This is a genomic window from Flavicella marina, assembly GCF_009193215.1.
Lineage (GTDB): Bacteria > Bacteroidota > Bacteroidia > Flavobacteriales > Flavobacteriaceae > Flavicella > Flavicella marina.
In genome coordinates this window covers 288,358-519,043 of record NZ_VYVA01000001.1, presented here as the reverse complement: position 1 = coordinate 519,043, position 230,686 = coordinate 288,358, and the positions used below count along the sequence as shown (strand labels likewise).

Annotated in this window: 178 protein-coding genes, 7 tRNA genes and 1 pseudogene (2 of these 186 running past the window's edge); 127 read left to right on the top strand and 59 right to left on the bottom strand. The window is 34.5% G+C overall.

Annotated elements, in window-relative coordinates; all coding sequences use genetic code 11:
- On the top strand, nucleotides 1-610 hold the 3' portion of the coding sequence (gene rsmG / locus F6P99_RS02035) for a 16S rRNA (guanine(527)-N(7))-methyltransferase RsmG (RefSeq protein WP_152285769.1). The gene continues 26 nt to the left of window position 1, outside the view; 610 of the gene's 636 nt are visible here — the last part of the coding sequence; its start codon lies beyond the left edge, outside the window; it ends in the stop codon at nucleotides 608-610.
- Between the two features lie 2 nt (nucleotides 611-612).
- Here the strand turns inward: rsmG and F6P99_RS02030 are convergent, their stop codons facing one another.
- Together F6P99_RS02030 and F6P99_RS02025 are read right to left on the bottom strand one after the other, a co-directional pair.
- Nucleotides 613-1,116 (bottom strand): cupin domain-containing protein, encoded by a 504-nt coding sequence (locus F6P99_RS02030; protein ID WP_152285768.1) that lies wholly within the window; start codon nucleotides 1,114-1,116, stop codon nucleotides 613-615.
- A 27-nt stretch (nucleotides 1,117-1,143) separates the two neighbouring features.
- Nucleotides 1,144-5,241: a GEVED domain-containing protein gene (locus F6P99_RS02025; RefSeq protein WP_152285767.1), complete on the bottom strand. Its 4,098-nt coding sequence runs from the start codon at nucleotides 5,239-5,241 to the stop codon at nucleotides 1,144-1,146.
- Between the two features lie 277 nt (nucleotides 5,242-5,518).
- On the opposite strand from F6P99_RS02025, the gene F6P99_RS02020 reads away from it, so the two are divergent.
- The 6 genes from F6P99_RS02020 (at nucleotide 5,519) to F6P99_RS01995 (ending at nucleotide 11,572) form a co-directional block, all read left to right on the top strand.
- Nucleotides 5,519-6,235 carry a hypothetical protein gene (locus F6P99_RS02020; RefSeq protein WP_152285766.1) on the top strand — a complete coding sequence of 239 codons (717 nt, stop codon included), beginning with the start codon at nucleotides 5,519-5,521 and terminating at the stop codon, nucleotides 6,233-6,235.
- A gap of 88 nt (nucleotides 6,236-6,323) precedes the next feature.
- Nucleotides 6,324-8,480, top strand: a complete 2,157-nt coding sequence (locus F6P99_RS02015; RefSeq protein WP_152285765.1) for a TonB-dependent receptor — start codon at nucleotides 6,324-6,326, stop codon at nucleotides 8,478-8,480.
- Nucleotides 8,481-8,580: 100 nt separating this feature from the next.
- Nucleotides 8,581-9,204, top strand: coding sequence for a hypothetical protein (locus F6P99_RS02010; RefSeq protein WP_152285764.1), 624 nt, complete (start codon nucleotides 8,581-8,583; stop codon nucleotides 9,202-9,204).
- Nucleotides 9,205-9,206: 2 nt separating this feature from the next.
- A complete protein-coding gene (locus F6P99_RS02005) occupies nucleotides 9,207-10,520 on the top strand; it encodes a histidine kinase (RefSeq protein WP_152285763.1) in 1,314 nt (437 codons plus the stop codon).
- Between the two features lie 2 nt (nucleotides 10,521-10,522).
- Nucleotides 10,523-10,804, top strand: coding sequence for a 2TM domain-containing protein (locus F6P99_RS02000; protein WP_193315972.1), 282 nt, complete (start codon nucleotides 10,523-10,525; stop codon nucleotides 10,802-10,804).
- 12 nt (nucleotides 10,805-10,816) lie between these two features.
- Nucleotides 10,817-11,572 (top strand): LytR/AlgR family response regulator transcription factor, encoded by a 756-nt coding sequence (locus F6P99_RS01995; protein ID WP_152285761.1) that lies wholly within the window; start codon nucleotides 10,817-10,819, stop codon nucleotides 11,570-11,572.
- 68 nt (nucleotides 11,573-11,640) lie between these two features.
- Here the strand turns inward: F6P99_RS01995 and frr are convergent, their stop codons facing one another.
- The 3 genes from frr to F6P99_RS01980 form a co-directional block, all read right to left on the bottom strand.
- A complete protein-coding gene (gene frr / locus F6P99_RS01990) occupies nucleotides 11,641-12,195 on the bottom strand; it encodes a ribosome recycling factor (RefSeq protein ID WP_152285760.1) in 555 nt (184 codons plus the stop codon).
- A 19-nt stretch (nucleotides 12,196-12,214) separates the two neighbouring features.
- On the bottom strand, nucleotides 12,215-12,925 hold the full coding sequence (gene pyrH, locus F6P99_RS01985; RefSeq protein WP_152285759.1) for a UMP kinase: 711 nt from the start codon (nucleotides 12,923-12,925) through the stop codon (nucleotides 12,215-12,217).
- Between the two features lie 132 nt (nucleotides 12,926-13,057).
- The gene (locus tag F6P99_RS01980; RefSeq protein WP_152285758.1) at nucleotides 13,058-13,420 is read right to left on the bottom strand and encodes a DUF3127 domain-containing protein; all 363 of its coding nucleotides are present in this window, start codon (nucleotides 13,418-13,420) and stop codon (nucleotides 13,058-13,060) included.
- Between the two features lie 209 nt (nucleotides 13,421-13,629).
- Here F6P99_RS01980 and F6P99_RS01975 point away from each other — a divergent pair, with 209 nt between their 5' ends.
- Nucleotides 13,630-14,778 (top strand): sensor histidine kinase, encoded by a 1,149-nt coding sequence (locus F6P99_RS01975; RefSeq protein WP_152285757.1) that lies wholly within the window; start codon nucleotides 13,630-13,632, stop codon nucleotides 14,776-14,778.
- Here the strand turns inward: F6P99_RS01975 and F6P99_RS01970 are convergent.
- Complete coding sequence (locus F6P99_RS01970) at nucleotides 14,775-15,170, bottom strand: HIT family protein (RefSeq protein ID WP_152285756.1); 396 nt, start codon at nucleotides 15,168-15,170, stop codon at nucleotides 14,775-14,777. The two genes, F6P99_RS01975 and F6P99_RS01970, sit on opposite strands and share 4 nt — an antisense overlap.
- A 196-nt stretch (nucleotides 15,171-15,366) precedes the next feature.
- Nucleotides 15,367-15,840, bottom strand: a complete 474-nt coding sequence (gene greA / locus F6P99_RS01965) for a transcription elongation factor GreA (protein ID WP_152285755.1) — start codon at nucleotides 15,838-15,840, stop codon at nucleotides 15,367-15,369.
- A 117-nt stretch (nucleotides 15,841-15,957) separates the two neighbouring features.
- On the opposite strand from greA, the gene F6P99_RS01960 reads away from it, so the two are divergent.
- The 3 genes from F6P99_RS01960 (at nucleotide 15,958) to purE (ending at nucleotide 18,205) form a co-directional block, all read left to right on the top strand.
- The gene (locus F6P99_RS01960; protein WP_152285754.1) at nucleotides 15,958-16,452 is read left to right on the top strand and encodes a hypothetical protein; all 495 of its coding nucleotides are present in this window, start codon (nucleotides 15,958-15,960) and stop codon (nucleotides 16,450-16,452) included.
- A 50-nt stretch (nucleotides 16,453-16,502) separates the two neighbouring features.
- Complete coding sequence (locus F6P99_RS01955; protein ID WP_152285753.1) at nucleotides 16,503-17,648, top strand: 5-(carboxyamino)imidazole ribonucleotide synthase; 1,146 nt, start codon at nucleotides 16,503-16,505, stop codon at nucleotides 17,646-17,648.
- Between the two features lie 71 nt (nucleotides 17,649-17,719).
- Nucleotides 17,720-18,205, top strand: a complete 486-nt coding sequence (gene purE, locus F6P99_RS01950; protein WP_152285752.1) for a 5-(carboxyamino)imidazole ribonucleotide mutase — start codon at nucleotides 17,720-17,722, stop codon at nucleotides 18,203-18,205.
- A gap of 495 nt (nucleotides 18,206-18,700) precedes the next feature.
- On the opposite strand, the gene F6P99_RS01945 is transcribed toward purE, so the two are convergent.
- Both F6P99_RS01945 and F6P99_RS01940 read right to left on the bottom strand, forming a co-directional pair.
- Complete coding sequence (locus F6P99_RS01945; protein WP_152285751.1) at nucleotides 18,701-19,228, bottom strand: cupin domain-containing protein; 528 nt, start codon at nucleotides 19,226-19,228, stop codon at nucleotides 18,701-18,703.
- Nucleotides 19,225-20,394 (bottom strand): MFS transporter, encoded by a 1,170-nt coding sequence (locus F6P99_RS01940; protein WP_152285750.1) that lies wholly within the window; start codon nucleotides 20,392-20,394, stop codon nucleotides 19,225-19,227. Before F6P99_RS01940 ends, F6P99_RS01945 begins: the two co-directional genes overlap by 4 nt.
- A 133-nt stretch (nucleotides 20,395-20,527) precedes the next feature.
- On the opposite strand from F6P99_RS01940, the gene mgrA reads away from it, so the two are divergent.
- A complete protein-coding gene (gene mgrA, locus F6P99_RS01935) occupies nucleotides 20,528-21,547 on the top strand; it encodes an L-glyceraldehyde 3-phosphate reductase (protein ID WP_152285749.1) in 1,020 nt (339 codons plus the stop codon).
- A 3-nt stretch (nucleotides 21,548-21,550) separates the two neighbouring features.
- On the top strand, nucleotides 21,551-22,168 hold the full coding sequence (locus tag F6P99_RS01930) for a nitroreductase family protein (RefSeq protein WP_152285748.1): 618 nt from the start codon (nucleotides 21,551-21,553) through the stop codon (nucleotides 22,166-22,168).
- 71 nt (nucleotides 22,169-22,239) lie between these two features.
- Here the strand turns inward: F6P99_RS01930 and F6P99_RS01925 are convergent, their stop codons facing one another.
- Together F6P99_RS01925 and F6P99_RS01920 are read right to left on the bottom strand one after the other, a co-directional pair.
- Nucleotides 22,240-23,769, bottom strand: a complete 1,530-nt coding sequence (locus tag F6P99_RS01925; RefSeq protein ID WP_152285747.1) for an Rne/Rng family ribonuclease — start codon at nucleotides 23,767-23,769, stop codon at nucleotides 22,240-22,242.
- A gap of 300 nt (nucleotides 23,770-24,069) precedes the next feature.
- Nucleotides 24,070-24,360, bottom strand: a complete 291-nt coding sequence (locus tag F6P99_RS01920; protein ID WP_152285746.1) for an HU family DNA-binding protein — start codon at nucleotides 24,358-24,360, stop codon at nucleotides 24,070-24,072.
- A gap of 134 nt (nucleotides 24,361-24,494) precedes the next feature.
- Between F6P99_RS01920 and mutY the strand changes: the two genes are divergently transcribed.
- The 4 genes from mutY to gldD all read left to right on the top strand — a co-directional run bounded on the left by mutY (nucleotide 24,495) and on the right by gldD (nucleotide 27,913).
- The gene (gene mutY / locus F6P99_RS01915) at nucleotides 24,495-25,544 is read left to right on the top strand and encodes an A/G-specific adenine glycosylase (protein ID WP_152285745.1); all 1,050 of its coding nucleotides are present in this window, start codon (nucleotides 24,495-24,497) and stop codon (nucleotides 25,542-25,544) included.
- A gap of 84 nt (nucleotides 25,545-25,628) precedes the next feature.
- Nucleotides 25,629-26,042: a single-stranded DNA-binding protein gene (locus F6P99_RS01910; protein ID WP_152285744.1), complete on the top strand. Its 414-nt coding sequence runs from the start codon at nucleotides 25,629-25,631 to the stop codon at nucleotides 26,040-26,042.
- Nucleotides 26,043-26,159: 117 nt separating this feature from the next.
- A complete protein-coding gene (gene gldE / locus F6P99_RS01905; protein ID WP_317162571.1) occupies nucleotides 26,160-27,356 on the top strand; it encodes a gliding motility-associated protein GldE in 1,197 nt (398 codons plus the stop codon).
- Complete coding sequence (gldD, locus tag F6P99_RS01900; protein WP_152285742.1) at nucleotides 27,353-27,913, top strand: gliding motility lipoprotein GldD; 561 nt, start codon at nucleotides 27,353-27,355, stop codon at nucleotides 27,911-27,913. Before gldE ends, gldD begins: the two co-directional genes overlap by 4 nt.
- Here gldD and F6P99_RS01895 read toward each other — a convergent pair.
- Nucleotides 27,910-28,665 (bottom strand): sulfite exporter TauE/SafE family protein, encoded by a 756-nt coding sequence (locus F6P99_RS01895; protein ID WP_152285741.1) that lies wholly within the window; start codon nucleotides 28,663-28,665, stop codon nucleotides 27,910-27,912. The two genes, gldD and F6P99_RS01895, sit on opposite strands and share 4 nt — an antisense overlap.
- Nucleotides 28,666-28,802: 137 nt before the next feature.
- Between F6P99_RS01895 and F6P99_RS01890 the strand changes: the two genes are divergently transcribed.
- From F6P99_RS01890 to F6P99_RS01820, 15 genes are all read left to right on the top strand, one after another.
- Entirely contained in the window at nucleotides 28,803-29,447 is a 645-nt protein-coding gene (locus tag F6P99_RS01890) for a hypothetical protein (RefSeq protein WP_152285740.1), read from the top strand.
- Between the two features lie 137 nt (nucleotides 29,448-29,584).
- Nucleotides 29,585-29,669 (top strand) — tRNA-Ser (locus tag F6P99_RS01885).
- 217 nt (nucleotides 29,670-29,886) lie between these two features.
- On the top strand, nucleotides 29,887-34,029 hold the full coding sequence (locus F6P99_RS01880; RefSeq protein ID WP_152285739.1) for an ATP-binding protein: 4,143 nt from the start codon (nucleotides 29,887-29,889) through the stop codon (nucleotides 34,027-34,029).
- 39 nt (nucleotides 34,030-34,068) lie between these two features.
- Nucleotides 34,069-34,836: a carbohydrate-binding family 9-like protein gene (locus tag F6P99_RS01875; RefSeq protein WP_152285738.1), complete on the top strand. Its 768-nt coding sequence runs from the start codon at nucleotides 34,069-34,071 to the stop codon at nucleotides 34,834-34,836.
- 218 nt (nucleotides 34,837-35,054) lie between these two features.
- Nucleotides 35,055-36,341 (top strand): T9SS type A sorting domain-containing protein, encoded by a 1,287-nt coding sequence (locus F6P99_RS01870; RefSeq protein ID WP_152285737.1) that lies wholly within the window; start codon nucleotides 35,055-35,057, stop codon nucleotides 36,339-36,341.
- A gap of 102 nt (nucleotides 36,342-36,443) precedes the next feature.
- The gene (locus F6P99_RS01865) at nucleotides 36,444-39,410 is read left to right on the top strand and encodes a PQQ-binding-like beta-propeller repeat protein (protein WP_152285736.1); all 2,967 of its coding nucleotides are present in this window, start codon (nucleotides 36,444-36,446) and stop codon (nucleotides 39,408-39,410) included.
- A gap of 15 nt (nucleotides 39,411-39,425) precedes the next feature.
- Complete coding sequence (locus F6P99_RS01860) at nucleotides 39,426-40,571, top strand: T9SS type A sorting domain-containing protein (protein ID WP_193315971.1); 1,146 nt, start codon at nucleotides 39,426-39,428, stop codon at nucleotides 40,569-40,571.
- Between the two features lie 186 nt (nucleotides 40,572-40,757).
- Nucleotides 40,758-42,218, top strand: coding sequence for a sulfatase family protein (locus F6P99_RS01855; protein ID WP_152285734.1), 1,461 nt, complete (start codon nucleotides 40,758-40,760; stop codon nucleotides 42,216-42,218).
- Nucleotides 42,219-42,228: 10 nt separating this feature from the next.
- Complete coding sequence (locus F6P99_RS01850; RefSeq protein WP_152285733.1) at nucleotides 42,229-44,037, top strand: alpha-1,3-galactosidase-related protein; 1,809 nt, start codon at nucleotides 42,229-42,231, stop codon at nucleotides 44,035-44,037.
- A gap of 233 nt (nucleotides 44,038-44,270) precedes the next feature.
- Nucleotides 44,271-45,671 carry an arylsulfatase gene (locus F6P99_RS01845; protein ID WP_152285732.1) on the top strand — a complete coding sequence of 467 codons (1,401 nt, stop codon included), beginning with the start codon at nucleotides 44,271-44,273 and terminating at the stop codon, nucleotides 45,669-45,671.
- 10 nt (nucleotides 45,672-45,681) lie between these two features.
- Nucleotides 45,682-47,154, top strand: a complete 1,473-nt coding sequence (locus F6P99_RS01840) for a sulfatase family protein (RefSeq protein WP_193315970.1) — start codon at nucleotides 45,682-45,684, stop codon at nucleotides 47,152-47,154.
- Nucleotide 47,155: 1 nt separating this feature from the next.
- A complete protein-coding gene (locus tag F6P99_RS01835; RefSeq protein WP_152285731.1) occupies nucleotides 47,156-49,492 on the top strand; it encodes a glycoside hydrolase family 2 protein in 2,337 nt (778 codons plus the stop codon).
- A 338-nt stretch (nucleotides 49,493-49,830) separates the two neighbouring features.
- Entirely contained in the window at nucleotides 49,831-52,914 is a 3,084-nt protein-coding gene (locus F6P99_RS01830) for a SusC/RagA family TonB-linked outer membrane protein (protein ID WP_152285730.1), read from the top strand.
- Between the two features lie 11 nt (nucleotides 52,915-52,925).
- Nucleotides 52,926-54,686: a RagB/SusD family nutrient uptake outer membrane protein gene (locus tag F6P99_RS01825; RefSeq protein ID WP_152285729.1), complete on the top strand. Its 1,761-nt coding sequence runs from the start codon at nucleotides 52,926-52,928 to the stop codon at nucleotides 54,684-54,686.
- 11 nt (nucleotides 54,687-54,697) lie between these two features.
- Complete coding sequence (locus F6P99_RS01820; protein ID WP_152285728.1) at nucleotides 54,698-56,380, top strand: hypothetical protein; 1,683 nt, start codon at nucleotides 54,698-54,700, stop codon at nucleotides 56,378-56,380.
- 70 nt (nucleotides 56,381-56,450) lie between these two features.
- Here the strand turns inward: F6P99_RS01820 and F6P99_RS01815 are convergent, their stop codons facing one another.
- Complete coding sequence (locus F6P99_RS01815) at nucleotides 56,451-57,008, bottom strand: 3'-5' exonuclease (RefSeq protein ID WP_152285727.1); 558 nt, start codon at nucleotides 57,006-57,008, stop codon at nucleotides 56,451-56,453.
- 212 nt (nucleotides 57,009-57,220) lie between these two features.
- Between F6P99_RS01815 and F6P99_RS01810 the strand changes: the two genes are divergently transcribed.
- On the top strand, nucleotides 57,221-59,800 hold the full coding sequence (locus tag F6P99_RS01810) for a glycoside hydrolase family 3 C-terminal domain-containing protein (RefSeq protein WP_152285726.1): 2,580 nt from the start codon (nucleotides 57,221-57,223) through the stop codon (nucleotides 59,798-59,800).
- On the opposite strand, the gene F6P99_RS01805 is transcribed toward F6P99_RS01810, so the two are convergent.
- Together F6P99_RS01805 and F6P99_RS01800 are read right to left on the bottom strand one after the other, a co-directional pair.
- The gene (locus tag F6P99_RS01805; protein WP_152285725.1) at nucleotides 59,795-61,285 is read right to left on the bottom strand and encodes a helix-turn-helix transcriptional regulator; all 1,491 of its coding nucleotides are present in this window, start codon (nucleotides 61,283-61,285) and stop codon (nucleotides 59,795-59,797) included. The two genes, F6P99_RS01810 and F6P99_RS01805, sit on opposite strands and share 6 nt — an antisense overlap.
- 154 nt (nucleotides 61,286-61,439) lie before the next feature.
- Nucleotides 61,440-61,512: transfer RNA gene (locus F6P99_RS01800), tRNA-Phe, on the bottom strand.
- A 124-nt stretch (nucleotides 61,513-61,636) separates the two neighbouring features.
- Here F6P99_RS01800 and F6P99_RS01795 point away from each other — a divergent pair.
- The 7 genes from F6P99_RS01795 to F6P99_RS01765 all read left to right on the top strand — a co-directional run bounded on the left by F6P99_RS01795 (nucleotide 61,637) and on the right by F6P99_RS01765 (nucleotide 69,329).
- The gene (locus F6P99_RS01795) at nucleotides 61,637-62,368 is read left to right on the top strand and encodes a type III pantothenate kinase (protein WP_152285724.1); all 732 of its coding nucleotides are present in this window, start codon (nucleotides 61,637-61,639) and stop codon (nucleotides 62,366-62,368) included.
- Entirely contained in the window at nucleotides 62,365-63,621 is a 1,257-nt protein-coding gene (locus F6P99_RS01790) for a PorV/PorQ family protein (protein WP_152285723.1), read from the top strand. Before F6P99_RS01795 ends, F6P99_RS01790 begins: the two co-directional genes overlap by 4 nt.
- A gap of 24 nt (nucleotides 63,622-63,645) precedes the next feature.
- Nucleotides 63,646-65,001 carry a tetratricopeptide repeat protein gene (locus tag F6P99_RS01785; RefSeq protein WP_152285722.1) on the top strand — a complete coding sequence of 452 codons (1,356 nt, stop codon included), beginning with the start codon at nucleotides 63,646-63,648 and terminating at the stop codon, nucleotides 64,999-65,001.
- A gap of 52 nt (nucleotides 65,002-65,053) precedes the next feature.
- Nucleotides 65,054-65,608 (top strand): LPS export ABC transporter periplasmic protein LptC, encoded by a 555-nt coding sequence (gene lptC / locus F6P99_RS01780; protein ID WP_226912986.1) that lies wholly within the window; start codon nucleotides 65,054-65,056, stop codon nucleotides 65,606-65,608.
- 2 nt (nucleotides 65,609-65,610) lie between these two features.
- Nucleotides 65,611-65,793 carry a hypothetical protein gene (locus F6P99_RS01775; RefSeq protein WP_152285721.1) on the top strand — a complete coding sequence of 61 codons (183 nt, stop codon included), beginning with the start codon at nucleotides 65,611-65,613 and terminating at the stop codon, nucleotides 65,791-65,793.
- A gap of 20 nt (nucleotides 65,794-65,813) precedes the next feature.
- Nucleotides 65,814-67,079 (top strand): hemolysin family protein, encoded by a 1,266-nt coding sequence (locus F6P99_RS01770; RefSeq protein ID WP_152285720.1) that lies wholly within the window; start codon nucleotides 65,814-65,816, stop codon nucleotides 67,077-67,079.
- A gap of 153 nt (nucleotides 67,080-67,232) precedes the next feature.
- On the top strand, nucleotides 67,233-69,329 hold the full coding sequence (locus F6P99_RS01765; RefSeq protein WP_152285719.1) for a peptidylprolyl isomerase: 2,097 nt from the start codon (nucleotides 67,233-67,235) through the stop codon (nucleotides 69,327-69,329).
- 318 nt (nucleotides 69,330-69,647) lie between these two features.
- Here the strand turns inward: F6P99_RS01765 and F6P99_RS01760 are convergent, their stop codons facing one another.
- Both F6P99_RS01760 and rpsO read right to left on the bottom strand, forming a co-directional pair.
- Nucleotides 69,648-71,867, bottom strand: a complete 2,220-nt coding sequence (locus F6P99_RS01760) for a polyribonucleotide nucleotidyltransferase (protein ID WP_152285718.1) — start codon at nucleotides 71,865-71,867, stop codon at nucleotides 69,648-69,650.
- A gap of 129 nt (nucleotides 71,868-71,996) precedes the next feature.
- Entirely contained in the window at nucleotides 71,997-72,266 is a 270-nt protein-coding gene (rpsO, locus tag F6P99_RS01755; protein ID WP_152285717.1) for a 30S ribosomal protein S15, read from the bottom strand.
- A 180-nt stretch (nucleotides 72,267-72,446) separates the two neighbouring features.
- Here rpsO and F6P99_RS01750 point away from each other — a divergent pair, with 180 nt between their 5' ends.
- A complete protein-coding gene (locus tag F6P99_RS01750) occupies nucleotides 72,447-73,298 on the top strand; it encodes a hypothetical protein (protein ID WP_152285716.1) in 852 nt (283 codons plus the stop codon).
- Nucleotides 73,299-73,340: 42 nt separating this feature from the next.
- Here F6P99_RS01750 and accD read toward each other — a convergent pair whose 3' ends face one another.
- From accD to tamL, 3 genes are all read right to left on the bottom strand, one after another.
- The gene (gene accD / locus F6P99_RS01745; RefSeq protein WP_152285715.1) at nucleotides 73,341-74,198 is read right to left on the bottom strand and encodes an acetyl-CoA carboxylase, carboxyltransferase subunit beta; all 858 of its coding nucleotides are present in this window, start codon (nucleotides 74,196-74,198) and stop codon (nucleotides 73,341-73,343) included.
- A 101-nt stretch (nucleotides 74,199-74,299) separates the two neighbouring features.
- On the bottom strand, nucleotides 74,300-75,367 hold the full coding sequence (fbaA, locus tag F6P99_RS01740; RefSeq protein WP_152285714.1) for a class II fructose-bisphosphate aldolase: 1,068 nt from the start codon (nucleotides 75,365-75,367) through the stop codon (nucleotides 74,300-74,302).
- A 146-nt stretch (nucleotides 75,368-75,513) separates the two neighbouring features.
- Nucleotides 75,514-77,988: a translocation and assembly module lipoprotein TamL gene (tamL, locus tag F6P99_RS01735; protein WP_152285713.1), complete on the bottom strand. Its 2,475-nt coding sequence runs from the start codon at nucleotides 77,986-77,988 to the stop codon at nucleotides 75,514-75,516.
- A gap of 217 nt (nucleotides 77,989-78,205) precedes the next feature.
- On the opposite strand from tamL, the gene F6P99_RS01730 reads away from it, so the two are divergent.
- Nucleotides 78,206-78,934, top strand: a complete 729-nt coding sequence (locus F6P99_RS01730; protein ID WP_152285712.1) for a TrmH family RNA methyltransferase — start codon at nucleotides 78,206-78,208, stop codon at nucleotides 78,932-78,934.
- Between the two features lie 14 nt (nucleotides 78,935-78,948).
- Here the strand turns inward: F6P99_RS01730 and porT are convergent, their stop codons facing one another.
- The 5 genes from porT to F6P99_RS01705 all read right to left on the bottom strand — a co-directional run bounded on the left by porT (nucleotide 78,949) and on the right by F6P99_RS01705 (nucleotide 83,814).
- Nucleotides 78,949-79,668: a type IX secretion/gliding motility protein PorT/SprT gene (gene porT, locus F6P99_RS01725; RefSeq protein ID WP_152285711.1), complete on the bottom strand. Its 720-nt coding sequence runs from the start codon at nucleotides 79,666-79,668 to the stop codon at nucleotides 78,949-78,951.
- A 36-nt stretch (nucleotides 79,669-79,704) separates the two neighbouring features.
- Nucleotides 79,705-80,436, bottom strand: a complete 732-nt coding sequence (ubiE, locus tag F6P99_RS01720; RefSeq protein WP_152285710.1) for a bifunctional demethylmenaquinone methyltransferase/2-methoxy-6-polyprenyl-1,4-benzoquinol methylase UbiE — start codon at nucleotides 80,434-80,436, stop codon at nucleotides 79,705-79,707.
- Nucleotides 80,437-80,448: 12 nt separating this feature from the next.
- The gene (locus F6P99_RS01715; protein WP_152285709.1) at nucleotides 80,449-81,345 is read right to left on the bottom strand and encodes a NifU family protein; all 897 of its coding nucleotides are present in this window, start codon (nucleotides 81,343-81,345) and stop codon (nucleotides 80,449-80,451) included.
- A 101-nt stretch (nucleotides 81,346-81,446) separates the two neighbouring features.
- Nucleotides 81,447-82,820 carry an OmpP1/FadL family transporter gene (locus F6P99_RS01710; protein ID WP_152285708.1) on the bottom strand — a complete coding sequence of 458 codons (1,374 nt, stop codon included), beginning with the start codon at nucleotides 82,818-82,820 and terminating at the stop codon, nucleotides 81,447-81,449.
- Between the two features lie 82 nt (nucleotides 82,821-82,902).
- Nucleotides 82,903-83,814 carry a hypothetical protein gene (locus tag F6P99_RS01705; RefSeq protein ID WP_152285707.1) on the bottom strand — a complete coding sequence of 304 codons (912 nt, stop codon included), beginning with the start codon at nucleotides 83,812-83,814 and terminating at the stop codon, nucleotides 82,903-82,905.
- Nucleotides 83,815-83,921: 107 nt separating this feature from the next.
- On the opposite strand from F6P99_RS01705, the gene proS reads away from it, so the two are divergent.
- The 7 genes from proS to F6P99_RS01670 all read left to right on the top strand — a co-directional run bounded on the left by proS (nucleotide 83,922) and on the right by F6P99_RS01670 (nucleotide 91,344).
- On the top strand, nucleotides 83,922-85,400 hold the full coding sequence (gene proS, locus F6P99_RS01700) for a proline--tRNA ligase (protein ID WP_152285706.1): 1,479 nt from the start codon (nucleotides 83,922-83,924) through the stop codon (nucleotides 85,398-85,400).
- A gap of 185 nt (nucleotides 85,401-85,585) precedes the next feature.
- Nucleotides 85,586-85,657: transfer RNA gene (locus F6P99_RS01695), tRNA-Glu, on the top strand.
- Nucleotides 85,658-85,683: 26 nt separating this feature from the next.
- The gene (rpsT, locus tag F6P99_RS01690; protein WP_152285705.1) at nucleotides 85,684-85,935 is read left to right on the top strand and encodes a 30S ribosomal protein S20; all 252 of its coding nucleotides are present in this window, start codon (nucleotides 85,684-85,686) and stop codon (nucleotides 85,933-85,935) included.
- A gap of 150 nt (nucleotides 85,936-86,085) precedes the next feature.
- Nucleotides 86,086-86,157 (top strand) — tRNA-Glu (locus tag F6P99_RS01685).
- Between the two features lie 26 nt (nucleotides 86,158-86,183).
- A complete protein-coding gene (rpsT, locus tag F6P99_RS01680; RefSeq protein WP_152285705.1) occupies nucleotides 86,184-86,435 on the top strand; it encodes a 30S ribosomal protein S20 in 252 nt (83 codons plus the stop codon).
- Between the two features lie 257 nt (nucleotides 86,436-86,692).
- Nucleotides 86,693-88,492: a right-handed parallel beta-helix repeat-containing protein gene (locus F6P99_RS01675; protein WP_226912985.1), complete on the top strand. Its 1,800-nt coding sequence runs from the start codon at nucleotides 86,693-86,695 to the stop codon at nucleotides 88,490-88,492.
- A gap of 14 nt (nucleotides 88,493-88,506) precedes the next feature.
- Nucleotides 88,507-91,344, top strand: a complete 2,838-nt coding sequence (locus tag F6P99_RS01670; protein WP_152285703.1) for a PQQ-binding-like beta-propeller repeat protein — start codon at nucleotides 88,507-88,509, stop codon at nucleotides 91,342-91,344.
- 65 nt (nucleotides 91,345-91,409) lie between these two features.
- Here the strand turns inward: F6P99_RS01670 and F6P99_RS01665 are convergent, their stop codons facing one another.
- The 3 genes from F6P99_RS01665 to F6P99_RS01655 form a co-directional block, all read right to left on the bottom strand.
- Nucleotides 91,410-93,710, bottom strand: coding sequence for an Ig-like domain-containing protein (locus F6P99_RS01665; RefSeq protein WP_152285702.1), 2,301 nt, complete (start codon nucleotides 93,708-93,710; stop codon nucleotides 91,410-91,412).
- A 134-nt stretch (nucleotides 93,711-93,844) separates the two neighbouring features.
- A tRNA-Pro gene (locus F6P99_RS01660) sits at nucleotides 93,845-93,919 on the bottom strand.
- Nucleotides 93,920-94,071: 152 nt separating this feature from the next.
- Nucleotides 94,072-94,146: transfer RNA gene (locus F6P99_RS01655), tRNA-Pro, on the bottom strand.
- A gap of 224 nt (nucleotides 94,147-94,370) precedes the next feature.
- Between F6P99_RS01655 and trxB the strand changes: the two genes are divergently transcribed.
- The 3 genes from trxB (at nucleotide 94,371) to F6P99_RS01640 (ending at nucleotide 96,555) form a co-directional block, all read left to right on the top strand.
- Nucleotides 94,371-95,318: a thioredoxin-disulfide reductase gene (gene trxB, locus F6P99_RS01650; RefSeq protein ID WP_152285701.1), complete on the top strand. Its 948-nt coding sequence runs from the start codon at nucleotides 94,371-94,373 to the stop codon at nucleotides 95,316-95,318.
- A 127-nt stretch (nucleotides 95,319-95,445) separates the two neighbouring features.
- Entirely contained in the window at nucleotides 95,446-95,979 is a 534-nt protein-coding gene (locus F6P99_RS01645; RefSeq protein WP_152285700.1) for a YfiT family bacillithiol transferase, read from the top strand.
- Between the two features lie 9 nt (nucleotides 95,980-95,988).
- Nucleotides 95,989-96,555, top strand: a complete 567-nt coding sequence (locus tag F6P99_RS01640) for a pentapeptide repeat-containing protein (protein ID WP_152285699.1) — start codon at nucleotides 95,989-95,991, stop codon at nucleotides 96,553-96,555.
- Here F6P99_RS01640 and cysM read toward each other — a convergent pair whose 3' ends face one another.
- From cysM to F6P99_RS01625, 3 genes are all read right to left on the bottom strand, one after another.
- Nucleotides 96,556-97,443, bottom strand: a complete 888-nt coding sequence (gene cysM, locus F6P99_RS01635) for a cysteine synthase CysM (RefSeq protein WP_152285698.1) — start codon at nucleotides 97,441-97,443, stop codon at nucleotides 96,556-96,558.
- A 17-nt stretch (nucleotides 97,444-97,460) separates the two neighbouring features.
- Nucleotides 97,461-98,258 (bottom strand): serine O-acetyltransferase, encoded by a 798-nt coding sequence (locus tag F6P99_RS01630; protein WP_152285697.1) that lies wholly within the window; start codon nucleotides 98,256-98,258, stop codon nucleotides 97,461-97,463.
- Nucleotides 98,259-98,514: 256 nt separating this feature from the next.
- A complete protein-coding gene (locus F6P99_RS01625) occupies nucleotides 98,515-99,675 on the bottom strand; it encodes a 2-isopropylmalate synthase (protein ID WP_152285696.1) in 1,161 nt (386 codons plus the stop codon).
- Between the two features lie 373 nt (nucleotides 99,676-100,048).
- Between F6P99_RS01625 and F6P99_RS01620 the strand changes: the two genes are divergently transcribed.
- The 9 genes from F6P99_RS01620 (at nucleotide 100,049) to ilvA (ending at nucleotide 110,724) form a co-directional block, all read left to right on the top strand.
- On the top strand, nucleotides 100,049-101,590 hold the full coding sequence (locus F6P99_RS01620) for a hypothetical protein (protein WP_152285695.1): 1,542 nt from the start codon (nucleotides 100,049-100,051) through the stop codon (nucleotides 101,588-101,590).
- A gap of 6 nt (nucleotides 101,591-101,596) precedes the next feature.
- Entirely contained in the window at nucleotides 101,597-102,379 is a 783-nt protein-coding gene (gene truA, locus F6P99_RS01615; RefSeq protein ID WP_152285694.1) for a tRNA pseudouridine(38-40) synthase TruA, read from the top strand.
- Nucleotides 102,380-102,437: 58 nt separating this feature from the next.
- Nucleotides 102,438-103,079 carry a porin family protein gene (locus F6P99_RS01610; protein ID WP_152285693.1) on the top strand — a complete coding sequence of 214 codons (642 nt, stop codon included), beginning with the start codon at nucleotides 102,438-102,440 and terminating at the stop codon, nucleotides 103,077-103,079.
- A 378-nt stretch (nucleotides 103,080-103,457) separates the two neighbouring features.
- The gene (ilvD, locus tag F6P99_RS01605; protein WP_152285692.1) at nucleotides 103,458-105,137 is read left to right on the top strand and encodes a dihydroxy-acid dehydratase; all 1,680 of its coding nucleotides are present in this window, start codon (nucleotides 103,458-103,460) and stop codon (nucleotides 105,135-105,137) included.
- Nucleotides 105,138-105,208: 71 nt separating this feature from the next.
- Complete coding sequence (gene ilvB, locus F6P99_RS01600) at nucleotides 105,209-106,909, top strand: biosynthetic-type acetolactate synthase large subunit (RefSeq protein WP_152285691.1); 1,701 nt, start codon at nucleotides 105,209-105,211, stop codon at nucleotides 106,907-106,909.
- A 6-nt stretch (nucleotides 106,910-106,915) separates the two neighbouring features.
- Complete coding sequence (ilvN, locus tag F6P99_RS01595; protein ID WP_152285690.1) at nucleotides 106,916-107,434, top strand: acetolactate synthase small subunit; 519 nt, start codon at nucleotides 106,916-106,918, stop codon at nucleotides 107,432-107,434.
- A gap of 192 nt (nucleotides 107,435-107,626) precedes the next feature.
- Nucleotides 107,627-109,099 carry a ketol-acid reductoisomerase gene (ilvC, locus tag F6P99_RS01590; RefSeq protein WP_152285689.1) on the top strand — a complete coding sequence of 491 codons (1,473 nt, stop codon included), beginning with the start codon at nucleotides 107,627-107,629 and terminating at the stop codon, nucleotides 109,097-109,099.
- A gap of 84 nt (nucleotides 109,100-109,183) precedes the next feature.
- Nucleotides 109,184-109,486, top strand: coding sequence for a DUF1330 domain-containing protein (locus F6P99_RS01585; protein WP_152285688.1), 303 nt, complete (start codon nucleotides 109,184-109,186; stop codon nucleotides 109,484-109,486).
- Nucleotides 109,483-110,724, top strand: coding sequence for a threonine ammonia-lyase IlvA (gene ilvA, locus F6P99_RS01580; protein WP_152285687.1), 1,242 nt, complete (start codon nucleotides 109,483-109,485; stop codon nucleotides 110,722-110,724). The genes F6P99_RS01585 and ilvA overlap by 4 nt, the downstream gene beginning before the upstream one ends.
- A 6-nt stretch (nucleotides 110,725-110,730) precedes the next feature.
- Here ilvA and F6P99_RS01575 read toward each other — a convergent pair whose 3' ends face one another.
- The 4 genes from F6P99_RS01575 to F6P99_RS01560 form a co-directional block, all read right to left on the bottom strand.
- A complete protein-coding gene (locus tag F6P99_RS01575; protein ID WP_152285686.1) occupies nucleotides 110,731-111,333 on the bottom strand; it encodes a nitroreductase family protein in 603 nt (200 codons plus the stop codon).
- A gap of 27 nt (nucleotides 111,334-111,360) precedes the next feature.
- On the bottom strand, nucleotides 111,361-112,053 hold the full coding sequence (locus F6P99_RS01570) for an RluA family pseudouridine synthase (RefSeq protein WP_152285685.1): 693 nt from the start codon (nucleotides 112,051-112,053) through the stop codon (nucleotides 111,361-111,363).
- 21 nt (nucleotides 112,054-112,074) lie between these two features.
- On the bottom strand, nucleotides 112,075-112,680 hold the full coding sequence (yihA, locus tag F6P99_RS01565) for a ribosome biogenesis GTP-binding protein YihA/YsxC (RefSeq protein ID WP_152285684.1): 606 nt from the start codon (nucleotides 112,678-112,680) through the stop codon (nucleotides 112,075-112,077).
- Between the two features lie 61 nt (nucleotides 112,681-112,741).
- Nucleotides 112,742-113,506, bottom strand: coding sequence for an alpha/beta fold hydrolase (locus tag F6P99_RS01560; RefSeq protein ID WP_152285683.1), 765 nt, complete (start codon nucleotides 113,504-113,506; stop codon nucleotides 112,742-112,744).
- Nucleotides 113,507-113,729: 223 nt separating this feature from the next.
- Here F6P99_RS01560 and F6P99_RS01555 point away from each other — a divergent pair, with 223 nt between their 5' ends.
- From F6P99_RS01555 to F6P99_RS01480, 16 genes are all read left to right on the top strand, one after another.
- On the top strand, nucleotides 113,730-114,206 hold the full coding sequence (locus F6P99_RS01555) for a division/cell wall cluster transcriptional repressor MraZ (RefSeq protein WP_152285682.1): 477 nt from the start codon (nucleotides 113,730-113,732) through the stop codon (nucleotides 114,204-114,206).
- The gene (gene rsmH / locus F6P99_RS01550) at nucleotides 114,190-115,104 is read left to right on the top strand and encodes a 16S rRNA (cytosine(1402)-N(4))-methyltransferase RsmH (protein ID WP_152285681.1); all 915 of its coding nucleotides are present in this window, start codon (nucleotides 114,190-114,192) and stop codon (nucleotides 115,102-115,104) included. The genes F6P99_RS01555 and rsmH overlap by 17 nt, the downstream gene beginning before the upstream one ends.
- Nucleotide 115,105: 1 nt before the next feature.
- On the top strand, nucleotides 115,106-115,420 hold the full coding sequence (locus F6P99_RS01545) for an FtsL-like putative cell division protein (RefSeq protein WP_152285680.1): 315 nt from the start codon (nucleotides 115,106-115,108) through the stop codon (nucleotides 115,418-115,420).
- Between the two features lies 1 nt (nucleotide 115,421).
- Entirely contained in the window at nucleotides 115,422-117,440 is a 2,019-nt protein-coding gene (locus tag F6P99_RS01540; RefSeq protein ID WP_394349530.1) for a penicillin-binding protein, read from the top strand.
- 1 nt (nucleotide 117,441) lies between these two features.
- Nucleotides 117,442-118,905, top strand: a complete 1,464-nt coding sequence (locus tag F6P99_RS01535; protein ID WP_152285679.1) for a UDP-N-acetylmuramoyl-L-alanyl-D-glutamate--2,6-diaminopimelate ligase — start codon at nucleotides 117,442-117,444, stop codon at nucleotides 118,903-118,905.
- A 3-nt stretch (nucleotides 118,906-118,908) separates the two neighbouring features.
- A complete protein-coding gene (mraY, locus tag F6P99_RS01530) occupies nucleotides 118,909-120,138 on the top strand; it encodes a phospho-N-acetylmuramoyl-pentapeptide-transferase (RefSeq protein ID WP_152285678.1) in 1,230 nt (409 codons plus the stop codon).
- An 8-nt stretch (nucleotides 120,139-120,146) separates the two neighbouring features.
- The gene (gene murD, locus F6P99_RS01525; protein WP_152285677.1) at nucleotides 120,147-121,481 is read left to right on the top strand and encodes a UDP-N-acetylmuramoyl-L-alanine--D-glutamate ligase; all 1,335 of its coding nucleotides are present in this window, start codon (nucleotides 120,147-120,149) and stop codon (nucleotides 121,479-121,481) included.
- A 9-nt stretch (nucleotides 121,482-121,490) separates the two neighbouring features.
- Nucleotides 121,491-122,690 (top strand): FtsW/RodA/SpoVE family cell cycle protein, encoded by a 1,200-nt coding sequence (locus F6P99_RS01520; RefSeq protein WP_152285676.1) that lies wholly within the window; start codon nucleotides 121,491-121,493, stop codon nucleotides 122,688-122,690.
- Nucleotides 122,671-123,804 carry an undecaprenyldiphospho-muramoylpentapeptide beta-N-acetylglucosaminyltransferase gene (gene murG, locus F6P99_RS01515; protein WP_226912984.1) on the top strand — a complete coding sequence of 378 codons (1,134 nt, stop codon included), beginning with the start codon at nucleotides 122,671-122,673 and terminating at the stop codon, nucleotides 123,802-123,804. Before F6P99_RS01520 ends, murG begins: the two co-directional genes overlap by 20 nt.
- Nucleotides 123,801-125,156 (top strand): UDP-N-acetylmuramate--L-alanine ligase, encoded by a 1,356-nt coding sequence (murC, locus tag F6P99_RS01510; protein WP_152285675.1) that lies wholly within the window; start codon nucleotides 123,801-123,803, stop codon nucleotides 125,154-125,156. The genes murG and murC overlap by 4 nt, the downstream gene beginning before the upstream one ends.
- A gap of 19 nt (nucleotides 125,157-125,175) precedes the next feature.
- A complete protein-coding gene (locus F6P99_RS01505; RefSeq protein ID WP_152285674.1) occupies nucleotides 125,176-125,898 on the top strand; it encodes a cell division protein FtsQ/DivIB in 723 nt (240 codons plus the stop codon).
- Between the two features lie 3 nt (nucleotides 125,899-125,901).
- Nucleotides 125,902-127,269: a cell division protein FtsA gene (ftsA, locus tag F6P99_RS01500; protein WP_152285673.1), complete on the top strand. Its 1,368-nt coding sequence runs from the start codon at nucleotides 125,902-125,904 to the stop codon at nucleotides 127,267-127,269.
- Nucleotides 127,270-127,316: 47 nt separating this feature from the next.
- Entirely contained in the window at nucleotides 127,317-129,416 is a 2,100-nt protein-coding gene (ftsZ, locus tag F6P99_RS01495) for a cell division protein FtsZ (RefSeq protein WP_152285672.1), read from the top strand.
- A gap of 120 nt (nucleotides 129,417-129,536) precedes the next feature.
- Nucleotides 129,537-129,986 carry a GatB/YqeY domain-containing protein gene (locus tag F6P99_RS01490; protein ID WP_152285671.1) on the top strand — a complete coding sequence of 150 codons (450 nt, stop codon included), beginning with the start codon at nucleotides 129,537-129,539 and terminating at the stop codon, nucleotides 129,984-129,986.
- Nucleotides 129,987-130,005: 19 nt separating this feature from the next.
- A complete protein-coding gene (locus F6P99_RS01485; protein ID WP_152285670.1) occupies nucleotides 130,006-130,413 on the top strand; it encodes a putative signal transducing protein in 408 nt (135 codons plus the stop codon).
- A 22-nt stretch (nucleotides 130,414-130,435) separates the two neighbouring features.
- Nucleotides 130,436-130,509: transfer RNA gene (locus F6P99_RS01480), tRNA-Arg, on the top strand.
- Between the two features lie 78 nt (nucleotides 130,510-130,587).
- Here the strand turns inward: F6P99_RS01480 and F6P99_RS01475 are convergent.
- On the bottom strand, nucleotides 130,588-132,930 hold the full coding sequence (locus F6P99_RS01475) for a serine/threonine-protein kinase (protein ID WP_152285669.1): 2,343 nt from the start codon (nucleotides 132,928-132,930) through the stop codon (nucleotides 130,588-130,590).
- A gap of 62 nt (nucleotides 132,931-132,992) precedes the next feature.
- Nucleotides 132,993-133,754 carry a hypothetical protein gene (locus tag F6P99_RS01470; protein ID WP_152285668.1) on the bottom strand — a complete coding sequence of 254 codons (762 nt, stop codon included), beginning with the start codon at nucleotides 133,752-133,754 and terminating at the stop codon, nucleotides 132,993-132,995.
- A 53-nt stretch (nucleotides 133,755-133,807) separates the two neighbouring features.
- Here F6P99_RS01470 and F6P99_RS01465 point away from each other — a divergent pair, with 53 nt between their 5' ends.
- Both F6P99_RS01465 and F6P99_RS01460 read left to right on the top strand, forming a co-directional pair.
- The gene (locus F6P99_RS01465; protein ID WP_152285667.1) at nucleotides 133,808-134,365 is read left to right on the top strand and encodes a sigma-70 family RNA polymerase sigma factor; all 558 of its coding nucleotides are present in this window, start codon (nucleotides 133,808-133,810) and stop codon (nucleotides 134,363-134,365) included.
- A gap of 63 nt (nucleotides 134,366-134,428) precedes the next feature.
- Complete coding sequence (locus F6P99_RS01460) at nucleotides 134,429-135,154, top strand: protein phosphatase 2C domain-containing protein (RefSeq protein WP_152285666.1); 726 nt, start codon at nucleotides 134,429-134,431, stop codon at nucleotides 135,152-135,154.
- Here F6P99_RS01460 and F6P99_RS01455 read toward each other — a convergent pair.
- Nucleotides 135,143-136,054: a cation transporter gene (locus F6P99_RS01455; RefSeq protein WP_152285665.1), complete on the bottom strand. Its 912-nt coding sequence runs from the start codon at nucleotides 136,052-136,054 to the stop codon at nucleotides 135,143-135,145. The genes F6P99_RS01460 and F6P99_RS01455 overlap by 12 nt on opposite strands.
- Nucleotides 136,055-136,147: 93 nt before the next feature.
- Nucleotides 136,148-136,906: a hypothetical protein gene (locus tag F6P99_RS01450; RefSeq protein WP_152285664.1), complete on the bottom strand. Its 759-nt coding sequence runs from the start codon at nucleotides 136,904-136,906 to the stop codon at nucleotides 136,148-136,150.
- A gap of 271 nt (nucleotides 136,907-137,177) precedes the next feature.
- Here F6P99_RS01450 and F6P99_RS01445 point away from each other — a divergent pair.
- The 3 genes and pseudogenes from F6P99_RS01445 to F6P99_RS01435 form a co-directional block, all read left to right on the top strand.
- Nucleotides 137,178-137,822 (top strand): annotated as a pseudogene (locus F6P99_RS01445) (carbonic anhydrase); the annotation flags it as partial.
- A 71-nt stretch (nucleotides 137,823-137,893) separates the two neighbouring features.
- Nucleotides 137,894-138,727 carry a hypothetical protein gene (locus F6P99_RS01440; RefSeq protein ID WP_152285662.1) on the top strand — a complete coding sequence of 278 codons (834 nt, stop codon included), beginning with the start codon at nucleotides 137,894-137,896 and terminating at the stop codon, nucleotides 138,725-138,727.
- 192 nt (nucleotides 138,728-138,919) lie between these two features.
- Nucleotides 138,920-139,552, top strand: coding sequence for a phosphatase PAP2 family protein (locus tag F6P99_RS01435; RefSeq protein WP_226913020.1), 633 nt, complete (start codon nucleotides 138,920-138,922; stop codon nucleotides 139,550-139,552).
- On the opposite strand, the gene F6P99_RS01430 is transcribed toward F6P99_RS01435, so the two are convergent.
- A complete protein-coding gene (locus F6P99_RS01430) occupies nucleotides 139,536-140,978 on the bottom strand; it encodes a hypothetical protein (protein WP_152285660.1) in 1,443 nt (480 codons plus the stop codon). The genes F6P99_RS01435 and F6P99_RS01430 overlap by 17 nt on opposite strands.
- A 215-nt stretch (nucleotides 140,979-141,193) precedes the next feature.
- Between F6P99_RS01430 and F6P99_RS01425 the strand changes: the two genes are divergently transcribed.
- From F6P99_RS01425 to F6P99_RS01260, 34 genes are all read left to right on the top strand, one after another.
- Entirely contained in the window at nucleotides 141,194-143,152 is a 1,959-nt protein-coding gene (locus tag F6P99_RS01425; protein ID WP_152285659.1) for an FAD-dependent oxidoreductase, read from the top strand.
- Nucleotides 143,152-144,282 carry a hypothetical protein gene (locus tag F6P99_RS01420; RefSeq protein WP_152285658.1) on the top strand — a complete coding sequence of 377 codons (1,131 nt, stop codon included), beginning with the start codon at nucleotides 143,152-143,154 and terminating at the stop codon, nucleotides 144,280-144,282. Before F6P99_RS01425 ends, F6P99_RS01420 begins: the two co-directional genes overlap by 1 nt.
- Before the next feature lie 149 nt (nucleotides 144,283-144,431).
- Nucleotides 144,432-145,439, top strand: coding sequence for a family 16 glycosylhydrolase (locus tag F6P99_RS01415; protein ID WP_226912983.1), 1,008 nt, complete (start codon nucleotides 144,432-144,434; stop codon nucleotides 145,437-145,439).
- A 77-nt stretch (nucleotides 145,440-145,516) separates the two neighbouring features.
- Nucleotides 145,517-146,428, top strand: coding sequence for an AraC family transcriptional regulator (locus tag F6P99_RS01410; protein WP_226912982.1), 912 nt, complete (start codon nucleotides 145,517-145,519; stop codon nucleotides 146,426-146,428).
- Nucleotides 146,429-146,544: 116 nt separating this feature from the next.
- Complete coding sequence (locus tag F6P99_RS01405; RefSeq protein ID WP_152285657.1) at nucleotides 146,545-146,865, top strand: VOC family protein; 321 nt, start codon at nucleotides 146,545-146,547, stop codon at nucleotides 146,863-146,865.
- A gap of 135 nt (nucleotides 146,866-147,000) precedes the next feature.
- Nucleotides 147,001-147,354 carry a hypothetical protein gene (locus tag F6P99_RS01400; protein ID WP_152285656.1) on the top strand — a complete coding sequence of 118 codons (354 nt, stop codon included), beginning with the start codon at nucleotides 147,001-147,003 and terminating at the stop codon, nucleotides 147,352-147,354.
- Between the two features lie 136 nt (nucleotides 147,355-147,490).
- A complete protein-coding gene (locus tag F6P99_RS01395; RefSeq protein ID WP_152285655.1) occupies nucleotides 147,491-150,727 on the top strand; it encodes a glycoside hydrolase family 2 TIM barrel-domain containing protein in 3,237 nt (1,078 codons plus the stop codon).
- A gap of 116 nt (nucleotides 150,728-150,843) precedes the next feature.
- A complete protein-coding gene (locus F6P99_RS01390) occupies nucleotides 150,844-154,956 on the top strand; it encodes a hybrid sensor histidine kinase/response regulator transcription factor (RefSeq protein ID WP_152285654.1) in 4,113 nt (1,370 codons plus the stop codon).
- 346 nt (nucleotides 154,957-155,302) lie between these two features.
- Nucleotides 155,303-156,160, top strand: coding sequence for an AraC family transcriptional regulator (locus tag F6P99_RS01385; RefSeq protein ID WP_152285653.1), 858 nt, complete (start codon nucleotides 155,303-155,305; stop codon nucleotides 156,158-156,160).
- Nucleotides 156,161-156,400: 240 nt separating this feature from the next.
- A complete protein-coding gene (locus F6P99_RS01380; protein WP_152285652.1) occupies nucleotides 156,401-159,640 on the top strand; it encodes a SusC/RagA family TonB-linked outer membrane protein in 3,240 nt (1,079 codons plus the stop codon).
- A gap of 17 nt (nucleotides 159,641-159,657) precedes the next feature.
- Complete coding sequence (locus F6P99_RS01375) at nucleotides 159,658-161,379, top strand: RagB/SusD family nutrient uptake outer membrane protein (protein ID WP_152285651.1); 1,722 nt, start codon at nucleotides 159,658-159,660, stop codon at nucleotides 161,377-161,379.
- 236 nt (nucleotides 161,380-161,615) lie between these two features.
- A complete protein-coding gene (locus F6P99_RS01370) occupies nucleotides 161,616-163,682 on the top strand; it encodes a glycoside hydrolase family 127 protein (RefSeq protein ID WP_152285650.1) in 2,067 nt (688 codons plus the stop codon).
- A 144-nt stretch (nucleotides 163,683-163,826) separates the two neighbouring features.
- Nucleotides 163,827-164,798 (top strand): family 16 glycosylhydrolase, encoded by a 972-nt coding sequence (locus F6P99_RS01365; RefSeq protein WP_152285649.1) that lies wholly within the window; start codon nucleotides 163,827-163,829, stop codon nucleotides 164,796-164,798.
- A gap of 155 nt (nucleotides 164,799-164,953) precedes the next feature.
- A complete protein-coding gene (locus F6P99_RS01360; protein ID WP_152285648.1) occupies nucleotides 164,954-166,984 on the top strand; it encodes a glycoside hydrolase family 127 protein in 2,031 nt (676 codons plus the stop codon).
- A 153-nt stretch (nucleotides 166,985-167,137) separates the two neighbouring features.
- Nucleotides 167,138-168,631 carry a sulfatase family protein gene (locus tag F6P99_RS01355; protein ID WP_152285647.1) on the top strand — a complete coding sequence of 498 codons (1,494 nt, stop codon included), beginning with the start codon at nucleotides 167,138-167,140 and terminating at the stop codon, nucleotides 168,629-168,631.
- Between the two features lie 384 nt (nucleotides 168,632-169,015).
- Complete coding sequence (locus F6P99_RS01350; protein ID WP_152285646.1) at nucleotides 169,016-172,099, top strand: SusC/RagA family TonB-linked outer membrane protein; 3,084 nt, start codon at nucleotides 169,016-169,018, stop codon at nucleotides 172,097-172,099.
- A 15-nt stretch (nucleotides 172,100-172,114) separates the two neighbouring features.
- The gene (locus F6P99_RS01345) at nucleotides 172,115-173,893 is read left to right on the top strand and encodes a RagB/SusD family nutrient uptake outer membrane protein (protein ID WP_152285645.1); all 1,779 of its coding nucleotides are present in this window, start codon (nucleotides 172,115-172,117) and stop codon (nucleotides 173,891-173,893) included.
- A 16-nt stretch (nucleotides 173,894-173,909) separates the two neighbouring features.
- Nucleotides 173,910-175,673: a hypothetical protein gene (locus F6P99_RS01340; protein WP_152285644.1), complete on the top strand. Its 1,764-nt coding sequence runs from the start codon at nucleotides 173,910-173,912 to the stop codon at nucleotides 175,671-175,673.
- Nucleotides 175,674-175,685: 12 nt separating this feature from the next.
- Nucleotides 175,686-176,132 carry a hypothetical protein gene (locus tag F6P99_RS01335; RefSeq protein ID WP_152285643.1) on the top strand — a complete coding sequence of 149 codons (447 nt, stop codon included), beginning with the start codon at nucleotides 175,686-175,688 and terminating at the stop codon, nucleotides 176,130-176,132.
- Between the two features lie 209 nt (nucleotides 176,133-176,341).
- The gene (locus tag F6P99_RS01330) at nucleotides 176,342-177,502 is read left to right on the top strand and encodes a mandelate racemase/muconate lactonizing enzyme family protein (RefSeq protein WP_152285642.1); all 1,161 of its coding nucleotides are present in this window, start codon (nucleotides 176,342-176,344) and stop codon (nucleotides 177,500-177,502) included.
- Nucleotides 177,503-177,514: 12 nt separating this feature from the next.
- Entirely contained in the window at nucleotides 177,515-178,969 is a 1,455-nt protein-coding gene (locus F6P99_RS01325) for an NAD-dependent succinate-semialdehyde dehydrogenase (RefSeq protein ID WP_152285641.1), read from the top strand.
- Nucleotide 178,970: 1 nt separating this feature from the next.
- On the top strand, nucleotides 178,971-179,726 hold the full coding sequence (locus tag F6P99_RS01320; RefSeq protein WP_152285640.1) for an HpcH/HpaI aldolase family protein: 756 nt from the start codon (nucleotides 178,971-178,973) through the stop codon (nucleotides 179,724-179,726).
- 31 nt (nucleotides 179,727-179,757) lie between these two features.
- The gene (locus F6P99_RS01315) at nucleotides 179,758-180,765 is read left to right on the top strand and encodes an L-rhamnose/proton symporter RhaT (protein ID WP_152285639.1); all 1,008 of its coding nucleotides are present in this window, start codon (nucleotides 179,758-179,760) and stop codon (nucleotides 180,763-180,765) included.
- Nucleotides 180,766-180,932: 167 nt separating this feature from the next.
- Nucleotides 180,933-182,675: a sulfatase-like hydrolase/transferase gene (locus F6P99_RS01310; protein ID WP_152285638.1), complete on the top strand. Its 1,743-nt coding sequence runs from the start codon at nucleotides 180,933-180,935 to the stop codon at nucleotides 182,673-182,675.
- 112 nt (nucleotides 182,676-182,787) lie between these two features.
- Complete coding sequence (locus F6P99_RS01305) at nucleotides 182,788-184,140, top strand: sulfatase (RefSeq protein WP_193315969.1); 1,353 nt, start codon at nucleotides 182,788-182,790, stop codon at nucleotides 184,138-184,140.
- 90 nt (nucleotides 184,141-184,230) lie between these two features.
- A complete protein-coding gene (locus F6P99_RS01300; protein ID WP_152285637.1) occupies nucleotides 184,231-185,664 on the top strand; it encodes a carbon starvation CstA family protein in 1,434 nt (477 codons plus the stop codon).
- Nucleotides 185,665-185,759: 95 nt separating this feature from the next.
- Complete coding sequence (locus F6P99_RS01295; protein WP_152285636.1) at nucleotides 185,760-187,265, top strand: sulfatase; 1,506 nt, start codon at nucleotides 185,760-185,762, stop codon at nucleotides 187,263-187,265.
- Nucleotides 187,266-187,269: 4 nt separating this feature from the next.
- Entirely contained in the window at nucleotides 187,270-188,736 is a 1,467-nt protein-coding gene (locus F6P99_RS01290) for a sulfatase family protein (RefSeq protein WP_152285635.1), read from the top strand.
- Between the two features lie 21 nt (nucleotides 188,737-188,757).
- Complete coding sequence (gene galB, locus F6P99_RS01285; RefSeq protein ID WP_152285634.1) at nucleotides 188,758-191,223, top strand: beta-galactosidase GalB; 2,466 nt, start codon at nucleotides 188,758-188,760, stop codon at nucleotides 191,221-191,223.
- A 7-nt stretch (nucleotides 191,224-191,230) separates the two neighbouring features.
- Nucleotides 191,231-192,754 (top strand): sulfatase family protein, encoded by a 1,524-nt coding sequence (locus F6P99_RS01280; protein ID WP_152285633.1) that lies wholly within the window; start codon nucleotides 191,231-191,233, stop codon nucleotides 192,752-192,754.
- Nucleotides 192,755-192,953: 199 nt separating this feature from the next.
- Nucleotides 192,954-195,320: a glycoside hydrolase family 3 N-terminal domain-containing protein gene (locus tag F6P99_RS01275; RefSeq protein ID WP_152285632.1), complete on the top strand. Its 2,367-nt coding sequence runs from the start codon at nucleotides 192,954-192,956 to the stop codon at nucleotides 195,318-195,320.
- Nucleotides 195,321-195,570: 250 nt separating this feature from the next.
- On the top strand, nucleotides 195,571-199,308 hold the full coding sequence (locus F6P99_RS01270) for a VPS10 domain-containing protein (RefSeq protein ID WP_152285631.1): 3,738 nt from the start codon (nucleotides 195,571-195,573) through the stop codon (nucleotides 199,306-199,308).
- Between the two features lie 120 nt (nucleotides 199,309-199,428).
- Nucleotides 199,429-200,172 (top strand): DUF2490 domain-containing protein, encoded by a 744-nt coding sequence (locus tag F6P99_RS01265; protein WP_152285630.1) that lies wholly within the window; start codon nucleotides 199,429-199,431, stop codon nucleotides 200,170-200,172.
- Nucleotides 200,173-200,253: 81 nt separating this feature from the next.
- The gene (locus tag F6P99_RS01260; RefSeq protein ID WP_152285629.1) at nucleotides 200,254-200,985 is read left to right on the top strand and encodes a hypothetical protein; all 732 of its coding nucleotides are present in this window, start codon (nucleotides 200,254-200,256) and stop codon (nucleotides 200,983-200,985) included.
- Between the two features lie 48 nt (nucleotides 200,986-201,033).
- Here the strand turns inward: F6P99_RS01260 and F6P99_RS01255 are convergent, their stop codons facing one another.
- A complete protein-coding gene (locus tag F6P99_RS01255) occupies nucleotides 201,034-201,438 on the bottom strand; it encodes a hypothetical protein (protein ID WP_152285628.1) in 405 nt (134 codons plus the stop codon).
- 120 nt (nucleotides 201,439-201,558) lie between these two features.
- On the opposite strand from F6P99_RS01255, the gene F6P99_RS01250 reads away from it, so the two are divergent.
- Nucleotides 201,559-201,981 carry a CBS domain-containing protein gene (locus F6P99_RS01250; protein WP_152285627.1) on the top strand — a complete coding sequence of 141 codons (423 nt, stop codon included), beginning with the start codon at nucleotides 201,559-201,561 and terminating at the stop codon, nucleotides 201,979-201,981.
- Here F6P99_RS01250 and F6P99_RS01245 read toward each other — a convergent pair whose 3' ends face one another.
- Nucleotides 201,982-202,683: an NUDIX hydrolase gene (locus F6P99_RS01245; protein ID WP_152285626.1), complete on the bottom strand. Its 702-nt coding sequence runs from the start codon at nucleotides 202,681-202,683 to the stop codon at nucleotides 201,982-201,984.
- Nucleotides 202,684-202,787: 104 nt separating this feature from the next.
- Between F6P99_RS01245 and galK the strand changes: the two genes are divergently transcribed.
- The 3 genes from galK to F6P99_RS01230 all read left to right on the top strand — a co-directional run bounded on the left by galK (nucleotide 202,788) and on the right by F6P99_RS01230 (nucleotide 206,783).
- On the top strand, nucleotides 202,788-203,960 hold the full coding sequence (gene galK / locus F6P99_RS01240) for a galactokinase (RefSeq protein WP_152285625.1): 1,173 nt from the start codon (nucleotides 202,788-202,790) through the stop codon (nucleotides 203,958-203,960).
- 3 nt (nucleotides 203,961-203,963) lie between these two features.
- Nucleotides 203,964-205,004: a UDP-glucose--hexose-1-phosphate uridylyltransferase gene (locus tag F6P99_RS01235; RefSeq protein ID WP_152285624.1), complete on the top strand. Its 1,041-nt coding sequence runs from the start codon at nucleotides 203,964-203,966 to the stop codon at nucleotides 205,002-205,004.
- A gap of 264 nt (nucleotides 205,005-205,268) precedes the next feature.
- The gene (locus F6P99_RS01230) at nucleotides 205,269-206,783 is read left to right on the top strand and encodes a T9SS type A sorting domain-containing protein (protein WP_193315968.1); all 1,515 of its coding nucleotides are present in this window, start codon (nucleotides 205,269-205,271) and stop codon (nucleotides 206,781-206,783) included.
- Nucleotides 206,784-206,862: 79 nt separating this feature from the next.
- Here F6P99_RS01230 and rpe read toward each other — a convergent pair whose 3' ends face one another.
- The 7 genes from rpe to F6P99_RS01195 form a co-directional block, all read right to left on the bottom strand.
- Nucleotides 206,863-207,519: a ribulose-phosphate 3-epimerase gene (rpe, locus tag F6P99_RS01225; RefSeq protein ID WP_152285622.1), complete on the bottom strand. Its 657-nt coding sequence runs from the start codon at nucleotides 207,517-207,519 to the stop codon at nucleotides 206,863-206,865.
- An 84-nt stretch (nucleotides 207,520-207,603) separates the two neighbouring features.
- Nucleotides 207,604-208,410 (bottom strand): pyrroline-5-carboxylate reductase, encoded by an 807-nt coding sequence (gene proC / locus F6P99_RS01220; RefSeq protein ID WP_152285621.1) that lies wholly within the window; start codon nucleotides 208,408-208,410, stop codon nucleotides 207,604-207,606.
- A 139-nt stretch (nucleotides 208,411-208,549) separates the two neighbouring features.
- Nucleotides 208,550-209,413, bottom strand: coding sequence for a sigma-70 family RNA polymerase sigma factor (locus F6P99_RS01215; protein ID WP_152285620.1), 864 nt, complete (start codon nucleotides 209,411-209,413; stop codon nucleotides 208,550-208,552).
- A 112-nt stretch (nucleotides 209,414-209,525) separates the two neighbouring features.
- On the bottom strand, nucleotides 209,526-211,322 hold the full coding sequence (locus tag F6P99_RS01210) for a tetratricopeptide repeat-containing sensor histidine kinase (RefSeq protein WP_152285619.1): 1,797 nt from the start codon (nucleotides 211,320-211,322) through the stop codon (nucleotides 209,526-209,528).
- Between the two features lie 22 nt (nucleotides 211,323-211,344).
- Nucleotides 211,345-212,016 carry a hypothetical protein gene (locus F6P99_RS01205; RefSeq protein WP_152285618.1) on the bottom strand — a complete coding sequence of 224 codons (672 nt, stop codon included), beginning with the start codon at nucleotides 212,014-212,016 and terminating at the stop codon, nucleotides 211,345-211,347.
- 116 nt (nucleotides 212,017-212,132) lie between these two features.
- Nucleotides 212,133-212,798, bottom strand: coding sequence for a response regulator (locus F6P99_RS01200; protein ID WP_152285617.1), 666 nt, complete (start codon nucleotides 212,796-212,798; stop codon nucleotides 212,133-212,135).
- Nucleotides 212,799-212,997: 199 nt separating this feature from the next.
- Nucleotides 212,998-213,432 carry a DUF4293 domain-containing protein gene (locus tag F6P99_RS01195; RefSeq protein WP_152285616.1) on the bottom strand — a complete coding sequence of 145 codons (435 nt, stop codon included), beginning with the start codon at nucleotides 213,430-213,432 and terminating at the stop codon, nucleotides 212,998-213,000.
- Nucleotides 213,433-213,759: 327 nt separating this feature from the next.
- On the opposite strand from F6P99_RS01195, the gene rho reads away from it, so the two are divergent.
- Nucleotides 213,760-215,439, top strand: a complete 1,680-nt coding sequence (gene rho / locus F6P99_RS01190; RefSeq protein WP_152285615.1) for a transcription termination factor Rho — start codon at nucleotides 213,760-213,762, stop codon at nucleotides 215,437-215,439.
- Between the two features lie 55 nt (nucleotides 215,440-215,494).
- On the opposite strand, the gene murI is transcribed toward rho, so the two are convergent.
- The 8 genes from murI to F6P99_RS01150 form a co-directional block, all read right to left on the bottom strand.
- Entirely contained in the window at nucleotides 215,495-216,283 is a 789-nt protein-coding gene (murI, locus tag F6P99_RS01185) for a glutamate racemase (protein WP_152285614.1), read from the bottom strand.
- Between the two features lie 105 nt (nucleotides 216,284-216,388).
- On the bottom strand, nucleotides 216,389-216,889 hold the full coding sequence (locus tag F6P99_RS01180) for an OmpH family outer membrane protein (RefSeq protein WP_152285613.1): 501 nt from the start codon (nucleotides 216,887-216,889) through the stop codon (nucleotides 216,389-216,391).
- Between the two features lie 39 nt (nucleotides 216,890-216,928).
- The gene (locus tag F6P99_RS01175; RefSeq protein ID WP_152285612.1) at nucleotides 216,929-217,567 is read right to left on the bottom strand and encodes an OmpH family outer membrane protein; all 639 of its coding nucleotides are present in this window, start codon (nucleotides 217,565-217,567) and stop codon (nucleotides 216,929-216,931) included.
- 41 nt (nucleotides 217,568-217,608) lie between these two features.
- Nucleotides 217,609-220,197, bottom strand: coding sequence for an outer membrane protein assembly factor BamA (gene bamA, locus F6P99_RS01170; RefSeq protein WP_152285611.1), 2,589 nt, complete (start codon nucleotides 220,195-220,197; stop codon nucleotides 217,609-217,611).
- A complete protein-coding gene (locus tag F6P99_RS01165; protein ID WP_152285610.1) occupies nucleotides 220,190-220,942 on the bottom strand; it encodes an isoprenyl transferase in 753 nt (250 codons plus the stop codon). The genes bamA and F6P99_RS01165 overlap by 8 nt, the downstream gene beginning before the upstream one ends.
- 4 nt (nucleotides 220,943-220,946) lie before the next feature.
- A complete protein-coding gene (porG, locus tag F6P99_RS01160; RefSeq protein ID WP_152285609.1) occupies nucleotides 220,947-221,645 on the bottom strand; it encodes a type IX secretion system protein PorG in 699 nt (232 codons plus the stop codon).
- Between the two features lie 118 nt (nucleotides 221,646-221,763).
- On the bottom strand, nucleotides 221,764-222,660 hold the full coding sequence (locus tag F6P99_RS01155) for an NAD kinase (protein ID WP_152285608.1): 897 nt from the start codon (nucleotides 222,658-222,660) through the stop codon (nucleotides 221,764-221,766).
- Nucleotides 222,661-222,687: 27 nt separating this feature from the next.
- The gene (locus F6P99_RS01150) at nucleotides 222,688-223,368 is read right to left on the bottom strand and encodes a CBS domain-containing protein (RefSeq protein ID WP_152285607.1); all 681 of its coding nucleotides are present in this window, start codon (nucleotides 223,366-223,368) and stop codon (nucleotides 222,688-222,690) included.
- 83 nt (nucleotides 223,369-223,451) lie between these two features.
- On the opposite strand from F6P99_RS01150, the gene F6P99_RS01145 reads away from it, so the two are divergent.
- The 4 genes from F6P99_RS01145 (at nucleotide 223,452) to tig (ending at nucleotide 226,815) form a co-directional block, all read left to right on the top strand.
- A complete protein-coding gene (locus F6P99_RS01145) occupies nucleotides 223,452-224,168 on the top strand; it encodes a pyridoxine 5'-phosphate synthase (protein ID WP_152285606.1) in 717 nt (238 codons plus the stop codon).
- Between the two features lie 9 nt (nucleotides 224,169-224,177).
- On the top strand, nucleotides 224,178-224,945 hold the full coding sequence (locus F6P99_RS01140; RefSeq protein ID WP_152285605.1) for an alpha/beta fold hydrolase: 768 nt from the start codon (nucleotides 224,178-224,180) through the stop codon (nucleotides 224,943-224,945).
- Nucleotides 224,946-225,051: 106 nt separating this feature from the next.
- On the top strand, nucleotides 225,052-225,420 hold the full coding sequence (locus F6P99_RS01135; protein WP_152285604.1) for a phage holin family protein: 369 nt from the start codon (nucleotides 225,052-225,054) through the stop codon (nucleotides 225,418-225,420).
- A gap of 72 nt (nucleotides 225,421-225,492) precedes the next feature.
- Complete coding sequence (gene tig / locus F6P99_RS01130) at nucleotides 225,493-226,815, top strand: trigger factor (protein WP_152285603.1); 1,323 nt, start codon at nucleotides 225,493-225,495, stop codon at nucleotides 226,813-226,815.
- A 135-nt stretch (nucleotides 226,816-226,950) separates the two neighbouring features.
- Here the strand turns inward: tig and F6P99_RS01125 are convergent, their stop codons facing one another.
- Together F6P99_RS01125 and F6P99_RS01120 are read right to left on the bottom strand one after the other, a co-directional pair.
- Nucleotides 226,951-228,285, bottom strand: a complete 1,335-nt coding sequence (locus F6P99_RS01125; RefSeq protein ID WP_152285602.1) for a DEAD/DEAH box helicase — start codon at nucleotides 228,283-228,285, stop codon at nucleotides 226,951-226,953.
- Between the two features lie 132 nt (nucleotides 228,286-228,417).
- Nucleotides 228,418-229,014, bottom strand: coding sequence for a tRNA (guanine-N1)-methyltransferase (locus F6P99_RS01120; protein ID WP_152285601.1), 597 nt, complete (start codon nucleotides 229,012-229,014; stop codon nucleotides 228,418-228,420).
- Between the two features lie 300 nt (nucleotides 229,015-229,314).
- Here F6P99_RS01120 and clpP point away from each other — a divergent pair, with 300 nt between their 5' ends.
- The gene (gene clpP, locus F6P99_RS01115) at nucleotides 229,315-229,977 is read left to right on the top strand and encodes an ATP-dependent Clp endopeptidase proteolytic subunit ClpP (protein WP_152285600.1); all 663 of its coding nucleotides are present in this window, start codon (nucleotides 229,315-229,317) and stop codon (nucleotides 229,975-229,977) included.
- A 52-nt stretch (nucleotides 229,978-230,029) separates the two neighbouring features.
- A protein-coding gene (clpX, locus tag F6P99_RS01110; protein WP_152285599.1) for an ATP-dependent Clp protease ATP-binding subunit ClpX crosses the window boundary here: on the top strand, nucleotides 230,030-230,686 show its 5' portion. It continues 582 nt past the right edge of the window; the window shows 657 of its 1,239 coding nt (coding positions 1-657); the start codon lies at nucleotides 230,030-230,032; its stop codon lies off the right edge, out of view.

Below are 230,686 nucleotides of genomic sequence, written 5' to 3'. Positions count from 1 at the left end.
TGAACTTACTGACTTGCAAGTCAGTCAATTTGAAAAATTAGAAGAATTATACAAAGAATGGAATGCGAAAATCAATGTGATTTCTCGTAAAGATATTGACGAATTATACTTACGTCATGTGTTGCATTCGTTGGGAATAGCGAAAGTTCAAAAGTTTGTTCCAGGCTCGAAAGTTTTGGATGTAGGTACAGGAGGAGGTTTTCCAGGAGTCCCTTTGGCGATTCTTTTTCCTGAAACTGAATTTCAATTGGTAGATTCTATAGGGAAAAAAATAAAAGTAGTTCAAGGAGTTGTTGATGCGCTAGGATTACAAAATGTAAAAGCAGATCATATGCGCGCTGAAAAGGTAAAGGGCGAATTTGATTTTATCGTTAGTAGAGCGGTAACTGCAATGCCAGACTTTGTAAAATGGGTGCGTAAAAAAGTTGCTAAAAAGCAACAACACGACTTAAGAAACGGAATTTTATATTTAAAGGGAGGTGATTTGGCAGAAGAGTTAGCGCTTTTTACTAGTGCTAAATTGTATGATTTACCAACCTATTTTGAAGAAGACTTTTTTGAAACGAAAAAAGTGGTTCATTTGCCTATTAAATATAAGCCAACTAAATAGTATTACACACGTGTAAGTTCCTCAATTATTCTTTTATGATTGGGGAATTTTTTTTGGAGCTTGATTCTGTTTGCAAGTTCGAAATCATTGAAGTCAAATCCAGGGGCTACGGTGCATCCTACTAAAGTGTAACTATTTGTTTTGTTTACAGTTGCACCAAACCAAAATCCACCTTTTACCGTGTATTGAAACATTTCTTTTTCTAAGAGATTGTTACCTAAAATTATTTTTGAGTAAATACCTTCGGGTGATATTTGGTGTATAGTAATACTCGATCCTTCGTAAAAATGCCATGTTTCGTCTTGGTTGATTTTATGAAAAGCAGAAAAGTCGGTTCTAGAAAGTAGAAAATATATTGATGTACAATAATTTCTATCTCCTTTAAATTTTTCTGGTAGATGGTTCTCAGAAATAGAACCTTCACTTCTATAGGTTTCTTTATAGAACCCTCCTTCTGGATGGGCGTTTAGTTCAAGTTCTTGAATTAAAAAATCTTTTCTTGTCATTAGACTAAAATAGGTAATTGAATTGAACTAGTGTACTATTATTTTTTTAGAAATTGAGGTGCCTTCAAAATTTATTTTTACAACATAAACTCCTTTGTTTAATTCCGGGATTGCCAAATTTTCTTTTTGGTTTTTTTCAAACTCATTCCAAGATTTTACAAGAGTACCCATTGTATTGTATAGGTTTACGGTGTCGATTAACAGTTTGTTAGAATGTTCTATTACCAAATTCTGATCATACTTGTTGAAGTATACCAAAAATGCATCATCAAAACTAGAGTCATCGTTGTGCAAAGTGTCATCGCTGGCAAATGTTATTACAAAACGGTTTTCGTAGGTTCCTTGATCTAGATAAAGAGTTTCTTTATTGTGATTGATTTTATATGAAATGTTGGTTGTTTTGTCTGTTAAAAAGACATCGCGATCGATTGCTTGCCATTCGTCAATTGTAAAAGAAACCTCACCAGAATAACCCATTTCAACAGTTAATGGCACTTCTAGGTCGTTTGATATTTCTTGAACTCCGGAAATAATGTATTTAGTGTCGTTGTCTGGGAATTTCCAATAGACATCAGTTGCGCCTAGATCAAAAACTTGTGAGTCGTATCCATTGTCGTATGCAAAAGAATTGTTTTTGCTGAAAGAAATTCCAATTTGACGATGCATTTTTACGTCGTCATTGTTGTAATAATCCATTCCTAGTTTTATAATAGGTAAATCCGAATTATTGGTGCGTTTTGTGTCTTCTTTTTTCGATTTCCCATTTTTGAAAAAGATCGATTTATCTCCCAATTCAATAAATTCGCGTTGACTGTTGTTGAAAGTTATGGTACCTCCATCTACGTCACTAGATACGAAAAATCCTTGCCCTACTGCTATATATTCTTTAGGTTCCGTATAGGTACCATTTCCAAGTGAAGGTGTGTTCGGGTCTGAGTTGTCGTTAGAAGATACTTTGTTTGCCGCGAGTCCCATGGATGCATTTCGAGTTCCATAACCACCTATGTATCCTGAGTAATTGTGTCCAGATGTATCAGAGCTACTATCGTCTTGAATTCCTGCATGTTCCCAAAAATAAAGCGTACCGTCGATAGCATCCTTATTGTCTTCAATAAACTTTTTTGCACTGATAGCTGAAGCATACGGGTTTCCCACAAGATACGATTGATACCCACCAATAGTTGTAGTAAGGTTACCATCCTTAGGCGTTCCCACAAATGTATAATTCTGTGCTGTTCCGGGGCCTTTTAGTGTAAATCCATCTACTTGACCTATAGATCCATCGGCTCCTTTTCTAGACCAACTTGAGCGACCTCCATCTCCGTTTGTATAGGTGTAAATCCAATATTCTGCTATGGAAATAGGATTTCCAGTATTTCCGTCATAACCAGCAATAAAATTGATGTCTAAAGGTGTTGAATCCGCTGCTGTAACTTCCGAACCGTCTTTGAGAATATTCTCAACAGTATAGCTTGAAGCCCCAATAGTGTTAACAGGTGAACTCAAATAGTTGAATCTGTAGATACTTGCAATGTTCGATTTTTGATCGATGTATAATTTTCCTGAACCTGAAACCTGCGTTAGCGATTCATGTGTTTGAATCATTTGAGAACTTCCTGCCAAACGAATTTCTGCATTTAAGTTTATCGTTACTGTTTCAGATACTATTAGAGAATTGTCAGTTATTGTAAGTTTGTTTCCAGAAGCTACCTGAAGTGTTCTCGCTGCAAAAGCAGTGCTAATTTCATAATCTTGATTTATTACAACAGCTCTAGATCTATCCGGAATACCATTGCTCCAACTATCACTCTGAATTTGTGTACTTCCAAAAGAGTGACTTCCTAACTGGATATTTGTGTTTGATGCAGTATTGACGACTTCTGATACCAACGGAGCATGTGGATGTCTTTCAGGTCCCCCTTCAGATAAATCTCGATAGGGATCTAAATTATCATCTACAAAGTTTACCCATTCGTCAGAATTAAACTCTGAATTGTAAATAGATATTTCATCTTTTCTAACCATTGAAGCATTTGAAGGAATATTTGAAATCACATCAAATCGATTATCCCATGCAGTGCTGTCATCTGTTAAAGAAATAATAAGGATATCATCTGAGTTAGAGAAATTTGTAATTGCATCATTTGTTTCAACTGTAGATTGGTAATTAGAAAAACTAGAACTATTGTTTTTTATCAATAGCGATGAATTTCCAGCAATGGCATTAGTAATAGTATAAGTTGCTGAAGGTGTATTTCCGGATTGATTGCCAGAAGCATTTTCGTACAGTGCAATGATCAAGGTATTGGCGGGAATACTCTCAGAACTGTTGTTGCTAATTTCAAGCCATTTTTCAGTGCTGTTGTCATCATAAACTTGTGTAAAAATAGCTGCTTCAAAAGCACTTGTGTCTTGTGGGTTTATAAAAATATCATAATCTTCGATTTCTCCATTTTGATAGTCAAAATCACAAGCATTACTTGGTAAGCCATTATGTCTAACTCCGATACGCATTCTTGTTTTTCCTTCAACAGCAGTTGCTGGAACTAATATGCCTGTTAGATTTACTGTGATTTCTGAAGTCGGATCTCCTGGAGCAATTTCACTGAATATTTCCTCACCAGAATCGTCAAAATCTCCATCATTATTGTAATCTATCCATATCACGAGTCCAGATACGTTGTAATCAGAACGTGAGTAAGTAACACTACCAGAAAAAGTTTCGTCCGCTGTTATTGTTGTAGAGACACCACTGTAATAGGTGTAAATATCTGCAGAATTATCACTGCTATTATTGATACTTCCAATGTTTACATTAGTAATGTAATAATTGTTGTTTGTACCAATATTTACTTCGCTGTCACAATATTCAACGTCAATAGTTGTAAATTCTACCGAACTAGAAAATGATGCACAACTTGCATCGATTGCTACTTGAACCTCGTATTCAATCCCATCATCGAGTCCTGTTAATAAAAGAGAATTCGTGTCAGAAGTGTCTTCAATCCAAGTACTATTGGCTGTGTGTTTGTACCTTATCTTATAACTAGATCCGGTGTCATCCCATGAAATAGTTGCAGCATTTTCAGTTACATCACTCACCGAAAGATTAGTTGGAGTAATAGGGTTTTCTATAGTAATATTCTGAGTACTGGTTACGGTTGTACTTCCGTTATTGAACAGCCAATCAATGGTATAACTACCTACAGTGTTAAATTCTGTTGGGTCTGATGTTGTTGCAGTTATTTGTTGACCACATTGGTAGTCTAAAACAGGAGTAGGTGCAGAATAATTACAATAACTTGTAACAGCATCTATAGTGGGCGCTTCAAAATCACCAGAATAGTTAGAAATGCTTACTGTTGTAGTACAAGTATCAGTTAAACCTTGCGAATCTTCAACGGTAAGTGTAACCGTAACAGGAGTACCAACATCCAAACAGTCAAAAGTTGTTCTGTCTAGACTTAATAGTAAATTTTCTGGAGCGTCATTGTCATCTGTAGAACCGTTGTCAATTTCTTGAGGAGTAATTACTGCGTTTCCTGATACATCCAATGAAATATCTAAATTTTCAATACAATTCGCAGTTGGAGCTTGATTCGTAGATCCGAAAATTATGTCGTAATCTTCGACCTCACCAGCTTGATACTGCAGTTCACAAGGGTCAGTAATGGATTGATTGTGTTTGATTGCGACACGCATGCGTGAGGTTGCAATCACAACATCATTCGGTACATTTACAGTAAAGTTTTTGGTGTAATTACCATTTTTAGTTTCTAATCCAGAAAAGGCATATACTTCTTCGGTAGCTTCATCAAAGGTGCCATCGTTGTTAAAATCTATCCAAATTTTTAAATAAATTGTATTGTATCTAGATGCTCTGTAGGTTACAGAACCGCTGTAGTTGTTTCCGCTTTCTAGTTCAGTAGAAACTGTGTCGTAATATTCATATACCGCAGAACTGTTATTACTATCATTGTTGATATCTTCTAAAGTAACATTAGAAATATGATATTGATTATTAGTACCAATGTTTGTTGGGGTACAATAGTCTTGAGCCTTAACTTGATTACCAAGAAAAAGTAAGAATAAGGCAATAATATGTACGTAGTGTTTTTTCACCATGCTAACTTTATTTATACTATAAAACAGCAAACAATTGATAAACCCTAAATAGGAAGGTTATTTTACATTTAGTTGCTTGTTGTTATAATAATTTTCACAAGTTAAGTTAGTTGGTTAACTGCAAAATTAACTGAAATAAGACAATTTGCCAATTTAAAGGTGTTATTGTTTGCTAAATATAGTTTACTATTAACTTATGTAAATGTTTAAGGAAAGATGTATACAGATTCACTTAGTTTTGTAAAATAGTTTCAACTTCGACACGATAAAATTTCGCATGCGTAAAATGGAAAATTTCCCTAGTTCAAATAACACTCAAAAGGAAGAATTATTAGCTAAAATTTCTGATAAAAAATCGGAATTAGAACGTTTAGAGAAATTGTTGGCGCCTTTTGAAAATGAGCTAATTAAAGCGTTAGAGTCTGAGATTGTGGAGGTTCAGGAGTTGACAGCTCTGTATAAAAAAATCCAAAAAGAGAAAAAGCAAAAACGTCTTTTACAAAAGCAAAAAGGGAAGAATTATGTTCCTCAAGAGGCTGTGGTTCCTATTCCATCTTATAAAGAAGTAGCGTCAGATTATGAAAAGAAACAAAGAAAATATTTGTATCGAGAAGCTATGATTTATGTGCATCCAGATAAATTTTCTTTGGAAAGTGATCAAAAAGATTTGGCTACAGATGCGGCAAGTCAGTTGATAGAATTGTATAACAATGGGAGTTTGGAAGAACTTATGGCTTTTCATGCCTATGTAATGAGCGGAAATTTAGTAGAGTTTGATAGTGTGCCAGTATCAAAATTAGATATTGATCCTAATGAATATTTAGAAATTCAATTTCAAAAAATCACTTTAGAGTTGCGTGCTTTTAAAAAGAAACAAACCTATATTGTGATGACCACCTATGATAACCCCATGGATTTTCTGGAAGAATTAAAAATGTACTATGCAGACAGGATATTCAAATTAAGAAAGCGCACTAGAAAAGCCAGAAAATAAACAGCTCATCTCCCTAATTCTACAGTTGGGTATGTATTACTTCCTATAAAGACAGTTTCGTTAGATTTTTGAAAAAAAATCAATTTTTATGAAACGTTTTATAGTAATATCATGCTTATTAATGCTTTCGATTTCAGGCTCTAGTCAAACGAATATCGACGGATTTGTTTTGAATCAAAATAAGGAGCCGATCATTGGAGCCAATGTGTATTTAAAAGGTACTTATTCAGGTGGAATGACAGACGATACAGGTCATTTTGAATTCGCTACCCAATCTAAAGGCAAACAAACACTCGTGGTTTCCTATGTCTCTTTTGAAACAAAAGAGTTGGTGTTGGATGTTTCAAAGATGCTGTCTTTAGAAGTGAAACTAAAAGAAGATGTTAACTCTTTGGATGCTGTCGTGATTGCTGCAGGTACATTTTCATCAGGTGATAATAGCAAGGTTGCTACGCTTAAACCTTTGGATGTAGTAACAACGGCAAGTGCTCTAGGCGACCCAATCGCGGCTTTTCAAACTATGCCAGGTACTTCAACAGTTGCTGAAGATGGACGTTTGTTTGTTAGAGGTGGAGAGGCAGATGAAACCCAAATATTTATTGATGGGATAAGAGTTTTTACTCCGTATTTAGCCACCGCAAATAATACCCCAACAAGAGGTCGTTATTCACCCTTTTTATTTGAGGGAATGACTTTTTCAACCGGAGGTTATTCTGCCGAATACGGACAAGCATTGTCCGGTGTTCTATTATTAAACACGATTAATGAGCCAGAACAGGAAAAGACAGATGTCGGAATTATGAGTGTGGGTGCTACGGTTGGAAATACACAGATATGGAATAAAAAATCTTTAAGCGTAAATGTTTCTTATCTAAATTTAGCTCCTTACAATTCTATTTTTTACGACAGAAATGAATGGATAAAACCCTATGAAGCTTTGTCTGGAGAAACTGTTTATAGGCATGTGTTTAAAAATGGGTTGTTGAAATTATATACGGCTTTTGATGCTTCTAGACTAGAGGTTGTTCAAGAGGATATCAACTTTAGTGAAGGATTGAGATATGGTCTGCAAAATGATAATTTCTATTTTAATGGTTCTTACAAAGGAATATTGACTGAAAATTGGTCTATAATGACTGGACTTAGTTATACCTACGCAGATACCAAGGTTGATTACCAGCTAAGCGATATTACGGATAAAGAGAATTCTTTACATGCGAAGGTGAAGTTCAAAAGGTTTTTCTCCAATAGATTTCAATTTAGTTTGGGGGCAGAATATTTTACGACAAATTTTGAAGAAGATTTTTTAGATGAAAATATTCCTTCATATATAGTTGGATTTCAGAAAAATATTGTTGCCTCATACGCAGAATTTGATTTGTTTTTCTCGAAGAACCTAGCATTAAAGGCTGGACTTCGCGGCGAATATTCAGATTTAGAAAAAAGAGCTTCCCTGTCTCCGCGAGCATCATTGGCTTACAAAGTATCAAAATTTGGTCAGGTTTCTTTTGCTTATGGTGATTTTCTACAAGCGGCATCCAACACCTATTTAAAATTTAATAACAAACTAAGTTCTGCTCAAACACAGCATTATATCTTCAATTACCAGTTCAATAAGAATGGTAGAATCTTAAGAGCAGAACTGTATGCTAAAAATTATGACGATTTAATAAAGTATGATACTGAACTTCCATATCATGGTAGTTACTATTCTACTGAAGGCTATGGTTTTGCAAACGGATTGGATGTGTTTTGGAGAGATAATACAACAATAAAAAATACGGATTATTGGTTGAGCTATAGTTATTTAGATAGCAAACGAGATTTCAAGAATTATGAAAATGAGGCGCAACCAAATTTTGTGAATACCCATAATTTTTCTGTCGTTGTAAAGCATTGGATAGAAGACTGGAAAAGTCAGATTGGCTTGAGCTACACTTATGCCTCTGGAAGAACATATACAGATCCCAATAAAACTGGTTTTTTGAATCAGAAAACTACTCCCTATGGTAGTTTAAGCATGAATTGGGCTTACTTATTAACACAACAGAAAATCCTATACCTGTCGGTGAATAATGTTTTAGGAAGGCAAAATATCAATGGATATCAATATGCCAATACTCCAAATGGGCCTGGTGTTTTTGAAAGCAGACCTTTGTTACCTGCAGCTGATAGTTTCTTTTTTGTTGGTTTTTTCTGGACCATAAGTGAAAAAGGAACCGACAATCAGCTGGATAATTTGTAGAGAATTACAATTCATCGTTGAAATATTACAATTCGGTTTCTATGTTTTTTTAAAAACTGAATAACACAACATCTTTGTAGCAACTTAAAAACAATTTATTATGAGAAACATTATTACAATTTTAATCTTTAGTGTCAGCTTAACGATAAGCAGTCAAACTAATTATCACGAAGGAATGCAACAAGCTTTTGGTTTGTGGGGGCAACAAAAAAATACTGAAGCGGTGCATATGTTTGAACGAATCGCCAATGCAGAGCAAACAAATTGGGTGCCTTATTATTATGCAGCACAAGTTGAAGTTACTTCTAGTTTTGGAGAGAAAGATGTTACAGTCCTAGATGCAAATTTAAAAAAAGGGCAACTTTATTTAGATAAAGCTATGACTATTTCAAAAGACAATCCAGAATTACTTGTTCTACAGGCACTATTATACACCGCATGGGTTGCTTATGATGGAGCTACCTATGGAAGAAAATATTCAAAAAAAATAAATAAATTGTACGAAAAAGCGGAGAAAATTGCACCGGAAAACCCAAGAGCTGCGTATTGCCATGCCGAATGGAATATTGGAGCTGCAAAGTTTTTTGGTAATGATATTCAACCATTTGTAAAAGACTTAGAAAAATCTTTAGATCTTTTTGCTACATTTGAATTGCCTTCTCCTTTTTATCCTAACTGGGGTGAAGAACGTGCAAAGGTCTTACTTGAAAGTTATAAATCATAGAAATGAATAGATTTTTGAAAAACGTATTGCTTGCCTTTGTAATGGGGGTAGTGGCTTTTCTCTTGGGAAGTTATTTTTATGGAGATTTCCAATTTAATTCTGCAGAAGAATTGTTGCGAAATTTTGGAATAAACCAATTGTATTCCTTTGTGTTGAGTTTTTCAAATGTTGGTTTTTTCTATTATTTAAACAAATTCAAATGGAAAGAGAAACAATGGCCATTAAGAGTGGCTCTCGGAATTTTTGGAGCAGTAGGAGTTACTCTGTTGGCGTTATTTTTTCTGAGGCTGTTTACAGGAATGTATTTAAAGGAAATTACTTTTTCTGAATTTTTAAGTAGAGAAAAATGGGGGTATTATTCTTTTGGATTATGGATTTCGCTGACCATAGTAGTTATTTTTCACATCGTATACTGGTACAAAAGAAACCAAGAGAGAAAAGTAACAGAGTCGCAAATTGTTGCAAAAACAGAAACAGCAAAATATGAGTCTTTAAAAAATCAATTAGATCCACATTTTTTATTCAATAGTTTAAATGTATTGACTTCTTTGATAGAAGAAAACCCTGCAAATGCTGAGAAATTTACTACAGGACTCTCAAAAGTATATCGCTATGTGTTAGAGCAAAAAGACAAAAATTTAATTCCTTTAGAAGAAGAATTGAAATTTGCAAAGTCTTATATGCAGCTATTGAAAATGAGATTTGAAGATGGAGTAGAATATTTTATTCCGGAAAAGGTGAGTAATCCCGATTTTAAAATTGTTCCGTTGTCTTTGCAGTTGTTGCTTGAAAATGCAGTAAAACATAATATGATTACTTCAGATAAGCCACTACAAATAAAGATTTACGAAAAAGATGGATATTTGGTTGTAGAGAACAACAATAGGCCAAAAGCATCTTTAGAAAAAAGTACCAAGGTGGGACTTAAGAATATCAAGCAGCGTTATGGCTTGATTACAAAAAAACTAGTTGAGGTAGTTTCAGATCCAGAAAAATTTCAAGTGAAATTGCCTCTGTTAACCAAAGAAATTAAAGTGATGCAAACAGATTATATAAATCAGAGTGAAAAATATATACGTGCTAAAAAGCGTGTAGATGAATTAAAGAATTTCTATTATGGATTGGTTTCTTACTGTGTGGTAATTCCATTCCTTATTTTTATCAATTATCAAACCTATTGGGGGTACAAATGGTTTTGGTACCCAATGTTAGGTTGGGGACTTGGAATGGCTATCCAGGGAGCTCGATTGATTGGTTTCAATAAAGGATGGGAGCAGAGAAAAGTAAAAGAATTTATGGACTCAGAAAATTATTAATTATGGATAGGAACGGAAATTTAACAGAAGAAGAGAAATATACCAGAGCAATGCTTAAGGTAAAAGAGATCAAAGAATTTTACGGTCATGCCATTGCTTTTTGTGTGGTGATTCCACTATTGATTTATTTAAATGTTTTAAATAGTCCTAACTTTTATTGGTTTTGGTTTCCTATCGGAGGCTGGGGATTTGGTTTGTTGATGCATGCGATTAGAGTATTTAAAAAAACATCTAGGTGGGAAGAAAGAAAAATTCAGGAATATATGAATGATGAAAATTTTTAAGGGAAGAATGCTATGAAAACAATTATCATTGAAGACGAAAAACCTTCGGCAAGACGACTGACTAGAATGCTTTCTGGACTGGGTAAAAGTGTTGTGGCAACATTACATTCGGTTGAAGAGTCTATTGAATGGTTTGAACAAAACGAGCATCCAGATTTGATATTATTAGATATCCAATTATCGGATGGGTTGAGTTTTGAGATTTTCGAGCAAGTTGAAGTGCAAAGTGCAATAATATTTACAACCGCTTACGATGAATACGCTTTAAAAGCATTTAAATTAAATAGTATAGATTATTTATTAAAACCCATAGATCAAGAAGAACTTGAAATTGCTATAGAAAAATTTTCGAACAATCAATTGAAAAAACAATCCCTTCAAGTTGATTTAGAGCAGATTCGAAAACTACTGGTCAATCCTCTAGAAAAAAATTACAAAGAACGTTTTACGGTTAAGTTAGGCCAGCATATCAAAATGTTTTCAACGGATGAAATCGAATGTTTTTATAGCGAAAATAAAGGTACTTATGTCGCAACATCTAACAATAGAGTTTTTTTGATGGATGGTACGTTAGAAGAAGTAGCTGCCGAGTTAGATCCGGTGAAGTTTTTTAGAGTAAGTAGAAAGTTCTATGTCAATATCAACGCAATAAAAGATATTGTGGCGTACACAAACAGTCGTTTGAAGTTGGCATTGCATACTTTTTCTGAACATGAAATAATTGTGAGTAGGGAGAAGGTGAAAGATTTTAAAAATTGGATTAATTAAGTTTAGAGCAAAAAAAAAGTACCCTTCGACAAGCTCAGGGTACTTTTATAAGTTTATATCTATGAAAATTATACTTTCATGATTTCTCCATCTTTTACGGCATATTGCTCGTCGATTTTTTTGATGTAAGAATCAGTTAAAGTTTGAACATCCGCTTCAGAATTCTTTTTTTCATCATCAGAAACATCTGTTTTTTTAATTTCGTTATTTGCATCTTTTCGAGCGTTACGAACACTCACTTTCGCGTGTTCAGCTGCAGCTTTGGCAACTTTCGATAACTCGCGTCTTCTTTCTTCTGTTAATGCAGGAACGTTGATAATTATACTTTCACCATTGTTCATAGGGTTGAAGCCTAAGTTGGCAAGCATAATCCCTTTTTCAATTTCAGGAATCAATTGTTTCTCCCAAGGTTGTACCGTAATTGTTCTACCATCAGGTGTGTTTACATTGGCAACCTGACTCAATTTAGTCTGTGCTCCATAATAATCAACCATAACACTTCCAAGCATACCAGGACTTGCTTTACCTGCTCTAATATTGCTAAATTCTTTTGTCAAATGATCGATAGCATTGCTCATTTGCTCCTTTGCACTATCAATGATAAATTCTATTTCTTCGTTCATAATCAGTGTTTATATGTTGTTATTGATCTGATACTACAGTACCTATTTTTTCACCAGAAAGTAATTTTTGTAAATTTCCTTCAGTGTCCATATCAAATACAATAATAGGTAAATTATTTTCTTGACTCAAGGTAAAAGCCGTTAAGTCCATTATTTTTAATCCTTTGTCTAAAACGTTTTGGTATGAAATTGTATCGAATTTTGTGGCAGTTGGTTCTTTTTCTGGATCTGCAGAATAGATACCATCAACACGAGTTCCTTTTAAAATTACATCAGCCGAAACTTCAATAGCTCTTAAAACTGCTGCAGTGTCTGTAGTGAAATAAGGGTTTCCTGTACCAGCACCAAATATAACAACTCTTCCTTTTTCTAAATGACGTACTGCCTTTCTTTTGATAAATGGCTCAGCAACTTGTTCCATTTTAATGGCTGTTTGCAAACGAGTACTAACTCCAGCAGATTCTATAGCGCTTTGCAAAGCCAATCCGTTGATACATGTAGCAAGCATTCCCATGTAGTCACCTTGTACACGATCCATACCATTACTTGCACCAGCAACTCCTCTAAAAATATTTCCTCCTCCTATAACAATGGCAACTTCAATTCCTTTGTCTACGATGGCTTTTATTTCTTGAGCATATTCAGAAAGTCTTGTAGGGTCAATACCATATTGGTTTTTCCCCATTAACGATTCTCCACTCAATTTTAGTAATATTCGTTTGTATTGCATGATGTGCTTAATTTTTGTGCAAATATAAGTTTTTTGAGAATCTTTGCTAAAAGAAATGTTGAATTCTTGTAGTAAATACTCAAAAAAAAAGCTGTCTAAGAAAGACAGCTTTTTATTATTTTTTCAATGAATTTAGAATGGTAAATCATCTGGTTCATTGCTGCTAGCTGCTGGAGCGCTAGTTGTTTCAAAATTGTTTCCTGCTGGAGCACCTGCTGCTTGAGCTGCCTCGATTCTCCATCCTTGAATAGAGTTGAAATACTTAGTTTCTCCCTGTGGATTTACCCACTCTCTACCTCTTAAGTTGATCGATACAGTTACATCTTGCCCAACGCTAAAGTTGTTTAATAAATCACATTTGTCTTGCACAAATTCTACTAAAATGTGTTGTGGGTACTGTTCATCAGTAGTAACAACCAACTCACGTTTTCTGAATCCGTTACTTCCAAATGTTTGCTCTGCATTAATCAATTTAACTTTTCCTGTTACTTGCATTTCTATATAAATTAAATTAGTTTTTTCTAACTACTCACGCTTGGTGAAGTAACACAAATTTAAAATATTTTATCATTTGTGACGCTTTTTTTTACCAACTCTTGTAATTACTTATTAACAGAGGTTGAAAATCGAAACTATTAGAAAATAATGTGCAATATTGATTTTTTTTTTCGTTCTTGTTATAGTTTCATGGGTAACTTTTTTTTATGGATAATTTTTACGGCAAACTAATTTCAAAATATATCTTGGTAATTGTTTCTTTTGGTATCGTAGCTTCGATACTATGGAATACCTATGATTTCTCTAAAAAATTCAAAACAAATGAGCGATCTAAAATGGAGATTCTGGCAAAAGCCTATGATCGTTTTGGGGCAGCTGATTTGGATCAAGATTTTTCACTCGAGGCTAAAATTATAGAAAGTAATCACAATATTCCGATGTTGGTAACTGATAAACTCGGTACTATTTTAATGAAGCGAAATCTGGATACAGACAAAGAAAATGATGTTGCTTATTTACAAGAGCAGTTAGAGTTGATGAAGAGTGAAAACTCGCCTATTACTATCAATTACCTAGAAGACAAACAATATGTAATTTATTATAGGAATTCTGATTTGTTAACACGATTACAGTATTACCCATTGTTGTTATTGTTGATATTGAGTTTGTTTGCTGGAGTGATTTATTTAGGGTTGAAATCAAATAAAATTGCAGAGCAGAATAAATTATGGACCGGGATGGCTAAGGAAACTGCGCACCAAATAGGTACGCCTTTATCGTCGTTGTTGGGGTGGGTTGAGTTGATGAAATTACAAAATGCGGTCCCAGATATTGTTCCAGAAATTGAGAAAGATGTAGTTCGTTTGAATGTGATTGCCGAGCGTTTTTCGAAAATCGGATCCGTACCTGAGAAAAAGCAACTAAACATTGTACCGATTCTTGAAACTACGCTATCCTATTTTGAGTCGAGAAGTTCGAAAAATATATCCTTTGAATTTAGTGCAGAAGAGCAAGAAGTTTTGCTCAGTGCAAACGATCAACTTTTTACATGGGTATTAGAGAATTTGATAAAAAATTCTATAGATGCTATGGCTGGCAAGGGGAAGCTTGTAGTTTCGTTGAAACGTCAAGATAAAAAAGCAATCCTTACGGTCCAGGATACTGGAAAAGGAATTGCAAAGAATAATTTCAAAAAAATATTTTCTCCAGGTTTTACTACCAAAAAAAGAGGATGGGGCTTAGGTTTGTCTCTTTCGAAGCGAATTGTTGAAGATTATCATTCGGGTAGAATCTTTGTTCGTAAATCTGAATTAGATAAAGGAGCAACGTTTGAAGTTCAAATGCCTTTAATTTAAATTACATTCTCGGCTATTTCTTCAGCAAGAGCAACAAATTCTTCATGTGTCATTTTGGTTTTTGGAGCTGAAAAGCTAGCATCTTGCATAGAGTTTAAAGGGATCAAATGTATGTGAGCATGCGGTACTTCTAGTCCGATTACCGACAATCCGATTCTGTTACAAGGCACAACTTTTTCGATGGCAAAAGAAATTTTTCTGGCGTATGAGAACAATGCGCTATAAGTGGCTTCATCTAAATCAAAAAGTTTGTCAACGGGTGTCTTAGGGATTACCAAAGTATGACCTTTTGCATTTGGATTGATGTCTAGAAACGCGTAAAATTTTTCATTCTCTGCGATTTTGTAAGATGGAATGTCTCCGTTGATTATCTTAGTGAAAATTGTTTCCATCAATTGAAGTTTTGTTTGTTGAGTTATTTGTTTTAAAAAAATATACCCTTCGACAAGCTCAGGGTACTTTTTTAAAATTATTTTGGTAGAACAAGTATCTGTCGAAATTTAGACGGGATTTTTTTAGGTTGTGTCTGCGCTTGACAAATGAGTTGGCTGAGCTTGTCAATTGGTAGACTGAGCCTGTCGAAGTCGCCTATCTCGAAATTTCTAAAATTTCAAATTTCATGATTCCACTAGGCACTTGAATTTCGGCAATTTCACCTACTTTCAATCCTAATAAACCTTTACCAATAGGTGAGTTTACAGATAATTTACCATTTTTAATATCTGTTTCAGAATCGGCAACCAAAGTGTAGGTAAATTCCATTTTGTTTGCAGTATTGCGAAGTTTCACCACAGAATGAATCAATATTTTTGACAAATCTAATTGTGACTCATCTAAAATTCTTGCATTGGCAACCACATTTTTTAGTTTTGCAATTTTTAATTCTAATAAAGATTGCTCTTCTTTAGCGGCATGATATTCTGCATTTTCACTCAAATCACCCTTGTCTCTGGCATCAGAGATTTCTTGTGATACTCTTGGTCTTTCAACCAATTCCAAATGCTCTAATTCATCTTTTAATTTTTTCAACCCTTCAGGTGAATAGTACGATATATCACTCATAACCTTTACTTTTTATAAAAACAAAATCTCATTGCGTAGAATAGCGAATGAGATTGATGACAAATATACAAATTATTTGTAAATTGCATGCCTAATTTCCTTAAACCCCGAGGCATCATGAAAAAATATTTTTACCTACTTTTTATAGTGTTTGCTGTTAGCAGTTGTCATGATGATGGATATGAAGACACGAATTTCATTCCGAATATCGTCTTTAGCACAACCATTAATTTAAACTTGCCTCAGAATCAAAATTTGTTGATTCCGAATCAATATGTGGTGTATCCAAATATGGGTCATCGCGGAGTGATTGTTTATAATATGGGAAATGGTGAGCAAAGTGTTGATGAGTTCGTGGCATTTGATTTGGCCTGTCCTCATATTGAATTGACATCCTGTGCGAATCCAATGGATATCAGTAATTTTCCTGAAATGACCAATGCTTGTGATTCAGACGGAATTTTTTATGACTTTCAATTGGGCTACTCTAGAACTTATGAGAAAGATGCCGAAGGAAATCAAATAAGTGTATCAGGTGTAAGATATGATTTACAACAATACAAGGCTGAACGATTGGGTGGCGGAAACGAACTTAGAATTAGTAACTTTTAAAAGTTAGATAATTCAAAAAGATACCTATTTTTGCATCAAATTTATTTTTTATGAATGCATACTTTTCTTCGGATTTTAAATTAGGTGTTTTAGGAGGTGGACAACTGGGTAAGATGTTGTTAGCTGAAACACAGAAATTTGATGTTTATACCGCAATTTTAGATCCATCTTCAGATGCTCCATGTGCAGCACATTGTAATGAATTTCATCAAGGAGATTTATTAGACTTTGATACGGTTTATCAATTCGGGAAAAAGGTTGATATATTGACTATTGAAATCGAGCATGTAAATATAGATGCTTTGTATCAGCTAGAAAAAGAAGGTGTAAAAGTGTATCCTCAGCCGAATGTAATTGAAATAATTCAGCACAAAGGAAAACAGAAAGACTTTTATGCATCAAAGGGAATTCCTACATCACCACACAAGCGTTTTGATTCTTTGGAAGAATTGCAAGCTGAAAGTTTTGATTTTCCATTTGTTTGGAAGTCTGCACAATTTGGTTACGATGGAATTGGTGTGAAAATTGTGAGAAATCAATCTGATATTGATGCCTTGGCAGATACTGAATGCATTACGGAAGCTTTGATTCCTTTTAAAAATGAATTAGCAGTTATTGTTTCGAGAAATGCAAGTGGAGAAGTAAAGACGTACCCTGTTGTGGAAATGGAATTTCATCCTGAAGCGAATCAAGTAGAATATGTGATTTGTCCAGCAAGAATTTCAGAAGAAGTAGCAGCTAAAGCCAACGCTGTCGCCCTGCAAGTTGCAGCAGCTTTTGAGCATGTTGGTTTGTTGGCAGTCGAGATGTTTCAGACAGAAGATGACGAGGTAATCGTAAATGAGGTAGCCCCTCGTACCCACAACAGTGGGCATTATAGTATTGAAGCATCAATAACGAGTCAGTTTGAACAACATTTGCGTACCGTTTTAAATTTACCTTTAGGAAGTACTGCTAGTAAAATGGCTGGTATTATGGTCAATCTTGTCGGAGCTGAAGGTTACTCTGGAAATGTTTTTTATGAAAACATGGAAGAGGTATTGCAATTAAAAGGAGTGACACCACATATTTACGGAAAGAAAGAAACAAGACCCTTCAGAAAAATGGGACATGTTACCATCGTAAATGAAGATATTTCTGAGGCAAGAAAAGTTGCTGAACAGGTAAAAAATACGATTAAAGTAATTAGTAAATAACACTTCGACAGTCTCAGTGTACCAAGGTAAAGAATGTAGAGTTTATCTAAAAAATCAATAAAAAATAAAAGATGAAAGTAGCGATTATAATGGGAAGCGATTCAGATCTTCCAATCATGCAAGATGCCATTGATATATTAAATGAATTTGGAATAGAGAATGAAGTTGATATCGTATCTGCGCATAGAACTCCAGAAAAATTGGTTGAATTTTCGAATAATGCACATTTGAGAGGAGTTTCTGTAATCATTGCTGGAGCAGGAGGAGCAGCTCATTTACCGGGTATGGTGGCTTCTATGAGTCCTTTGCCTGTAATTGGAGTTCCGGTGAAATCTAGAAATTCTATTGATGGATGGGATTCGGTTTTATCTATATTGCAAATGCCTGGTGGAGTGCCAGTAGCAACAGTAGCTTTGGACGGAGCGAAAAATGCAGGGATTTTAGCGGCACAAATTATCGGAGCTTCAAACCCAGAAGTATTAAACACAATAATTGCTTACAAACAAAGTCTAAAAGAAAAAGTAATTGCTGCTTCAGAAAGAGTTAGAAAAGCATAACTTAAATTGAATATACTTTAAAAAGCGACCTACTGGGTCGCTTTTTTATGGGTTAAAGTTAAGTTTTAGGAAGTGAGACTTTGACAAGCTCAGTCTACCAATGGACAAGCTCAGTCTTCAAGTTTCTAGAGGAATTCTCATATACGAAATTTTGAGATAGGCTTCGATAGGCTCAGCCTACCAATTGACCATTCCAGCCTAAGATTCGATAAGCTCAGCCTGCAATTGACTAGCTCAATCTCCAAAGAGACTGAATCAGTGAAAGATTCGATAAACTGAGTCTTCAAGTTTCTAGAGGAATTCTCATATTCGAAATTTCGAGATAGGCTTCGACAGGCTCAGCCTACCAATTGACTATCCCAGCCTAAGATTCGACAAGTTCAGCCCGTCTATTAATAGGTTCGATCTCGAGTATTCCATATGTACCTTGAAACTTACGGATCAAGAGCCTGTCGGTACCCTGAGCCTGTCGAAGGGTACCTATTGAAAATATGCTTAATTCATAAATTTCATACCAAAGGAATTAGCAATAGAGTCAATCTGCTGTCTAGACGGTTTTCCTTTTTTTGAAATTTGTGCAATGGTTTCAAAGAAGTTTTCAAATCCCCCAGGCGTAATGGTATTGATTGTAACTCCCGTGATAGTATCTATATTTTTAAAATGGTGCGCAATCCCTTTTGGCAATTGAATTAAACTTCCTTGTGGAGCATCTATGGTTTGATTACCACAATAAAATTCATAGTGACCTTTCAGCACATAAAACAGTTCGTCTTCGTTACTGTGTATGTGAGGAGGTGGTCCACCCATAGGCGGCGTGTCAGTGACGATTACTGAATAGGCACCTCGTGTGTCTTCGCTTAAAATTTTTCCGATGATTTTTACACCAAATACATTCCATTCTTTACCTCCGTCAGGTAAAACAACAATCGGTTTTGTAGTGGTTTTGTGAGAATGGGAATGTTCTTTTTTACAGGCGATACTCAATCCTAACAAGGTGAATAACAGCATTAATTTAATTTTCATTTTTCATTTTTTTGTAGAAGGTTGACGCTTCCAATGATAGGGCCAATTGCCAAAATTAAAAATATGAAATTCGTATCATATGAAAGATGTAAAAAGCTCAAAGTTTGAATACTAACGATTGTGATAGAAAACCCAATACAATTTACAATGGTCAAAGCTGTTCCTTTTGTTTCTGCTGAAGTATTCGTCGCGATTAAAGTGGAGAATAGAGGAGAGTCGCCTATCACAACAAAACCCCAAAGACTTAAAAAAGCTAGAAATGCAATGCTTGGAAAATGAAAAATAAAAGGAGAGATACAGCAACATATACCTGAGACGATCAAAAAGTAGGTAGCTGTTTTTTTGACACCAAAAGGTTCAGAAAGATATCCGCTAATTACGCAAGATAGCCCCCCTAAACCGATAACAACAAAAGAATACAAAGGAACCGAAAGGTTATTTTGGGTGGTGTTGTTGAAAATTTCAATCATTAATGGAACAAACGCCCAAAAAGCATACAATTCCCACATGTGTCCAAAATATCCTACCGCAGCTTGCTTGAACCGTTTCTTTTTGAATAGCATTGGGATGCTATTGAGTTTCGGTGTGCTGTTGTTTTTTTTGAAATAGGGGCCTTTTTTTATAAAAATCAAAACCAATAAACCTCCAAATGAAGCCAATAAAGAAGTTGTGATAAGAACATATTGCCAAGGGTAATCGGTAGCCATTAGTTTAATATAATGTGGAAAAGCGGTGCCTAAAACAAGTGCTCCCACCAACCAACCGAGAGACTTTCCAAGTCCTTTTTCAAAGTAGTCCGCTGCTATTTTCATTCCAATCGGGTAAATTCCAGCAAGACAAAATCCTGTTAGAAATCGAAAGAGCAAAATGTTGCTGAGAGTGTTTGTGGGTATGAGAATGCCTAAATTGAAAATACTTGCGAATAAGGCACAAATAAAGAATATTTTGGAAGGTGCATATTTGTCACTAATTGCTAACAAAGCAAAAGATAAAGTACCGAGTATAAAGCCAAATTGTACTGATGAGGTAACATAACTTAATGCATTTGTGTCTAGATTGTATGCTTGTATAAGATCAGAGATAATACTATTTCCTGCAAACCAGAGTGAGGTACATAAAAATTGCGATATTATGATTAGCGGAAGTGTTTTTTGGGGAATGTTCATGGGTGTAATTTGGGTGTTGGTCATAAAACAGGATACGCACTTACAAAGAATTACAATACTACGTTAATTTGATAACAAATGAATTCTTAAAATAGAATACAATTTAGTAAGTTTACGCATTAAATTTTACAGTATGAGTATAGATTATAGAGTACCTCAAGATGAGGTATATCAAGCGAAAGAAACGAGGTATGACAAAATGATGTATCGTAGAACCGGAAAAAGTGGTTTGTTGTTGCCTGCGTTGTCTTTAGGGTTGTGGCATAATTTCAGTGTTACAGATGATTTTCAGAATGCACGTACTATTTTACAAACGGCTTTCGATAATGGAATTACCCATTTTGATTTGGCAAATAATTATGGTCCTCCGTATGGAGGTGCTGAAGAGAATTTCGGTGCTATTTTCAATAAAGATTTTAAACAATATAGAGATGAATTGATTATTTCTACCAAAGCTGGGTTTGATATGTGGCCTGGACCCTATGGAAATTTCGGATCTAGAAAATATTTAATTTCTAGTTTAGATCAGAGTTTGAAACGAATGAATTTAGAATATGTAGATATTTTTTACCACCATAGACCAGATCCAGATACGCCGATTGAAGAAACAATGGGAGCTTTAGATCATATAGTGCGTCAAGGAAAAGCGCTATATGTCGGTTTGTCTAACTATAAAGCAGAAGAGGCTGATAAGGCTTTTAAGGTGTTGAAAGAATTGGGAACTCCATGTTTGATTCATCAGCCACGTTATAACATGCTAGATCGTTGGGTAGAAGATGGTTTGTTAGATGTGTTAGAGAATAATGGCGTTGGCGGAATCGCGTTTTCTCCTTTACGTCAAGGTGTGTTAACTAATAAATATTTAGATGGTTTTCCTGAAAATTCAAGAGCTGTAAAAGACGGTCGATATTTGAAAAAAGAACAGATCAATGAATATTTAGATAAAGTAAGAGAGTTGAATATAATTGCTGAGGAGAGGAATCAGACATTAGCCCAAATGGCAATAGCATGGATTTTAAGAGATGATAGAATAACTTCTGTTCTAGTGGGAGCAAGTCGAAGCGAACAGTTGTTAGATAGTGTTAAAGCGCTTGATTGTTTAGATTTTGATGCAGAGACATTAAATAGAATTGAAAAAATCTTGGAAAAATAAGAGATGGAATTGCAAAAAGTCATCGAAGCTCGGAGAACCTTAAAGGTGATGAGTGATGAAAATATTCTAATCAGAGACATAAAATCTGATGTTCAAAAAATTTTAGAAATGGGAGGTAAAGCACCTTTCCATTATATCCACCCTAACAGCGCTTCTAAGGAGTTGAAATCGTTGGCGCCTTGGAGGTTTTATGTGTTGGATGGTGTGAGTTGTAGAAAATTGGCTGATTATTATATAAAGAACGATATTGATGGCGGAAAGATAATTCAAATGTTGCGTGCTGCGCAAACATTGATTCAGGTTACTTGGACTCCTGAGATAGATGGCACCAATTCAGAAAAAGTAGCTTTGCAAAATATTGAGCATGTAGCAGCAACGGCTGCTGCAATTCAAAATATGTTATTAACTGCAACCGATTTAGGATATGAGAATTATTGGTCTAGTGGTGGTACACTTCGAGATGTGCAATTCAAATCTTTATTAGGTATACCAGAAGAAGAACAGTTGTTAGGAAGCATTTTTATATTTGATGCAGATACTAGTAGTTGTAAGACTAAAAAAGGAGCTCTAAAAGGCAGGCAGGGATCTGTTGATGATTATACAAAACAGGTTGTGTTGTAAAACAAAAAAGCACCAAGTCAATGAAGACTTGGTGCTTTTTTTTGATATATTATTTTGCTAATACTTACAGTTTAACGATTAAATTTAAATCGGTATTGTAAATATTGATAAGCATCTCTTGGTATTACTTTGATCCACTTTTTGTGTTTTAAGAACCATTTTATTTGTTCAGATATAAGTCCTTTTTTCAAGTAAGCAGCCACGAAAGGATGAACATGAAGTTCAATTTTTTTGTCTTTGTTTTTGCTTGCTAGTAATCGATTCAATTCTACGTCAAATTTGTCAATCATAACAATCGGTGCCTCAACCTCACCTTTTACGCTTGGGTTGGGTTCTTTTGTTTTGATGTTCATCTCTGAACGTACTCTCTGTCTAGTAATTTGAATCAATCCAAATTTACTAGGCGGTAATATTTTGTGTTTTGTTCTGTCGAACGACATCTCATTTTTTAAATGCTCGTATAGTTTCTGACGATTTTCATTAGAATGTAAATCGATGAAATCTACTACGATAATACCTCCCATATCACGTAAACGCAATTGACGCGCTATTTCTGTAGCTGCAATTAAATTTACTTCTAAGGCATTTTCTTCTTGAGAATTTGCTTTGTTCGATCTGTTTCCGCTATTTACATCAATAACATGCAATGCTTCGGTATGTTCAATTACCAAATAAGCACCTTTGTTCATAGAAACAGTTTGTCCGAATGCAGATTTTATTTGTCTTTCAATCCCGTATTTTTCAAATATCGGAGATTTTCCAGTGTGCATTTTTAAAATAGACTGTTTCTCAGGATATATTTCTTGTAAATAGTCGTTGATTTCTTCAAACAATGCCTCGTCATTTGTAACGATACTTGTAAAAGATTCGTTTAAAACATCTCTTAAAATTGAAGATGCTCTGTTCAGTTCACTCAATACTTTTGTTGGTGTATTTGAATTTGCGATTTTTCCGCACATTTCTTTCCAACGTTCTAGTGAGTTCTGTAAGTCTTTGTCTAATTCAGCAACTTTTTTTCCTTCAGCTACTGTTCGCAATATAACTCCAAATCCAGCAGGTTTAATGCTTTTGGCAAGACGCTTTAAACGGTCTTTTTCTTTTGGGTCTTCGATTTTTTGCGATACAGATACTCTTTTAGAAAAAGGTACCAAAACTAAATATCTACCGGCTATAGAAATCTCTGAACTGATTCTAGGACCTTTTGTAGATATGGGTTCTTTTACAATCTGTACGAGTACATTTTGTTTTGATTTGAGAACTTGATCGATACTTCCACTTTTGTCAATGTCTTTTTCAAATTGGAAGTTTTTTAAAGTGTAATCTTTGTAATTACCTGTACTTACTTTTTTAATGAATTTTTGTAACGAGTTTACTTGTGGCCCTAAATCATGGTAATGTAAAAAACCATCTTTTGGATAACCTACATTTACAAATGAGGCATTTAAACCACTTAATATTTTTCCTGTTTTGGCTAAAAATATGTCACCTACAGAAAATTTATTGTTGTTAGTTTCGTTATTAAATTCAATAAGTTTACCATCTTTTAGCAGCGCAAAATCAATATCAGATGAATTTGAACGGATTATCAATTCTAGTTTCATTCCGAATAGTTTTAACTACATAAGAAGTATTTCTTACATAGATGGATTAAATTTAATACAGGGTATATTACCCTAACGAAATTTTAATTTCTTAAAATTTCTTTTTCAATGAACGCAACTTGCTATAAACAACAAGAAAAAGTAATTAAAATTACTTTTTCTTGTGTCTGTTAGCTCTTGCTCTTTTCTTACGTTTGTGCGTAGAGATTTTTGCTCTCTTTCTTTTCTTACCACTTGGCATAATTTTTCTGTTTTATAAATCTGATTATTGCACAGATTTGGTTAATAATTTTAAGTAAATTACTTTACTTGTACGTTGTTTTTTACTCCTTCTGCAAAAGTTTTCGCAGGCTTAAATGCTGGGATGTTGTGTGCAGGAATTTTAATAGTAGTGTTCTTAGAAATATTTCTTCCTGTTTTTTCAGCTCTTGTTTTGATAATGAAGCTACCAAAACCTCTTAAGTATACATTGTCTCCATTCTCCAATGCACCTTTTACTTCACTCATAAACGCTTCTACAGTTGCTAAAACATCTGCTTTTTCAATTCCTGATTTGTCTGAAATACTTGATACAATATCCGCTTTTGTCATCTTAATCTAAATTCTAATGTGTTGTTATATTTTTTTGAGGGTGCAAATATATGATAATTAATCAACTTCAAAAAGCTAAATCATTAAAATTTAATACAATAAATGATGTATTATTGCAGAATTAAAATTTATTTATGCGATTTTGTAACTTGTTGGAATCGTGGTATTTGTCGATAAATCGTGACTTGCCATGGAGAAAAAATAAGAATCCTTATTCAGTTTGGTTGTCAGAAATTATTTTACAGCAAACACGTGTAGCGCAAGGAACTGCATATTATCATAGGTTTTTAGAATCCTTTCCTACAGTTTTCGATTTAGCGGCTGCTCATGAAGATGAGGTGTTGAAATTATGGCAAGGATTGGGGTACTATTCTAGAGCTCGTAATTTACATTTCTCTGCTAAATTTATAGTAAATGAGTTAGAAGGTAAGTTTCCAGCTACTTATAAAGAATTATTGCAACTAAAAGGAGTAGGTGATTATACGGCTTCTGCAATTGCCTCAATATGTTATAATGAAAAAACTGCGGTAGTTGATGGAAACGTGTTTCGTGTTTTGGCAAGATATTTTGGCATTGATACTCCTATAAATTCTGCAAAAGGAATCAAAGAGTTTAAAATCTTGGCTCAATCTTTACTAGAGACCGATCATCCTGGTAGGTACAATCAAGCGATCATGGATTTTGGTGCATTACAATGCACACCTCAGAATCCCGATTGTAGTGTATGTCCTCTTGTAGGCGGATGTGAAGCGTTGAGACAACAATCCATAAAACAGTTACCCGTTAAAGAAAAAAAGATTAAAATAAAGAAACGGTATTTTAATTTTCTTGTGGTGATTACAGATGCTAACCAAACAATATTGACTCAAAGAAAAGGAAAAGGTATATGGGAGAACTTGTTTCAGTTTCCGTTGATTGAAAGCGAAAATTCGATTGAGTTAGATCAATTAATTGCCAGGGCAGATTTTCAAGAAATAAGTGAAGAAACACAATCTATCGAATTGTTCAATAAACAAGAATGGGTGCATAAATTGTCGCATCAACATTTGTATACGAAATTCTGGGTGCTAAAATCTAATAGCAATCATGAAGATTTGTTGCCTATTGAAAAAATAAAAGAATTTGCCGTACCGAGACTGGTTGAACGTTTTATTCAAGAATATGGTTTTAATGATAAGAATTGAGAAACGGATAAAAACGAAGAATTCGAAGGAGTAAAAGGTTAACAAATCTCTTTTTTTATTATTTTTGATAAAGCAAAGAATATTATGGCAGGGACATTAAACAAAGTTATGCTAATTGGAAATTTAGGTGACGAGGTAAAAGTGCATTATTTTGAAGGAGGAGGAAGTATTGGTCGTTTTCCTATTGCAACGAATGAAACGTACACCAATAAAGAAACAGGTGCAAAGATTACCAACACCGAATGGCATACTATTGTTGTAAAAAATAAACTTGCTGAGATTTGTGAGAAATATTTGAGCAAAGGAGATAAGATTTATTGTGAAGGTAAATTAAAATCGAGGCAATGGGAGCAAGATGGGGTGAAAAGATATGCTACCGAGATACATGTGGTAGATATGACTTTTTTATCAGCCAAAAACGGACCAGAAAGCAACCAGACAAATTCACAAATAACAAACAATTCAGAAAAGGAAATTCAAGATGATTTACCTTTTTAGTAGTAATTATAAATTTTAATATTGGACCCAGAACCCATTTACACTTTTTTAGAAACCATACCTTGGTATTTAGTAATTGATATACTTGTCTTAGTTTTATTGCTAATTTCATCTGCAATGATCTCTGGTGCTGAAGTAGCTTTTTTCTCATTGTCAAAAACCACTCTAGATGAAATCACAAAAAGTGAGTCATCCAATGGCAAGATAGTGCTAGATCTATTGAGTAAACCAAAAAAATTATTGGCCACAATTCTTATCACCAACAACTTTATCAATATTTTAATTGTGTTGTTGTTTTCTGTTTTGGGTAGCGTGTTCATGTCTGAGTTAGATGAAGGAATTCGTTTTTTCATAGAAGTGATACTCATCACGTTTTTGATACTGCTATTCGGAGAGGATTTACCAAAAGTATACGCGACACGAAATGCGATGAGCTTTTCGTTGTTTATGGTACGACCAGTGTCGATTTTAAATAAATTTTTATCACCCTTGAGTTATTTGTTGACAAGTTTGACAGGCTTTGTTGAGAATCGATTTGAGAAAAAGAATACCAATTTATCTGTAGAAACTCTTTCACAGGCGTTAGAGTTAACCTCTGATGATGCAACTACGAAAGATGAAAAAAATATTTTAGAGGGAATCGTTGCCTTCGGAAGTACCGAAACAGTGCAAGTAATGACTCCGAGAATTGATATTTTTGCTGTTTCAGATGAGATGCCATTTCAAGCCATGCTAGAGCAGATTATTTCAAATGGTTTCTCTAGAAATCCAGTATATCACGAAAATGTAGATGATGTAATTGGTGTGTTGTACGCACGAGATTTGTTGCCTCATATCACAAAAAAAGATTTCAATTGGCAAACCCTTATTCGAGCACCTTATTTTGTGCCTGAAAATAAAAAATTAGACGATTTGCTGTCTGAGTTTCAAGAGAAAAAAAATCACTTGGCAATCGTTGTAGATGAATATGGTGGTACTAGCGGTTTGGTAACTTTGGAAGATGTAATTGAGGAGATTGTTGGTGAAATCAGTGATGAGTACGATACCGATGATTTGATTTATTCTAAAATTGATGCCAATAATTATGTTTTCGATGGAAAAACAGCACTGAAAGATTTTTATAAAGTATTGTCTATAGATCCAGAACCTTTTGAAAAAAATAAAGGTGAATCTGAAACAATCGCAGGTTTTATATTAGAAGTTACTGGAAGATTTCCACGAAGAGATGAAAAAATTATTTTTGAAAACTATTCATTTATTGTAGAAGCCGTAGATAGAAAAAGAGTCAAACGAGTTAAAGTTACTTTGCTATGATTCGGTTTATTGGTCTAATAATAGTGTTTTTTAGTGTGGTAGCCTGTAAAAATGAAGTGCAGCCGAAACCGAACGCCTTGTTGCGTTTGGATTATAAAGAAGTAGGTTATCAAAAATTTGAAGATTCTCAGTATCCATTTGTTTTTAGTTTTTCCAATGCTGCAACCGTAATAAAAAAACAAAAAGGTTCTTTAGATATTGAGTATTCTAAATTAAAAGCAACCTTGGTTTTAACTTATAAACCAGTTGAAAATAATTTAGTATTGCTAATGAAAGATGCAGAAAAATTGACTTTCAAACACATGATTAAGGCAGATGATATTCAGTCGGTTCCTTATGAAAACCAAGAAAAAAAAGTGTACGGAAAGTTGTTCGAGGTGTATGGGAATGCTGCTACCCAGATTCAATTTCATGCAACAGATTCTGTGAAAAATTTCATGACTGGAGCGCTCTATTTTTATGCAAAACCAAATTATGATTCTATTTTGCCTGCTGTAAATTATATCAGAAAAGACGTGGTGAAATTAATGGAAAGTTTGGAGTGGAAACAAAACTAGAAAAACCAAAGTTTTACCGCCATTGCGCTTACTACAACGAGCAATACAATTCTAATAAAACCATCTCCTTTTTTTACAGTATATCTACTTGCAAGCCAAGCACCAGTTGAGTTGCCAATAGCAAGAATAAGTCCGTATTTCCAATTTATTTTGTCGTTCAGTACAAATAACACAACCGCAATAGTCGTGTAGATAAAAGCAACCGTGACTTTTGTAGCGTTTGCTTTTACCAAAGACAATCGGTTGATCATCGGTAAAACTAACAGCATAATAAACCCGATTCCGGCATTGATAAATCCACCATAGATCCCAACAAAGAAAAATGCAACAACAGAAAGCCATAAATGTTTCCCTGTTGTTCTTTCTGATAGGTTTTGTATGTCAAGATTTTTTTTCTTGAATACAATCAATAGCACCACGACAATCATAATGATGGAAAGAATTTTATTGAAAGTGTCACCTTTGATATCGATGGCTATTTGAGTTCCAACGATCGAACCAACAAAGGCAGAAGCTCCTATATAGAGACTAAATGGAAACGTATTAATTCCTTTGCTTCTAAAACCGGAAACGGCTGATGCTGTTTGAAATAAAATGGCAATTCTATTGGTTCCGTTTGCTACCGATGGAGGCAAGCCTAAAAAAATTAAAAATGGCAGTGTAATGAGTGAGCCTCCTCCTGCCAAGGTGTTCAATGCACCCGCAAAAACACCAATAATTATTAAAACAATCCAATCGTATTCAAATCCCATAGTACTAATTTGTTGCAAATGTAGGATTAATTTAATTGGTTAACCAATTTGTAGTTCGATTTTACTTAATAGAAGTTTTTACTTTAATGCTTTGAAAGTGTTATTTTTACGATTAGGTCAACACAAATTAGAAGCATATGTTTGGAGTAAAAAAAGAAAAATTTAGTAAAGCTGAGCTAGAAAGAGGAAAAGGAATACTGAATAGTCTGGTTATTATTGTAAACGTTCTGTACGCGTTTTTGATTTTTGATTTGTTTTCAATGCTACCTTCACCAGAAGATTCAAAATTAAATATTGGAACATTATCTGAAAGTTATAGTGAGCATCTGATGGTTTTAGCTTCTTTGTTTATAGGTTTGTTGATGATTGTTGTTTATTGGATACAGTTCAACAGACAGTTGGGGAATTTAGTGAAAAGTTCTCCTATGCACGCAGCGCTTACAATTTTTCAAATGTCATGTTTGATGTTGTATTTGTATTTTTTGCGCTTAGAAACAATTTACGAAGGCATGGTGTTTGCTTTACAGATGCAGAGTTTCTTTCTAGCGTTAGCCGGTTTTATTGGTGCATATAACTGGTTGTATGCAAGAAAAAATGAGCTTACTTCAGATCAAATAAATGAAGCGGAAGAAAAAAAACTTTTATACTCTTTGTTACCAGAACCTTGTGCAGGATTGTTTTCATTGTTTTTTGCTTCTTTAGGTTCAGGAATTTGGAGTGTTTCTTTTCTAATAATTGTTCCATTGGGTTACGTTTTTAAAAAGATAGGTTACAATAATTAAAACTTATTTTTTTTAGAATCAGATAGTTATTTTTAGAACTAAAAAAAAACTTCAAAAAAAACTTCAAAAAGTTTGATGAAATTGTAAAATGAGTGTATATTTGCATCCGCATTCAGGGAATACCTGATGAGACACTTGGAGAATTGGCAGAGTGGTCGAATGCGGCAGTCTTGAAAACTGTTGAGGGTCACACCTCCGGGGGTTCGAATCCCTCATTCTCCGCAAACAAGCGCAAAGCTTGACAATAAAAAACCACCAAACTTGTTTGGTGGTTTTTTGCTTTTTAAGACATTTGCATTTGCAAAATCCCGTATTTTCGAAAAACTACTAACAAATTTGTTTCGAGTTTTTTTGTGTTTTAATTATTTCTGTAAATAGATTACATTTGTTTTGTGTCCATAGAGAATGTACAACGATACTTTAAACTAAACTTTCGATTTTGAGTTCAAAAAACAAGCTTAGCATATTATTGTTACTATTTGTAATTCTAAATTCTTTTGCGCAAGACAAAGAATTACTTGTAAAAAAGAACATCACAATTTCAGATGGTCTGGCTCATAATGGTGTAACCTCTATATTAGAAGATTCAAAAGGGTTTCTGTGGTTTGGAACTTATGATGGTTTCAATAGGTACGACGGTTATAAATTGAAAACTTATAAAAATACCATTGGGAATAAATTATTGTTGAGTAATAGAGTTCGCTCGATGGTTGAAGATAAGAATGGTGATCTTTGGATTGGTACTGATAAAGGAATCTCTCGCTACAATTACGAAACTGAAAAATTCAATGCGATTTATCCGAATGCCAACGATGGGGATAGTGAGGTTATTGTAAGACGACAGTTTGTAGATAAAGAAAATAAGTTTGTTGTAGCGGTGACAGAAAAAAATGGAATTTTGATTTTTTCTGAAGATTATTCTTTGGAAGCAAAATATACCATTCCAATCGAAGATATATCATACTACGATTTAGAAAAGTTAGATCAATTTCATTATCTCTTTTCGACGAGTGAAGGGTTGTATTTATTTAATGTGATTTCTAAGAAGTTCACTGATATTTCTAATGAAGATTTTAAGTTTTCTCAAGCGGCGAATGATATTTCTCGATATAACAATAATACTATATTGGTAACTCTTAATAGAGGAATTGGTGTACTTAGCTATAAAAAAGACTTGAACAATTCATATAGTATAGAGTTGAAATATACGCGTAGAAATGATCAGGTGTTTACGAGTGTAGGAGTAGATAGATATGGTAGTTTATGGCTTGGTATGAATGACAATGGTGTGTTGAAAATTTCGGAGAGCGATAAGTTTGTAAAGGGAGAGGCTTGTGGCTATGAAACGATGCATCAAAAAAATGGTTTATTGCGTGCAAGCGGTGCGCTGTTTTCATCGATAGGAGGTTGTTGGTTGTCTACTTTCAATAAAGGTGTTTTCCAATTTGACATCAAAGAAAACCCTTTCAAACATCTAAAAAATCCTTTGAAGAATAATCAACAGATGAGTTTTTCTGCAATTCATAGTTTTCATAATTACGAAGGAAAAAAAATACTGATTGCACTCAATAAAGGAGGATTGAAGTTATACAACCTTAAGACCAAGTCCTTTGAAAAAGTAAATTACAAGTTGTCGGAAGAGGACAAGAATCGTGTTACAGATGTATTTATTGATTCTAAAAAAGATTTATGGTTTCGATTAGGAACCAAGGGTTTGTATAGAATAAGAAAAGATGCTTTTCGAAAAGAGAAAATTATTGATACGAGTATTCCTATATTTTCGAGAATGTCACCAAGATCGTTTGCCGAAGATGCTTATGGAAATATTTGGTTAGGGACAACAAATGATGTGATAAAAATTTCTTTGGATACTAAACGAGATGTGAAACATATTGAATCTATAAATGCTGTCCATCCAAAATTTGCTGATAAAAAATTGTCACTAGTAAGAAATGTCTATGCCGATCCATTGCATAAATATATTTGGCTCGGAGCAGATTCAGATGGGTTGTTTCGATTAGATTATACTTCTAATACTGATTTGAAAGATGTAGAGGTAACTCAATTTACCCATGATGTAAATAATGCGTATTCGATATCAAGTAATTTTGTAACAAGTGCTATTCGCTTGCAGAATGAAGAGTTTTATGTAGGTACTGAAGGTGGAGGTTTTTGTAAGGTGATCGATAGTGATGCTGATGCTAAATTTATGGCAATCTCAGAAAAAGATGGTTTGTCAAATAATGTAGTGAAATCACTTTTATCTGATGTGGAGAATAATTTGTGGATTAGCACAAATATTGGTTTGAATAAATTTTACACGAAAGATAATCACATTCGAAAGTTTACAATCGATGAAGGACTTCCGTTTGAAGATTTTGGTTTTAATGCGAAAAGCTATAAAAATAAACTGTTGATATTTTCGGGGGATAAGGGGTTGTGTTATTTCAATCCGAAAGCAGCTTCACGCACTGAAGCGTTGCCTAGATTAGAATTTGAGAATTTAAAAATTCATAACGATGCAATCGTTTCAAACGATACGGTTCAAAATAGAGTGTTGTTAAAACAACGTTTAAACGAAACAAAACATCTTGAGTTAAAATATAACGAGAATGTATTTTCAATTGACCTAACATCTTTGCATTTTTCCAATCCAAAGAATCATCAAATAAAATATAAGTTCAGTTCAATTACAGACGGTTGGGTAACAGTGTCTTCTGATAAAAAAACACTTTCGTATTCTGGATTGCAGCCAGGTACTTACCAGTTGACAGCGATGGCCTCTAATTCTTTAGGGAAATGGACGCAGCCGAGAAAACTGCTGATTACAATCGTACCTCCTTTTTGGAAAAGTAATTTGGCATACCTACTTTATTTTGTGCTTTTGTTAGGGGTTGTCTCTTTAATTGGTGCTGTGATTTTTAAAATTCAAAAACTGAATCATAAGGTAGAGATAGAACAATTAGAAATAGACAATGTAAAAAATATAAACAATGCGAAATTGCGCTTTTTTTCAAATATATCTCATGAAATCAAAACACCTCTTACTTTAATTTCTGGACCCGTTGCGTTGTTGTTAGATCGTTTTAAAAACAATCCAGACATCACAGATAAATTGACAATTGTTCAAAGACAATCTAAAAAAATCTCACAATTGGTAGATCAAGTTCATGATTTTCAAAGATCAGATGCCAATTTGTTGAAAATGCGATTTTCTACCTTTAGTTTTAATGCATTTGTAGAAGAAATTGTCGAGAATTTTCAATTTATGGCGCATACAGATCAAAAAACATTGCAATTGAAAGAAGAGGTTGATAATGTTTATGTTTCTGCAGACAGAGACAAGTTAGAAAAAATATGCAATAACATTTTAAACAATGCTTTTAAATACACAGATGCTGGGGATAAAGTAATCGTGACATTTGGGCAACAAGATAATAATGTAACAATCACCTTTGAAGACACTGGAAGAGGAATTGACGAAGAAGATATCGTTCATATTTTTGAGCGTTTTTATCAATCAGAAAAAAAACATAGTGAATATATAGGTGGTTCTGGTATTGGATTGGCATTTGCAAAACGTCTGGTAGATATGCATTATGGTGAAATTTTTGCAGAAAGTGTATTCGGAGAAGGAACAAAATTTACGGTTATATTACCAATTGTAACCGAAGACTATGATGCCACACTTGAAGATAAAGAGCAACAAATTTTAACTTCTGAAAAATCGATAGTATCTCATCTAACGACAGACAAAACAAAGAGTCTTTCAAAAATAATTGTAGATCCAGAATTTTCGGGTGCCAAAGTGTTTTTTGCAGAAGACAATAGTGAAATGAGGAAGTTTGTTTCAACTATATTGTCAGAGTTTTTTGAAGTAGAAACTTTTGTCGATGGCGAGGGGTGTATAAAAGCTATGGAAAATGATTGGCCCGATATTGTAGTAAGTGATGTTTTGATGCCAGTTATGAATGGATTCGACTTATGTAAACATATCAAAACGGATATAAAAACGAGTCATATTCCTGTAGTATTGCTTACAGCAAGTACATCGGTTGAAGATCAATTAAAAGGACTACAGGATGGAGCGGATGCTTATGTTAAAAAACCATTCAATATTCAGTTTTTAGTAACGAAAATCGAATCGATCTTAAAAAACAGAAAAACATTAAGAGAGCGATTTAAAACAGATATCCCATTAAAATTAGAGTCAGGTGAAGAAAGTTCAAAAGATGTATTGTTTCTTGAGAAGTTGTATAAGTTAATTGATGATAATTTAGATAATCAAGACTTAGATCTCAACAGTTTTGTGAAAGACTTATATCTAAATAGAACTCATTTTTACCAGAAAGTAAAAGCCTTGACAGGTCAAACACCTTTTGAGTTGTTGAAGAATTATAGGCTTAAAAAAGCTGCTGGTTTGTTGGCAAATGAAGATATGAAAGTCAACGAAGTATATACGCTTACTGGGTTCAAGAGTAGGCCGCATTTTAGTAGAGTATTTCTTCAGAAATATGGTGTTACACCAGGTAAGTACGCCACTCATGTGAAAAATGGTGGAGAAAAATCAAATGAAGCATAGCAGTTGAATCACGATTGTTTTGTCAAACATTAATCTTTTATGAACAAAAATATTCTATTATTTATCGCGATCATCATTTGTATGTCAAAAATGGTGTTTAGTCAAAAACAACTTGTGTTGGGTGAACAAGAGATTTTTCATGTTACACGAACTCAAGAAACTATTTTGATTGATGGTAAGATGAACGAAGACTCTTGGGGAAGTACAGAATCAAGAACCTTAGATTATATCTATAACAATGTCAAACCAACCGACAATCAAAAGGCTACGTTTAGAATGCTTTGGAACGAGAAAAGTTTGTATTTGTTTTATGAATTCGAAGATAAATATCTCAACGCTAGAGAAACTAAACGTGATGGGAAAACATTTTTTGATGACTGCGCAGAGTTTTTTGTAATTCCCGTTCCTGATAGTTTAGATGTTCATTTTGGGTTTGAAGTAAATTTGTACCAAGCATCCAACGATATTTTGTTCTTTAATAATTACTATCAAGGTAGAGACCTGGGGTTAAAAACCTTCAATCCTGACTTTAGAACTGCAGTAACTTACAAAGGTACTATTAACGATGATTCTGACCTCGATGAAGGATGGACAATGGAAATGGAGATTCCACTTTCTGTATTCGGATTTTTAGGTGAAATTGTACCTGCCAAAAATGGTAACAAATGGGCTTTTTTAGTTGTTAGGCAAGATAGAAATGAAACAAAAGGTGAGCGAAGAATTACTTCTACTTTATTTCCTATTTATGACATTGAAAAAGATGTACATCAACCCAATAGATTTGGTTTGATGCAATTCGTAGAATAGTTTTTTTGTATTCTGCTTTGTACGAATTCACCTTTTTATTTATGTTTGGCTTTTGATAATTCTTTTTTTAAGGTCGTTATTTAGCGTTGTATTTATTGGTTTCTTTTTGGTTGTAAGTGTATTGCGTACACGAGGTTACATTAAACTTACAGTAAGGTACATGATCTTTTTATGTTGGTTGTTATTTTGTATTTGAACTAACCTAAAAGATTATTAACATGATTAAAAAATTACTTTTTACAAATTTATTGGTTGCAATACTGTTTGCAAATCAAAACGGAAATGCTCAGGCAGATAGAACTTTTAACGGAACTACAGATGCGCTATGGAGCACAGCGACCAATTGGTCTGATGATACCAAACCGGTTGCAGGTGATAATGTTTTTATACAAGCAGATGTAACTTTAGATGAAGATATCTCGTTAAGGTTTCTAAGATCTGATTCAAATACAACAAGTTATACACTATCTAGTACAGGTGGTAGCGCTATTACATTTAACGGAGATGCTGGTTTGTATCAGAATAAAGATGCACTGTTTATTGTCGATTGTAAAGTGATTTACGCTCAGGCTTCAGTCAAAAACACCGATATTACGGGTACTGCAGATCAAGGTATCAAAATGGGGTCAAATAGTACATTGCAATTAGATCAAATTTTAAAATTGAGAAACTATTCTAGTTTGGCTACTTTTGAATTTGATGGAGTAGTAACAGGTGCAAAAGATATTCGTTTGTTTGATCATGCAGCATCTACAGGTGGTTATATTTTTGGTGTAAATGCAGATCTGAGTGCTTTTACTGGGAATATTGAATATGAAGACAATGGTACGCTAACCGTTAATACAGCTGGGGTGGATAAGTTTATTCCATCTGGGTCTAAATTGTATATGAATGATGATTCGGACCAAACTTTGATATTGAATGGTGCGAATTCACTTTCTGGAGAATTAGAAAAAACAGGTACAGCCACTTCGACAATTGAGTTTAATAGTGCTCAGACGATTGGTTCTTTAGATTTAAGAGGAACTGGAACGTTGATTTTTGATATCGATAATCTTGGTGTAAATACAGTTGAGTTTAGTGCTGCAAATGCAGATTGGGAAACAGCATCTGTTAAAATCCAAAATTTCGCTGATGATAAGATAAAATTTCCAACGCTATCAGCAGGTCAATTGGCACAAATAACTTTAGATCCTCTAGAAGAGGGGTTTACAGTAGCGCAGAGAGTAGACGGTTTTTTATATAAAGATGCAGAAGCTTCAGTGTCTAAAAACACCTTAGAAGGCGTATCAGTATACCCAAACCCAGCAACGGATGCTGTAAATGTAGAGGCTCCAAACAACAGTAATGTGTCAATTTATGATGCAACAGGAGTAGCATTGAAAAATAAGATTGTTACTAAAGCAGTTAGTGAAATATCATTACAAGGACTGACGTCTGGAATTTATTTCGTAAAAATAGAAAATGCAGGAAAGACAGCAATAACAAAATTGGTTATCAACTAAAAGTTGAGTTTAGTTTCAAAATTGCTTTCAATAGTATTGGAAGCAATTTTTTTCTGTTTTCAAAATTAATCTAAAATAAAAATTGTTACAAAGAAGGATCATATGATTTGTGTTATAGGAAAAAGAATTCATTTATTTACAGTGCTACTTTTGTTGCTTGGGTTTTATACTGAAACAAAAGCGCAAGAAGACGATGTGGATTTAGCTAGTCAATTGTTCGATTTTGAAGAGAATGGATTGGGTTGGGCTAAAGATACATCCAGTGTTTTTTCAATTTTAAACGAGAAATCGTTAAACGGAGAGTATGCTTTGAAATTTTCAGTCAACGAAAATCAAGTTTTTGAAGCAGGTCCTTTGTATAGTATTGAAACCGAACACACTATTCATAAAGTGCGTACCGCAACTTTTGACAATACACTTAAGATAATTGCAAGTTCTTATGAAGGTATTGTGATGTCAGTAGATTTTAATGGTGCAATACATTGGAAAAACAAGTTGTCTGGTTTCATGGTCAACGATATTTGGTGTGAAGATATTACCGGAGATGGCAACGATGAAATACTGATCGCCAATGCAGATGGAAAAATATATTGCTTAGACTCATCTGGTGAAATTTTGTGGGAATACCAACAAAACGAAGTTCCAATGTATGCGATAACAGTTGTGAAAAAAAATGACATTCCATATGTTGTTGGTGGAAGTTTAGATTTGAATGTTTATTACCTATCAGCAAATGGAAGTCTTACCAAAACTTTAAAATCATCTACATACTCTCAAGAAAAAACTTGGGGAGAAACAGAAGCGAAAGACTATGTTCATTATGCCAACTTTTTAAAAGCAGTGCCTAAAGACGCTACCAATGATTATTTGCTGATTCAAGCGAGTAACAACATCATGCAAGATAAAGGTGCGACGTATATGTTTGATGTTCTTGAAGATACTCCAATAAAAAGAATCGAAACACAAGGTACAAGTCCGGTTGGTGAATTAAGGTTTTCAGATCATGATAACGATAGTAAACTAGAAGTTTTATTGGGGTTTTCTAACCATCAAAAAAGCGCAAATCTAACACGTTTGAATTTGGTTGATGATTCTTTGGAGTTGTACCCAGTGGCTGGTTTAGGTTTTGGTTACTCTGTAATGCAGGCTGAATTAATAACAGATATTTCTACCCCTAAGTATATGTTACTGGTCGGTAATCAAATGGTTTTGGTGAACCCCGATTTAGATAGTGGATCCCAAGAAAAGTTAATCACGAATTATTCTTATTACGATGTTTGGAAAAAGCCAAATTCATCACAGTTGATTTTTGCGAGTTGTCAAAGTGGAGGAAGTCAGGTTCATATTTTAGATACAGGTATGTCTGGATGGAAAGAAGCGTATCAGAACTTGGTGCCAAAAGGAAAGATTCAAAAAATTATAGAAAACACTGCAGCGAGCAGAGCACATTTAGCTGGATATACGAAACCTGTAGAGCAAAGAGAGGCAAGAGCTATTTATTTTATGACCGAGAATACGGATAGCGGTGTGGCGAAGACTACATATGATTATATCAGAAATAATTATTCGACTCCAATGTTTTTAGGAGGTGGTCATATGAATGAAGCTGAAAATTGGGATCGATCTGCAATGGAGAACGAAAAGTATAAAAATAAAAGAGATAGCAGAAGAAATTATATTTACACCCAACAAGAAGCAGTTGACCATATTACAAATTGGTACGGTGTATCACCAGATGGTGATGAAGGTATTGCGTATTGGGGTGGTCATGGAAATGATCCTTATATGTTTCACCTAAGTACGACTAAACTCGTCTTAGATGCTGCTAATAATAAAAAAACGGTATTGATTTATCCAGAGTTAGAAGATCATTCTGAAGATTTTGCTTGGGTAATGGAAGATTTGTTTTACCCACTTGCGAGTTATGCACAGAATAAAAACGGTACTATTTATGTACGAACAAAGCATAATTTTTGGCAAGGTAATGTTTACCTACCAATGTGGGATCGATTGAGGTCAGGTGAGTTTGCAGATGTGTTTGTACCTTCAATGGAAGAGACTTCTGACAAAGCTATGGATATTAGTGTTGCTAGTAGAGTTGGAATTTGGGCGAGTGGTGCTGTTCATGATTGGGGAACCAGAACGGTACCTGACAACCCTAGTTTTGATAGGTCTAGACAATTTTGTCATCAAAAATTACCCAATCATTTTTTGCGTCATTTGATATATCATATGGCCAACGGAGCTACCTACCTGAATAATTTTGCAATCGATCCAGATTACATGAGCATCGTATGGGAGCTTACTGCCAAAGGAGCGCTTTTTGTTCCCAAACCAAACGAATTGTTAAGCATATCACCAGTTCATATTAGTATGTTTGATCCAGATGATGATTTTATGCTAGAAGCGAGTAGCTTGAAATGGGCAACACATTATGATGAAGAATTTATTGAAAATAATCCATTCGTGTTTAGTAGACAAAATGCAAATTGGGGTGGAGCTCAAGTTACCGACTGGGATTTTTCAAAATATGCTGGTCATGTCAAAGATCGTAGACAAAACTACTTGCCATCATACCCAAATGGATTGGTACTCATAACACCTCCACAGGCTGGAGCGCATGCGGTACCCGATGCTGCAAGGGGTGAATTAAAAGATAACTTACATCCGATATATCAAAATATACTTACTGAATATTATACCGATGGACGTTATTATTATTCTGCTGATGGAAATCAACGTTACAATGCAGATGAATATTATACGACCATTGAGAATGAAATAGAGACTAAAAAAGACTTGTTGCCTTTAACAGTTTCAGGAAATGTAGCATGGGTTACAGCACAAATTTCACCTACTAAATTGAGATTGACTTTGATTGATGGTGAATATTTGAATCCAGATGATAGAGAGGTAATTGTTGATTTCAACTCGGTTACTCCAGTCGGAATGTCAGATATTCTTGATGGTACAAGCTATAATATTAGCAATCCAAATGCTGTGGAAGTCGAAGTGCCATGTGGTGGTTTCAGATTTATTGATATTACTTTAGCTCAACCTTTAAATTAATTGAATCAGATGTATATGAAAAAGATTAAATTTCTAGCGATATTTTTGTTTCAAATTACTTTCGCTCAAACCGAATTGGTAAATATTTTAGATAGTAACTATTATGGTTTTGAGATAACATCAGGTGATACCGGTTGGTGGATACAACACCCTGATAATTTTTCTTTAGTAAACGATAAAGCATCGAATGGTTCCTTGGGTAGTTTAAAATATACAAGTGCAACCACTGTGTCAGGCAATAAGAGAATCTTTGGAAGCAAGGATATTACTGCAATGTTGGTGACGCTTGAGCCAGGCACTTATCCAGTAAAAGCTATGGTCTGGTTAGAAAATGATGTGGAAACAAGTCATTTTAAATTAGATTTTAGAGAAGATACAACGGTAAAAGAAGCTGTGACGTTTAGTTTAGATGGCATAGCAAAAGGGCAATGGGTTGAGGTTTCAACAAATTTAGTTCTAACAGAAACACTAAATCAAGTAAATATTCGCGTTATTGTTGAACCAGGCTTTGGAGGTAAAGGAACTTTCTATATTGATGATTTGCAAATTTTGGTAGAGCGAGAAGTTGTTCCTGTAAAAGTTCCTTTACAATCATTTGTTTTGGCAAATATAGATAGTGAATTAGGATTTACTCCAGGTGAGTACGAAATTTCACTGAATGTTTGGCTTGAAGAAAATACAACGGTTAGTTCGTTTTACACCTTTGTAACCAATCCATGGGTAGCAACTGAATGGGTAATCTCAGAGTTACCAACCGGTGAATGGGTAAAGATGACGAAGCAAATTATTTTAAAAGAAAAGCCCGAAAATGCGCAGTTGAAAATTGCCACGTACAACAATCCTGACTTTCAAGGAGGAAAAGGTGTGTTTTATGTGGATGATGTATTGGTTTCTCAAAAAACAGACACTCTGTCAATTCCTGAAGAAGTAGAAGATACCGAAGTGGTTTTTTATCCAAATCCTGCAAGTGACTATCTGACCATGACTGAAAATGTTCCTGTAGAAATTTACAATTCATTCGGCATATTGGTGAGAAAAATTATTCCAACAAATGAAAACGGTGAAGTAGTTTTAGATGTCTCTTTTTTGAAAAATGGTATCTATTATTTTAGAATTATTTCTGAAAATAGTGTTGCGGTAAAAACAATTGTTATTCAGTAATACAGTAGTTGTATTTGGTAATATAGAGGAACTAGAGGTTAATTATCATTATACTTTCATGTGCCTTAAATTGTAAATTTGATTTACTGTAATGTATGCATGACAACTTGTTTTGTATCGTAAGATACAATTGTGATAATTTGTATGGCTATTTTTATGTTATAAAAAATGTAATAATTAGAATCAATGAAGTTTAGAAAAATTTTCATCAAAATTCCCATCGTGTGTTTGGCACTTGTTGTTTCATGTACGACCAAAAATGATTCAGTAGCCACAGTTCATGCACCAAATATTATTTTGTTTGTTGCTGATGATCACGGAACAGACGCTCTCGGGTGTTATGGAAATCCAGTGATAAAAACGCCAAACTTAGATCAATTAGCATCAGAAGGAGTAAGGTTTACGAATGCATATTGTACAAGTGCAAGCTGTGCCGCAAGTAGATCTGTAATTCTGTCTGGATTGTATGGTCATGCAACTGGTTCGTACGGTCATGTGCATGATTACCATCATTTTAGTACGATGGATCATGTGAATTCATTATCAAATAGACTAACAGAAGCAGGGTACCATACAGCTCGCATAGGTAAATATCATGTGGCACCAGAAAAGGTATATAATTTCGAAACGGTTTTAGAAGCTGACCCTAGAAATACGGTTGAAATGGCAGATGCTTGTGTAGATGTATTGGCGTCGGAAAAACCATTTTTCTTATATTTCTGTACAGACGACCCTCATAGGGGACACCCTTTCAAACCAGATAGCTGGGACGAGCCAAATACTTTTGGTAACAAAAAAGGTGGGTATAAAGATGTGAATGAAACGGTGTATGACCCTAAGGATGTTTTGGTACCTAGTTTTCTTCCCGACAACAAACAGTCAAGGGAAGAAATTGCACAATATTATCAAAGTGTATCGAGAATTGATCAAGGTTTTGGTAAATTGATGGATCATCTAAAAAATGCAGGAAAATTAGAGAATACGATTGTATTTTATATCTCTGATAACGGAATGGCCTTTCCAGGGGCAAAAACTACGGTTTATGAGCCAGGAATAAAACTACCTTGCATTATTAAAGATCCTACAAATTCAAAAAAAGGGATTGTGAATAATTCAAAAATATCATGGGTTGATTTGACTCCTACAATTTTGGAAATGGCAAACGTATCTTATAAAAAGAATGATTTTCATGGCAAGTCATTTTATTCAATTTTAGAAGAGGATGATGCGAAAGGCTGGGATAAAATATATGCATCTCATACATTTCATGAGATTACGATGTACTATCCGATGCGTGTAGTCATTGATAAAAACTACAAATTAATTTGGAATATAGCTTATCGTTTGGATTATCCTTTTGCCTCCGATTTATGGGCTTCATCGACATGGCAGAGCATCTACAGGAATCATTTAGAAATGTACGGAGAAAGAAAAGTAGATGATTATTTATACCATGCAGAGTTCGAATTATTTGATTTAGATAAAGATCCAGGTGAAATAAATAATCTCGCAACCGATGTTCATTTCAAAGAAATTTTAGAAAGGATGAAAAAAGAACTGAAACAATTTCAATTAAACACAAGAGACCCTTGGTTGATTATGTGGGACCACGATAATTCTCTGCAAGGAACAGGTGTAGATTTATAAACAAAGAAATATGAAAAGTATAAAAGAAAAGTTAGTGTTGATAGGATTGTTGTTGGTTGGCGCTTTAGCGATGCAGGCCAAAGAAGTAATTAACATAGGTCATACAAATGAAGATGCAACGTCAATCGTTAGAAATGCAATAGAGAACGCCAAAGAAAAAGAAATACAATTGGTCTTTGAGAAAGGACAATATCATTTTTTAACGGATTATGCTGTTGGAAAATATTTGTATGTAACAAATCATGGAAATGGGTTCAAAAAAATTATTTTCTCTTTTGAAGGATTTGATGCTGTAGAAATCGAGGGTAATGGTGCGGAATTTATTTTTAGAGGTCAAACAGCACCTTTTGTTTTTGAGGGTTGTAATAAAATTGAAGTAAAAAATTTAACGTTAGATTGGGATATTCCTTTTAGCTTTCAAGGAGATGTGGTTGCTGTAAATAAAAAAGAACAGTATTACGATTTAAAACCTTATACAGATGGTTTTTCTTGGAAACTACAAAAAGGTAGAATTATGTTTCCTGGAATCAACGGATTTAATTTTTCTTATCTAGGAAGCAGTCTGTCACATAACAAAGAAACAAAAGCTGTTGATTATGGTGCTTGGGATATGTCGTTGAGACCAAATTATGTGAAAAAATTGGCAAACGGAAACCTACGTTTTTTCGATAAAAATATGAAAAAATGGCCTCGTGTAGGTTCGGTGTTGCAATCAAAAGGAGATAAAGCTCATAACCGATATGCACCCGCTTTTCTTGTGAGAAATTCAAAAAATATTGTGTTCGACAATGTAGTAATTCACCATGCTTTAGGAATGGGCTTTTTGTGTGAGCGTTCTGATAATATTAAAATTATCAATAGTGGTATTTACGTTAGAGAAGGTTCAGATCGTGTCATATCAATTATCGCGGATGCCACGCACTTTGCCAACTGTAAAGGTGATATTTTAATCGAAAATTGTCGATTAGAAGGAATGTATGATGATGGAACAAACGTGCATGGTACTTATGTTGAAGTAAACAAAATTATCGATACAAAAACAGTTCGAGTAGCATTGAAACATGCACAACAAATGGGATTTGAGTTTGCAGGAGCTGGAGATGAGATTTGGTTTATCAAAGTACCAAGTCCGAGTAGAAATGAAGTGAATGTAGTGACTTCTGTTAAGGTAATTAATGACTACTATTCAGATATTACTTTTGAGTCGGAAATACCCACAGACCTTAAAACAGGTGATATTTTAGAAAATAAAACATGGAATCCTGTATTCACGATGCGTGGAAATACGATTAGAGACCATAGAGCTAGAAATATAATTATCAAAACGCCAAAGAAAATTATCATTGAAGACAATGATTTGTCATCTATGATGTCTTCAATTATGTTGCGTGGTGAAACTTACTATTGGTTCGAATCAGGGAATGTAGAAGAAGTTATCATTAGAAATAACCGTTTCGAATATTGCGCATATTCGGGGTCTGAACATGCGGTGTTAAAAGTGTCACCTAGATTAGGAAAAGCTTTTGATCAAACAGCATCATACGACAGAAATATTCTATTTGAAAACAATGAAATCAAAACATTTGACAATAGAATTGTATGGGCCGACCGTGTTGATGGTTTGATTATTCGAAATAATACGATCGAACAAACCAATACTGAAAAGCCGCAATTTCCAGATGCTTATATGTTTGATTTGATTCATTGTAAAAATGTTGAGATTTATAAGAATAAATACATTGGTGATTGTAAAAACGGTATTAAAGCAGATGAAACATCAAAGAAAACACTAAAAGTAAAAAGGAATAAAGGGTTTTAATTTTTTTATAACCCAAAACGAGTTCTAAACACAGGTTTCTTCATTGGTAAGAAACCTGTGTTTTTGTTTTGCGCTATGGTTTTGTACGTAAAAACACAACCTATATACGTAAAGGTACTAGATTGTTTCTGTATTTTTTTTTATTTGATTGTTACTTGAGTATTGACTTTTTTCAAAATTTGATGCTCAAGTATATTCAATTAATAATCTAACCCGTATTAATAATTAGAAATATGAAAATTAAATATTATCTCGTGTTACTTCTTTTAAGTGCAGTTTTGTATTCATTTGGCAACGATGCTGTTGTTGATGAAAAAAAAAGGAACAAGAAGAAGCCGAATATAATTCTCTTGCTTACTGATGACTTGGGCTATGGGGAATTAGGGTCTTATGGACAAAAAACTATTCAAACACCCTTCTTAGACAAATTAGCCTCTAAGAGTATGGTGTTTACCGACTTCTATGCGGGTGCACCTCTGTGTTCTCCATCAAGGGCAGTTCTCATGACTGGAATGCATACTGGACATGTAAGTATCAGAGGAAACAAAGGTTCGTATCCGAATAAATACGATAGAGTTCCATTAAAAAAATCTGAAGTTACTGTAGGTGAATTATTGCAAACTGCCGGATATCAAACAGCAATGATTGGTAAGTGGCATTTAGGAGTTTCACATGATGAGTCTACATGGGCAAAAGGAAGAGGTTTTGACTATGCGGTACAAGAGCAATGGGGAAAAAATGACAAAGGAGTAGAAATTGATGAAAGAATTCACTGGGTGAATAACAACCAAGATGCTATATTTTATAATTATAACAACTATACATGTTTGGATGAATTTCGAACGAATTTTGCTTTAGATTACTTAGATGATAAAGAAGAAGACAAACCGTTTTTCTTGTTTATGTCATATCGTATTCCTCATGCACACGAATATTTTTTAAGCAAAACAGATCTGTATGCAGATAAAATAGAAGAATGGCCAGAGATTGAACGACGACATGCGGCAAGAATTACAATGTTAGACAAACAGATAGAACGTTTGTATAAAAAGTTGGAAGCTAGTGGAGAATTAGAGAATACAATTATTTTATTTACGAGTGACAATGGTCCGACGGCAGAGAACCATCATGATTATAAATTTTTTGATAGCTCTGGGGGGTTAAAAGGTCATAAAAGAGACGTGTATGAAGGAGGTATTCGAGTACCAATGTTTACATTTTGGAAAGGCAAAATTAAACCAGGTTCTGTTAGCAACCATCCATCAACATTTTATGATGTGATGCCGACTCTTGCTGAAGTTGCCGGAGTAAAAGTACCAGCTCAGTCTGATGGAATTTCATTTTTACCTGAACTGCTAGGTAAAAAACAAGCAGCACATGAGTATTTGTATTGGGAAGTTCAAACAAGTTCTAGTGTCAAAGGGTTTAGGCAAGCAACTAGAATCGGAAAATGGAAAGCTGTGAGATATGGGAACAAATATCAAACAGAGTTGTATGATTTGGAAAAAGATGTAAATGAAGTGACTGACCTAGCCGATCAGTTTCCAGAAATTGTAAAGCAAGCAAATAACATCTTAAAAAAAGAAAGTGAAATTATAGAGCATTATCCGTATTCAGGAGGTGTTTTCAAATAAAAATAGAAAGATGAAATTCAAAATATTACTGATTACATTATGGTTTTGTTCTGTTGTTATGGCACAAAACAAACCTAATATCATCTGGCTGATGGCAGAAGATATGAGTACGGATTTGGAATGTTATGGAATGCCTAATGTTAAAACACCGAACTTGAATAAAATGGCATCTGAAGGAGTGCTGTTTCAAAATGCTTTTGTTACAAATTCAATATGCTCACCAAGCAGGTCTGCAATGATGGTTGGTGCTCATCAACGAAAGACCAATACGCATCATCATAGAAGTAATAGAGACATACCTCTTGATAAGGAGTTTGTTCCCTTTACTAAATTATTACGTGATCATGGATATACAACAATTTTAGGAAACCACGGCGTAATGAAAAAAGGGAGAAAAATAGATGTAAATTTTAAGCATGAGCCGCTTGGAGAATGGAATGGAATAGACAAGTTTGGTTTGTTTGATAAATACGACCATTTCGAAAAAGAAGACCAACCCTTTTTTGCACAAATACAACTTGTAGTAACGCATAGAGGTGATTGGTGGAATCAAGTTAGAGAAGCATCGTCACACCCAGTTGATACCGAAACATTAAGCATGCCACCTTATATGGCTGATCATCCTGCAATTCGATTGGATTGGGCAAAGTATCTAGATCAGATTGAGTACATGGACAATGAAGTTGGTATGATTTTCAAAGAACTTGAAGACAAGGGAATGGCAGATAATACGATGGTTATTTTCATTGGTGACAATGGTCGCTGTAATATTCGTGGAAAAGGATATTTACAAGACCCAGGTTTGAGAATTCCTTTGATCATATATTATCCGAATGAGTTAAAAGGTGGTCAGAGACTGAACAAAGTAGTAGCAGCAACAGATATTACTGCAACTATTTTAGATGCTGCTGGGATTGAAGTACCAGAATTTTTAACAGGACAGCCTATTTTTAGTGAAGATTTCGATAGGGAATACGTATATGGAGCACGAGATTTGTGGGATGAAATATTAGAAGATTCTCAAGGGGTAACCTCCGCTGATTGGGCTTACATTAAAAACGACAAGCCTGATATTCCTTATGATGCACATCAAGGTTATTTAGAGTTTTATAGACCAGCGGTTCATATCATGAGAGAAATGTATAAAAATGGTAAGTTAAATGAATATCAGAAACCGTTTTTCGAGCCTACAAAACCAGTAGAAGAATTGTATGATTTACAAAAAGATCCATATCAGTTAATCAATCTAGCTCAAGATCCTGCGTACAAAAAAGTCTTAAAAAAGCTCAGAAAAAAGACCAAGTCTTTTGACAAAAAGATGAAGTCAAAATCTGAAGAATACCATCCAAAAGCTGTACCGGGTAACGAAATGGTGCAATGGGTTAAAGATATGTATCCAGAGGTGTATAAAGAAATGCAGGCTGGAGTAGAAGTAGGTTATAAGAAGTATTCAATGCTTTACAAAAAAAGAAAAAAAGATTAAGATGCATAAGCTATATAAAGGAATTGTTTTATTGTTGATCATGGTAATTAGTCAATCTTGTGAGCAACAAAAAGGAAACACTTTGATTATAAATCAAGATTGGAAGTTTCAGCTGTTGGATGATTCGGTGGTTTCTGATACAGAATACTCTGAAAAAGAATTCGACGACACTGCTTGGGAAAAAGTTTCGTTACCTCATTCAGCACATATTGAGCCACTTATAGTAACAGATCAGTGGCAAGGAATCTGTTGGTATAGAAAATCATTTGTGGTTCCAGAAGAGGCAATTGATAAGCAAGTACTGCTTGAGATGGAAGCAGCAATGAATCATTCAAAATTTTGGATAAATGGTTCGTTGGTGAAAGTACATCAAGGAGGGTATTTACCTGTGGTTATTGATATCACAAATTACATTGAAAAAGGGAAGGAAAATGTGTTGGCAATTCGATTGAATAATAGAGATAACGTTATTACAGGTCCTAAACCATTGAAGAAACTCGATTTTAATATGTACGGTGGTTTGTATAGAAATGCTAAATTACACATCAAAGAAAAAGTACATATTACGCATCCGGTATTGGCTAAAAAAGCTGCAGGAGGTGGTGTTTTCGTGACCTATCCGATGGTTTCTAGTGAAAAATCAATCGTGCATGTTAAAACCGATGTGGTGAATCAAGCTAATAAGTCTGAGGTCGTTCAAGTATTTCAAAAACTGTTTTATAAAGATCAGTTGGTGGCAGAAAAACTTTCTGATGTTGATACGATTCTAAGTAAAGCAAGTCAAGAATTTATATGTGATATTGATGTCAAGAAAGCAAAATTATGGTCACCTAAAAATCCAAATTTATATAGATTAGAAACAAGTGTATGGATCGATAAAAAACAAGTAGATCGACAAACAACTAAAATTGGTATTAGAAAATTTGAATTCAAAGGACAAGATTTTTACATAAACGGAGAAAAAACTTTCTTACGAGGTGTGAATCGACATCAAGAATATCCATTTGTAGGGTATGCGTTATCAGACAACGCTCAATACAGAGATGCCGTAAAAATTAAGGAAGCAGGTTTCAATTATATTCGTTTGTCACACTATCCTCAATCACCTGCTTTTATGGATGCCTGCGATGAGTTAGGGTTGGTTGTGATCGATGCGATTTTAGGTTGGCAATATTATTTAGACAACGATTTGTTTAGAAAATACTGTTACAGATCTGCCCGAGAATTAATTAGAAGAGATAGAAATAGACCTTCTGTGATGGCGTGGGAAGTTTCTTTAAATGAAACCCAAATGCCAGTGTTTTTTATGGAAAAGTTACATAAGATTGTGCATCGTGAGTATCCGGGTCCGAATGTATATTCTTGTGGTTGGATGGATGATGTTTATGATATTTATTTACAGGCCAGACAACACAGAATTTTACATCCTCATAAGTTAAAAAGCAAGCCTTATTCTGTTTCTGAATATGGTGATTGGGAGTACTTTTCGAGTAATGCTGGTTTGAATCAAGATTTGTTACCGAAAAACGTTAGAAAGGAAAAAAGTTCAAGACAGGCTCGTGGATATGGTGAAGCTAGATTGTTACAACAAGCGGCAAACATACAAGAAGCACATAACGATAACTTAAGCACAGTTGCATATTCAGATAGTTATTGGGTAATGTATGATTATAACAGAGGGTATTATGATGATCTAGAAGAGTCAGGAATTATGGATATTTTTAGACTGCCTAAATTTGGATATTATTTTTATCAAAGTCAAAGAGCTATTGAAGAAGGTTTGGTGTTACAGATAGCTAGTTATTGGAATGATAAATCTCCCTTAAATGTAAAGGTTTATAGCAATTGTGACGAGATAAAATTGCTTTTAAATAATCAAGTAATTGCGTTGCAAAAACCCGATAATAATGAGGTTTCAATAAATTTAAACCATCCTCCTTTTACCTTTAAGTTACCTTCTTTTGAAGCAGGTGTTCTTAAGGCAGTTGGTTATGTTAACGGAAAAGAAGTGATGCAAACAGAAGTAGAAACTCCACGTCAACCGATTGCATTGAAAATTTGGGTAGATGAAAGTGGGATTGCTCCTGAATCAGGAGTAAATGATGTCTTGTTCCTTTATGTTGCTGCGATTGATGAAAATGGTACAATTGTTCCAGATTTTTCCGAAGAAATTCAAGTTGAGGTTGATGACAAACTGATTGTAATAAACCCAAATAAAATTGTTTCAGAAGCAGGTATTGCAACTGCCTTGGTAAAAATAAAAGACAAAAGCGGAAAGACAACTGTCAAAGCTAAATCTAATAAATTAGAAGGCAGTTATAGTTTTAAGATTAGATAACAAGTAAACTGAATTGTTTTCAAAGCTCCATTTGTAAGAATGGAGCTTTTTTTTGTTAAATTTAGAATAGTATTATAAGTTTTTTGAGATTTTTAAATTTTAAAGTGCTGATTGTGTGTGTTTTATGTTTTTGTTTGTTGGAGTTTGTACCCAAGAGCACATTTTGTTTACTCGTATGAACAAAAAAAATAGAGAGGGTGTTTAAGTTTACTGTACTAAATAACCATTAACTAAAACCGACTTATGTGAAAACACTCTCCAGTATTTTTCATGCCCTCATGAAAATTCAAAAATCTGTATATCAGAACCTAAAAATCTAATTAACCAAAATAAACCAAATGAAAAAACTATTTTTTTTAAAAAAAGGACAAGTACTATTGCTACTCGCTTTTTTTTCTTTGTTGTCTATTGAAACAAACGCACAACAAGGCTCAGGATCTATTACCGGGGTGGTGGTCAGTCAAGAAGACAATATGCCCATTCCTGGTGTAACAGTTATTGTCAAAGGTACCGCTGTGGGTACAACGACCAATTTTGACGGTGAATTCACAATTTCTGCAAATCAAGGAGATACTCTAGAATTTACATTTATTGGAATGACAACACAAACACTCAAAGTAAACGGAGCAACCGCAAATGTCTCTTTGTCTCCTGATGTTGAAGACTTAGAAGAAGTTGTTGTAATCGGATACGGTGCTCAGAAAAAGAAAGAAGTTACCGGGGCAGTATCTCAAGTAAAAGCCGAAGCGATTGAAGATTTTGTTGCACCGGATGTTGCCAATTCTCTACAAGGTATGGTTGCAGGTGTAAATGTTACAGCTGCGAGTGGAGAACCAGGTGAGTCTTCTAATATTCAAATTAGGGGTATTACCTCATTATCAGGTAGTAATACACCTTTGTTTGTTGTAGATGGTATTCCGCAACAAGGAGATCCAGGATTGGCTCCAAACGAAATTGAAACAATTGATATTTTGAAAGATGCTGCCTCTGCTGCCGTATATGGGACAAGAGGTGCTGCTGGGGTTATTTTGATTACTACGAAACGTGGTACAGCGGGTAATGTTAGAGTTTCGTTTGATACTTCGTATGGTGTGCAGTCATTAGGTACAGGTACCCCTTTGATGAATACAGATGAAAGACTAAGATATGACTTGCAAAAATACAACTTGGTTTCATCTCAATTTCCACCTGGTCCACATAATAATCCTGAATGGTTGAATAACGACAATGAGTTTAGAGATTATGTATTGGTAGATTATGCAGGTACAACGCAACACAATTTAAATATTACTGGAGGTACAGATTCATTTACCTATAATGCAGTAGTAGGTTATTTCAATCAAGAAGGAACGATAATCAATTCGGGATATAAAAAACTGAATGGACGTGCCACTACGACATACAAGTCTGACAAGTGGAAAATAAATACGAGTTTAGCTTTTACTTTAGATGATAAAGATGTGGTGAGTTCAGGTTTGTTGATCACAGCAATGAAATATCCTCCGTACTATCCTCAAATTGATCCTGATGCTGAAATTATCGTTTCAAATGGTAGTGGAGGAGTTACAACACCAGCGAACAATTTAGCACAAGCATTGAAACGTAAAACAAACAGAAGACAAGATAAAATAAACGGAAGTTTAAGTTTGAGCTATAATTTTACTCCGGATTTTTATTTTATTACAAGAGCAGGAGTAAATGTGAATAATATTTTGAATCATCAGTTTGTACCTAAATTTGGGGTTTTTGATATTGAAGACAATACTACGGAAGTGGATCCTATAAAAAGTTGGGTGATCAATCAACACTCAAGATTCAATTCAATTTCTTGGGATGGTAGTTTGAATTACAAGAAAAAAATTGGTGGTCATACCTTTAATTTATTAGCTTCAGCTACATTGCTTGAAGAGCATTTTGAAGATTTTACTGCTCGTAAAGAAGGGGTAGCGAATAATAGTATCGAAGTGTTGAACGGAGCTAATATTAATCCAAATGCAACTTCTGGTTTCAATTATAATGTGAGAACAATAGGTTTCTTAGGTAGATTGCAATACAACTACCAAGGAAAATATTTATTATCAGCTTTGATTCGTAGAGATGGATCTTCTAAGTTCGGTAGCTCGAATCGCTGGGGAACCTTCCCATCGGTTTCTGCTGGTTGGAATATGTCTAGTGAAGATTTTTGGTCTTCTATAAAACCAGTAGTAAATAACTTAAAAATTAGAGCAAGTATAGGTACGGTAGGTAACGATAGTTTCCCTGCTTATGAATATGCAGCAACAATTCAACAAGGTGCAGACTATATTTTTGACGAAACTGATACGCAAGTAGATTTTGGGACTGCGATTTATTCTTACGCGAATGAAAATGTAAAGTGGGAGACATCTGTTCAACAGAATTTGGGTGTGGACGTTTCGTTCTTGCGAAATAAATTTTCTCTAACGGCAGATTTTTATAATACGCAGAAAAAAGACATGTTGTTTCCAGTGAGACTACCAGCATCTTCGGGAGCATATTATGATACAACTACCACGCTGAATATCGGTGATATGACTAATAGAGGTATGGAGTTAGCAGCAAATTACCAACAAAACTTTGGGAAATCGAGACTAAGAGTAGGAGCTACTTTTACGAAAAACTCGAACAAAATAACCAAGATGCAAGATGGGCAACCGTTGATTTACAATAGTAACTCTACTTTGATTTCTGGTGATCAGAACTCTGTAACTACCGTTTTAGCTGAAGGATACGAAGTAGGTTCTTTCTTCTTGTTTAAAACAGATGGTGTAATTCAAACACAAGAAGAATTAGATGAATACAAGCAATTAGGTGGTAGAGAAAATGCAAGATTAGGAGATTTGAAATATATAGATCACAACGGTGACGGAGTTATAAATGAAGCTGATAGACAATACCTTGGAAGTGCGTTGCCAGATTTTGAAATGGGATTCAATTCTACGTTCAGTTATAAAAGTTGGGATTTGGTGATGAATTGGTATGGTACATTTGGTTCAGAAATATTAAACGGTAACAACGCCGCAGCATTTACGAACGGAGCCCATAAAGGCTTAACTGGAATGTGGACACCAGACAATCCAACTTCAAATATTCCCCTACACACAGGAGATTCAAAAAGTGGTTTGTATAATTATACAGGAGTTACAGATCAATGGTTAGAAAGTGGAGATTATGTGAGACTTAAGTTGATTTCGTTAGGATATTCTTTCAGTCCTGGACTATGTGAGCGTATAGGTCTTACAAAACTAAGACTATACATGCAGGCACAAAACGCATTGACTTTTACAAAATATAAAGGATATGATCCTGAAGTTGGAGGCGGAAATGTTGCAAGAAGAGGTCTAGATGTATCTAGATACCCAGTAAGTGCTTTATACACAATGGGACTTAAATTAACTTTTTAATATAAAAACATATGAAAACGAAAATTAAATATTTCATAAGTATGATTTTAATGGTTGGTGCTATTACTGCGTGTTCTGATGAGTCGCTAGAAGAAACCAATCCAAATAGTGTTTCAGCTGATATTTATTGGTCGAACCTAGAAGAATCAAATTCGAACTTAACATCTGTATACGGTGCAATGTACAATCATTTTATCTGGGGTTTTGATATAGAGGCTTGGCGATCTGATTTGGGTTTCCCAAAGTCAAGAACTAATTCTTACCAAAAAGGACTGCCTTGGTATGAGAAGCGATTTAGCAATAGTATAATTGATGTTTCTAGAAAATGGGAAGCTTTATACCAAGTGATTTTTAGAGCGAATCAAGTGATTCAGGGATTAGAAGGTATGGATGCTGAGTTTAAATCAGATGAAAGGTGGACAATCCAAATGGCAGAAGCTCGTTTTTTTAGAGGATTAGCTCATTTTTACTTGCATTCAACGTATAATAACGGAAAAATTATTTTAAGAGATAAAATTCCTGCTGATCCTTCTGAGTTTTCAACGGGATTAACAGATGCTGATGTAGTTCAAGATTTCTTTAGAGTAGATTTAGAGTATGCGTACCAAAATCTACCTGCACAACAAGTTCAAAAGACGAGAGCAAACGCAGGTTTAGCGGCTTTGTTATTAGGTAAGACCTATTTATATACAGAAGAGTATACAAAAGCAATGGTGTATTTGAATGATGTGATTAATAACAGTGCATACGGATATAGACTGTTAGAAGGAGATGAGGTAAGTTTATTATTTACTTCTGCAGGTGATTTTAATGCAGAATCTATTTTTGAAATCAACAATTCAGACCAGCATCAATTAGAGGATAACACATGGGATGAAGAAAGTTTTTTTACTAGATGGCCTAGATTTTCAGCACCAGCAGGACAACCAATTCAAGGTACGGCGTATTTTGTGCCTTCTTCTTGGTTGACGCATGCGTATTCTAAAGAGGTGTTAGATTCAAATGATACCAGAAATTATGTAGATGACGGTTCAGGAGGTACCAAGCTTAGAAATGTACCGTTGAGAGCAGCTCAGATGATAGCAGTTGTTAATGATGAAACATCGGAGTATTACCAAGCTCCTGCTGCTAATAGTTTGATTGGGTTCGGAGGAACAATTTTTTCTTTCTTCAAAAAATTCACCAATCACGATATCGTTTCTTCAGAGGGTGATATCGCACAAACCCCATGGAAATCTGGTAAAAATGTGGTTGTTTATCGCTTGGCAGATGCGTATTTGATGCAAGCAGAATGTTTGATAGAAACTGGTGATTTGGCGGGTGCAATTGAGCATATCAATAAAATTCGTCAAAGATGGGGAGTTGAATCTCTCGGAGTATCTGATGGTTCTAATCATGATTTTGATGGTGTGGTTTATACGCAAGAAACTTTAAGAGAACATTTGAGACATGTTGAAAAGCCTCTTGAATTGTCTTTAGAAGGACATTTTGAAAGAACGATTGATTTAAGAAGATGGGGAGTTGCAAAACAAAGATTTCAAGATTTGGCTGCAATGGACTTTTATTTAGATAACTATACGCCGACAGGAGTTGATGTACCTAATAGAAATAAAAGTTTGATCACTGAAGGTATGAGTCCAACAGCACCAACCGATCCAACGGTTCAGTTGAAAGAATTTGAAACAGCAGCTTCAGAGTACAATACTGCTTTGCATGACTATTTACCATTGCCTTTGACAGAAGTACTTTACAATCAAGAAGTAAATAACTAAAAACTAAAAAAATGAAAAAAATATTAAACTTAACGTCACTGTTATTTGCTTTGTTGATAGCATTTAGTTGTGATAACGATTATGATTTACCATATAATGATTATTCAAGTTTTTCTTTATACATGAGTGATGGATGGGATGAAGGTGATAAAGTTTTGAATATAGATAATTACATCATTTATAAAGATCTGTCTAGTAATGCGATTGAGCATAAATGGACGATCCCTTCTTCAGCAAAGTTTTTAAACAAAGAATTTACAGAATTAGATAGTGTCTATACTGATTTTATCATTCCAGGTGCTGGAAGTGTTTCAAATGAATTTCAGGCAAACGTATTGTTTCAAGAGGCAGGTTTGAACGAGGTAAATTTGTATAACACTTATAAAGATTCTGTTGTAGGTTCTGTGAAAGTTGGTGATGTTTGGGTGCTAGATAGCACGTTTGTGATTGATGTATTTGCTAATGTGTCACCAGCTTGTAAGGTGTACAAAGTAATTGATAAAACGACTGACCCAGAGCAATTAGAATTAGTCGCGACATTGACAGAAGATCAGTACCCAGATATAAAAGATCAAGCTACTTGGCCTCAAGTTAGTATAGAAGCGGGTTCTGAATTGAGATATGAAGACAACTCTATTTCAGGTAGACCAACAGGTAGAACTTGGTATGCAGATGGAGGGAAACCAGATCAATCAAATGCGGAGATTGCAGATATCAAATACAATAAACTAGGAGATTTTACAGCTTCTATGGAGACAAAACGTAGTGGTGATGATGTGCCTAATTATTCTGCGACGAAATTAATTCCTTTGAGAATAAATGTAATTCCGTCTACGCAACCATTTGTACAGACCGGTAAAATAAATGTTGAAGAAGGTAATGTCATTACGCTTAGTGTTACAGGAGAGGTTGAAACTTTGAGTGGAGAAGAAGCTAACTTCACGGTGCATGTAGTCAATGCTGATGCTGGTTTTGATGGAAATATTCCTGTCAAAACAGCACGGTTAAACTCAGAAGATGCTACAGTTATTGAATTAGAGATAGATGGTGAGATTTACAATACCGATGTTGTAGAGGTATCATATGCTGGAGGGAATATTGTTTCTGTTGATTCTAGAGTTTTAGAAGCGTTCGATCCAACTTCAGTGGTAATACCTTTGGGGGATAGTGTATTAATTGAATCCTATGCAAGTTATGAGACTTCTAAAACAGCATGGAAAGCTGCCTTCTGTACAGGTTACTGGGTAGGTAATACAAATGGTTCTGCAGGAGCACCATATTTTGCTAGAGATGAAAACTTGTTTAGTAATGATGGAGGTTCTGCCAGTATGAAATACAGTGCACCTTCAGGTTTGGTGAAAGTGAATTTACAAGGAACTGATTTCTCTAAGCCAAATGGTTATCCTGCCGGAAAATATAGAGTTTCATTTATGGTGTACCTGGAAGAAGGGAATACAATGAAGCAATTTTTGACGATATTGAAACTGCCAACTCCAATAAATACTTTTTGGGATATAGAAAATCTTCCTAGAGGAGAATGGGTAGAAGTCTCACAAGTATTAGAGGTAGATGAGATTACTTCAGGTACTCGATTAGACTTAACGATTGATCCAGCCCATAATGCAGGAGTTACTGGACCTCAAACTATTTACTTCGACAATCAAAAATTAATTGAAATAGTTCCGAGACCTTAATTAAAAATAAATATTAGTTTGTAGTTGACACCAATTAACGTTACATGTTTAACGTTAATTGGTGTTGTTTTTATAGGTGGTAAATTCCTTTTTGAATCAATTCAAAAATAATTTTTGCTTCCATGATGGAGTCGTCCAATCCTCTATGCGCTTCAATTTTGGGTGTTGTTGGGAATAAGATATCCCATGCTTCTTGTGCCTTAGGCCACTTGTAGCCTCTAGAACTTTCTATTTTAAAGAAGTCAGTACTTGCTTTCATCGGACAAGTTGTTTTTTGACCTAATTCAAATCCGTTTGCTTCGAGAAAGCTAAAATCAAAATCACAGTTCCACGCTGTAATCTTCCCTTTAAATGCATTTAAGGTTTGTTGAATTTCATCTTTGTAATCACTAATAGGATTTGCATTTCGGACCTCTTCGATATCCATGAAGCCATTTTGAAATATCCATGAGTTTCTGTGTTTGGCAGTTAGATTAGGATCTTTGAATACCTTGTCGAATAATTCAGTGATTTCGCCGGTGTCAATATTGAGTTTTACAATCCCTAATTCTAAAATATAATCGTTTCTAGAACTTAGACCTGTGGTTTCTATATCTAAAACTAAAATTTCATTTTCGTAAGATGTCATTTGAATAACGTTGATTAATGGTGGGTAATTTATGATTTTATAGAGTAGTAACCCAAAAATATCATGCTAAAAAAAGAGAAACCATTTATGCTGTTGTTGTAATCGTATGTTATGTATAAATTCCGTTTGTCCGTGTTTTGTCCATACGTTATTTTGTGAGGTTCTATTCACTGTTGTTAGTTTTGGGCTTAGTTAATCTAAATATTTATTTTATGAAATTTATTAAGCAGATGATGTGGTTTGTCACACTATTTATTACCTCTTTAACAGTTCAAGGGCAGTGGACAAATCCAGATGCAACTATTGACGAAAGGGTTGAAGACTTATTGTCTAAAATGACATTGGATGAAAAGATCAGTTATTGTGGTTCAGTGATTCCTGGTATTGAGAGATTAGATATTCCAGATTTTGAATGGTATGGTGAAGCGTTGCATGGAGTAATTGGCTGGAACTGTACTCAGTTTCCTCAGAACATAGCCATGGGAAGCACGTGGAATCCAGATTTAATGTTCGATGTCGCTACCGCAATATCAAATGAAGTTCGCGCTTTAAAAAACATGGGTAAGAAAGAAGTGATGATGTTTTCTCCAACGGTTAATATGGCTAGAGACCCTCGATGGGGAAGAAATGGAGAGTGTTATAGTGAAGATCCGTTTTTAATGTCTGAAATGGCTCGAATGTATGTGAGAGGGATGGAAGGAAACGACTCGAAATATATAAAAGCTGTGACTACTGTAAAACATTATGTTGCGAATAATGTTGACAAAGGAAGAGAGAGGATTCATTCTAATATTGGAAAAAAAGATTTGTACGAATATTATTTTCCTGCATATAAAACTTGTGTGATAGACGAAGAAGCTTCAGGTATTATGACAGCATTGAATGGATTGAACGGAATTCCGTGTTCAGCACATAATTGGTTGGTCAATGATGTTTTGAGAGACGAGTGGGGATTTCAAGGGTATGTGATTGCAGATTGGACTGCGGTTGAAGGTATTGAAAAAAATATGAAATATGCTTCATCGCAACCCGAAGCGGCTGCCATGGCTATAAAAGCAGGGGTAGATCAAGAGTGTTTCCGAAGAAGATTAGAAAAATTTGCTCCGATGGTTTATGCATTAAAGCCCGCGATTGAACAAGGTTTAATTAGTGAAGAAGAATTGAATGTGTCAGTAAGAAGGTTGCTGAAACTGAGATTTAGAACAGTTGATTTTGATAATGTTTCATTAAATCCATATTCAGAAATACCAACTTCTGTTTTAGAATGTGATGCTCACAGGTCTCTAGCATTGAAAGCTGCAGAAGAGGCGATTGTTTTATTAAAAAATGAAGCTATTCTTCCCTTAAAGAAAGATATTGAAAACTTAGCGGTAATTGGTCCATTTGCAAATCGTTGTTGGATGGGGATATATTCTGGACATCCGAAAAATAAAATAAGTCCTTTAAGCGGTATTGAAAATTATACTGATGCTAACGTTAGGTTTGCTGAAGGCTGCTCTGTTATAGGAGCTGAAGATGATCAAGTTAAAATAGATCAAGCTGTTGCATTGGCTAAAAAAAGTGAGTATGTTGTATTGGTAGTCGGAAATGATGAGAGTACTTCAACCGAAAATCTGGATAGAAAATCATTACAATTACCTGGAAATCAACATCGATTAATAAAGGCTGTACAGGCAGTAAATAAAAATGTGGTTTTAGTTTTGGTGCCAAGTGGTCCTACTGCCATCAATTGGGAGCAAGAAAATATTCCGGGCATCGTTTGTGCTTGGCCAAATGGACAAGAACAAGGCACTGCACTTGCCAATGTGTTGTTCGGAAAAGTTAATCCTGGAGGTAAATTGAATTCGACTTGGTATCAATCAGTTGATGATTTGCCAGATTTTAATGATTATAAGATTCGAGAGGGAAAACGCACTTATATGTATTTTGATGGAAGTCCTTTGTACCCGTTTGGTTTTGGATTGAGTTATACCAATTTTGAGATCAAAAATGTGCAATTAAGTACGAAGAAATTAAAGGCAATGAAAGATCTTTTTGTCTCAGCTACGGTTGATAATACAGGATTGATTGATGGCGATGAGGTGGTGCAAGTTTATATAAGAGATGTAAAGTCTTCTGAAATGACACCGATTAAATCACTCAAAGGATTCAAAAAAGTACATGTAAAAAGTGGTGAATCAGAAGTGGTTAAAATAAAAATTCCTTTTGAGGCATTTGCTCGATATGATGTTAAAAAAGAAAAATTTATTGTTGAAAAAGGAGATTTTGAAATTCTTGTAGGAAATTCGAGTGATAGAATTGTAGCAATAAAAAAGATTGCTGTCAAATCTGGAGAGATCGCACCAATTAGAGTAGGACAAAAAAGTGGTTATTATGATTCTGAAGATGCAAACAGAGATAAAAAATGGAATCATATATATAAAAATGAAGCTGATAAAAAGACAACGCAAGCTTCTGAAAAGTCGATGAATGATTGGGTGTCTTATAGGTTTGTTTTTACAGATCCTGGTTTTTACGTAAATACTTGGGATGCAGAAATCGTGTTCGACTCTGTGTCTGAAGGTGCTGAAATAGAAACTTCTATGCAAGGAGCGAAAATAAAGAGTTATAAAGCTCCAAAAGATTTAAAATTATCAGTGAAAATCCCCATACCTCCCGAATATGGTAAGCCTGTAGAATTGAAAATTACGACACTCAAAGGTAGCGCTAAGGTGAAGTCAATAAAGATTATTCCGCCAGGTGATAAAGAAGCTTTTATAGTGTCAGAGGTATATAAATCTTCTAAATCATAAGCTATTTATGTAAGAAACCAAGTTTGCATCTCGATTTAAGTGTAGTTTTTTTCTGAGACGATAGCGTGCTTTATTTGCACTATCAGCTGAGATTCCCATAAGGGAAGCCATTTCTTTAGTAGAAAAATTTAGTTTTACTAAAGAACAAATTCTCAATTCATTTCTGCTTAAATCAGGGTGCAAGTTTTTTAATGAGGCGTAAAATTCACCGTTTACTTGAATAAACCTTGTTTCGAACTCTTCCCACATCGTGTTTGAACTAACGTTTATACTGCTTTTTAGTTTTTTTATAGATGCTTCTTGTTGTGTTGTTGCTATGTTATTTAGGCCAATTTTTATTTCAGATAAGAGTTTGTCTTTTTCTATAATTTGAAGTGCAGTAAATGCAAGTTCTTTTTCTTTTAGTTTGATTGCTGCATGGGACTTTTCAGAGGCTAATTTTTTTTCTAATTGATGTTTCTTGCTGATAAGTCGATAACTTATATAAGATGATATCAATAAGATGATGACTAATATACTCGTGAATAGGAGTTGAATTTGAGTTTTGTCTTTTGCTGCTTTCAAAAGACTCAATTCTTGTTCTTTTTTTATTTTTTTGTTTTCTTGGATAGTTTTTCGATACGAATCTTTTATTTCAAATAGTTTCTTGTTTCTAGAACTTTGACTTCCAAAGAGGCTGTCTCCAAGTTTTTTCGAAGCGGTCATCAATTCAAAAGCTTTTTTATGGTTTCCTAACTGATAATTGATGTTAGAACTTTTTTCGAGCAAACCTACTTTTAGGCCAATCCTACTGTTTTGTTTGGCAATTGCACTTAAGCTTTTATCGTAATAAGAAAGTGCAAGTGTCATTTTATTTTTTTTCTGATATAAATCTCCCAGCATTGAATAGATTATAGAAATATAGTTATGTTGTTCGCTGATGCTGTATAAAATTTCTAGAAGTGTCTTTTCTGAAGATAAAAATTCACCAGCTAAAGTTTGTTGGTGTGCCTGTTCTGTAAGTATATAGAGCCTTTCTTTAAAAGGTGTTTGTAATGAGTCTAATATGCTATTGCAGATTTCTATTTGTGCTTTGGCTTTTTCCAGTTTGTTGTTCGTTCTGTATGTAATTGCAGCTGCATAATGCAAATTACATTGCGTTTGTAACGATGTTATTTTTGCTTTTTTTGCATAGTAAAACATCGAATCAATAGAGGAATTTGCGTTTTTTCTATCGTGAAAAATAGAATATAAAATTGATAAGTTTTTGTAGGCCTTGTATTTTGTTACAGGGTTGTTGATCGAGTCTGAGAGTAATAAAACATTCCATAATTTATCATAGGCTTCAGGATAATAGGCCAATGCTGTTAAATCTTGTGATTTTTCAATCTCTGATTCTGCTATTTGCGATAAAGAGTCTTGTTTTATTTCGTTTTGAGTGATTTTTGCATGGTTGTTCTGGAAGACGAAAAAAAATGAAATAATTAAAAGAGATAGATTCTGCATAGCATGTCTAGAAATTGTTTGATCAAAAATACAATTATATTTTTTTTGATTTTACGCTAAACTAGTGGGCTGTTTTTCCTGAATGAGGGGGATTTATTCGAACTGTTTTAAAACAAAAAAGCCCTTGAAATATTTCAAGGGCTTTGTTTTAATGTGGTACCTCCAGGAATCGAACCAGGGACACACGGATTTTCAGTCCGTTGCTCTACCAACTGAGCTAAGGTACCATTGTCACTAAGGTTAGAGTTTGTCTCTTTGCCTAAGCGGTTGCAAATATACATGTATTTTTTAGATATATGCAAACAATTTTTAAAAAAATCTATTCGTATATTTGAACATTGATAAAAAACTATGGTATATCTAATAATTGACGCCGGAAATACGCGTGTAAAAGTATTTGTTTTTGAGGGAGATAACATTGTTTTTGAAGAGGTAGGTGATGTGGTTTCAACGGAGAAAAAAATTTCTACTATTTTTTTAAATTTTGCAATTGACCAGATAATTTTATCGACTGTTGGTAAATTTGATGCGAAGACTTCAGGATTGGATAAAATAGGAATCCCTCTTATTTTATTGAATCAATCTACCGAAGTGCCTTTTGTTAATTTATACAAAACACCAGGAACACTTGGTGTTGATAGAATTGCCTTGATGAGTGCAGCAGCTACGAAGTATGCAAAGCAAAATGTTTTGGTAATTGATGCTGGTACTTGTATAACTTATGATTTTTTGAACGCAGAGAATCAATATTTGGGAGGTGGTATTTCTCCTGGTTTAGAAATGCGTTATAAAGCATTGCATGCTTTTACAGAAAAATTACCTTTATTGCCAGCGGAGACTTCTTTTCAAATGATTGGAAATGATACTAATTCATCTATTCATTCGGGAGTTGGATATGGTTTTGTTTGCGAAGTTGATGGTATTATTTCAAGCTATTTACAACAATATTCAGATTTAACAGTTGTTTTAACAGGCGGTGATATGTTTTACTTGTCTAAAAGATTAAAAAATGGCATATTTGCGAATCCAAATTTTCTAGTAGAAGGTTTGCATGCAATATTGAAATACAATATAAACGAATGATACAGAAAACATTTTTGTTTTTTGCTTTACTGATAACAGCGCAGCACTTCGCACAGAAGCAACAAGCATCACCTTATTCTTTTTTTGGAATGGGAAATAATTTTCTCGCCAAAACGGTTGAAGAGAATATGATGGGAGCTACAGGTACGGCTTTATCAGTTCCAGGAAACTTGAATTTTAGTAATCCTGCAGCTCAAACGAATATGCGTTTCACTACCTATTCTTTAGGGGTTATAAATACGTTGAACGAAATTTCTGATGGAACAAATAAACAACGTTCGTCATTGTTCTCTCTTTCTTATTTAGGGATGGGGATCCCATTGGGAAACAAAGGTGGAATTACCGGAGGTTTAAGAGCTCGAACAGGTGTTGGATATACTTTGTATGGAGAAAATGAAGATATGACAAGTGATTTGACATTTGAAGGGTCTGGGGGAGCAAGTAGTTTGTTTTTAAGTGCTGGTTATCAGATTTTCAAGGGGTTTTCTTTAGGAGCTGAGGCGTCTTATGTGTTCGGTCAAATAGAGCATGTGGTTACTGAGGTACAAGATGGAATTACTTATGATACTAGAGAAAAATCGGTTTCTGATTTGAGAGGACTAGAAGCTAAGTTAGGTATGTTCTATACAAAACGTGTGGGTAAAACAAAAAACTTGAATTTAGGATTGACTGTTGTTCCAGAAAGTACAATCAACGTTACCGAGACAAGTAGCTTCTATAAATTGTCAGATTCAGATATCAATGATTTTCCTAGAAAAACATTAGAGCCTGTTACAGTAAAAGGTTCGGTTACTACACCTTTAAATACGACGATGGCAATTGCTTATGGAAAAGCAAGTGTGTGGCAGTCGAGTTTTGAATATAGTTATAATAAAGCGCAGCAATATACTGGACAGACTTTGTTAAATAATACACGTGGAGTTGTATATACTGATTACTCTAGAATGTCGTTTGGAGGGTATTATATCCCGAAATTTAACTCGCTTACAAGTTATTTTCAGAGAGTGGTTTACCGAGCAGGAATCAAGTATGAAGATTTAGGAATGCAGCTTCAGGGAAATGCTTTGAAAGATGTTGGCATATCTTTTGGTGTAGGTTTGCCGTTAGGTAAAGGTTTGACACATTTGAATATTGGTGCTGAATATGGTGTGAAAGGTAGTGTCATTGAAGGACTAGTAGAAGAAAAATATTTTAATGTACGAATGAGTATCTCTTTAGGAGATAAATGGTTCAACAAAAGAAGAATAAATTAACCGTTAAGAATAAACTAAATAAATATGAGAAAAATTGTATTCATTATAGCGAGTTTGGTTTTAAGCTATACTACTGTATCAGCTCAAGAACCTGCAAGTGAGGAGGCAATGATTAAGTACAATCTTTTTAAAGGAGATTACAAATCGAAGAATTATGAAGCTGCTTATGAAAACTGGATTTGGTGTTTTGAAAATACACCAAAACTTTCAGTAAATATCTATAAGCTGGGAGTAAATATTGCCAAAGACAGATATAAAAAGGCGGCTGATGCTGATAAACAGGCTGCTATGGAGTTGGTAAACAAAGTTTATGAGCAAAGAATTGAGTATTATCCTAAAGATTTGGCAAAAGTCTATAGTGATTATGCAGATTTTTTAATTTATAGCAAACAACCAGATGTTGAGGTTTATAATAAATTGAAAAAAGCATATCAGATAGATCCATCTAAGATGGGAGTGAAGTCTATCTATAGATATTTTCAGTATGTGACAGATGAGCATAAAGAATCGAATGTTCAATACATTTTTGATACGTACGATTTGTTGGTGAAAGCTGTAGAGAAAAAATTAAACTACTACGCGACGAAACTTGATGGGTATTCTACAAAAGTAGAGCAAGGAAACGTTTTGTCTTCTAAAGAGAAATCTTTAAAGAAAGCGTACGAAAACAATTCTAAAGCAATGGGTCAGGTAGTTCATGGTTTGGATAAAATTATTACTGATTTGTCTACATGTGAGCGTTTGATTCCTATGTATACTGAAGATTTCGAAGCAAATAAATCGAATGCACCATGGTTGAAAAGTGCGGTGAATATGATGTACAAGAAAAAATGTACAGAAGATCCTTTGTATGATACATTGGTTGAAGCTTATGTTACAGCTGAGCCATCTCCTGAAGCATCTGTATTTTATGCTGGGATTTTGGTAAAAAAGAATCAAATGGACAAAGCAAGAGAATATTTCTTAAAAGCTGTTGATCAAGAATCAGACCCTTATAAAAAAGCAGATTATTTGTATAAAATTGCACAAATTTTAAGACAAAAAGGTTTGAAAACGAAAGCGAGAACTTCTGCTTTAGAAGCTATCAAGTACAAAAGAAGTATGGGAGAGGCATATTTGTTAATTGCAGGTTTGTATGCTTCAAGTGCAAATAGCTGTGGTACTTCAGAGTTTGAAAAAAGAATGGTGTATGTTGCAGCGCAAGAAATGGCAGAAAGAGCTGCCGCTGTAGATCCTGTAAACAGATCTCGCGCTAACAAATACGTAAAGAGCTACAAAGCATCAGCTCCAGATAAAAAAGCAATTTTTACTGAAGGGTTAAAATCAGGAACTCCATATAAAATTGGATGTTGGATCAATACTACCGTAAAAATTCCTTAATTTTGAGTAAGAATAATCTTTTACTGGATAAAGAATGAATATGTTGAAAAACATGCAAAGAATACTTAAAAACATTGTTGCCATTTTTTTGGTAGCAATGTTTTTTTCTTGTGCAAACAGTGTGCAAGAAGTGAATGATTTCTTAGCAGATAAAAATTTACCTGTTGGAGAATCTGTAAATGTGAAGCATGTTTATAAAGATTCTGGTAGGATCGTGTTTCGATTGAATACCCCTTTATTATATGATTTTTCAAATAGAGAAAATCATCCATATTCTGAATATCCAAAAGGAATTAAATTGGTGACAATCGACAAAAAAGGAATTGATTCTACAACAGTGACAGGTAATTATGCAATATCCTATTCAAAAACTTCTATTTCTGAATTGATAGGAGATGTGGTTATTTACAATCATACCGAAAAATCAGAGTTATTAACTCCACAGTTGTATTGGGATCAGAAAACTAATTATGTTTTTACGGATAAAAAATTTACCTTAATCACAGAGGGTGATACGATTCATGGAGTCGGCTTTGAATCAAATATGGACTTGTCGGGATGGGTATTGAAGAAAATATCAGGAAATTTAAAAATAAAAGAAGAGTAGTTATGAATACGTTTGGGAAATATTTAGAAATAGCCTACGCAATAATTGGAATTATCTTTATTGGAGAAGGGGTTTTGGCATGGGCAGATGATAGGGAAAAAGCTTATCTTTCAATTGGTTTTGGAATCTTGGCCATCTTTATGTTTTTCTTTAAGCGTAACTTTAGAAAAAAAAGATCTAAGTAAGAGTTGCTAAATTTATGCTAATGCAGTTAGAGATTGCTATTATTGTTGTTTCCGTTTTGCTTTCAGCCTTTTTTTCAGGTATGGAAATTGCGTTTGTTTCTGCAAATAAGTTACACATTGAATTAGAAAAAAAGCGAGAAGGTTTGGCCTATGTTCTTTTAGGTAGACTTACAGAAAAATCTTCGAAATTTATTACTACGATGCTCGTAGGTAACAATATTGCCCTTGTAGTCTATAGTTATTATATGGGTGATGTTTTAGTAAAAACTGTCATTCCTTATTTGCCAGAGAGTTTGTCAAGTGATTTTTTGGTGTTGTTTATACAAACGCTGATATCTACATTGGTGATTTTGATTACAGCTGAATTTTTGCCGAAAGCGATTTTTAGAATTTATGCGAATGAAACTTTGAAAGTGTTCGTGTTTCCGGCGTATCTGTTTTATTTGCTGTTTTATTTCATTTCTGGATTTATGCGTCGCATTTCAGATTTTTTTCTGAAGCTTTTCTTTAATACCAATATAACAGAGTCTCAAAAAGAATTTAGCAAAGAAGAATTAGGAGATTATATAACAGAACAATTAGATACTTCAGATGAAAATAATGTCTTAGATTCTGAAATTCAAATTTTTCAGAATGCCCTAGATTTTAACAATGTTAAGGCGCGAGAAATCATGGTTCCGCGTACTGAGATTACAGCGGTAGAAATTCATGAAACCGTGGCGAACTTGAAAAAAATATTTGTTGAAACAGGATTGTCAAAAATTTTAGTGTACAAAACTTCTTTAGACGATGTTGTGGGGTATGTAAGAGTATTTGATTTGTTTTCGAAACCAAAGAGTATCAAATCTATATTAATGCCGGTAGAAATCGTTCCTGAGTCTATTACGATTAGCGATGTGCTTAATTCTTTAACAAAAAAGAAGAAAAGCATTGCATTGGTGTTAGATGAGTATGGAGGAACATCGGGTATGATCACAGTTGAGGATATTATCGAAGAGATTTTTGGAGAAATTGAAGATGAACATGATTCTGTGGAGTTGACCGACGAAAGGATTGACGAAAAAGAGTACCGTTTTTCAGCTCGTTTAGAAATAGATTATTTGAATGATTCTTATAATTTAGAAATCCCAAAAGAAGAGAGTTACGAAACTTTAGGTGGTTTTATCTTAGAACATACCGAGAGTATTCCTGAAAAAGGAAGTGTGCTTAATATCGAAAATTACGAGTTTCAAATCACCAAAGTTAGCGGTTCTAAAATAGAAGAAGTCCTGTTGAAAATCATCTAGTTTACACGCTGAAAACGATGTGAGTAACTAGATTTGAAAGTTTTTTATTCTTCGAACCAAAAAGTTTCCAATTTAATAAACATTGCCCTTTTTTTATTTCCTAGGAAATTGTATTTTCGCACACTATCAATAAATAATAATACATAAAATAACATGGCAATATTATCAAAAATTAGAGAACGTTCAATGTTTTTAATCGTGATTATCGGTTTGGCGTTGTTTGCTTTTGTTGCAAGTCCAAAAGACATTTTAGACTTCTTTAATTCAAGTAAAGTAGATTCAGTAGGTGAGATTAATGGAGAATCAGTAAGTAGAAGAGATTTTGCTGCTCAAGTTGAGGCTTACAAGACAAATGTAGGACCAAATGTTTCTGAAACCCAAGCGGTAAATGCTGTGTGGAATAATGTTTTGAGTGAAAAAATATTCAAGACACAGTTAGAAGAAGCAGGGATAGTTGTAGGTGAAAAAGATATATGGGATGCCATCGTTGAAATTCCATCAATTAAAAATGCCGAAATTTTCAAAAATGAAATTGGTCTTTTTGATGAAGAAAAATTCAAAGAATATTTAGCTAATTTGAAAAGTAATTCAAAAGATCAAGCAAATAATGCTTGGTTGAATTGGTTGCAAACAGAAAGAAGTGTAAAAGCAAATTTAGAAAAATCAGCCTATACACAATTGGTTCGTTATGGAGTAGGTGCTTCATTAAAAGAAGGTGAAAGAGCTTACCTTGAAGGACAAACAAAACTTGACGGTTCTTATGTTTATGTTCCTTATGCATCAATTAAAGATGATGAGGTGAGTGTAAGTGCAGCTGAAGTTGAAGCTTATGTAAATGCACATCAAGATCAGTTTGAAACCGAAGCTACTAGAGATATCAAGTATGTGAGTTTTGATATCAAGGCATCTCAAAAAGATGAAGATGACTTGAAAGATGATTTGAACTATATCGTACCTGGTTTTGTAAAGACAGAGAATGTTGCAGAGTTTGTTGAGGATGAAGGGACAGATATTGCATTAGACGATAGGTTTTTGTTTAAAAACAATTTACCAACAGTAGTGGCAGATGAAATCTTTGCAGCGAATAAAGGAAACGTGGTTGGACCTTATAAATTCCAAAACCATTTGAGAATTTCTAAAGTGCAAGATTTTGTTAAAATGCCAGACTCTGTGCAAGCTAGTCATATCCTAGTTGCATATGTAGGTTCGAGAGCGGCAAATCCTGAAATTACAAGATCAGAAGAGCAAGCGAAAAAATTGGCTGATAGTATTTTAACTGTAGTTAAGAAAAGGCCATCGAAATTTGCAGTATTGGCTAAAAATATTTCTGCAGATAAATCGAATTCAGAAAAAGCAGGAGCTTTAGATTGGTTTACTTATAACCAAATGGTACCTGAGTTTAGAGATTTCTGTTTCTTAAACAAAAATGGAAAAATCGGAATTGTTAAAACAACCTTCGGATATCATGTAATAAAAATTACAGGACAAAAGAATATTCAAAAGGCAGTTAAGTTAGCTACGATTTCTAAGAAAATTGAAGCTTCTGAAGATACAGAGAATCAAATTTTTGAACAAGCTGAATCTTTGGCATATGAAGTTTCGAATGGAGCTTCAATCGATGAATTAGCCAAAGAAAAAAATTACATAGTACGTCCGTTAGTTGGTATAAAAGCAATGGAAGATGCTGTGGCTGGTTTGGGTAATAACAGAAGTATTGTTCGTTGGACGTTTGATGCTGAGACAAATGTAAACTCTGTAAAGCGTTTTGATTTAGATCAGGGTTATGCGGTGGTTGTATTGTCTAATAAAACAGCGAAAGGCTTGCAATCTGCTTCTGCTGCATCTGCAAAAGTAAAACCAATTTTATTGAAAGAGAAAAAAGCTGCGTTGATTGCTGCTAAAATGAATGGTGCTGACTTAAACAGTATAGCTACGGCGAATGCAACCGAAGTGAAAAACTTTTCAAATGTGACAATGGCAGCGCCGACGATTTCTGGTGTAGGTATTGAGCCTGGTGTTGTTGGAGCTATTTATGCTTCTCCAGTGGATAAGGTTGTTTCTAATATTGTAGGAGTTAAAGGAGTATTCGCTGTGAAAGTTTCAAAAAAGGAAGCTCCAGCTGATTTGCCTAGCTACGAAGGATCTAGAAATTCTTTGGCAAAAGAAAATCAAAACAAACTTGCAAGAGAGTTGTTTACTTCTTTAAAAGAATTGTCTGATATCGAAGATAATAGAGCGAATATTTACTAAGATATTTCAACAAATATAGAGAAGCTCAGGAAGAAATTTCTGAGCTTTTTTTGTGTTTAATTTTGTCGTTGTATTTTGTTCAAAGAGTGTATAGACAAGTTTATAATCGGGTTTTTGCATTGTGAATATTTGGTACTGCTCTATATTTGTATGGTATAAAGTAGTTCTTTTTCTCACATGTTTGTGTGATTAATTGGGTAAACTTATGGGGTATAAAACTCTCACAGAAATGTGAGAGTTTTTGTTTTTTTGCATGAAAAAAATCCCACCAATTAAAATTGATGGGATTCATTTATTTTTGAGATTGTCTTTCGACGATTAGTCTCTTTTTTCTCTTGGTTTTCTGTCGTCTCTGCGGTTATCGCGTCCACGGTTATCTCTACCTTTAGAATTGTCTCTAGGAGGTCTAGCAACATATCCTTCTGGCTTTTCTAACAATGCTTTACGAGATACTTTTTCCTTACGTGTTTTAGGGTCAACTCCAAAGTATTTAACTTCAAATTCATCTCCCATGTTTACAACGTCAGAAACGTTTTCTGTACGTTCCCATGCCAATTCACTAACATGTAACAATACTTCGTTACCTGGAGCGTCTAAATACTCAACAACGGCACCAAAATCTAACATTTTGATTACCTTAACTTTGTATTTCTCACCTTTTTCTGGTTTGAATGTCAAAGATTCAATACGAGCAAGAACGGCATCAATTCCTTCAGAACCTGTTCCTAGAATTTCAACTACTCCTTCTTCAGTTACTGGATCTTCATTGATTACAATGGTAGTACCAGTTACTTTTTGTAACTCCTGGATGTTTTTTCCACCTGGTCCAATCAAAGCACCGATAAATTCATTAGCGATTCTCTTGGTAACCATTTTAGGTGAGTGTTCTTTTACATCTGCGTTAGGGCTTGCAATTGTTTCAGTGATTTTACCTAAAATATGCAAACGACCTTCACGAGCTTGTTTCAAAGCACTTACCAAGATTTCATAAGAAAGACCTTTGATTTTAATGTCCATTTGACAAGCAGTAATACCATCAGCAGTACCCGTAACCTTAAAGTCCATATCACCTAAGTGATCTTCATCTCCTAAGATGTCTGATAAAACAGCAAAACGATCTCCATCAGATATCAATCCCATTGCGATACCAGAAACTGGTTTTTTCATTTGAACACCAGCATCCATCATAGCTAACGTACCAGCACAAACAGTTGCCATAGAAGAAGAACCATTAGATTCTAATACTTCAGATACTACTCTTACTGTGTATGGGCAATCTTCAGGAACCATTCCTTTCAATGCTCTTTGAGCTAAGTTTCCATGACCAACTTCTCTACGTGAAGTACCTCTTAAAGGTCTCGCTTCACCTGTACAGAAAGGAGGGAAGTTATAGTGTAAATAAAATCTTTCTTCACCTTCGTGTGTTGGTGAGTCAATAATATTTGCATCTCTAGATGTACCAAGTGTAACTGTAGCTAATGCTTGTGTTTCGCCACGAGTAAAGATTGAAGATCCATGTGTTGAAGGTAAGTAATCAACTTCAGACCAGATAGGTCTAATCTCAGTTGTTTTACGTCCGTCTAAACGTAAACCTTCTGCCAATGTCAATTCGCGTACAGCTTCTTTTTGTGATTTGCTGAAATATTTTCCAATTAAATCTCCGAATTCTTCGACTTCTTCTTCAGAAAATGCAGCTACAACTTCTTCTTTTACTTGAGCAAAAGCTTCAGTACGTTCTACTTTAGAAGTACCTTTTTTAGCGATGTCGTAACATTTTTGGTATGCTAAATCATTAATTCTAGCAGCTAATTCTTCATTTTCTTCAGAAACAGCAAATTCTCTAGTTTCTTTTTTACCAAAAGCTTCAGCTAATTTTACTTGAGCAGTACATTGTACTTTAATTGCTTCGTGTGCAAACTTAATAGCATCAGCCATTTCTTCTTCTGAAATTTCATCCATTTCACCTTCTACCATCATTACAGAATCAGCAGAAGCTCCAATCATCATGTCGATGTCAGATTCTTCTAATTGTGCTCTAGTAGGGTTGATAACGAATGCTCCATTTACTCTTGCAACACGTGCTTCAGAAATAGGAGTTTCAAAAGGAATATCACTTAATTGAATAGCAGCAGAAGCAGCTAATCCCGCAAGTGCATCTGGCATAACGTCTTCATCATGAGACATTAATTGCACCATCACTTGTGTTTCTGCGTGGTAGTTTTTTGGGAATAATGGACGCAATACACGGTCAATCAAACGCATTGTTAATACTTCTGCATCTGTAGGTCTTGCTTCTCTTTTAAAGAATCCTCCTGGGTATTTACCTGCTGCAGCAAATTTTTCTCTGTAATCTACTGTTAACGGTAAAAAATCTACGTCACTTTGTTTGTAGTTTGATACTACAGTACACAACAACATTGCTTTACCCATTTGCACAACAACGCTACCGTGAGCTTGTTTTGCTAATTTTCCTGTTTCTAATGAGATTGATCTTCCATCTCCAAGGTCGATAACCTCTTTAAATACTTTTGGAATCATAATTTAATCCTAAATTTTGTTATTAAAATATTGTGTGTGTTGTTTTGGGGTTGTTGAAGTCCCTGTGGAGTAAAATACTAATGCCAAAAATAAAAAAGAGGCAATATAGATTGCCTCTTTTTAGAGTTTTTATTTTCTCAAGTTCAATTCCTTGATAATTGCACGATATCTTAAGATATCTGTTTTGATCAAGTAGTCTAATAAACTTCTACGTTTACCTACTAACTTTACTAACGCACGTTCAGTGTTAAAATCTTTACGATTAGACTTTAAGTGCTCAGTTAAATGATTGATACGGTGTGTGAATAAAGCGATTTGCGCTTCAGTTGATCCTGTGTTTGATTCAGAACCTCCGTGCTTTTTGAAAATTTCTTTTTTTACTTCAGATGTTAAATACATGCGAACATTAAATTTAAAATTAATAATTTTTATGTATTGATAAGTATTTTATCAAGGCTGCAAAGATACTATTATTTTCTAATCTAACAATTGATTTCACTATTTATGTAGTTTGTTTTAAACCTTTTAGTAAATTTATAGTCTGATAGTTAAAGTGAAACCAACTAAATTTGAATTATTATGAAAAAAACAAAGTTATTATACATGTCTTTATTTGTATTGATGATGTACTCAATTACCGGATGTGAAACAGACAATGGAGTAAATGTAGATGATGTTTCTAAAGAAACGATTGTTTCGATTGAGGATGGAGATGCAGTAGTTGACGAATTAGTCGCAATTTTTGAGGAAATTTATACAGATGAAGAGTTTTCATCTTTGGCATATAAAATAGAGAAGCGTGATAGATATTTACCAGAGTGTGCGGTAAAAACTGTGACAACTGAGGCAGGTGTAAAAAATGTAATTATTGATTTCGGTGAAGGGTGTACTTTAAAAAATGATAAAATTTTAAAAGGAAAATTACTGATGACTTATACTATTGATAAATCGTTAAGAAATAAGTCGGTTACGCATGGCTACGAAGATTTTTTTATAAATGACAAACAAATTTCGGGAGAGAGTAGTTCTGTGAAAGTAGGGTCAAATGAAAATGGAAATCGCCAAACGACATTTACAGAGTCTATCTTAATTTCATGGGAATCTGGAGAAACGGCTTCGAGAGAAGGTACACGAGTAACAGAATTAATTTCGGGCGGAACTCAAGATGATTGGGCTTCAAAGGTATATGAAATATCTGGTAACTGGACCTCTACTTCTAAAAATGGAGAAGTACATTCAGTTGAGATTACGCAAAAACTTCGCAAGGAGTTGACTTGTAGATTTATTGTAAGTGGGGTGAAAGAAATATCAAAAACGAATAAAACGGGTACGTTAGATTTTGGAGATGGTAGTTGCGATGCTATTGCCACTTTTACCGATGCTGATGGAGTAGTGGAAGAAATCGAATTGCAAAAAAACAAAAGAAAATAGCTTTTGTATAAAAATAAAAAAGCCCCAAAATTGGGGCTTTTTTTATGATCTTATTTTTTGATTTGAAATCAAATCTATATAAAGATTGATTTGTTTTTTCAATTCTTTTCTCTCGTAAATGGCATCTAAAAATCCATGTTCTAATAAAAATTCAGAGCGTTGGAAACCTTCAGGTAAGTCTTTTCCCGTTGTGTCTTTTACAACACGTGGTCCGGCAAATGCAATCAATGCATTTGGTTCTGCAATGTTGATATCACCTAACATGGCAAAAGAAGCAGTAATTCCTCCAGTTGTAGGATCGGTACATAAAGAGATGTAAGGTACTTTCGCTTCAGCTAACAAAGCTAATTTCGCAGAAGTTTTTACCATTTGCATTAACGATAAAGGAGCTTCTTGCATACGAGCACCTCCCGACTTAGAAATCATTAAAAATGGAATTTTCTTTTTGATCGAATAATCAATAGCACGAGCTATTTTCTCTCCAACAACACTTCCCATTGATCCGCCAATAAAAGCAAAATCCATACAAGCAATAACCAAATCTTTTCCTAAAGATTTACCTACGGCAGTACGAACAGCATCTTTTAATTTTGTCTTCTTTTGTGCGTCTTTTAATCTGTCTGGATAAGCTTTTGTGTCAGAGAACTTTAAAGGATCTGCCGCCTCTAGTGAAGCATCAAGTTCTTTGAATTTATCATCAAATAATATTTCAAAATATTCTGCACTACCTATTCTTACATGGTAACCATCTTCACGGCTCACATAAAGATTCTGTCTTAAGTCTTCTGTATCAACAATTTTCCCGCTAGGTGTTTTGTACCATAATCCCTTAGGTACATCTTTTTTAGCTTCTGTAGGAGTATTAATTCCTTTCTCTATTCTTTTAAACCAAGCTGACATAATTTATTCTATTTTATAGTGGGCTAATTTACTAAAAAAATAAAGAGAAACTGAAAATATTTCAGTTTCTCTTTAGGTAGTATTTAATAATGTGTGGGCTCTTATAGAGTATTCACATTATTAAGATCTTCAAAAGCTTTGATCAAACGTGCTTTCAAAGTAGCTTCACCTTTACGTAACCATACACGAGGATCGTAGTATTTTTTGTTTGGAGCCTCAGGTCCTTCTGGGTTTCCGATTTGCGTTGCTAAATAAGCAGCATTGTCAGCGAAGTAATCTCTAATTCCTTCCATAAATGCGAATTGCAAATCAGTATCGATATTCATTTTAATAGCTCCGTATCCGATTGCTTCTCTAATTTCTTCTACTGAAGAACCAGAACCACCATGGAATACAAAGTCAATAGGGTTGTGCTCTAAACCGTGCTTCTCTTCGATGAATTTTTGAGAGTTGTCAAGAATTTTTGGAGTCAATTTAACGTTACCTGGCTTGTATACACCATGTACGTTTCCAAAAGCAGCAGCAACAGTAAATCTTGGAGAAACTTCAGAAAGTTGCTCGTAAGAGTAGTTTACCTCTTCTGGTTGCGTGTATAATTTAGATTCATCAACATCAGAATTATCAACACCATCTTCTTCACCACCAGTGATTCCTAATTCGATTTCTAAAGTCATTCCCATTTTGTCCATACGCGCTAAATATTCTTTACAGATAGCGATGTTTTCTTCTAATGGTTCTTCAGATAAATCAATCATGTGAGACGAGAATAATGGCGCTCCAGTTTCAGCAAAATGCTTTTCTGATGCATCTAATAATCCGTCAATCCAAGGCAATAATTTTTTAGCAGCGTGGTCTGTATGTAAAATTACTGGTACACCATAGGCAACAGCTAATTCATGAACGTGTTTTGCTCCTGCAACTGCTCCAGCGATCGCAGCTTTTTGGTCAGTGTTATCTAATCCTTTACCAGCATTAAATACAGCTCCTCCGTTTGAAAATTGAATAATAACTGGAGAATTTAATTCTTTAGCTGTTTCTAAAACAGTGTTAATTGTATTATTCCCTGTTACGTTTACAGCTGGAATAGCAAAGTTTTTTGCTTTTGCCAACTTGAAAATTTCTTGAACTGCATCTCCTGTAGCAACTCCTGGTTTGATGTTGTGACTCATGGTTTGTTATTTTAAAAAATTTGACACAAAAGTAATAATTTTAAATGGGATGTTGGTGGATTTTAGAGAAGTTGCTGTAAGAAAATCGCGAAATCGATGTAGGAATAGTTGTCTAATTACTAGTGATTTTGCAGGTGCAAACTTGTTTAGAATGGGTAGTTAATACCGATGTTAATCACTGCGTTTTTAAAGTTGTGATTTTGGAACCATCGGTTTCCATCTAGGTAAGGTTCGTAGGTTTTGAAACCGATATCAGTTCTGAAAACAAAAAAGCTAAAGTCGTATCTAAGTCCAAACCCACTACCGATAGCACTGTTTTTTAACGACTCAAGACTGGTGAATTTATCTCCTGGTTCAGATATTTCAGAGTTTGTGATATCCCAGATGTTTCCGGCATCGATAAATAATGCGCCATTTAAACTCTTTGTCAAACCGAATCTATACTCAATATTCGTAATCAATTTTAAACTTCCAACATTGTATTCTAAGCCACTATCGTTCGAACCTGGTCCAAGCTCATAGGTTCTATAGGCCCGAATATCACTCGAACCACCGATAAAGTAACTACTTGTGAAAGGTATGTCTTTAGAGTTTCCGTAAGGAATAGCGATACCTACGAATGTTCTTGAAACCAATACGGTAGATTTCGTAGGGTTCCAGTATTTGATGAATTCAAAATCTGTTTTGGTGTATTGTGCAATAGGTATGTCTGCAAATGTTTTTACTCCGTTGATTTGTGTATTTGATAATGCGGTAAGTAAATTTCCAGACGTTGCAATTTTTGCTCTAAAGAAAAAGTATTCTTTGTCTTTAAAATTATCTTGTGTACTATATGTAAAGGCATAGGTAATAGACGGAATTACGAAATCGGTGGTAATTATTTCATTTCGTTTCTCAATGTTTTTTGCTCTTTGGTAGGCATCGGGATCGGTTTGCTGAAAATCCTCATCGATTTCGTCATTGATAAACTGCAATGCATTGTCTTCTGTAAGTGGGTAATCTGGGAAATAGGCTTGTTGAATGATTACCAAATCGTTGTACTCTGATGAGTAAATATAAAAATATTGATCCTTATTTAGGTTCTTTACATACTGAGCATTCAATGGCTCAATGGTGTGTTTGGTTCTTTTATTAGGCGTCCATGAATAATCGACAAAGGCTGTGAATTTCTGTTTGTCTAACCCAATGTTTTTCTGAAAACTACTACCGATTGAGAACAAGGTTTTCGGAGCCATTCTCTTGTTTATTATCTGATAGCTGTTGAACGGAAAAACTATTCTCGGAACTTCAATTGATGCATCGGCGCTAAGCTCCCAAGAACTAAAAGGTCGGTCGTTTGGATTACCAATATTTCTTGCTACGTCGAAAATAGATCCCTTAAACGAGAGTTTAAATATTTCTGCGTTTCGGAAAGTGTTTCTGTTGATAAAAGAAAATCCACCAGCGAAACCTAGTTGTTTGATGTTAGAATGAATAATTTCGGTATTGGTACTTACCGAATATTTTTTCATGGGGCTTAATACGATGGTTGCAGCGAGTTCTTCGTCATTTATTTCGGTGTATTTTATTTTCACCATTTTAAAATTTCGAAGTAACTTCAAATGTTTTCTTGTTAGACTTCTTGCACTGTCTTTATAGATGTTCCCGGGTTCTATAAATACTGCGTTTAAAATTGCTTTCGGGTTGTATTTTAGTTTGTCATGAGAATAGAAACTAAATCCTTTGAATTCGGTTGTGTCTTTAAATGCTTCGTTTTTTCGTTCGTAACTATAATCAGTAAAGATCCCAATCTTTGTAACCTTTTGAACCTTTAATGGTTTGGTCTCAATGACACCTTCGTTTTCGGTTAATCGGTCGGTGATTTTTAAAATTACATCTGTTTTATTGTCGGTTGCTAGTGTGTCAATATCATAAAAACCGATTTGGTTTTCGTTAAAGTGATAGATACCTGAATTTCTAAAGATTCTCGTAAGTCGATTTGCTTCTTTTCTAAAATTGACATCTCGATAAATATCTCCAGATTTCAATAGTGAGTTGGTTTTTGTGATTTTATATATAGAATCTAAAGTTTCAGAGTCAATTATTCTACGGATACTATCTAAAAGAAAAGGCTTTCCTTTTACAATATTATATTTAATTTTTGCTTTTTCTTCATTTAATAACACATCATAGTCCAAGGTTATATCGTAATTAATTTCCGCATTAAAATATCCATTGTTGAAGTAATATTTTTTTAGTTTTTGAGTACTTAATTCTGATTTTCTTTCGTCTAAAACAACGGGTGGCTGGCCTCCATTCAAAAACCATTTATTTAACGATTTGTATGTTTCTCCCATTTGCACAGTTTGTTTCTGAGAAAAAACAGCTCTTAAAAATGAATTTGTTTTTGGATGTTTTTCAACCCATTCCGCATGTCTGTTTTCGTAATCGATATTTCCTCGGTTGTAGAAATGAAGAGGAAAGGGAATTCCTAGAAAAGAGGAGTTAGGTCTTTGTATAATATAATCTTTGGCCTCACTATCAATTTTGTTTTTGTTATCAATAGACACCTCGTTTTTAGAAAGTAAATACTCTCCTTCGGGCACGTACTTTGTGGTTTTACATGCGCTGAAAATGAACATGATTCCAACAAAATATAAAAATGATATCTTAGTGTTTTGAAACAACAACGTTAGGTTTAATGATTTTCAAAAATAGTACTTTTGAAGCGTATAATCATAGCTTCTTTATAGAGTTTAAATTCCTTTTTAATTTTCCTTCCTAAAAAGTGTATTTTTGCTCTGCAATAAAAGTTGTAGTACAACAAATACCTTGCCTTTTATTACTCAATGCTTACCTATGGAATTGTCTAAAAATCAAATCAAATTAATCAAAAGTTTAGAGCAAAAAAAACAGCGATTGAAACATCAGCTTTTTATTGCTGAAGGGAAAAAAGTAGTTTCAGAACTCTTGTCCTCGTCTTTTGAATTGGAAAAATTATTTGTGTCTGAAGATACAAGACCGTTTTTCGAAGCATACGATTTTCAGCTGATAAAAAATACGGACTTTAAAAAAATTAGCGCCTTAAAAACTCCGAATGGTGTGTTGGCGGTATTTAAAATTCCTAAAGAAAAAGAAGTTCAAAAATCAGGAATGATTGTTGCTTTGGATAGTATAAATGACCCAGGCAATCTAGGTACAATTATTCGCCTGTGTGATTGGTTTGGTGTTGTACAATTGGTTTGCTCGTTAGATACGGTAGATTGTTTTAATGCGAAAGTAGTGCAAGCCACAATGGGTTCTTTGACTCGTGTAAATATTACTTATTTACAGCTAGACGAATATCTATCTAAAGTTGATGTGCCTGTTTTTTGTGCAGATATGGAAGGAGACAATATTTACGATACTGAATTACCTACAACAGGAGTTTTGGTGATGGGTAATGAGGCCAATGGGATCTCTAAAACGGTAGAGAATCTATGTTCTAACAAACTAACCATACCGCGATTTGGAACGATACAAGAAACAGAGAGTTTGAATGTTGCTACAGCTACAGCAATAATTCTAAGTGAATTTAAAAGAGGCTAAAATCAAAAAATAGCTTATTCAAAAGCTAACTTGATAAATAAACTTCTAGTACCCATAAAATCTATAGGGTCTGTCCACGGGCTAGGCCCATTTGCAGGATCGTCATAATAGATTTCGTTGGTCATTGCAAATTGCCCACGAATGGATGGTGAGAATTTAAAGTAGTGGAAATAGAAATCGAATCCAAAACCTAATTCATACATGAAGTTGTGCGTTTGCATTCTAAACTGTCCACTAAAATTATCATCTTTACTGTCTTGGTTGCTTGAGAAGTTGTAATCGTATGAAAAACCTCCTATCAAGTATGGTTTTACGTTGTTAAAACGCAGTGCACTAAACTTTAAAAGAATAGGTACATGTAAAAAAGTCGATTCTATGTTCGCAGAGGAATAGTTGTCGAAAATACCTGTGTTGTTTTCGTCTATAAAATAGATGGTACTTTCGTTGCTTATTAATCCTGGTTCTAGTCTTAAATTAAAAAACTCATTGATTTTTACATCTCCAATCAAACCAACATTGAAACCTGTTTTGTTGTCGAATCTTACACTTGTGTTTGGGAAAATGTTTTCTTTATAAGTAAGTTTATAATTACTGTTGTTCCAACCGAGGTAAAATCCCCAATGAATTTCATGTTTGTCAAAACTAGGAAGTTGATTCACTTTTCTTTTTTGAGCAGTTAAACTCAAAGTGATAAAGAGAATAGAAATAACTAATAAGATGCTTCTTTTTTTCATACTTAAATTCGCTTACAAGCTTCCTTTGTTCTAGTGTTATTTTTTTGTGGCGGTATAAATTGACGCTACTCCAAAAGTAACAGGAAGGTTGTTACAACTACTAAACCCATTTTTTTCTAAAATATTGTTGAAAGCTTCACCAAAAGGAAAAGCATTTGCAGATTCAGACAAATATGAGTAGGCCGTTTTGTCTTTCGAAAAGAGTTTTCCAACCAAAGGCAAAATGTATTTAGAGTGTATCTGATACCCTTGTTTAAAAGGGGTTTTGGTTGGTACAGCAGTTTCTAAAACTACAAAGGTTCCACCAGGTTTTAATACTCTATATATTTCTTTTAACCCTTTGTCTAAATTTTCAAAATTTCTGACACCAAAAGAAACAGTTATGGCATCGAAATAGTTGTCTTCAAAAGGAATATTTTCAGAATCTCCCAATACCATATCAATGAGGCTTGAAAGATTTTTTTCTTTTATTTTTTCTTTTCCTACTTCAAGCATTCCTGCAGAAATATCCAATCCAACAATTTCGTCGGGTTGCAAACTAGCCATCATTATAGCAAGATCACCAGTTCCTGTAGCGATATCAAGAATTTTTTTCGGATTGTTCTTTCCAATTAATTCAATCACTTTTTTTCTCCATTTTACATCGATTCCAAAAGAGATAACTCTGTTTAAACCATCGTAGTTTGTCGAAATGGTATCAAACATTTTCGCAACTTGTTCTTTTTTTCCTAGTTGTGAATCTTTGTAAGGAGTGATTTTTTTTGACATTTAAAATAGGGTTTATCCGTTTACAGCAACAACTGAACTTATTTTGTTTGGTAGCATTTCTTTCAGCATCGTTTCAATTCCATTTTTTAATGTCACTGTTGATGATGGACAACCGCTACAAGCACCTTGTAAAATTACATTTACAACTTGCGTGTCTTCGTCGTACGATTGAAAAACAATATTTCCACCATCGGCAGCCACTGCGGGCTTTACGTATTCTTCTAATATCCCTGCAATATCTAGTGAAGTTCCTTCTAATTCTTTGATGTCTACAGTTGGGGTTTCAACGATAGGTTTTGCTACGGTTTCATCGATGATTAATTTATTCGATTCAATATAACTTTTAATAAATTGTCTCAGATCATTGATGGTTTCTGTAGTCCATTCAACCAAGTCGTTTTTTGTAATAGAAACATAATTTTCTGCAATGTATACTTCTTTTACATATGCGTATTTGAACAATTCTACAGCCAATGGTGAGTTCGTTGCTTCAGAGACGTTTTTGTATTCAAAATCATTTTCTGTCAACAAGCGATTGCTTCCAAATTTCATTACCTCTGGATTTGGAGTGCTCTCTGCGTAAATTTCAATCGATATTTTTTTAGGTTCTGCAGCACTTGTAACGACTTCATTACCTTGATTTAGGTACATTTCGATGAGTTCTCTAATCTCTTCTTGAATATCTGACCATTCTACAATATCAAATTTTTCAATTGCAATGAAATTAGCACTGATAAATACTTTACTAACAAACGGTAAATGAAACAATTGTTTTGAAAGAGGAGACTCTTTTGTTTCGTCTACATTGTTATATTGATAACTTCCGCCTTGTGTTAATAGCTTATTGCTATTGAACTTAACAATGCTAGGATTGTTTGTTGCTTCTGTGCTAATTTGATGCTTCATCATCTTCGATTTTAATTTGATGCAAAAATAAGCTAATTGCTCAAATAAATAATACGATGTTTATTGAAACTTCAACTAGTGAGATAACAATAATTTATGGCGAGTTAAAATAACAGCGCTAAAGTTGTAGAGAATCTTGAATTAGCGTTTAAAAGTGTTACATCATTTACAGATTCAGAGCTGTGGTAGATGCTGTAATTCTCGTCGATTTCTGTATATTGATATGCGAAGTCTAATTTTGCATTTTTGAATTTTAATCCAAGTCCTAAAGAAACTCCTTTTTTATAAAAGGTTTCGTTATTGGGCTTGTATGGACTTTCTTCCAATAAAGCTCCTCCTCGTAAGCTAATTTGATTGAAGCGCAATTCTCCACCACCTCTCAAGCCTCTCGCTGTTGTTAAAGAAGTTGCAATTTCATCTCTTTCTTGTTGGAAATTACTTCCGTTTCCAAATCGAATCAATGAATAGTTTTTTTGGTGATAATCGACGCTAATTAATCCATGCTGGCCTAGAGTAATCGCAGCACTAGCAGTCCATTTTTCAGGAGTATTCATATTGTATTTATAAGTCAAGAATTCTGGGTTGTTGTCGTAAGTGTTGCGATACAGTCCAGGGATATCAGTACTTTGAATGTCTAAATAGCCTCTTTCTTGAAACCCAGAATAAGAATTTTCAAGATCGTAGTCTATGGCATTAGATTCTTCATATATTTCTGGGTACCAAATCGGACTTTGATATGCAAAACCTAGTCTGAAATTTCTAAAAGGTTTTAAAATCATACCGACACCCAAAGATATACCAGAGCTTTCTTCGTATAGAAATTGGTTGTAATCGGCATAAAGTGTATTGCCTTCATCATCTCCATTTTGTTCACCTAAGTAAACATCTTGAGAGAATTTTACATTGTGAAAGTTTAGTGTAGATCCAATGTAGAAAAAATCTTTGTAAGCTGAAGCTATTGATAAAGTATAGACATCTGATCTTCCTGAAGTGTTGTTTTGAAATGTTTGTGATTCAGGGATGTTATATGGAATAGGTTCGTCTGGCAATTCAGGGTTGTCAAACGGGTGCAGGTTGTATCTTACAAAACTGCCGTTATTTCCCTTTGCTGTATAATTGCGTTTGAATTCGTTTAGAGTGCTATAGTTAAAGCCTAATGTGAATTTTGACCAGTTGCTCGAGTAGGGAGCGTCAAAAACGATGACAAACCCGAATTGAGGAACTCTAAAATCAGTTTGATTGTTGAACGTCGTTTTTCCGTAATAAGTTGCATCGGTATCTATTGTTTCGTAAGAAAGAGAACCAGAAATTTCACTTCTAGAAAAAACTGCTCCACTAGCAGGATTATGGTAAATAGCACTTACGTCTCCTCCTAAGGCTCCGAATGCACCACTCATTGCATTGTATCTAGCTGTTCCGTTGTAATTTTCTTGTGAAAACAAAACGCCTAAATCTGTATACCCCATGCTTTGAGCCATAAGAGAAATGTTTGCTATGCATACTAGAAAAAGTAGGTAGATTTTCTTCATGTTTAGATTTTTAGGTTTAACTCAAGTGTTTTTATCTTCGGCTTCTTACGCTGCTACTTCTACTACTTGAAGAACTAATGCTTCTTGATGAGCTTGATCTAGAAGGAGTGTAGCTTCTAGAACTTCTACTAGAATTGGTGCTTGGAGAGTATGTTCTATTGGAAGAACTACTTCTACTTGGGGTATAACTTCTAGAGCTAGATGAATTTGAAGATCGACTGTAGTTTCTACTTCTTGAAGAATTAGAAGTGCTAGAGCTTCTTGTATTGTAATTTGATCTATTTGAAGTACTAGTATATCTTTTATAGCGAGCACTGGAGTTTGAACTGCTGTAGTTTCTTCTAGAAGAAGTTGGTTTGTAGTAGCTTGAGCTTCTTTTACTTCTTACAGACGATGTGTAGTCTCTGCTGTAATTATTTCGATTGCTATACAGTCTTCTAGAGTCGTATTTGTTTCTCGAAGAAGATGCTAAGTAGTTTGAGTTGTACGTGTTTCTTCTACCATAGTAGATGTTGTTTGGGTAGCGGTAATTATGTCCGTAAAAGGGTGTTGCATATACAGGAGTATAAAAGTAATGAAAACTATAATAGGGGTTCCCATAATAATATGGGGCATAAAAACCACCCCAATAAGGCTCAATACCATTGTTGACATACACAGTTGTGTAGTTGTTTTCAATAATCGTAGGTTGGTCAGTTATCTGCTGCTCGTTGTTTTCAAGATTCTGGTAATATAAATCTTCTTCAATATCTGCAACACCATTTGAAAAAGTATTATTCGTGTCTTGAATTGTATTTGATTTTTTGTTTTTCGGAGTTGGGTAGATACCATCAGGATTTTCAGCATAATACTGAGAAGACCCACAAGAAGTGAAAATCGCAATGAATAGCGTAAAAAATGAAAAGCCAATAATTTTTTTGATAGGTTGAGTTGTTGGTTGCATAATCATTGAATTTTTATTGTTGAACAATCTAAATTTAGTAGTTTTGCCAAACTGTTTTTAACAGTTGTTATACAGAAATTTACAATATTTATGCCAAACTTTTTTAGATGGGTGCAAAATTAACAAAACGAAGTGAGGATTACTCGAAATGGTACAATGAGTTAGTAGTGAGAGCTGACTTGGCAGAAAACTCTGCAGTACGTGGTTGTATGGTTATCAAGCCATATGGATATGCTATTTGGGAAAAGATGCAAAACGCTTTAGATGAAATGTTCAAAGAAACAGGTCATGAAAATGCGTATTTTCCATTATTTGTGCCTAAAAGTTTATTCGAAGCAGAAGAAAAAAACGCGGAAGGTTTTGCGAAAGAATGTGCGGTTGTTACTCATTATAGATTAAAAAATGATCCTGAGAAAGAAGGGAAGCTAATTGTTGATCCTAATGCAAAATTAGAAGAAGAATTGGTGGTTCGACCTACGAGTGAAGCAATTATATGGAACACATATAAAGGATGGATAGAGTCTTATAGAGATTTACCTTTATTAATAAACCAATGGGCGAATGTTGTTCGTTGGGAGATGCGTACCCGTTTGTTTTTAAGAACAGCTGAGTTTTTGTGGCAAGAAGGACATACGGCGCATGCTACAAAAGCAGAAGCCTTGGAAGAAACAACTAAAATGCAAGGTGTATATGCTGATTTTGCCGAAAATTTTATGGCGATGCCAGTGGTAAAAGGTGTGAAAACTGAAAGTGAACGTTTTGCAGGAGCATTAGATACCTATACTATTGAGGCATTAATGCAAGACGGTAAAGCTTTACAAGCAGGAACTTCTCATTTTTTGGGGCAAAATTTTGCAGAGGCTTTTGATGTGAAGTTTACGAATAAAGAAGGTAAAAAAGAGCATGTTTGGGCTACTTCATGGGGAGTGTCTACGCGTTTGATTGGTGGTTTGATAATGACACATTCTGATGATCATGGATTGGTTCTTCCTCCAAAATTAGCTCCAATTCAAGTTGTGATTGTACCTATATATAGAAAAGAAGAGCAGTTGGATGCTATTTCAGAAAAAGTGAAGGGTATTGTCGCTTCATTAAAAAGTAAAGGAGTGTCAGTAAAATTTGATACTAGAGATACACATAAGCCAGGTTGGAAATTTGCTGAATACGAATTGAAAGGTGTTCCTTTAAGAATAGCCATAGGACCACGTGATTTAGAAAATGGTACGTTAGAATTAGCGAGAAGAGATACGTTAACTAAAGAATCAGTAAGTCAAGAAGGAATTGAAGATAAGATTGTAGCGTTGCTAGAAGAAATTCAAGAAAACCTATTCAAAAAAGCAAAAGACTATCGTGATGAGCATATTACAAAAGTAGATTCATTTGATGCTTTTAAAGATGTTATTGAAAACAAAGGAGGTTTTGTTTTAGCTCACTGGGATGGTACTGAAGAAACTGAAGATAAGATTAAAGAACTTACCAAAGCGACCATTCGATGTATTGCATTGGATGCCGAAGAAGAGGAAGGGGTTTGTGTTTATTCTGGTAAACCTTCTTCTAAACGTGTTCTTTTTGCTAAAGCATATTAAAATAGATAATTTTTATTTGTAGATTTTCAAAACAAGTGTATATTTGCAACCGCAATTCGAAAGAGCTGCAAGCGCTTTTTTACATGTTATAAGTTTCAAAAATATTTTTAAAATAAATCATTAAATTATTTGTTGATTTTAGAAAAAGTTATATTTTTGCATCGCTTTAAAAGAAAGCAAACAATGGTCCGTTCGTCTAGGGGTTAGGACGCCAGGTTTTCATCCTGGTAACAGGGGTTCGATTCCCCTACGGACTACAAATTAAGTTTTAAGAAATTAAGTTATGGCAAATCATAAGTCAGCATTAAAGAGAATTAGAAGCGATCGTGAGAAGCAGTTGAGAAATAAGTATCAACACAAAACGACTCGTAATGCAGTTAGAAATTTAAAAGCTCTATCTGATAAGAAAGAGGCTGAAGAAAAACTTCCTGCTGTAATTGCAATGTTGCACAAATTGGCTAAGAACAATATTATCCACAAAAACAAAGCGGGTAATTTACAGTCAAAATTAACAAAGCACGTAGCTGCGTTGTAAGAAACTAAAGCTTAAAAAAAGTACAAAGCTCTAAGAGAAATCTTAGAGCTTTTTTTTATTGTGAAATATTTTCACGAATTTTTTCTTAAAAAGTTTTGCATTTGATAGAAAAGTTATATTTTTGCATCGCTTTAAAAGAAAGCAAACAATGGTCCGTTCGTCTAGGGGTTAGGACGCCAGGTTTTCATCCTGGTAACAGGGGTTCGATTCCCCTACGGACTACAAATTAAGTTTTAAGAAATTAAGTTATGGCAAATCATAAGTCAGCATTAAAGAGAATTAGAAGCGATCGTGAGAAGCAGTTGAGAAATAAGTATCAACACAAAACGACTCGTAATGCAGTTAGAAATTTAAAAGCTCTATCTGATAAGAAAGAGGCTGAAGAAAAACTTCCTGCTGTGATTGCAATGTTGCACAAATTGGCTAAGAACAATATTATCCACAAAAACAAAGCGGGTAATTTGCAGTCAAAATTAACAAAGCACGTGGCTGCGTTGTAAAAATTAAAGCTTAAAAAGTACAAAGCTCTAAGAGAAATCTTAGAGCTTTTTTTGTTTGTGTTTTTGCGTAAATCTCCTGTTTTCAAGCCTCTAGTGTTTGGTTTTGTTGCCTAAATACTAGGTTTCATACCCTACGACACTTTAAATGTACGGATAGATAAATAGTTATCTGTTTGATTGGGTACTATTGTGTTGTAAATTAAGAATTGTTTGATAAAACTAAAGAGGAAGCTTAAATGAAAACTATTTTCAAAATCATGAAAACGATTGTAATGTCGTTTTGTTTCGTTCAATTGTCGATTGCGCAAGAAGTAATTAATGTTGCAGAGTATGGCGTTGTTCCAGGTAAAGATGTTACGCTTGAGATCAATCAACTAATAGCATCTCAAAAAGGTAACAAGGATATTACTTTGAGTTTTCCTAAAGGGGATTATTTGTTTTATCCAGAAAATGCAATAGAGTCATATCGTGCAGTAACGAATCATGATAACAGCTTGAAAAAAATGGCTTTTCCTTTGTTTGATTTCGAAGGGATTACAATTGAAGGGAATAATTCTACTTTTATATTTCACGGAAGATTATGTCCAATAATTATTGATGGGTCGAAAAACACTACGTTAAAAAACTTTTCTATAGATTGGGAAATACCTTTTCAAAGTGAATTCGAAGTAATTGAAAATGATGAAGCAAACAATTCGTTTGTTGTGAAAATGAATTCAAATCATGCGTACGAGATTGTAGATGAAAAAATATATTTTCAACATTACGATTGGTTAGATCCTATCGGGCAAAACACACCTTTTGACTCGAAGACGAAAGCACCAATTTGGAATTCAAAACCTTATAGCATCAATCCTATTCGTGCCAAAGCAAAAGATTTAGGTGATGGAAAAATACGATTTAAAAATGCGACAAGAAAAACGCCGCCGGTTGGTACTGTGATGGTGAACAATGGGCCTCAAGGAACAAATAGACTCGTACAGGCAATTCATCTTGAAAATGCAACAGATACCTATATAGAAAATGTTACAGTATTGGCTGCAGGTGGAATGGCGTTGATCGCGGAAAGATGTGAAAATATACATTTGAATGGTTTTAAAGTGACCTCAAAAGAAGGAAGAACCACTTCATCTCGTGCAGATGCGACTCATTTTTTAGGTTGCAAAGGTTTGATAAAACTAGAAAACTGTATTCTAGAGCATATGTTAGATGATGGTATTAATGTGCATGGGGCTTATGTTAAAGTAGATAAATACGTCGGAGAAAATAAATTTTTATGTGAAATTAGTCATCATCAACAGTGGGGTTTAACTTTTGCGGAAGCTGGAGATAACATTATGATAACTTCAAGAGAAACAATTCTGCCTGTATTTGAAACATCGGTAAAAGACGTGGAAGTATTGAATGAGAAAAAGTTCCTCATTACGTTGACTGAAGTACCAGAAAAACTGCCTGAAGGTTTGTTGTCACTTGAAAATATTACTTGGAACCCTGATTTATTGATGCAAAACAATACCATCAGAGAAAATAGAGCAAGAAGTGTATTGGTTACCACAAAAGGGAGTGTGCTTATCGAAAACAACTATTTTTCATCTCAGATGCATGGGATTTTAATTGAAGGTGATAATAATAAATGGTACGAATCTGGCGGGGTAAGAGATATTACCATCCGAAATAATGTTTTTGAAAATATTGGATACGGGTCGAATACACATTACCCATTATATGTTGCCCCGTTGTTAAGACCTGAGCAGCGATTGGGTGATGAAAAGTATCATCGTAATATCAACTTTGTAAATAACACTATTAAGAGCTTCAACGGTCATTTGTTGCATGCTTTATCGGTACATGGACTATTGGTGAAAGACAATACTATAGAGTTGAATAAGAAATACCCAGCAGGCCAGCAAAGTGATGCGATTCAATTGGAATATGTTGAAAATGTAAAAATTGAAAAAAATAAATTCAAAGGTTTTTCTTGGCCAATTATTGTAGCTCAAAAAGGTGAGAATACAAACCTAAGTATCAAAAGAAACAAAGGAGTTTCAAAGAAATAATAAAGCGTTTGAAGATGGCAAATTTAAATAGAATTCTAGGTGGAAATTTAGGACTTGCAATGTTGGTGTTTTTTTTTGCAAATACTAGTTTAATCGCCAAGCCAAATGATGCAAAAAAAGACAAAGGGATTGTTAGCATCGAAACTGGGTATACGATTACCCTAGTTCGTACGTCTCAAATAGAGAACAGAACAACTGTAATTGCAAATTCTTACGAAGGTACTTTACTTGCATATACCTACAAAGGAAAAAAACTTTGGGAAAACAAGTTATCGGGTTTTATGAATCACGATGTTTGGTGTGCTGACTTGGATGGAGATGGGAACGATGAAACGCTTGCAGCAAATGCCGATGGAAATTTGTATTGCATAAGTGACAAGGGTGAGTTGTTGTGGAAGTTTTCTAAAAATGAAGCTCCGTTAAAATCTGTTGCTGTTACGCATAAAGATAAAGAGGCTTATGTAGTTGTCGGGAGTTATGATTCTCATATTTATTATTTAAACAAAAACGGACAATTGGTCTTAGATCTCGATACTAAGAAGTTTTCTTTAGACAAGGCAAAGCATAAAAACTCGAAAAACACCGTTAAGGCTTTTGTTACGAATTACATACGGCCTGCTGTTTATTCAGATGGACAAGAAATTTTAGTGATACATGGTATTGCTGCAACAAACTCGAACGGAAGCTTTTATTATTTCAAACCATTAGAATCTCTGCCGTTTAAAAAAGAAAAAAATAAAACTGGTAGGTTAGGCGATTTACGAGTTGTAGATATCAACAAAGATGGGGTGAGCGAAATTTTTGTTGGTAGAACTGGTGAAGCAAATAAGGGAAGTGGTTTCTATAAATTTGATTTTTCTACAAAAAAGCCAAAAGAGTTTAGCATTACAAAACTGTATAGTCAATTAGATGTTTTCGGATATAGAGTTACGCAGCCAGAATTAATAAATAACGGGAAAAAAGATAAAATTTTAACCATGTTTGGCTCGAGAATAATTCTCTCTGACACGGATATGGATGTCAATAAAGCTGAGGTTTTGGCTTGTAAATATTCTTTTAATGATATGTGGAAGGATAAAATTGGAAATAAAATTATTTTAGCAAGTGCTCAAAGTGGAGGAAGTTGTATTCATATCATCGATCCAACACAAAAAACTTGGAAAAAAGAATACAAAAATTTAAATCCGGCTGGAAAAATTCAAAAAATTCTCGACAATACTGCTTCGATAAAAAATGATTTAAAGAAATATAAAAAATCTACTATTGAAAATGTTTCTCAACCAATTTACTTTATGTCTGAGAATAGAAAAAATAGCGATGCTAGAGAGGCAATAGAGCGCATAGAAAGTAAATATGACAATCCTACCTTTTTAATTCGTCCTAAAACTAGAGAAAAAGAAAATTGGGACCGTTCTTCGATAGCCAATGAAAAATACCGTACCAGAAGGGATCGAAGAATGAAATATACAGCAACTCAGTCTGAAATAGTTAATGAAATTTCTGCTAGTTACGCCGAAGGAAAAGGAATTGCCTATTGGGGTGGTCATGGAAATGATCCATACATGTACCAAAGAACGACTACTGAAAAAATATTAGACAATGCGAATGGTAAAAAAACGGTGCTTATTTTCCCAGAATTAGAAGATCATTCAGATGACTTTAATTATGTGATGAAAGATTTGATATATCCTTTGGCAGATCACGCCAGAAAGAGTAATGCAAATCTTTACATACGAACAAAACATTTATTTTGGCAATCGAGTGTGTATTTGCACAACTGGGACAAATTGCTGTCTGGTGAATATGCTGATGTTTTTGTACCTGCGATGGAAGAAACTACGGATAAATCGATGGAATTAAGCTTGGCTGCAAGGTTAGGGATTTGGTCGAGTGGTGCAACAGATAGTTGGGGGGCTCGATGTGCTAGAGATAATGCTAGTTTCGATAGAAGTCGCCAGCATGCACATCAAATGTTGCCAAATCATTTTTTACGTATGATGGTATATAGTATTTCTAGTGGGGCACAATATTTAGATAATTTTGCGGTAGATCAAAAGTATATGAGTCTCTTATGGGATCTAGTAGCGCAGGGTGCACTATACGTTCCAAAAAGAAATGAGATTGTTAGTTTTTCGCCTGTTCATGTAAGTATGACGAAGCCGGATGAACGCTATATTGAATTGGGGAATGATGTAAAACCAGTTGTGTTTTTTAATGAAAAAGATCATAGCGAAAATCCGATGGTTTTCGACCGTTTATCGGGTAGTTGGCCTGGTGGAGTGAATACTCCTTGGGATTTTTCTAGATATGCCGCAGGTGCCAAAGAAAGAAGGTTGAATTTTATTCCGACTTATCAAAACGGAATGGTTTTAATAACGCCTCCGCAAAAAGGAGTGTTTGCAGGTAAAGATGTAAAAAGATTACCTCTAGAGGAAAATCTTCATCCTATATATAAAGGGAATATGAAAGAATTTATTTCAGATGGAAAAAATTATTTGTCTTCTGATGGGAATAAAAAATATGCAGCAGATAGTTACTATAAAACAGTGGAAAAAGAAATTAAAGCTTCTCAACTCTTATTGCCTGTTACTGTGTCTGGTGAAGTAGGGTGGGTAGTGAGTCAGATTGCACCGAAAAAATTACGTTTAACAATTGTAGATTCGGGCTACATCAATCCGGAAGAACGGAATGCAGTTGTTCGTTTTGGTGCTGTTTCACCTGTGAAAATTGTTGACGTTTTAAATGGCCAACGTTTCGAAATAGATAAGGATAAAAAAGCGGAGATTAAGATTCCTTTAGGGGCGTTTAGATTTATTGATATTGAGCTAGAAAGCGAATTGATAAAGGAATAATTTTCTAAAGAATTATAGAAATTAAAAAAGGCAATAGAAGAAATTCTATTGCCTTTTTTTAAAGATTATTCGATAATTATTTTTTGAACATGGTTTACTTCATTTGATTTTATATGTAAGATAAATATTCCATGCAGGTTTTGTGTGCTTATTTCAAAGTCATTGTCGGTAAATGTTTTTGTTAAAACCGTTTTACCATTTTGATCTACAAGAGAGACCGAAACATTTTTTGTCGCTGATTCTCCCAATGAAACCTTTACAAAATCCTTTGCAGGGTTTGGATAAACCGAAACCAAATTTGTTTCCTCTGGATTTTCTGAAGAGCTTGACAATGTTTTTAAATTAGATCCTGCAATACCCCATGTGAAAACAGTTGCCGTGTTTTGATTCTGTTGGTTGGCTTGAAGTGTGTTTGGGGTATTGGAGTTTACAGAAACGAAAAGATCGTTTATTTTGGCTTGCAATACCATTTTTGAGTTGCCAGTATCGATCCAAGTGAATTGTTGTCTATTAAAGATTCCTTTAGCTCCAGCTCTCAAGTCTGATTGAGTTGTGTTAGCGGCCGTCAAATATTTGCTGTTTGCTAAACTTAATAAGGTGATGTATCCATCGCCACCATCCACGACGCGAAATTGTTCCTTGCTTGCTGCGCTGTTTGAAGTTGCTTGCAATGTATTGCTAGAGCCTGTGTTGACAGTTACAAATTTACCATTGTTAGCTTTTATCCATATAATACTATCGATTGGGGCTCCATCATTGTTAGAAGTGTTCTCGTTTACAGAAACTTGTATGGTGTCTGAAAAACCACCATCTACAGTGGTAGCAGAAATGGTTGTAGTTCCTTTTGCTACAGCCGTGATAACTCCTTGTTGATTTACGGTAGCAATTGCGTTATTGTTAGATGCCCATGTTACCGTTTTGTTTGTGGCATTTTGAGGCAATATGTTGGTTGTTACCTGTAAGTTTTCCCCTTTGTTTAAAGTTGTAGAATTTATTGGAAGTGACATTCCAGATACAGCTACGGGAGATGCATTGGTTTCAATCAATTCAAAATCATCTCCATACGCTTTGTGGTCTGCATCTCCATTCCAAAACCATAATTTGGCACTTGTGTTGTTGGCTCCAGTAGTGAATGTAACACTTTTTTTAGTGTAATTTGTAGTTGTAAATGATGTGCTTACTGGGGTACTACCATAATCCGCAACACCTAAAAAAATGTTCTGACCTTGTGATTGTACTTTCGCAAAACAAGAATACGTGTACGTAGTATTTGGCTTCACAGTAACTATTTGTTGAATAGAAGAATTACCATTTATAAAAACAGCACGATTTCCACTATGTACATTGTTTGATACAATAGTTGCTGTTTGCCCAATGTTTTCCCAGGGTTCTAAGCTTCCAGATTCAAAACCAACATTGCTAAATGTTACTGTTTCATTCGGACTATCGTTTTTTTTTTCCCAGACTCTTACATAATCGATTTCCATGGTTGTTGGAAATCCATCTTGAGTTGTATTAGCCGCATTAGGGTAAAATTGATTGCATTTGAATTCGGTAAAATGTCTTCTCAATCCCATTGAGAAAGTTACATTCATCGGCCTATGCCAGTATAAATTTTGTTTTCTTCCTACTTCAATGCCATCTACATACCAAATAATCTCATCTTTATTTACTTCACAACCATAGATATGGAAATCATCTCTTGGATCGAAAGGAGCTTCGTATAAGTTAAGGTTTTCCTCTGGGTATGCTTTAGGTCTATGCCATTTTGCAGTTCCGTTTGGTTCAACCACTATGGTATGAAGATTATGTTCCATTCCTTTAGGGTCGTTACCAAAACCATGGTTGGTGTCGCCTTGTTGCATTTCGACAATGTCAATTTCGCTATATTGTACATCACCAGGATTGTTTAGACTTCTATCTATAGAACTATAAAGCCAAAAGGCAGGACATACACCTGGAAATAAGGAGGCTCCTTTTATTTTAGCTTCGTAATACCCGTAGTTTCCTGTTGCATATGTCTTTAATATGCCAGATTTGTAATAAAGCGGAAAGTTAGACACTTGTTTTTGATTGCAACCATCCCAGAAGGTTCTTGTATGGTTTTCTTGTGTTACTGTGATTTTTGCTGTTCCGTTCGAAACACTTACATTGTCATTGTCCCAAGACCATACTCCTACATTAGCAACATTTGGGTTCCAGATACTTCTGTTTACTGAAGTACCATTAAAATCATCAGAGCGATTCCATTTGATTTCCCATGTTTCACCTTCCTTGGCTGTGAGAGGTTGATTTTGAGAATGTATTTTTAAAGATGCGAAAAGCATAAATAAAAAATAAAAATAGTTTGATTTCATTTTAATCATTTATAAAAGTTTAGTTGTTTATAATTGGTAAAATTACTCGCGTAAAAGGTCAGGTAATTGTCTTAGATTACCTTTTTGTGTCAATAATTTAACCCGAATTAACTCCTTGTTTTTAGGTATTAAAAAATGAAATGTCGGGATGAGAGGATTCGAACCTCCGATCTCTGGTCCCCCAGACCAGCACTTTAACCGGACTAAGCTACATCCCGAATAATATAACAATAATAAAAATGACAATTGGTTTTACCAAATGATTTTTGTTAAATAGTTAAGAGATAGATTCAAAGAATTCCATTGTTAAAAAGTATAACACAAAGCAAAATACATCATAAAAAAAGCCTTGCGATAGCAAGGCTTTTTGTCGGGGTGGCAGGATTCGAACCTGCGACCTCCTCGTCCCAAACGAGGCGCGATGACCGGGCTACGCTACACCCCGAAGGTGTTTCTGAAATCAGTGCCCGATTTCGAGTTGCAAATATACTCAAAACAACTATTTGAGCAATTAAAAATCAAAAAATATTTTAGAATAATTTTCAGTCTGGTTGCCTTACAAAATGGAGATTGTTTTTCCTTATAATTGAATTATAAATAATTATAAACAATAACAATTTCAGCTCACTAAAAATCTTATTTTTGTTTCACAAATTTAAATACAATATTATGTCAGAAACAATTGAAAGAATCAAATGTTTGATCATAGGTTCAGGGCCTGCAGGTTATACTGCAGCTATATATGCAGCAAGAGCTGATTTAAAGCCAGTTATGTATACGGGTATGCAAATGGGTGGACAATTAACAACAACAACTGAGGTTGATAACTTTCCTGGGTATCCAAATGGTACTGATGGAACAGCAATGATGGAAGATTTAAAAAATCAGGCTGAACGTTTTGGTACAGAAGTTCGATTTGGTTTAGCTACAGAAGTTAATTTTGCCAAAGAAGAAGGAGGTATTCATAAAATAACAATTGATGGAACTACATTGATTGAAGCAGAAACTGTAATTATTTCAACAGGTGCTACAGCTAGATATTTAGGTTTAGAGAGTGAAGAAAAATTGAAAGGTGGCGGTGTTTCGGCTTGTGCTACTTGTGATGGTTTCTTTTACAAAGGGCAAGATGTAGTTGTTGTTGGAGCTGGAGATACTGCGGCTGAAGAAGCAACATATTTAGCAAATATTTGTAGCAAAGTTACCATGTTGGTTCGTAAAGATTTCATGAGAGCGTCGAAAGCTATGCAACATAGAGTAGAAAAAACTGAGAATATTGAGGTATTGTACAATACAGAAATTGATGAGGTTTTAGGAGATACTGTTGTTGAAGGAGTAAGAGCGGTTAACAATCAAACAAACGAGAAGCAAGAGATTCCGGTAACAGGAGTTTTTATAGCGATCGGTCATACGCCTAATACAGATATTTTTAAAGGAGTATTGGAGATGGATGATGCTGGATATTTGATTACCAAAGGAAAATCTACAAAAACAAATTTACCAGGAGTTTTTGCAGCTGGTGATGTGCAAGATAAAGAATACCGACAAGCAGTTACTGCTGCTGGTACTGGATGTATGGCAGCTTTAGATGCTGAAAGATATTTAGGGTCTTTAGAATAAGATTTACTAGAATTTAATAAGAGCCGCATGAACTTCATGCGGCTTTTTATATGCCAAGAATTGTGGTTTCGTATATTTGGGAATAAGATTTTAGAAATACATTCTTCACGATTAAATAAAAAATAATATGGATTCTATATATAAACTAAAATTTCCAATAGGAGAATTTGAAGCTCCGGATACAATTACATCAACAGATATTGAAAATTGGATTGAAGATGTTGAAAGTTTTCCCAAAAGGTTAGAGGATATAGTCTCTGATTTGAACGCTACTGAACTGAATTATAAATACAGGCCGGAAGGATGGACGATCAAACAAGTGGTGCATCATTGTGCAGATAGTCATATGAATAGTTTGATTCGTTTTAAGTTGGCACTAACTGAAGATTCACCAACCATACGACCTTATTTTGAAGATCGATTTGCCGAGCTTCCGGATTCTTTAGAGGAAGACTTGTCAGCTGTTTTACTGTTGCTAAAAGGTTTGCATGCGAAATTGACTGCGGTAATGAGAAACCTAAGTGAAGAGGATTTAAAGAAAGAATATATACACCCCGAACACGGACAAAAATTCAAACTAGAAGAAGTTGTAGGTACCTATGCATGGCATTCAAACCATCATTTGGCACATGTGAAACAAGCATTGCGTTTGAAATATTAAAGTCTAATTATGGTGGTAGAAGTTGAAAAAGTATTTGAAAATATAGATTTTACATCAATTCATTTTCCGAAAGGGGAATATGACTTGTGTGTTTTTAAAAATTGTGATTTTTCAAAGACTAATATCTCTAATAACGAATTTATAGAGTGTCAATTTATCAATTGTAATCTGAGCAATGTTCAGGTGTTGAATACTGCATTTAAAGATGTCGTTTTTGAAGGCTGTAAGCTTATGGGAGTGAATTTTGAAAAATCCAATCCGTTTTTATTAAATTTGTCTTTCAAAAAATGCCAATTGTCTTTTGCTGTTTTTTTTAAGCTGGATATTTCAGGAACTCAGTTTCAAAATTGTGACCTACAAGAAGTAGATTTTACGGAGGCAAATATTTCTAAATCGGTTTTTGATAATTGTAATTTGTTGAAAGCTGTTTTTAAAACCACCAATTTAGAAGGGTCTGATATGTATTCATCTTACAATTATTCTTTAGATCCGACGCTAAACAAAATAAAAAAAGCTCACTTCTCAAAAGAAGGAGCTTTAGGTTTGTTAACTGAGTTTGATGTGATTGTAAGTTAGTTAATCAAATAAATCAGAAGATAAATATCGATCTCCTCTATCGCAAATAATTGCTACTACAACTCCAGATTCTAGTTCGTTTGCAATTTTAACTGCAGTTGCAACAGATCCACCACTACTCATACCAGCAAAAACACCTTCTTCTTTTGCCAGACGTTTGGTCATTTCTCTTGCCTCGGTCTCACTAACCTCTATAACGCGATCAACTTTACTAGCATCAAATATTTTTGGTAAATATTCTTTTGGCCATTTTCTAATTCCTGGAATTTTAGATCCATCACTTGGGTGTGCACCGATGATTTGAATCGAACTGTTTTGTTCTTTCAAAAAAGTTGAGGTACCCATAATCGTTCCTGTAGTTCCCATGGCTGAAACAAAATGCGTAATACCACCTTTTGTGTCTCTCCATATTTCTGGGCCTGTTGTCTTGTAATGTGCTTTCCAATTGTCGTGGTTGGCAAATTGGTTTAACATTACATAGCCGCCTTCAGCTACTTTTTTATCTGCATAATCCCTAGAACCAATGATCCCCTCAGAAGCAGGAGTAAGAATTACTTTTGCTCCATATGCTCTCATCGTTTGAGTTCTTTCTTTGGTAGAATTTTCTGGTAATACCAATTCAATTTCAATATCTAATATTTGAGCAATCATTGCCAAAGCAATACCTGTATTTCCACTGGTTGCTTCAATCAATTTATCGCCTTTTTTGATGTCTCCACGCTCTAATGCAGAGGCTATCATATTGTATGCAGCTCTGTCTTTTACGCTTCCTCCAGGGTTGTTTCCTTCTAGCTTTAAAAGTAATTGTACGTTTTTGTTTTTAACTAGTTTTTGGCTAATCACCAAGGGAGTATTTCCAATTAAGTCGACTAAATTTTTAGGATTCATAAATTTATTTTCAAATATTATCTGTCTTCTTTTTCTTTAATTTTTACTTCAGTCGTAGTTGTGTTTAATACGATAGAGTTTTCAGGAGTAGAGCGAGTTACCCACGAATTACCTCCGACAATACTGTTTTTTCCTATGATTGTTTCTCCTCCTAAAATTGTGGCATTGGCATAAATGCAAACATTTTCTTCGACTGTAGGGTGTCGTTTGTCATTTTTCATATCCTTGCTAACACTCAATGCGCCAAGTGTTACACCTTGGTATATTTTCACGTTTTTTTGGATGTGTGTCGTTTCTCCAATCACAATTCCGGTAGCATGGTCGATAAAAAATGGTGATTCAATCCCTGCTCCAGCATGTATGTCTGTCCCTGTAATTCTATGCGCATATTCGCTCATCAATCTAGAAAACAATGGCATGTCTAATAGGTACAATTCATGACTCAATCGATAGATAGCGATAGCATAAAACCCTGGGTATGCCAAATAAACTTCTTGTAAGTCATTTGATGCTGGGTCGTTATCTAAGATAAAGTTTGCATCTTGGTTTAATTTCTTTAAAACCTCGGGTAATGAAGCTACAAATTTCTCCCAGATAGAATCGCACAGACCTTCTGGTTTTTTGCATGCGATTACAGAAATTTCTTTGAATAAAATTTCCAATTCGTCAATGCTTTTGTGCAAATCGGCATTTGTATCAAAAAGTGTGTAAAACAGTTTTTCTGTAAAAGATTCTGTTTTGGTTTTGATACCGTAATTGATGGCAGTGTGATTCTTTAAAGAATCAATATTTTTAATAATCAGATCTTTTGTCATGATTACAATGATTGAGTGTTGAAATAAAAGATTAAAAGTAAGGTATTTTTAGAAACAGCAACGACAATCGCACAAAGAATATTGTGTTGTAAAAGATGTGATTTGATATGTTTGAGTTGCTAACATGCTGTTGTTTCAATAAAGTTCAAAATTACTAAAGTAAATGTTAAGATTCAAGTCGTTTTCAAATAGGTCTCCTTACAAATAAAAAAAAGCCTCACAAATTCGTGAGGCTTTTTTATACTATGTTAGAATCTTATGCTTTGATGTTGCATCTATCCATCAAGATATGCAAATCTTCGTCGTTGATTTCTTTTTTAGTATCAGCGAATTTCAAGAACTCAGGGTATGTTTCGTCTAATTGAAGTTTTGTCAATTCATAACCGTTATTTTTCAAACGATATGCCAATGCAGCTCTACCACTTCTTGCTGTTAAAACTATTGAAGATTCTGTAACTCCAACATCAGCTGGGTCCATTATTTCATAAGTTTCTCTGTTCTTAATTACACCATCTTGGTGAATTCCTGAACTATGAGCAAATGCATTGTCACCAACAACAGCTTTGTTTGGTTGAACAACCATTCCCATGCTTTCTTGAACTAGTTGACTAATTCCGAAAAGCATTTGAGTATTGATATTCGTGTCTAAATTTAAATATGGGTGCTGTTTCATAATCATCACAACTTCTTCTAAAGCAGTGTTACCAGCTCTTTCACCAATACCGTTAATTGTACATTCTATTTGACGAGCACCATTTACGATACCAGCGATAGAATTCGCAGTTGCCAAACCTAAATCATTATGACAGTGGCATGATAAAATAACATTTTCAATACCTTTTACATTTTCTTTAAGGTATTTGATTTTTGCACCATACTCTTCAGGCAAACAGTATCCAGTAGTATCAGGAATGTTTAAAACCGTAGCACCAGATTTGATGACTGCTTCACAAACTCTTGCTAAATATTCATTGTCTGTTCTACCTGCATCCTCAGCGTAAAACTCAATATCCTCTACAAATCCTTTCGCATATTTAACAGCTGCTTGAGCTCTTTCAATAATTTTTTCTGGAGTTGTGTTGAATTTGAATTTGATATGAGATTCAGAAGTACCAATACCTGTGTGAATTCTAGGTCTTTTAGCTAATTTTAAAGCCTCTGCAGCAACTTTAATATCGTTTTCATGTGCTCGTGTTAAACCACATACAGTTGCGTTTTTAACAATTTTCGAAATTTCTTCTACTGATTTAAAATCACCAGGACTAGAAACAGGAAAACCAGCTTCGATAATATCAACGCCTAATAAATCTAATTGTTCTGCAATTACTAATTTTTGTGAAGTATTTAGTTTACAACCAGGTACTTGCTCACCATCTCTAAGAGTTGTGTCAAATATTTGAACGTGATTATCACTCATTTTCTTTGTGTTTGTGTATTAACAATACTTCAAAAATACATGAAAGATGTCTTTTTTTTTTGAAATTATCACAGTGATTACTGTATTCAAATGTTTTTAAAAAACAAGTAAATCTCTTGTTATCAGTAATTTGTGTCTTTGTATTTTACAATGGCTAATTAAAATTATTAGAAGAAGTGTAATTCTGCTTTTAAGCAAGTTTTGAATATGGATATGTTAAAAAAACGATGAAACTTTTAATTTTTTGATGGACGTAGTTGATGTCGAAATTAATATTTGACAGAAAGGTTTCAAAAAAATAGCATTTTCATAAAAAATGTAAAAAATGTAGTAAGTTTGTTTTTCTAGTTCGTCAACAAATAAAAGTTGTTATATGCCTTTAGATCAAAAAGACTCTCTTTTTTTATTGATAAAATCTTTATCAAAATCTGAGAAGCGACAGTTCAAGCTGTATGCGGGAAGACTGGGTGGTAATGCTGAGGCTAATTTTATGGCATTATTTACTGTAATGGATAAAATGGATGTGTATGATGAACAATCGATATTGAAAAAAACCAATATTAAAAAACAACAAATATCCAATTCTAAAGCACATTTATACAAACAGATATTGATCAGTTTACGTTTGAGTCCGATTCATCAGAATGCTAGAACTCAGATTCGTGAACAATTAGATTTTGCTACTATTTTATACAATAAAGGTTTGTATAAGCAGAGTCTTAAAATTTTAGATAAAACAAAAAATGTTGCGATCAATAAAGAAGAATATACACTAGCGTACGAATTGATTGAATTAGAGAAGGTTATTGAATCTCAGTACATTACTAGGTCTATGACAGACCGTGCTGATACGCTGGCCGTTGAAGCAAAAAATATCAGTGCAAAAAATGTGGTCGTATCTAAACTGTCAAATTTATCGCTGCAGTTGTATAGTTGGTTTTTAAAATATGGCTATGTTCGAAACGATAGCGATTTTAAAATTGTGCACGATTATTACGAGGCTCGATTGCCAAAATTTGTTTTTTCTGAGCAAGGGTTTACCGGGAAAATGTTTTTGTTCCAAGCAAAGTTGTGGTATGCATTTATTATACAAGACTTTTTATCTTGTTATCGTTATTCTCAAAAGTTAGTGGCTTTGTTCGACGAATACCCTGATATGAAACAATTGCACCCAGTTTTTTATTTAAAAGCGGTCAATTATTCGTTAGAGTCTCTTTTTTATCTTCAACAAACTTATAAGTTCAATGAAACCTTAATTGCCCTAGAAGATTCTATTGAATACCGACGTTTTTTTGTGAATGAGAATACGCAATTGCTCGCCAATTTATACCTTTTTCAACATAAAATAAATCTGTATTATTTAGAAGGCGAGTTTATAAACGGTACTGAATTTGTGCCAGAAGTGTTAAACCAGCTAAAGGTATTTGGAAAAAAAATAGATGCACATCACGTGATGTTGTTTTATTATAAGATTGGCTGCATGTATTTCGGAGCAGGTGATTATGACAATTGTATTTTATACTTGAATAAGATTATCCAAAATAAAGATCTTAAAATGCGCGAAGACCTATTGTGTTACACAAGGGTATTAAATTTGGTGGCGCATTACGAATCTGGCCAAGATGAATTTATTGATGACTTGATTAAGTCTACCTATAAATTTTTATTGAAAATGGATAATTTGTACGAAGTACAGAAGAAAATGATCAAGTTTTTAAGAAACTTAACTTCTCTGTATCCAAACGAATTGAAAGAAGCATTTAAGAAATTGCATAAAGAATTGAAGCAGTTTGAAGATCATCCCTATGAAAAACGTGCATTCTTGTATCTAGATATTCTTTCGTGGTTAGAATCAAATATCGAAGGCATTCCTGTAGAGGAAGTTGTTAAAAGAAAGATGCGCTCAAAAGTATAAATTCTAATGGCCATTAATTCTAAGTTTTATTACCTAGTTAGATTTCAGTATCTAGGATTTCGTTATCATGGTTGGCAAGTACAACCCAATGTAAAAACGGTTCAGAAGATGGTAGAAAGAACACTGTCATTTGTTTTTGATCACACTAATTTTAAGGTATTAGGAGCAGGGAGAACAGATATGATGGTTTCTGTTAATAATTCGGCTTTCCAATTGTTTTTATCTGAAAAAATCAACGAAGAAGACCTGAAAAAAAAATTAAATAAAAGCTTGCCAAACGACATTCGAATTCTTGCTATTGAAGAAGTGTCGCAAGATTTTAATGTTATTAGAGGTTCCAAAGAAAAAGAATACCATTATTTATTTTCGAGTGGAGAAAAAACACATCCCTTCTGTGCACCATTTATGCTAGGTGTACTAGAAGATTTAGATGTGGAAAAAATGAAATTAGGAGCAAAGCTTTTTGAAGGAAAACATAATTTTCAACGATATGCCTATAAGCCTTCAGAGAATACTGTTTTTGAACGCGAAATTACTTTCTGTGAAATAGTCGATAATACTGATTTGACTGCGAGTTTTTTTCCTGAAAAAAGTTATGTGTTTAAAGTAAAAGGGAAAGGTTTTTTAAGGTATCAAGTCAGGTTGATGGTCGGTGTGTTGCTGCAGTTAGGAAAAGCTGAAATAGATCTAGAATTTATAAAAGATACGCTTGAAAATCCATCTTCTAAAACATTGAAAGAATTAGCTCCTGCCTCTGGTTTAACTTTGAACTCAGTCTCTTTTTATTAATTGTATTTTCGTTTTTTAATATTATGGCATATGTTTTGTATTATTGCCGGAAAAAAATATGAAAAAAATTGTTATGATTGTAGTTGTTGTTATTTCAACAACGCTAAGTGTAAATGGCCAAGAACTTATTCGATATGGGGTTAAATTAGGTTATAATTTATCAAGTATTTCTGGATTTGAAAATAATGTAACTAATGGTGAAGGAATAACATATGCTTCTTTATCTGGTTATTCTATTGGTGGATTTGCTGAGATTTCCTTTACTGATGAACTGTCGGTACAACCTGAGTTGTTGTATTCAACAAAAGGGAATAGTAGTAAGTATATTTTTCCAAGTGATGTGGAGGGAGATTTAGAAGGTGATATAAAATTGGCTTATGTTGATGTGTCGGTATTGGGGAAGTATTATTTGACACAGGACTTATCTTTTGAATTGGGACCTCAGTTAAGTTTTTTGACCTCTGCTAAATATCATACTAAAGGAGAGATTGATGGTAAAGAGGAGGATAATTCATCGAATATTAGAGAACAGAGTAAATCTGTTGATATTGGTTTGAATATTGGAGCTAGTTATAAATTTGATTTCGGCCTGAATTTGGGGTTGAGGTATGGTATTGGTTTTTCAGATGTATTGGAGTTGTATGATAATGTAAAATATACAAATAGAGTGTTTGGATTAAGCACAGGGTATGCTTTTTAATTGCTGTCGCTAGTCGAAATGAAACTGAAAAAGGGTAGTTCAAATGAGCTACCCTTTGTTTTTTTATTGAAATTCGTGTTTGTTTGAGGTTAATAAATATGAGAGTGATTTTTGAATTTTGTGATTCTAATTCAATTGGCGAAAATTGATATGTAGAAATAATTATAGTAAGAGAGTTGTCTTTTTTTTTAGTTTATCATTGTAGATTTATTGATGTAAAAATCTGATTTTCAGTTTATTTTGGTTTTTATAAACGTGTTGAATAGCGTAGTGCATTGGATAAATATTTTAAAAAATTGTCAAGCAATATTATATTTGCTTAGGAAATCAAATTATAATGATTCATATTCATTAAAATAGAGTATAAAAAATAGTAAAATGGCATTAAACAAACACAGTAGTAGATTAACACAAGATGAGTCACAACCAGCTTCTCAAGCGATGTTATATGCGGTCGGTTTGACAGATGAAGACATGAACAAACCTCAAATCGGTATTGCAAGTACTGGTTATGATGGAAACCCGTGTAATATGCATTTGAACAACTTAGCAGCTGAAATCAAAAAAGAGGCAAACAAATCAGGTTCGGTCGGATTGGTGTTCAATACTATTGGTGTGAGTGATGGTATTTCTATGGGAACTTCAGGTATGAATTACTCGTTGGCTTCTAGAGATATTATTGCAGATTCTATGGAAACTGTTGTAAATGCTCAAAGTTATGATGGTTTGGTTGGTGTTGTAGGTTGTGATAAAAATATGCCTGGAGCTGTAATCGCAATGTTGCGTTTGAACAGACCTTCAATCATGGTATATGGTGGTACAATCGCATCCGGTAAATACAAAGGAAGAAAATTAAATATCGTTTCTGCTTTCGAAGCATTGGGTCAAAAAGTAGCTGGAGAAATCGATGATAAAGAATATAGAGAAATTATCAAGGCTGCTATTCCAGGAGCTGGAGCTTGTGGTGGTATGTATACAGCAAATACGATGGCTTCTTCAATTGAATGTATGGGATTAGCATTGCCTTACAATTCTTCGATTCCTGCTGAAAATCCTAATAAATTATCTGAAGCTGAGCGTACTGCATTAGCGATGAGAAATTTATTAGAGTTAGATTTAAAGCCTAAAGATATTTTAACAAAAAAATCTATCGAGAATGCGGTTGCTATTGTAAACGCATTGGGTGGTTCTACAAATGCAGTATTGCATTATTTAGCAATTGCTTACGCAGCTGATATCGAATTTACTTTAGAAGATTTTCAAAGAGTGTCAGATAGAACACCTTTGATTGCAGATTTAAAACCTTCAGGGAAATATTTGATGGAAGATGTGCATGGAGTAGGTGGTACACCAGCAATAATGAAATATTTATTAGAACAAGGGTTTTTGCATGGGGATTGTATGACTGTAACGGGTAAAACATTGGCTGAAAACTTAGCAGATGTTGAAGCGATGGAGTTTGAAGAGCAGGATGTAGTATTCCCAACAGATAAAGCATTGAAATCGTCAGGTAACTTGCAGATATTATACGGAAACCTTGCTGAAGAAGGTGCGGTAGCAAAAATTTCAGGAAATGAAGGGTTGAAGTTTGAAGGAAAAGCAGTTGTTTACGATGGTGAGCAAGCTGCAAATACTGGTATTTCAAACGGAGAAGTCGAAAGAGGAGACGTCGTCGTCATTCGTTATGTTGGGCCTAAAGGTGGACCAGGAATGCCAGAGATGTTAAAACCGACTTCTTTGATTATGGGAGCAGGTTTAGGAAAATCTGTAGCTTTGATTACAGATGGTCGTTTCTCTGGAGGTACTCATGGTTTCGTAGTTGGTCACATAACGCCAGAAGCACAAACCGGTGGTTTGATTGGTTTGGTAGAGACAGGTGATACGATATCAATTAGTGCTGAAGACAATTCTATTACATTGCAAGTTTCTGAAGAAGAAATTGCAAAACGTAAAGCAGAATGGAAAACTCCTGAATTAAAACATAATAAAGGTATTTTATTCAAATACGCAAAATCAGTGGCATCTGCTTCTGAAGGTTGTGTAACAGATAAATATTAAATTTTGGTATAAATGCTTCAGGTGTACTTAAATAAGTCACGATAGGCATTTTACCTTTTACTATACAGAGTATGGAAAATAAAACAGAAAGAATTATTGGAGCTGAAGCTGTAGTAAGATCTCTTTTAGAAGAGGGAGCAGATTTAGCTTATGGATATCCTGGAGGGGCAATTATGCCTATCTATGATGAATTGTATAAATATCAAGAGAAATTACACCATGTATTAACACGTCATGAGCAAGGAGCAATTCATGCTGCACAAGGTTTTGCAAGGGTAACTGGGAAAGTTGGAGTTGCATTGGCAACTTCTGGCCCCGGAGCAACCAACTTGATTACAGGTATTGCTGATGCACAAATAGATTCTACACCATTGGTGTGTATTACAGGACAAGTTGCATCACATCTTTTAGGTACCGATGCATTTCAAGAAACAGATGTAATTAGTATTTCTGCACCTGTAACAAAATGGAATATTCAAGTTACGAAATCGCAAGATATTCCTGCTGCCATTGCAAAAGCGTTTTATATCGCGAAATCTGGACGACCAGGACCCGTTTTGATTGATATTACAAAAGATGCACAGCTAGGTGAGTTGGATTATTCTTATGAGAAATGTACTGCTGTAAGAAGTTATAAGCCTGTTCCAGAAACAGATATTGAAAAGGTGAAAGAAGCGGCTGAGTTGATCAATGCAGCTAAAAAACCTTTTATCGTATTCGGACAAGGAGTGATTCTTGGAGAAGCAGAAGCTGAATTAAAAGCATTGATTGAAAAATCTGGAATTCCATCTGCATGGACGGTTTTAGGCTTGTCTGCATTGCCAACAGAACATCCGTTAAATGTTGGGATGGTCGGAATGCATGGACATTATGGCCCGAATAAGTTGACAAATGAATGTGATTTGTTGATCGCAATTGGAATGCGTTTTGATGATCGTGTTACAGGTAATTTAGAAACCTATGCGAAACAAGCAAAAGTAGTTCACTTTGATATTGATCCAGCAGAGATTGATAAGAACGTAAAAACAGATGTTGCTGTTTTAGGTAATTCTAAAGATACCTTGTCTAAAATATTGCCGTTTATCGATGAGAAATCTCATGATGCTTGGTTCGACGAGTTTAAAAAATATAGAGATATTGAAAACGAAGCGGTAATCAACCCTCAATTAAATCCAACGAAAGAAGGGTTGACTATGGGTGAGGTAATCAACCAAGTAAATAAAGAAACGAATGGTGATGCCGTTGTGGTTTCTGATGTTGGTCAACATCAAATGTTTACAGTACGTTATGCAGATTTTACTACTACAAGAAGTAATGTAACTTCTGGAGGATTAGGAACTATGGGTTTTGCTTTACCAGCTGCCATCGGAGCTAAAATGGGAGCGCCAGAAAGAGAGGTTGTTACTTTTATTGGTGATGGAGGTTATCAAATGACTTGTCAAGAGTTAGGAACGATTTTACAAACCAAAGCTGCAGTGAAAATTGTTGTATTGAATAATGAGTACTTAGGAATGGTACGTCAATGGCAACAACTTTTCTTTGATAAGAGATATGCTTCTACAACTATGATCAACCCAGATTTTATAAAGCTAGCAGAAGCTTATGATATCAAAGCGAGAAAAGTTGTGAAAAGAGAGGAGTTGGCTGAAGCTGTTAAGGAAATGATTGCTTCTGATGAATCGTACTTCTTAGAAGTGATGATTGAAAAAGAAGATAATGTATTCCCAATGGTACCAACAGGGGCAAGTGTTTCAGATGTAAGATTAAAATAATAGAAAATGGAAAAACAATTATTTACAATTTCTGTTTACACAGAAAATAATCCAGGGTTATTAAATAGAATTGCAACTATTTTCTTAAAAAGACATATCAATATAGAGAGCTTAAATGTTTCTCAGTCTGAAATTGAAAATGTACATCGTTTTACGATTGCAGCTAGAATGACAGAAGTTGCGGTGAAGAAATTAGTTGGGCAGATTGAAAAACAAATTGAGGTAATTAAGGCTTATTATCATACAGATGATGAGATTATTTTCCATGAAACAGCTTTGTACAAGATAGCATCTAATTTGCTTTTTGATAAAAGAGAGATTCAAAATATTATCAAAAATAGTCATGCTTCCATAGTTACTGTGAATCCTGAGTTTTTTGTTATAGAAAAAACAGGATTTCGAAAAGAAACGCAAGAGCTGTACAATCAGCTAGCTCCCTATGGAATTATGCAGTTTGTTCGAACAGGTAGAATTTCTGTATCGAAAACAGAAATGAAGATTTCTGAACAGCTAAAAAATTTATAGTGTATTAAAAACCTAACAGATTTTAGTTTTTGTTAGGTTTTTTTTAGAGATAATCGTAAGATTATTAAGAATTAAGCAAAGGATTTTATACTTTTGCAAACGCAATTAAAAAAAACAAATGTATTGGTTGGTTGCAGCTTGTATTGGCAAAGCAATCGATTAGTTTTAAATAAATTAACAAACAAAAGAAAAATGGCAAATTATTTTAACACACTTTCTTTACGTGAGCAATTAGATCAATTAGGTCAATGTGAGTTCATGGATAGATCAGAATTTGATGGAGGTGTAGAAGCATTGAAAGGTAAAAAAATAGTTATTATTGGATGTGGTGCTCAAGGGTTAAACCAAGGGTTAAACATGAAAGATTCAGGTTTAGATGTGTCTTATACATTGAGACCAGCTGCAATCGCTGAAAAAAGACAATCTTACATCAATGCAACTGAAAATGGATTTGCAGTAGGTACTTATGAAGAAATGATTCCTACAGCTGATTTGTTAATCAACTTAACTCCAGATAAACAACACACTGCAGTAGTTACAGCTGTTATGCCGTTGATGAAAAAAGGAGCTACTTTGTCTTATTCTCATGGATTCAACATTGTTGAAGAGGGAATGCAAGTTAGAAAAGATATTACAGTAATCATGGTGGCGCCTAAGTCTCCAGGTTCTGAGGTAAGAGAAGAATTCAAAAGAGGATTTGGAGTACCTACATTAATCGCAGTACACCCTGAGAATGATCCAGAAGGAAAAGGATGGGATTATGCAAAAGCATATGCTGTTGGAACTGGTGGTCATACTGCTGGTGTTTTGCATTCTTCATTTGTTGCTGAGGTAAAATCAGATTTAATGGGTGAGCAAACAATTCTTTGTGGATTGTTACAAACAGGTTCTATCTTGTGTTTTGATAAAATGGTGGCAGAAGGTGTTGAGCCAGGTTATGCTTCTAAATTAATTCAATATGGATGGGAAACTATTACTGAAGGAATGAAGTATGGTGGAATCACAAACATGATGGATAGATTGTCTAACCCAGCTAAAATAGCTGCATTTAAGGCATCTGAAGATTTAAAAGATATCATGCGCCCATTGTTCCAAAAACATATGGACGATATCATGTCAGGACACTTCTCAAAAACTATGATGGAGGATTGGGCAAATGACGATAAAAACTTGTTGACTTGGAGAGCGGCTACTGCTGAAACTAACTTCGAGAAAACTCCTGCTGGAGATGTTGAGATTTCTGAGCAAGAATACTATGATAATGGTACTTTAATGGTTGCAATGGTAAAAGCAGGTGTTGAGTTGGCTTTTGAGGCAATGGTTGAGTCGGGAATTATTGACGAGTCTGCTTACTACGAGTCATTACATGAAACTCCGTTAATTGCTAACACAATTGCAAGAAAGAAGTTGTACGAAATGAACAGCGTAATTTCTGATACTGCTGAGTACGGATGTTACTTATTTGATCATGCTGCAAAACCATTGATCGCTGATTACGTGAAGAATGCACCAAGTAATATGGTAGGAAGACCTTTCTCTGAAGGAGATACAGGTGTAGATAATAAAGAATTGATTGAGGTGAATGCTGTGATTAGAGATCATGGTGTTGAAGAAATTGGTCAGTACTTAAGAGAGTCTATGACGGCAATGAAGAAAATCGTATAATTTTATACGAACAGATATAGAGCCTGATAGACGAAAGTTTATCAGGCTTTTTTTATATGTTTGAATTTATAGAATATTGAAGAGATGATTTTTGTAACTGCATTTTTATTTGTGAAGGAAGGAAAAGAACAAGTGTTCGAATCATATGAGAATTTGGTTTTGCCTTTGTTGTCTGATTTTGAAGGAACTTTGATTTATAGAGTTCGTGCTGATAAAGAGGTTTCCTATTCTGTTGATGGAGAAATTCCGTATGAGATTCATTTGATTTCGTTTTCATCAATAAAAATGTTCGACGCATTTATTACTGATGAAAAAAGAATGTCATTTCAAGATTTGCAAAAAGAAAGTATCAAATCTACGTTTATAGTAAAAGAAGAAAAGTTATGATTCCGATAGAGAAAATTTTAAAAGCACAAAAAAACATCAAATCGGTAGTTGTAAAAACTGCTTTGGATGTAATGACTAATTATTCTGAGAAGTATGAAGCAAATATTTCTTTTAAACGTGAAGATTTACAGATTGTACGATCCTATAAAATTAGAGGTGCTTACAATAGAATAAAAAATCTAAAGAAAGAAGAACTCAGAAATGGTGTTGTATGCGCGAGTGCGGGTAATCATGCACAAGGTGTTGCTTTAGCCTGTCAAAAGTTAAAAACAAAAGGGGTGATCTTTATGCCTACAACTACTCCTAATCAAAAGATAGGTCAGGTACGTATGTTTGGTCAAGATTTTGTTGAAATAGTATTGGTTGGAGATACTTTTGATGCTAGTTTTGATGCAGCTTCAGATTATTGTGTTAAAAATGAGGCAACTTTTGTGCATCCATTTAATGATACGGATGTAATTGCAGGTCAGGGGACTGTAGGGTTAGAGGTTGTTGATCAAGCAAAAGATACGATTGATTATTTGTTTCTACCTGTAGGAGGAGGTGGTCTCGCTGCTGGAGTAGCTAGTGTGTTTAGTGTTTTGAGTCCATCTACTAAAATCATCGGAATTGAACCTGAAGGGGCAGCGTCTTTAAAAGTTTCTTTAGAGAAAGGTGTGAATACAACACTTGATTCAATTGAGAAGTTTGTTGATGGAGCTGCTGTAAAAAGAATGGGGGATCGCTCGTTTAAAATATGTAAAGATTTGTTGTATGAGTCGAATACCGTTTCAGAAGGGGCGGTTTGTTCAACAATATTAAAAGTTTACAATGAAAACGCGTTGGTTATTGAACCAGCGGGAGCATTGTCAATTACAGCACTAGATCTGTATAAAGAAGAGATCAAAGGTAAAAATGTCGTTTGTATTGTAAGTGGGGGGAATAATGATATTACCCGTATGGAAGAGATGAAAGAGCGCTCTCTTTTGTATGAAGGCTTAAAACACTATTTTATCATACGTTTTCCTCAAAGAGCAGGAGCGCTTAGGGAGTTTGTTGTGGATGTATTAGGTCCAAACGATGATATAGCATACTTCGAGTACACAAAAAAAACGAGTAGGGATAAAGGACCAGCAGTGGTCGGTATAGAACTTAAAAATAAAGCAGATTTTTCGCCACTATTAGATCGGGTGAAAGAAAAAGGCTTTCTAGGTGAGTACCTTAACGATAGTCCAGAATTGTTTCAGTTTCTAGTATAGCGTAGTTTATAAAATGTCTTCGATAACCTCGTTTAAGGGTAATCTTGATTTGGCCGTGACACTTGGGTGGTTAAGATCTTCTTTGTCATGGTACCCTATGCAAACGGCAAATTGTGGTTTGTAGTTCTTTAAATTTAGAATTTCTTTGTATTTGTCGACTTCGATACCTTCCATTGGTGTAGCATCAATATCCATGCTAGCACAGGCACTCAAGAAAAAACCAAGTGCGATATAAACCTGTTTCTCTATCCAGACTTTTGTTGCTTCTTCTGTTAGTGACCCAACATGTTTTTTGAATAAGGCAACTCTTTCTTCAGGCATAATTTTTTCTACTTGTTCTTCTAAAAGTTGCAAGTTATCAATAGCATTAAAAACAATAAGGTGGCTTGCTTCTTGAATTTTACTTTCGTTATGTTGCGATACTTTAGAAAGTTTATTTTTCAGAGAGTTATTTGAAATGAAAGTAAATTTCCAAGGCTGACTGTTGACCGAAGAAGGACACAATACAAGTATTTCTTTCAAGGTTTGAAGATCTCTTTCGGAAACGCTTTTAGTGCGGTCGTACTTTTTGGTTGAATAACGTTTTGTTGCGAGTTCTTTGAAATTCATAATGAGAAATTTTTTGATTGTAATACGTTATGATGATGCGCAGGCGTCCCAAATAGGGTCTTTAGGTGTCGGAGCGATGATTTCAATTTTTTCTTTTTTTACCGGATGTATGAAGTTTATTTTTCTTGCATGTAAATGGATTCCTGCATCTTTATTACTTCGGTTAAATCCATATTTTAAATCTCCTTTAATAGGACAATTTATGTTTGCCAATTGGCTTCGGATTTGATGATGTCTCCCGGTTTCTAAATCAATTTCTAACAAATAATAATTGTCTAAATTCTTGATGGTTTTGTAATGGAGTATTGCTTTTTTTCTGTCTTTTCCATCTTCGTTAAAAACAGTCGCTTTGTTGTTTTTTGGGTTTTTTCTTAGAAAATTTATTAAGGTGTCTGAAGCTTTTTTTGGTTTGTTTTTAACGATTGCCCAGTAGGTTTTGTCAATCGTTTTTTCTCGAAGCATTTTGTTTAACCTCTCAAGGGCTTTCGAAGTTTTAGCGAAAATTACAATCCCAGTCGTAGGACGGTCTAATCGGTGAACTACCCCTAAATATACGTTCCCAGGCTTGTTGTATTTTTTTTTGATGTATTCTTTTAAGATGTCGCTTAACGGAGCGTCACCGGTTATGTCTCCCTGTACTAAATCTCCAGTTCTTTTATTGACGACAATGATATGATTGTCTTCGAATAGAATGTCGATGTTATTTGAAGTTGATTTCACAGCGCGAAAAATTTGGCAATATTATTCTTTGAGTTGCTCGTTTATCTTTGCGATAAAATCTAGTACAGAATCTCTACCTTCTTTAGATGTGGATGAAGTAACAAAATAATCCGGAAAAATATCCCAAGAATCTTCTAGTAACTTGGTTTTGTAAATCTCAATATTTTTCTTTAGTTTGTTGGGGGTTAGTTTGTCGGCCTTTGTGAAGATAATGCAAAATGGAATCTGGTTCTCTCCAAGAAACTCCATAAAATCCATGTCTATTCTTTGTGGTTCGTGTCTAGAATCGATTAATACGAAGGTTCCGATTAGTTGTTCTCTTTGTAAAAAATAATTTTTAATAAACGACTGAAAAGTTCTTTTAGTCTTTTTAGAGACTCTGGCGTAACCGTATCCTGGTAAATCAACTAAAAACCAATTTTCGTTGATTTTAAAATGATTGATAAGTTGTGTTTTTCCTGGTGTCCCTGATGTTTTAGCTAGTTTGCTGTGGTTTGTTAGCATATTTATCAGAGAAGATTTACCAACATTTGAGCGTCCAATAAACGCGTATTCTGGTATTCTTTCTTTAGGACATTTACTTACATCAGAATTACTGATTTCAAAAACAGCAGTCTTTATTTTCATGGGTATGCATATAAAAAACAAACACAAATTTTTAGTAAAATTTGTGTTTGTTTATGAGTTGTTAAAGATTGTGCTTTATTAGCCAATCGTGAACAATTTTATTAAATTGATCAGGGTGCTCGGTCATTGGAGCATGACCACATTTGTCAATCCAAAATAACTCGGAATTAGGCATCAATTTGTTAAAATCGTTTGCTACTTCTGGTGGTGTTACAGTGTCTTGTTTACCCCAAACCAAACAGGTTTCTAATTTCATGTCAGGTAAGTCTTTTGCCATGTTGTGTCTAATAGCACTTTTGGCAAGAGAAAGGATTCTTAAAACACTTCCTCTATCGTTTACGACCTCAAACAAATCATCTACCATTTCTTCAGTGGCTGTAGCTGGGTCGTAGAATACCATCTCTACTTTTTTTCTCACATACACTCTGTCACCTCTTTTAGGATAGCTATCACCCATGGCACTTTCATACAAACCAGAACTACCAGTTAGTACAAGATTGCTAACCATTTCAGGGTAATGTTTTGTGATATATAAGGCGATATGCCCACCTAAAGAATTTCCTACCAAAATAGGTTTTTCAAGGTTCTTGTGCTCAATAAATCTTTTGATAAACAACGAAAAATGTTTCACGTTTGTTTTTAGTAGTGGGAGGCTGTAGATAGGTAGTTCCGGTACCATTACATGGTAGCCTTTATCGGCAAAATATTCAAGAATTCTGTCGAACATTCCGACTGTTCCCATCAAACCGTGCAAGAGAATAATTGGCTTGCCTTCACCAGCCTCTTTGTATTTAAATTCTCCTTCCGTATAAATTTTATCGATCATTTAAGTATAATTTTCCGATTGACAAATGTAATCTTTTTTTTGTAAAAAAACATTTTGCACTTCTTTCTTGTAGAATTTTATAGAACCGTTTTTAAAAATCAGATTATGAGCAATGTAGCTTCTTGCTTGGGAAATGGGAAAACTTATTAACAAAGTGGGAGAATGTGGTAAATAGTGGTTAAAAATTCTTACTTTTGAATTCTATAGAACCTAAAATTAAATTTTGGAAAGTATTATTGGAACATACGAATGTAAAGCGGACTCTAAAGGGAGAATGCTTTTGTCTGCTGCTTTGAAAAAGCAATTGGATCCAATTTTGCACGAGGGTTTTGTGTTGAAGCGTTCTGTTTTTCAGCCGTGTTTAGAGCTGTATCCAATGAAAGAGTGGAATACCGTAATGGCGCAAATGAATGGCTTGAATCGCTTTGTTAAAAAGAATAATGATTTTATTCGTCGCTTTACGGCTGGCGTAAAAAAAGTTGAGTTAGATGCAAATGGTCGTTTGTTGATTCCAAAAGATTTACTTGTGTTTTCTGGAATTACTAAAGAGGTTGTGATGTCTTCGGCAATATCAATTATCGAAATTTGGGACAAAGACAAATATGAGCAGGCAATTGATGAGGCTGCTTTGGATTTTGCCGATTTGGCAGAAGAGGTTATGGGGAATGTAAATAATGAAGGAGATGGAGGAATATCATAATCCGGTATTACTAAAAGAAAGTGTTGATGCGTTGAGTATCAAACCTGATGGGGTGTATGTGGATGTTACGTTTGGAGGAGGTGGTCACTCAAGGGAGATCTTAAGCCGTTTGGGGTCGAATGGAAGATTGTATGCTTTTGATCAAGATCCTGATGCACAGAGAAATAATATTGATGACGAGCGTTTTGTGTTGATTCAAGAGAACTTCAGGTATATTTCTCGGTTTTTAAAGTTTTATGGAGTTAATAAGGTGGATGGAATTCTAGGTGATTTAGGGGTTTCGTCTCATCAATTTAATGAGGCTGAACGTGGTTTTTCTACGCGCTTTGATGCTGAGTTGGATATGAGAATGAATAAGACAGATGAGTTGTCTGGTTATTCGGTTGTGAATAAATATGGGGAAGAGGAGTTGAGTAGTGTTTTGTTTCAGTATGGCGAGTTGCGTAATGCAAGAGCTTTGGCTGCGAAAATTGTAGATGAAAGAGAGATAGAAGAGATAAGAACGAGTTTTAGGTTAAAAGAAGTGTTGCAGCAGTTTCTACCTAAGGCGAAAGAGCATAAGATATTGGCACAGATTTTTCAAGCCATCCGAATTGAAGTAAATCAAGAGTTGGAGGTGTTGAAAGAATTTTTGCTACAGACCCCTAAGTTATTGGAAGTGAATGGTAGGTTGAGTATTATCTCCTACCATTCATTAGAAGATAGGTTGGTAAAGCGGTTTATGAAGAACGGATTGTTTGAGGGAGAGCCTGAAAAAGATTTTTATGGAAATGTTGATGTTCCGTTAAAACCTGTTGGTAAAATGATCGTTCCAACGCGTGAAGAGATAAAAATTAACAATCGTGCAAGGAGTGCAAAATTGCGAATTGCAACACTAAAAGAGCAAAAGGTTAAGTAGTATGAAAATCTATGATGTCTTAAAAGGAGGTTTTTTAGTAGATGAGGGGGCGTTTAGAAATTGGAGGATAATCTTGTTTGTAGTGTTTTTACTATTGTTTATGATCTCAAGTTCACACAATGCTGATCGGAAGGTGATGGAGATTTCAAGAATGAATAATGAAATGAAGAAATTAAAAGCACTCTATATAGATTCGGGGACTTATTTAACGCGAATGAAAATGGAGTCATCGGTTAGACAGAAATTAAAAGAAAGAGGTTTGGGGTCACCTACGACACCCCCAGTAAAAATTAAAGTAACGACAAAATCAAACTAAAGTGAGTACAGAACAAAAAGGCATATTGAGTAGACTATCGATAGTAGTTGTCTTGATGACCCTTTTTCTGTTGGTTGTTTTTGTGAAGATTGCCCGAATTCAATACTTAGAGGGTGATAAGTATCGCGATATCTCTGAAAATAGAACGATACGAAAAGATACCATTTATTACAATCGTGGAAATGTAGTTTCGGCAAGAGGTAGTCTGTTGGCAACTTCTATGTCTAAGTATGATATTCGAATGGATGTTGTTACGGTGAGTGATGATGTTTTTGAGAAAAATATACATGCCTTGTCTGAGTCAATGGCGGCAATGTTTGGTAAACCGATTCAGTATTATAAAACATATTTCAGAAGAGCTCGTAGAACAAAAAACAGGTATTTACTGATTGCGAGAAATCTTGGCTATATGGACTATTTGAAAGTAAAGAGCTTTCCGATTTTCCGATTGGGCTTGTATAAGGGAGGTTTTATTACGGAACAACGTACGGTTAGAGAGCATCCTATTGGTAAAATTGCAGAAAGAACTATTGGTTATGATGATTACCGTGGTGAGGTAGGTATTGAAGGTGCGTATACCGAATACTTAGAAGGAAGTGTTGGTTGGCGTATGAAGCAGAAAATCGCAAAAAATCAGTGGAAGCCTATCAATGATAATAATGAAGTTGAGCCAAAAGATGGTAGTGATGTAATTACTACAATCGATATCAATGTGCAAGATATTGCGCATCATGCTTTGTTAGAACAGTTAGAGAAATTTGAAGCAGATCACGGTTGTGTGATCGTGATGGAAACCAAAACGGGAAATATAAAAGCCATCGCAAATTTAGGGCGTACTTCTAAAGGGAAATTCTATGAGAAGAGAAATTATGCTGTTTGGGAGTCTCATGAACCTGGTTCTACTTTTAAAGTAGCGAGTTTGTTGGTTGCTTTAGAAGATAAAGTTGTTGACACAAGTACTGTAGTGGATACTGAAAAAGGGCGTATTTATATACATAGAAAAAAAGTAGAAGATTCTCATAGAGGTGGGTATGGAAAGATATCTGCGGGTCGAGTAATTGAAGTTTCTTCAAATGTAGGTATCGTGAAATTGATACAGAAGCACTACAAACAAAATCCTCAAAAATTTGTGGATGCAATCAATGAAATTGGATTTGGTTCGAAATTAGGATTAGAGATAAAAGGAGAGGGAGCACCCTATATTCCTTCACCAAAAGATAAAAAGCGTTGGAATGGAATTTCTTTAGAGTGGATGGCTTGGGGGTATGGTATCTCATTGACTCCATTACAGACCTTAACGTTTTACAACGCTATTGCAAATGATGGTGTGATGGTAAAGCCAAAGTTTGTAAGTGAATTGCGAACTGAAGGAAAGATAGATAAGGTTTTTGAAACGGAAGTTTTAAATCCGAAAATAGCTTCTATGGAAACGGTTAAAAAGTTACGTCGGGTTTTAGAGAAAGTGGTTGAACAAGGTACGGCAACAAATATCTATACACCAAACTTTTCTATGGCTGGTAAAACAGGTACTGCGAAAAAGTTTATTCCGGTTACTAAAGATGAGCATGGAGAACTGCATGGAGGGTATTATTCGAGCAAACATTATACGGCATCTTTCGCAGGATTTTTTCCGGCTGACGCACCTAAGTATTCTTGTATTGTTGTAGTACATAATCCAGATAAGAAAAAGGGATATTACGGGGCTACAGTTGCGGCACCAGTATTTAAAAAAATTGCTCAAAAGATGTATGCTTCGGCTCCTATAAAAACGCAAGTTGAAAATAGTGCACCAGAAGTGATGGATTTAGAAGAAGATATGGAAGCGTATTATGCTTTGTTGAATGACGAAGTAAAAACAATTCCAGATGTGCGCGGCATGTCAGGTATGGATGCGATTTCTGTATTAGAAAACTTAGGCATGAAGGTAGAGTTTGAGGGTGTTGGTAGAGTGAAGAGACAATCGATAAGAAAGGGAACGAGAATAAAAAAAGGTACAACCATAGTATTGAAGTTGAGTTGATATGGTAGCATTAAAAAACGTATTAAATGATTTGAAAGTTGTGAGGCGTATCGGAGATGCGAATCCCTTGATCAATGCTGTTGTTTTCGATTCTAGAAAAGTGAAAGCTGGAGGTTTGTTTGTGGCTCAGAAAGGTACTGCTTTTGATGGGCATAAATTTATTGATAAGGCAATTGACTTAGGTGCTACCGTCGTTGTTTGTCAAGAGATTCCGGCTGAGTTGGTGTCGACTGTTGTGTATCTCAAAGTAGATAATAGTGATGTTGCTTTGGCGCATATTGCTTCCAATTTTTACGGGAACCCTTCGTCAAAATTAAAATTGGTAGGGACTACGGGAACAAATGGTAAAACAACTGTTTCAACTTTATTGTATGACTTGTTTCAGTTGGCGGGGTACAAAACAGGTTTGTTGTCAACGGTTAGAATAAAAATTTCTGACGAAGAGTTTGAGGCAACACATACCACACCAGATTCTGTGACGATCAATTATTATTTGTCAGAGATGTTGAAGGCTGGTGTTACGCATTGTTTTATGGAGGTGAGTTCACATGGTATTCATCAATCGAGAACAGAAGGTTTAGATTTTGATGGTGGGGTGTTTACGAATCTTTCACATGATCATTTAGATTACCACAAAACTTTTGCAGAATATAGAGATGTAAAGAAGAAGTTTTTTGATGATTTGTCAAAAAACGCATTTGCTTTGGTGAATGGTGATGATAAAAATGGTACTGTAATGCTTCAGAATACACGTGCTAAAAAGTGTACCTATGCGTTAAAAACGATGGCTGATTTCAAAGCTAGAATTCTAGAAAAAAGTTTCTCTGGGATGTTGCTTCAGCTTGATACTAGTGAGGTCTGGGTTCGTTTGATAGGAGATTTTAATGTGTCAAATTTATTGGCGATTTACGGAGTTGCTTTGCAATTGGGAATGGATAAGAATATAGTATTGCCGTTGATTAGTCAATTGGAAAGCGTTGATGGTCGTTTTCAGTATGCAATTTCAAAAACGGGTGTCGTAACTATTGTAGATTATGCACATACTCCTGATGCTTTGAAAAATGTACTACATACCATTGGTGGAATTAGATCAGGGAAAGAAACCTTATTAACTGTTGTGGGTTGTGGTGGTGATAGAGATAGAACTAAGCGTTCGAAGATGGGGAATATAGCCACTACACTAAGTGATCAGGTTGTTTTTACATCAGACAATCCTAGGTTTGAAGATCCACAAGTGATATTGGATGAAATTGAAAGTGGTGTTGCAGAAGAATTTCAAGATAAAACCTTGTCGATTTTAGATAGAAAACAAGCGATTAAAACAGCGATAAAAATCGCAAAAAAAGGTGATATCATTTTGGTGGCCGGGAAAGGACATGAAGATTACCAAGATATAAAAGGAGTCAAACATCATTTTGATGATAAAGAAATAATTCAAGAACTATTACAAGCTTTAAAAAAATAAAACATGTTATATTATTTATTTGATTATTTAAAAGCAAACTACGATTTGATTGGGGCAGGAGTGTTTCAGTATATTTCGTTTAGGGCTTCTATGGCCTTTATATTTTCGTTGTTGTTGTCTACAATTTACGGAAAACGTGTGATAAATTACTTGAGGAAAATGCAAATCGGAGAGTCGGTCCGTGATTTAGGTTTGGATGGTCAAGTGCAAAAAGCTGGTACGCCAACCATGGGCGGTTTGATCATTATTTTTGCCACGTTGATTCCGGTATTACTCTTTGCTAAAACTGATAATATATATGTGATAATACTTTTGATCACTACAGTTTGGATGGGGGCGATAGGTTTTTTAGATGACTATATCAAGGTGTTTAAAAAAGACAAAGAAGGTTTGAAGGGGAAGTTCAAGGTTTTAGGTCAAATTGGTTTAGGAGTGATTGTTGGTGGAATGTTGTTTTTTCATCCTGAAGTAACCATGAAAGAAAAGTTGCCAACGGCCCAAATAGAAAGAGTAACTGAAAGCGGTGTTCCTAAATTGTTTGGTGAAGAGTTCAAAGCTATTAAAACCACACTCCCGTTTCTTAAAAATAACGAATTAGATTATTCGATGGTTACAGAATGGTTTGGAGATACTTCTAAGAAATATGGTTGGTTGGTATTCATACCCCTTGTAATTTTTATCATCACTGCAGTGTCAAACGGTGCAAATTTAACAGATGGAATCGACGGACTTGCCGCGGGAACTTCTGCGATTATTGTCTTGACATTAGGGGTTTTTGCATGGGTCTCTGGAAATATAATTTTTGCTGACTATTTAGATGTAATGTACATACCTAATTCAGGTGAAATGGTAGTTTATATTAGTGCGTTTTCTGGTGCTTTGATTGGCTTTTTGTGGTACAATACATTTCCTGCACAAGTTTTTATGGGGGATACAGGAAGTCTTACAATAGGTGGGATTATAGCGGTAATTGCTGTGGCTACACGAAAAGAACTATTGATTCCGGTTTTGGCAGGGATCTTTTTGATAGAGAATCTTTCTGTGGTGATGCAGGTGAGTTATTTTAAATACACAAGAAAAAAATATGGTGAAGGTAGAAGGATTTTCAAAATGGCTCCTTTGCATCATCATTACCAAAAACTTGGATACCACGAATCAAAAATCGTAGCCAGGTTTATAATTGTAGGATTGATGTTGGCTGTAGTAACAATAGTAACACTAAAACTGAGATAAGGTATCTGATGGAAAAAATGATAATTCTTGGTGGAGGAGAAAGCGGTGTAGGTACCGCGATTTTGGCGAAACAAAAAGGCTATGAGGTTTTTGTTTCAGACAAGGGTATTATCAAAAGTGAGTACAAGAAAAAGCTCGAAGAACATCAGATTGAATTTGAGTCTGGAGAACATACTATTGAGAAGATTTTGAATGCTGATTTGGTGATGAAAAGTCCGGGGATTCCTGATAAGGTTCCATTGGTAGTTCAGTTGTTAGAAAAAGGGATTCCAGTAATGTCTGAAATAGAATTTGCTGCGAAATATACAGATGCAACCTTGATCGGTATTACGGGTTCTAATGGGAAAACAACTACGACAATGTTGTTACATCATATATTAAAAAAGGCAGGTTTCAACACAGGAATGGCAGGCAATATTGGTGATAGCTTTGCGTTGCAAGTTGCAACCAAAAATTTCGATAGTTATGTGTTGGAGTTGAGTAGTTTCCAGTTGGATGGTATAAAGGATTTTAAACCTCATATCGCGATCATTACAAATATAACTCCAGATCATTTAGATCGGTACGAATACAAATTTGAGAATTACATCGCATCGAAATTTTTAATAACGAAGAATCAAACAGAGAATGATTATTTGATCTACGATGCAGATAATAAAGAAATTACAACGTGGTTAGAAACGAATACCACAAGAGCGCAATTGGTTCCTTTTTCTTTAGAGGAAGAAGTCGATTTTGGAGCGCAAATAGTTGAAAATAAGATACAAACTAAATTAAACAAAGAAGTTTTAAAAATGGATATTTCTAAACTAGCAATTAAAGGAAAGCACAATACAAAGAATGCGATGGCTTCATCGTTGGCAGCGCAAATGATGCGTGCTAGAAAACAAGTTATTAAAGAAAGTCTTGAAGATTTTGAAGGAGCAGAACATCGTCTAGAAAAAGTTTTAAAAATTAATGGTGTACAATATATCAACGATTCGAAGGCAACAAATGTGAATGCTACCTTTTATGCTTTAGAATGCATGGAAGCTCCTACAGTCTGGATTGTCGGTGGTGTTGATAAAGGAAATGATTATCTAGATTTAATGCCTTTGGTACGTGAAAAAGTAAAGGCTATAATTTGTTTAGGAGTTGATAATTCTAAAATTATTCATGCTTTTGATGATGTAGTTGATTTGTTGGTAGAAACTTCTAGTGCTGATGAAGCAGTTAAAATTGCTTATAAACTTGCATCGAAAGGAGAAAATGTTTTGTTGTCTCCAGCTTGCGCAAGTTTCGATTTGTTTGAGAGTTATGAAGATCGAGGAAGGCAATTTAAAAATGCAGTAAGACATTTATAATACGAAAAAATGAATAGTTTATTCAAACATCTACAAGGAGATAGGGTAATATGGGCATTGGTGGCCATGTTGGCAATATTCTCATTTATGCCGGTTTATAGTGCTAGTACAAACTTGGTGTATGTAGTGGGTAATGGATCGACTATGGGGCATTTGGTAAAACATGCAGCTCTCCTTTTTATGGGATTTGCAATCATGTTTGCAGTGCATAAAATTCCGTATCGATATTTCAGTGGTGGATCAGTTTTAATGTATCCACTAGTGATTGTGTTGTTGGTGTATACGTTGTCTCAAGGAACTACAATCGGAGGTGCAAATGCTAGTAGATGGATACGTGTACCTATTGTGGGGGTTGGGTTTCAAACTTCAACCTTAGCGTCTTTGGTGTTGTTGGTTTATGTAGCGAGATATATTGCTAGAAATAAAGATAATGAAATTCGTTTCAAAGAGAGTTTATTGCAATTATGGCTTCCTGTTGGTTTGGCTTTGGCGTTGATATTGCCAGCCAATTTTTCAACGACAGCGATTATTTTCTTTGTGATAATGGTGTTGGTTTATTTAGGTGGTTACCCGGTTAAATATATACTTTATATTCTTGGAATGGGAGTTGCTGCTTTGAGTTTGTTTGTGCTTGTTGCAAAAGCTTTTCCCGATGCTATGCCGAACAGGGTAAATACCTGGCAGAGTCGAATAGAGCGATTTTCAGATCCTAATGAGACAGAAGGTTATCAGGTTGAAAAAGCTAAAATAGCAATTGCTACAGGAGGAGTAACAGGAAGAGGGCCAGGAAAAAGTGTACAAAAGAATTTTTTACCACAGTCTACTTCAGATTTTATTTTCGCGATAATTATCGAAGAATATGGGTTGATTGGAGGATTGGTTGTGATAACGTTTTATTTTTTGTTGTTGATGCGAATCTTGATTGCTGCGAAAAAAGCCGGAACGGTTTTCGGTACGATGTTGGTGGTTTCTATCGGGATTCCAATTATTTTTCAAGCCATGATCAATATGGCAGTAGCAACAAATTTATTACCCGTAACAGGTCAGACTTTACCGCTAATAAGTAGTGGGGGAACATCTATTTGGATGACGTGTTTTGGTTTAGGAATTATATTAAGTGTTTCTTCTGCAAATGAAGTAACAGAGGCTCAGTTAGAAGAAGAAAATGAAGATCCATTGTCGATTCTTCATGAAACAATACATGATTAAAGTGGCAGATAAATTAAAAATATTAATCAGTGGAGGCGGTACAGGAGGTCATATATATCCTGCTATTGCGATTGCGAATGAAATAAAAGAGAGGTATACTGATGCTGAATTTTTATTTGTAGGGGCAAAAGACCGTATGGAAATGGAAAAAGTTCCTAGTGCTGGGTATCAAATTGAAGGCCTGTGGATTTCAGGGATTCAAAGAAAGCTTACCATAGATAATTTGTCGTTTCCGTTCAAGCTTTTGAGTAGTGTTTGGAACGCCAAAAAAATCGTGAAAAGATTCAAGCCTGATATTGTGATCGGTACAGGTGGTTTTGCAAGTGGTCCGGTACTGTATGTTGCGGCAAACAAAGGTGTTCCTTCTTTGATTCAAGAGCAAAATTCTTATCCGGGAATAACAAATAAAATATTGTCTAAAAAAGCAGATAGTATATGTGTGGCGTATGAAGGATTGGATCGATTTTTTCCAAAACAAAAGATTGCGAAAACAGGAAACCCTGTAAGACAGAATCTTTTGACAGTTCACTCGAAAAGAGAGGCAGGTTTGGATTTCTTTAAGTTAGATACTGCGAAAAAAACCTTATTGGTTATCGGTGGTAGTTTAGGAGCGCGTGCTGTAAATAATTTGATTGCAAATTCAATAGCGTTTTTTCAAGACAACAAAATTCAAATTATTTGGCAAACAGGTAAGTTTTATGCTGAAGAGTATAAAAGTTTTGATGCTAAAGAGGGAGTTCAGACCCATGCTTATTTAGCAGAGATGGATTTGGCTTATGCAGCAGCTGATTTTATTATTAGCAGGGCTGGTGCCAGTTCTATTTCAGAATTGTGCATCGTAGGAAAGCCTACAGTTTTTATTCCATCGCCTAATGTCTCAGAAGACCATCAAACGAAAAATGCAATGGCTTTGGTTGATCAAGATGCGGCAATTTTGGTAAAGGAGTCTGAGCTCAATGTTTTTGAAGATGAATTTAAAGCACTGATCAATGATGATAAAAAGCAAAAAAGTCTAGCAAAAAATATTAAAAAATTGGCATTGCCAAATGCGACTAAAACAATTGTCGATCAAGTTGAAAAATTAATTGCAAAATCAAAAAAGGAGTTAATTTGAATTTAAACGAAATACATAGGGTATACTTTATTGGAATTGGTGGGATCGGAATGTCTGCCATAGCAAGGTATTTTTGTGCAAATGGAAAACAAGTTGCAGGGTATGATAAAGTGCCTTCTGATATTACCGCTGCATTAGAAGATCTTGGGGCTGAAATTCATTTTGAAGACACTGTGAGTTTGATTCCTGAAGCTTTTAAAAACACCGAGAATACTTTAGTGGTTTATACTCCAGCTGTGCCAAAAGACCATAAGCAATTGAATTTCTTTTTTGATGTGAATATTACAACGATGAAGAGAGCTCAAGTGTTGGGTGAAATTACTAGAAATACATTCTGTTTGGGGGTGGCTGGCACGCATGGTAAAACAACCACTTCCGCTATTTTAGGGTATATCATGAAGGTTTGTAATACAGGTGCTACTTCGTTTTTAGGTGGGATAACTGAAAATTACAATTCGAACTTGATTTTAGGTGAAGATAAAGTTTCGGTTGTTGAAGCAGATGAGTTTGATAGGTCGTTTTTGCAATTGTCACCAGATTTGGCATGTATCACATCGATGGATGCAGATCATTTAGATATTTATGGAGAAAAAGAAGCTTTGGAAAATTCTTTTGCTGAGTTTTCTCAAAGAGTTTCGAAACAACTAATCGTTTGCAAAGGTTTGCCTTTAGAGGGATTGACCTATGCGGTAAATGAAGAAGCTGATTATCAAATTTCGAATGTTTCGATTAGTAATGGTGTGTATATGTTCTCGGTAAAAACACCTTTTTCTCAAGAAGATAACTTTGAATTTTGCTTACCTGGAAAACACAATTTATTAAATGCTTTAGCAGCAATCGCACTTGCCGAACAGTATGGGGTTTCTTTGATGGATATTAGAGAGGCTTTGAAAAGTTTTAAAGGAGTAAAGAGGCGTTTTTCGTATAAAATTAAAGAAGAAAATTTTGTGTTGATTGATGATTATGCGCATCATCCAACAGAAATTAAGGCAGTGTTAGAAGCTGTTAGAGAAATGTATTTAGATGCTAGTGTAACTGCAATATTTCAGCCGCATTTGTTTAGTCGAACCAATGATTTTGTAGAAGAGTTTGCAGAAAGTTTGTCTGGTTTTGATCAAGTGCTATTGTTGGATATTTACCCGGCAAGAGAATTACCTATTCCAGGGGTGACATCTGAATGGTTACTTGATAAAATTGATAATGAACATAAAAAACTGATTGAAAAAACTGAAGTTTTAGAAGAAATAAAGAACAGCAAATCAAAAATATTTGTGATGATTGGTGCTGGTGATATTGGAGTATTGATAGAAGAGGTAGCAGAAGAGTTATCAACTAAAAAGGCGAATTCTTAATTAAAGAACCAAGACGGCAATGAAAAAATATATTGTTTACATAAAAAGCTTATTTCTACTGAGTGTAGTTGTTTTTTTGTATGGTTTTAGTGCTGAGCGTAATGCAAGTAGAATAGTGGAAAATTCGGTAGTTGAATTTTCAAATGGAGCGAATTTATTCCTTTCACACGAAATGGTTAATAAATTGTTAATACAAAAAAACGGAGAGGTGAAAAACCAGCCGAAATCCTTAATAAATTTACATGATTTGGAAAATGCTGTGTTTCAAAATCCACTAGTTGAAGATGTGAAAATCTATTTGACTATTGATGGACTGTTGAAAACGATGATCAAACAACGAACTCCAATTGCAAGAGTGAACTCAGGTAAAGAAGTTTACTATATTGATGAACAGGGTGTTAAAATGCCTTTGTCATCTAATTATTCTGCAAGAGTATTGTTGGTTTCTGGTGAGGTGCATGAAGAAGATTTACAACCTATTTACAGCTTAGTTACTAAGTTAAATAGTGACTCTTTTTTGTCAAAATTAATTGTTGGGATTCAAAAAAAATCCACGGGAGATTATATTTTACAAACCAGAAAATACGATCAGAAAGTGTTCATCGGAAAAATTGAAAATTTGAATTTAAAATTTAAAAAATTAGAGGCTTTTTACAATGAAATGATTCAGCGTAATGAAGTAGCTACATATAAAACGATTAATTTGAAATTTAGCAACCAAGTTGTTTGTACAAAGAATTAACTTATGGAAAAAAAGACTTTCTCAGTTGGCTTAGATATTGGAACTACGAAAATAGTAGCCATTATTGGTTGTAAAAACGAGTATGGGAAACTTGAAATTTTAGGTATCGGAAAGGCTAAAAGTCTTGGTGTTAAAAGAGGTGTTGTAAATAATATTACGCAAACAATTCTTTCGATACAACAAGCTGTGGAAGAAGCTGAAAATGTTTCTGGTTACAATATTGAAGATGTGGTTGTGGGAATAGCTGGGCAACATATTCGTAGCTTGCACCATAGCGATTATATCACACGTGATGATGCAGATAGAGTAATTGATGAAACAGATATTGACAACCTGATCAATCAAGTACACAAATTAGTGATGTTGCCAGGTGAAGAAATTATTCATGTTTTACCACAAGATTTTAAGGTCGATAGTCAAGAGCAAATCAAAGAAACCATCGGTATGTATGGTGGTAGATTGGAAGCTAATTTTCATGTGGTAGTTGGACAGGTATCTTCTATTAAAAATATCGGACGCTGTGTGAAAAGTGCCGGTTTAGATTTGTCTGAAATCACACTTGAACCATTGGCATCAGCATCTGCTGTGTTAAGTCAAGAAGAAAAGGAAGCAGGAGTAGCATTGATTGATATAGGTGGTGGTACAACTGATTTGGCAATTTTTAAAGATGGGATTATTCGACATACAGCGGTGATACCTTTCGGAGGAAATGTTATCACTGAAGACATCAAAGAAGGTTGTTCAATTATTGAAAAACAAGCAGAATTATTGAAAGTGAAATTTGGTTCAGCTTGGCCTGGTGAAAATAAAGAGAACGAAATAGTATCGATTCCTGGTTTAAGAGGTCGTGAACCGAAAGAAATAACGCTGAAAAATTTATCTAAAATTATTCACGCAAGAATTACAGAAATTATTGAGCAAGTGTACCTTGAGATAAAAAATTATGGACACGAAACTCAAAAAGGAAAACTAATTGCAGGTATTGTTTTGACTGGTGGGGGCGCTCAAGTCAAACATTTGAAGCAATTAGTAGAATATATAACTGGAATGGATACTAGAATTGGGTATCCAAACGAACATTTGGCTGGTGGATCTGATGAAGCCTTGAGTAGTCCAACCTTTGCAACAGCAGTTGGATTATTGATGGAAGGGTTAGAGAAGCAAGAAAAAATGGAACGTGTAGAAAATCCAGAAAGAGAGAAGTTTACGCTTGGTGGTGAAGCATCAGATTCACCTGAAGTTGAAGAAGAAGAAAATGATGTAACGGTTGATGAAGTTGTGAAAGAGGAAAAGCCAAAACCAGCTCCTAAAAAATCAATTTTTGAAAAATTTTCTGAGAGATTCAGAGATTTTTTAGACAACGCAGAATAGAAAGAATAAAAAAATAACCATTTAATCGTCAAAAAGAACCCGTTATTATGAGCAGCACAGAATTCGATAACATTTCATTTGATATGCCAAAATCACAATCAAACGCCATTAAAGTTATTGGTGTAGGAGGTGGTGGAAGCAATGCTGTAAACCACATGTTTCAGCAAAACACGAAAGGGGTAGATTTTGTAATCTGTAACACAGATGCACAAGCCCTTGAAAACAGTCCTATCCCCAATAAAATACAATTAGGAGTTTCGTTGACTTCTGGTTTAGGAGCAGGTGCAAACCCTGAAGTTGGTGAAGAGGCTGCTATAGAGAGTTTAGAAGAAATTAGAAGTATTCTAACCACACAAACTAAAATGGTGTTTATCACTGCTGGAATGGGAGGTGGTACAGGTACAGGAGCTGCACCTATCATTGCAAAAATTGCAAAAGATATGGATATTCTTACCGTGGGTATTGTTACCATGCCTTTTCAGTTTGAAGGAAGAATGCGTACGCAACAAGCACAAAAAGGGGTTGATGAATTGCGTCAAAATGTTGATTCACTGATTGTAATCAACAATAATAAATTAAGAGAAGTGTATGGGAACTTAGGTTTCAAAGCAGGGTTCTCAAAAGCTGACGAGGTGCTGTCAACGGCTTCTAGAGGAATTGCTGAAGTAATTACACATCATTACAAACAAAATATAGATTTACACGATGCCAAAACAGTACTGTCAAACAGTGGTACTGCAATTATGGGATCAGCGAAAGAGTCTGGTACCAATCGCGCTAAAAATGCGATTGTAAAAGCGTTGGATTCTCCATTGCTAAATGACAATAAAATTACTGGAGCGAAAAATGTTTTGTTGTTGATTATTTCAGGGAAGGTTGAAGTGACTTTGGATGAAATAGGAGAGATCAATGATTTCATTCAAACAGAAGCAGGTTATGACGCTAATATCATAATGGGTGTTGGTGAAGATGAAGCTTTAGAAGATGAAATATCAATTACAGTTGTCGCTACCGGTTTTGCTGCCGATCAACAATGTGAAATATCTGATATAGAGGTGAAAAAGGTGATTCATACTTTAGAAGATGAACAAAAAGCTATTTATAGTTTTGAAGAGAAAAACTCTTTAAAACAACAGATTTTAAGCAGAAAGAAAGAGACTCCTGTAGAATCTAGTAAAATTGTACATCAGTTAGGAGAAGAAGAAGAAGAGGTTCCAAATAAAATCATTCATACAACTAATTTTATTGAAAATTTAGATGTTGAATTTGAAGAAATAAAATCAGATAAAATCTTACATGACCTGTCTGACTTTGAAGATGAGGAGTTTGAAATCAAAGAAGTAGTTGCAAAGAAAGAGCCTGAAGTTATTGAAACACCACCCGTTCAAATGGATCTGTTGTTCGATATCCCCGTAGTCGATGCTCAGGAGGTTACTTCAGAAGCGCCAAAGAAAGAAGAAGAGCCTGTTTATTTTAATTTGGACGATAGTATTGACGATTTTATCAACGGAATTGAGGTGATTGATCATGAAGTAGTTGTTCTTGATAAACAAGAAACTACTGCAGAAGAAGAACCTATAAAGCGATACACATTAGAAGAAGATGTTACACCTGTAGCAATTAATGAAATTGAAGTTAAGGATCCTATTGAGATAAAACAAGAAACTGAAAAAGTTACGCGTTATACACTTGAAGACTTTGACATTCAACCTACCATAAAAAATGCTTCTACTTTTGATATAGAAAATATCAAAGTTGTAGATCATGAGGAGGTAAAAGCTGAAACTATTGAGGAGGATGATGCACTTCAAATTACAATGAAAACAACAGAAGAAATTGCTGTTGAGGACATTGATGTTGTAGGAGCAAAAGAAGTAAGTCCTTTGGATGCTACAATCTCTGAGATTAGAAATAGAGCAGACAGCAGAAAAGAAAAATTAAAGAGATTTAACTATAAGTTTATGAATAGTGTGAGTCAAAACGTTGACGATATCGAAAAACAACCAGCCTACAAAAGAATGGGTGTTGATTTAGATGATGTAAACTCTTCAGATACAACACAATCAAGAACTACGTTAAGCGTAGATGATAACGACGAAATACAACTGAGGTCAAACAATTCGTTTTTACATGACAATGTAGATTAAGAAATTTACCCCTACAGATTAAATGCCCGCCATTGTGCGGGTTTTTTATTTTAGCAAACCCGCCTATTTCTTTATATTTACGAGCGCAAATAATTACAGAAAACACCAAAAAAAGATAATATGAGTTTACAAAAACAGATAATGGTAAAGTTGAAAGAAGCAATGAAAGCGAAAGACAGCGTTGCTTTAGAATCTTTACGAGCAGTAAAATCTGAGATATTATTAGCCCAAACAGAAAGTGGTGCTAAGGAAGAATTATCAGAGGATCAAGAGTTAAAATTGGTTCAGAAATTGGTGAAGCAACGTAAAGACAGTGCAGCTTTATTCTCTGAGCAAGGTAGAGAAGATTTGGCAGCACCCGAATTGGCTCAAGCTGAGGTAATCGCACAATTTTTACCAGAGCAAATGAGTGAAGAAGATGTAAAAGCGGCGATTTCTGAGATCATTGCTCAAACAGGAGCTTCGAGCATGAAAGATATGGGAAAAGTTATGGGAATGGCTTCAAAACAATTGGCTGGAAAAGCTGATGGAAAAGCGATTTCTGTTATTGTAAAGTCTTTACTTTCTTAATTTTGTTTTAGATCAAGATTTGACATTAAAGACACTAAAAACATTCGACAATTCATTCGAAGCTCATCTATATAAAACCAAACTAGAAAGCGAAGGATTAAGAGCTTATTTGTTTGATGAAAATTTGGTGAGTTTAAATCCGTTGTACAATATAACCGTGGGTGGTATTAAGCTCAAGGTTCATGAAAAGGATTATCGTTTGTCTTTTGATGTGATTCATAAATTAGAAGAATCGAAGTTGTTAGATGAAAATAATGATGTAGTAAAATGTCCAATATGTGACTCAGAAGAATTGATATATGGTTTCAAATCTATGAGAGGGTCAAAAGGTGTTTTTTCAATATTTTTGTCATTGCTTTTTATGGTTTTTCCGATCTATTTTAAAACAGTGAATAAATGTAAAAATTGTGGTTTTGAATTTAAATAAGAAACACAAGGATTACTAAATAGGCCGCGTGGCGCAACTGAATAGCGCATCAGATTTCGGCTCTGAGGGTTGGGGGTTTGAATCCCTTCGCGGTCACAGAATTGTAAAACCTCTAAAAACATGTAGCTACTACATCTTTTTAGAGGTTTTTTTATTGGAATTTTTAAAAGTTATTTACGAATACACATCGTATTTTTTCCACCAATCTTTGGCTTGCTGTCTCGACCAAGGAAATTTTTCTTTTAGTTTTTCAAGCGTGTCAATTAGAACTTCAGTGGTTTCAGGACGTTTATCTACAGAAAATGAGATACAAGTTTCTAGCAGCGTTTTTAGGTCTTCTGGAACATCACTTCGTTCTATTAGTTGCTGTCTCATATTTCCTTGTAGTGTGGTTTGTCCAGATAACATTTTTTGAGATATGAGTTCTAATAAAAATTGTCCACTCAACATGTATAACCCTACCGCTCCTATCGCATAAATATCTACTTTGTGGTTGGCATTGTACGGATCTCTTAATCTCTCAGGAGCCATAAACATGGGGGTTCCTCCAATTCGATTGATTTGTGTTTGTTGCGTTAAAGACGTGTCAATGTTTTTTACCAAACCAAAATCTAATAGTTTGATTGTGTCATACAAGCCACCTTGGTTGCAAATCATAATATTCATAGGTTTTACATCTCTATGAACGAGTCCTTTGTTATGTGCTTCTGCAAGAGAATAACTTATCTGTAATAAAATATGTACGACCCTTCCTACGGGCATTTCTGAAGCTTGTTCAACTATTTTATCTAAGGTAATACCATTTAGGTATTCCATTACATAATAAAATTGCCCGTCTTTTGAAGTTCCATAGTCAAAAACTCTCACGGTGTTTGGGTTTGATAGAGAAGCTGTAACCTTCACTTCTTTTTGAAAACGATCGAGCATATCGGTACCGATAAATTCTTTTTTGAGGAGTTTAATAGCAACGGGAGTTTTCAAAAAGGTGTGTTCTGCCTTGTAAACTTCTCCGAAACCACCTTCTCCTAATTTTTGTTTTAAATGGTATTGACCTAGTTTTTGAAAATCTTTCATTTTTTTTCCGAAAGATGCCAAACGAACGTTGCTCTTGTATAATAAAATCGTTAGTCCAAGTAAAAATGCTAAAAAGAGATAAAATGCTCCATCAAAATAATGGAGTGCCAAGTGCGCTTCGCTTTCGTCGATTTCATTGATCAATCCAAAGTTATATTGAGGAAACCAAAGCCAAGTACCTATTACTTTAATACCTCTATAGTCATTATAGGGTTGAGAAATGGCTCCCTTATAAATACCGTCTTTTTTGTTGAGGTGGTAAATAGCTTGTGCTACAATTCTGGTGAAAGATTGGTCGATTTGTGGCACAACTTGTTGTTCAACCTCAAATACATTTGCTTGTGGATCTAATAGTTCGATGTTGAAACTAGATTCTTTGGTAGTGTCGTTTTCTAATAAAAATGTTTGCTGTATTTCTTTTTCAAATCGACTACGAGAAATCATTCTACCCTCTATATTAAAGGCGTATGTTTCGGCTGTTTCGTTGTGTTGTGAAAGGTTGAGAATCGACGAAAATTCTTTATTTACGTTTGAGTCAAATGCTATCAGTCCGATAAACTTTCCTTCTTTCCAAACAGGGTATACAAAGGTGCATAAGGTGGATGCTTTTAGCTCAGATGGCATTCTCTTGAAACGTTCAGAGTCGTGGGTGGGTGGAATAAAAAGGAAATCTTTTTTTTCTTGAAAACTCGTGAAATAATCGTATCCTTTGTTTCCAAGATGTACATCGGGAGCAACAGAGCTGAATCCTTTGAGGCCTTCTCCAGTGATAGACATAAACCTTGGGTCACGCTTATTTAAAATACTTAATGATTCTAAACCGTATTTTTTTCTGATCTTATCAACAACTGCATAGGTATTCTCAGAAAATTTAGGTTCTTTAATACTTTCGTAACTAGGGTCTTCTATAACTTTTTTGTCGAGACGATCCGTGATATCAATTAAAGACGAGTCTAAAGAAATTACATGGATGAGTTCTTTGTTGATTTCAATCCATTGTTCGAGAGACTTTGCATGAATGTTTAAAATCGCTTGTTGTTCTTCTCTTTCAATTTCCATCAAACGACTTCTGTATTGATGTCGAATAGAAAAAGCGCCCATGAATACGATCAATAAAAAGACGATTAAAGTAGCAAGACGACCAATTTTATGTCCGAATACTAGGTTCGAGATATTGCTAAAAACGGTTTGTGTTGTCGTTTTTTGATGCACCCCAATTCTAGATTTTGAAAAGCCTTTAGTAGCAACTACTTCTTCTTTTTCGTTCTTTTTCGGAGAGGTTAGCTCATCTTCTTGAATGCTTTGGTATAATTCTAAAACAGTTTTTTTTAATTGGGTATCGCCTTTGCACGATTTTTCTATAAAACTATTAGCTTCTTCTGGAGATAACTCAAGAATTTTTCCAATAATTTCCGTAGCTTTTTCGTGTAATTCGTCTTGCATGTATTGCTGGTGTTGAGGTTAAATCAAAATTTAAAAAAATCTTATGGTAAGTACTCTAATTATCAGAACAAATTCTTTAATTCTTTCCTAAGGTCTTTCCATTCATCTTCTGTTGTGTTTTTTTTGGCAATGCCAAAAAATGAGTGGAAAGATTGGTGAATTTCACTTCGTATTTTGTTTTTAACAGCATAAACATCTTCTAAGTTATGCTTGGTAGCTTTTCTGTTTTTAAGTGTTTCGTTTTTTGAATATGAATAATTGTGATCGTATTCAATCAAGTCATCGATTTCATTAGTAAACTCGTCAAAAGCAATCAGTACTTCTTGTTTTTTGTCTCCGTCATCCATGATTTTTGAAATCATTTCTTTTGTTTCTGCGAGTAGTTCTTCTATTTTTTCTTTTTCTCTGAGCTGTTTTTTCTTCTTTTTCTTGACGTACTTGTCAGAAGGATGGGTAATAGGTTTTAAGATTTCTTTCCATTCATTTTCATTTATCAGTATTTGAATCTTTAACCTGTAGTGAATGAGCGAATCTTGCATTTGTTGCAATTCATCAGTATCTTTCTTGAAAAGTGCTTTTACTTCACTTGAAGAGATGGTCTCTTGGTTTAGTGATTTTTTTAATCGTTTCAGGTTTTTTTTGTGACTTTTTTGATAGTCCTTCATGAACCCTTTCCCTTGTTTCATGTAGATCAAAATGCTGTCTTTTCTCTGATCTTCAGCGATATGTTCTTTTATTTGTTTGTTCACATTAGGAATCGAAAAGAAATCATTGTCGTCTGAGCTAAAGATGCTGATTAACAAAGTAATTAACAGGTAAATCATAAAAAATTATTTAATAAATTGCATAGAGTTAAATTAATAGCTTTTACTAAAATATGGATAAAAATAATGTAACTAAAATATTAAACGATAGTTCTTTCGAAAATAGAGATGCTCGGTTGTATCCATTGGTGTATGATAACCTTCATTTGATAGCAGAAAAATTATATGCTCGAGAAAAAAAAGGACATACCTTACAACCTACATTGCTTGTGAATGAGGCTTATATGAGTTTGGTAGATCAAGATCATATTGACTGGAAAGGGCGCTCTCATTTTTTTGCAGTAGGAGCTCAGGCCATTCGTAGAATTTTGGTGGACCATGCTCGAAAAAAAAATGCGAATAAAAGAGGATCAGGTGCACAGAGAATTGACTTAGAAGAAGGCATTGCGTTTACACCTGAAAAAGAAGGAAATGTATTGGCAATTGACGAAGCACTTGAGCATTTAGAAAATGTACACGAAAGACAAGCGAAGGTGGTAGAGCTAAAGTTTTTTGGAGGAATGAAAATGCAAGAAATTGCGGATGAATTGGGAGTGTCAATTAAAACGATAGAAGTCGATTGGAAAGTAGCAAAAGCCTGGTTAAAAAAGTTCATGCAAAGTGATATTTAATCCACTAGGGTTTTGCTAGTTTTTTTACGCTGTTTTAAGTAGAACCCAATACAAAAAAATAGAATGGAGTTATTATCTCTTTTGAAGCGTGGTGTGCATCACACAAATTTTAATGAAGATTTTTTATTTAGTCAACAATTAAATGATGATATAATCGTCTGCGCTGTAATGGATGGTTGTTCAACTGCCAAAGAGAGCCATTTTACTTCAAGTTTATTTGCAAAGTCTTTGTTTAAAACATGTAGAGTATTGCCTCAAATGAAAGAGATTCTAGAAGAATTTGATCTTGAAAAGATGGCGGTAAATGAAATCGGAGAATATATTTTAAGTCAGTTGTTTGAAGATGTGAGAAAAGCTAAAAAATTATTTTTTTTACAGATGGAAGAATTATTATCTACGCTGGTTTTATTAGTATATCATAAAGAAAAGAAACAAGCTTCAATTCACATAAGTGGTGATGGTATTTTTTCTGTAAATGGAAAAATTACGGAAATAGATCAAAATAACGTACCCAATTTTTTAGGCTATCATTTGACAGAAAAATTTGAAGAAGTTTATAAGAACGATATAGAATCAAAACTGTTTACTGAGGTTACAGATGTGGCAATTGCAACAGACGGATTGAGTAAACTAGTACATGCGAAATCAAAGTTAGCTGTGGTGGATTTATTTTTAAAAGAAAAGCCGAGAAAAGACTTAAAAGACTATTACGAAAATCAGTTTGCAAAACTAACTCAAAAAGGATTTGTAGCTTTGGATGATATTGCGATTATTCGATTAATTCTCTAGTTTGAGACCAATTTCTATTTTGATAGATTTGAATGTTGTAGTTAGTTCTTTAAGCATGTTTTTGTGTAATTGTTTAATTGCTTCAATATTTAAATTTATGGTTGTAGGGTTAAGATAAATGACCACTAAGTACCCTGATCCTACTTTAGAAATAAAGGTTTCGTAGTCAGTTTTTTCAGGAATATGGTTCGTTATACAAGTTTCAATTTGAGTTTTTTCTTCCTTGTTTTGAATGGAACCACCACTAAGCTCGATAAAAGAATTTTTAATAATTCCAATAGGGCTGCTAATCATAAATAGACACATTGTAAGGACGATCAATGAATCGCCAATATAAATTAGAAAATTTATAGAAGAGTCTTTTGAAATAAAAGAGATTAAGAAAAACACAAAACCTGTAACAATTGTTAATAGTCCATCGATTCTTGCACTTTCAGCTTCTACCAATAAAAGACTACTTCTGTTATTTATTTTTTTGTTCTGTGTTTTGAAATAGTAGAGCAATGAAAAAGTCGTGATTAGAATGAATATTACATAATAGTAGATTGGAATCATCACAATAGGTGTTGCTCTGTGCCCTTGAAAATAATTGATTACTTTCATTAGGTTTTGAGAAAAAGCCATTACAATAATTCCTAAAATTAGCAATCCTTTAGATAAAACAAAAGCCGCTTCGTACACATATTGACCAAACGGAAAAGTTGCGGTTTTTTTATGTTTGTTTTTAGAAATAAAAATTGCAATTAAGGTGGCAAAACCCAACGCGAAAGAAAAGTTACCATCAAGTAACATCGCTTGTGAACCTGTAAATTTATAGGTTATCCATCCGGCCAAAGCGAAAATTATATTAGCTACAACGGTAACCCATAATGTTTTATTTTCTGTTTTCTGAATATCCATGAGAGTAATTCTTAAGATGTAAAAATACTTGTTTTAAATAAGAATAACTCATTTGACTTCACAAATGAGTTATTCTATTTTTTTCTGATGTATTTATAAGAACATTGTCAATCCAACACTTACTGTGTGCGTTTTGTCTTGAAATTTTCCGTTGTAATAACCAGTCAATTGTAGTTTAGGGGTAAGTGAATATGCTGCAAATATTTCTTGTTCAAAGCGATCGTTTCTTTCATTATTGATGTCGTTCATTTTATAGATTGGTGTAATCTGTGTAAAGAATTTTTCAGAAAATACGATTGGTGTGATTACTTGAAAAGACATTCCATGCAAAGCGATGTCTGCATCAGGAGTTGGGTTGTCGTAAGTAGGTTTACTCGAATATTGGTAAGACAAAATTGGGAAAAATTGAATGGTTTCAGAAGCCATTAACCCTACGGTAAGTCCAGGAGATACAATGAATCTTCCAGATCCTAATCCGTCTTTAAAACTACCAGTAGGAGCAAAAACATCTACAGAAGGTCCAAATGCACCCACAAATTTGTCATAGTTCTTATAAGGTAGATAAAAATATCGGGCTCTAATATCTCCGAGTCCGACTTTTTTTGTTCTGTCGTTGTATAAGATAGGCACTTCGGCTAGCACTAAATGTGCCTCTGAAGGAGCGAACATAAATTTACCTCTATAGCCCATCACATTTTGAGTTTCTGAAGCAGCTACCTCAAAAGTGTTGTCTAATTGTGAATAGAAGTTTGTGGGTTTGGATGCGTCAATATCTGCTTCTGGTTTTTCATTGGTTTGAGCAAAAGAGATACTCGCGATTAACATAATTGTTAGGTAAATAGCTTTTTTCATGATATATAATTTTATAGTTAGAAAGGTTTGTTGGGTGCCTTCATTTATAATAGTGTAAAGTAGGATGAAAAACCCTAAAAATAAATTAATTTTTTTTCAGGTATTTTAGTATGACTGAATTATTAAATAATATCAATTTATGAAAAATACCTTTATTATTGTTTTGTCGATGGTTTTTATGATAGGCTGTGGGAATAAAAAAAAGCAAAAACAGGTATCAAAACATAAAGAATAACACTGGAGTTACGAAGGAGAAACATCTCCGGAACATTGGTTAGAGATTGAAAAAAACTCTGATTGTGGAGGTGAAAGACAATCTCCAATCAATATATTAACCGATGATGTTATTGAAGGCGCGAAATCAAAAACGCAGCTCGAATTCATGTATAAAAAGAATATCGAACTTAAAAAAGTGATCAATAATGGCCATAGTATTGAGTTTGATTTCGAAAAAGGAGATTCTTTGTTGTATAAAAATGAGGTTTTTCACTTAAAGCAAATTCATTTTCATTCACCGTCAGAACATACAGTTAATGGAGTTCGTTTTCCTATTGAAATTCATTTTGTACATGCAAGTTCTAATGGAAATTATACTGTTTTGAGTGTCTTAGGGAGAGAAGGAAGGGAAGAGGATACGTTTAACTTTTTTGATGCCTATGTTCATTTAAAACCTGGAGAATCAATGGTAACAGATAAAAAAGTGAACTTGAAAAAAGTGAATCCAGGAATCGATTCTTATTATGCTTATGAAGGTTCGTTAACGACACCTCCTTGTTCGGAAAATGTAAATTGGATTCTTTTTAAAAATAGATTGGTTTTGTCTTCACGTACAATAAAACTAATTAAAGAAAACATGCCAATTAATAATTATAGAGATACACAACCGATAAATAATCGTGTTGTCCATGCTTATTAAAAATAATTCTAGGGTTTTTTATCAATTTGTACGCTTTTGTTAATAGAAGTCACTAATTAAAATTTTATATTATGAAAGCAAGATTCACAATAATGTTAGCACTATTATTAGGTTTATCATTAAACGCACAGGACGTACAAATCACTAAAAACGACAAAACTAAAATTGAAGTCACTTATAAGTATGGGACATTTGGTTCTAGAGATATTCGATTAAATACTGGAGAAAAAATAGTATATAGGGAAATCACTGAAGTTGCCACTGCAAATTTTGAAGCGTACGAACGCGCAATGAAAAAAATTGGCAAAGAAAAATACAAGCATGTAAGCGTTAAATTTACCGGGGATGAAAATTTATATGCTTTAAAGTTAGAGCAACTCCAGTCTAAGCGTTTAGGAATTGAAACAACTAGAGCTGCTGGTGGTTTGATTACATTAATCGGAGTTCTTTCTGGAGATAGACAATTAACTTCAGCTGGTTTGCTAACTTCCTATATAGGGGATACGAATAGCATGGAAAACAATCAAAAATCTATAGCTGTTCAAACAGAAATGTTGAAAGATTTAGATGAAAGAACTCGTCAGCAAGAAAAACAAACTTCGGAAAAAGAGCAATGGGTTAAGGCATTTGGAAAAGAAAATATTGAAGCACTTGAAGCTTTGATGAAGAAAGAGCATAAAAGAGCAGAAGCTTTGGCAAATGTGGCGGAATTGTCTGAGAATACGGAATATCAATTATCAGCAGTTTGGTTAAAGGCGATGATTGCCAAAGAACAAGGCGATTCATCGAAGTTACTTCATGAGACAAATCGATTGGTTGTACTTGACGATTCAGTAAAATCCATAGATGAAGTAGAGAAAGAAATAAATTTATTACTAAAAGAATTAAATTCTTTACGAGTATAATTTATATAGCCAATAAATTTTCTTTCATGCCAATGAAAGTTTGTTGGTTTTGTCTTTCGTAATATTCAATATCTTTGCGCTACCATGATTCAAAAATATTGCTATTTGCTTTTCTTTTTGTGTGCTTCATTTGTTCAGAGCTCGGCACAAGTAAAAGACACTATATCAACAGTTCAAAAAAACAAAAAAACAGTGTTGTTTCGAAAAAGTATTATACCTGTTAGTTTGATTGGTGTTGGTTTGCTTTTGAACAATAGTGATTTAGAAAAACGTTGGCAAACAGAGATTCGAAATAAAGTAGGCAACGAGTATGACTTTCCTATTGATGATTATGTGCAATACATCCCGATAATTGAGATGTATGCCGCAGATGCGTTTGGCGTACAAGCAAAGAATCATTGGTTCGACCAAACAAAATATTTATTTATGGCCAATGCCGTTACTTCGATAATCACCCATACCTTAAAACGCACTACACAAAAGAACCGACCGAATGGTGCTGAATATTCTTTTCCTTCAGGTCATACAAGTTTTGCCTTTACCAATGCATCGGTATTGTATAAAGAGTTTGAAGGTAGTTCTTCTCTTTTGGCATATAGCGGTTATGCATTTGCAACGACAACTGGAGTTTTTAGAGTATTGAACAATAAACATTGGGTGTCCGATGTGCTAGTAGGAGCCGGTTTAGGAATGTTAGTTACAGAATTGATATATTATTTTGAGCCATTTAAAGATTACAATCCGTTTATGAATACACAAAATATCACATTATTACCACAATTCTCAGAAAATGAATACGGCGTGTATTTTAGTTATTCGTTTTAGAGTTTTCTTTTTTCTTTAGCATTTTGTTCAGTTGATTGTCAATTTCTTTTTGTAAAAACGGAATTTCGATTCCTACTACAAATTGCCAACGGGTAATACGTAATTTTGAAATATCATTTGGTGTTGTTTCTGAGCCACCAGGAAAATCTACAGGTTGTTCAAAATTCGCTCCACTTGCAGAATAGGTTGCTCCTAGAATCAATTGAATTGTTTTGAAAGAAATATCTGTACCAAAGCCAAAATGATGAAAATCGGTCTTGAAATTTACATCACTTTCTCGTTTTGATAAAAGGTCATAAATATTCGCATTTCTTAGGTAGGAAGAATAATCAGAAGAATAACTCAGATACCCGTTAAACTTAGGGTTGATGTAATATTCTATTCCGATTCCATAATTGAAGACCATTTTACGTTCTTCGACAAAATTGAAAGTAGGTGCTGTACCCAATTCACTATCCAAGGTAGGAAGGTTAATCGGTGCATAAGCAGAAATGCTACTGTGCCAATCTGTATTTAAATGTATGGTGTGTTTGCCTACTGGAATTCCAGCTCCAAAAGCAATGGATAAAGGTGTTTTTCGTTGAGCTTCTAAGCCAGAAAAATTGTTGTAAATAAAAATGTCTTCGCCAGAGCCAATTCCTGCTAAGAATTCGTTGTAAACAAAACTCCCTTCAGTTTTTACCGGTAAATAAGGCAATGTAACATTAACTCCAAGTTCGATCTCTTTAGTTTTATAAGCGGCTCCGATAATTCCAAAGAAACCATAAGAGTATAAAGCATATGAAATTTCTTTATTGTAATTAGCAACTTTATCAGTTGAGTGTAGTGCATTGTAATTGAGTTCACTAATACCAATATTTGCATATTTCGAAAAAAACAGAGAAGTACCAATGCTAAATCGATCTCCTAATTTTCTAGCCCACGATCCTCCGAACCATTCATCTGTGATCGAGTTATTCAATGTAACACGACCAATAAATTTTTCATCACCAGGGAAATCTTCTATGATTTCGTCAATAATAAGTGCTGTTTCGTAATTTAATGACGACTGATTTCTAGTCTTTGAAATAAACGCATATGCGAAATGACTGTTTTCAAGAGTAGGGATTTTAAAAGTTCCGGCCACCATTGTTGGTAGTCCACGAAACGTATTGTTTTTTATTTTTTCGTCGTCTCCAAATGTATTCGTAAGCTCTAATTGTTTCAATTCATAGGTTTTGGCATTGATAGAGAAAGCGACATTTTCCACCAAAGCAAGCCTTGATGGATTGTAATACGTAAGTCCCAAATCAGAGACACTACCCGTTACATTTCCATTTAACAATATAGATCTGTTTCCGTAATTCTCCAATTTATAATTCCCTTGAGCTAACACTTCGTTGAGGTGAAATAAAGATATAATGGTTAAAAAAATGTATTTGATCATAATGTAATAGGCAGTTTATGTAAATTTAATAAATAATTGCATCAAATTGTGGGAGTTACATTTTAAGAGGTTTTTTAGAATGTACTTAGATGTACATTAATTATACTGAGAACAACAAAGATTAGAGCGTTGATAGAGATATTTGTAAAGCTAGATGTTCATGAAAACGAAATCATTGAACGCTGAATTCAATACCAATTTTTAGACGAAACAATATGAAAAGAAGAAATTTTTTAAAAAATGTTGCCGGTGCCGCAGTTGCCACGAGTCTTTTACCTGTTTCTTGTAAAACAGTTGAAGGAGCTTCGAAAGTTACAAATGTTGGTTCTGTAGGTGAAGGTAACGGAGGTCAAGAACAATGGCATCAATTAGGTACAGGTCAAAAGGTGCCTTTTCCGGTCCGTAAAAAAACCTTGGAATATGATGTAGTTGTAATTGGTGCAGGTATGGCTGGGATTCCCGCAGCAGTAGCTTCGGCAAGAAACGGTGCCAAAACTGTATTGGTGAATGATCGACCGGTTTTAGGTGGTAATGCGTCTAGTGAAATTCGTGTAACAGTAAATGGGGTAAATAGGTTGTCCACGGGACTTGCAGAAAGAGAAACAGGAATCGTAGAAGAACTATTGCTAGAAAATAGATTGTACAATGCACAAGAATCTTATCCAATGTGGGATCATGTGGTTTATGATTACGTAACCAGAGAGCCAAACTTAACAGTTATGGTAAATACTGCAGCAATGGATGCAGAGATGGATGGAGATAAGATTGTTTCTGCACGTTGTTGGCAAGTAACAACTGAAACTGAATTTACTTTAAAGGCGGATGTTTTTATTGATTGTTCTGGAGATGGTCTGATGGCTGCAAAAGCAGGAGCATTGTTTAGAACAGGAAGAGAAGGTAAAAAAGAATTTAATGAAAAATATGCTCCAGATGAGCCAGATGGATGGCAGATGGGAGCCTCTATTTTGATGCAAGGTAGAGATTACGGTAGACCGATGCCTTATACACCTCCTTCATTTATGATAGAATACAATGGGGACAACACCAAACATCGAAAGATTAGAAATTTTGTTGATGGATATTGGTGGGTTGAGCTGGGTGATGATTTTGATATTATTGATGTTCAGGAGTTTAATAGACATAAGTTAATGGGCTATGCGCATGGTGTATGGAACTATATAAAAAATTCAGGTAAATTTCCAGAGTCTGAAAATTTTGCAATTGATTGGATTGGCTCTTTCCCTGGAAGAAGAGAGTCTAGAAGGTTTATTGGAGATCATGTGTTGTCTGAAAAAGATTTAACAGAGCATAGGCATTTTGAAGATGCTATTGGTTTTGGTGGTTGGTCATTAGATGAACACAATCCTGGAGGGATAGAAGATTTAGAAAATGAACCAAGTTTCTTTCACGAGCGATTTAAAACAGTGTACGAAGTACCTTTTAGATCGTTGTATTCGAAAAATATATCAAACTTAATGTTTGCTGGAAGAAATGCGAGTTTGACACATATAGCTTTGTCTTCCACGAGAATTCAAGGTACCTGTGCCTTAATGGGACAAGCAGTGGGTACAGCTGCAACACTTTGTGTGAAAAAAGGAGTTACCCCAAGAGATATCGGTCAAAAATACATCAAAGAATTGCAAGAGCAATTGATGAGAGATGATGTGTTTATTCCGAACGTGGTGGCAAATGATGCAAAAGACTTGGCGAAACAGGCAAGTTTAATATTCGGTTCATCTACAAAATCTGGAGCTGCGAAAAATCTAATCAATGGGATTTCAAGAGATATTGATGGGAAGATAAATCACTGGATGTCTGATGGTTTAGATGCTTCTTTGCAAATGGAATGGGATGTTCCGGTAAAGATATCAAAAGTTGAAATTAAGTGTGATACGAATTTGCAGAAGAACATAACAATGCGTAAACAGCCACTAACAGATTTTCAAAGAAAATCATTTATCGATTATGTACCACCTGAATTGATGAAAACTCTAAATTTGGAAGTGAGAGTTGATGGAGTATGGCAAAAAGTTGATACTAAAGAAAACAACATTGCCCGTTTGGTGAAATTTAATTTTGATCAAGTGAAAGTTACGGCGATTCGAATAAATTTAAAAGAAACCTACGGATTTCCTGATGCAAAGCTATTTGAAGTTCGTTGTTATGAAGTTTAATGAATAGCAAATTAAAAAGTTTAAGTGTAGTCTTCTTGTTCTTATGTATTACGAATACATATGGAGCAAGAAGGTTTGTTCGTTCAGATAGGCAACTTACACATAAGATTTCAATCATTCATCCAGGCATTAGTTTGCAGGAAAAAGTTAATTGTGAGTTGGTTGAGGTCATAAGTCCTTATAGTGCAACTTCTAGTTTTTATATGGATGTAGAATCTGTCGTTTGTGGCTCTAAAGAATGTGAAATAGTTATGGTTCGCGTGCATTGGAATGCGTTGGGAGAGTTTACAGATCTTGAATTGAGAAATGGGAACACACTTGAAAAAAATGAAGGGATTGAGTTTTCAAAAGAAGATTATCAAAAATTAGATCGCATCTTAAAAGACAAAGCTTCTCCTTTACAAACTTATTACAAATATGAGCTAGTGTCAACGAACCATGCGAATGCAATGGATGCCTTTTCTGGAGCTACGGTAGAAATAGATAAATCAGCTGTGGTTGAAGGTGCTGTTTGGACTTGTTATACACTTTGGTATTGGGCCAATGGAGACGTTGTAGATGCAATTCGAAACATTACATCGCAAAAATATACGAATCAACAATTACAACAATTAGTTCTTGGTTCGAATCAAGGATATCAAATATTTGCGCTGGAGGAATTGATCAAAAGAAAATCGTATTCTGAGATTTCTGTAGCTGCAATTAGTAAAATTGCACAAAAATCGAAAGAACTATTTAATTTAGCGATTGCTTATTTTGAAAAGTCAAATGATCAATTGTACTTTCGATTTGTCTCTGAAACTTACAAAGAATCAAACGAGTACGAGGCAAGGGGGCTATTGAATTCTTTGATGAAAACTAAATTCGAATATCCCACTGGTTTTTTTGAGGAGATAAGTGATGAAAATATAAAAAGAGCATCGTATCAAGAAATAGATCTTTTTCTGACGCTTTTGGATGCAAAAGCATATACATCAAAAAAGATTCAAACGAATACTTGTATGTTGTTAGAGCATAATGAATTTCTTATCTCGAGAAGAGCTTATTGGTATTTGAAAAAGTATCAACTCAACGAAGAAAACGCTATAAAAATAAATTCTTTCAAAGAAAAAAACAAAAACAAACTTTAGCTTTTGTTTTCATGTTTTAACAAGTTAATGGTAATTGTTTGATAGTTTTAGGGTAAAATTTGGCTAAAACTAGATAAGTTAAGTAAATAAAGTAGTCCTAAGATGTTTTTAATTTGTGTGTTATTGAATTTTATAACATTACTGTAATTATGAATTTTGTTAGTACTAAAGTATTACTGATGGTTGGTTTGCTCGGATTGTTCTCGTGTGGTGAAAGTAACGAAGAACTTATAGAGTATGCAGATGAGGAAGTGGAGTTTCCGGAAGATCCAGTAATTGATGACACACCAAAAGTATTGTTACCTGCTTCTGATCAGCAAAATTCTGGGAATTGGGTGTTAAATGAAGAGCTTAGTGATGAATTTGAAGGGCAAGTTTTGGACGAAACGAAATGGTTAGTTCAAGGTAGAAACGGAGAGTTTAAATCTAGATTCGTTGGTAGGGCTCCTTCACAATTTTCAACGGATAATGTAAAAGTTGAAAATGGAAAGCTAATGTTAGAAACCCGTTGGGATCCAGATTATAATTTTATACCAAAAATTGTAAATGGACTTAATTATGACGAGGTAAATGGAGAGAAAATATATTTCGAAAATATTACAACTGCTGCCGTAATCGCTAAAAAATCATTTACCTATGGGTATTTAGAGATTAAGTCAAAAGCTGCCGATGCTGAGGTAACGAGTTCTTTTTGGGCTACAGGAGGTGGTACAGAATTTGACTTTTTTGAAATGTTTGGCGATCACAAACAGACCAATAAAGAGAGAGCAGGAAAAGAGAGAGAATTGTGGTGGTCTATTCATGATTGGACTAACTTTGGAAATGGTAGAACAACTTATACAGAACATCATGATCTAGGATTTAGAGTTGCAGATGATTTTCATATTTATGGTTATGAGTGGAACGAAAATGAAGTGAAAATATATATAGATGGCCAGCTGTTTAGAAATGTATCTAGAGAAGTTATAAATGCTTATGATGATACCAACTTAGGAGGAGGAAACGGTGATCGTGAAAACTTTGTAGTAACACAACCAATTTATGTTTGGTTCGATCAAGAAACTTTTCCATGGCATGGAGTTCCAGATTCTAAGTCAGAATTAGGTACAAATGGAAGTGTGTTTTTCGAGATAGAATATTATAGACTTTGGCAATAATTTTACTTTAAGAATAAAATTTTGAGGTAAAAACGTGAGACGGATAGATAATTTTTAACAATTAGTGAGGCGTAATAATGATTCAATTTGTAGAAGACCAACAATTAGATTTTATGAAATTATTTTTAAAGAACTCTAAAGATATTGTAAATCAGAGGCTAAGCGTTTTAAGAAACAAGGTGCCTTGTATTGACTCATCGTGGCACTACCATAGTCAATTTGAGTTGTTATATGTTACTAAAAGTAGCGGTATCAGGTTTGTCGGAGATAGCGTTGCGTCTTTTCATCCTGGAGATCTAGTTTTGGTAGGTGCATATGTTCCTCATCTTTGGAGAAATGATGCGTCTTTCTATGATCATAAGAATGAAGGAAACAAGCAAGTTGAAACAACGGTACTGAAGTTTAAGAAAGAGTTTATCAGTGTAGAAACATTTGAGAGACCAGAGTTTATTGAGATTAGGGAACTGTTAGATGAGTCAAAATTTGGAGTCAGTTTTGGTTCTGAGATCACCGAAGAATTACATGATACATTAGCAAAAATTGTAAAAATGCCTCTTGCGAACCAATCAATCCATTTGATGGAAATATTACTTAAGTTGGCTAGAACAAATGATAAGGTTAGATTATCAAACACAGATATGAGGCAGGTGGTCCCTCATAAAACCGATAAACTGGATACGGTTTTAAAGTATATTTCAGATAATTATACACAAAATATATCCCTTGAAGATGTGTCCAATTTGGCATGTATGACACCTAATTCCTTCTGTAGGTTTTTTAAAAAAATGACAAATAAATCGTTCGTACAGTTTTTGAATGAAGTTCGAATAAAAAAAGCATTGAGGTATTTGGTGCACAAAGAAAAATCGGTTTCTGAAATATGTTATTTGGTGGGTTATAATTCGATTAATAATTTTAATAAGCAATTTAAGTTAGCTATGGGTAGTACACCAAACGAATACAGATATTATAATATGATTGGCGATTAGTAAAGGTAATATAATGTTGGTGTAGGGTAAAAACCATAGTTTTAATTACTAATAATTAAGCCAATTTTGTAACAGGAAGTAACTTTCCAACTATAATATAAACTTAAACAACAGCAATGGATTATAAATTTAGTCATATTGGAATCCCAACAACAGAAGAAAAAAATTGGGATGGTTTTTACGAGCCAGGGAAGATTCATTATACAGATTTTAGTAAAGATGAATATGGAGTAGAATGGATAAAGTTTGATTCGGATTCTCCTATGCCTGAAATGATGCAGAAATTGCCTCATGTCGCATTTTTAGTAGATAATATCGAGGAAGCTATTGAAGGGAAAGAAATATTAGTCGAAACCTTTTCACCAGGTGAAGGAGTTAGAGTGGCTTTTATTGTTCACAACGGTTCTCCGGTTGAATTTATGGAAGTAAAAGAATAAAAATTGAAGAAGCATATACCTGCTTAGATAAGAGTTGAAGTTTTTTAAGTTTCGCTTTTGATTTGGTTTTGGTTAGTTTATAAGTGGGTATTGCTTTTCTTCAGAAATATAATAACAATTTAAAAGTTTCAAAAAATGAAAAAAATAATTTTACTCGCTGTTTTGGTATTTTCAATACAAGGTGTTTTTGCTCAAGATAAATACCAAATGAAAAAAATCAATTATTATGTATCTGCAGCTGCAGAAGAATTTGACTTAGACGAAGCTGAAGAGAAAAACTTGTTAGATGAAAGAGTCGCTTATTTTAATGATTATGTTGCTATCATGAAAAAAGGCAAAGCAGGTGAAATTTCTGCTGAGGATATAAAGACTCAAATCAATGAAGTCAATAAAGAGTTTAATAATAAGTTAATTAAAATCACTGGAAAAACGTATCCTGAACTAAAACCTTTTATGGATAGAATGCGTACAGAATTAAAGAATATTTAGATTCCTAAAATAAAAGTAGATTAAAATGCCTAATGAATCTTTCATTGGGTATTTTTTGTTAAAAGAATTAAAGTTTATTTGTCTGAAAATATTTAATTTAGACGCACTTTCTAATTATATTGAAAACAAAAATAGTATGAGAATAAAATATTTTATTGCCGGAGTAGTAACGCTATTACTTTCGTTTCAAAGTATTGCACAGAACGATTGGGAAAATGGTTTTATGTTTGAGAAAAACAAATTGAGAGCTCGTGTACCGAGTTACTCTTTTAAAAATCATCAAGATGCGTTATTGGGTAATCGTGAGGTTGCAAGACTGCAAAGCTTAAATGGTACATGGAAGTTCAATTATGTCGATAAATCTAGTGATCGTCCATTAGATTTCAGTGCAAAAGATTTTAAGGGAGAAAACTGGGCGGATATTCCGGTGCCTTCTAACTGGGAGCTACAGGGCTTTGGTCAACCGATCTATACCAATATTATTTATCCATTTACACCAGATATAGAAAATGGTGGGAAAAGAAATTTTAATTACATGGGGCCACATCCGCCTCAATTTCCATTTATTGAAAAATATAGAGACAATCCTGTAGGAAGTTATTACAGAGATTTTACCATCCCAGCTGATTGGAAAGAGCAATCTGTAATATTACACTTTGGTGGTGTTTCTTCTGCATTTTATGTATGGGTAAATGGTCAAAAAGTTGGTTACAGTCAAGGAAGTCGTTTGGCGGCAGAGTTTGATATAAGTGAGTACTTGGTTGAAGGAAACAACAGAGTAGCCGTTCAAGTATTTAGATGGAGTGATGGTAGTTATTTAGAAGATCAAGATATGTGGCGTTTGAGTGGTATTCACAGAGAAGTGATGTTGCTTGCACAACCAAAAATTGCTTTAAATGATTTCTTTGTAAGAACAAAATTTGATGGTGAATTAGAAGATGCAAAAATAGAAGTACGTCCCCATTTATGGATGTTGGGTGATGAAGAAAAATTGAAAGGATGGGAGTTGTCTGCAGAGTTATACGATGCAAATAATCAGAAAGTCTTGTCGAAACCTATGACTGCTTCAATTGAAGAGATTCATTTTGAAAGATGGCCACAGCGCGATATAACGAAGTTCGCGTTTTTGGAAGCGAATATAGAGAGTCCAGAAAAATGGTCTGTAGAAAACCCATACTTGTACACGTTGGTTTTTGACGTAAAAGATCCGAATGGTGTTGTAGTCGAATCTAGAAGTCAAAAAGTAGGTTTTAGAAAAGTTTCTTTTAGCGATCAACAAGAATTATTGATCAATGGAAAGGTTGTAAAAATAAAAGGGGTTAACAGACATGACCATGATCCAGTTAGAGGTAAAGCTTTGACTAGAAAAGACATGGAAGAAGATGTAAAAGTGTTGAAGCAATTTAACTTCAATGCGGTTCGTACATCTCACTATCCTAATGATCCTTATTTTTATGAGCTTTGTAATAAATATGGCTTGTATGTAATGGATGAGGCAAATATTGAAACGCATCATTTAGGAAGTTATGCTCCTCAACAACCAGAATTTGCAATTCCTATTTTAAGTCGTGTCATGCGAATGGTTGATAGAGATAAAAACAATCCTTCAATTATTTCTTGGTCATTAGGAAACGAAGCAGGTACCGGACCAGCCTTTGCAGCAGCAGCTTCTTGGGTAAAAGATTACGACCCGTCACGTTTTGTGCATTATGAAGGTGCACAAGGAGATCCTACACACCCGGATTACAAAGAAGGTGAAGAAGGTCAAGAATTGTTTAGAGGGCCAGCACATGCAAATCCTACAGATCCGAAATATGTTGATGTGTTAAGTAGAATGTACCCTGAAATATACCAACTTAAAGCAATGTCTGAAAGTAAGTATATCAATCGTCCAATTGTGATGTGTGAATATGCACATGCGATGGGGAATTCTATTGGTGGTTTAGGTGAATATTGGGATTTGATCAATTCAAAGCCTAATTTAATTGGTGGATTTATCTGGGATATGATAGACCAAGGATTAGAGGCTACTAATGAAAAAGGTGAAAAATATTATGCTTATGGAGGTGATTTTGGAGATGTTCCAAATGCTGGTAATTTTTGTATAAATGGGGTGTTTGCTCCAGATAAATCTCCAAATCCACATGCATGGGAATGTAAGTATATCTTTCAACCTTTTAATTTTACAACTGCCGATGCAGGGACAGGTAAAGTTCAAGCAACGAATCATTTGAATGTGAAAAACTTAAATGATTATGTCGTAAAATGGACAGTTTCTGAAAATGGAAAAGTAATTCAAAAAGGAACTTTAAAAAACGTAGATGTAAAAGCGGGTACGGTTGGAGAACTTCAAATACCGATCAAAAGAATACGTTTCAAATCAAATTCTGATTATTGGTTGCAGATTTCAGTTCATGAGAAAGCGCAAACTTTTTGGGCGGCTGAAGGACATGAAGTTGCGAAAGAGCAATTGTTGATTCAAGAAAGAAGTTTGGATACTGCATTTTCTTCAAAATCAAAAACACAACTAGTTGTAAAAGAAACTGAAGCTGAAATAGCTATTAGTAGTAAAAAATTCACTGCTAAAGTTTCTAAAGAGAATGGATACTTGACCTCATTTATTGTTGGGAAAAAAGAGCAAGTTTCAAGTCCGTTAAAGCCTAACTTCTATCGTCCTCCTGTAGATAATGATATTCGTGGAGCAAGTAGTCGTTTGTTTAAAAAATCAAGAGAATATTGGAAAACACTTGAATCAAAATTGAAAGTTTCCAATGTAGATGTAAAGTCAGAGAATAATGTTGTTACGATTGTTGTTTCAAAAGCTTTCAAAGATGAGGTAAAGTTAGAAACTTCTTATGTATTGTTAAGTGATGGGCGTGTAAAAGTCTCTATGAATTTAGATGCGAAAGAATCGTTGCCTAGTTTAATTCGTTATGGTATGACGATGGGGGTGTCAAGTTCATATAAGAAGTCTACTTTTTATGGAAAAGGACCTATGGAGAGTTATGTGGATAGAAAAAGAGGTACCGTTGTCGATGAATACAGTTTTGCAACAGATGATTTGTTTAACAATTATATTTATCCTCAAGAAAACGGAAACAGGTCAGATGTACGTTGGTTGGCATTGTCTGAATCGCGTAAACCAGGTATTGTGGTAAAAGGAGCACCTGAATTCGGTTTTTCTATTTGGCCATATGCAGCGAGTAATATAGAAAAAGCTCAGCATCCTTACGATTTGGTTGAACAAGGTTTTTATACTTTAAATATTGATTTAATTCAAATGAGTGTCGGAGGTACTTTGTCAGAAACATTACCTCAGTTTTATATCAACTCAGGGAAGTATAATTTTGAATATACGTTAGAATTCAAATAACAAGATTGTTATTCTACTACAAACTGCTTTGTATCTTTATGCAAAGCAGTTTTTTTGTTTCAGAATTAGGTAAAAACCTCCTAAAAAATAATTAAAAAATATCGTAATATTAAATCATGGTAAAAAAGTACTTCCTTTATGTTGCGTTTTTCTTTCTTTCGAAGGCGTTGTTCGCACAAGAAAGTCAATTAAAACCGATATCGCACATTTCTGTTTCTGAAGGTTTGTCGGATTATAGTGTAACCTGTTTGTTAGAAGATTCAAGGGGGTATATTTGGATTGGTACTTTTAATGGATTGAATAGGTATGATGGCTATGACATAAAGAAATATAGAAATACTACCAATAAAAAAATACTAGTTAGTAATAGAATTCGATCTCTTTGGGAAGATGCAAATGGGCTTATTTGGATCGGGACAGATAATGGAATTACTATCTATGATTATGTTTTAGATCGATTTACTCCCTTGTATTCAAATCAACTCAAGAATAAATTAGACAAGGGACCTGGGGTGTTGAAAATAGTTGAGAATGATAGTAAAGGGCTATTGTATGCCATGACATGGCAAGAAGGTGTTTTGGTTTTTAATTCAAGTCAAAGGTTGTTGGATAAACATTCGATACCCTCGGAATTATCGAATACTCCAATTTTATTAAACGATTTGGTTTTGTTAGATGTCAATAACTTATTGATTTCTTCAAATATTGGAATGCTTCATTTTAATACAGTCACTAAAAAATACAAATTACTTCCTGATGTTACTTTTGAGAATGCAAAGGCTTTGCAAGTTTTCGATAATGATAAGCTTTTGGTTACACTTGAAACAGGAGTTGCTATTTATTCTTTTAAAATACTTGAAGAAGGGTTCTTTTATACAAACTTGTATAAGGGATTTCAAAACACGAGATTTAACGTTGCAACTATCGACAAACAAGGTAATTTATGGTTAGGAAAACGATATACAGGTTTGTCTTTTATAGATAATGTTTTCAAGCTTATACTCGAGAAGAATGTTGTACACTCTCAGTTTAAAATAGAAACGGAACATAGTAATATAACATCTATCCTGATAACGGAAAATAAGGGAGCCTGGATAGGTTCTTTTGATAAAGGTGTTTATAAATTGAAATCCAGAAAAACACCCTTCAAGCAATTCTCTAATGAAGATGTGTTGAGTAACGACATCAACGCCTACAGAATATTAAATATATCAAAGATTGATGATCAGCGAGCGTATGTGATTACCAGAAATGGTCGTGTAGATTTAATAAACATAGCCACCGGGAAAAAGGAAAAATTACCCATAAGTTTTAGGAGAATTTCCAATAGCAATGTTGTTGATATTTTGGTTGATTCTAAAGACAATACTTGGGTTTGGTATCGAAATAAAAAGTTATATAAAGTCCATAATAAAAGCAAAAAGGTTGAACTGATAAAGTGTGAAGACTTAGCTGATTTGATTTCATTTCGTTCTATCGAAGAAGATCAGTTTGGAGATATTTGGATTCATAGTGTGAATTCTATTTTTCGTCTCAAGTTTGAGAATGATAAATTTTCTAATGCAGAATTGCTTTCTAATAACCCATTTTTCATCAAAGACAAGTTGTACTACATGCGCGATTTTTATTTCGATCCGATTTATAATTATTTGTGGCTGGGTACCATACATGATGGTTTGTATCGTATTGAATTAAAAAAAGATGTCCCATTGGATCAATTGCCAATTATTCAATGTATAGCAGATGTGAATGATGTTGAATCTTTACCTTATAATTATGTAAGTGCAATAAAAAGAGGGCCAAATAATGTATTGTGGGTTGGAACTGCAGGAGGTGGAATCAGTAAAGTAAACGAAGATAATGACAAATTAACTTTCAAATCATATACAGAAACTGAAGGTCTGTCTGATAACAATGTGCAGGATTTATTCGTTGACAAAAAGAATAACATTTGGATTCCGACAAATTTCGGACTCAATAAATTCAATCCTAAAGAAGAAAGTTTTGCCAAGTTTTATAAAGAAGATGGTTTGCCATTTGAAGAGTTTAGAGATATAAATACCTTATTTGATAATGGTACTTTATTGTTGAATGGCTATCGAGGGTTTTTCTATTTCAAATATGAAGAACTAGAACTTTATAAGCCACTGCCGCAATTGAGTTTTACCAAACTAAAAGTGCTGAATCACGAAATCAAACCAAAAGATACAATAAATGGCAGTGTTGTTTTAAATAGTAATCTTGATTATACAAATGAGTTGGTTTTAGAGCACGACCAAAATATCATTTCAATTGATGTAGTTTCGTTGCATTTTTCTAACCCAAGTAAATATTATATAAAATATCAACTGTACCCTACCAATGCTGAATGGATAAAAGTTCCTAGTTCACAGAAAACAATAAACTTTAACAGTTTGCCTCCAGGAGAATATATATTGAAATGCAAGGCCTCAAACTCATTGAACGATTGGACAGATGCAAAAGAGTTAAAAATAAAAATTTTACAACCTTGGTGGAATACTACCATCGCAAGGTTGCTATATGTCTTGTTGATTGTAGTAGTTGTCTTTGGAGTTGTGAATTATAGATTACAATATATTAGACTAGAGCATGATTTAGAATTAGAGCAATTCGAAAAAGATAAGGTAAATGAGATAAGTGCAGCAAAATTGAGGTATTTTTCAGATATTTCCCATGAGATCAAAACACCGCTCACCCTTATTTCTGGTCCTGTATCTATCTTGTCAGAAAAGTTTAGAAAACAAACTGATATTTATGGTCATTTAGAAATGATTCAAAGACAGACAAGAAAAATCATACAGCTAGTCAATCAAGTTCACGATTTCCAAAAATCTGATGCGAATGCGCTAAAGCTCAATAAATCACATTTTTATTTTAAAGACTTGATAGATGAGGTTTCAAAAGATTTTGAGTTACATGTGATAAACCACCAAAAGAAGCTGGAAATCCAGAAGCCAGAACATGCGATCTATGTTTTTGCTGATTATGATAAAATAGAGAAAGTTTTGACCAATTTATTGAGTAATTCTTTCAAGTTTACGGAACCCGACGATACAGTTACTATTCGCTACTATCAAGAAGGCAATAAATTATGTGTAGCTATTGAAGACACTGGCAAAGGAATTGAGCCCGAAGATTTACCACATGTTTTTGATAGATTTTACCATTCGAGAAAGAAAAATAGTTTTGGTGTTGGAGGGTCCGGAATCGGATTGGCATTTTCTAAACGTCTTGTTGAAATGCATTATGGTAATATTGTCGCTGAAAGTGAATTTGAAAAAGGTACCATTATATCGTTTCAGCTCCCGATTGTCATTGAAGGTTATTCAGAAGTACAAATAGAGAAAGAAAAAGAGGTTCTTGCAACTGAGCGGGAATATAATAGCGTTAAGTTTGTTCCGGATCAAAAGCAATTAGAAAATATCGATGTAGATGAAAGTATTTCTGGTGCGAGTATATTTTTAGCTGAAGATAATGACGATATGCGCATGTTTATCTCAAACGCGCTAAGCGGATATTTTAAGGTTTCTACATTTCGAAATGGAAAACTTTGCCTCGATGCACTTGCGACCGAATGGCCTGATCTTATTATTAGTGATGTTTTGATGCCTGAATTAAATGGGTTTGAATTGTGCAGAAGAGTGAAATCAGATATCAATACGAGCCATATTCCAATCGTATTGCTTACTGCATGTGCTGATGTTGATGAACAGGTAAAAGGATTAATGGATGGAGCTGATAGTTATATCACGAAGCCATTTGAAATGAAACTGTTGATCTCTAAATTAGAATCGATATTACAAGGTAGAAAGTTGCTTCGCGAGCGGTTTGAGGTAAATCTTCCGTTGACGAGAAAAAAAGATGAAATCGTTAATGTCGATTTGGCATTTTTAGAGAAACTCTATAGTTTGATGGATGATAACATAGACAATCCCGATGTTGATATCAATTCATTTGCTAAAGAACTGTTTTTAAGCAGAACTCATTTTTTCCAAAAGGTAAAGGCACTTACTGATCAAACACCATATAATTTGTTAAAAACATATCGATTGAAGAAAGCTGCAACGATGTTGGTACAACAAAAAATGTCGGTAAATGAAGTGTTTTTGTCAACAGGATTTAAAAATAGACCTCATTTTAACAAAGCCTTTAAAGAGTTTTATAGTGTGTCTCCATCTGTTTACGCGTCAAAAGGAGGGGTAATATAGAGTTGCTATTGTCAATATTACGTTAATTCTGCGTTCAAGCTATTTGACTTGATTGGTCGTATTTTAACCATGTTTTCTCGGATATTACCCATGTTTTTAAATCTTTTAAGGGTTAATTCTGAGTGTGTAGAAACTATTTCGTGTGTTTTTATACTGTGTTTTTTGTTTTGTTTTTCTCAATGAATACGGTGTGTTAGAGTGTTTGTGTACTCAGGTATATATCTCATGTACTCAGGTTTAATTATGAGATGCAAGCTGTGCCTAGATTTGTGTATGTCTCTTTTGTTAATTGAAAACAAAACGAGAGATAGAATAAACCGATTTTAACTTTACCAATATTTTAGCCATGAAGTTAGTTTTAAAAAATACAGACACGTTAGTTAACGAAAGATTGAGTGTTACTAAAAAGGAAGTTCCTTGCTTAGATGCTACTTGGCATTACCATGCACAATACGAATTGTTGTACATAACGAAAAGTACTGGAATTAGATTTGTTGGTGATAGTGTTGCACATTTTGAGCCTGGTGATTTGGTTTTAGTAGGTCCCTATTTACCACACCTTTGGAGAAATGATCCTGAATACTATACCGAAGGACAGTTTGATAGTGTGAACACCATTGTAATGAAATTCAATTATGATTTTCTTGGTGAAGGTGCTTTTGATAATCCAGAATTTGCAGAGATTAAAAAAATGCTTTCTCAGTCAAAGTACGGAGTTTCATTTGGCAATAAAATATCTAAAAAATTACATAAAGATTTAATTGGTATCTACGATGCAACGAGACCTGAACAATCGATTAAGCTTTTGAATATATTGTATAATTTATCTATATCTGAAGATCGTATTCAATTGTCATCATCCGACATGAGACAATACACGACAAATAATTCAGATCGTATCGATACAGTGTTAAAGTTTATTTCTGACAACTATGCTAGTTATATCTCACTAGAAGATGTGGCAGATGTTGCTTGTATGACTACAAATTCTTTTTGTAGGTTTTTTAAAAAAATGACAAATAAGTCTTTTACTCGTTTTTTGAATGAGGTAAGAATTAGAAATGCTTCTCGACTATTAGTACAGGAAGACTATCCTGTTAATGAGGTTTGTTACCTTGTTGGTTATAAGTCTGTTACTAATTTTAATAAACAATTCAAACAAGTGATGGGTTGTACTCCAAAAAATTATAGACGCTCAATATAAAAATTATCCCGATGGTAAAATAAGGTGATCGGTGGGTAAATTTCATCCGTTTATGCGTCTAATAAATATTGAGTTTTGTAGAGTAGAAACTAAATTTTTGTTAAAATTCAACATTTTTATGTTAATTTAAGACATTAACATAGGTAAAAGTATTAACCTATGTCATGTGTTGATTCTCTGATTTTACAAGATTGAGGTTTCTACGAATTATTTAACCAATTCTAACTAAACTCAATTTTTATGAAAAAAATTAGAAAACTAGAACCGGTTACTACCTGTCTTAATTTAGATGGCATAGTGACTAGTCGATTTTTCAAGAAAGCACTTTTCTCTGCTTTTTGTGTATCACTAGGTTTAAATGAAGTGAATGCAAATGAATTCACTGCAATCAAATCAAGTGACTTAAATTTGACTTCTGAAGAAGTTGTATTTGCTCCAGTTCAGCAAATAGAAATTACAGGTACGGTTTCAGATGATCAGGGACCAATGCCAGGAGTAAATGTAATGATCAAAGGTACTTCAAAAGGAACGCAAACAGATTTTGACGGTAATTTCAAAATCAATGTAGACAGCAGAGATGCTGTTTTGGTTTTTTCTTATATTGGATTTTCTGACCAGCAAATTTCAGTAGGTACCAACACAAATCTTAACGTTACAATGAAGGCCGATGTGGAAGGCCTTGATGAAGTAGTAGTTCTAGGATATACTACGAGAAAAAAAGGTGATGTAACAGGGTCTGTAAGTACTGTAGGGTCTGAAACATTACAACAAACAACAAACAAAGATTTAGCAAAATCACTTTCTGGTAAAGTTACTGGGGTGATCATTAGTGATAGAGGTGGTGTACCTGGATCTACTGATGAAGATGATCTTTCAATCTTGATTCGTGGTAAAGCAACACCAGGAAACAATCAGCCTTTAATTTTGATTGATGGTGTGCCTTCAGGGTCATTCTCTCAATTATCTGCTCAAGATATCGCATCGTTAACGGTGTTAAAAGATGGGGCAGCGGCTATTTATGGTGCAAGAGCAGCCAATGGGGTTATCTTAATTACTACCAAACGTGGTGGTATTGGAAAACCAACGGTAAACTTATCCACTTCTTATGGTATCTCGCAATTCTCTGCGTTTCCTAATCAAATGACTTCTGAGCAATATGCTATTTACGAAAATGAAATTGCTGAAAGAAATGGGTTAACACAACCTTTTTCTGATGAAGATATTGCAAAATACGCTGCTGGTAACGATCCTTTAAATTACCCGAGTACACAATGGGGAGATTTAACTTTTAAGAGCTCAGCACCAGAATCTAGAACATCTATTTCGGTATCAGGAGGTACAGAAAGAGTAAAGTATTTTGTGAGTGGTGATTTCATCAAACAAGAAGGGATGTTCCGTACAGGGTCCTTAAACTTTAAACAAAATCAGGTTCGTTCAAATATTGATATCAATCTTACAAAAGATTTCAAAGTTGGAGTTGATTTATCAGGAAGATTTGGAGATAGAAATGCACCAGGTGTATCTCAAAGTTATATATACAAACACGTATATACAAACTTCCCAACTGAAGTTGGTGTCTATCCAAACGGATTGCCTGCTTGGGGTGGAGAAAATGGATCTAACCCATATATAATGGCTACGGATGCTTCTGGAAATGTAAATAGAAAAGACAACGATTTACGTAGTAGATTTTCTTTTGATTGGAACTTGAATAAACTTACTGATGGGCTTTCTGTAAAAGGATGGGCTGGTATCAGAAAGCAAAGTTACGATGAGAAGAACTGGTACACACCTTGGACGGTATACACATACCAAGAAGGTTCTGATGAATATGTTCCTTCTTTAGGATTTTCTCAGCAAGGACAACAACGTGTTTTACGTGAATCTTTTTGGAAATTCGATGAAACAGTGTTAAACGCAACCGTTCATTATAATAGATTGTTTGATGATGTTCATTCTGTAAGTGGATTTGTTGGATATGAGCAGGCTGAGTCTACTCGTAGAAATTTTTGGGCTGAAAGAAGAGGATTCCCAACACCTGATCATTCTGAGTTATTTGCAGGAGATGATGATGGACAACAATCGTATGGAGAATCACAAAGTTGGTCAAGAGTGAATTATTTTGCAGCATTGTCTTATGACTATGATAAAAAATACTACTTAGACTTCACAATCAGACATGATGGTTCTAGTAATTTCGGACCAAATAAAAGATTTGGTACTTTTCCTGGTGTAGCTGCTTCTTGGGCAATTCACGAAGAAGGATTTATGAACAACGTTTCATGGTTGTCTACATTGAAACTTAGAGCATCATGGGCCAAAATGGGTAATGATAGAACAGATGATCCAAATCAATGGAGAACAAGATATGATTACGGAAGTGGTACCAATGTAGCTCGACCTAATTTTTATGTCGTAGGTGAAGGTGGTGTTAGTAATAATGGATTTCGTTCAGCTGGGGTTCCAAACCCTGATGTTACTTGGGAAACAGCTTACATGCAAAATATTGGTTTGAGTTTTGGGATGTTTAGTGGAAGACTTACAGGAGATTTAAACTATTTCTACCAAAACAGACAAGATATTTTGGTGGATGAAACAGCAGCTATTCCTGATGCAATAGGGATAAACAACTTACCTGAAAAAAATATTGGTATTGTTGATAGTTTTGGATATGAGATTGAATTGGCATGGAATGATAGAGTTGGAAATGTCGGGTACAATTTAGGATTGAATTTCACAAATGCTCAAAACAGAGTAGTGTCATGGCCAGAACCGGTTGATATCCCAGATAAGTTAAGAAGAGAAGGTCACTCTATTGATTCTTATATAGTATACCCAACAAATGGTGTGTTTAGAGATCAAGCTCAAGTAGATGCGGCACCTGCTAAATTAAACGGAACCGTAGAAGGAGAACCTTATTATATTGATACAGATGAAAATGGTACGATCAACGCAGATGACCGTGTGAGAACATTTACGTCAAATGTTCCTCAAATTCAATATGGTATTACAGGAGGATTGAATTATAAAAACTTCGATTTCCATTTCTTGTTTCAAGGTCAAGCAAAAGCTGAGATGTTAGTGTTCTTTGATCAAAATGGTGCGAAACCTGAGCATGTATTTACACAAAGATGGACTCCAGAAAATCGTGACTCTCGTTATCCAAGAGCCTTTGGTCAAGGAGATCCATATAGTGGAAACCAAAGTGGGGATTCTGAGAATTTTGAAGGAGCAGATTTCTGGTTGCATGATGCTTCTTTCGTGAGATTGAAAGAAATCGAGGTTGGATATACATTCAATAAATCTCAGATTAGATTTGCAGATGTAAAACTATTCGTAAGAGGATTGAACTTATTTACATTTTTCTCAGACGTGTATGATTTAGGATTGGATCCAGAAGCAGCTGGGTACAACAACTTTAGAGGAAGTACATATCCTTCTTTGAAGACGTATACTTTAGGTATGAATTTTACATTTTAATTAAAACAATTTAGAAGATGAAAAATATAAAATATATATATATCTGCGTTGCAATGATATTTCTTGCAACCAGTTGTAACGACGATATTTTAGATATAGATGTGACAGACGCCTTTGGTGAAGATTTGATTTATAGTGATCCTGATCAAGTTGAAAAAATGCTATACTCAGTATACAATAGTACAGAAAGCTGGGGAGTAAATAAGTTCAACTGGTGGGGGCGAAGGTTTAATATTGAAGCAGCTTCGTTTGAAGGGAAATTTAATTTTAAAGACTTAGATCAGTTTAGATTGAGAGCTGGTTGGAATCCATCAAATGTAGGTGTTTTTGGAGACAAATGGAGAAATTATTACTTATACATACGTGAAGTTAATGAGTTTATGGATAGAATCGATGCTAGTGAAGCAATGGCTAAAGATCCAGCAAAAGTTAATGTTATCAAAGCTGAAATGTTATTTTTAAGAGCAAATTGTTATGCAAAATTGATCAATTATTTTGGAGGAGTGCCTCTTTTTGATTCCGCCCATGAATTAGATGATGATTTTGCAATTGTTAGAAATACGTATGAAGAGTGTGTTGATTTTATCGTAAAAGATTTAGATGCCGCGATTCCTTTATTACCAGTATCAAGACCAGCAGATGAATTTGGTAGAGCAACAAGACTTGCTGCCATGGCTGTAAAATCTAGAGTTTTGTTATATGCTGCCAGTCCTTTACATGACGGTAGTGCAGAACCTATGGGACCAATGTATGATTACACGAAAACTACCAAATGGCAAGATGCATCTGATGCAGCTAAGGCAATCATTGATTTGGTAGGAGAGCGAGATTTAATTGCTGTTGCAGATGCAACAGAGTACCAAAATTTATTTTTATCTCCGAATGACGATATTTTATTTGCAAGACCATTTGGGGCTGCTTATTACGATTTCGGTACGGATGTAAACTCTTTATGGGATCAAACAATGTCGCCTAGTGGTTACGGGGGATGGGCACTAAGTTCTCCTTCACTTAATTTTGCACTAGAGTTTAATATGGCAGATGGATCGGATACAGAAACAGGTTCGTACAATGCTGCTGCTCCTAATGACAATAGAGAGATGCGTTATTATGCGGATTTAAATTATAATGGAGCTACCTATAGAGATAGAGAAGTTGAGTATTTCTTATCTGAAGATGTGAATGTGCATCCTCATGGATTAGACTCTCCAGAAGGTCTAGGGAATGCTTTACACTCTTCAAAAACGGGGTATAATATTAGAAAGTTTCTAGATGAGTCATTGACTACTTTAACTACTGTATCTGCTGGGAGACCTAGAATTTTGTATCGTTTGGCTGAGATCTATTTGAATTATGCTGAGGCGCAATTTAATTTGCCAGCTTCAAACGAAGTAGAGGCTCGTAAATATTTGAACAAAGTATCTACTAGAGCATTACAGCCAGCAATTACTGCTACGGGTGCAGATTTGTTAGAGGCTATTAAGAGAGAAAGAAGAGTTGAACTTTGTTTTGAAGGACATAACTTTTTCGACGAAAGAAGATGGAGAAATCAAGCTCATGTTGGTGGTTACGATGTAAAAGGACTTTCATGGACTAAAGATGCTGCTGGTGTTGTTTCTCCTACTGAAGTAACAGTAGTAACAAGACCTTGGTTTGAAGCATTGTATTATTTACCGATTCCTCAAAGTGAAGTAAATAAAGCTCCGACTTTAGTGCAAAATTATGGTTATGATTTATAATTTTTCATAAAAATAGTTGAATGAAATACCGAGAAGTGATCTTCTCGGTATTTTTTTTGTAGTTTGTTTATATCCTTATATGGGTAAAATAATGCCTATAGAGGGTAAGTTTTATTTACGGAAAATTGATATTATGAATTTACTTTGTATAGTAATGAACCTATCGTTGGTAATGAAAAAAAACGAATAGACCTTTTTTTAGAAATGGCTATTCATTCACGGTAAAATATTTAATAATGATTTTGAGAAACAAACAACAAAAAAAATCTTTAGTGAAAGCATTGGTATTTGCAAGCTGCTCAATTTTAGCGGTAAACAGTGCAAGTGCGCAGCACAAAGGTATTATTGACAATTCTGATAGTAAACATGTAAAGCTAAAAAGTATCGACATGGGAGACTGTCATTGGACGGAAGGATTTTGGGCTGAGAAGTTTAAAATTGCAGAAAAGACGATGATTCCCTATATGCGTACAGTTTTAACTGGCGATGTTGGTCATGCATTGAATAACTTTAAAATTGCAGCTGGATTAAAAGAAGGAGAGCACAAAGGAATGCGTTGGCATGATGGTGACTTTTATAAATTTATGGAAGCCGAGTGTTACCTATACTCTCAAAATGGTGATGAAAACTTACTAAAAGAGTTAGATGGTTATATAGAAATCATTAAAAAAGCACAAGCTAATGATGGCTATTTACAAACACAAATTCAGTTAAATGAAGATGTAGATCGTTACGAGAATCGTAAGTACCATGAAATGTATAATTCAGGACATTTAATGACGTCTGCTTGTATTCATTATAGAACAACAGGTCAGAGAAACTTTTTAGATATTGCTATCAAGCATGCTGATTTATTACACACGCAGTTTATGCCAGATAATAAATTATTGGGGCGTTTCGGGTTTAACCAAACTCAAATAATGGGATTGGTTGAAATGTATAGAACTACAAATGATAAAAAATATTTAGAATTAGCAGAGAAGTTTATCAATAATAGAGGTAAATATAAAGTTACAGAAGTATCTACTACAATTGGTTACCCGATTGGTGATATGGTACAAGAGCGTACACCATTGAGAAAATCAAGCGAGGCTGTTGGGCACGCTGTATTGGCGTTGTACTATTATGCTGGTGCTGCAGATGTATACGCTGAGACAGGTGAACAAGCCTTGGTAGATGCATTGGATAGACTTTGGAGCAATGTGACTGAAGAAAAAATGTACGTAACAGGTGCTGTAGGTCAAACACATTATGGAGCTTCTACAAATAGAGATAAAATTGAAGAAGGATTTATCGATGGGTATATGATGCCAAACATGACAGCATACAATGAAACTTGTGCAAATGTTTGTAACTCAATGTTTAGTTATAGAATGTTAGGTTTGCATGGAGAATCTAAATATGCTGACATCATGGAGTTGGTATTGTATAATAGTGCATTGTCTGGAATTAACCTAGAAGGAGACAAGTACTATTACGCAAACCCTCTTAGAGTGATTGAAGGATCAAGAGATTACAAAAAAATGAACACGGAGTATCCAACACGTCAACCTTATTTAGATTGTTTTTGTTGTCCTCCAAACTTAGTAAGAACTGTGGCAAAAGTATCAGGTTGGGCATATAGTTTAGCTCCAAACGGTGTTGCTGTAAATTTATACGGTGGAAATACTTTAAATACAAAGTTATTAGATGGATCAAAGATTTCTTTAAAGCAAGAAACTATGTATCCTTGGGAAGGAGCTGTTAAAATTACAGTAACTAAAGCCAAACGCAGTGCTTTCGATGTAATGTTAAGAATTCCGAATTGGGCTGAAGGAACTTCAATTATGGTAAACGGAAAGCCAGTTGATGTTGCTGTGAAAGCCGGAGAATTTGCGGTAATTAATCGTAAGTGGAGAAAAGGAGATGCAATTTCAATTGATTTCCCAATGGATGTAACTTTTGTAGAAGGTCATTCTAGAATTGAAGAAGTTCGAAATCAAGTTGCAATCAAAAGAGGTCCAGTGGTATATTGTTTAGAATCTGCAGACTTACCAAAAGATGCGAATATTGTTGATGCCTACGTAAAAGGTGATGCTTCTGCCTTGAAAGCTGAGTATAAAGCTGACTTTTTAGGTGGTGTAACGACAATTTCTGGAGATATTTTATTGAGAAAAGACAAGTCAGATCAGAATATGTACAATAAGGTTTCGAAACCTGTTTTAGAATCTTATAGTACGCAATTTGTACCTTATTATTCTTGGTCAAATAGAAATAAAGGTGTAGAAAGTGAAATGAGTGTGTTCTTACCGGTGGTTTGGTAATAACAAAGATTTAGTTTGGAAAACCTCAAATCATATCGATTTGAGGTTTTTTTGGTAAAATAGAACTATTCGTAGTTAATTAATATAAAGCTGCAAGTAGTTTATAGTACTTACTTTGTAGTGGTTTAATTTAATTTTATAAATATGTTTCATAAAAATATAAGTATCATCGTATTATTTCTTGCATTTTTTGCATTGCAGGATAGTTTTGCACAGGAGGTGTTTCCGTTTTCAGATCCTGAGAACAAGGGAGCTTGGGTTTTAAACGAAGAGGCTAGTGATGAGTTTGAAGAGCGTCGTTTAGATGAAGATAGGTGGTATGTTGTAGGTAAATTAAAAAGAGGGAAACCGGTATACAAACACCCAGATAAGCCAAATAAAAAAGTATGGAAAGGTAGAGCTCCATCTCAGTTTTCTGGTGAAAACTATAGATTAGAAGATGGAAAGTTAATTTTAGAAACAAGATGGGAGCCAGATTTTCCGTTTAGCGATGAGTTAAGTAAACCGTGGGGAAAAAATAACATACGTAGTAAATTCGAAAACATTACTACGGCTTGTTTAATAGGTAGAAAATTTTTCAAGTATGGTTATATGGAAATCAAGAGCAAAGCGGCTGATGCTGAAATTACAAGTGCTTTTTGGGGGATCGGTAGCGGTACTGAATTGGATATATTTGAGCAATTTGGTAGCGGCAGAAACCCGAACAAACAACATTTAGATACAGAAATGTGGTGGTCTATTCATGATTGGAGCAGAGAAGGAAAAGGAAAAAGTGTTTACACAGAACATTTAGACTATGGATTTAGAGTTGCAGATGATTTTCATGTTTACGGAATAGAATGGAATGAGAATGGTGTCAAACTTTACGTTGATGGGAAATACAAAACAGGTGCCACTAGAGAACAAGTTGATGCCTATGCAAAGGCAAAAGGTTATCCGAATGGTTGGGTGTTAGATGGTGAAATTAGCATTTGGTTAGATCAAGAAACATTTCCTTGGCACGGAGTCCCAGATTCTCTTGAGGATCTAGAATTGAATAGTCCCGAGGGAGAAAAAGAAGATGGCGTAGTAGATTACGAAATAGAATATGTGCGAATCTGGCAAAAGAAGAAATAACAATACATTTAAACTCAGTTACTAAACATAACTGAGTTTTTTATTTAACATACAAATACATACATTTTATATACCCTCAGAAACAAAGAATAGACTCGATTGTGCTATTCTTGTTTTGTGTAATTAATAAAAATATTTTCAAACTAAGTTATCAGATGAAGTATTCAGTAAAGGTTCAACTAATTTTATTATTGGCAGTTGCAATGTCAACACTAGTAGCAAATGGACAAACAAAAGGAATAATTAATAATAAGGAGAGTAAATTTGTAAAATTAAAAAGCATCAATATTGGTGATTGTCAATGGACAGAGGGTTTTTGGGCAGATAAATTTAAGGTTGCGGAAGAAGTTATGGTACCTCATATGGGAACTTTATTAACTGGTGATGTAGGGCATGCACTAAATAATTTTAAGATTGCTGCTGGTTTAAAAGATGGGAAGCATAAGGGGATGCATTGGCATGATGGAGATTTTTATAAATGGATGGAGGCATCTATGTATATCTATGCTCAAAATAAAGATAAAAAGATATTAGACGAGATTGATGGTTATATAGATATCATCGGTAAAGCTCAATTAGAGAATGGATATCTTCAAACTGCGATTACTTTGAACAACAGGAAACCTTTTTCTGAAATACGCTTTCATGAGATGTACAATAGCGGGCATTTGTACATCAGTGCGTGTATTCATCATAGAATTACTGGTGATGATAAATTTTTAAACATTGCCATAAAGCACGCAAATAATTTATACAAAACCTTTCAGCCGCAGCCAAAGGAATTATCGAGATTTGGTTTTAATCAAGTTCAAATCATGGGGTTGGTTGAGTTGTATCGAACTACCAAAGACAATAGATATCTTGAGTTGGCCGAAATATTTATCAACATGAGAGGTAAGTCAAAAGTTGTTGATGATCCGTCTGTTCGTGTTAAAATGATGGGAGATATGACCCAAGAGCGTGTGCCAATCAGAAAAGAAACAGAAGCAGTAGGACATGCAGTTCTGGCACTTTATTTTTATGCCGGTGCCGCAGATGTGGCAGCGGAAACAGGGGAGCAAGCATTGATTGATGCATTGGATAGGTTGTGGGAAAATGTAACCGACAAAAAAATGTATGTAACTGGGGCTGTTGGACAAACACATCATGGGTCTTCTTCGAGGGTTGATATGGTGCATGAAGCGTTTATTAATGAATATATGATGCCTAATTCCACGGCTTATAACGAAACTTGTGCGAATCTATGTAATGCTATGTTTAGTTATAGAATGCTTAGTTTGAAGGGAGAATCAAAGCATGCAGATATCGTTGAGAAAGTGTTGTTTAATAGTGGTCTATCAGGAATAAGTATTGAAGGGAAAGATTATTTTTATGCAAACCCTTTACGTGTGAATTTAAATACGAGAAAACAAAAGAAAGACAGAACGGAAACAGAAGTTCGTCAACCGTATATCAGTTGTTTTTGTTGTCCGCCAAATTTGGTTAGAACCATTGCAAAAACTTCTGGTTGGGCCTATAGTTTAGCTCCAAATGGAATAGCTGTAAACTTGTATGGTGGAAATGTATTGAATACGAATTTGTTGGATGGTTCAAAAATTTCTTTAGAGCAAGAAACAAAGTACCCTTGGGAAGGTAAAGTCAAAATCACTCTGAAAAAAGCAAAACGCTCTGCTTTCGAAATTTTGTTAAGAATTCCATCTTGGGCTGATGGAACACAGATATTTGTAAATAGTGAAAAAATTAACACATCAGTTGTGCCTGGTGAGTTTGCTTCAGTATCAAGAAAATGGAAAAAAGGTGATGTGATAACGATCGATATGCCCATGGAGGTAAAATATGTTCAAGGACATCCTAGAATTGAAGAAGTTAGAAATCAAGTTGCTGTGCAACGTGGTCCGGTCGTTTATTGCGTTGAAACTGCGGATTTACCTGAAGACACTAAAATTTTAGATGTATACCTGCCGTCTACATCTGAATTAAATGCTGTATATAAACCTGACTTTTTAGGAGGGTTAACTACAATAGACGCAGATGTGCTTCTTAGAAAAGATAAATCTTCAAAAATGTATCGATCTGTTGATAAACCAACTTGGGAAAAAGTATCAACGCAGTTTGTGCCTTATTATGCATGGAGTAACCGTGGGAAAAGCGAAATGTCTGTTTGGGTTCCAATTATTTGGGAATAACCAGGTTAAGATTAATATTGAAAAAAGCACTGTCTCGTTGACAGTGCTTTTTTTGTTATGAGTTAATTTTGATTAGGTTTAGGTGTATTTTGGGTGAAAATGGAAAGATGATATACCGTAATTTTATATCACTATTTGAAAAAAATAATAAAAATGAAAAAAATGAAATCTTTCAATATCGTTTTAGGACTTGCTTTGTCAATTGTAAGTTGTGGCTCGAGAGCTGCTGAACCTGTAAAAAAGAAAACTCCACCGAACATATTAGTCGTTTTGTGTGATGATCTTGGGTATGCGGATGTTGGATTTAATGGTTCACCGGATATAATCACACCTGAATTAGATAAATTGGCGAATAACGGAACAATATTTACTTCGGCCTATGTTGCTCATTCATTCTGTGGTCCATCAAGAGCGGCTCTAATGACAGGGCGTTATCCCCATCAAGTAGGGGTTCCTTTTAATTTGCATTCAAATTCAAGCGAAGCCGATGCAGATAATATGGGGATACCTACAAATGAAGTGTTTATGCCAAAAGCACTACAGAAAGAAGGATATTATACTTCTGCAATAGGAAAATGGCACTTGGGAGCTGCGCCTAAATTTCATCCAAACAAAAGAGGTTTTGACAATTTTTATGGATTCTTAGGAGGTGGACATAACTATTTCCCAAGTAAGTATCAGAAGCAATACGCGAATCAAGTAAATGCTGGTGCAAAAGTGATTCGTGATTATATACTACCTTTAGAACATAACGGAAAAGAGGTAAAAGAAACGGAATACATAACAGATGCATTATCAAGAGAGGCTGCTAATAGTATAAAAGTAGCAGCAAAGAATAAAAAGCCTTTCTTTATTTACCTTGCCTATAATGCACCACACGTGCCATTGGAAGCGAAGAAAGAAGATATGGATGTGTTCCCTGAGATTAAGGATAAAGATCGTAAAATTTATGCAGGTATGGTGTATGCTTTAGATAGAGGTGTTGGTAAGATTGTTCAGACTCTTAAAGAAACGAATCAATTTGACAATACGATAATTGTCTTTTTAAGTGATAATGGAGGTAATTTTGATCATGGTGCAAATAACTATCCTCTAAAAGGTACGAAAGGAGATACTTGGGAAGGTGGATTTCGAGTTCCTATGTTCGTACATTGGCCGGCAAAAATTCAAAGAGGTCAAATATACAAGTATCCTGTATCGGCGTTGGATTTGTACCCAACTTTTTTGAGTCTTTCGAAAGCTAAATTACCTAAAAATAAAACCTTGGCAGGTAAAGATCTGAGCAAAGCTTTGTTTGAAGGAGAAGATGTGTATAAAGAAGATATGATTTATGCCGTTAGGTACAGACATGGTTATTGTGATGTAGCTGGAAGGAAAGGAAATCTGAAAGTTACTCGAATGGGTAACGAGCCTTGGTTGTTGTTTGATGTTGAAAAAGACATGGGAGAAAAGAAAAACTTGGGGTACAGATACCCGGATAAAATGAAAGAAATGGTCGGCGAAATTGCTAATTGGACCCAGAGTTTTGTGAAACCATTATGGTATTATTCAGCCATGGATGAATTATTGTGGGAAGAAGGAAGAATGCCAAACTTCAAAGAAACTTTTGAAGTGAATAAATTGAATCAGACAGCCTCAAAAAAATAATACCTTAAGGTTAAAAAAAATTGAAAGTAATTCAAAAAAAACACACTTTGTTAAAAGTGTGTTTTTTTTGTTTAGAACTATTTGTTATTTTTTACTTGGATTTTTATCAGGTAATATAGGTTAATTATGGGGTAAAAAAATGACTTTCGAATTGTTAAGTATCTGTTAATTTTACCCTATTACATGTCTATTGAAGTCATCCGATACCGAAGGGTGTTGTTTATTTTTAGATATGTAAAAAAAACGAATACTTAATAACACAATCTAAAACCGATTAATTATGAGCAGAAAAATGAAGAACCTATATATAAAACTGTATCCGAATTAATTTGGAGAGGTTGTCTAACAAAAAATAATGAATAAACTAATCCAATAATTTAGGAAATGAAAATTAAACAAAAATTAAATTTTAAGAAAAGATTGAAGCATTCAGTCCTTTTTATTTTTTTGGCGATGAGCATTACTATTTCTGCTCAAGGGCAGAAAGAGACAATACAAGGTGTTGTTACTGGAGCAGAGGATGGTAACCCAATTCCTGGTGTATCTGTAACGCTTGTGCGTGACGGTAAAACAGTTGGTGTTACAACGAACTTTGACGGAGAATACACTATTGAAGCAATACAGGGTGAAGAGTTGTTATTTAGCTATTTGGGAATGACTGATCAAAAGGTTGTTGTAAATGGAACAACTCTAAATGCGAGTATGGTTGCGAATGTAGATGAGTTAGAAGAAGTAGTTGTTATTGGTTATGGTGCTGTAAAGAAAAAAGAAATTACAGGTGCTGTAACGCAGGTAAAAGCGGCTGAGATTACTTCAGTACAAACACCAGATTTGGCTTCTGCATTGCAGGGTCAGGCAGCTGGTGTAAATGTTGTAGCTTCCGCTGAACCTGGAGGAGAATCGTCAATCTTGATTAGAGGTATTACTTCTTTGTCAGGAAATAATACACCGCTATACGTAGTAGATGGTATTGTTCAAGATGGTGATCCGAATATTCCACCATCAGAGATTGAGTCGATTAATATCTTAAAAGATGCTTCTTCGACTGCTATCTATGGAGTTCGTGGAGCTACAGGAGTTATTTTAATAACAACAAAACAAGGGAAGCCGGGTTCATTACAAGTTCGTTTGAATGCAAGTTATGGTATCAACCATAGAAATGCTGCGATTCCATTAATGAATTCTGTTGAGCAAACATATGCTGATATCGTTCAAAGTAGAAATGTAAACGGCGCTTTTGATGACCAAGTAAGTTTGCAAATCAAACAACAAACAAACCAATTTCAAAATGAAACAAATTTGAATGATTTGATTTTCAAACAAAATGTACCTACTCAGAATTATAACATCAACGTTTCAGGTGGTACTGAAGATATTACTTACAATGTGAATCTTGGTTATTACGATCAAGAAGGACTTCAAATAAACTCTGGATTCCAAAGAATGAACATGAGAGCCAGTACGGTTTACAAGAAGAATAAATTAAGAATTCAATCGAGTGTTGCGTTGCAAACTAGTAAAAGAGATATACCACAAGGGTTCTTATTGTCACAATCAATTGTATATAGACCAACACAAAATGGTATTGATGTTAATGGATACGATGATCTAAGTCAAGGTGGAGATGACGTAAATAGATTAGGTTGGGTAATCGAAAGTTTACAAACGACAAACGTAGAAAAAGGAACAAGAGCAAATGCTTCTTTAAACTTGAACTATGAATTGATGAAAGGACTTTCATTATCAGGGAATTTTGGATTGACTACTAATAATACTATTGGAAAAATCGTTCGTCCATATACTGAAATATACAATACACAAAATCCTCCTCGTCTTCAAAGTCAACCAGAAGATAGTTATATTGATATGAGAACTAGATTTAGTACGAATGTCGTTGGAGAATTAGGGGTTACTTATAATAAAGTGCTTTTCGAAGATCATGATCTTACATTTACTGGGTTTATTACTGCTGAAGAGAGTAGAAGTGAGGCGTTTACTGCAAGAAGAAATGGAGCTACGAATCCTAATATTTCTGTGTTAGATGGTGCTACTGGTACCCAAGCGGTGTCTTCTGGTTTTGACTGGGTAGATACGAGAATAGGTATGATTGGTAGATTACAATATGCCTATAAAGGAAAGTATATTTTTAGTTCGAGTATTCGTAAAGATGGTTCTTCTAAATTCAAAAAAAATCCTTTTGAAACATTCCCATCATTAGCTTTTGCGTGGAATATTTCTGATGAGAAATGGTGGAGCAAAAAAACCATCAATAACTTTAGGTTTAGAGTAAGTCAAGGTACGGTGGGTGTAGATAGAATTCAGTCTTATGCCTTCGCTGCTGGAATAACACAAGATTTGAACTACCATACCTCAGGAGGAGGTGTAAGTTTGGGAGCAGCTCAAACTGATTATGTTAATCAAGAAGTAAAATGGGAATCAACTACACAAAGAAATATTGGTGTTGATTTAGGCTTGTTTAAGAACAGATTGACTTTTGCAGCAGAATATTATCACTCTGATAAATCAGATATGTTATTTCCAGTATTTATTCCTCCATCAACGGGTGGTGGTAACAACGCGCAAGTTGTATTGAATGTTGGAGACATGATCAATAGTGGTTTTGAGTTTACTGCAGGGTTTAGAGGACGTGCCGGAAAAGTTAACTATAGAATGAATGCTACTTTCTCTACAAATCATAATGAAATCACAAAAATTAATGGAGATACCGAGTTTATGCTAACCAACGATAATGGATTGGTTTCAAGAGCGCCTCAACAATCTAGGGTTACTGCATTAGCAGTAGGTCATGAAGCAGCGGCTTTTTTCTTATGGAGAACAGACGGTATTATTGATACGGAAGAGAAATTAGCTGAATATCAAAAGATCAATGCCAATGCTCAAATGGGAGATACACGTTTTATTGATCAAAATGGTGATAACCAACTAGATGTAAATGATAGAGTTTACAGTGGAAGTGGATTGCCTGACTATGAAATTGGTTATACCTTCAATGCAAACTGGAAAAGCTTTGATTTCTCAATGAACTGGTACGCAGCAATCGGACAAGAAATAATGAATGGTTTTAACGCCTATGCTTATGGATTTGGTAGACACAAAGATTTAGTTTATCAATGGCAAGATGTGAATCCAACATCTTCGATTCCAGCATATAGAGACGATGTTAGAAGACATCCAAACTATACAGGTTATTCTGATCTATTCTTAGAAGACGGATCTTACCTTAGGTTAAGACAAATCTCTTTAGGATATAGTATTCCTAGAAAGATAGTAGAAAAGTGGGATGTAAATAGACTACGTTTTTATGTGAGAGCTCAAAATCCATTAACATTTACAAAGTATTCTGGTTACAACCCAGAGATTGGTGGAGGAATCGCAGCAAGAGGACTTGATAAGAGTACAGGACCGATCTCGCAATTGTGGATGTTGGGTGTAAACTTCGATTTTTAATTTAATTTATTTGTAATGAAACAACTAATTTCAAAATATACACTACTTGTATTAACATTGGGTTTATTAAACTCATGTGAAATAACATCAATAGTAGATTTAGATCAAGAAAATCCAAACTTAATATCTACGGATACGTATTGGACGAACTTATCAGAAACAGGAGCAACACTGAATACAGTGTATCAAACTTTACATAGAAATGATCTATTAAATAAGTTTGAAGAAATATTAAGATCAGATATGGGATATCCAGGCTATGGTAGACCAAATCCTAACAATACAGAAGAATCATATTTGCATTTATACACTGCAAGTTCTGAACAAGTACTTGGGAAATGGCAAAACTGTTACTTAGGAATCTTTAGAGCAAATCAGGTTATTGAAGCGCTTGAAGGTTTAGAGTTAACTTTTGGAGATTTACCAGAATATAGATCTCAAATGGCCCAAGCTAGATTTTTTAGAGGATTATTTCACTTTTATTTAGCAACAAGTTATAATGATGGTAGCATCATTATCAGAGATAAAGTGCCTGTAACGGAGGAAGATTTTGCAAAAGGATTGTCATCGAAACAAGAAGTGTTAGATTTCTTAAGAGCTGATTTAGAATTTGCATATAGTAACTTATATAAGAATGGTGAATATCCTGACGGAGATTTAAGTAGAGTTACTTCTGGTGCAGCTGCAACAATTTTAGGAACATCATATTTGTACGAGTTAGATTATACAAAGGCGATGACATATTTTTCTGATGTGATTCAGAATCATGGATATACTTTAGAAACTGATTTGTCAAAAATGTTTACAACTGCAGGTGAGTTTAATAGTGAATCTATTTTTGAGATTAATTTTGCTCCAGAGCAAGCGAGATTAGATTTACAACCTTGGGAAGGTGATTCAGGTACAAACTGGGTCAACGTTCGTACGGCACAAACGAAGGCGGCTGTAGCTCCAGCATGGGCGGTAAATGCTTATAAGACAGAGCCAATGGATCCTTTGAATTCTGCAAATTATTATACAGATGAAAATGGTGCAACAGCCTTACGTCATGTGCCGTTGAGATGTTCGTCTATAATGGCGGTAATCGATGACAATGAAACGATCTACTACTTAGACGGAACGACAAGTCAGTATAACAGATTTGGTGGTGCTAACTGGGGATACGGTTGGTGGAAAATTTACACCAATGATGATATCGTTAGTACAGAAGGAGAATTGCCTGGAGGACAAGCGTATTCTTCTAAAAATATTGTTATGAATAGATTGTCTGACGTTTACTTGATGCAAGCAGAATGTTTGATTAAAACTGGTGATGTTGATGGAGCGTTAGAATTGATCAATGATATTCGTAAAAGATGGGGCTTAGTATTATTAGGTATGCCTAACGGTGATGTTGCTCATACTTACGATGAGTTACCATACGATCAAAATTCATTGATGCAACACTTAATGCGTGTAGAAAAACCATTGGAGACTAGTGTAGAAGGTCATAATATTAGATTCTTGGACTTCCAAAGATGGAAGAAAAGTGATAATTATGGTTTTAAAGAAAGATTAGGTGAACTTGCTACATCTGTTTTTTACGGAGTGAATATTTCTTACTATAACTGGGATACTGAGCAAGTGGTTGCTAGGAATAATAACGCAAGCATTGTTGCAACACAACCTACTTCTGGTTTTTATTTGACAGTTGACTATGAATACAATACACCTTTCTTAAATTATAGTGAAGATAGGCATGGTACGTACCCTATTCCGTTTGATGAAACTAGTACTAACCGTTCGATAGACTAATTAAAAAATAATGAAGATGAAAAATATAAAATTATTATTACTTTCTGTAAGTTCTCTGTTTATAGCGAGCTGCGGTAAAGAATATGCCGATTATACTGCTCCTCAAGACAATTTTGAAGATGTTTCTTGGTTAGCAGGTTTAAATCCACAGTTGGGTGCAGACGCTCAATTTGCATTAAATGCTGATTCAAGTATTTCTTTTTTCAATCTGGCACAAGGAGCGAATAGTTCTGAGTGGATACTTGAAGAAGGGAATTACTTCTTGACAGAAGGTTTTACACAAAGTGACTCTTTGCCTTTGTTTATTGACCCAAATTTAGGGACAACATCTACAAATGATAAAGCACATGTTTTGTTTAGAACTCCAGGAGAGAACAAAGTTACTTTGATCAATACTTTTGATACGGAAGTTGCCTCAAATATGAGTGATACTTATCAAGATTATGTGAAAGAAGAAATTACAGAGGAGAATGGAAAATATACATTCAAAGTGGAGTTTATTTTCGATATCTATGACTATTTGAATCCTGCCTTTACGGTTCAGAAAGATGGAGCTACCGTGTTAACGATTACAGAATCTGATAACCCAAGTTTGGCTGACGAAGCAAACTGGGATGTGGTTGAAGTTGAAGCTGCAACTGGATTGACATTTATAGACAATTCAACGCAAGGTAGACCTAATGGAGGTACGTGGTTTGTTGAAGACGGTGTGCCTAGTAGAGCAGGAGCTGCTCAGCCAGTCAATATTAATTTTTATAAGTTGGGAACTTTTAATGTGGGAACTTTCCGTTCTTTAAGAGTCGCGCCATTGCCAACTTCAAATCAAGAAAAGCTAATTCCTTTAAAAGTTAAAGTTGTACAGTCTACACAACCTTTTAATTTTGATGGAGTGTTAAGAGAAGATGAAAACGAATTGATTTCTTTTAGAGTAAATGGTGAGTTAACTCCTTTTACTGGTAAAGAAGGTAATTTTAGTGTACATGTAACAAATGCCAATGGATTTGATCAAGTAATTCCAGTAGAATCTGTTAGGGTGAATGATGAGAATCCAATTTTTATGGAAATAAAACTTTCACAGCCTATTTACAATAGTGATACTGTTGAGTTATCATACGATGGAAACGGTGCAATTACTTCTGCTGACAACAGAACCTTACAGGCTTTTGGACCTGAGGTTGTTGCGATGCATTATGGTAACAGTATCCTTCCTACAAATTCGGTAGCAAGTTTTGAACCGTCTGGTGGTAATCATACGAATGCTTTTGCAACCAACAAATACTGGATTCCAGGAGGTGGAGGTGCTACAGGGAACTGGAGGTACGGCGCAGGAAATGAAATTTGGGCTAGATCTGAATTTAGAGCTTATACAGGAGGTGCAAGTATGAAATACGAAATACCTGCAGAAGCAACAGCATTGCATACCTTACAACTTTTTGGATTTGGATTGGCGGATGGTCCTGACGGAATTCCAGCTGGTACTTACAGAGTATTCCACTGGGTATATGTAGAGCCAGGAACTACAATCAATGAACTTACATTCGGATTCGGAGGGACTACAGATGTCGCAAAGTTTGATATTTCAGGAATCGCGAAAGGACAATGGGTTCGTGTTAGAGCGAGTAATGATTTAGTTGTAGCTACAGATTTAACTGGAAGTTCTGGTTTAGCGAAACGTAATAATACATCGATTTTACCGGGTGGTAATAATGCTGGTGTTACAGGAGCACAGGTATTGTATCTTGATGAGTTAGAATTTATTGAAGTTGAGTTAAGACCCTAAAAACAAAAAAAGATGAAAAAATTAATAAGTAGTATATTTCTTTTCGCAATAGCGTTGTCTTTCATGGCCTGCGAATCAGAAAACAAATACCCAAGTTCAGGGATTCAATTAACGCCTGTTTACGGAATTACTAATATTAGCAATAGTGCTCTTGTTCAGATGAATGTATATAAGCAAAAAGCATTGGTAGTTAATTATTTAACCGATATAAATGTCTTTAGTGCGGTTACCCGTGATTATGCAGATACTTCAACTGATACTGACTTTGTGTTTCAATGGACGGTTTCGGAAGAAAGAACAGTTTCTGATGTAGTTGAAACATTTACTGTTGTGAGAGTTGTCAATGCTTTAAAAGCGGATGGCAATGGAACGATGGTAGCTACAGCTACCTATCCAGATGGATCTACGGATGTTACGAACCATACAGTAGTAATAACGGAAGCTGAGGTTTATAACTAATGATAATAATAATCAAATAAAAAGAGTGTTTCTAGACAAAAGAAACACTCTTTTTTTTTAGGTAATATTGAGTCAATGAGAAGGTAAAATTCGATTATTATAAGGTAATTTATAGTGGTTTGAAATTTTAGTTAATCGTTATTTTTACATTCATATTCACCTTGAAGATATTGGTTTTCAGTGGTGGTATATCTTACAAATAGAAGAATATGGTAATAGAAAAAATTGAAACTTTTGTGTTAAAAGATAAACTTTCTCAGAGTTTTTTCTTTTCACAGTGGGAATATGCAGAAAGAGCGATTTGTGTGGTAAAAGTTACCGCGTCAAATGGTCAATACGGATGGGGTGAAGGCTACGGTCCTGCAGAAATATTAGAATCAGGAATTGAATTCTTAAAACCTATAGTAATCGGAGAAAATCCTTTAGAAAATGAGGTTGTTTGGAATAAGATGTACCGAAAGACAGCTGATTTTGCTAGAAGAGGTGTTTTGATGGCGTCGATGAGTGCCATTGATATTGCCATTTGGGATTTGAAAGGGAAAGTTTTAAACCTACCTGTTTCAACCTTGTTAGGGGGTTCACATAGAAATCAGGTTCAGCCATATGCTACTGGTTTTTATTATATGGACCACGATAATCCTGCAAGAGATTTTGAAAAAGAAGCGAAATTGTATTTATCTCAAGGCTTTAAGGCTTTTAAGATGAAGGTTGGTTTAGGGATTGAAGCAGATGTTAAGAATGTAAAGTTGTTAAGAGATTTAATAGGTCCTGAATCTAAATTAATGGTAGACTCAAATCATGCATACACTTTAAGAGAAGCAACCGAATTGTCAAGAAAAATTGAAAAGTACGATATAGGTTGGTTTGAAGAACCAATATCTCCTGAGTTTTATGATCAATATAGTGAGTTGAAAACAAAAACTACAATTCCAATTGCAGGAGGAGAATGTGAATATACAAGATTTGGTTTCAATCAATTGATTAAAAATAAATCTGTAGATATCATTCAACCAGATATTTGTGCTAGTGGAGGTTTAACCGAAGCAAAACGTATCGGTGCCTTAGCGAGTGCTAATGGAATTGATATCATACCTCATACTTGGGGAACAGCTATTGGTATCCACGTGGCTTTGCATTTTATTTCGAATATAGAGTCGATACCTGGTAGAATGTATCAGCCAAATTTCTTAATGGAATACGATCAAACAGAAAATGGTTTAAGAGAAAACCTTACCTTTCCTTCGATCGAGATGAAAGACGGGATGATTGATGTTCCTAACCGACCAGGATTGGGCATAGATGTTGATGAAGAAGTTTTGGAAAGATATACATATAAAAAAAACGGAATAGTACTAAGTAGTATTTTATAAAAAGCATAAAAGATGAAAACAGAGAAATTCGGATATAAAAAATTATACATCGACGGTCAGTTGGTCGATTCAGTAAGTGGTGAAAAAGATGATGTTGTTTGTCCTGCAACTGGTGAAGTTATTGCGCAAGTTGCAAGAGCAGGGAAGGAAGATGCTGAAAAAGCATTGGTCTCAGCTAAAAAAGGATTTAACTTTTGGAAGAAACTTTCTTTAAACGAAAGAACAAAGTGGATGTTAAAGCTGAGAGATGCTATTTTAGAAAAAGAGCACGAGTTAAGAACTGCAATGGTTCATGAAATGGGTAAAACCTATGCAGGTTCTCAAGAAGATATAGATAGACTTACTGAGGCCTTAGAGTGGTATCCAAGTGCAATGCAAAATTTAAGAGAAGAGCAAATTCCGGATCATGACAATACACATATTCATAAAATGATTTCTCAACCAGCAGGTGTTGCGGTTGCGTATCTAGCTTGGAATTTTCCGTTGTTAAATGTTGGGTATAAAATTGGTCCAGCATTGGCATCAGGATGCTCATTAATTATCAAACCTTCTGGTTTATCACCACTTTCTTCTTATTTGATTGGTGAGATTTTACATAGTATCGATTTTCCTGCGGGAGTTGTGAATATATTGGCAGGTCCAAGTAGTGAAGTTGCAACAACAATGACAACGAGTAAAATACCTGCTGTATTGACAATGATTGGTTCTACACAAACAGGTCAAAAGGTAATCGCTGATAGTACAACTTCTATTAAAAAATTAGGAATGGAATTGGGTGGAAATGCTCCTTTTATTGTGTTTGAAGATGCTGATTTAGATACTGCCTTGAACTTAGCTATTGGTTTGAAGTTCGGAAACACAGGTCAAATTTGTGTTGCAGCGAATAGAATCTTTGTGCATAGAAATATCTATGATAAGTTTATCAAAGAATATGTAAAAAGAGCTGCAGATGTAAAAGTAGGATTTGGAATCAAGGAAAACGAAGATGTTTTTATGGGGCCCTTGGCAGATCCTAAAGCAAGAGAAAAGATGTTTGAATTGATCAAAGATGCAACTAGCAAAGGAGCAAAATTAGAATTTGGAGGAAATATTCCAGAAGGTTTGCCAGAAGGTGGTAACTGGATGGAGCCAACGATTTTGTCTGGAGCCAACATGGATATGAAATTATTTAATGAAGAAACTTTTGGTCCAGTTGCTGGTGTTATGCCATTTGATACGGATGACGAAGTATTGGAATTGGCAAATGATACTGAATTTGGTTTGGCATCTTATATATTCACAAACAACCATAGAAGAATTGAAAGATTTTCGGAGGAATTAGAGTTTGGTGAAGTGCAAGTGAATGGAGTGAAATATGCTATTTATTTACCTCATGGTGGTTTCAAGAATAGTGGAATAGGGCATGATTGTTCTCACCTTGCATTAGAAGATTACTTAGTTAAAAAACGTGTAACAACAGCTTTATAATATGAATAACTTACAAAAAAGTTTAGGTGAAGGAAAAACACTTGTCGGACCGTTTTGCAAATTGCAAGACCCAGCAATTGTTGAGATTGCCGCGTTTAGTGGATTTGATTTTGTAATCATTGATATGGAGCATGGGCCTTATAGCATTGAATCTGCTCAGAATATGATTAGAGCAGCAGAAGCTAAAGGTATTACACCAGTGGTGCGTGTTACTGAAAATTCAGAAACGCTGATTCTACGAACGTTAGATATCGGAGCGAAATGTATTCAAGTACCTCAAATATGTACCAAAGCAGACGCAGATAAATTAGTAAAATCTACAAAGTTTTATCCGAAAGGAGAAAGAGGAATGTGTCGCTATGTACGTGCTGCAGAATATACTAATATTTCAGGCGCAGATCATTTTGGTAAAGCAAATGACTCTGTCACTACAATAATTCATATCGAAGGTATGGAGGGGATAGAAAACCTTGAAGAAATTGTTCAAGTAGATGGGATTGATGTTATATTTTTAGGTCCTTACGATTTGTCTCAATCTTGTGGTGTTCCGGGTCAAGTAAATGACCCTAAAGTTGTGGATGCAATGAAAGCTGCCGTCGAAACGGCCAAAAAATACGGAAAATCTGTAGGAACGTTTACTGAGTCTCCAGAAAAAGCTAAAATGTGGAAAGAAATTGGTGTTCAATACATTTCTTATGCAGTGGATGTTGGAATTGTAATGAATGCTTTTAAAGAAATTACTTCACAAGTAAAATAATATTAATTAAACTAAACTTAATCAAAACAGTATGGAATCAACTATGTTTTTACCATTTTTACTAGTAATCGTTGCTAGTGTATTTCAAGGTTCTTTTGGGCTTGGAATGAAATTTATGGAACCTTTAAAATGGGAGGCTTGGTGGCTCGTTCATTCGATTTTTGCGATGATATTATTGCCAACAGCTTGGGCTTATTTTGTAACTCCAGATTTGTTCACAGTTGTTACAAGTGCCCCTTCAAATGTAATTCTTACTGCCATGGCTTTCGGTGCATTATGGGGAGTTGGTGGAATTATGTTTGGGAAAAGTGTTCCTTTTATTGGGATTTCTTTGACGTATGGTATTGTAATGGGAGTTTGTTCTGCTGCTGGTGGTTTGATTCCTTTATTTACTGCGGATGATGCAGGATATCAAGAAATGGCTCCGCATTTGCCATATATCTATGGAGGAGTTGTAATTATGTTGATCGGTGTTGCACTTACTGCATATGCAGGTGTGCAAAAAGATAAATTACAAGCAGGTGGTTCAGAACAAAAAATCAACTTAAAAGCAGGGTTAGTTATTGCAATTTTAAGTGGGTTTTTATCAGCATTTTTAGCTGTAGGTTTTGCTGAAGGTAGTGCCATTGGTAAAATAGCTCAAGATGCAGGAGCGATTTCTAGAAACAGTAGCTTGGCAATTTGGGTTGTTGTGCTTTGGGGTGGATTCGCAATCAATGCGTTGTATGCTTTGTTTTTATTATTTAAAAACAATACTTGGAGCTCTTTTAGCACTCCGAATGCAGGCAAAGCATATATGTGGTCAATAGTAGCTGCAATATTATGGTTTGGGGCTTTAGGTATTTACGGACAAGGAGCAACATTAATGGGAGAAATAGGGAAAGTTATTGCATGGCCAATAATGCTTGGATTATCTCTTATTGTTGGTAATGTTTGGTCTTATATGAACAAAGAGTGGGATGGAGCTAAAAAGCCTTTTAATATTATGTTATTGGGAGTTGCTGTAATTATAGTTGCTGTTGTAGTAATGGGATTATAGAATTCTAAAAATACATTCATGTAGAGTCAAAGCTTTAGATAGCTTTGACTCTTTTTTGGTTAAAAAGGATTAATTTTTACACATATAGGAATATATAAGTTTATTTTTCACTTTGTCATCCTTGTAAATTTACAGTTCAAATTAGCTTAAAATATAATTATATCATTATGACCTTTAAAAGTTTTATCTCAGTAATAACACTATTGATTGTATCAATACAAACGACGTTTGCCTCAGATCCACCACTAAGACCCAATATTATTTTCATTTTAGCTGATGATTTAGGGTATGCAGATGTCGGGTTCAATGGAGGAACAGATGTTGCAACTCCGAATTTGGATAAACTTGCAACGGATGGAACAATTTTTTCTTCAGCATATGTTGCACATTCATTTTGTGGTCCAAGTAGAGCAGGTTTATTAACAGGTAGGTATCCACATGCGTTGGGGTCTCAATTTAATTTGCCTCAAGATACACCTGACGGAATAGATACAAATGAGAAGTTTTTTAGTAAAGTTTTACAAGAGTCTGATTACAATACAGGTTTGATTGGTAAATGGCATTTAGGAGAAGAGGAACAGTATCATCCAAATAATAGAGGTTTTGATTATTTCTACGGCTTTTTGGGAGGCGGACATAAGTATTTTACGTCTCAATATTTAGATGCGCATGCAAACGGACAAAATTGGGATTATTTACGACCGTTGCGTGAAAATTTTGGATTGGCGAATGAACCACGTGATTTATATATCACAGATTTATTCTCAACAAAAGGAGTTGAATTTATTCAAAATGCTGAAGCAAATGACGATGAACCATTTATGTTGTTTATGTCTTACAACGCTCCACATAGTATTATTGAAGCGAAACAATCTGATAAAGATGCGTTGAGTGCAGCTCCTTATAATTTTTCTTATACGAACGATAGAAGACATATCTATGCTGCGATGGTTTACTCTTTAGATAGAGGAGTCAAAGAGTTGGTAGATGCATTAAAAGCAAATGGAGAATTTGACAATACCTTGATTGTTTTTTTGAGTGATAATGGTGGTAGAACCGATAATATAGGAATGGGTAATAACACACCACTTAGAGGAGCAAAAGGAGATACTTTTGAAGGTGGTTTTAGAGTTCCGATGTTTTTTCACTGGCCTGCTAAAATACCTGCGGGTTCCGTGTACGATTACCCTGTATCTGCTTTGGATTTTTATCCTATGTTTGCAAATCTTGCAGGTGCAACAATTCCAAATTCAAAAGTTATAGATGGTATTGATATCCTTGACGATGTAGTGGCGAATACAAATGCTCGTAGTGGTAAACCTATTTTTGCAATGCGCCATACGGCAACAAATAATAGAATTGGTGTTCGAAAAGACCAATGGAAATTATACAGTGCAGGGAATGGAGTGTTTCAGCTTTACAATATTACAAATGACATTGGTGAAACTACAGATGTTAGTTCTTCAAATGCTGATATTATGGAAGAAATGATTGAAGAAGCTTATAACTGGTCTAAAACTCATATTCAACCGTTGTTTTTCGATAATCCTTCACTAGAAACAAATTGGCAAAATAATAATATGCCAAACTGGAACAAAACGTTTCCGTCTTCTTTAGCTGTAACTAATGTATGGGAAGATGAAACTATTTCTGGTTATGTGTACCCAAATCCAACTGACAAATTAAGTCTTTCGATAGGGTTTAATTCAGAAGTTTATGACCCAATTGATGTTACGATTTTTGACCAACAAGGACGATTGCTTCAAAAAGAAATGAATATTGCTGTTTCCGATAATGGTTCGGTTCAGTTTGAAATGAATAACAAAATTAAATCAGGGCACTATGTGGTGCATGTAAAATCTGGTGCTATAACTTTCGCAAGAACGTTAATCGTGGAGATGAATTCTTAAAAAAAAATCAGCGATTGTAAATCGTTATGTACGCTGTAAGACGTATAATAAACTCTGAAGAACAGAAAAAGTATTTATTTTTCTGTTCTTCGTGTATCATAAAAATATAATAATGAAAAATATTCTCTTCACTCTAATTGCCTTAGTCTCTGTGTCCTTAATGGCTCAAAAAAAACCGAACATAGTTTTACTTTTTGTAGATGATTACGGTTGGAATGATATAGGCTATAGAAATGATTCTTTTCAAACGCCAAATTTAGATCAACTAAAAACAGAATCTTTAGATTTTGAAAGAGCTTATATTCCAACCCCAACTTGCAGTCCGAGTCGTTTGTCGTTGTTAACGGGTAAAGAAGCTGTCAGACTTCAAATGGTGCGTCATATTCATTTAGATCCAAAGAACCCAGATGCAAAATTTGGTTCTTGGCCAAAAGACCCAGTTCAAATGCCCTCGTTGAATTATTTGCCATTAGAGGAGGTTACTTATGCTGAGCGATTGAAAGAATATGGGTATTACAATATGTTTGTTGGAAAATGGCATTTGGGGCATCAAGGTAGGTATCCAATCGATCAAGGTTTTGATGCTGAATTTGGAGTAACAGATCATGGGCATCCAAAAAGTTATTACTATCCGTTTTTTAAGGGAGGAGATCCAAACAATTTTATGGCGGCATATACAAAAGGTGATTATTTGACAAATGTGTTAACCGATGGAGCGGTCGATTTTATCAAAACCTATGACAAAGCCGATCCATTTATGTTGTCTTTTTGGTACTATTCTGTTCATGGACCTTCTGTGGGGAGAAAGGACTTGTTGAAAAAGTACCAAGACAAAGGAATCACAGGAAAATATGCACATCATCATGCGATGGTAGAGGCGATGGATGAATCAGTAGGTAAGGTGAGAGCAGCTTTAAAAGAAAAAGGAATTGCAGATAATACGATTATTATCGTGCTTTCAGATCAAGGAGGTGCCTATTCAAATGCTCCTTTAAGAGGTGGGAAAAAAGGAGGAGATACGCTTGCCGAAGGTGGAGCGAGAGTTCCTTTCATGATCTATTATCCTGGAGTTACAACTCCCAACACAGTATGTCATACTCCCGTTCAATCAATTGACTTATATCCTACATTAGTTGAAATCGCTTCGGGTAAAAAGTGTCGTGATAAACAAATTCAAGGAGTTAGTCTATTACCAATTATTGAAGGCAGAGGTATAAAAAATAGAAATCTATTTGGTTTTCGTAGTTATGAAGATCAGTATGCTTCTATTACAAATGGTGATTACAAGTTAATCAAATACCACTCCGGAAAATACCAGCTTTACAATGTAGTACAAGATAGAAGTGAAGAAAATGATTTGATGGGTAAGGGATTGAAAATAGAAAAGAAATTGATAAAAGATCTTGCAAAATGGGAAAAGAAAGCGGTCCCAAGCTTTGGTCCAGAGCAGTTACTTGAAAAATAATATCCAATCTTAGTGTTTTAGTCTTGCATGGTAACAATACTTACTAAGTAAGAATCCATTATATTTACGCGTCAAATTCTAAATTTTGTTATGATTACGTTATTCATTTGTATTGGAGTATTAGTTGCAGGTTATTTTGTTTATGGAAGGTTTGTTGAAAAAACTTTTGGTGCTGATGTATCCAGGGAAACACCTGCTATTACAAAACAAGATGGAGTAGATTTTATGCCATTGAAACTCAGTAAAATATTTTTGATTCAATTCTTAAATATTGCTGGTTTAGGACCAATATTTGGCGCAATTGCTGGGGCATTGTGGGGGCCTGCCGCATTTTTATGGATTGTATTTGGTTGTATTTTCGCTGGTACCGTTCACGATTATTTTTCTGGGATGCTTTCAATGCGTCATGGAGGTCAAAGTATTCCTGAAATAGTAGGAAGGTATCTCGGTCAAGGGGTGCGTCAATTTATGCGCTATTTCTCGATAGGTTTGTTGATTTTAGTTGGAGTGGTTTTTGTGAAAGGACCAGCTTCAATTCTTCAAGAGCTAACTGGTTTTAATGTTTCTATTTTAATCGGTTGTATTTTTTTATATTATTTATTGGCTACTTTGATACCAATAGACAAATTAATTGGTAAAATATACCCGTTTTTTGGAATGTGTCTTTTGGTAATGGCAGTAGGGTTGTTCTTTACATTGGTTTTCGGCGACTATACCGTACCCGAATTGACTTTGGGTACTTTTAGAAATATGCATGAAAACCCTGAGAAATATCCGTTGTTTCCAATGTTGTTTGTGACAATTGCATGTGGTGCGGTTTCTGGCTTTCATTCGACGCAATCTCCTTTGATGGCGAGATGTATTTCTAACGAAATGGATGGTAGAAAAGTTTTTATTGGTGCAATGATAACTGAAGGTATTGTGGCTCTGATTTGGGCGGCCGTAGCGATGGCGTTTTTCGGAGGAATCGAAAAATTGGCAGAAACAATGGCTGTTGAAGGTCATAATGCAGCATGGGTAGTAAATATAATTTGCAATACTATGCTAGGAAAAATAGGTGGGATACTTGCAATTTTTGGTGTTGTTGCCGCACCTATAACTTCGGGTGATACTGCTTTTAGAAGTGCGAGAATTACAATTGCGGATTCTTTCAATATAGATCAAAGTAAATTGTTGAAAAGACTATGGGTGACGATTCCAATGTTTGTATTAGCATTTGTTTTAACGAAAGTTAATTTTGCCATTATTTGGAGGTATTTTGGTTGGTCGAATCAAGTTCTTGCAACGATTGTATTATGGGCAGCTACAGTTTATATGAGACAGCGTGGAGCCAAGTATTGGTTTTTGCTAATTCCCTCAGCGTTTATGACAATGGTTGTTGCGGCATACATACTTGTATCGCCAGAAGGTTTTGCGCTTTCGTATGTGATATCTGTTATTGTTTCGCTACTTGTTGCACTTTTGTTATCAACCTGGGTGGTGTTGTTAAAAAGTAAAAAACATTTGAACGCAAAAGCGGCTTAATTTTGAGTTGATTTACTTTCGAGTACATGTGATTAACTCATAATGACAAGTTTGGTCTTTTGTTTGTTTAGTTTTACTGAAAATAGTGACTTTATATGACAAGGATTATTTACATACTTGTATTTTTTTTGGTGATATTACATGATAATGGAAAAGCGCAGAACTCAGTACAACCTAATGTATTATTTATTGCGATAGACGATTTAAATGATTGGATTGAACCTTTGCGTGGTAATAATCAAACAATCACACCAAATCTGAATAAATTTTGTGATAAAGGGGCAGTTATTTTTAATAATGCTGTATGTCCTGCACCTGTTTGTGGTCCTTCTAGATCTGCAATTCTATCTGGTTTTATGCCAAACAAAACAGGAGTTTATGGAAATGGTACAAACATGATTTATACCGACTTGGTAAAAGAAAATGCAACGTTGCCAGAATACTTTTCAATAAATGGATACCATACATTGGCTGATGGTAAGATATTTCATAAGCATGCAACTGAACACGGTACTGATTTTGGTCATTGGGCATTTGATGAGTTTTCGAGATCAAGAAGGTATGTGAAAGATAATGCCGACCCTAATTATGTTACTAGTGCAAAACAAGGAATTATCAAAGGTGAAAAATCGCCTGAATTTAAGGCAAAAGCAAAATTAAGCTGGGGGCCGACGAAAAGTAATTTTGAAGAAACTGTAGATTATAGAGTAGCAAAGTGGGCGAGTGATCAGTTAAAAAAAGAAAGAGATAAACCCTTCTTTATGGGAGTAGGTTTTATAAAACCACATTTGCCGTGGTTTGTTCCAAGCGAATTTTTTGACAAATTTGATTTAGAAACTATTGAAGTTCCTGAGATTTATAATAATGACCTACAAGATATTTTAAAACCAAATGGGCAGTTGGCTTTTCATCCTACAGAAGAATACAAATGGATAAAAAAACATGGATTAGAAAAAGAAGCAACACGAGCATATTTGGCAAATGTTAATTATGTGGATACGTGTTTAGGTATCGTTTTAAATGCCTTAGAAGAAAGTGGGAAGGCAGAAAATACTATTGTTGTGATTTGGGGAGATCATGGTTGGCATCTTGGTGAAAAACTGAGGTATTTAAAAAACACGTTATGGTCTGAAGCAGTAAAACCACCTTTTATAGTGCGTTTGCCAAAGATGGATGAAAAAGTTTATTGTCCTGCTCCTGTTAATTTAATTGATATGTTTCCTACATTGATAAATCTGTGTGGTTTGCCTTCAAAAGAAATTGATGGTCATGATTTTTCTATGTTATTAGACAATCCTAGACATAATTGGGACTACCCTGGAATTACAATTTCAGAATCAGGAACATCTGTTTTGACGGAAAGATGGCATTATATCCAATACCTCAATGGAATCGAAGAATTTTATGATTTGAAAAATGATCCTAAAGAATGGAATAATCTAGTTTCTATCAAAAGTTACCGTGAAACAATTTTAGAGTTCAAAAAATGGATCCCGAAATATAGGGTAAAAGCCAAGCGAATTCATTTTCCAAAACCAAAAAATTATGTGGATGCAGATGCGGATCCAGCATTAAAAAGAGATATATCTAAACTAAAATAAATCAATGATGAGCAATTTTACTCAGTTAATTCATTTAAAACTATTTTTACTTCTTGTACTTAGTCAACTACAAGTTTTTTCTCAAGATAAACCGAATTTAATTATCGTTCATACGGACGAACATAATTTTAGAACCTTGAGTTGTTATCAAAAATTATTGCCGGAAGACCAAGCTTTTGTTTGGGGGAAAGGCAATAATGTGCATACTCCGAATATAGATAGAATAGCATCGGAAGGTGCAATATGTACCAGCTATTACGCTTCTTCCCCTGTATGTACTCCGTCAAGAGCTTCTTTAGTAACCGGACTATATCCGCAAGCGACAGGTGCTCCGAAAAACGGACTTCATTTACGTGAAGATATACCAACTTTCGCTACGGTATTGAAAGATGCAGGATATGCTACATCTTACGTTGGTAAATGGCATTTGGCAGGAAACAAAAAATATACTTTTAATATTAAGTACAAAGCAGGGTTCGACGATAATCGATACATGATGACAGGCGGACATTCTCCATATTTTCATATTAAAAATGGTAAAATAAAAGCTATCAACGATAAAATGGTTTCTAAATTTCCAAAGGAAGAGGTAGTACATTTAACAGATTATTTTACTGAAAAAACCTTAGAAATTCTAGAAAGAGATAAAAATAAATCTTTCGCTTTGATGCTGTCAATTCCAGATCCGCATACTCCAGATCATGCCAAAGAACCTTATAGCAGTATGTATAAAGATTTGGATATCAAAGCTCCAATAACTATGGATCCTAATTTTGTGAAAGCAAAACCTATGTGGGGTAAAGGAGGCGATAATGAAGCAGTAAATAAAAAATCTTTTGAGAACGAAAAAGAAGCATTGAAGCAATATTTTGGTATGGTAAAACATATTGATGATTGTGTAGGTCAGATTCTTTCGTTTTTAGATGATAACAATCTTACAGACAATACGATTATTATATTTACTTCAGATCATGGAGATATGTTTTTTGAACACAATAGAAGAAACAAAGGGGTACCCTATGAAGCTTCCTCAAGAATTCCATTCGTAATCCGATATCCAAACAAAATAAAATCAGGAAAAGTAATTAATACGGCATATACAAATGTTGATTTTACTCCAACTATTCTTGGGATGATGGGCGTACAAACAGATGCAAAATTCCATGGAACTGATACTTCAGAAGATTTTACAAATTCTAAAAAGAAGATTGATTCTGATCGAATTACTTATTTTGCGAAGAATGGTGGTTGGTGGGTAGCCGCTGTAAACGATCGTTATAAATTGGTGATTGATAAAAAAGAAAAACCTTACCTGTTTGATCTTGAAAAAGATCCATTCGAACTAGAGAATAAATATTACGATTCAAAATACAAAACCGTTGCGAAAGAGATGCAAACTACCTTGTTTGAATTGTTAAAAAAATATGATGAGCCTGGTTTGAAAATGAATCAAAAATACATCACAAAATAAATTAATTAGAAAACAATCATAATGCAAAAAAAACACATTTTAACACTCGTTTATTTTTTGTCAATCATTTCTACTTTTGCGCAAAGAGAAATCAATTCATTTAACGACAATTGGAAGTTTGCTAGGTTTGGCACCATGCCAGATGGCTCAATACTAAATGAGCCTAAAGATCTTGATGAACCATCTTTTGACGATACAGCCTGGAGGGTTTTGAATGTGCCGCATGATTGGGGTATTGAAGGTCCGTTTCGAGCAGAATTACCGAATCAAACGGGTAAGTTGCCTTGGGCTGGGATCGGTTGGTACCGAAAAGAATTCACTTCACTGAAAGAAGATCAAGGTAAAAAAATATTTGTCGAATTTGATGGAGCAATGTCTCGTACGAAAGTATTTGTAAACGGAGGATTTGTGGGGGAATGGCCTTATGGTTATTCTTCATTTAGAATAGATATTTCTAGATATGTAAAAGTAGGACAAGTAAATACAATAGCAGTTCGTTTGGATAATAAAGAAGCTTCTTCAAGGTGGTATCCAGGAGGAGGAATTTATAGAAATGTTCGTTTGGTAAAAACAAGCCCTATCCATGTGTCAGAATGGGGAGTTTTTGTTACAACTCCAGAAGTTTCGAAGGCAAAAGCTACTGTGAAAATCGAAACAGAAATCAGTGGGGATATTGAAGATGTTACCATAGGTCATGAAATATTTACGAGAGAAGCGTCACCAGTTTCTGTTGGGAGAATTAGAGTTAAACCCAATGAAATTGGGTATGTTGCCATTGAGAATCCTAAATTATGGGATCTAAATAATCCGAATTTGTACGATGTAAAAACAAAGGTTTTCAAGGGAGATAAAGTTATAGATGATTACGATTCTTATTTTGGAATTAGAACTATTGAGTACAATGCAACACAAGGGTTTTTATTAAATGGTGAAGTGCTGAGGATGAATGGTGTTTGTCAGCATCACGATTTAGGACCTTTAGGTGCAGCGATTAATGTTCGTGCTATGGAAAGACAAATTGAAATATTGAAAGATTTTGGTACCAATGCTATTCGAACTTCGCACAACCCACCGGCACCGGAGTTTTTAGAGTTGTGTGACGAAATGGGAGTTTTGGTTCAGGTAGAAGCTTTTGATGTATGGGAGAAGAAAAAAGTCGACAATGATTATTCGACATTATTTGGAGCATGGCATGAGAGAGATTTAAGAGCGATGGTTCGTAGAGATCGTAATCATCCATCAGTCGTTATGTGGAGTACAGGTAACGAAATGATTGAGTTGAGACAAGGTCAAGATGCACCTATGGCAGAGATGTTAGCGGATATCATTAGAGATGAAGATACAACAAGACCAACAACATTTGGCTGTAGTCGTCCAGAAGCCACGACCAATGGATTTCAAAAGACGGCAGATGTTTTTGGGTTGAATTACAAACCTCATTTATACGAAGAGGTGCATAAAGCCAATCCTGATTTACCTATATATGGATCTGAAACAGCTTCAACGATTAGCTCTAGAGGAGAGTATTTTTTCCCTTTTTCAGAAAATAAAAAAGAAGGGAGTGGGGGTAATTTTCAAGTGAGTAGTTACGATTATTCTGCTCCGAATTGGGCGTATCGACCAGATATTGAATTTGAAGCACAAGATAAGTTGCCTTATGTTTTTGGTGAGTTTGTATGGACAGGATTCGATTACCTTGGTGAGCCAACACCTTATAATAAAGATAAAACGAACTTGTTGAATTTTACTGACCCAGCTGAAAAGGCACGTATGAAAGCTGAGTTAAAAAAATTAGGAGGCAACATTCCTCCTAGAAGTTCTTATTTTGGAATTGTTGATTTATGTGGCTTCCCAAAGGATAGGTATTATTTATATCAGGCAAAATGGAAGCCAGAATTGCCAATGGCACATATTTTACCTCATTGGAATTGGCCAGAAAGAGTGGGTGAAATTACACCTGTTTTTGTATACACTTCGGGAGACGAAGCAGAGTTGTTTTTGAATGGTAAATCATTAGGAAGAAAGAAAAAAGGAGCTTATGAATATCGTTTACGTTGGATGGATGTTGTTTATAAACCAGGAGAATTAAAAGTAGTTGCTTATAAAAATGGTAAGAAATGGGCAGAAGACAAAGTGAAAACAACCTCTAAGGCGAGTAAATTAAAACTACAAGTTGATCGAAAAACCATCGATGCAGATGGTCAAGATTTGGCATTTGTTACCGTGTCGGTCATTGATAGAAAAGGAAATGTTGTTCCCAGAACACATAACAGTGTCTCCTATACAATCGAAGGTCCAGGTGAAATTATAGGAGTAGGGAATGGAGATGCAACAAGTCATGAATCTTTTCAAGCAACTGATAGAAAAGTTTACAATGGTTTGGCATTGGTAATTATCCGAACGAAGAAAGGTGAAGCCGGAAAAATAAAATTAAAAGCTACTTCAAAAGGATTGCGAAGTGCGAAAACTACAATCACTTCAAAATAATAGAGATATGAAAAAAATAGTTGGAATTGGTTTAGGTATTTGTGCGTTGGTATTTACTGCGTGTTCAAGTACTCAAACGAAAAAAGAAGCTCAAAAGAAGCCAAATATTCTATGGATCATAGCTGAAGATTTATCTCCATTTATGGGGTGTTATGGTGATTCTATCAACAAAGGTCATACTCCTACAATTGATAAGTTCGCAAGTGAAGGAGTGTTGTTTAAAAGAGCGTATGCTACTGCACCTGTTTGCTCTGCGAGTAGGTCAGCTATCATGACAGGGATGATGCAAACTACCACGGGTACACATAACCATAGATCTAGCAGGTATACAAATGGTGAGTTGGTGCCCGAAGAATTGAGAATCCATTTGCCAAAAGGCATGAAAACGATTCCGGAATTAATGAAAGAAGCAGGCTACTTTACTTTCAATAGTGGAAAAGATGACTATAATTTTCATTATGATAGAAGAGCAATGTATGACACAGGAACCAAAGAAGATTATGTAGCAGGAATGAACGGTTGGCAAGGAAATTTTGCTGTAGACTATATGTCGTATACCGTTGGGAATTGGGGTGATCGAAAAGATAAAAATCAACCATGGTTTGGTCAAATGCAGTTGATGGGTGGAAAAAAAGATTCTAAGTACGTGAGAAAAGGTGAAAAGTTAGCAATTAATGATGTGCCTTTACCTCCTTATTTTCCTGATATCAAATCGCAAAGAGCTGCATGGACAGACCACTACAATGCAAATAGAGGTTCTGATGTGAAAGTAGAAGAATTGTTGAAACAGTTAGAAGCGGATGGTGAACTAGAAAATACCATTATATTTTTCTTTTCCGACCATGGAAGCAATACTTCTTTACGCCATAAACAATTTTGTTATGAAGGTGGGATGTTGGTTCCATTAATTGTAAAAGGAGATGAAAAATTATTGAAACCAGGTACCGTAAGAAATGATTTGGTATCACTGTTAGATGTATCGGCAACTACCTTGGCGATGGGTGGTGCTGAAATGCCATCATATTTAGTAGGGAGAGATTTATTTGCAAAAAATTATAAAGAAGAAGAGTTTATTATTGGGGCAAGAGATCGTTGTGATTATACAATCGATAGAATCAGAACTGTAGTTTCGAAAAAATACCGTTACATAAAAAACTACTTTCCCGATAGGCCTATGATGCAAGCGGGGTACAGAGATAAAAAACCGATTGTAACTGATTTGAAAAAACTACATGCTGAAGGTAAATTAACGCCATATCAAGATAAACATTGGTTCGGTATTAGACCTGTAGAAGAATTGTATGATTTAGAAAAAGATGTGCATCAGATGCATAATTTAGCACTTGATCCTGAATACAAAAGTGTTTTAGAAAAACACAGAGAAGTATTGACTGCTTGGGAAAAAGAAACTGATGACAAGGGGCAGTATCCAGAAGCAAGCGCTCAACTTAAAGCGACTTATGATATGTGGAAAGATAGACCTAGGTTTAAAAATGCCAAAATAAATCCAGAATACGATCAGTTCAAATAAATAATAAAAAACGGAGTTTAACACTCCGTTTTTTTTTGTTCAAAATTTGGTAAAGATGTTTGTTGAAAGTTTGTCTGGATGTTCAATTTACACGATTTAGAAGACAAATGATTTATTTTAGGATAACCTAGAGTTATGCTTTTTGAAAATCTATTGTAACGTGTAACTTGCGAAAAATTTAACTATCGAAAACTTACTAATGGTGAAAATTAATTTTGTGTTGAGTGTTGTTTTAATGCATTTCTCAATTATACTATCCGGTCAATCTCTTGATTCGAATACTTATAGCGATGGAACTATTGACGCAATGGTGGAAAGTTTGGTATTGAAAATGACCACCGAAGAAAAAATAGCTCAGATTACTGGGATGCGTATAAAAGATCTGTTGGTTGATGGGAAACTATCAGTTGAAAAGTGCCGAGAACTTATTCCAAATGGTATTGGTCATTTTTGTCAATTTTCAACGGGGCAAGCTTTGAATCCAGAAGAATTAAGAGATTTAGTTCGTTCGATACAGGGTTTTTTGTTGCAAGAAACTAGGTTGCAAATTCCAGCTATTTTTCATGAAGAAGCGATTACAGGGTTTGCTACTTTGGGAGCTACAACTTTTCCTCAACAAATTGGAATAGGTTGTTCTTGGAATCCAGAATTGGTGAAGAGGAATACCACTTCCACAAGAATAAATATGAGAGCTGCAGGTGCTACTTTTGCGTTGTCTCCAATGCTTGACTTGAGTCGAACCGCACATTGGAATCGTCACCAAGAGAGTTATGGTGAAGATGCGTATTTAACCTCAAGAATGGGAGTTGCTTTTGTAGAAGGACTTCAAGGAGATGATTTAAAAAAGGGTGTTGCTGCTACGGTAAAACACTTTGCAGGTTATGGCACCAAAAACAACGATGCTAAAACTTTATATGAAGAATATTTAATGCCTCATGAAGCTTGTATAAAAATTGCAGGAGCAAAAAGTGTGATGCCATCTTACGGCGTTTATAAATCCTTGCCAATTTCTGTAAACCCTACGATGCTAGATCAAATGTTGCGTCGAGAAATAGGTTTTGATGGAATGGTCGTAAGTGATTATGGAGCCATTCCGATGGTATATAGAAAATACAAACAAGCGCCCGATTTGATGACAGCTGGTGCAATGGCAATCAATGCGGGGATAGATATAGAACTGTCAGACCCTATTTCATATCCTTTATTGTTTGATGCTGTGAAGAAAGGTTTGGTGACGGAAGAAGTGATTGATCGTGCAGTAAAAAGGTCATTGATTATGAAATATAGATTAGGACTTTTAGAAAAGAATCCGATTATAGGTAAAGATGGGATATTAGATTTTGATCCTCCAGAATTTAGAGAATTAGCATATGAGGCAGCTTGTCAATCTATTGTTTTATTAAAAAATGATGGCGTATTACCTTTGAAGGCCTCTGTGAAAAAAATAGCTTTGGTGGGTCCAAATGCTGCAACCGTTCAAGGTTTGTTGGGAGATTATACGTACCAGGCGATGCGAGCTTTTTGGAAGAGTGAACAGTTCGATCCTTTGAATCCGAAATTAGTTAGTTTAAAAGAAGGTTTAGAAAATCGGTTAGGCGATTCGGTTACTATTTTTCATGAAAGAGGGTGTGACTGGAGCGCTGGTTTAGAAGCGAAAATAGATAAAGAAAGTTTTGGAGATAGTAGATTGGGGAAGTTAAAGTTGTTGACCGTTGAAGGCTTAGAACAACCTAATCTACAAAATGCGTTAAAAATATCTAATGATAGTGATGTGATCATCGCAGCTATGGGAGAAAATATTTCATTAAACGGAGAAGGAAGAAGCAGAAAAGGAATCGGATTACCTGGTGAGCAAGAAGCTTTCGTAGAAAAATTGTTAGGCACTGGAAAACCAGTAGTTTTGGTTTTGTTCGGAGGACGTCAACAAGTAATTGATAAGTTAGAAGGAAGGTGTGCTGCAATTGTAAATGCGTGGTTCCCTGGAGAAGAGGGAGGGAATGCTATTGCAGATGTTTTGGTCGGAAAAGTGAATCCATCTGCAAAACTATGTGTCACCTACCCAAATTCTCAAAAGAAAGAAGAGGTAAATTATCAAAATGGATACACGGATAATAACAAACCTTTGTATCCTTTTGGTTATGGTTTGTCATATACAAAATACGCTTATTCAGATTTAAAAATGAAATCAAAAATTGGGATCGATAAGGATAGATTTGAAATTTCAATGACAGTGGAAAATATTGGAGACAGGGATGGCGCCGAAATAGTACAATTATACGTGTCTCCAAAGAATACTACTTCTACGATGAAACATATTCAATTAAAAGGATTTCAACGAGTTTTTCTAAAAACTGGTGAAAAGAAAAGAATAACATTTCATGTGTCTCCTCAGCAATTGGTGCAATACAAAGAAAACAAGTGGGTAGTTGAAAATGGTACTTATATTTTTAAACTTGGAGCTTCTTCGGTTGATATTCGTTTGAGTGATGAAATTACATTGAAAGGTGGGGACTTAATCTTGGAAAAAGGAAGAGAAGTTTTCTTTTCAGAGAGTACTGTGTTTTAAAAGAATTTGTTTTAAGACTATAAAAGATCTTTTGCTGTTTTGAATTACAACAGATTTTTGATTCAACTGAATAAGGATTTGTTCCAATGATTAAAAGATTATTTCAAAAAATATTTAGATTACAGCAATGTCCTAGAAAAAAATGTGTTAGTGTTTTAAGATCAAAAATCAAGAATTGTTATACTAAATTAAACATATGTAGGTGTTATTATATAGGCATGTATATATCTTTACAACACAAAGATTTTATATGACAAAGAGATTTTTAATAGTAGCAACGAATGTGTTTTTATTGTTTACAACGTTCATTGTGCATGCACAAGAAATAAATTTTACTAGCGGTTTCGAGAATCAATTAGAAACAGAGTGGGAATTGTTCAATTCTAACATGCCAGCATATGATAAAACAACAGAATCCAAAAAATCTGGACTTTATGGTTTCCATATGGAGTTTGATATGAGTTCTCAGAAGGGGAATTTGACACCAAAGACAACAATCAATTGGGAGGCTGGTAAAACCTATGTGATTTCTTTTTATTACAAAGCAATTGTTGCAGGGGATAATTCAAGTTCGAATATAAAAATGTTTGCTGCTGATGGGAGTAAAATAGGTCAGGTTAATTTTAAATTGACAAATAGTAACTGGACCAAATACACAACTAATTTTACTCCGAGTTCTGATGCTCCTAATGGTGAATTGTTGCTTTCAATGCGACCAAATAATTCTGGAAATGGAGCTTATTATTTTGATGATTTTTTAATTGAAATAAAAAGTGAAGATTTTTTTGAGGACTTAAAAACGAAAGACGTCGTGTCAAATCAAGCGATCAAATGGTATCAGTTTGGTCCAGGTATGAGCGGGAATAATAATTCATTATATCCACATCCTACCGAAGCGAATGTCGTTTTTACAAGTCCTAATATGGGAAATGCCTATCGATCTGTAGACAAAGGAAAAACGTTTGAAACCATTTTTGATGAAGATGCTCGCTATTATAACTCAGGATACCGAGGAGCAGTTGAGATGTTTTCTATCGATTTTTCAAGACAAAACGCTGATTTGGGATTTTGTACGGGAAAAAGACGTGGAGAATTATACAAATCAACAGATATGGGGCATAAATGGGAGCTACTAACCAATACTCCTTCTGCTGTTCAAAATGCTATTTTAGCCTGTGTGGCTGTCAGTCCGCATGATGATAATATTTGGTTTTTAGGAGGAGGAAGAATGAGAGACTATGGAAGGTTAAAATATCCTCAATCTGCACCAAAGGGAACACATGTTGATACTAAAAGTCAAGGGAAAATTTGGAAAAGTACTGATAAAGGAGTGAGTTGGGTTTTGATAAATACGGGATTGGATTCTCGTTTGGAAGTTGAAACGATTTTAGTAGATCCTGTTGATGCAAATACGGTATACGCGGGCACCAACTACGGTTTTTATAAGAGTGTCGATGGTGGACAGACTTGGACGTTAAAGTCGAACGGAATTGATCATGATATGATTCGGTCATTTGACATGCATCATGATAAAAATACAGATCAAATTACATTATTTGTTTTGAGTAACGTTATTTGGAAAGCGAATGGAAATACTGTCGAAGATGAAGCAGGAGGGATTTATAAAAGTGAGGATAAAGGAGAAACATGGACAAATATTTCTGGTGATATTGCTATCAATTTGAATTATTTTAAAAATAATCAAGGTGTAAAAAAAGATTACTATATATCTATAGAGCATTACTTTGGTTTGTCTTCTCTGGAAGAAGCAGAGAACTTGTATCCGGTAATGCCAACAAGTATTACACAAAGATTTAATATGCTTACAGTAGATCCTCTGGATGTTAATAATTTATATTTAATTAATAATTATTCCAACGCTTCTGTAAACAATTTTAAACCGGGGCAAATTTGGAGGAGCTCTAACGGTGGATCTCATTGGTATGTCACTCTTAGAAATGGTAAAAATTGGAACAATGGGGCTGACGATTCGTATTGGGTTTCTCAAAGAAATAATCCTATGGGGACTAATGTTAGTTTTCAGTACAAAAGCGATTGGTTGAATAGAGATGATTATGAACGAAAAGGGTGTAACTTTATTAAGTTTAGTGCAGATGGTAAAACTCTCTATACACAAATGGCTAAAATTGGTTTTGTGTCTTATGATAAAGGGCTGACTTGGATTGATGAAGATGATGTGGCAACGGGTTCGCATGAAAGTTGGGTTGGTGCAGGGAATAGTAATGTTCCGGGACACGGATTTTACCAAACTACATCGATACCTAACAAAGTATTCTGTCCTTCAGGAGAAAATAGTCTGTGGATTACCAACGACGAAGGAAAAAATGTTCGCGCAAATGCGCAAGCTGCTCAGGTTATCGAATTGACCAATGCAGAACATTCTGTGAGTTCTATCGTGGTACATCCGAATAATCCAAAAATTTGGTTTGCAACATTTTTTAGACAAGACAAACGAGGACAGGTATTAAAGTCAGTAGATAGCGGAAAAACTTGGTTTAGCATTGGAACTCCTGTGCCGTTGCCTTGGCCTGAACCAGCCGATGGCGGAGATCAAGCTGTACATCAGTTAAGTTTGATAATCGATGAATCAAACCCAAATTACATGTATTTCTGTGTGCCAAGATCAACAAAAAAGCTTGAATGGGTAGGGGATAGTGTTACAGGTTGGGGAGTTCATAGGTCATCTGATGGTGGTGTAACTTGGGAAATGATTAATAATGGACTGCCTAGTTCATTAGATGTTTCAAGATTAAAATTTGATCCAAATGACCCGAGTACCCTATATGCAACTGTAATAGATACAGGTGGTGGTTTGTACAAATCAACGAATAAAGGGGATTCTTGGTTTGAAGTAGAATCTACCAAATCAATTTCAGGGAATTCAGGTATTAATGATATACATTTTGATGTAGAAGGAAAGATTTATATTACCTCAGGTTTCAAAAATGAAGCACGTGATAACGGAGGTTTATGGGTGAGCGAAGATTCAATGGCTACATGGACTAAAATATTCGATTATCCTTGGACGAACAGAGTGGAAGTGGCGCGCTATAATACGGATATTATATTACTTTCTACACTAGGAAATTCTTCAGTTGATTTTAGAAATGCAGGTACATTCTTGTCGAAAGATGGCGGTACTAGTTGGGTGAAAATAAATAAAGGTAATGGTCAGTCGGATCGAGTGAACGATATTGCGATTGATTTTAATGTTCCAGGCAAGTTTTATTCCTCTACTAGAGGTAGTGGTTGGTACACCGCAACAGACTCATCAATAGATGATATATTGAGTATTCGAACCGAAGGAGTATCTTGTCTCGGAAGCGCTAATGGTTCAGTTACAATTTCTGCTAGAACTGATGCTACCTATACGGTTTCGATTCAAGGAGGAAACACAAATGAAACGGCTGATTTTACGAATGTTTATCAATACGATGCATTAGAAAAAGGAAGTTACACAGTTGTTGTTTCAAAATCTAGCGAACAAGAGTTCAATCAAGAATATAGTATAGTTATTGAAGCACCTGGAGCTCTTGAGGTGAAGACAAAAATAAAGACAGAAAGTAAAGAAGTCTCTCTTGATATGGTTGGAGGGAAAATTTATAAAATCGATCTAAATGGAGATGTATTTGTTACAGAAAATAATCATATTACTTTGAATTTGAAAGAGGGAGATAATGCATTGACAGTCGCTACAAACAAAGAATGTCAAGGAGTATTTGAAGATGCCATCAAAATTAATCAGAAAAAATATGTGTACCCAAACCCGGCTAGGGATGTTATTCAGATCAAAAATAATTCTGAAGGAGCTGAACTAAACATTTTTTCAGTAAATGGAAAATTATTAGTAAAAAAATATGTGAAAAATGACGAACAAATCCATGTAAATCAGCTCAATTCAGGATTGTATTTTTACACGCTTGTGAACGATAAAACAGTTGTGAAAGACGAGTTTTGTATCGAATAATTAACTGTGATAAGTAGTTGAAAAGTTAGCTGAATTGGTGCAAACTTATTAGAAAGAATATAATAACTTGCAGTCCATTAGAATAACAGTTTTTACGAACTGTAAAATATTAAGATTGGGATGAAAAACTTGAAAAATTTACAAGTTTTAAAGTTAGTAGGATTGCTTTTTATATCGTTAAATGTGCATGGGCAAGAAAGTTCTGTGTATAGTGAAATTTGGTTTCAGTATTACAACAAACTTGTTTTTTCTAACAAATGGAGTTTGTCTACAGACACAGGTTATAGACTTAAAGAAGGTGAGTTTAATCAACAATCACAGTTTTTTATAAGAACAGGAATAGGGTATAGTTTTAATGCTAACAATAGATTGCTGTTAGGAGCAGCTAGTTTTAAAACCCATTTGGATTGGGATATCAGCGCGAGTGAATTTCGTCCGCATCAAGAGTTTACCTCAAACTTTAAATTCGGAAAAGTTGCATTTAAAAATAGATTTAGAAGTGAGCAACGATTTATAGATATTGAAGATCCACAATCGGGCAACTTAATACATTCCTTTAATTTACGTTTTAGATATCGCTTTTTGTTTTATATCCCTATTACAAAACTTTCAAAATTAGATCCCACAAAAAAACTATCCTTTATTATTGGGAATGAAATATTATTGAGCACAGGTAAAAATGAATTTTTTGATTTTGGGGGACAGAACCGTTTTTTGGTCGGACCTGCCATTTATTTTAATAAAAATAATGCTTTGACATTGCTGTATAATCATACCTCTGTAACGAAAGATGTACCGCTTATCTCAGAAGAATTCGGTATCATATGGTTAGGTTACAAGCAAACAATCGATTTTCGAAAATAAAACATAACCAGTCATTACGTACATCAATACTTTTGATAGACAATTTTTTCGATTATATTTACGATTGCTAAAACGTATGATATGAAAATAAAAATTGTTTGCTTGTTAGTTTTATTTGTAGGTTTTGCGTCGTGTAAAGATGCAAAAACAGCCAATATTGAACATAAAGAATTATTAGTACTTGCAGATTCTTTAGAATTGAAACAGAATGAATATGACGATTTGATTGATAGTGTAAATACACTAAATAAAAAATCAGATTTGTTTTACAGAAAAATTCACATTCAAAAAAAGGAAATCGACCGACTTCGAAGTCGCAATAAAATATTGAGCGATGAAAACAAAAGATTAACGGATCAGAATAAAAAAGCACCTATTTCAAAAGCAGAAAAAGCCATTCAAAATATGGTGTTTAAAATGCATGATGCTTGGGCAAGTATTGCAAAGAGTAAAGACCCTAAAGAAGTTTTGGTCTTTTTTAATAAAAAATACCTTATTAATAGAATTACAATTGAAGCTGATGACACAGCTAGTGTAGCTCGTTTTTCTCAAGATGATTACGAAGAATATATTAGAGAATCGATACTTTCAATCGATGGTTTTTCTGTTGAGTTTGCCGATGTTGATTTTTTAGATATTGAAATAAAAGATGATGCCTATTTTAATGTTGCATACAAATGTGTAATGGGAAGCTATGTGAATGACCGATTGCATGAAACCAACTCATTATTGGTTACCATTACAGGAAAAAATATTGACGGCGAATGGGGAATATCGAGTTACTCTTGGGTGAATTTTAAGTATGGTGAATAACCTTCGATTTATAAAAGAAAAAAAAGAGTTCCAAACGGAACTCTTTTTTTATGAAGTCTCTTTTGTGAAACTTGGTATAATTGCTTTTTTGAGATCGTCATAAGTAAATGATGCAACACCTTTGTCTCCTTTTTTCCAATCATTGTAGGCAGCAGAGTTTTCCGTAACCAAACATTTTAAATAATGTTTTTCTACAAGTTCTTTCAACTTTGCAACAGTGATTGATTTATTATTTTTAAGTTCTCGTGAGATTTTTTGAGCACTTTCGGCAGTTACAGCATTTAAAATTGCAATTCCATACAACTCATCTTTTTGATTTTTAAATACATTGCCATTTTCGTGATGGGTATTGTAGTTTAATATTTCTACGTTTTCATATCCCACACCAGCCTCATCTAAGATTGCAATTGTATTTAGGTGTTTTTCTATATATTCTTCAACTTTTTTATGCATGGTCGAATTGTGTTATTTGTTCGAGTTGCAAAAGTAACAGTTTTTTAAATACTGACAGTTATCATATTATTTTCATTCAAGGTTGTTGATATTTATATGTTGTAACCAAAACTTTTTACGATGGACAGTAATACACCTATTTCGAAAATAATGACTACTAATGTCATTGCCTTGACCCTTAATAATACTTTGTTAGATGCAGAGCAATTATTTAAAAGTTATAGAATAAGACATATTCCAGTTGTGAAAGATAAAGATGTCATTGGTATTTTGAGTTTGACAGATTTACAACGCATTAGTTTTGTAGATATGTACAAAGATGAAGCTACTGAAATGGAAGGTTCTATATATGAAAATATGACGGTGGAGCAGGTGATGGTTAAAAAGCCCATTCAAATCAATTCAAAAAAAACAATAAAACAGGTTGCACAAATTTTATCGAAAAACGAATTCCATGCACTACCTATTGTAGAAGATCACGAGTTAATAGGTATCGTTACCACTACAGATTTGTTGAATTATTTGGTAAAACAATCTAACTAACTACAACTTAAAGTTGATTCCTTTTTCAACCAATTTGTCATATTTTTTTCGATTGAATTTGTACAAAAACGCACCTTTTTTTGAGGTAGATTTGTCCTTTTCATCAAGCTTGGTCAAAACATCCAAAGCGATTATTTTTTTTCTAAAATTTCTATCATCAAATTTCTTTTGATAAATAGATTCATACAATCGTTGTAAACTAGGAATGGTAAATTTTTCTGGCAGTAATTCAAAACCAATAGGTTGGTAACTAGCTTTTAGTCGCAATTGAACCAAAGCATCAGAAACCAACTGATTGTGGTCTAAAACCAAATTAGGCATTTCATCTAAATCGTGCCAAACAGCACCGTGTTTTTCTACCAATTCGATATCTTGGTCTTCAATACGTATCAAAGCATATTGCCCAACAGTTATACAACGAGCTCCAGGATCACGATCAACCTCTCCATACACTTTTAATTGTTTCATAAAAACATTCTGAAGTCCAGTAATATCAGTCAATACTCGTTTTGCTGCATCATTTACACTTTCGTTATTTTTCACAAAACTTCCAATTAATGACCATTCTCCTTCAAAAGGTGCTACTCTTCTTTTAAAAACTAGTAACTTTATAGAATGGTTGTCAAAACCAAAAATTATACAATCTGTTGCAATGTATATTTTGTCTTGGGCTGCGTAGTAATCTAACTGTTGTGTGCTCATAGTTTTCAAATGTAAATAAATTTAACGGATTTTATAAAAAATTTATAAATGTATATAATACATTTATTATATTTGTAGAACTTTTAACTTAAATTATTCAATTCATGAGTACGAAACTATCACAGTCGGAATACGACAACATTGACCAAATTTTTGCCCAAGCAGATGCTGAGGTATTAAAAATTGAAGCACCAGGGAGAATTAATTTGATTGGTGAGCATATTGATTATAATGGTGGTAATGTATTGCCAGCTGCAATTGATAAGTGTATTTATTATTCTTTTAAGAAAAATGGAAGTGATAAAACATCGAACGTACTGAGTAAGAATTTTTCTGAAGGGTTTACTTTTGACATCTCTGTTCCTGAAAAACCAGGCGATGGTTGGTTGAGTTATTTATCAGGAGTTTTATCTGAAATAGAAAAAAGAGTTCCGGGTAAAGTAACAGGTTTTGACTGTGCCTTAGAAAGTAAATTACCAATAGGTTCAGGTATTTCTTCTTCTGCGGCTTTATTATGTGGTTTTGCAAAAGGTTTGAATGAGTTGTTTGAATTGGGTATTGACGATATTGAAATAGTAAAACTATGTCAGAATGCAGAACGTATTTTCTCTGGAGCAAACGTTGGTGTTATGGATCAGTTTGCTGTGGTAAAGGGAAAGAAAGATCACTTTATTCTATTAGATTGTGATACGTTAGAGTACAAAACGATTCCAGCTGCAATGAAATCAAACGTATTACTTTTATTGAATACCAATGTTTCTCACAATCTAGCGGATAGTGCTTATAACGAAAGAAGAGCGCAATGTGAATCGGCATTAGAGATCATTCAAAGTAAATATCCCCAAGTAAAAACGTTGGTAGAAGCTACTGAAGAAATGGTTGAGGAGTTTAAAGAAGAATTAGGAGAAGATAGAGTAAAAAGAGCTACGCATGTAATTCAAGAACAAAAAAGAGTTGAAGCGACTGTGGAAGCTTTGAAAAATAACGATTTTGAGTTGGTAGGTGATTTGTTAAATCAATCACATGATGGATTGCAAAATTTATACGAAGTAAGTTGTCCTGAGTTGGACTTTCTAGCTGCTTATGCCAGAAAAGACGACCGTGTTCTAGGTGCTAGAATGATGGGTGGTGGTTTCGGCGGATGTACCATCAATTTAATAGATGAAAAAAATGTGGATAGTTTTGTAGCAGATGCTGCCAAGGCCTATAAAGAAGCGTGTAATTTAGAGTTGACACCTATCCCAGTTAAAACGAATAACGGAGTTCAAAAAATATAAACAATGGCAACAAATATAAACGAAACGTCGCATAGAAGATATAATATCTTAACAGGAGAATGGATTTTAGTTTCTCCTCATAGAACAAAAAGACCTTGGCAAGGAAAAAAAGAAGACAAGGCTGTAATGGATACAACTGAGTACGATGAAAATTGTTACTTATGTCCAACCAATAGCAGAGTAGGAGATGATGTAAATCCAGATTATAAGGATACGTTTATTTTTCAAAATGATTTTGCGGCTATTTTAAATGACGAGCCAACTACTTTTGAAAACGGATTGTTAAAATCTGAAGTAGAAACGGGGATTTGTAAAGTAGTTTGTTTTTCTCCAAACCACTCATTAACGATTCCTTTGATGCCTGAAGAAGGGATTCAAAAGGTAATCAAGCTTTGGAAAAGTGAATACGAAGAATTAGGTGCAATGGATGGAATCAATTATGTTCAAATTTTTGAAAATAAAGGTTCAATTATGGGATGTAGTAATCCACATCCGCATGGGCAGATTTGGTCACAGCGTTCTATTCCAGGTGAGATCGTAAAAAAATCTGAGAAGCAAGGAGCATACTTTAAAGCAAATGGTACTAGTTTGTTGGGTGATTATATCAAACAAGAATTAGAAGGCGATAGAGAACGTATTTTGGCTGAGAATGACGATTTTGTGGCATTGATTGCTTATTGGGCTGTTTGGCCATATGAGGCTATGATTGTGCCTAAAAAACACTATCAAAACATCAGTCAATTGTCTGAGAGTGAAATGGCATCTTATGCAGCAATCTTGAAAGAATTGACAATCATGTATGACAACTTGTTTGAGGTGTCTTTCCCATATTCGGCAGGAATTCATCAAAGTCCTACTGATGGAGGGGATAACGAAGGGTGGCATTTCCATATGTCGTTTTATCCACCCTTATTGCGTTCAGCAACAGTAAAGAAATTTATGGTAGGATATGAAATGTTCGCAAGTCCACAAAGAGATATTACTGCTGAACAAGCAGCAGCTACTTTGCGTGCACTGCCAACAACGCATTATTCAAAGAAGTAAATATTACATTACTTTAAAAGCCTCTGGATATGAAAATATGCAGAGGCTTTTTTCGTTTTTTTAATAAAGGTTTGAGTGTGTTTTATTATTAGAAACACAGTCTGTGTTCGCATAAAGCCTCTCCCTAATAGTAGTTGAATTTTAAACTACCTGTTTTTATTTAAGGTTTTATGTGTAATTTAAACGCTTATTATGAGAACACATAATAAGACTAACCAAATTAACTTAATCCAATTAAAAATGAAAAAACGAAACTTTTTTTCAATGATGCTATTGTTTATAGTATCAACGGTATTAGCTCAAATACCGGCAGACAATCAATTTTATAATGGCTCGATAGGGGCTGTTAGAAAAACCATCGTACCCAATGGGGTAGATGATACTCAAATTGTTCAAGCAGCAATAGATGAGGTAGCTGCTTCAGGTGGTGGAATACTTAAATTTACGACTCAAAAATCTAATACGATATATCACTTGGGAGAAATATATTTGAAATCTAATGTCCATATCAAGGCTTGGAAAGGAGTGGTAATAAAACCTTTAGCAGAACAAGGGAGTGTTTTTTATTTAGGGAAAAATGGAGATGATAGAATATCGAATGTAAGCATAACATGTACCAATAGAAGTGAGTATTTTACATTTGATTTTTCTGATTTAGCACCTAATATCAAATCGAGAGCTGTTTTTTTAGCAGCGGTTGATAATTTTTTGATTTCAGATTTTAATATTATAGATAACAATACAAAGTTCTCTGCAATAACATTGGGAGTTCATGTTGGTTCAAATATGATTATTTATGAGCCAACAAATGGAATAGTTGAACATTCTAAAATAACTACTGCTCATTATGGGTATGGTCTAGTTCAATGTCAAACAGGGAAAAATATATTATATCGGAATCTAGAAGGAGAAGGTGGAGCTACTTTAAGACTAGAATCAGGATCTCCCATCATGGCAGAATCAAATCTTGTTGATAGAACAATAAATATGCATAGAATTTATGGGACTAAAATTTCATGTTTAAATGGGCAGTCTGCTTTGACATTATCTCCACATACGATTAACAATGGAAAGGTAATTATTGATGATGTAACAGCTATCAGTTGTGAAGCTGGTGCCATCATAAATAAAGGTTACTTAAGTAAAAAGAAAGGACAAGTTGATGCTGACGGGAATCCACTTAGTGGTTATAAGAGTGGTTATTTTTCTTCAAACTCGAAGGTTACAAATATGACTGTGGTATACGGTGAAGATGCCCAGCTGAGAAATCAAAGATTAGATTTTATTCCTTGTAGTCAAAGATTCTTGTTAAGTTCGGAGAAGAATGTAGATGAAGAAAGCTTTCATGGTCCTTCAATTACAGGAATTGTTTATTTCGCTGCTGGTGGAACAGATAGAAATGAAGGTTATTATTCTGTAGATGTTTCTGGATTGTCTTTACAGGAGTTTTCAGCTGAAAACAAAAGCTATTTGGTTTCAAATGATGAAAAAATTAGCGATTGTACGGCGAATAAGTCTAAAGGAAAAATGACAGCTGAAAATTCCTCACAAGAAAAGGTGACTAGTATTTACCCAAATCCAGCTTCTGAAAATATAATCGTTACAGCACCTACGAACAGTGCAATTTATTTGTTTGATGTTTCGGGTGTCTTGATACAGACTATAAGATCGATACAGGATCAAGTTGGTATGGATGTATCAGGGTTAAAACCTGGACTTTATATTATAAAGATTGATTCTGGAACTTCCACTGTGTTAAAGAAAATCAGTGTTTTATAAACGAATACTATTTAAATAGAAAAAGTACCCTGAGCTAGTCGAAGGGTACTTTTTTTATTTTATACAAGAATCAATGTGATTAATTGACCATCGCTTTTAATTCAGCAACAGTTGTTGTTGGGTCATCTGCACCAAAAACATAACTACCAGCAACCAAAACATCAGCTCCGGCTTCTACTAATAAATTTGCATTTTTATTGGTAACACCTCCGTCAATTTCTATCAGAGTGTCAGCACCAGCAAAATCAATAAGGTTTTTAAGTTGTTGTACTTTTTTATAGGTGTTTTCGATAAAAGATTGTCCACCAAATCCAGGATTCACACTCATAATACAAACCATATCGATGTCTTTGATAACATCTTCTAATACAGCAACAGGTGTGTGTGGATTTAAGGCAACACCGGCTTTCATTCCTTCAGCTTTGATGGCTTGTAATGTTCTATGTAGATGTGTACAAGCTTCATAGTGAACCGTTAAAATGTCTGCTCCAATTTTTTTGAAAGTAGGAATGTATTGGTCTGGATTCACGATCATCAAATGAACATCCATTGTTTTCTTTGCATGTTTTTTAATCGCTTCAATTACTGGCATTCCAAAAGAAATATTTGGTACAAAAACACCATCCATTACATCAATATGAAACCAATCGGCATCACTGTTATTTACCATTTCTATGTCGCGTTGAAGGTTTGCAAAATCTGCTGCAAGTACCGACGGTGCAATTAATTTGCTCATTACTTGTTTTTTGAAATTATTTGTATGCAAAAGTACTATTATTTTGTTTTAGTCTTTTGAAAATACTGTTTTTGATTTGTAAAATTATTCTTCTTTACCAATTTCTTCTGCTCTGTTGAATGCTGCAAAAACACCCTCTTGGATGGATTGATTGACACCGGCAGCTTTCATTGAATTGATTGCAGCATGTGTTGTACCACCTTTAGAGGATACCATAGCAATCCATTCTTCAGTTGTAAAGTCATGAGTTTTTAACAGTTCTAGAGCTCCGTCGAACGTGTTTGTTACTAATAATTTTGCTTCGTCTTTTTGAAAACCAAGTTTTTCTGCCGCTTCTAACATCGCTTGAACAAAATAAAAAACATATGCCGGTCCACTTCCTGATACGCCAGTAGATGCGTCTATCATTTTTTCACTATTTACATGTAAAGAAACACCTGTGGTATCTAGCAATGCTTTGATGATGATTAATTCGTTTTTCGATATCTCTGCACTTTCGGTATATGCGGTTACGCCTTTGTTGACTTTCGCAGGTAAGTTGGGCATGGTTCTTACTACTTTGTTTACTCCCAGCCTTGTTTGTATAGATGCTATATTTACACCCGCCATCAACGAAATAAATACTTGATCATTGTTAATTAAGTCTTTCATTTTTTCGAATAGTTCATCACTATGAAAAGGTTTAACAGCAATGAAAACATAGTCTGCTTTGGGCAAGCAATCTTCTAGGTTTTCAAAAGCATTGAACTGTGGTTCTTTGTTGAGAGATGCTATTTTTTCTTTGTCTACATCAAAGACATTTATTTTCTCTTTATTTAATTGAGGACTGGTTGCCATTCCATAAGAAAAGGTAAGTCCCATATTACCGGCTCCGATAACTAAAATATTCATAAGTAGTGTGTTATTTATTGTAACGATTCTATTAACCGATCAATATTCGATTAAAATTGAAAGTGATTTTTGTAGTATTATAAAAACAACGATTCAAAAAAAAACTCTCAATAAGGTATTGAGAGTTTATAAAGTGAACTTATCCAAGATAAGTCATCAATATTTTTGATCGAGATGTGTGTTTCAATCTTCTAATTGCTTTTTCTTTAATTTGACGAACACGTTCTCTTGTCAAGTCAAATGTTTCTCCGATTTCTTCTAAGGTCATTGGTTGGTGCTCTCCCAGTCCAAAATATAATTTTACCACATCAGCTTCTCTAGGAGTTAATGTTTCTAAGGCTCTTTCAATTTCTACACGTAAAGATTCGTGTAATAATGTTTTGTCTGGATTTGGTGATTCACCAGAGTTTAAGACATCATATAAATTAGAATCTTCACCTTCAATTAAAGGAGCATCCATAGAGACGTGACGTCCAGAATTTTTCATAGACTCTTTAACGTCATTTACAGTCATGTCTAATTTCTTAGCAATCTCTTCTGCAGAAGGCGGACGTTCGTTTTCTTGCTCTAAGAAAGCGTACATTTTGTTGATTTTGTTGATAGAACCAATTTTATTCAATGGCAATCTAACAATACGTGATTGTTCAGCTAAAGCTTGTAAAATTGATTGACGAATCCACCAAACAGCGTACGAGATAAATTTAAATCCACGAGTTTCATCGAAACGTTTTGCAGCCTTAATCAAACCTAAGTTACCTTCGTTGATCAAATCGGGTAATGTCAACCCTTGATTTTGGTATTGTTTTGCAACAGAAACAACAAAACGCAAGTTTGCTTTTGTCAATTTTTCTAATGCTACTTGATCTCCTGCTTTGATACGTTGGGCTAATTCAACCTCCATATCTGCAGTAATCAAATCTACTTTTCCGATTTCTTGTAAATACTTGTCTAACGATGCAGTTTCCCTGTTGGTTACCTGCTTGGTAATTTTAAGTTGTCTCATATATTTGTAGTGTTGAGTAAAAAAAGAATGTGGCTCTTTTTAGTACGCTTATACATATACGTTGATTTGTGTGTAAATGTTACAAAAAAAATGAATAAAAAAAATAATTGTTTTAACTGGTTGTCTTGTAGGTTATTGGGACTTTAAATTCTATTTTAGTACCCTGGTTTATTTCAGAATAAATGTTGAATTCTCCTTGCATCATTTTAATTCTGGCTTCAATTTGATGAATTCCGATACCTGAAGATTCTATTTTTTTAGAGGTATCAAATCCTTTTCCATTGTCTTCAATTTCTACATAGAGGTTTTTGCTATATTCCATAACAGAAACATTACCTTCATTAGCTTCACTATGTTTGATTAAGTTGTTTACGAGTTCTTCAATAATATTGTTGATTTTTATTTCAAAACTCTCATCGTAACGTTGTAGGTTTTCTACAGAGCAACTAATTTCTAATTGGGTATTGGAGTATTTTTCACAAAAATCTTGAATGGCATAGCTCAAGCCAAATTTCAATAGTACGGATGAAATTAATTCATGAGAAAGGTTTCTGATTTTACCAGATGCTTCGTCAATGATGTTTTGGGTTTTTTCTATTTCAATCGGTGGTTCTCCTTTTAGTTTGCTTTTGCTTGCTTGCAAGTGTAAATTTGCAGCAGATAACAAGGCGCTTACACTATCGTGCAAGGTTTCTGCGATTTGTTTTCGTTCTGCTTCTTTACCATCTAAGGTTGCGTTTAGTATTTTTATTCTCGCTTCCGATTCTAAGTGCTCAATCTCTTTTTCCTTCATCAATTCTGTTTTGACAAGTAATAAATCTTTATTCTCATCTCGAAGTTTGGCATTTTTTGAATAGATCCAAAAGGTAAGTATCATGATCAAAAGGCATACTCCTAATGCAATTGCGATATAGATAAATCGTTTCTTTTCTTGAATTTCAATGAGTTGTTTTTTTGCAGCATTTTGCTTGATGATATCCACATTGTGCTTAGCCTCAATTTCTGTAATAATAGCGTCGAATTCTGCGCTTCTTAAACTGTCAGAAATTTTGTTGGCTCTATAAAGGTATTCGTATGCTTTTGAGTTTTCTGTTTTGTAATACGCCCAAGCAAGATTAGAATGAATCATCCTCTGTAAACTACTTTTTCTTTCTGAGTTATTGTTCTTTAAGAGAAGTAGTGCTTTTTCGTATTGTTTTTTAGAACGATCGTACTTTTTTAATTTAAGATTGTTACCTGCAAGCGTATTTAAATTAATTATTTGACCTATGGTATCGTGTATTTCTTTGTTGATTTTTAAAGCTTTCCGAATAAAATATTGGGCGCTATCGTAATTTTTTTGAATTAAAAAAGTCAAGGATACAGAACTATAATATACAGCATGTTGTTTTTTGAATTTATTTTTATTTGTTAATAAAGTTCCAACTAAATTATTGTAATAGATGAGACTATCAAGATTTTTCCTATTAATGATTTTGTCTACAGCAAATAATTTATAATGAATAGTGCTGATATCAAGATTTGCTTGAATTATATTAATAGAATCTTGGATTAATTTTGAATATTTATTCATGTTGTGCGAATAAATAAGGGCTTTCTCGTAGTTTTTTATTTTTGAGAAAATTTCTGAGATATGTTGGTTACAAGTTATTAATACCTTGAAATTCTTTTTGATCTTTGCTTTTTCTAAAATTTGTAAATACAGTTTTAGTGCTTCTTCCGTTTGATTTTGGGTATGTAAGTTCTCAGCCTTCTTAATGAGGTTGTCAAGGTTTTTATCTGTTTGTTGATTCTTCTCTTCGGAAACGACAAAAGCCATTAAGTTTTTAGACTTAATGGCTGAAGGGTTGTATGAGTATAGTTGTGAAGAACAAACTATAAAAAATATAAAAAATGTTTTATAGTTCATTGATGATATTCAAAACCATTTATTATTGTATTTCAAATTCTGGAGGATCAACTTTGTATTTATGACTAGATCTTGCACTTAACGTAGTTGTACTGATGTTACGCATAAACACAATATTTAATTTTTCACCGTCGAATTTAAGATAATTTTTTGAATACTTGTTTTTTCCTTCTGAAACTCCTGGATCTAGGTAAATTTCATGTCTGTTTAATTCTTCATTAAAACCAAATGAAGCTACGTAGTTATTTTGTAATTTGAAATCTAATTGGTACGAACCATCTTCTAATAAAGTAATCTTATAGTTTTTTACCAATTTGATCGTTTTTGAACTCGCCGAAGTAGAAGTTACATCGTCTAAAATGCTAATTCCTGGAATTTTAACCTCATGGTTACTTACGAAGTCTACTTTTAATTCGTTGTTGATCAAAGGTAGAACCGTGCTTTGAACTCCACCGTTTCCGTTACCTTCATTGATAATGATTTCGTTTCCACTGTCACCACTTAAAACTGTTGATGTATTCCCAGAAGATAGGGTATGTTCTAAAACAATACTTCCATCATCTGATTTAGATAAAGAGTAAGATTTTAAGGGTGCTTCTTGTGATAATTCTTCAGTAATAGTAGTTTCTTCTGAACAAGATGTGAATCCGATTAGTACTGCAGCGAATGCAAGACTTTTGTATAAATTTTTCATTTGGGTAAAAGAGTTTGGGTTATTAAATCGTTAATGTATTATTTGTTGTTATAAAATAATGCCTTAGCCCATAAGGACTAAGGCAATAAAAATCAATCAGGGGTAGGATTTGATTTTTATAATAATTTATTTCGTACAGCGTACATCGCTAAACCTACAGAGTTTTTTGCTTTCGTTTTTTGTAACAAATTTTTTCTGTAAGTGTCAACAGTACTCGTACTGATGTTGAGTCTTTCGGCAATTTCTTTAGTACTCATTTCGATACTAATTAATTGTAAGACTTCTAATTCTCGATCGGTCAATGAACTTGAAAATACACCATCTTGATGTACTTTTTTTCTTATTGTTTTTCCAACTGCTGCGGCAACCAAATCTTTTTGAACTTCATTACTGAAGTATTGGTCTCCATTGTACACAGAGTTGATAGCTTCTACAATGTTTTCTCCTGCACATTTTTTTGCAAGAAAACCATCTGCGCCCATTTTTAGGACTTCTTTTACCAATTTTACATCATCGTAACTTGATAAAATTATGGTTGGTAATTCTAGTTTGTTTTTTTTCAAATAACGTAGGACTTCCAATCCATCTACTTCTGGCATATTAATGTCTAAGACCAAAACATCTGCTTTGTTTTCATTTAACCAATCTATTACTAGTCGGCCGTTTAATGAATGTCCTGCAACATCAATATTTTCTTCGTTTTTCAATACAGCAACGATACCATCAATTAATATTTGATGGTCATCGGCTATGTGAACTTTAATCTTTTTATTATTCTCCATCAGATACTGACAAATTTATATGGTTAGTAACAAGTACGCAATCCTATTTAAAAGCGAAATTTTCAACTCCCTAAAAATAGGGATAAGATTTTAAATAGAAGTGTTCAATATGAGAAGGTTAGTTTGGAGTGTATGAGAAAAAATAACCCGAAGCTTTCACTTCGGGTTTTTTCCGCATAAATAAACTAAGATGTTAGGGTTATCGTAATCGATCTACAGATTTTACAAGATCTTCATCCTTCTTAATTGCTTTGTTTGCCATGGCAAGAAAAACAATAACGATTATAGGTAAGAAAATCCCAATACCTTTCTCTGAAACTAAAGTTTCTCCAGGTAAATTTAGAGACTCAACTATCAATACTCCTAATAAATAGAAGTTGATCAGAATATTCAATCGCCCTAGTACAAATTGATTTTTTCTATTTTTAAATGAAAAGATAGAAATAAAAGACAATGCACTTGATACGAAAAAACCTATTCCGATAGATTTTATTAAAAAACGTTCATCGCTCAATAATCCTAATATATTAGTAGCTTCTTGGTTTGGATTCATCCAGAAAGAAATGAAAAAGACCAATACACCAGAAACCAATGCGGCTAATAATAGGTAGATAGATTGTAAACGTTGTATCATTCTAATTTGTGTACAATAATGTGAAGCAAAAATATGTTTTATTCATTAATAATTCAATTTTTAGGTGAATTATGTTGCTATAATTTTGAGTACTGGTTTAGTTTGTTGTGAATGAGGTTTTTGCATCTAAAATTTAATCTATGAAGCTTTTTTTATGGTGAAGATTAGAAATTAAAATTATTATTATATATTTGTTACTCATTTCACTGTAGAGGGTCAAAGATTTGTACTCAATAAAACTTTCTTCTGCATAGTATTCACAAAAAAAACATTCGCTTCGTATCATATAATTACAAAAGAAGCAACTACTAAATACAACACATAAACATGTTTGAAATTTCGCAACTCAAGAGCAAGACTCTTGTTGAGTTACAGGCAATTGCTAAAGAAATCGGTTTGAAAAAGACGAGCCAACTTAAAAAATTAGATTTGGTTTATCAGATTTTAGATGCACAAGCTGCTGCTGGAGCAAATGAAATTGCTGAAACGGCAAAAGAGAAACCACGTCAGCCAAGAAAAAGAACAAGGGTAGAGAAACTTACTCTAAAAGCTGAAGACAAGAAAGTCGAAGCTACTACAAAAGAAGTTGCTCCAAAGCAAGAAGTTGCCGAGGTTAAGCAAGAGAAACGTACTCCAAGAAAGAGAGTGGAAAATAAGCCTGTGCAAGAAAAAAACACCAAAGAAGTTGAGAAAAAATCGGATGTTAAAGAGGAAGATAAGCCGAAACAACCACAACATCAGAATCAACAAAAAAATAATGAGGGTAAGCAAAGACATCCTCATAACAATCAAAATCAAAATCAGAAAAAACACCCTCAGCACAAGAATCAACAAAACAAAGAGAAAAATCACAATAAAAGCAATACAAAATTTAGAGATCCTGATTACGAATTTGATGGTATTATTGAGAGTGAAGGTGTGTTAGAGATGATGCCTGATGGTTATGGATTCTTGCGTTCTTCTGATTATAACTATTTGTCTTCACCTGATGATATTTATGTGAGCCAGTCTCAAATTAAATTGTTTGGATTGAAAACAGGAGATACTGTTTTAGGGAATGTGCGTCCTCCGAAAGAAGGTGAGAAATACTTCCCGTTAATTCGTGTATCAAAAATCAATGGTTTGCCACCAAATGTTGTAAGAGATAGAGTGTCTTTTGAGCACTTGACACCATTGTTTCCTGATGAAAAATTTAACTTGGTAGACAGGAAGAATACCTTATCGACAAGAATTATGGATTTATTTGCGCCGATTGGAAAGGGGCAAAGAGGAATGATTGTAGCGCAGCCTAAGACTGGTAAAACAATGTTGTTAAAAGATATCGCTAAGGCGATAGCTGAGAATCATCCAGAAGTTTATCAAATTGTATTGTTGATTGATGAAAGACCAGAAGAGGTAACCGATATGCAACGAAGTGTGAAAGGTGAAGTCGTAGCTTCTACTTTTGATGAGCCTGCAGAAAAACATGTGCGTGTTGCAAATATTGTTTTAGAGAAAGCGAAAAGATTGGTAGAATGTGGACATGATGTGGTAATCTTATTAGATTCAATTACACGTTTGGCAAGGGCTTATAATACAGTTGCACCTGCATCTGGAAAAATTCTTTCTGGAGGTATTGATGCGAATGCTTTGCATAAACCAAAGCGTTTCTTTGGTGCTGCAAGAAATATAGAAAAAGGAGGGTCTCTATCTATCATTGCCACGGCATTGACAGAAACAGGGTCTAAAATGGATGAGGTAATCTTTGAAGAATTTAAAGGTACGGGTAATATGGAGTTACAGTTGGATAGAAATATCTCTAACCGTAGAATTTACCCTGCAATTGATCTTATTAAATCAAGTACAAGACGTGATGATTTGTTATTTGATGCGAAGTCTGTGCAACGTATGTGGGTGCTTCGTAAGTACCTTGCTGATATGAATCCGATAGAAGCAATGGAGTTTATCAGTGATAAAGTTAAATATTCGTTGAGTAATGAAGAGTTTTTAATCTCCATGAACGGATAATTTTACATCATAAATAAAAAAAAGAGACTGTAATTCATAGTCTCTTTTTTTTTGCTTAATATTTTTCTAATACCAGTTGGATGTTTTTTTCAGTGGCATCTACAAGGTGTTTTATTGTAGTTAATGCTGTATTGCTATAGATAATGTGTTCACCTTTCTGTGTGTTATTGGATGTAATTTGGTGTTTTACTAGAATAGCTTTTGTTTGTTTGGCAACCGCGAGTCCAGAATCAATGATTTCTATAGTATCTCCGGTCATTTTTTTTATTTGAGGAACCAAGAATGGGTAATGTGTGCAACCAAGAACCAAACAATCTACGTCATTTTCTAACATGGGTTTGATATACTTCTTAAGTAAGGAGTCCATTTCAGTGCTGTTGATTTTATTGTCTTCTATCAACGGTACCAATCCCTTGCCAATCGTTTCAATAACTTCAATACCTGATACGTGTTTTTCAGATGTGGCAGCGAATAGCTCACTGTTCAAAGTACCCTTAGTAGCTAGGATTCCTATTTTGTTCGTTTTTGTTTTTAAAGCTGCTGGTTTAATGGCTGGTTCAATTCCAATAAAAGGGACGTCGTATTTTGCTCTTAAAAACTGTATCGCATTGGTAGTGGCAGTATTACAAGCAACAACGATTAATTTGCATCCTTTTTTTAGAAGAATTTCAGTGTTTTTAACACAAAGATCTATGATTTGATTTTTGGTTCTTTCACCGTATGGAGCATTGGCACTGTCAGCCAAATAGACCGTATTTTCATTAGGGAGTAATTGTATGATTTCTTTCCATATAGATAGTCCACCTACGCCAGAATCGAAAATACCTATAGGATGGTTGCTCATAGTTTTACTGTTTTTTGATTGCCTTTTTTTCCAAAAGTACTATTAATTCAAAAAAAAAACTCGTTACTTTTTAAAATAACGAGTTTTTTATAATAAAGTAATTTTTTATTTGATTCCTAGCTTAGTTTTTACAGCAGGACCTAAGTCTTCACCTTCAGAAACAATCAATGCTTTCGTATCTAATACATAAACAAAACCTTTAGATTTTGCAACTGCAGAAATAGTTTCTCTAGCTTTTTTTATGATTGGTTCTAAAGCCGTACTTTCTTTTTGTTGTAATTCTTGTTGTGCAACTTGTTGTAATTGCTGAATTTTTCCTTGGTCAGTTTGAACTTCCTTGATACGTGCTTCGTTTTGAGCCTGCGTTTGAGAAATTTCTTCGGCAGTGTATTTGTCAATTTTAGCCTTTAATGCTTTTTGAGCATTGGTAATTTCTTCACCATAAGTCTTTCCTAATTTTTCTAAGTCAGCTTGTAATTTAAGTGTCTCAGGCATTTTAGATACAATTTCTTCAAAATTGATATGTGCTACTTTTTGAGCTTGAGTATAGGTAGTCATACCTAGGGTGATAACTACAGCTGCTAATAAAGTTTTAAAATGTTTCATTTCTTGTCTATTTAATGGTTGTTTATTTTTTTGTTGTTTTTATCTATGGATAACTTTGCTTTCTTTTTCTGCTTTTCTTTTTTTCTGAGCTTCTATTCTCTGTTCTAAATCTTCTTTGTTTTTTTGTTTTTTAAGTTTTTCTTCTTCGCGTTCTCTTTCTTTTTCGCTTTTCGTCAGGTAAGATATGATAGTTTTGCTAATATCGTACTTCGGATTTCCATAAAGCATTGTTAAATCGCTCGTTCTATCAAAAACAAAATCGTATTTTTTCTTGGCAATTACTTGTTGAATCGCATTGAAAACTTCATCCTGAATAGGTTGTACTAATTGTTTTCTCAATTCAAAGTATGCACCTTTCGTGCCAAAGTAACTAGCACGCATTTTTGAAAGTTCTTTTTCTTTAATACTTATGTCTTCTTGTCGCTCAACAATAAGGTCTTCAGTCAATAATATTTTTTCGTTGCTCAGGTCAGATTTAAGCTTTTCGATTTCGTTTTCTGAGCGTTCAATTTTTTTACGCCATTGAGAAGCCTTTGAGTCTAACTTTAATTGAGCTTTTTCGTAATCAGGTATATTTTGCAAAATATATTCCATGTCAATAAAAGCAATTGTCTGTGGCTTTTGAGCGAACAGAATACTGCTTATAAGAAGAATTGATATGGTTATTTTTTTAAACATTTTTTACGATAAACTCTTGTGTTGCGAACAAATATAATAAATTAGAATTGTTGACCAATAATAAAATGCGTTTGCCATCCTGATGGTTGAATACGTCCCGGTATAGGATCGAATCCGTTTGCAAAATCAATACCTAACAATCCAAAGGCAGGCATAAAAATTCTAACCCCAACACCTGCAGCTCTACGCACATCAAATGGATTAAAGGTTTGGAAATTTTGATACGAGTTACCTGTCTCAACAAATCCAAGCACATAAATAGAAGCAGAAGGTTTCAGTGTAATAGGATACCTCGCTTCTAAGGTGAATTTATTATAAATGGTCCCTCCGTTAATTCCAGACAAACTTGAGTTTTCATATCCTCTAAGCCCAACAATTTCACGACCATCAAATTGGTTTTGTTGCAGTCCATCACCACCAACAAAATATCTTTCGAATGGTATGTCTCTTAAGTCTTCATTATAATACCCAAGGTATCCAAATTCAATTTGTGTCATTAAAACAGACTTACCAATTAATTTGGTGTACCATTTTGATTTGAATCCAAGTTTGTAGTATTCTAACCATTTAAACTTCGCTTCGTTGATTCTACCTTGTACAGGTACCATTCCTAAATATTCACCATTAGGTCCATACGCTGGTTCTTGATAGTCAGGGTTTTCTTCTAATGAGGCAAAATCAGTTTTACTAAATAGTGAGTGTGGTAGTGTAAATTTTGCTGAGATGCTAAAGTCAGATCCAGTTGTAGGGAATATTCTACTTGGTCCTGATGAATTTCTACCTAAAGTAATACTATACGATAGGTTGTTAGAGACACCTGTTCCATCTTCAAAATTCAACAAACCGATATTGTATTGGTTGATGTCGTATTGTTTAAAGCTAATAGCTTGGCTTAATGTAAAGTAATCATCAGGCCATGTCAATCTTTGCCCTAATCCAACAGTTACACCAAAGATGTTCAAACGTCTACTTTTATCAACATTGTTCGATGTGAAATCTACTTGATATTGTCGAGAGTTGTAAATCGAGAATGAAAATGACTTTGGTTTCTTACCACCTAACCAAGGTTCCGTGAACGAAAAGCTACTTGTGCTATAATACCTACTTACTTGTAGACGCAACGCTAAAGCTTGCCCATCTCCCATTGGAAGCGGTTTGTATTCTTTTCCGTTGAATAAATTTCGGATAGAGAAGTTGTTGAATGACAGCCCGAGTGTTCCAATAAATGATCCACCTCCATAACCACCTTGCAGTTCGATTTGACTTGATCCTTTTTTAACAACCGAGTACTCAATATCTACAGTTTTATCTGCGTAATTTGGTTTTAAGTCAGGTGTTACGTTTTCAGGATCAAAGAATCCAAGTTGAGAAATTTCACGAATAGAACGGATGATATTTTCTTTACTATAAAGGTCACCGGGTTTGGTTCTTAATTCTCTATAAATGACAAAATCATTGGTAACCTCGTTTCCTTTTACAGAAACTTTTCTGATGGTAGCAGGATCGTCTTCATGAATTCTTACTTCAACTGAGATTTCATTATTTTCGACTTTCGTTTCTACAGCATTTACTTGAGAGAATAAGTATCCGCTGTTTTGATATAGAGAAGAGATGTCTTCTGAATCTGGAGATCCATCACCTTTTACACGTTCTTCTAAAAGCTTTGAGTCGTAAACATCACCTTTTTCAATACGTAAAAAACGTTGTAATTGCTCTGTTGTATAGTTGCTGTTTCCTAAGAAACTTATATCACCAAAATAGTAACGTTTTCCTTCTTCTAATTTGATTTCTAAATTGATGGTTTTTCCATCTTCATTCCAAACGATGCTATCAGAAATAATACGTGCATCTCGATATCCTAATTCACTGTACTCATCTAGCAAGTTCTGTAAATCGGCTTTGTATTTTTCTTTTACGTATTTAGAAGTTTTCCAGAATCTACCCCAAAACTTTCTTTTAGTGTCTTTTAAAAAGCTTCTTAGTTGAGCATCACTGATGTCTTTATTTCCATCAAATGTTATTTCTTTAATTTTGATTTTCTTACCTCTGTCAACACGGATTAATAGGTCCATGGCGTTACCTTCAGTGGTGTCTCTTTTTGTGTGTAGAGAAACTTTAGTTTTTAAGTATCCTTTGTCGGTAAATTTTTTCTTTGCGTAGTTTTTAGTTGTGACCATCAGGTTGTCTGTAAGCATGTCACCTTTGTTGATGTCTGCTTCTTCACGAAGGTCTTTTGCTTTTGATTTTTTGATACCTGTAATGGTAATACTACTAATTTGAGGTAGTTCTTGAACTTTGAATTCTAGATAGGCAGTGTTTCCATCAATTTTTGAAATAAAAACTTCAACCGAACTAAATCGTTTCGTACCATACAATTTTTTAATTGCACTAGATAATTTGTCCCCTGGAATTTTAATTTCTTGACCGGGCTTTAGGCCAGAGTATACTTTTACAGACTGCTCACTAAATTGTTGAGCACCTACAACACTAATGTCACCCAAAGTGTATTTTTTTCCGCTCTCAAATGGTACGGAAGATGCGGGCGCAGAAGAGTCTGTTTCTTGAGCGTTGGTTAGGTTTATACAAAGCACCAAACTCAAAAAAAGAGTTACTATTTTTATGCTATTCATTTAGGTCTTCAATTTGTTCGCTTGTCTTTCCAAAGCGGCGTTCACGATTTTGATACTCTACAACTGCCTTATAAAAATCGTTTTTTCTGAAGTCGGGCCATAGTACTTTCGTGAAGTGAAATTCAGCATATGCGATTTGCCAAAGTAAAAAATTACTAATCCTTTGTTCACCACTAGAACGAATAACTAGGTCGACCTCTGGCAAAGAAACTGTATATAAATGATTATTAATAATTTTTTCGTCAATTTCTTCGACTGAAAGTTCATTATTAACAATTTTTTTTGAAATATTTTTTACGGCATTTACAATTTCCTCTCTCGAACCATAGCTAAGAGCAAAGGTAAGGGTAAGTGTCGTGTTGTTTTTTGTAGCTTCAATTACATCGGCTAATGTTTTTTGAGCTTTTGTTGGCAAACTTTCTAAACAACCTATCGCATTAATTTTGATATTGTTTTCTTGGAAACCAGGTAATTCTTTTTTTAAAGAGTTGATCAATAAACTCATTAACGCGTCAACTTCTAATTTAGGTCTGTTCCAGTTTTCTGTAGAAAAAGCATATAAGGTTATGGCTTTTGTTCCTATGTCTGAAGCTGCGGCAACAGATTCTCTAATTGATGTAAGCGCATTTCTATGTCCGAAAATTCGGTTCATACCTTGTTTTTTAGCCCATCGGCCATTACCATCCATGATGATTGCTACATGTTGTGGAATGTTGTTGGGGTTTATTTGTTCAAGGTAATTCATGTTTTTATCTTCTTGTTGTATAGCTTAAGGGTCTCCCAAAAGTATAAGTTAGTGTTAGTCCAGCAAACGAGTACCAATCGTTTGTGCTAGGGTCGTTAAATTTAGCGTTTTCTGGATGATCTTTTAAGACTCCGTCTTTATAAAATTGTCCGTCGTCGATGTCATCTGTGAAGGTAAAGCGGATTCTTGCTTCAAGTCCCAATACAAGTCTGTCTGAAATTTGAGTTTTGTAACCGACTCCAAAAGGTAATGCTGTTGAAATTTGAGATTTGTAGGTGTAATCTTCTGCTGTGCCTACTGCTTTTTTGAAATGGAAAATGGCTAATTCTAAAATAAGATACACGGAACGCGCTCTTTTCCAATGCGAAATTTCGTAGTTTAAAAAATTAAAATCAATTCCACCGGTAAACTCTGTGATTGTTTTATTGAAACCAACATCAAATTGTTGGCGAATTTCATTTTGAGATTCAGAATTGTGCGCAATCATTTTCATCGAAGTCAATGATGCTCGATAAGAAATTCTAGGATTTCTGTTGTATTTGTAGATCAGTCCGTATGCAGGTGCATTCGGTCTAATTACAGTTGTTGGACCAATGTCTCCTACGTAGTTGCTTCCTCCTACAGAAATTCCCACTTCATGAAGTTGTGCAACCGAAAGGTTTGCAAACCAGATGAATACTAAAAATAAAATCGTTTTTCTCATGATTAAAAATAGCGTGCAAATATAGTTATTTCAATTTGCTTTATTGAACTTTATGATTGTTCTTTTTATTAACTATTATTTCTGAGCTTTATTGTGGTCTGTTAAGAGAAGTTACTGATTAATTTGTGTAGTTTCTTTTGTCTTCTCCCCAGAATAATTTTTCTCGAAGCGTACTGATGAAAGTCTGTTGGTTCAGCTGAATAATTCGTATTGGGAATGACGCTTTTGTAAGTGTAAGTTCTATTTCAAAAGGAACAGTTGATACTCTGGAATCTAACGATAAAAAGAATTCTTTCTCTCTACCAATTATTTTAAGTTTTATTTTAGTTTTGTCTGGTATAACTAGTGGTCTAGCGCTAAGATTGTGCGGCGCAATAGGTGTTAGAACGAAGTTATTAGATTCTGGCATGATGATAGGTCCATGACAGCTTAAAGAATATCCTGTAGAGCCGGTTGGAGTTGCAACAACTAGTCCGTCTGACCAATAAGTTGTGAGGTATTCGTCGTTCAAGTATGCCTCAACACCGATCATAGAAGTTGAGTTTTTTCGAGCAATTGTGATCTCGTTCAATGCAAAATTAACACCTTTAAAATCAATGTTCGGATCGTTAGATTCTACTTGAAGAAGTGCTCTTTCTTGAATGGTAAACTCATTGTTTATTAGTGACTGAATCGTATTTTCAATTTCTTTGCGTTGCACAGTCGCTAAAAAACCTAGTCTACCTGTGTTGATCCCTAAAATCGGAATTCTTAAGTCTTTTAATATGGTAGCTGCGTTTAGAATTGTACCGTCTCCACCGAGAGTAAACATCAAATCAAAGGAACTGTCAAGGTCGCTGTTTTGTGAAAAAGTAGGGTAGTTAAGATTTTCTACTCCTAAGTCTGCTAAGATCGAGACAAACTCTTTTTCTATGAAAATCTCAACATTGAATTTCACTAAATTCTCAATAAGAACTTCGAAATATTCTCGGTCAGTGTTTTTATATGCTTGTCCAAAAATGGCTGCTTTTTTCATGCTATGCGGTGGTTTGTTTTGCAACAATTAAATGCTTAAATATTTTTGTAAATAATTAGACCTGTTTTTCAAATCTTCTAAGTAAGAATCATCTTCATGATTTGAGATAATATTGTATTCGAATCTCCTATACGATTGTATGATTTCGTTGATGTTGTCTGTTTTGATTTTTAGTGTAATTTGAGTGGTCTTTTCTGTTTTTTTAGAAATGAAAAATCCAAAAACCTTGGCATTATTTGTTTCAGAAATCTGAGTTACTTCACTGGTAGAATACGAATTGTTGTCTTTTTCTAAAACGAGCACAGCACCTTCTTCTTTGAGAAAAGGAGTTTCGGCATATAAAGATAATACATCGGTAAGGTCGTAAAAGCCAACATACTTTTTGTCTTTGTTTAGTACTGGTAAGATGTTGGTTTCATGCAGTGAGAATAAGGTAAGAACATCTAATAAAGAATCTTCATCCGTTGCAAAAAATAGTTCGAATGTGTATTTGTAGTCTGCTATTTTTTTTGATTTGTCTTCAAAAGTATTCAGATCACTTTCTGCAATAGAACCATAAAGTTTGCCGTTTTCGATAATAGGAAAATGACTAGCGTTTTGATTCAGTGTTTTTTGTCGAGCAGCATCGATTGAATCTTCAATGTAAATTGATGGTAGATCTGTTGAGATATAGTCCTCTAAATTCATGGCGTATTCTAAAAACTGCAAATTAACAAAATTTCATCTAAATGATGTACTTTTGCCTTTTTTAAATAGCAAGAGAAATATATCAATTAGATTAGAAAGAACAGATGACGAAATTAAGCGTTAATATTAATAAAATAGCAACTTTACGTAATTCAAGAGGAGGTAATACACCTGATTTATTGAAGGTTGCAGCAGATATTGAAGGGTTTGGAGCAGAAGGAATCACGATTCACCCGAGACCTGATGAAAGACATATTCGTTATCAAGATGCATATGATCTAAAAGAAATTGTAACCACTGAATATAATATCGAAGGAAATCCGATTCCAAAATTTAAAGAATTAGTTCTTGAAATAAAACCAACACAGGTAACTTTGGTTCCTGATGGTGACGACAATATTACGTCTGATGCAGGGTGGGATACCATTGCTAATCAAGATTTTTTAAAAAAAACTATAGCAGAGTTTAAAGAAGCAGGAATAAGAACATCAATTTTTGTAGATCCGTTTCAAGAGATGGTAAAGGGAGCTGCAGAAACGGGTGCTGATAGAATTGAGTTGTACACTGAGAGTTTTGCAGTGGAATATGCAAAAGGAAATTCAGAAGTAATCAAAGAGTTTGCGGCTGCGGCTCAGTTGGCACATGAGTTAGGTCTGGGAGTAAACGCAGGTCACGATTTAAGTTTAGAGAATATTGCATTTTTTGCAAAAAATATTCCACATTTGGCAGAGGTGTCGATAGGTCACGCATTGATCTCTGAGTCTTTGTATTTAGGACTACAGAATGTAGTGAATATGTATAAAAATAAAATGAAAGCTTAAGTTTCTAATATGGATGTTTTACACTCAAAAATTCAAGGAGAAGGAAAACCTTTGTTGATATTACATGGTTATTTTGGTATGGGAGACAATTGGAAATCACAAGCTAATAAATTGGCAGAGGATTTTCAAGTGCATATGATTGACCAAAGAAATCATGGGCGAAGTTTTCATTCCGATGATTTTGATTATGAGTTGTTGGTAGAAGATTTGTTGCATTATATGGAGTTTCATAGTCTTGAAAAAGCAATAATTCTCGGTCATTCAATGGGGGGTAAAACCGCAATGCTGTTTGCTGTAAATTATCCAGAAAAAGTAGAGAAATTGATCATTGCAGATATAGCTCCTAAAAATTATCCTCCACATCATCATCAAATTTTGGAAGCCTTGAATGCTGTCGATTTTTCAAAAATCACGTTACGAACTCAAGTAGATGATGTGCTAAAAGAATATATTGATGAGGAAGGAGTGCGTCAGTTTTTGTTAAAAAATGTATACAGAGAAACCAAAGAAACTTTGGCATTTCGATTCAATTTGGAGAGCTTAACAGAGAACAATCATGAAATTGGAGAACCGTTGCCTTCTTTTACCGAATACAATGGTCCAACATTGTTTTTGAAAGGAGAAAATTCAGGGTATATTTCTGATGATGATACGGGATTAATTCAAGCTCATTTTTCAAATTCTGATATAAAAACAATATCGAATGCCGGACATTGGTTGCATGCTGAAAATCCGGTAGAATTTCTAGCTGAGATGAAGCATTTTCTTCAAAACTAAGAACAAATAAGACAAAAGTGCAGTGATTTTGAGTTGATTAGTGATGTTTTGTCAGTAAATTTGTTTTGGTACTGTTTTAGCAGGTTAACAATATAAAACATAAAATATGAAAACACTGATCAAAATATTAGTTACAGCGGTTGCTGTGCTAATTATTTCAAAATTAATGCCGTCAATTACCGTAACAAACTACACTTCTGCTGTATGGGTCGCTGCAGTTTTGGCGTTATTGAATACTTTTTTACGACCTATATTAGTTTTGCTGACATTACCTGCAACCATTTTAAGTATGGGCTTGTTTATTTTTGTAATCAACGCGGGTATTGTGTTGATGGCGAGTAATATGGTAGATGGATTTGTGGTTTCGGGATTCTTCTCGGCACTATTGTTTAGCTTGCTGCTTTGGGGAGTACGAGCTGTCCTTTTTTCTGTACTGCTTGAAGACGACCAAACTCCAAGAAATAGAATAAGTTAAAGGTTGTTCAGTTCGCAAAAAAGTATTATTTTTGCACCCAATTTTAAGGAATTTAAACGTCAAAGAATTAAGATGAATATTACAAAAGAGAGTATAGACTCGTTAAATGCTGTTGTAAAAGTTGATATTACAGCTGCAGATTACAAAGACAAAGTAGAAACTATTTTACAAGATTACCGTAAAAAAGCGGATATTCCTGGTTTTAGAAAAGGACATGTTCCTATGGGGATGGTGAAGAAGCAATATGGAAAGTCAGTAATGATTGACGAGATCAACAAAATGTTGCAAGAATCTTTGAACAACTATTTAACAGAAGAAAAATTAGATATTTTAGGGAATCCATTACCTAAAGTAAACGAAGCTTTTGATTGGGATGCAGAAGATTTTTCTTTTGAGTTTGAATTAGGTTTAGCTCCTCAGTTTGATGTTGATTTAAGTGCTAAGAAAAAAATCACTCAATACAATATTGTTGCTGAAGAAAGCTTAATCGATAAAGAAGTTGAGAATTTACAAACTCGTTTTGGAAAAATCAACCCAGTTGATGCGGCAGCAGAAACTTCTAGTGTAACTGGTACTTTTGTAAATGCAGAAAAAGAAATCGAAAAAAAATCTACGATTGCTGTTTCTGATATCAAAGGAAAATTAAATCTTAAAAAATTCGTTGGAGCTAAAGTAGGTGATGTTTTAGAGTTAAAGACAAAGAATTTATTCGAAGATGATCATAAATTAATGGGAGCTCTTGGATTATCTCATGATGAAATTCAAGGTTTAGAAATTCCTGTTACATTTACTGTTGAAGAAATTACAGAAACTGAATTGGCTGATTTGGATCAAGAATTGTTCGATAAATTATTCGGAGAAGGAAATGTTTCTACAGTAGAAGAATTGAGAGGTAAAATTAAAGAAGATGCTGAAAATCAATTCAAGCAACAATCAGAGCAACAATTATTAAATAGTGTTACTGAATATTTAGTAGCAAATACAAAATTTGATTTACCTGCTGATTTCTTGAAAAAATGGTTAGCTACTGCTGGAGAGAATCCAATTTCTGAAGAGCAAGCTGCTGAAGAATTTGAAAAATCTGAAAAAGGTTTACGTTACCAATTGATTGAAAGTAAAATCATGTCGGCTAACGATATCAAATTAGATTACGAAGAGTTGAAAGAATATGCTAAAGGTTTCATCAAAGCTCAAATGGCTCAATACGGAAACATGAGTCCAGAAGATAAAGAATTAGAAGATATTGCAAACAGAGTATTGAGCAATCAAGACGAAGCAAAACGTTTGCAAGATCAATTGGTAAGTAAAAAATTATTAGACTTCTATAAAGAGAACATTACGTTCAAAGAAAAAGAAGTTACTTACGATGCTTTTGTAAAAGAAGTTTACAAATAAGAAAAAGAATTTTCTTTAAAGTAAAAAAAGTACCCTGAGCTAGTCGAAGGGTACTTTTTTGTTTTATGACTGTTTGTGATTCAATTTTTTTCGATTGATAGCAGTCCTAGATATTTTTACTTGTTGCGAAAAAAATTATTTTCGTTTTTGTCCTCTTGTTTTTGGTTTCTTGTATTTTTTTGCCAATTCTCTTCTATAAGAACCCCCTTGGTTGGTCTTTTTGTTTTTCTCTTTCTTTTCGTGAAATGCAGGTCCGGGAGCGAATTCTTTAGAACGCTTTTTTTGATAAGGCTTGATGATTTCTTTTGGCGTTTCATCTTCGGTCATTTTGTTTGAAATAGCAACTTCTCCAGGGAATTCTAAAACTTCAACTTTTATATGCATTAAAGATTCAATCCCTTCAAAAGTTTCTTGATCTTCTTCAGTAACAAAACTCAAGGCATTACCTTCATTTTCGGCCCTACCGGTTCTACCAATTCTATGTATGTAGTTTTCGGCATCTTTAGGTAAATCAAAGTTGATTACATGTGTAATTCCCTCAATATCGATACCTCTTGCCAATACATCAGTAGCAATTAATATTCTGTGAATGCCTTCTTGAAACCCTTTGATGGCTTGTATTCGATAGTTTTGAGTTTTGTTAGAATGTATAACTGATATACCGTCGGTTTTACCAAGGTTCTCTAGTTCAGAAAAAAGTTTATCAGCAACTCTTTTATTTTTTACAAAGACAAGTGCTTTGCTATAAATATCACTTTGATCTAACAAATAAGTAAGTAAATTAACTTTGGTGTAAAAGTTTTTTACATTATAAATGCGCTGTTCAATTTTTTCTAATGGTGTTCCAGAGCGTTCGATTTCAACGGTTTCAGGACTTTTAAAAAATGTCTGGATGATACCGCTTACTTCTTCTGTCATGGTTGCTGAAAAAAGTATGCTCTGTTTTTTAACAGGCAACATGTCTAACACAGTTTCAAGTTGATGTCTGAAGCCAAGATTTAAAACTTCATCTACTTCATCTAAAACTAATTTTTGAATCTTTTTTAGGTTCAAAACCTTGCTTAAGCCCAAGTCAATCAAACGACCTGGTGTTGCGACTAGTATATCGAGTCCTTCAAAAATAAGTTGTTTTTGGGTATTGATATTAGCTCCACCATATACCCCACCAATTCTTGTGTTGATGTAAGGTGTAAGTTCTTCTAAAGCTTCAACTACTTGTAAAACCAACTCACGGGTAGGTACAATTATTAGTACTCTAGGGTGTTTCTGCTCTGAATACTTTAAAAGTTTAAGCAACGGCAATAAATATGCGAAAGTTTTACCTGTACCAGTTTGTGCAATACCAACAACATCTCGACCAGATGAAATTACCGGAAAGGCTTTTTCTTGGATAGGTGTAGCATAATCTAAACCTAATTCGTCAAGAGCGTTTAGTAAGGGTGTGTTTAAATTTAAGTCAGAAAACCTCATAATATCAATTTGTATTCTTTTGCAAAGGTAATCTTCTCAATCTAGATTCGACTTTATTGAGTGGAAAAATACAAGCATAAAAAAACAGTACCCTTTTGTAGAATACTGTTTGATGTTTTTTTGATGATGAAACTAATCTTTTCTGTTTTTGATAATTTCGTCTTGTAGTTTTCTGCTTAATTCTTGTTGTCTAATCAATGAACTTTTTTGGAAAGCTTCAAATTCGTTTTGAGTTTCTTCTAGTGTTTTTTTGGCTTCTTTTGTTACCACATTGCTATTGTTAAATTTATACAAGTAGAAAAGTGCGATGGCAAGAAGTAAAACAATGATAATACCAGCAATAAGATTGTAATTTGTTTTGTACATACTTATTCCAAAAACTGAAATTGAGTTTTTGTCATTTGTAACATCGTTTAATTTTTCATTAAGGCTTTTTACCTTTGATTGAAGTGCTTCAATTTCAGAAATATGTGTATTGATCTCTGCGTCTTTTTTGTTTTGAAGATTTTTATGGAAACGAATCGAGTCATTTACATTTTGCTGAAGTTCAAGAAATTTACTTTTTGTAATTACTTTGTATTCTTTGTAATTGGTAGAGGTTTTCTCTAAGTAAATAAATCTATCGTTTAAGCTTCCATTTGTTTCAAAGGCATTTTCTAACTTTTGTCTTTGTGCGTTAGTACCTAGGGTAACAAATAGTAGCAACAAAGCTACAAGTACTTTTTTCATATGTTCTTTTTTTTGGTTGATCGATAAAAACTAATAGACGTTTTAACGTCAAAAAATTTGAGTTATTATACAAAGATAGGTAAAGAATTATTTCTTTTCTAGAGGATGACTTTTGATAACAATTAAAGTTTAAAATTTTTATAAAAAAATAATTTCTATTTGTTTGTTTTGAGCAGAATGTTTTATATTGACGATAGAAGGATAACCATAATTGGTATCGAGTATTTCAGCATCTCGCTGTACCAAAAGTTACGGATTATCTTAGTACCTTTACAAACTATAATTAAAAAATAGAATCAGATGGATTACGGAAAAGAATTTGAAAAATACGCAACAAAACATCACGGAATAAATAGCATGCATTACGATAAGCTACGAAGTTCTGTAACTCCGTATATTATGGAAGAACGTCAAATGAATATTACTCAGATGGATGTTTTTTCAAGGTTGATGATGGATAGAATTATTTTTCTAGGAACAGGGATCAATGATCAAGTAGCAAATATCATTCAAGCACAATTGTTGTTTTTGGAAAGTGTAGATGCAAATAAAGATATTTCAATTTATATCAATTCACCTGGAGGAGGTGTATATGCAGGATTGGGTATTTACGATACGATGCAATTTATCAAGCCAGATGTAGCAACGATTTGTACCGGTATGGCGGCTTCTATGGGTGCAGTTTTAATGTGTGCAGGAGAAAAAGGAAAACGTTCTGCTTTACCACATTCAAGAATTATGATTCATCAACCATTGGGTGGAGCGCAAGGACAAGCTAGTGATATTGAAATTACAGCTCGTGAAATCTTAAAATTAAAAGACGAGTTGTACCAAATTATTTCAAAGCATTCAGGACAGTCTATTGAAAAAGTACATGACGATTCTGATAGAGATTACTGGATGAAAGCTGACGAGGCGAAAGCCTATGGTATGGTAGATGAAATCTTATCAAGAAATAAATAAATTAGACCTGTTAGGGTGCCGTGTAGCACTTTATTAACGCAAATAAGGAAAGATGTCGAAAGAAGAAAGTTTAGAGTGTTCGTTTTGTGGACGTAAAAAAGTTGAAACAGACTTGCTGATAGCCGGAATGGATGCTCATATCTGTGATAAATGTATTGAGCAAGCTCATGGAATAGTTCTGGAAGAAATTGTTGAGGCTGAAGAAGTTTCAGCTGAAGCAGATTTTGAAGTAAAAAAGCCTACCGAGATAAAGGCTTTTTTAGAACAATACATTATCGGACAAGATCAAACTAAGAAAACAATGGCAGTTGCGGTTTACAATCACTACAAAAGATTGATGCAGCCTAAAGACGATAAATCAGATGTTGAAATTGAAAAAAGCAACATGATATTAGTCGGAGAAACTGGAACAGGTAAAACATTGATTGCTAAAACAATAGCTAAAATGTTGAATGTGCCATTTTCAATTGTAGATGCCACTGTTTTAACACAAGCAGGTTATGTAGGTGAAGATGTAGAGAGTATTCTTAGTCGCTTGTTACAAGCAGCAGATTACGATGTTGAAAAAGCAGAAAGAGGGATTGTTTTTATTGATGAGATTGATAAAATTGCTCGTAAAGGCGACAACCCTTCAATAACACGTGATGTCTCTGGTGAAGGGGTGCAACAAGCCTTACTTAAGTTACTCGAGGGAACTGTTGTAAATGTT

What these genes read in the sequence shown, in the direction of transcription:
- F6P99_RS02030 (WP_152285768.1), bottom strand. Translation starts at nt 1,116, where the DNA reads ATGACAAGAAAAGATTTTTTAATTCAAGAACTTGAACTAAACGCCCAT.
- F6P99_RS02025 (WP_152285767.1), bottom strand. Translation starts at nt 5,241, where the DNA reads ATGGTGAAAAAACACTACGTACATATTATTGCCTTATTCTTACTTTTT.
- F6P99_RS02020 (WP_152285766.1), top strand. Translation starts at nt 5,519, where the DNA reads ATGCGTAAAATGGAAAATTTCCCTAGTTCAAATAACACTCAAAAGGAA.
- F6P99_RS02015 (WP_152285765.1), top strand. Translation starts at nt 6,324, where the DNA reads ATGAAACGTTTTATAGTAATATCATGCTTATTAATGCTTTCGATTTCA.
- F6P99_RS02010 (WP_152285764.1), top strand. Translation starts at nt 8,581, where the DNA reads ATGAGAAACATTATTACAATTTTAATCTTTAGTGTCAGCTTAACGATA.
- F6P99_RS02005 (WP_152285763.1), top strand. Translation starts at nt 9,207, where the DNA reads ATGAATAGATTTTTGAAAAACGTATTGCTTGCCTTTGTAATGGGGGTA.
- F6P99_RS02000 (WP_193315972.1), top strand. Translation starts at nt 10,523, where the DNA reads ATGGATAGGAACGGAAATTTAACAGAAGAAGAGAAATATACCAGAGCA.
- F6P99_RS01995 (WP_152285761.1), top strand. Translation starts at nt 10,817, where the DNA reads ATGAAAACAATTATCATTGAAGACGAAAAACCTTCGGCAAGACGACTG.
- frr (WP_152285760.1), bottom strand. Translation starts at nt 12,195, where the DNA reads ATGAACGAAGAAATAGAATTTATCATTGATAGTGCAAAGGAGCAAATG.
- pyrH (WP_152285759.1), bottom strand. Translation starts at nt 12,925, where the DNA reads ATGCAATACAAACGAATATTACTAAAATTGAGTGGAGAATCGTTAATG.
- F6P99_RS01980 (WP_152285758.1), bottom strand. Translation starts at nt 13,420, where the DNA reads ATGCAAGTAACAGGAAAAGTTAAATTGATTAATGCAGAGCAAACATTT.
- F6P99_RS01975 (WP_152285757.1), top strand. Translation starts at nt 13,630, where the DNA reads ATGGATAATTTTTACGGCAAACTAATTTCAAAATATATCTTGGTAATT.
- F6P99_RS01970 (WP_152285756.1), bottom strand. Translation starts at nt 15,170, where the DNA reads ATGGAAACAATTTTCACTAAGATAATCAACGGAGACATTCCATCTTAC.
- greA (WP_152285755.1), bottom strand. Translation starts at nt 15,840, where the DNA reads ATGAGTGATATATCGTACTATTCACCTGAAGGGTTGAAAAAATTAAAA.
- F6P99_RS01960 (WP_152285754.1), top strand. Translation starts at nt 15,958, where the DNA reads ATGAAAAAATATTTTTACCTACTTTTTATAGTGTTTGCTGTTAGCAGT.
- F6P99_RS01955 (WP_152285753.1), top strand. Translation starts at nt 16,503, where the DNA reads ATGAATGCATACTTTTCTTCGGATTTTAAATTAGGTGTTTTAGGAGGT.
- purE (WP_152285752.1), top strand. Translation starts at nt 17,720, where the DNA reads ATGAAAGTAGCGATTATAATGGGAAGCGATTCAGATCTTCCAATCATG.
- F6P99_RS01945 (WP_152285751.1), bottom strand. Translation starts at nt 19,228, where the DNA reads ATGAAAATTAAATTAATGCTGTTATTCACCTTGTTAGGATTGAGTATC.
- F6P99_RS01940 (WP_152285750.1), bottom strand. Translation starts at nt 20,394, where the DNA reads ATGAACATTCCCCAAAAAACACTTCCGCTAATCATAATATCGCAATTT.
- mgrA (WP_152285749.1), top strand. Translation starts at nt 20,528, where the DNA reads ATGAGTATAGATTATAGAGTACCTCAAGATGAGGTATATCAAGCGAAA.
- F6P99_RS01930 (WP_152285748.1), top strand. Translation starts at nt 21,551, where the DNA reads ATGGAATTGCAAAAAGTCATCGAAGCTCGGAGAACCTTAAAGGTGATG.
- F6P99_RS01925 (WP_152285747.1), bottom strand. Translation starts at nt 23,769, where the DNA reads ATGAAACTAGAATTGATAATCCGTTCAAATTCATCTGATATTGATTTT.
- F6P99_RS01920 (WP_152285746.1), bottom strand. Translation starts at nt 24,360, where the DNA reads ATGACAAAAGCGGATATTGTATCAAGTATTTCAGACAAATCAGGAATT.
- mutY (WP_152285745.1), top strand. Translation starts at nt 24,495, where the DNA reads ATGCGATTTTGTAACTTGTTGGAATCGTGGTATTTGTCGATAAATCGT.
- F6P99_RS01910 (WP_152285744.1), top strand. Translation starts at nt 25,629, where the DNA reads ATGGCAGGGACATTAAACAAAGTTATGCTAATTGGAAATTTAGGTGAC.
- gldE (WP_317162571.1), top strand. Translation starts at nt 26,160, where the DNA reads ATGATCTCTGGTGCTGAAGTAGCTTTTTTCTCATTGTCAAAAACCACT.
- gldD (WP_152285742.1), top strand. Translation starts at nt 27,353, where the DNA reads ATGATTCGGTTTATTGGTCTAATAATAGTGTTTTTTAGTGTGGTAGCC.
- F6P99_RS01895 (WP_152285741.1), bottom strand. Translation starts at nt 28,665, where the DNA reads ATGGGATTTGAATACGATTGGATTGTTTTAATAATTATTGGTGTTTTT.
- F6P99_RS01890 (WP_152285740.1), top strand. Translation starts at nt 28,803, where the DNA reads ATGTTTGGAGTAAAAAAAGAAAAATTTAGTAAAGCTGAGCTAGAAAGA.
- F6P99_RS01875 (WP_152285738.1), top strand. Translation starts at nt 34,069, where the DNA reads ATGAACAAAAATATTCTATTATTTATCGCGATCATCATTTGTATGTCA.
- F6P99_RS01870 (WP_152285737.1), top strand. Translation starts at nt 35,055, where the DNA reads ATGATTAAAAAATTACTTTTTACAAATTTATTGGTTGCAATACTGTTT.
- F6P99_RS01865 (WP_152285736.1), top strand. Translation starts at nt 36,444, where the DNA reads ATGATTTGTGTTATAGGAAAAAGAATTCATTTATTTACAGTGCTACTT.
- F6P99_RS01860 (WP_193315971.1), top strand. Translation starts at nt 39,426, where the DNA reads ATGAAAAAGATTAAATTTCTAGCGATATTTTTGTTTCAAATTACTTTC.
- F6P99_RS01855 (WP_152285734.1), top strand. Translation starts at nt 40,758, where the DNA reads ATGAAGTTTAGAAAAATTTTCATCAAAATTCCCATCGTGTGTTTGGCA.
- F6P99_RS01850 (WP_152285733.1), top strand. Translation starts at nt 42,229, where the DNA reads ATGAAAAGTATAAAAGAAAAGTTAGTGTTGATAGGATTGTTGTTGGTT.
- F6P99_RS01845 (WP_152285732.1), top strand. Translation starts at nt 44,271, where the DNA reads ATGAAAATTAAATATTATCTCGTGTTACTTCTTTTAAGTGCAGTTTTG.
- F6P99_RS01840 (WP_193315970.1), top strand. Translation starts at nt 45,682, where the DNA reads ATGAAATTCAAAATATTACTGATTACATTATGGTTTTGTTCTGTTGTT.
- F6P99_RS01835 (WP_152285731.1), top strand. Translation starts at nt 47,156, where the DNA reads ATGCATAAGCTATATAAAGGAATTGTTTTATTGTTGATCATGGTAATT.
- F6P99_RS01830 (WP_152285730.1), top strand. Translation starts at nt 49,831, where the DNA reads ATGAAAAAACTATTTTTTTTAAAAAAAGGACAAGTACTATTGCTACTC.
- F6P99_RS01825 (WP_152285729.1), top strand. Translation starts at nt 52,926, where the DNA reads ATGAAAACGAAAATTAAATATTTCATAAGTATGATTTTAATGGTTGGT.
- F6P99_RS01820 (WP_152285728.1), top strand. Translation starts at nt 54,698, where the DNA reads ATGAAAAAAATATTAAACTTAACGTCACTGTTATTTGCTTTGTTGATA.
- F6P99_RS01815 (WP_152285727.1), bottom strand. Translation starts at nt 57,008, where the DNA reads ATGACATCTTACGAAAATGAAATTTTAGTTTTAGATATAGAAACCACA.
- F6P99_RS01810 (WP_152285726.1), top strand. Translation starts at nt 57,221, where the DNA reads ATGAAATTTATTAAGCAGATGATGTGGTTTGTCACACTATTTATTACC.
- F6P99_RS01805 (WP_152285725.1), bottom strand. Translation starts at nt 61,285, where the DNA reads ATGCAGAATCTATCTCTTTTAATTATTTCATTTTTTTTCGTCTTCCAG.
- F6P99_RS01795 (WP_152285724.1), top strand. Translation starts at nt 61,637, where the DNA reads ATGGTATATCTAATAATTGACGCCGGAAATACGCGTGTAAAAGTATTT.
- F6P99_RS01790 (WP_152285723.1), top strand. Translation starts at nt 62,365, where the DNA reads ATGATACAGAAAACATTTTTGTTTTTTGCTTTACTGATAACAGCGCAG.
- F6P99_RS01785 (WP_152285722.1), top strand. Translation starts at nt 63,646, where the DNA reads ATGAGAAAAATTGTATTCATTATAGCGAGTTTGGTTTTAAGCTATACT.
- lptC (WP_226912986.1), top strand. Translation starts at nt 65,054, where the DNA reads ATGCAAAGAATACTTAAAAACATTGTTGCCATTTTTTTGGTAGCAATG.
- F6P99_RS01775 (WP_152285721.1), top strand. Translation starts at nt 65,611, where the DNA reads ATGAATACGTTTGGGAAATATTTAGAAATAGCCTACGCAATAATTGGA.
- F6P99_RS01770 (WP_152285720.1), top strand. Translation starts at nt 65,814, where the DNA reads ATGCAGTTAGAGATTGCTATTATTGTTGTTTCCGTTTTGCTTTCAGCC.
- F6P99_RS01765 (WP_152285719.1), top strand. Translation starts at nt 67,233, where the DNA reads ATGGCAATATTATCAAAAATTAGAGAACGTTCAATGTTTTTAATCGTG.
- F6P99_RS01760 (WP_152285718.1), bottom strand. Translation starts at nt 71,867, where the DNA reads ATGATTCCAAAAGTATTTAAAGAGGTTATCGACCTTGGAGATGGAAGA.
- rpsO (WP_152285717.1), bottom strand. Translation starts at nt 72,266, where the DNA reads ATGTATTTAACATCTGAAGTAAAAAAAGAAATTTTCAAAAAGCACGGA.
- F6P99_RS01750 (WP_152285716.1), top strand. Translation starts at nt 72,447, where the DNA reads ATGAAAAAAACAAAGTTATTATACATGTCTTTATTTGTATTGATGATG.
- accD (WP_152285715.1), bottom strand. Translation starts at nt 74,198, where the DNA reads ATGTCAGCTTGGTTTAAAAGAATAGAGAAAGGAATTAATACTCCTACA.
- fbaA (WP_152285714.1), bottom strand. Translation starts at nt 75,367, where the DNA reads ATGAGTCACAACATCAAACCAGGAGTTGCTACAGGAGATGCAGTTCAA.
- tamL (WP_152285713.1), bottom strand. Translation starts at nt 77,988, where the DNA reads ATGTTCATTTTCAGCGCATGTAAAACCACAAAGTACGTGCCCGAAGGA.
- F6P99_RS01730 (WP_152285712.1), top strand. Translation starts at nt 78,206, where the DNA reads ATGGAATTGTCTAAAAATCAAATCAAATTAATCAAAAGTTTAGAGCAA.
- porT (WP_152285711.1), bottom strand. Translation starts at nt 79,668, where the DNA reads ATGAAAAAAAGAAGCATCTTATTAGTTATTTCTATTCTCTTTATCACT.
- ubiE (WP_152285710.1), bottom strand. Translation starts at nt 80,436, where the DNA reads ATGTCAAAAAAAATCACTCCTTACAAAGATTCACAACTAGGAAAAAAA.
- F6P99_RS01715 (WP_152285709.1), bottom strand. Translation starts at nt 81,345, where the DNA reads ATGATGAAGCATCAAATTAGCACAGAAGCAACAAACAATCCTAGCATT.
- F6P99_RS01710 (WP_152285708.1), bottom strand. Translation starts at nt 82,820, where the DNA reads ATGGCTCAAAGCATGGGGTATACAGATTTAGGCGTTTTGTTTTCACAA.
- F6P99_RS01705 (WP_152285707.1), bottom strand. Translation starts at nt 83,814, where the DNA reads ATGCAACCAACAACTCAACCTATCAAAAAAATTATTGGCTTTTCATTT.
- proS (WP_152285706.1), top strand. Translation starts at nt 83,922, where the DNA reads ATGGGTGCAAAATTAACAAAACGAAGTGAGGATTACTCGAAATGGTAC.
- rpsT (WP_152285705.1), top strand. Translation starts at nt 85,684, where the DNA reads ATGGCAAATCATAAGTCAGCATTAAAGAGAATTAGAAGCGATCGTGAG.
- rpsT (WP_152285705.1), top strand. Translation starts at nt 86,184, where the DNA reads ATGGCAAATCATAAGTCAGCATTAAAGAGAATTAGAAGCGATCGTGAG.
- F6P99_RS01675 (WP_226912985.1), top strand. Translation starts at nt 86,693, where the DNA reads ATGAAAACGATTGTAATGTCGTTTTGTTTCGTTCAATTGTCGATTGCG.
- F6P99_RS01670 (WP_152285703.1), top strand. Translation starts at nt 88,507, where the DNA reads ATGGCAAATTTAAATAGAATTCTAGGTGGAAATTTAGGACTTGCAATG.
- F6P99_RS01665 (WP_152285702.1), bottom strand. Translation starts at nt 93,710, where the DNA reads ATGATTAAAATGAAATCAAACTATTTTTATTTTTTATTTATGCTTTTC.
- trxB (WP_152285701.1), top strand. Translation starts at nt 94,371, where the DNA reads ATGTCAGAAACAATTGAAAGAATCAAATGTTTGATCATAGGTTCAGGG.
- F6P99_RS01645 (WP_152285700.1), top strand. Translation starts at nt 95,446, where the DNA reads ATGGATTCTATATATAAACTAAAATTTCCAATAGGAGAATTTGAAGCT.
- F6P99_RS01640 (WP_152285699.1), top strand. Translation starts at nt 95,989, where the DNA reads ATGGTGGTAGAAGTTGAAAAAGTATTTGAAAATATAGATTTTACATCA.
- cysM (WP_152285698.1), bottom strand. Translation starts at nt 97,443, where the DNA reads ATGAATCCTAAAAATTTAGTCGACTTAATTGGAAATACTCCCTTGGTG.
- F6P99_RS01630 (WP_152285697.1), bottom strand. Translation starts at nt 98,258, where the DNA reads ATGACAAAAGATCTGATTATTAAAAATATTGATTCTTTAAAGAATCAC.
- F6P99_RS01625 (WP_152285696.1), bottom strand. Translation starts at nt 99,675, where the DNA reads ATGAGTGATAATCACGTTCAAATATTTGACACAACTCTTAGAGATGGT.
- F6P99_RS01620 (WP_152285695.1), top strand. Translation starts at nt 100,049, where the DNA reads ATGCCTTTAGATCAAAAAGACTCTCTTTTTTTATTGATAAAATCTTTA.
- truA (WP_152285694.1), top strand. Translation starts at nt 101,597, where the DNA reads ATGGCCATTAATTCTAAGTTTTATTACCTAGTTAGATTTCAGTATCTA.
- F6P99_RS01610 (WP_152285693.1), top strand. Translation starts at nt 102,438, where the DNA reads ATGAAAAAAATTGTTATGATTGTAGTTGTTGTTATTTCAACAACGCTA.
- ilvD (WP_152285692.1), top strand. Translation starts at nt 103,458, where the DNA reads ATGGCATTAAACAAACACAGTAGTAGATTAACACAAGATGAGTCACAA.
- ilvB (WP_152285691.1), top strand. Translation starts at nt 105,209, where the DNA reads ATGGAAAATAAAACAGAAAGAATTATTGGAGCTGAAGCTGTAGTAAGA.
- ilvN (WP_152285690.1), top strand. Translation starts at nt 106,916, where the DNA reads ATGGAAAAACAATTATTTACAATTTCTGTTTACACAGAAAATAATCCA.
- ilvC (WP_152285689.1), top strand. Translation starts at nt 107,627, where the DNA reads ATGGCAAATTATTTTAACACACTTTCTTTACGTGAGCAATTAGATCAA.
- F6P99_RS01585 (WP_152285688.1), top strand. Translation starts at nt 109,184, where the DNA reads ATGATTTTTGTAACTGCATTTTTATTTGTGAAGGAAGGAAAAGAACAA.
- ilvA (WP_152285687.1), top strand. Translation starts at nt 109,483, where the DNA reads ATGATTCCGATAGAGAAAATTTTAAAAGCACAAAAAAACATCAAATCG.
- F6P99_RS01575 (WP_152285686.1), bottom strand. Translation starts at nt 111,333, where the DNA reads ATGAATTTCAAAGAACTCGCAACAAAACGTTATTCAACCAAAAAGTAC.
- yihA (WP_152285684.1), bottom strand. Translation starts at nt 112,680, where the DNA reads ATGAAAATAAAGACTGCTGTTTTTGAAATCAGTAATTCTGATGTAAGT.
- F6P99_RS01560 (WP_152285683.1), bottom strand. Translation starts at nt 113,506, where the DNA reads ATGATCGATAAAATTTATACGGAAGGAGAATTTAAATACAAAGAGGCT.
- rsmH (WP_152285681.1), top strand. Translation starts at nt 114,190, where the DNA reads ATGGAGGAATATCATAATCCGGTATTACTAAAAGAAAGTGTTGATGCG.
- F6P99_RS01545 (WP_152285680.1), top strand. Translation starts at nt 115,106, where the DNA reads ATGAAAATCTATGATGTCTTAAAAGGAGGTTTTTTAGTAGATGAGGGG.
- F6P99_RS01535 (WP_152285679.1), top strand. Translation starts at nt 117,442, where the DNA reads ATGGTAGCATTAAAAAACGTATTAAATGATTTGAAAGTTGTGAGGCGT.
- mraY (WP_152285678.1), top strand. Translation starts at nt 118,909, where the DNA reads ATGTTATATTATTTATTTGATTATTTAAAAGCAAACTACGATTTGATT.
- murD (WP_152285677.1), top strand. Translation starts at nt 120,147, where the DNA reads ATGGAAAAAATGATAATTCTTGGTGGAGGAGAAAGCGGTGTAGGTACC.
- F6P99_RS01520 (WP_152285676.1), top strand. Translation starts at nt 121,491, where the DNA reads ATGAATAGTTTATTCAAACATCTACAAGGAGATAGGGTAATATGGGCA.
- murG (WP_226912984.1), top strand. Translation starts at nt 122,671, where the DNA reads ATGAAACAATACATGATTAAAGTGGCAGATAAATTAAAAATATTAATC.
- F6P99_RS01505 (WP_152285674.1), top strand. Translation starts at nt 125,176, where the DNA reads ATGAAAAAATATATTGTTTACATAAAAAGCTTATTTCTACTGAGTGTA.
- ftsA (WP_152285673.1), top strand. Translation starts at nt 125,902, where the DNA reads ATGGAAAAAAAGACTTTCTCAGTTGGCTTAGATATTGGAACTACGAAA.
- ftsZ (WP_152285672.1), top strand. Translation starts at nt 127,317, where the DNA reads ATGAGCAGCACAGAATTCGATAACATTTCATTTGATATGCCAAAATCA.
- F6P99_RS01490 (WP_152285671.1), top strand. Translation starts at nt 129,537, where the DNA reads ATGAGTTTACAAAAACAGATAATGGTAAAGTTGAAAGAAGCAATGAAA.
- F6P99_RS01475 (WP_152285669.1), bottom strand. Translation starts at nt 132,930, where the DNA reads ATGCAAGACGAATTACACGAAAAAGCTACGGAAATTATTGGAAAAATT.
- F6P99_RS01470 (WP_152285668.1), bottom strand. Translation starts at nt 133,754, where the DNA reads ATGATTTACCTGTTAATTACTTTGTTAATCAGCATCTTTAGCTCAGAC.
- F6P99_RS01465 (WP_152285667.1), top strand. Translation starts at nt 133,808, where the DNA reads ATGGATAAAAATAATGTAACTAAAATATTAAACGATAGTTCTTTCGAA.
- F6P99_RS01460 (WP_152285666.1), top strand. Translation starts at nt 134,429, where the DNA reads ATGGAGTTATTATCTCTTTTGAAGCGTGGTGTGCATCACACAAATTTT.
- F6P99_RS01455 (WP_152285665.1), bottom strand. Translation starts at nt 136,054, where the DNA reads ATGGATATTCAGAAAACAGAAAATAAAACATTATGGGTTACCGTTGTA.
- F6P99_RS01450 (WP_152285664.1), bottom strand. Translation starts at nt 136,906, where the DNA reads ATGAAAAAAGCTATTTACCTAACAATTATGTTAATCGCGAGTATCTCT.
- F6P99_RS01440 (WP_152285662.1), top strand. Translation starts at nt 137,894, where the DNA reads ATGAAAGCAAGATTCACAATAATGTTAGCACTATTATTAGGTTTATCA.
- F6P99_RS01430 (WP_152285660.1), bottom strand. Translation starts at nt 140,978, where the DNA reads ATGATCAAATACATTTTTTTAACCATTATATCTTTATTTCACCTCAAC.
- F6P99_RS01425 (WP_152285659.1), top strand. Translation starts at nt 141,194, where the DNA reads ATGAAAAGAAGAAATTTTTTAAAAAATGTTGCCGGTGCCGCAGTTGCC.
- F6P99_RS01420 (WP_152285658.1), top strand. Translation starts at nt 143,152, where the DNA reads ATGAATAGCAAATTAAAAAGTTTAAGTGTAGTCTTCTTGTTCTTATGT.
- F6P99_RS01415 (WP_226912983.1), top strand. Translation starts at nt 144,432, where the DNA reads ATGAATTTTGTTAGTACTAAAGTATTACTGATGGTTGGTTTGCTCGGA.
- F6P99_RS01410 (WP_226912982.1), top strand. Translation starts at nt 145,517, where the DNA reads ATGATTCAATTTGTAGAAGACCAACAATTAGATTTTATGAAATTATTT.
- F6P99_RS01405 (WP_152285657.1), top strand. Translation starts at nt 146,545, where the DNA reads ATGGATTATAAATTTAGTCATATTGGAATCCCAACAACAGAAGAAAAA.
- F6P99_RS01400 (WP_152285656.1), top strand. Translation starts at nt 147,001, where the DNA reads ATGAAAAAAATAATTTTACTCGCTGTTTTGGTATTTTCAATACAAGGT.
- F6P99_RS01395 (WP_152285655.1), top strand. Translation starts at nt 147,491, where the DNA reads ATGAGAATAAAATATTTTATTGCCGGAGTAGTAACGCTATTACTTTCG.
- F6P99_RS01390 (WP_152285654.1), top strand. Translation starts at nt 150,844, where the DNA reads ATGGTAAAAAAGTACTTCCTTTATGTTGCGTTTTTCTTTCTTTCGAAG.
- F6P99_RS01385 (WP_152285653.1), top strand. Translation starts at nt 155,303, where the DNA reads ATGAAGTTAGTTTTAAAAAATACAGACACGTTAGTTAACGAAAGATTG.
- F6P99_RS01380 (WP_152285652.1), top strand. Translation starts at nt 156,401, where the DNA reads ATGAAAAAAATTAGAAAACTAGAACCGGTTACTACCTGTCTTAATTTA.
- F6P99_RS01375 (WP_152285651.1), top strand. Translation starts at nt 159,658, where the DNA reads ATGAAAAATATAAAATATATATATATCTGCGTTGCAATGATATTTCTT.
- F6P99_RS01370 (WP_152285650.1), top strand. Translation starts at nt 161,616, where the DNA reads ATGATTTTGAGAAACAAACAACAAAAAAAATCTTTAGTGAAAGCATTG.
- F6P99_RS01365 (WP_152285649.1), top strand. Translation starts at nt 163,827, where the DNA reads ATGTTTCATAAAAATATAAGTATCATCGTATTATTTCTTGCATTTTTT.
- F6P99_RS01360 (WP_152285648.1), top strand. Translation starts at nt 164,954, where the DNA reads ATGAAGTATTCAGTAAAGGTTCAACTAATTTTATTATTGGCAGTTGCA.
- F6P99_RS01355 (WP_152285647.1), top strand. Translation starts at nt 167,138, where the DNA reads ATGAAAAAAATGAAATCTTTCAATATCGTTTTAGGACTTGCTTTGTCA.
- F6P99_RS01350 (WP_152285646.1), top strand. Translation starts at nt 169,016, where the DNA reads ATGAAAATTAAACAAAAATTAAATTTTAAGAAAAGATTGAAGCATTCA.
- F6P99_RS01345 (WP_152285645.1), top strand. Translation starts at nt 172,115, where the DNA reads ATGAAACAACTAATTTCAAAATATACACTACTTGTATTAACATTGGGT.
- F6P99_RS01340 (WP_152285644.1), top strand. Translation starts at nt 173,910, where the DNA reads ATGAAAAATATAAAATTATTATTACTTTCTGTAAGTTCTCTGTTTATA.
- F6P99_RS01335 (WP_152285643.1), top strand. Translation starts at nt 175,686, where the DNA reads ATGAAAAAATTAATAAGTAGTATATTTCTTTTCGCAATAGCGTTGTCT.
- F6P99_RS01330 (WP_152285642.1), top strand. Translation starts at nt 176,342, where the DNA reads ATGGTAATAGAAAAAATTGAAACTTTTGTGTTAAAAGATAAACTTTCT.
- F6P99_RS01325 (WP_152285641.1), top strand. Translation starts at nt 177,515, where the DNA reads ATGAAAACAGAGAAATTCGGATATAAAAAATTATACATCGACGGTCAG.
- F6P99_RS01320 (WP_152285640.1), top strand. Translation starts at nt 178,971, where the DNA reads ATGAATAACTTACAAAAAAGTTTAGGTGAAGGAAAAACACTTGTCGGA.
- F6P99_RS01315 (WP_152285639.1), top strand. Translation starts at nt 179,758, where the DNA reads ATGGAATCAACTATGTTTTTACCATTTTTACTAGTAATCGTTGCTAGT.
- F6P99_RS01310 (WP_152285638.1), top strand. Translation starts at nt 180,933, where the DNA reads ATGACCTTTAAAAGTTTTATCTCAGTAATAACACTATTGATTGTATCA.
- F6P99_RS01305 (WP_193315969.1), top strand. Translation starts at nt 182,788, where the DNA reads ATGAAAAATATTCTCTTCACTCTAATTGCCTTAGTCTCTGTGTCCTTA.
- F6P99_RS01300 (WP_152285637.1), top strand. Translation starts at nt 184,231, where the DNA reads ATGATTACGTTATTCATTTGTATTGGAGTATTAGTTGCAGGTTATTTT.
- F6P99_RS01295 (WP_152285636.1), top strand. Translation starts at nt 185,760, where the DNA reads ATGACAAGGATTATTTACATACTTGTATTTTTTTTGGTGATATTACAT.
- F6P99_RS01290 (WP_152285635.1), top strand. Translation starts at nt 187,270, where the DNA reads ATGATGAGCAATTTTACTCAGTTAATTCATTTAAAACTATTTTTACTT.
- galB (WP_152285634.1), top strand. Translation starts at nt 188,758, where the DNA reads ATGCAAAAAAAACACATTTTAACACTCGTTTATTTTTTGTCAATCATT.
- F6P99_RS01280 (WP_152285633.1), top strand. Translation starts at nt 191,231, where the DNA reads ATGAAAAAAATAGTTGGAATTGGTTTAGGTATTTGTGCGTTGGTATTT.
- F6P99_RS01275 (WP_152285632.1), top strand. Translation starts at nt 192,954, where the DNA reads ATGGTGAAAATTAATTTTGTGTTGAGTGTTGTTTTAATGCATTTCTCA.
- F6P99_RS01270 (WP_152285631.1), top strand. Translation starts at nt 195,571, where the DNA reads ATGACAAAGAGATTTTTAATAGTAGCAACGAATGTGTTTTTATTGTTT.
- F6P99_RS01265 (WP_152285630.1), top strand. Translation starts at nt 199,429, where the DNA reads ATGAAAAACTTGAAAAATTTACAAGTTTTAAAGTTAGTAGGATTGCTT.
- F6P99_RS01260 (WP_152285629.1), top strand. Translation starts at nt 200,254, where the DNA reads ATGAAAATAAAAATTGTTTGCTTGTTAGTTTTATTTGTAGGTTTTGCG.
- F6P99_RS01255 (WP_152285628.1), bottom strand. Translation starts at nt 201,438, where the DNA reads ATGCATAAAAAAGTTGAAGAATATATAGAAAAACACCTAAATACAATT.
- F6P99_RS01250 (WP_152285627.1), top strand. Translation starts at nt 201,559, where the DNA reads ATGGACAGTAATACACCTATTTCGAAAATAATGACTACTAATGTCATT.
- F6P99_RS01245 (WP_152285626.1), bottom strand. Translation starts at nt 202,683, where the DNA reads ATGAGCACACAACAGTTAGATTACTACGCAGCCCAAGACAAAATATAC.
- galK (WP_152285625.1), top strand. Translation starts at nt 202,788, where the DNA reads ATGAGTACGAAACTATCACAGTCGGAATACGACAACATTGACCAAATT.
- F6P99_RS01235 (WP_152285624.1), top strand. Translation starts at nt 203,964, where the DNA reads ATGGCAACAAATATAAACGAAACGTCGCATAGAAGATATAATATCTTA.
- F6P99_RS01230 (WP_193315968.1), top strand. Translation starts at nt 205,269, where the DNA reads ATGATGCTATTGTTTATAGTATCAACGGTATTAGCTCAAATACCGGCA.
- rpe (WP_152285622.1), bottom strand. Translation starts at nt 207,519, where the DNA reads ATGAGCAAATTAATTGCACCGTCGGTACTTGCAGCAGATTTTGCAAAC.
- proC (WP_152285621.1), bottom strand. Translation starts at nt 208,410, where the DNA reads ATGAATATTTTAGTTATCGGAGCCGGTAATATGGGACTTACCTTTTCT.
- F6P99_RS01215 (WP_152285620.1), bottom strand. Translation starts at nt 209,413, where the DNA reads ATGAGACAACTTAAAATTACCAAGCAGGTAACCAACAGGGAAACTGCA.
- F6P99_RS01210 (WP_152285619.1), bottom strand. Translation starts at nt 211,322, where the DNA reads ATGAACTATAAAACATTTTTTATATTTTTTATAGTTTGTTCTTCACAA.
- F6P99_RS01205 (WP_152285618.1), bottom strand. Translation starts at nt 212,016, where the DNA reads ATGAAAAATTTATACAAAAGTCTTGCATTCGCTGCAGTACTAATCGGA.
- F6P99_RS01200 (WP_152285617.1), bottom strand. Translation starts at nt 212,798, where the DNA reads ATGGAGAATAATAAAAAGATTAAAGTTCACATAGCCGATGACCATCAA.
- F6P99_RS01195 (WP_152285616.1), bottom strand. Translation starts at nt 213,432, where the DNA reads ATGATACAACGTTTACAATCTATCTACCTATTATTAGCCGCATTGGTT.
- rho (WP_152285615.1), top strand. Translation starts at nt 213,760, where the DNA reads ATGTTTGAAATTTCGCAACTCAAGAGCAAGACTCTTGTTGAGTTACAG.
- murI (WP_152285614.1), bottom strand. Translation starts at nt 216,283, where the DNA reads ATGAGCAACCATCCTATAGGTATTTTCGATTCTGGCGTAGGTGGACTA.
- F6P99_RS01180 (WP_152285613.1), bottom strand. Translation starts at nt 216,889, where the DNA reads ATGAAACATTTTAAAACTTTATTAGCAGCTGTAGTTATCACCCTAGGT.
- F6P99_RS01175 (WP_152285612.1), bottom strand. Translation starts at nt 217,567, where the DNA reads ATGTTTAAAAAAATAACCATATCAATTCTTCTTATAAGCAGTATTCTG.
- bamA (WP_152285611.1), bottom strand. Translation starts at nt 220,197, where the DNA reads ATGAATAGCATAAAAATAGTAACTCTTTTTTTGAGTTTGGTGCTTTGT.
- F6P99_RS01165 (WP_152285610.1), bottom strand. Translation starts at nt 220,942, where the DNA reads ATGAATTACCTTGAACAAATAAACCCCAACAACATTCCACAACATGTA.
- porG (WP_152285609.1), bottom strand. Translation starts at nt 221,645, where the DNA reads ATGAGAAAAACGATTTTATTTTTAGTATTCATCTGGTTTGCAAACCTT.
- F6P99_RS01155 (WP_152285608.1), bottom strand. Translation starts at nt 222,660, where the DNA reads ATGAAAAAAGCAGCCATTTTTGGACAAGCATATAAAAACACTGACCGA.
- F6P99_RS01145 (WP_152285606.1), top strand. Translation starts at nt 223,452, where the DNA reads ATGACGAAATTAAGCGTTAATATTAATAAAATAGCAACTTTACGTAAT.
- F6P99_RS01140 (WP_152285605.1), top strand. Translation starts at nt 224,178, where the DNA reads ATGGATGTTTTACACTCAAAAATTCAAGGAGAAGGAAAACCTTTGTTG.
- F6P99_RS01135 (WP_152285604.1), top strand. Translation starts at nt 225,052, where the DNA reads ATGAAAACACTGATCAAAATATTAGTTACAGCGGTTGCTGTGCTAATT.
- tig (WP_152285603.1), top strand. Translation starts at nt 225,493, where the DNA reads ATGAATATTACAAAAGAGAGTATAGACTCGTTAAATGCTGTTGTAAAA.
- F6P99_RS01125 (WP_152285602.1), bottom strand. Translation starts at nt 228,285, where the DNA reads ATGAGGTTTTCTGACTTAAATTTAAACACACCCTTACTAAACGCTCTT.
- F6P99_RS01120 (WP_152285601.1), bottom strand. Translation starts at nt 229,014, where the DNA reads ATGAAAAAAGTACTTGTAGCTTTGTTGCTACTATTTGTTACCCTAGGT.
- clpP (WP_152285600.1), top strand. Translation starts at nt 229,315, where the DNA reads ATGGATTACGGAAAAGAATTTGAAAAATACGCAACAAAACATCACGGA.